The sequence below is a fragment of the Planctomycetota bacterium genome, from assembly GCA_021414025.1.
Taxonomy (GTDB): domain Bacteria; phylum Planctomycetota; class Phycisphaerae; order Phycisphaerales; family SM1A02; genus SYAC01.
In genome coordinates this window covers 457069-687754 of the sequence record JAIOPG010000002.1, presented here as the reverse complement: position 1 = coordinate 687754, position 230686 = coordinate 457069, and the positions used below count along the sequence as shown (strand labels likewise).

At 63.8% G+C, this 230686-nt stretch carries 192 protein-coding genes, 3 tRNA genes, 1 other RNA gene and 1 pseudogene (2 of these 197 running past the window's edge); 97 read left to right on the top strand and 100 right to left on the bottom strand.

Translation table 11 applies throughout. The annotated features are described in order from the left end of the window. The 5 genes from K8R92_03665 to K8R92_03645 all read right to left on the bottom strand — a co-directional run. Positions 1–283, bottom strand: partial view of an HD domain-containing protein gene (locus K8R92_03665; protein MCE9618988.1) — the 5' end (the start) only. It extends 1082 nt beyond the left edge of the window; the window shows 283 of its 1365 coding nt (coding positions 1–283); it begins with the start codon at positions 281–283; the stop codon falls past the left edge of the window. Positions 284–766: 483 nt separating this feature from the next. Further along, a tRNA-Leu gene (locus K8R92_03660) sits at positions 767–851 on the bottom strand. A 47-nt stretch (positions 852–898) separates the two neighbouring features. Continuing rightward, a complete protein-coding gene (zwf, locus tag K8R92_03655; protein MCE9618987.1) occupies positions 899–2299 on the bottom strand; it encodes a glucose-6-phosphate dehydrogenase in 1401 nt (466 codons plus the stop codon). Continuing rightward, positions 2296–3327, bottom strand: a complete 1032-nt coding sequence (gnd, locus tag K8R92_03650) for a decarboxylating 6-phosphogluconate dehydrogenase (protein MCE9618986.1) — start codon at positions 3325–3327, stop codon at positions 2296–2298. Before gnd ends, zwf begins: the two co-directional genes overlap by 4 nt. 41 nt (positions 3328–3368) lie before the next feature. Further along, positions 3369–4061 carry a phosphopantothenoylcysteine decarboxylase gene (locus K8R92_03645; protein ID MCE9618985.1) on the bottom strand — a complete coding sequence of 231 codons (693 nt, stop codon included), beginning with the start codon at positions 4059–4061 and terminating at the stop codon, positions 3369–3371. Between the two features lie 82 nt (positions 4062–4143). Between K8R92_03645 and tadA (K8R92_03640) the strand changes: the two genes are divergently transcribed. The 19 genes and pseudogenes from tadA (K8R92_03640) (at position 4144) to K8R92_03550 (ending at position 31164) form a co-directional block, all read left to right on the top strand. Then, positions 4144–5877, top strand: coding sequence for a Flp pilus assembly complex ATPase component TadA (gene tadA / locus K8R92_03640; GenBank protein MCE9618984.1), 1734 nt, complete (start codon positions 4144–4146; stop codon positions 5875–5877). Positions 5878–5919: 42 nt separating this feature from the next. Then, positions 5920–7038, top strand: a complete 1119-nt coding sequence (locus K8R92_03635) for a type IV pilus twitching motility protein PilT (protein ID MCE9618983.1) — start codon at positions 5920–5922, stop codon at positions 7036–7038. A 246-nt stretch (positions 7039–7284) separates the two neighbouring features. Next, complete coding sequence (tadA, locus tag K8R92_03630; GenBank protein MCE9618982.1) at positions 7285–9006, top strand: Flp pilus assembly complex ATPase component TadA; 1722 nt, start codon at positions 7285–7287, stop codon at positions 9004–9006. A 9-nt stretch (positions 9007–9015) separates the two neighbouring features. Further along, complete coding sequence (locus K8R92_03625; GenBank protein MCE9618981.1) at positions 9016–10314, top strand: type II secretion system F family protein; 1299 nt, start codon at positions 9016–9018, stop codon at positions 10312–10314. Positions 10315–10321: 7 nt separating this feature from the next. Next, on the top strand, positions 10322–11662 hold the full coding sequence (locus K8R92_03620; protein MCE9618980.1) for a type II secretion system GspH family protein: 1341 nt from the start codon (positions 10322–10324) through the stop codon (positions 11660–11662). After that, positions 11659–11739: pseudogene (locus K8R92_03615) on the top strand (prepilin-type N-terminal cleavage/methylation domain-containing protein). The gene K8R92_03620 and the pseudogene K8R92_03615 overlap by 4 nt, the downstream one beginning before the upstream one ends. 686 nt (positions 11740–12425) lie before the next feature. After that, positions 12426–13418, top strand: a complete 993-nt coding sequence (locus K8R92_03610; protein MCE9618979.1) for a prepilin-type N-terminal cleavage/methylation domain-containing protein — start codon at positions 12426–12428, stop codon at positions 13416–13418. Then, positions 13415–14953: a type II secretion system GspH family protein gene (locus K8R92_03605; protein MCE9618978.1), complete on the top strand. Its 1539-nt coding sequence runs from the start codon at positions 13415–13417 to the stop codon at positions 14951–14953. Before K8R92_03610 ends, K8R92_03605 begins: the two co-directional genes overlap by 4 nt. Continuing rightward, the gene (locus tag K8R92_03600; protein ID MCE9618977.1) at positions 14953–16998 is read left to right on the top strand and encodes a prepilin-type N-terminal cleavage/methylation domain-containing protein; all 2046 of its coding nucleotides are present in this window, start codon (positions 14953–14955) and stop codon (positions 16996–16998) included. The genes K8R92_03605 and K8R92_03600 overlap by 1 nt, the downstream gene beginning before the upstream one ends. Continuing rightward, complete coding sequence (locus tag K8R92_03595; protein ID MCE9618976.1) at positions 16995–24596, top strand: hypothetical protein; 7602 nt, start codon at positions 16995–16997, stop codon at positions 24594–24596. The genes K8R92_03600 and K8R92_03595 overlap by 4 nt, the downstream gene beginning before the upstream one ends. A gap of 57 nt (positions 24597–24653) precedes the next feature. Beyond that, positions 24654–26021: a hypothetical protein gene (locus K8R92_03590; GenBank protein MCE9618975.1), complete on the top strand. Its 1368-nt coding sequence runs from the start codon at positions 24654–24656 to the stop codon at positions 26019–26021. Continuing rightward, positions 26011–26988, top strand: a complete 978-nt coding sequence (thiL, locus tag K8R92_03585) for a thiamine-phosphate kinase (protein MCE9618974.1) — start codon at positions 26011–26013, stop codon at positions 26986–26988. The genes K8R92_03590 and thiL overlap by 11 nt, the downstream gene beginning before the upstream one ends. 58 nt (positions 26989–27046) lie before the next feature. After that, positions 27047–27664, top strand: a complete 618-nt coding sequence (gene tsaE / locus K8R92_03580; GenBank protein ID MCE9618973.1) for a tRNA (adenosine(37)-N6)-threonylcarbamoyltransferase complex ATPase subunit type 1 TsaE — start codon at positions 27047–27049, stop codon at positions 27662–27664. A 238-nt stretch (positions 27665–27902) separates the two neighbouring features. Further along, positions 27903–28685, top strand: a complete 783-nt coding sequence (locus K8R92_03575; GenBank protein MCE9618972.1) for a DUF3494 domain-containing protein — start codon at positions 27903–27905, stop codon at positions 28683–28685. 256 nt (positions 28686–28941) lie between these two features. Beyond that, a complete protein-coding gene (locus tag K8R92_03570; GenBank protein ID MCE9618971.1) occupies positions 28942–29238 on the top strand; it encodes a hypothetical protein in 297 nt (98 codons plus the stop codon). Continuing rightward, a complete protein-coding gene (locus tag K8R92_03565; protein MCE9618970.1) occupies positions 29235–29666 on the top strand; it encodes a hypothetical protein in 432 nt (143 codons plus the stop codon). Before K8R92_03570 ends, K8R92_03565 begins: the two co-directional genes overlap by 4 nt. Before the next feature lie 77 nt (positions 29667–29743). Beyond that, positions 29744–30193 (top strand): VOC family protein, encoded by a 450-nt coding sequence (locus K8R92_03560; protein ID MCE9618969.1) that lies wholly within the window; start codon positions 29744–29746, stop codon positions 30191–30193. A 42-nt stretch (positions 30194–30235) separates the two neighbouring features. After that, complete coding sequence (locus tag K8R92_03555; protein ID MCE9618968.1) at positions 30236–30598, top strand: DUF1428 domain-containing protein; 363 nt, start codon at positions 30236–30238, stop codon at positions 30596–30598. A 68-nt stretch (positions 30599–30666) separates the two neighbouring features. Continuing rightward, entirely contained in the window at positions 30667–31164 is a 498-nt protein-coding gene (locus K8R92_03550) for a host attachment protein (GenBank protein MCE9618967.1), read from the top strand. An 18-nt stretch (positions 31165–31182) separates the two neighbouring features. Here the strand turns inward: K8R92_03550 and K8R92_03545 are convergent, their stop codons facing one another. Together K8R92_03545 and K8R92_03540 are read right to left on the bottom strand one after the other, a co-directional pair. Next, positions 31183–31731, bottom strand: coding sequence for a flavin reductase family protein (locus tag K8R92_03545; GenBank protein ID MCE9618966.1), 549 nt, complete (start codon positions 31729–31731; stop codon positions 31183–31185). Between the two features lie 34 nt (positions 31732–31765). Further along, entirely contained in the window at positions 31766–32608 is an 843-nt protein-coding gene (locus K8R92_03540; GenBank protein MCE9618965.1) for a GNAT family N-acetyltransferase, read from the bottom strand. A gap of 128 nt (positions 32609–32736) precedes the next feature. Between K8R92_03540 and K8R92_03535 the strand changes: the two genes are divergently transcribed. The 6 genes from K8R92_03535 to K8R92_03510 all read left to right on the top strand — a co-directional run bounded on the left by K8R92_03535 (position 32737) and on the right by K8R92_03510 (position 36616). Further along, positions 32737–33153: a DoxX family membrane protein gene (locus K8R92_03535; protein ID MCE9618964.1), complete on the top strand. Its 417-nt coding sequence runs from the start codon at positions 32737–32739 to the stop codon at positions 33151–33153. Positions 33154–33174: 21 nt separating this feature from the next. Continuing rightward, a complete protein-coding gene (locus K8R92_03530; GenBank protein ID MCE9618963.1) occupies positions 33175–33933 on the top strand; it encodes a hypothetical protein in 759 nt (252 codons plus the stop codon). 73 nt (positions 33934–34006) lie between these two features. Further along, entirely contained in the window at positions 34007–34504 is a 498-nt protein-coding gene (locus tag K8R92_03525) for a sigma-70 family RNA polymerase sigma factor (GenBank protein ID MCE9618962.1), read from the top strand. Continuing rightward, positions 34501–34650, top strand: a complete 150-nt coding sequence (locus tag K8R92_03520; GenBank protein ID MCE9618961.1) for a hypothetical protein — start codon at positions 34501–34503, stop codon at positions 34648–34650. Before K8R92_03525 ends, K8R92_03520 begins: the two co-directional genes overlap by 4 nt. Next, on the top strand, positions 34647–35093 hold the full coding sequence (locus K8R92_03515; protein ID MCE9618960.1) for a hypothetical protein: 447 nt from the start codon (positions 34647–34649) through the stop codon (positions 35091–35093). Before K8R92_03520 ends, K8R92_03515 begins: the two co-directional genes overlap by 4 nt. Before the next feature lie 38 nt (positions 35094–35131). After that, the gene (locus K8R92_03510; GenBank protein ID MCE9618959.1) at positions 35132–36616 is read left to right on the top strand and encodes a PDZ domain-containing protein; all 1485 of its coding nucleotides are present in this window, start codon (positions 35132–35134) and stop codon (positions 36614–36616) included. Between the two features lie 63 nt (positions 36617–36679). Here K8R92_03510 and K8R92_03505 read toward each other — a convergent pair whose 3' ends face one another. Together K8R92_03505 and K8R92_03500 are read right to left on the bottom strand one after the other, a co-directional pair. Next, positions 36680–37390 (bottom strand): YciI family protein, encoded by a 711-nt coding sequence (locus tag K8R92_03505; protein MCE9618958.1) that lies wholly within the window; start codon positions 37388–37390, stop codon positions 36680–36682. Continuing rightward, positions 37387–39036, bottom strand: a complete 1650-nt coding sequence (locus tag K8R92_03500; GenBank protein ID MCE9618957.1) for a mucoidy inhibitor MuiA family protein — start codon at positions 39034–39036, stop codon at positions 37387–37389. The genes K8R92_03505 and K8R92_03500 overlap by 4 nt, the downstream gene beginning before the upstream one ends. A gap of 150 nt (positions 39037–39186) precedes the next feature. On the opposite strand from K8R92_03500, the gene K8R92_03495 reads away from it, so the two are divergent. From K8R92_03495 to K8R92_03475, 5 genes are all read left to right on the top strand, one after another. Continuing rightward, positions 39187–39894, top strand: a complete 708-nt coding sequence (locus K8R92_03495) for a DUF1579 domain-containing protein (protein ID MCE9618956.1) — start codon at positions 39187–39189, stop codon at positions 39892–39894. Positions 39895–40052: 158 nt separating this feature from the next. Next, a complete protein-coding gene (locus K8R92_03490) occupies positions 40053–40430 on the top strand; it encodes a PadR family transcriptional regulator (protein MCE9618955.1) in 378 nt (125 codons plus the stop codon). Positions 40431–40435: 5 nt separating this feature from the next. Continuing rightward, positions 40436–42256: a hypothetical protein gene (locus K8R92_03485; protein ID MCE9618954.1), complete on the top strand. Its 1821-nt coding sequence runs from the start codon at positions 40436–40438 to the stop codon at positions 42254–42256. Further along, positions 42253–44097: a DUF1700 domain-containing protein gene (locus K8R92_03480; GenBank protein ID MCE9618953.1), complete on the top strand. Its 1845-nt coding sequence runs from the start codon at positions 42253–42255 to the stop codon at positions 44095–44097. Before K8R92_03485 ends, K8R92_03480 begins: the two co-directional genes overlap by 4 nt. Positions 44098–44165: 68 nt before the next feature. Next, the gene (locus K8R92_03475; protein MCE9618952.1) at positions 44166–44996 is read left to right on the top strand and encodes a mechanosensitive ion channel; all 831 of its coding nucleotides are present in this window, start codon (positions 44166–44168) and stop codon (positions 44994–44996) included. Here the strand turns inward: K8R92_03475 and K8R92_03470 are convergent. From K8R92_03470 to K8R92_03455, 4 genes are all read right to left on the bottom strand, one after another. Next, the gene (locus tag K8R92_03470) at positions 44993–45667 is read right to left on the bottom strand and encodes a PEP-CTERM sorting domain-containing protein (protein ID MCE9618951.1); all 675 of its coding nucleotides are present in this window, start codon (positions 45665–45667) and stop codon (positions 44993–44995) included. The genes K8R92_03475 and K8R92_03470 overlap by 4 nt on opposite strands. Positions 45668–45811: 144 nt before the next feature. Then, positions 45812–46456: a hypothetical protein gene (locus K8R92_03465; protein ID MCE9618950.1), complete on the bottom strand. Its 645-nt coding sequence runs from the start codon at positions 46454–46456 to the stop codon at positions 45812–45814. Between the two features lie 304 nt (positions 46457–46760). Next, entirely contained in the window at positions 46761–47399 is a 639-nt protein-coding gene (locus tag K8R92_03460; GenBank protein ID MCE9618949.1) for a hypothetical protein, read from the bottom strand. A 173-nt stretch (positions 47400–47572) separates the two neighbouring features. Next, positions 47573–49405, bottom strand: coding sequence for a glycosyltransferase family 39 protein (locus tag K8R92_03455; protein ID MCE9618948.1), 1833 nt, complete (start codon positions 49403–49405; stop codon positions 47573–47575). A gap of 83 nt (positions 49406–49488) precedes the next feature. On the opposite strand from K8R92_03455, the gene K8R92_03450 reads away from it, so the two are divergent. The 14 genes from K8R92_03450 (at position 49489) to K8R92_03385 (ending at position 66254) form a co-directional block, all read left to right on the top strand. Beyond that, the gene (locus K8R92_03450) at positions 49489–50565 is read left to right on the top strand and encodes a hypothetical protein (GenBank protein MCE9618947.1); all 1077 of its coding nucleotides are present in this window, start codon (positions 49489–49491) and stop codon (positions 50563–50565) included. Next, positions 50562–51257 (top strand): class I SAM-dependent methyltransferase, encoded by a 696-nt coding sequence (locus tag K8R92_03445; protein MCE9618946.1) that lies wholly within the window; start codon positions 50562–50564, stop codon positions 51255–51257. The genes K8R92_03450 and K8R92_03445 overlap by 4 nt, the downstream gene beginning before the upstream one ends. Next, complete coding sequence (locus K8R92_03440) at positions 51254–52153, top strand: hypothetical protein (protein MCE9618945.1); 900 nt, start codon at positions 51254–51256, stop codon at positions 52151–52153. The genes K8R92_03445 and K8R92_03440 overlap by 4 nt, the downstream gene beginning before the upstream one ends. After that, the gene (locus K8R92_03435; protein MCE9618944.1) at positions 52150–52815 is read left to right on the top strand and encodes an O-methyltransferase; all 666 of its coding nucleotides are present in this window, start codon (positions 52150–52152) and stop codon (positions 52813–52815) included. The genes K8R92_03440 and K8R92_03435 overlap by 4 nt, the downstream gene beginning before the upstream one ends. A 12-nt stretch (positions 52816–52827) precedes the next feature. After that, on the top strand, positions 52828–53445 hold the full coding sequence (locus K8R92_03430) for a YdeI/OmpD-associated family protein (GenBank protein MCE9618943.1): 618 nt from the start codon (positions 52828–52830) through the stop codon (positions 53443–53445). 60 nt (positions 53446–53505) lie between these two features. Then, positions 53506–54321 (top strand): hypothetical protein, encoded by an 816-nt coding sequence (locus K8R92_03425; GenBank protein MCE9618942.1) that lies wholly within the window; start codon positions 53506–53508, stop codon positions 54319–54321. 46 nt (positions 54322–54367) lie between these two features. Beyond that, positions 54368–56917 carry a hypothetical protein gene (locus K8R92_03420; GenBank protein ID MCE9618941.1) on the top strand — a complete coding sequence of 850 codons (2550 nt, stop codon included), beginning with the start codon at positions 54368–54370 and terminating at the stop codon, positions 56915–56917. A gap of 73 nt (positions 56918–56990) precedes the next feature. Next, entirely contained in the window at positions 56991–57533 is a 543-nt protein-coding gene (locus tag K8R92_03415; GenBank protein ID MCE9618940.1) for a hypothetical protein, read from the top strand. A 3-nt stretch (positions 57534–57536) separates the two neighbouring features. After that, positions 57537–58829 carry a DUF3095 domain-containing protein gene (locus tag K8R92_03410; protein ID MCE9618939.1) on the top strand — a complete coding sequence of 431 codons (1293 nt, stop codon included), beginning with the start codon at positions 57537–57539 and terminating at the stop codon, positions 58827–58829. A gap of 33 nt (positions 58830–58862) precedes the next feature. After that, positions 58863–59633, top strand: coding sequence for a class I SAM-dependent methyltransferase (locus K8R92_03405; protein ID MCE9618938.1), 771 nt, complete (start codon positions 58863–58865; stop codon positions 59631–59633). Positions 59634–59806: 173 nt separating this feature from the next. Next, complete coding sequence (locus tag K8R92_03400) at positions 59807–60481, top strand: hypothetical protein (GenBank protein MCE9618937.1); 675 nt, start codon at positions 59807–59809, stop codon at positions 60479–60481. 88 nt (positions 60482–60569) lie between these two features. Continuing rightward, positions 60570–61073 carry a DinB family protein gene (locus K8R92_03395; protein MCE9618936.1) on the top strand — a complete coding sequence of 168 codons (504 nt, stop codon included), beginning with the start codon at positions 60570–60572 and terminating at the stop codon, positions 61071–61073. A 50-nt stretch (positions 61074–61123) separates the two neighbouring features. After that, positions 61124–63640 (top strand): hypothetical protein, encoded by a 2517-nt coding sequence (locus K8R92_03390; protein MCE9618935.1) that lies wholly within the window; start codon positions 61124–61126, stop codon positions 63638–63640. A 55-nt stretch (positions 63641–63695) separates the two neighbouring features. Next, positions 63696–66254, top strand: a complete 2559-nt coding sequence (locus tag K8R92_03385) for a hypothetical protein (GenBank protein MCE9618934.1) — start codon at positions 63696–63698, stop codon at positions 66252–66254. 172 nt (positions 66255–66426) lie between these two features. Here the strand turns inward: K8R92_03385 and K8R92_03380 are convergent, their stop codons facing one another. From K8R92_03380 to K8R92_03365, 4 genes are all read right to left on the bottom strand, one after another. After that, positions 66427–67689, bottom strand: coding sequence for an aspartate kinase (locus K8R92_03380; protein MCE9618933.1), 1263 nt, complete (start codon positions 67687–67689; stop codon positions 66427–66429). Between the two features lie 3 nt (positions 67690–67692). Further along, positions 67693–69558: a translational GTPase TypA gene (gene typA, locus K8R92_03375; GenBank protein ID MCE9618932.1), complete on the bottom strand. Its 1866-nt coding sequence runs from the start codon at positions 69556–69558 to the stop codon at positions 67693–67695. A 55-nt stretch (positions 69559–69613) separates the two neighbouring features. After that, entirely contained in the window at positions 69614–71143 is a 1530-nt protein-coding gene (locus K8R92_03370) for a carboxypeptidase M32 (GenBank protein ID MCE9618931.1), read from the bottom strand. An 89-nt stretch (positions 71144–71232) separates the two neighbouring features. After that, a complete protein-coding gene (locus tag K8R92_03365) occupies positions 71233–73047 on the bottom strand; it encodes an ankyrin repeat domain-containing protein (protein ID MCE9618930.1) in 1815 nt (604 codons plus the stop codon). Positions 73048–73181: 134 nt separating this feature from the next. On the opposite strand from K8R92_03365, the gene amrB reads away from it, so the two are divergent. Beyond that, complete coding sequence (gene amrB / locus K8R92_03360) at positions 73182–74411, top strand: AmmeMemoRadiSam system protein B (protein ID MCE9618929.1); 1230 nt, start codon at positions 73182–73184, stop codon at positions 74409–74411. A 174-nt stretch (positions 74412–74585) separates the two neighbouring features. On the opposite strand, the gene K8R92_03355 is transcribed toward amrB, so the two are convergent. From K8R92_03355 to K8R92_03330, 6 genes are all read right to left on the bottom strand, one after another. Beyond that, entirely contained in the window at positions 74586–75488 is a 903-nt protein-coding gene (locus K8R92_03355) for a uracil-DNA glycosylase (GenBank protein ID MCE9618928.1), read from the bottom strand. Between the two features lie 24 nt (positions 75489–75512). After that, a complete protein-coding gene (locus K8R92_03350) occupies positions 75513–76472 on the bottom strand; it encodes a DMT family transporter (GenBank protein MCE9618927.1) in 960 nt (319 codons plus the stop codon). A 39-nt stretch (positions 76473–76511) separates the two neighbouring features. After that, positions 76512–77147: a hypothetical protein gene (locus K8R92_03345; GenBank protein ID MCE9618926.1), complete on the bottom strand. Its 636-nt coding sequence runs from the start codon at positions 77145–77147 to the stop codon at positions 76512–76514. Positions 77148–77284: 137 nt separating this feature from the next. Further along, an RNA gene (gene rnpB, locus K8R92_03340) (RNase P RNA component class A) lies at positions 77285–77674 on the bottom strand. 61 nt (positions 77675–77735) lie between these two features. Continuing rightward, a complete protein-coding gene (gene rplU, locus K8R92_03335) occupies positions 77736–78056 on the bottom strand; it encodes a 50S ribosomal protein L21 (GenBank protein MCE9618925.1) in 321 nt (106 codons plus the stop codon). Positions 78057–78104: 48 nt separating this feature from the next. After that, positions 78105–79301: an aminotransferase class I/II-fold pyridoxal phosphate-dependent enzyme gene (locus tag K8R92_03330; GenBank protein MCE9618924.1), complete on the bottom strand. Its 1197-nt coding sequence runs from the start codon at positions 79299–79301 to the stop codon at positions 78105–78107. Between the two features lie 53 nt (positions 79302–79354). On the opposite strand from K8R92_03330, the gene K8R92_03325 reads away from it, so the two are divergent. The 3 genes from K8R92_03325 to smc all read left to right on the top strand — a co-directional run bounded on the left by K8R92_03325 (position 79355) and on the right by smc (position 85802). Beyond that, positions 79355–80152: an RluA family pseudouridine synthase gene (locus K8R92_03325; protein MCE9618923.1), complete on the top strand. Its 798-nt coding sequence runs from the start codon at positions 79355–79357 to the stop codon at positions 80150–80152. A 35-nt stretch (positions 80153–80187) separates the two neighbouring features. Next, on the top strand, positions 80188–81999 hold the full coding sequence (locus K8R92_03320; GenBank protein ID MCE9618922.1) for a flagellar basal body P-ring protein FlgI: 1812 nt from the start codon (positions 80188–80190) through the stop codon (positions 81997–81999). A gap of 68 nt (positions 82000–82067) precedes the next feature. Next, positions 82068–85802, top strand: a complete 3735-nt coding sequence (gene smc / locus K8R92_03315; GenBank protein ID MCE9618921.1) for a chromosome segregation protein SMC — start codon at positions 82068–82070, stop codon at positions 85800–85802. A 340-nt stretch (positions 85803–86142) separates the two neighbouring features. Here smc and K8R92_03310 read toward each other — a convergent pair whose 3' ends face one another. Further along, on the bottom strand, positions 86143–87168 hold the full coding sequence (locus tag K8R92_03310; protein ID MCE9618920.1) for an isocitrate/isopropylmalate dehydrogenase family protein: 1026 nt from the start codon (positions 87166–87168) through the stop codon (positions 86143–86145). A gap of 87 nt (positions 87169–87255) precedes the next feature. Between K8R92_03310 and K8R92_03305 the strand changes: the two genes are divergently transcribed. Together K8R92_03305 and K8R92_03300 are read left to right on the top strand one after the other, a co-directional pair. Then, the gene (locus K8R92_03305) at positions 87256–88443 is read left to right on the top strand and encodes an FAD-binding oxidoreductase (GenBank protein ID MCE9618919.1); all 1188 of its coding nucleotides are present in this window, start codon (positions 87256–87258) and stop codon (positions 88441–88443) included. Beyond that, entirely contained in the window at positions 88440–89237 is a 798-nt protein-coding gene (locus tag K8R92_03300; protein ID MCE9618918.1) for an aldo/keto reductase, read from the top strand. Before K8R92_03305 ends, K8R92_03300 begins: the two co-directional genes overlap by 4 nt. On the opposite strand, the gene K8R92_03295 is transcribed toward K8R92_03300, so the two are convergent. From K8R92_03295 to K8R92_03275, 5 genes are read right to left on the bottom strand one after another with little or no spacing between them, the layout of a single operon-like run. Then, entirely contained in the window at positions 89209–90276 is a 1068-nt protein-coding gene (locus K8R92_03295) for a LysM peptidoglycan-binding domain-containing protein (GenBank protein ID MCE9618917.1), read from the bottom strand. The two genes, K8R92_03300 and K8R92_03295, sit on opposite strands and share 29 nt — an antisense overlap. A gap of 18 nt (positions 90277–90294) precedes the next feature. After that, on the bottom strand, positions 90295–93822 hold the full coding sequence (gene secD / locus K8R92_03290) for a protein translocase subunit SecD (GenBank protein ID MCE9618916.1): 3528 nt from the start codon (positions 93820–93822) through the stop codon (positions 90295–90297). Positions 93823–93857: 35 nt separating this feature from the next. After that, complete coding sequence (yajC, locus tag K8R92_03285) at positions 93858–94280, bottom strand: preprotein translocase subunit YajC (protein ID MCE9618915.1); 423 nt, start codon at positions 94278–94280, stop codon at positions 93858–93860. Next, entirely contained in the window at positions 94277–95431 is a 1155-nt protein-coding gene (gene tgt, locus K8R92_03280) for a tRNA guanosine(34) transglycosylase Tgt (protein ID MCE9618914.1), read from the bottom strand. Before tgt ends, yajC begins: the two co-directional genes overlap by 4 nt. A gap of 6 nt (positions 95432–95437) precedes the next feature. After that, on the bottom strand, positions 95438–96589 hold the full coding sequence (locus tag K8R92_03275; GenBank protein ID MCE9618913.1) for a rhomboid family intramembrane serine protease: 1152 nt from the start codon (positions 96587–96589) through the stop codon (positions 95438–95440). Positions 96590–96613: 24 nt separating this feature from the next. On the opposite strand from K8R92_03275, the gene K8R92_03270 reads away from it, so the two are divergent. Further along, positions 96614–97474 carry an ATP-binding cassette domain-containing protein gene (locus K8R92_03270; GenBank protein MCE9618912.1) on the top strand — a complete coding sequence of 287 codons (861 nt, stop codon included), beginning with the start codon at positions 96614–96616 and terminating at the stop codon, positions 97472–97474. 22 nt (positions 97475–97496) lie between these two features. Beyond that, complete coding sequence (locus K8R92_03265; protein ID MCE9618911.1) at positions 97497–98348, top strand: MlaD family protein; 852 nt, start codon at positions 97497–97499, stop codon at positions 98346–98348. A 24-nt stretch (positions 98349–98372) separates the two neighbouring features. Here the strand turns inward: K8R92_03265 and K8R92_03260 are convergent, their stop codons facing one another. From K8R92_03260 to xseA, 4 genes are all read right to left on the bottom strand, one after another. After that, entirely contained in the window at positions 98373–99011 is a 639-nt protein-coding gene (locus K8R92_03260; GenBank protein ID MCE9618910.1) for an OmpA family protein, read from the bottom strand. A 167-nt stretch (positions 99012–99178) separates the two neighbouring features. Continuing rightward, positions 99179–100378: a prepilin peptidase gene (locus K8R92_03255; protein ID MCE9618909.1), complete on the bottom strand. Its 1200-nt coding sequence runs from the start codon at positions 100376–100378 to the stop codon at positions 99179–99181. An 11-nt stretch (positions 100379–100389) separates the two neighbouring features. Beyond that, positions 100390–100653, bottom strand: coding sequence for an exodeoxyribonuclease VII small subunit (xseB, locus tag K8R92_03250; protein MCE9618908.1), 264 nt, complete (start codon positions 100651–100653; stop codon positions 100390–100392). 9 nt (positions 100654–100662) lie between these two features. Then, positions 100663–102201 carry an exodeoxyribonuclease VII large subunit gene (xseA, locus tag K8R92_03245; protein MCE9618907.1) on the bottom strand — a complete coding sequence of 513 codons (1539 nt, stop codon included), beginning with the start codon at positions 102199–102201 and terminating at the stop codon, positions 100663–100665. A gap of 30 nt (positions 102202–102231) precedes the next feature. On the opposite strand from xseA, the gene recG reads away from it, so the two are divergent. The 4 genes from recG to K8R92_03225 all read left to right on the top strand — a co-directional run bounded on the left by recG (position 102232) and on the right by K8R92_03225 (position 107223). Further along, on the top strand, positions 102232–104367 hold the full coding sequence (recG, locus tag K8R92_03240) for an ATP-dependent DNA helicase RecG (protein ID MCE9618906.1): 2136 nt from the start codon (positions 102232–102234) through the stop codon (positions 104365–104367). 68 nt (positions 104368–104435) lie between these two features. Next, positions 104436–105122 (top strand): ATP-binding cassette domain-containing protein, encoded by a 687-nt coding sequence (locus tag K8R92_03235; GenBank protein ID MCE9618905.1) that lies wholly within the window; start codon positions 104436–104438, stop codon positions 105120–105122. Continuing rightward, positions 105122–106396 carry an ABC transporter permease gene (locus K8R92_03230; protein MCE9618904.1) on the top strand — a complete coding sequence of 425 codons (1275 nt, stop codon included), beginning with the start codon at positions 105122–105124 and terminating at the stop codon, positions 106394–106396. Before K8R92_03235 ends, K8R92_03230 begins: the two co-directional genes overlap by 1 nt. 2 nt (positions 106397–106398) lie before the next feature. Continuing rightward, positions 106399–107223: a DUF3299 domain-containing protein gene (locus K8R92_03225; protein MCE9618903.1), complete on the top strand. Its 825-nt coding sequence runs from the start codon at positions 106399–106401 to the stop codon at positions 107221–107223. A gap of 54 nt (positions 107224–107277) precedes the next feature. Here the strand turns inward: K8R92_03225 and K8R92_03220 are convergent, their stop codons facing one another. Then, on the bottom strand, positions 107278–108072 hold the full coding sequence (locus K8R92_03220; GenBank protein MCE9618902.1) for a 2-C-methyl-D-erythritol 4-phosphate cytidylyltransferase: 795 nt from the start codon (positions 108070–108072) through the stop codon (positions 107278–107280). A gap of 30 nt (positions 108073–108102) precedes the next feature. Next, positions 108103–108705 carry a 16S rRNA (guanine(966)-N(2))-methyltransferase RsmD gene (rsmD, locus tag K8R92_03215; protein ID MCE9618901.1) on the bottom strand — a complete coding sequence of 201 codons (603 nt, stop codon included), beginning with the start codon at positions 108703–108705 and terminating at the stop codon, positions 108103–108105. A 45-nt stretch (positions 108706–108750) separates the two neighbouring features. On the opposite strand from rsmD, the gene K8R92_03210 reads away from it, so the two are divergent. Beyond that, positions 108751–109548: an alpha/beta fold hydrolase gene (locus K8R92_03210; GenBank protein ID MCE9618900.1), complete on the top strand. Its 798-nt coding sequence runs from the start codon at positions 108751–108753 to the stop codon at positions 109546–109548. A 47-nt stretch (positions 109549–109595) separates the two neighbouring features. Here the strand turns inward: K8R92_03210 and K8R92_03205 are convergent, their stop codons facing one another. The 3 genes from K8R92_03205 to K8R92_03195 are packed head-to-tail and all read right to left on the bottom strand — an operon-like array spanning position 109596 to position 113118. After that, on the bottom strand, positions 109596–111461 hold the full coding sequence (locus K8R92_03205) for an ABC transporter ATP-binding protein/permease (GenBank protein MCE9618899.1): 1866 nt from the start codon (positions 111459–111461) through the stop codon (positions 109596–109598). Beyond that, positions 111461–112786: a 3-phosphoshikimate 1-carboxyvinyltransferase gene (gene aroA, locus K8R92_03200; protein ID MCE9618898.1), complete on the bottom strand. Its 1326-nt coding sequence runs from the start codon at positions 112784–112786 to the stop codon at positions 111461–111463. The genes K8R92_03205 and aroA overlap by 1 nt, the downstream gene beginning before the upstream one ends. Beyond that, the gene (locus tag K8R92_03195; protein MCE9618897.1) at positions 112783–113118 is read right to left on the bottom strand and encodes a co-chaperone GroES; all 336 of its coding nucleotides are present in this window, start codon (positions 113116–113118) and stop codon (positions 112783–112785) included. The genes aroA and K8R92_03195 overlap by 4 nt, the downstream gene beginning before the upstream one ends. 54 nt (positions 113119–113172) lie before the next feature. Between K8R92_03195 and K8R92_03190 the strand changes: the two genes are divergently transcribed. Then, positions 113173–113694, top strand: a complete 522-nt coding sequence (locus K8R92_03190) for an adenine phosphoribosyltransferase (GenBank protein ID MCE9618896.1) — start codon at positions 113173–113175, stop codon at positions 113692–113694. 43 nt (positions 113695–113737) lie between these two features. Here the strand turns inward: K8R92_03190 and K8R92_03185 are convergent, their stop codons facing one another. Beyond that, positions 113738–113875, bottom strand: coding sequence for a hypothetical protein (locus K8R92_03185; protein ID MCE9618895.1), 138 nt, complete (start codon positions 113873–113875; stop codon positions 113738–113740). A gap of 108 nt (positions 113876–113983) precedes the next feature. On the opposite strand from K8R92_03185, the gene hppD reads away from it, so the two are divergent. Beyond that, the gene (gene hppD / locus K8R92_03180) at positions 113984–115186 is read left to right on the top strand and encodes a 4-hydroxyphenylpyruvate dioxygenase (protein MCE9618894.1); all 1203 of its coding nucleotides are present in this window, start codon (positions 113984–113986) and stop codon (positions 115184–115186) included. Positions 115187–115220: 34 nt separating this feature from the next. Here the strand turns inward: hppD and K8R92_03175 are convergent, their stop codons facing one another. Together K8R92_03175 and K8R92_03170 are read right to left on the bottom strand one after the other, a co-directional pair. Further along, on the bottom strand, positions 115221–115808 hold the full coding sequence (locus K8R92_03175; GenBank protein ID MCE9618893.1) for a DUF3313 domain-containing protein: 588 nt from the start codon (positions 115806–115808) through the stop codon (positions 115221–115223). After that, on the bottom strand, positions 115805–116470 hold the full coding sequence (locus K8R92_03170; GenBank protein ID MCE9618892.1) for an RNA pseudouridine synthase: 666 nt from the start codon (positions 116468–116470) through the stop codon (positions 115805–115807). The genes K8R92_03175 and K8R92_03170 overlap by 4 nt, the downstream gene beginning before the upstream one ends. A gap of 51 nt (positions 116471–116521) precedes the next feature. On the opposite strand from K8R92_03170, the gene K8R92_03165 reads away from it, so the two are divergent. After that, a complete protein-coding gene (locus K8R92_03165) occupies positions 116522–117766 on the top strand; it encodes a homogentisate 1,2-dioxygenase (GenBank protein MCE9618891.1) in 1245 nt (414 codons plus the stop codon). Positions 117767–117770: 4 nt separating this feature from the next. Further along, positions 117771–118334 carry a DUF192 domain-containing protein gene (locus tag K8R92_03160; GenBank protein ID MCE9618890.1) on the top strand — a complete coding sequence of 188 codons (564 nt, stop codon included), beginning with the start codon at positions 117771–117773 and terminating at the stop codon, positions 118332–118334. Here K8R92_03160 and fahA read toward each other — a convergent pair whose 3' ends face one another. Together fahA and K8R92_03150 are read right to left on the bottom strand one after the other, a co-directional pair. Then, the gene (gene fahA / locus K8R92_03155; protein MCE9618889.1) at positions 118335–119624 is read right to left on the bottom strand and encodes a fumarylacetoacetase; all 1290 of its coding nucleotides are present in this window, start codon (positions 119622–119624) and stop codon (positions 118335–118337) included. Positions 119625–119661: 37 nt separating this feature from the next. Next, the gene (locus K8R92_03150; GenBank protein MCE9618888.1) at positions 119662–120588 is read right to left on the bottom strand and encodes a hypothetical protein; all 927 of its coding nucleotides are present in this window, start codon (positions 120586–120588) and stop codon (positions 119662–119664) included. Between the two features lie 65 nt (positions 120589–120653). Here K8R92_03150 and K8R92_03145 point away from each other — a divergent pair, with 65 nt between their 5' ends. Next, positions 120654–121061, top strand: coding sequence for a hypothetical protein (locus K8R92_03145; protein ID MCE9618887.1), 408 nt, complete (start codon positions 120654–120656; stop codon positions 121059–121061). Here K8R92_03145 and hemW read toward each other — a convergent pair. Then, on the bottom strand, positions 121058–122278 hold the full coding sequence (gene hemW / locus K8R92_03140) for a radical SAM family heme chaperone HemW (GenBank protein ID MCE9618886.1): 1221 nt from the start codon (positions 122276–122278) through the stop codon (positions 121058–121060). The two genes, K8R92_03145 and hemW, sit on opposite strands and share 4 nt — an antisense overlap. Positions 122279–122356: 78 nt before the next feature. Between hemW and K8R92_03135 the strand changes: the two genes are divergently transcribed. The 3 genes from K8R92_03135 to K8R92_03125 all read left to right on the top strand — a co-directional run bounded on the left by K8R92_03135 (position 122357) and on the right by K8R92_03125 (position 125377). Next, the gene (locus tag K8R92_03135; protein ID MCE9618885.1) at positions 122357–123682 is read left to right on the top strand and encodes an adenylosuccinate synthase; all 1326 of its coding nucleotides are present in this window, start codon (positions 122357–122359) and stop codon (positions 123680–123682) included. A gap of 18 nt (positions 123683–123700) precedes the next feature. Then, a complete protein-coding gene (gene uppS / locus K8R92_03130; GenBank protein MCE9618884.1) occupies positions 123701–124486 on the top strand; it encodes a di-trans,poly-cis-decaprenylcistransferase in 786 nt (261 codons plus the stop codon). Between the two features lie 117 nt (positions 124487–124603). Continuing rightward, entirely contained in the window at positions 124604–125377 is a 774-nt protein-coding gene (locus K8R92_03125; protein MCE9618883.1) for an SIMPL domain-containing protein, read from the top strand. Between the two features lie 6 nt (positions 125378–125383). On the opposite strand, the gene K8R92_03120 is transcribed toward K8R92_03125, so the two are convergent. The 14 genes from K8R92_03120 to guaB form a co-directional block, all read right to left on the bottom strand. Beyond that, positions 125384–130336, bottom strand: coding sequence for a hypothetical protein (locus K8R92_03120; protein ID MCE9618882.1), 4953 nt, complete (start codon positions 130334–130336; stop codon positions 125384–125386). 175 nt (positions 130337–130511) lie between these two features. Beyond that, positions 130512–131585 (bottom strand): alpha-hydroxy-acid oxidizing protein, encoded by a 1074-nt coding sequence (locus tag K8R92_03115; GenBank protein ID MCE9618881.1) that lies wholly within the window; start codon positions 131583–131585, stop codon positions 130512–130514. Further along, positions 131582–134668, bottom strand: a complete 3087-nt coding sequence (locus K8R92_03110; GenBank protein ID MCE9618880.1) for a PAS domain S-box protein — start codon at positions 134666–134668, stop codon at positions 131582–131584. The genes K8R92_03115 and K8R92_03110 overlap by 4 nt, the downstream gene beginning before the upstream one ends. After that, a complete protein-coding gene (locus K8R92_03105) occupies positions 134665–135222 on the bottom strand; it encodes a hypothetical protein (GenBank protein ID MCE9618879.1) in 558 nt (185 codons plus the stop codon). Before K8R92_03105 ends, K8R92_03110 begins: the two co-directional genes overlap by 4 nt. Further along, on the bottom strand, positions 135219–137507 hold the full coding sequence (locus tag K8R92_03100) for a cytochrome c oxidase assembly protein (protein MCE9618878.1): 2289 nt from the start codon (positions 137505–137507) through the stop codon (positions 135219–135221). Before K8R92_03100 ends, K8R92_03105 begins: the two co-directional genes overlap by 4 nt. A gap of 5 nt (positions 137508–137512) precedes the next feature. Further along, positions 137513–139012 carry a cytochrome b N-terminal domain-containing protein gene (locus K8R92_03095; GenBank protein ID MCE9618877.1) on the bottom strand — a complete coding sequence of 500 codons (1500 nt, stop codon included), beginning with the start codon at positions 139010–139012 and terminating at the stop codon, positions 137513–137515. Next, on the bottom strand, positions 139013–139543 hold the full coding sequence (locus tag K8R92_03090) for a Rieske 2Fe-2S domain-containing protein (protein MCE9618876.1): 531 nt from the start codon (positions 139541–139543) through the stop codon (positions 139013–139015). Beyond that, the gene (locus K8R92_03085; GenBank protein ID MCE9618875.1) at positions 139540–140268 is read right to left on the bottom strand and encodes a cytochrome c; all 729 of its coding nucleotides are present in this window, start codon (positions 140266–140268) and stop codon (positions 139540–139542) included. The genes K8R92_03090 and K8R92_03085 overlap by 4 nt, the downstream gene beginning before the upstream one ends. After that, complete coding sequence (locus tag K8R92_03080) at positions 140265–141089, bottom strand: hypothetical protein (GenBank protein ID MCE9618874.1); 825 nt, start codon at positions 141087–141089, stop codon at positions 140265–140267. The genes K8R92_03085 and K8R92_03080 overlap by 4 nt, the downstream gene beginning before the upstream one ends. Then, entirely contained in the window at positions 141086–141688 is a 603-nt protein-coding gene (locus tag K8R92_03075) for a heme-copper oxidase subunit III (protein MCE9618873.1), read from the bottom strand. Before K8R92_03075 ends, K8R92_03080 begins: the two co-directional genes overlap by 4 nt. A 54-nt stretch (positions 141689–141742) precedes the next feature. After that, positions 141743–143416 (bottom strand): cytochrome c oxidase subunit I, encoded by a 1674-nt coding sequence (gene ctaD, locus K8R92_03070; protein ID MCE9618872.1) that lies wholly within the window; start codon positions 143414–143416, stop codon positions 141743–141745. Between the two features lie 4 nt (positions 143417–143420). Further along, positions 143421–144464, bottom strand: coding sequence for a cytochrome c oxidase subunit II (coxB, locus tag K8R92_03065; protein ID MCE9618871.1), 1044 nt, complete (start codon positions 144462–144464; stop codon positions 143421–143423). Positions 144465–144549: 85 nt separating this feature from the next. After that, positions 144550–144635, bottom strand: a tRNA-Leu gene (locus K8R92_03060). 74 nt (positions 144636–144709) lie between these two features. Then, the gene (gene guaB, locus K8R92_03055) at positions 144710–146191 is read right to left on the bottom strand and encodes an IMP dehydrogenase (GenBank protein ID MCE9618870.1); all 1482 of its coding nucleotides are present in this window, start codon (positions 146189–146191) and stop codon (positions 144710–144712) included. 114 nt (positions 146192–146305) lie between these two features. Here guaB and K8R92_03050 point away from each other — a divergent pair, with 114 nt between their 5' ends. From K8R92_03050 to K8R92_03040, 3 genes are read left to right on the top strand one after another with little or no spacing between them, the layout of a single operon-like run. After that, the gene (locus K8R92_03050) at positions 146306–147445 is read left to right on the top strand and encodes a PilT/PilU family type 4a pilus ATPase (protein ID MCE9618869.1); all 1140 of its coding nucleotides are present in this window, start codon (positions 146306–146308) and stop codon (positions 147443–147445) included. Positions 147446–147457: 12 nt separating this feature from the next. Next, complete coding sequence (gene tadA, locus K8R92_03045) at positions 147458–149236, top strand: Flp pilus assembly complex ATPase component TadA (protein ID MCE9618868.1); 1779 nt, start codon at positions 147458–147460, stop codon at positions 149234–149236. A gap of 2 nt (positions 149237–149238) precedes the next feature. Next, the gene (locus K8R92_03040) at positions 149239–150915 is read left to right on the top strand and encodes a hypothetical protein (GenBank protein ID MCE9618867.1); all 1677 of its coding nucleotides are present in this window, start codon (positions 149239–149241) and stop codon (positions 150913–150915) included. Positions 150916–150928: 13 nt separating this feature from the next. Here the strand turns inward: K8R92_03040 and accC are convergent, their stop codons facing one another. From accC to K8R92_03010, 6 genes are all read right to left on the bottom strand, one after another. After that, positions 150929–152296, bottom strand: a complete 1368-nt coding sequence (accC, locus tag K8R92_03035; GenBank protein ID MCE9618866.1) for an acetyl-CoA carboxylase biotin carboxylase subunit — start codon at positions 152294–152296, stop codon at positions 150929–150931. A gap of 25 nt (positions 152297–152321) precedes the next feature. Next, positions 152322–152804: an acetyl-CoA carboxylase biotin carboxyl carrier protein gene (gene accB / locus K8R92_03030; protein MCE9618865.1), complete on the bottom strand. Its 483-nt coding sequence runs from the start codon at positions 152802–152804 to the stop codon at positions 152322–152324. A 111-nt stretch (positions 152805–152915) separates the two neighbouring features. Next, the gene (locus K8R92_03025; protein ID MCE9618864.1) at positions 152916–153578 is read right to left on the bottom strand and encodes a hypothetical protein; all 663 of its coding nucleotides are present in this window, start codon (positions 153576–153578) and stop codon (positions 152916–152918) included. A gap of 16 nt (positions 153579–153594) precedes the next feature. Further along, the gene (locus K8R92_03020) at positions 153595–154365 is read right to left on the bottom strand and encodes an ABC transporter ATP-binding protein (protein MCE9618863.1); all 771 of its coding nucleotides are present in this window, start codon (positions 154363–154365) and stop codon (positions 153595–153597) included. Continuing rightward, positions 154362–155360, bottom strand: coding sequence for an iron ABC transporter permease (locus K8R92_03015; protein ID MCE9618862.1), 999 nt, complete (start codon positions 155358–155360; stop codon positions 154362–154364). The genes K8R92_03020 and K8R92_03015 overlap by 4 nt, the downstream gene beginning before the upstream one ends. Continuing rightward, positions 155357–156235, bottom strand: coding sequence for an ABC transporter substrate-binding protein (locus K8R92_03010; GenBank protein ID MCE9618861.1), 879 nt, complete (start codon positions 156233–156235; stop codon positions 155357–155359). Before K8R92_03010 ends, K8R92_03015 begins: the two co-directional genes overlap by 4 nt. A gap of 55 nt (positions 156236–156290) precedes the next feature. Here K8R92_03010 and K8R92_03005 point away from each other — a divergent pair, with 55 nt between their 5' ends. Together K8R92_03005 and K8R92_03000 are read left to right on the top strand one after the other, a co-directional pair. After that, the gene (locus K8R92_03005) at positions 156291–156917 is read left to right on the top strand and encodes a hypothetical protein (protein MCE9618860.1); all 627 of its coding nucleotides are present in this window, start codon (positions 156291–156293) and stop codon (positions 156915–156917) included. 33 nt (positions 156918–156950) lie between these two features. Further along, a tRNA-Ser gene (locus K8R92_03000) sits at positions 156951–157037 on the top strand. A 10-nt stretch (positions 157038–157047) separates the two neighbouring features. On the opposite strand, the gene K8R92_02995 is transcribed toward K8R92_03000, so the two are convergent. Next, entirely contained in the window at positions 157048–158175 is a 1128-nt protein-coding gene (locus tag K8R92_02995) for a DUF1570 domain-containing protein (protein ID MCE9618859.1), read from the bottom strand. Beyond that, the gene (locus tag K8R92_02990) at positions 158172–161312 is read right to left on the bottom strand and encodes a valine--tRNA ligase (GenBank protein ID MCE9618858.1); all 3141 of its coding nucleotides are present in this window, start codon (positions 161310–161312) and stop codon (positions 158172–158174) included. The genes K8R92_02995 and K8R92_02990 overlap by 4 nt, the downstream gene beginning before the upstream one ends. Here K8R92_02990 and K8R92_02985 point away from each other — a divergent pair. Then, complete coding sequence (locus K8R92_02985) at positions 161311–162315, top strand: hypothetical protein (GenBank protein ID MCE9618857.1); 1005 nt, start codon at positions 161311–161313, stop codon at positions 162313–162315. The two genes, K8R92_02990 and K8R92_02985, sit on opposite strands and share 2 nt — an antisense overlap. Before the next feature lie 12 nt (positions 162316–162327). Here K8R92_02985 and K8R92_02980 read toward each other — a convergent pair whose 3' ends face one another. Both K8R92_02980 and K8R92_02975 read right to left on the bottom strand, forming a co-directional pair. Further along, positions 162328–163059, bottom strand: coding sequence for an SDR family oxidoreductase (locus K8R92_02980; protein ID MCE9618856.1), 732 nt, complete (start codon positions 163057–163059; stop codon positions 162328–162330). Next, positions 163056–163274 carry a hypothetical protein gene (locus tag K8R92_02975; protein MCE9618855.1) on the bottom strand — a complete coding sequence of 73 codons (219 nt, stop codon included), beginning with the start codon at positions 163272–163274 and terminating at the stop codon, positions 163056–163058. The genes K8R92_02980 and K8R92_02975 overlap by 4 nt, the downstream gene beginning before the upstream one ends. Positions 163275–163330: 56 nt before the next feature. Between K8R92_02975 and K8R92_02970 the strand changes: the two genes are divergently transcribed. From K8R92_02970 to K8R92_02940, 7 genes are all read left to right on the top strand, one after another. Continuing rightward, positions 163331–167296 carry an AsmA-like C-terminal region-containing protein gene (locus K8R92_02970; protein MCE9618854.1) on the top strand — a complete coding sequence of 1322 codons (3966 nt, stop codon included), beginning with the start codon at positions 163331–163333 and terminating at the stop codon, positions 167294–167296. Continuing rightward, positions 167293–168384 carry an LOG family protein gene (locus tag K8R92_02965; GenBank protein MCE9618853.1) on the top strand — a complete coding sequence of 364 codons (1092 nt, stop codon included), beginning with the start codon at positions 167293–167295 and terminating at the stop codon, positions 168382–168384. The genes K8R92_02970 and K8R92_02965 overlap by 4 nt, the downstream gene beginning before the upstream one ends. Further along, on the top strand, positions 168381–169220 hold the full coding sequence (locus K8R92_02960; GenBank protein MCE9618852.1) for a hypothetical protein: 840 nt from the start codon (positions 168381–168383) through the stop codon (positions 169218–169220). Before K8R92_02965 ends, K8R92_02960 begins: the two co-directional genes overlap by 4 nt. Before the next feature lie 591 nt (positions 169221–169811). Beyond that, positions 169812–171404: a tryptophan synthase subunit beta gene (trpB, locus tag K8R92_02955; protein MCE9618851.1), complete on the top strand. Its 1593-nt coding sequence runs from the start codon at positions 169812–169814 to the stop codon at positions 171402–171404. Between the two features lie 314 nt (positions 171405–171718). Continuing rightward, positions 171719–172711, top strand: a complete 993-nt coding sequence (locus K8R92_02950; GenBank protein ID MCE9618850.1) for a hypothetical protein — start codon at positions 171719–171721, stop codon at positions 172709–172711. Continuing rightward, positions 172708–173493, top strand: coding sequence for a hypothetical protein (locus K8R92_02945; protein MCE9618849.1), 786 nt, complete (start codon positions 172708–172710; stop codon positions 173491–173493). Before K8R92_02950 ends, K8R92_02945 begins: the two co-directional genes overlap by 4 nt. Positions 173494–173597: 104 nt before the next feature. After that, positions 173598–173774 (top strand): hypothetical protein, encoded by a 177-nt coding sequence (locus K8R92_02940; protein ID MCE9618848.1) that lies wholly within the window; start codon positions 173598–173600, stop codon positions 173772–173774. A 107-nt stretch (positions 173775–173881) separates the two neighbouring features. Here K8R92_02940 and K8R92_02935 read toward each other — a convergent pair whose 3' ends face one another. Continuing rightward, complete coding sequence (locus K8R92_02935; protein MCE9618847.1) at positions 173882–175138, bottom strand: endonuclease/exonuclease/phosphatase family protein; 1257 nt, start codon at positions 175136–175138, stop codon at positions 173882–173884. Positions 175139–175223: 85 nt separating this feature from the next. On the opposite strand from K8R92_02935, the gene K8R92_02930 reads away from it, so the two are divergent. Further along, positions 175224–177200, top strand: coding sequence for an ABC transporter ATP-binding protein/permease (locus K8R92_02930; protein ID MCE9618846.1), 1977 nt, complete (start codon positions 175224–175226; stop codon positions 177198–177200). On the opposite strand, the gene K8R92_02925 is transcribed toward K8R92_02930, so the two are convergent. The 4 genes from K8R92_02925 to K8R92_02910 are packed head-to-tail and all read right to left on the bottom strand — an operon-like array spanning position 177189 to position 182223. Then, complete coding sequence (locus K8R92_02925; protein MCE9618845.1) at positions 177189–178328, bottom strand: glycosyltransferase; 1140 nt, start codon at positions 178326–178328, stop codon at positions 177189–177191. The two genes, K8R92_02930 and K8R92_02925, sit on opposite strands and share 12 nt — an antisense overlap. Before the next feature lie 36 nt (positions 178329–178364). Next, positions 178365–179168 carry a lysophospholipid acyltransferase family protein gene (locus K8R92_02920; protein ID MCE9618844.1) on the bottom strand — a complete coding sequence of 268 codons (804 nt, stop codon included), beginning with the start codon at positions 179166–179168 and terminating at the stop codon, positions 178365–178367. Beyond that, positions 179165–180757 (bottom strand): phytoene desaturase, encoded by a 1593-nt coding sequence (crtI, locus tag K8R92_02915; GenBank protein MCE9618843.1) that lies wholly within the window; start codon positions 180755–180757, stop codon positions 179165–179167. Before crtI (K8R92_02915) ends, K8R92_02920 begins: the two co-directional genes overlap by 4 nt. Further along, positions 180754–182223 carry an aldehyde dehydrogenase family protein gene (locus K8R92_02910; protein MCE9618842.1) on the bottom strand — a complete coding sequence of 490 codons (1470 nt, stop codon included), beginning with the start codon at positions 182221–182223 and terminating at the stop codon, positions 180754–180756. The genes crtI (K8R92_02915) and K8R92_02910 overlap by 4 nt, the downstream gene beginning before the upstream one ends. 120 nt (positions 182224–182343) lie before the next feature. Here K8R92_02910 and crtI (K8R92_02905) point away from each other — a divergent pair, with 120 nt between their 5' ends. Next, positions 182344–183918: a phytoene desaturase gene (crtI, locus tag K8R92_02905; GenBank protein MCE9618841.1), complete on the top strand. Its 1575-nt coding sequence runs from the start codon at positions 182344–182346 to the stop codon at positions 183916–183918. Next, positions 183891–184673 carry a tryptophan 2,3-dioxygenase gene (locus tag K8R92_02900; protein ID MCE9618840.1) on the top strand — a complete coding sequence of 261 codons (783 nt, stop codon included), beginning with the start codon at positions 183891–183893 and terminating at the stop codon, positions 184671–184673. Before crtI (K8R92_02905) ends, K8R92_02900 begins: the two co-directional genes overlap by 28 nt. 56 nt (positions 184674–184729) lie before the next feature. On the opposite strand, the gene K8R92_02895 is transcribed toward K8R92_02900, so the two are convergent. From K8R92_02895 to rpsT, 4 genes are all read right to left on the bottom strand, one after another. Further along, complete coding sequence (locus K8R92_02895; GenBank protein ID MCE9618839.1) at positions 184730–187996, bottom strand: hypothetical protein; 3267 nt, start codon at positions 187994–187996, stop codon at positions 184730–184732. Beyond that, a complete protein-coding gene (locus K8R92_02890; GenBank protein MCE9618838.1) occupies positions 187966–188484 on the bottom strand; it encodes an HAD hydrolase family protein in 519 nt (172 codons plus the stop codon). The genes K8R92_02895 and K8R92_02890 overlap by 31 nt, the downstream gene beginning before the upstream one ends. Before the next feature lie 61 nt (positions 188485–188545). Beyond that, entirely contained in the window at positions 188546–189334 is a 789-nt protein-coding gene (locus tag K8R92_02885) for a CPBP family intramembrane metalloprotease (GenBank protein ID MCE9618837.1), read from the bottom strand. Beyond that, on the bottom strand, positions 189331–189654 hold the full coding sequence (gene rpsT / locus K8R92_02880; GenBank protein ID MCE9618836.1) for a 30S ribosomal protein S20: 324 nt from the start codon (positions 189652–189654) through the stop codon (positions 189331–189333). Before rpsT ends, K8R92_02885 begins: the two co-directional genes overlap by 4 nt. A 136-nt stretch (positions 189655–189790) precedes the next feature. On the opposite strand from rpsT, the gene K8R92_02875 reads away from it, so the two are divergent. The 3 genes from K8R92_02875 (at position 189791) to K8R92_02865 (ending at position 192440) form a co-directional block, all read left to right on the top strand. Then, positions 189791–191026, top strand: a complete 1236-nt coding sequence (locus tag K8R92_02875) for a hypothetical protein (GenBank protein ID MCE9618835.1) — start codon at positions 189791–189793, stop codon at positions 191024–191026. A 3-nt stretch (positions 191027–191029) separates the two neighbouring features. Continuing rightward, positions 191030–192061, top strand: a complete 1032-nt coding sequence (locus K8R92_02870; GenBank protein ID MCE9618834.1) for a lysophospholipid acyltransferase family protein — start codon at positions 191030–191032, stop codon at positions 192059–192061. 70 nt (positions 192062–192131) lie between these two features. Further along, positions 192132–192440 carry a hypothetical protein gene (locus K8R92_02865; GenBank protein ID MCE9618833.1) on the top strand — a complete coding sequence of 103 codons (309 nt, stop codon included), beginning with the start codon at positions 192132–192134 and terminating at the stop codon, positions 192438–192440. A gap of 27 nt (positions 192441–192467) precedes the next feature. On the opposite strand, the gene K8R92_02860 is transcribed toward K8R92_02865, so the two are convergent. Together K8R92_02860 and K8R92_02855 are read right to left on the bottom strand one after the other, a co-directional pair. After that, a complete protein-coding gene (locus tag K8R92_02860; protein MCE9618832.1) occupies positions 192468–192842 on the bottom strand; it encodes a hypothetical protein in 375 nt (124 codons plus the stop codon). Continuing rightward, on the bottom strand, positions 192839–193201 hold the full coding sequence (locus tag K8R92_02855) for a hypothetical protein (GenBank protein MCE9618831.1): 363 nt from the start codon (positions 193199–193201) through the stop codon (positions 192839–192841). The genes K8R92_02860 and K8R92_02855 overlap by 4 nt, the downstream gene beginning before the upstream one ends. Positions 193202–193300: 99 nt before the next feature. On the opposite strand from K8R92_02855, the gene galE reads away from it, so the two are divergent. Then, a complete protein-coding gene (gene galE, locus K8R92_02850; protein ID MCE9618830.1) occupies positions 193301–194305 on the top strand; it encodes a UDP-glucose 4-epimerase GalE in 1005 nt (334 codons plus the stop codon). A 15-nt stretch (positions 194306–194320) separates the two neighbouring features. Here the strand turns inward: galE and K8R92_02845 are convergent, their stop codons facing one another. Further along, the gene (locus K8R92_02845; GenBank protein ID MCE9618829.1) at positions 194321–194971 is read right to left on the bottom strand and encodes an acyloxyacyl hydrolase; all 651 of its coding nucleotides are present in this window, start codon (positions 194969–194971) and stop codon (positions 194321–194323) included. Between the two features lie 381 nt (positions 194972–195352). Next, positions 195353–195859 (bottom strand): PEGA domain-containing protein, encoded by a 507-nt coding sequence (locus K8R92_02840; GenBank protein ID MCE9618828.1) that lies wholly within the window; start codon positions 195857–195859, stop codon positions 195353–195355. Between the two features lie 34 nt (positions 195860–195893). On the opposite strand from K8R92_02840, the gene lptB reads away from it, so the two are divergent. Next, a complete protein-coding gene (gene lptB, locus K8R92_02835; GenBank protein ID MCE9618827.1) occupies positions 195894–196631 on the top strand; it encodes an LPS export ABC transporter ATP-binding protein in 738 nt (245 codons plus the stop codon). A gap of 14 nt (positions 196632–196645) precedes the next feature. On the opposite strand, the gene K8R92_02830 is transcribed toward lptB, so the two are convergent. The 8 genes from K8R92_02830 to K8R92_02795 form a co-directional block, all read right to left on the bottom strand. Then, complete coding sequence (locus K8R92_02830; protein ID MCE9618826.1) at positions 196646–197917, bottom strand: hemolysin family protein; 1272 nt, start codon at positions 197915–197917, stop codon at positions 196646–196648. Continuing rightward, on the bottom strand, positions 197914–198381 hold the full coding sequence (ybeY, locus tag K8R92_02825; GenBank protein ID MCE9618825.1) for an rRNA maturation RNase YbeY: 468 nt from the start codon (positions 198379–198381) through the stop codon (positions 197914–197916). The genes K8R92_02830 and ybeY overlap by 4 nt, the downstream gene beginning before the upstream one ends. A 31-nt stretch (positions 198382–198412) precedes the next feature. Continuing rightward, positions 198413–199768, bottom strand: coding sequence for an NADH-quinone oxidoreductase subunit NuoF (nuoF, locus tag K8R92_02820; protein MCE9618824.1), 1356 nt, complete (start codon positions 199766–199768; stop codon positions 198413–198415). Positions 199769–199785: 17 nt separating this feature from the next. Next, positions 199786–200019, bottom strand: a complete 234-nt coding sequence (locus tag K8R92_02815) for a hypothetical protein (protein ID MCE9618823.1) — start codon at positions 200017–200019, stop codon at positions 199786–199788. Then, positions 200016–200567, bottom strand: a complete 552-nt coding sequence (locus K8R92_02810; protein ID MCE9618822.1) for an NAD(P)H-dependent oxidoreductase subunit E — start codon at positions 200565–200567, stop codon at positions 200016–200018. Before K8R92_02810 ends, K8R92_02815 begins: the two co-directional genes overlap by 4 nt. A gap of 9 nt (positions 200568–200576) precedes the next feature. Further along, a complete protein-coding gene (locus K8R92_02805; protein MCE9618821.1) occupies positions 200577–201866 on the bottom strand; it encodes an NADH-quinone oxidoreductase subunit D in 1290 nt (429 codons plus the stop codon). 122 nt (positions 201867–201988) lie between these two features. Further along, the gene (locus K8R92_02800; protein MCE9618820.1) at positions 201989–203719 is read right to left on the bottom strand and encodes an iron ABC transporter permease; all 1731 of its coding nucleotides are present in this window, start codon (positions 203717–203719) and stop codon (positions 201989–201991) included. Positions 203720–203807: 88 nt separating this feature from the next. Then, positions 203808–205400: a hypothetical protein gene (locus K8R92_02795; GenBank protein MCE9618819.1), complete on the bottom strand. Its 1593-nt coding sequence runs from the start codon at positions 205398–205400 to the stop codon at positions 203808–203810. Between the two features lie 165 nt (positions 205401–205565). On the opposite strand from K8R92_02795, the gene K8R92_02790 reads away from it, so the two are divergent. The 3 genes from K8R92_02790 (at position 205566) to K8R92_02780 (ending at position 209275) form a co-directional block, all read left to right on the top strand. Continuing rightward, positions 205566–206504, top strand: a complete 939-nt coding sequence (locus K8R92_02790) for a phosphoglycerate dehydrogenase (GenBank protein MCE9618818.1) — start codon at positions 205566–205568, stop codon at positions 206502–206504. A gap of 60 nt (positions 206505–206564) precedes the next feature. Continuing rightward, positions 206565–207863 (top strand): phosphopyruvate hydratase, encoded by a 1299-nt coding sequence (gene eno, locus K8R92_02785; protein MCE9618817.1) that lies wholly within the window; start codon positions 206565–206567, stop codon positions 207861–207863. 80 nt (positions 207864–207943) lie between these two features. Continuing rightward, positions 207944–209275, top strand: a complete 1332-nt coding sequence (locus K8R92_02780; GenBank protein MCE9618816.1) for a SpoIIE family protein phosphatase — start codon at positions 207944–207946, stop codon at positions 209273–209275. Between the two features lie 38 nt (positions 209276–209313). Here the strand turns inward: K8R92_02780 and K8R92_02775 are convergent, their stop codons facing one another. From K8R92_02775 to K8R92_02760, 4 genes are all read right to left on the bottom strand, one after another. Continuing rightward, positions 209314–211929: an adenylate/guanylate cyclase domain-containing protein gene (locus tag K8R92_02775; protein MCE9618815.1), complete on the bottom strand. Its 2616-nt coding sequence runs from the start codon at positions 211927–211929 to the stop codon at positions 209314–209316. A gap of 143 nt (positions 211930–212072) precedes the next feature. Beyond that, positions 212073–214928: a FecR family protein gene (locus tag K8R92_02770; protein MCE9618814.1), complete on the bottom strand. Its 2856-nt coding sequence runs from the start codon at positions 214926–214928 to the stop codon at positions 212073–212075. 161 nt (positions 214929–215089) lie between these two features. After that, on the bottom strand, positions 215090–215773 hold the full coding sequence (locus K8R92_02765) for a hypothetical protein (GenBank protein ID MCE9618813.1): 684 nt from the start codon (positions 215771–215773) through the stop codon (positions 215090–215092). 22 nt (positions 215774–215795) lie between these two features. Further along, positions 215796–217289: an alginate export family protein gene (locus K8R92_02760; GenBank protein ID MCE9618812.1), complete on the bottom strand. Its 1494-nt coding sequence runs from the start codon at positions 217287–217289 to the stop codon at positions 215796–215798. Between the two features lie 55 nt (positions 217290–217344). On the opposite strand from K8R92_02760, the gene K8R92_02755 reads away from it, so the two are divergent. Continuing rightward, positions 217345–218076, top strand: a complete 732-nt coding sequence (locus tag K8R92_02755; GenBank protein ID MCE9618811.1) for an MBL fold metallo-hydrolase — start codon at positions 217345–217347, stop codon at positions 218074–218076. A 36-nt stretch (positions 218077–218112) separates the two neighbouring features. Here the strand turns inward: K8R92_02755 and K8R92_02750 are convergent, their stop codons facing one another. Next, on the bottom strand, positions 218113–219264 hold the full coding sequence (locus K8R92_02750) for a citrate synthase (GenBank protein ID MCE9618810.1): 1152 nt from the start codon (positions 219262–219264) through the stop codon (positions 218113–218115). 37 nt (positions 219265–219301) lie between these two features. On the opposite strand from K8R92_02750, the gene K8R92_02745 reads away from it, so the two are divergent. Next, a complete protein-coding gene (locus tag K8R92_02745) occupies positions 219302–219964 on the top strand; it encodes a phosphoribosylanthranilate isomerase (protein MCE9618809.1) in 663 nt (220 codons plus the stop codon). A 28-nt stretch (positions 219965–219992) separates the two neighbouring features. On the opposite strand, the gene hpnH is transcribed toward K8R92_02745, so the two are convergent. Further along, the gene (gene hpnH, locus K8R92_02740; protein MCE9618808.1) at positions 219993–221126 is read right to left on the bottom strand and encodes an adenosyl-hopene transferase HpnH; all 1134 of its coding nucleotides are present in this window, start codon (positions 221124–221126) and stop codon (positions 219993–219995) included. A 132-nt stretch (positions 221127–221258) separates the two neighbouring features. Here hpnH and K8R92_02735 point away from each other — a divergent pair, with 132 nt between their 5' ends. From K8R92_02735 to rplT, 4 genes are all read left to right on the top strand, one after another. Then, on the top strand, positions 221259–221900 hold the full coding sequence (locus tag K8R92_02735) for an RNA polymerase sigma factor (protein MCE9618807.1): 642 nt from the start codon (positions 221259–221261) through the stop codon (positions 221898–221900). Next, complete coding sequence (locus K8R92_02730) at positions 221897–222853, top strand: hypothetical protein (GenBank protein MCE9618806.1); 957 nt, start codon at positions 221897–221899, stop codon at positions 222851–222853. The genes K8R92_02735 and K8R92_02730 overlap by 4 nt, the downstream gene beginning before the upstream one ends. A gap of 232 nt (positions 222854–223085) precedes the next feature. Beyond that, complete coding sequence (locus K8R92_02725) at positions 223086–223325, top strand: 50S ribosomal protein L35 (GenBank protein MCE9618805.1); 240 nt, start codon at positions 223086–223088, stop codon at positions 223323–223325. A gap of 3 nt (positions 223326–223328) precedes the next feature. After that, positions 223329–223703: a 50S ribosomal protein L20 gene (rplT, locus tag K8R92_02720; GenBank protein ID MCE9618804.1), complete on the top strand. Its 375-nt coding sequence runs from the start codon at positions 223329–223331 to the stop codon at positions 223701–223703. An 81-nt stretch (positions 223704–223784) separates the two neighbouring features. Here the strand turns inward: rplT and csrA are convergent, their stop codons facing one another. Continuing rightward, positions 223785–224078 (bottom strand): carbon storage regulator CsrA, encoded by a 294-nt coding sequence (csrA, locus tag K8R92_02715; GenBank protein ID MCE9618803.1) that lies wholly within the window; start codon positions 224076–224078, stop codon positions 223785–223787. A 47-nt stretch (positions 224079–224125) separates the two neighbouring features. Further along, positions 224126–224572 (bottom strand): flagellar assembly protein FliW, encoded by a 447-nt coding sequence (locus K8R92_02710; protein MCE9618802.1) that lies wholly within the window; start codon positions 224570–224572, stop codon positions 224126–224128. Between the two features lie 135 nt (positions 224573–224707). Here K8R92_02710 and K8R92_02705 point away from each other — a divergent pair, with 135 nt between their 5' ends. Then, positions 224708–226774: a hypothetical protein gene (locus tag K8R92_02705; protein MCE9618801.1), complete on the top strand. Its 2067-nt coding sequence runs from the start codon at positions 224708–224710 to the stop codon at positions 226772–226774. On the opposite strand, the gene K8R92_02700 is transcribed toward K8R92_02705, so the two are convergent. Then, the gene (locus tag K8R92_02700; GenBank protein ID MCE9618800.1) at positions 226733–227266 is read right to left on the bottom strand and encodes a hypothetical protein; all 534 of its coding nucleotides are present in this window, start codon (positions 227264–227266) and stop codon (positions 226733–226735) included. The genes K8R92_02705 and K8R92_02700 overlap by 42 nt on opposite strands. A 20-nt stretch (positions 227267–227286) precedes the next feature. Between K8R92_02700 and K8R92_02695 the strand changes: the two genes are divergently transcribed. After that, positions 227287–228366, top strand: coding sequence for a peptidylprolyl isomerase (locus tag K8R92_02695; GenBank protein ID MCE9618799.1), 1080 nt, complete (start codon positions 227287–227289; stop codon positions 228364–228366). Here K8R92_02695 and K8R92_02690 read toward each other — a convergent pair. Then, positions 228347–229468 carry an LptF/LptG family permease gene (locus K8R92_02690; protein MCE9618798.1) on the bottom strand — a complete coding sequence of 374 codons (1122 nt, stop codon included), beginning with the start codon at positions 229466–229468 and terminating at the stop codon, positions 228347–228349. The two genes, K8R92_02695 and K8R92_02690, sit on opposite strands and share 20 nt — an antisense overlap. A gap of 3 nt (positions 229469–229471) precedes the next feature. Further along, positions 229472–230686, bottom strand: the 3' portion of a protein-coding gene (locus tag K8R92_02685; GenBank protein MCE9618797.1) for an LptF/LptG family permease. The gene runs 426 nt beyond the window's last position; only the last 1215 of its 1641 coding nucleotides appear in the window; the start codon falls outside the window, past its right edge; it ends in the stop codon at positions 229472–229474.

Sequence of the window (230686 nt, the reverse complement as noted above, 5' to 3'; positions counted from 1 at the left end):
GTTCGGTGATGAAGATGGTCCCCGCGTCGGCGCCGATGAGCTGACGGGCCTCGCTCAGGATCCGGTCCATCAGCAGATGGATGTCCTGCACCTTGTTGAGCTCGATGCCGACCGCGACCAGTCCGTCGACGCGGTTGCGATGCAGCTGCCCGTCGACCACCAGCGACTTCTGCAGATGTGTCACCAGGCGCTCGCTGTCGGTAAGCGAATGGGCACGCTCGTTCAGGCGCTTCTGCAGCTCGTTGATCTCCGCCTCGGCCTGGCGCTCCCGCGACTGGGCCATGCCCAGCTTGGCCAGCGTCCCCACCCGCGAGCGGACTTCGGCGGGATCGCTCATGCGAGAGATGAACTCCTCGGCCTTGGCCGCGAAGGCCGCGGTGCGGATCAGTGGATCGGGCAGCGCCGCCATGGCGACGCAGGGAGTGTCCTTCGTGTCGGCGTTGGCCGCCAAGGCGCGGAGCAAGTCGAATCCCTGGGCTCCCGGCTCCGAGAGCTCCACGGCGATCACCGTCGGCGCGAAGCGCACGATCCGCTCGATGGAATGCTCGTCGCGGGGAATGATCTCGAGTTGCGCGGCGGCGTCGCTCAGCGCCAGCCGCAGCAGATCGGCGGCCCAGGGCTGGTTTGTCGCCAGCACCACCAGCGGGCGGTCCAGCGGATGGGGGGCGGCCGGATTTTTCTGGGATTTGGCGTCGCCCATGGAAGGCTCATCCTATCAATGCCCCTACGTGGACTCGTCGAAGCGCCGCGTCAACGGGCCGGCAAGAGGGACCGGTGGGAGTTGCACCCACACGTCGATTTCTCAACTGCGGATTTTAAGTCCGCTGCGTCTGCTGTTCCGCCACGGTCCCGAAGCGGAGCGGGTCGAACCCGCGTTCGACCCTGCCGCGCTCGAAGTCTAACCGCCCTTCGGCGCCGTCGAGAGTTGCGGTGAGTGCCATCCGCCCTCGGGCATCAGGATCTCGTTGGCGGGCTCCGGCCCCCAGGTGCCCGGCTGGTACTTCATGATGGGCACCGCGTTGTCCAGAATGTTCTCCACGATGCGCCATCCTTCTTCAACGGCATCCTGTCGTGCGAAGAGCGCCTGGTCGCCGCGGATCGCGTCGCCGATCAGCCGCTCGTAGGGAGTCATCTCGTCGGGCTGCGCGTCGACGGCCATCAGCTCGATGGGCATGCCGCCCATGACCTCGCCGTCGATCTTGGCCTGCATGTTGATGCCGATCTCGATGCGCGGGCTGAAGAGGAAGCGCACGAAATTGTGGGGCCCCGGCGGCGCATCGGGAAAAACCACATTGGGCGGGCGGTGGAACTCCACGCGCACCTCCGTCGCCGACATGGGCATGCACTTGCCGGCGCGGATGTAGACCGGCACGCCGTTCCAGCGCCAATTGTCGATGGCCAGGCGGACGGCGCCCCAGGTTTCGGTCATGCTGTTGGGGGCCACGCCCGGCTCCTTCAGGTAGCCATCGAATTGTCCGCGCACCACGTCGCGGGTGGTGAGGGTGCGGATGGCCCGGAACAGTTTCACCTGCTCGTCGCGCACCCGCTCCATGTCGGTCCAGACCGGCGGCTCCATGCAGAGGAAGCCCACCACCTGCATGAGGTGGTTCTCGATCACGTCGCGGATGCAGCCGGTCGAGTCGTAGAAGGCCCCGCGCCCCTGCACGCCGAAGCTCTCCGCCATGGTGATCTGGATCTGCTTGATCCAGTGGCTGTTCCAGAGCGGCTCCAGGAAGGAGTTGGCGAAGCGGGTGAAGAGAATGTTCTGCGTCGCCTCCTTGCCCAGGTAGTGGTCGATGCGGAAGATGTGCGCCTCGTCGAAGACTTCGTGCAGCGTGGCGTTGAGCTGCTTGGCGCTGGCAGTGTTGCGGCCGAATGGTTTCTCCACCACCACCCGCGCATGCTCGGCGCACCCCGAGGCCTCGAGCTGCTTGGTGACGGCGCCGAAGAGCACGGGGGGAATCGCAAGATAGTGCAGCGGGCGCTGGGCGCTGCCCAGGGCCTTCTTGAGCGCCTGGAACGTGGAGAGGTCCGCGTAGTCCCCATCGACATACTGGAACTGCTCGGAGAATTTCTTGAAGGCGGCCTCGTCCACGCCGCGGCCATAGGTGGTGATCCCTTCGCGTGCCCGCGTCAGCATCTGCTCCTTGGTCATGCTGCTCTTGGCGACGCCGATGACCGGGCCGTTGAGCACATTGCGGCGGATCAGGGCCTGGATGGTGTCGAAGAGCTTCTTGTGGGCCAGGTCGCCGCTGGCGCCGAAGAGCACCATCGCGTCGCATTGCGGTTTGCCGTTCATGCCTTGGCGCCCGGCTTCGAGGGAAGCTCGTCGTGACCGCCGAACTGCTTGCGCATCGCCGAGCAGAGCTTGTCGGCGAAGAGAGCCTGGCCCTGGCTGGCGAAGCGTGTGTAGAGCGCCGCGGTCAGCACGTGCGCCGGAATGCCCTCAGCCACGGCGGCGTCGATCGTCCATCGGCCTTCGCCCGAGTCGCTGACCCGGCCGGCGTACTTGCTCATCTGCGGGTCTTCCGCCAGCGCGTTGGCGGTGAGATCCAGCAGCCAGCTGCTGATCACGCTGCCCCGGCGCCACACTTCCGCGATGTCCGGAAGTTCGAACTGATATTGATAGTTTTCCGGATCGCGAAGGGGGGTGGTCTCGGCGCTCTTCTCTCGCTCGTGCAGCCCCGCGTCGGCATGCTTGATGATGTTCAGGCCCTCGGCGTAGGCCGCCATGATTCCATACTCGATGCCATTGTGGACCATCTTCACGAAGTGTCCGCCGCCGCTGTTGCCGCAGTGCAGATAGCCCTGCTCCGCGGTGCCGGCGCGGTTCTTGCGGTTCTCCGTCGCGGGAATGGTTCCCTTGCCCGGAGCCAGCGCCTTGAAGATCGGGTCGAGACGCTTCACCGTCTCGGCGGGTCCGCCGATCATCTGGCAGTAGCCGCGCTCCAGTCCCCAGACACCGCCGGAGGTTCCCACATCGACATAGTCGATGCCCTTGCCGGCGAGCTCCTTAGCGCGGCGGATGTCATCCTTGTAGTAGCTGTTGCCTCCGTCGATCAGCGTGTCGCCCTTGGCCAGCAGCGGCGCGATCTTGGCGATCGTTTCGTCGACGTAGGCGGTCGGAATCATCATCCAGATGGCGCGCGGGGCGGGCAGCTTGGCGATCATGTCCTGGATCGAGGAGGCGCCGATGGCACCCTTTGCAGCCAGGTCCTTCACCGAATTGGCATTCATGTCCCAGGCCACGATCTCATGCCCGGCCTTCATCAGGCGCTGGCACATGTTCGCCCCCATTCGACCCAGACCGATCATTCCAATTCGCATGGCTGACTCCTTGTTGTGGTGGGAAGAAGTGAATTCAAAGATTACTGTTTGCGGCACTTCCGTGCGATCGCCGGGGCGATGCTCTCAACGATCCAGCGGGCGATCCGCTCCTTGGGCTCGAAGGTCTGCGATCCGCCGCGGGTGGTTACGCGCCCATCCGGCCAGACCAGCTGTGCGTCGGAGGCGCCGGAGTCAAGCGTCTCCAGCGAGTTGGCCACGATGCAGTCGGCCTTCTTGGCGGCAAGCTTTTTGAGGGCGTTGTCGACGACCTCCGCCAGCGGCTCCAGGGCGAATCCCACGATGAACTGATCCGCCCGGCTGCTGAGGTTGCCCAGGATCTCCGGCACCTGCTCCAGCTGCAGCGCGGGTGGCGCGGCGCTGCGGCGCAGCTTGCCGGTTCGCGCCGCCCCGGCCACGCGCCAATCCGCGACCGCCGCGGCCATCACCAGCACGTCGAAGTCCTTCCACTGCTCGGTCAATAACCCGCGCAGCTCCTCGGCGGTCTGGAACCGCGCGAGATTCGGCCACGAATCCAACCCGGCCGCCGAGCAGGGGCCCGCAAGAATTTTCACCTCTGCGCCCGCGTCCCGGGCCGCCTTGGCGATTTCAAAACCCATGCGTCCGCTGGAGCGATTGCCGATGAACCGGACCTGATCGATGGGCTCGTGCGTGGGACCCAGGGTCAGCAGCCAGCGAAGTGGCGTTGGAAGTTGGCCGGGATTCGTGTGCGTCATGAGTTGCGGCTTGCCTGCGGGGTCTGCATACTACGATTGGTTCCCTGGACTGTCCCGTTCCGACTGAATTGAGGAGATGCGCGTGGCCCGAAAGGTTCGACTCAAACTTGCCGAGATCCTCCAGCAATGGAAGCTGGTCACGCCCGAGCAGGTCGCCAAGGCGATGGAGCTGACCAGCGGCACCGAGAAGCGCATCGGCGAGGCCTTCATCGAGATCGGCGCCTGCAACGAGGAGGACGTGGCCCGGGCCCTGGCCCACCAGTTCGGCATGGAGTTCCTCAACCTCGACCGCGCCGAGGACAGCGCCAAGATCAACCGCGAGCTGATCCCCGAGGAGATCATGCGCAAGCACCTGGTGCTGCCGATCTCCAAGACCAACGGCCGCCTGAAGCTGCTGGTGCACGACCCGATGGACCTGGAGCTCTTCGATGTGCTCCGCTTCCGCCTCAGCGCCGAACTGGACACCGCCATTGCCAGCAAGCGCCAGCTGCAGGCCTTCCTGGACATCGGCAACAAGTCGGTCAGCGCCGTCAAGCAGGAGAGCCTGCTCACCGACTCCATCGACGTCTCGGTGGACAAGAGCGTCGACAAGAGCGTGGACAAGTCGATCGACGTCGATGCCGCCGACGACGCCCCGATCGTCCGCCTGGTGAACCGCATCATCATCGAAGCCGTCCGCGGCCGGGCCAGCGACATCCACGTCGAACCCATGACGGAGTACGTCCGCGTGCGCTACCGCATCGACGGCGAGTGCATTCTCCGCGACAAGCTGCCCAAGCGCAACCAGGCGGGTCTGCTCGCCCGCTTCAAGCTGATGGCCGGCGTGAACATGGCGGAGCGGCGCGTTCCGCAGGACGGCCGCATCAAGATGCTCATCGACGGCACCAGCATCGACTTCCGCGCCAGCACCTGCCCGGCCTACCACGGCGAGAGCGTGGTGCTGCGTATTTTGCGGCCGGACAGCGTGCGCATCGGCTTGCTCAACCTCGGCCTCGAGCAGGACATGCTCGACACCTTCAACAAGGTCATCCGCCGGCCCAACGGCATCTTCCTGGTCACCGGTCCCACCGGCAGCGGCAAGACCACCACGCTCTACTCGGCGCTGGACGTCCTCAACCGGCCCGACAAGAAGATCATCACCGCCGAGGACCCCGTGGAGTACAACTTCAAGGGCATCAACCAGGTGCAGGTCCGCGACCAGATCGGCCTGACCTTCCCGGCGATTCTGAAGTCCATGCTCCGCCAGGCGCCCAACATCATCCTGGTCGGTGAAATTCGAGATCGCGAAGTCGCCGACATCGCCATCCAGGCCGCGCTCACCGGCCACTTGGTCTTCAGCACGCTCCACACCAACGACGCCCCCAGCGCCATCACGCGACTGGTGGACATGGGTGTGAAGCCCTTCCTGGTGGCCAGCAGCATCCAGGCCGTCATGGGCCAGCGCCTGGCCCGCATCCTCTGCGACAAGTGCAAGAAGATCGACCCCGAGCCCGATCCCAAGATCCTGCAACTGGTGAACATCGCCGATTCCGAGAAGGACAAGGTCATGATGCCGGTGGGCTGTGCGGAGTGCGGCAATGTGGGCTACCGCGGCCGCCGCGGCATCTACGAAATGATGATCATGAACGCCGAGATCCGGAACCTGGCCTTCGAGCGGGCCGGCATCGCCCGGATCCGCGCCGCCGCCATCCGCTCCGGCATGCGCACGCTGCTGGGAGACGGCAAGCTGAAGATCCTCAAGGGCCGCACCACCCCCTCGGAGGTGGCCAAGTTCGCCCAGATGGAGACCTTCGATCCTTCCACGGTCGGCGGTTGATTTGCCTCGGAACTCCCCAACGACCCACCCCAGGAACGACCCATGAGCACAGTTCAAATCGACCGACTCCTCGACGTGATGGTGAAGCTGGACGCCTCCGATCTTCACATCACTGTCGGCCGCCCGCCGACCATCCGCCACAACGGCCGCCTGCGGAACCTGCAGACCAAAATCCTCGATCCCGATGACACGATGGCCCTGATGAAGTCCATCACGCCGGAAAAGAACCAGGCGGAGTTCCAGGAAGCGGGGGGCTCCGACTTCGGATTCAGCTTCAGCGAGGCGGCGCGCTTCCGCGTCAGCGTCTTCCGCCAGAAGACCTATGTGGCGATGGTGCTCCGCCTCATCCCCAACCGGCTGCTGCCCTTCGAGGTGATCGGACTGCCGGAGATCTGCCGCGACCTGATCCGCCGCCCCCGAGGACTCTTCCTGGTCACCGGTCCCACCGGCAGCGGCAAGACCACCACCTGTGCCACCCTGCTGGACTACATCAACACCAACTTCGAGAAGCACATCGTGACGGTCGAGGACCCGATCGAGTACTACCACAACCATAAGAAATCCATCGTCAATCAGCGCGAGGTGGGCGCCCTGTCGGACGTTCCCAGCTTCAGCGAGGCGCTGCGCCGTGCGCTGCGTCAGAATCCCGACGTCATCCTGGTCGGTGAAATGCGCGACCTGGACACCATCGAGGCCGCCATCAAGGCCGCCGAGACCGGCCACTTGGTCTTCGGCACCCTGCACACCACCGGCGCCGCCGGAACCATCAACCGAATCATCGACGCCTTCCCGGTGAACCAGCAGGAGCAGGTCCGGGTCCAGCTCTCCACCAGCCTTCTGGCGGTGCTCAGCCAGGTGCTCCTGGCCCGCAGCGACAAGCCCGGCCGCTTGGCCGGCTACGAGTTCATGGTGGTCACGCCCGCCATCAGCAACCTGATCCGCGAAAGCAAGACCTTCCGCATCGATTCGGCCATCCAGACCGGCAAGAAGTTCGGCATGCAGCTGCTCGACGAGCACCTCTGGTCGATCTTCACCAAGGGCATGATCACGGCCGAGGAGATGGTGGATAACGCTCGCAATCCGGATGACTTGAATGAGCGTCTGCGAAAGGCCGGAGCCGGGCCTGTGCGACCGGAACTGATCCAAGCTCCCGAGGCGTAACCCTTGATAATGGTGGCGCATAACGGAGTTATTCGGGTTTCTTTGGGACCTCTTTCACCCCCGTTTCCAAGTTTTGATCCAAGTCCGATTGGTTGATGACGCAATTATCAATTGAATAATCGGGAACTAGATCTATCTGTATTCGAATGTTTCCAAGAATTCGGACGATGAATTCAATTAGGATTTCCCTTTATGCAGCAAGAGAAGCAACTCAAAGTTGATCCTTCCGACGAGCGCTTTGTCCAAATGGAGCTCAAGGGCCGCCGACTCGGCCGGGCGCTCACCAAGCTTGGGAAGGTCACGCGAGAGCAAGTGCATCAGGCGCTGGAATTGCAAAAGACGACGCACAAGGGGAAGCAGCTCGGCGACATCCTGGTCGAGATCGGGCTGATCCAACCCATCGACATTCAGATCGTGCTCTCAGGCATGGGCGGACTTCCGTTCGTCTCCCTGAAGGACCGCACCTTCGACGAGACCACGCTCAAGGCGATCACGGCGGAGACGGCGCGCAGCTACCAGGTCGTCCCGATCGAGTTCGACTCCGTGACCAAGAAGCTGGTGATCGCGCTGAAGGGTCCGGAGAGCTTCCGCGCCGTCGACGACCTGCGGATGCTCATGGGTCTGAAGGTCTCCGCGGTGGTGGCGCCGCCGGATGAGATCGACGCGATCCTCAAGGAGCACTTCCAGTCCAAGGACTCGCTCGCCGAGGTCTACGCCGACCTCTCGCAGAGCAACGCCGCCCAGGCGCTCGAGGGCCGCGGCGCCAGCGTCGACCTGGCCACGCTGCAGGAAGCCGCCAACGACAACAACGTGATCAACCTGCTCAACCTGGTGCTGCTGCAGGCCATCCGCGACAAGGCCAGCGACATCCACCTGGAGCCCTTCGAAGATGAGTTCAAGATGCGCTACCGCATCGACGGCGTGCTCTACGAGATGTCGCCGCCGCCGCCATCGCTGGCGATGGCCATCGTCAGCCGCGTGAAGGTCATGGCCAACCTGGACATCGCCGAGCGCCGCCTGCCGCAGGACGGCCGCATTGAGCTGAACCTGAACAACGCCCCGGTCGACCTCCGCGTCGCCGTGCTGCCGACCATGTTCGGCGAGAGCGTCGTGCTCCGAGTCCTGGACCGCAGCAACGTGCAGCTGAGCCTGGACCGCGTCGGCCTGCGCGAAGACGACCTGGAGAAGGTGCGCGGGCTCATTGCCAAGCCCAACGGCATCGTGATCGTCACCGGCCCGACCGGCAGCGGCAAGACCACCACGCTCTACGCCGCGCTCAACGAGCTCAACACCATCGACACCAAGATCCTGACCGCGGAGGATCCCGTCGAATATGACATCGAGGGGCTGATCCAATGCCAGGTGAACACCGACCAGGAACTGACCTTCGCCAAGCTCCTCCGCAGCTTCCTCCGTCAGGATCCCGACATCATCCTCGTCGGTGAAATCCGCGATCTTGAAACCGCGCAGATCTCCATCCAGGCCAGCCTCACCGGCCACTTGGTCTTCAGCACGCTCCACACCAACGACGCCCCCAGCAGCATCCTGCGCTTGATCGATCTCGGCATCGAGAGCTTCCTGCTCACCGCCACGCTCGAGGCGGTTGTCGCCCAGCGGCTGGTGCGCCGCGTCTGCGCCACCTGCAAGGAGACCTACATCCCCAGCGAGGAGCAGCTCATGGAGCTCTCGCTCCGCTCCTCGGATGTCTCCAGCCGCACCTTCACCCGCGGCAAGGGCTGCGACAAGTGCAACAAGACCGGCTACAAGGGCCGACTCGCGCTCTATGAAATCATGGTCGTCGACGACGCCATGCGCGAGCTCATCATGACCCAGGCCAGCACCAACGTGCTCAAGCAGGCCGCCCGCAAGCGTGGCATGCGCACGCTGCGCGAGAGCGGATTGCTGGCGATCTACGACGGACAGACCACCATCGAGGAAGTGGTCCGGGAAACCCTCTCCGAGGAATAAGCGAGCGCCATGGCCAACACCACCTACGCCTACGAAGCAATGACCGCGGCCGGCAAGGCCCAGAAGGGCACCATGGACGCCGCCTCCAGCGAGGAGGTCATCAAGTCGCTGCGCGGGCAGGGCATGTTCCCCACCAGCGTCCGCGAGCAGAAGGCCACCAAGACGGAGAAGACCAAGAAGGTGAAGGTCGCCAAGAAGAAGGGCAAGGGGATGGGCTTCTCCCTGCCCGGCCGCGTGAACACCAAGACCATGACCAACTTCACGCGCCAGCTCAGCACCCTGCAGGACGCCGGACTGCCGCTGCTGCGCAGCATGCAGATCCTTGAGCAGCAGCAGAAGCCGGGCAAGCTGAAGAAGATCCTCGGCGTGGTCTGCGAGGATGTCGAGGGCGGATCGACCTTGAGCGAATCCTTCGCCAAGCACCCCAAAGCCTTCGACCGCCTCTACTGCAAGATGGTCGCCGCGGGCGAGGTCGGCGGTGTGCTCGACGTCATCCTGCAGCGCCTGGCGGACTTCATGGAAAAGGGCCAGCGCCTGAAGCGGCGCATCAAGGGCGCCATGATCTATCCGGCCTGCGTCATCTCCATCGCCGTGGCCATTGTCACCGGCATCATGTACTTCGTCATCCCGAAGTTCGTCACCATTTTCGCCGACTTCGACGTGAAGTTGCCGGCGCTGACGCTCTTCCTGATCGAGACCAGCAACTGGATCGCGGGCACCAGCAGCAAGAACCAGGCCGTGCCCGGGGTGGTGTGGATTCTGGTCTCGCCCTTCCTCATCATCATTGTCTTCAAGCTCTTCCGCAAGACGGAGTTCGGGCGTGCCGCCTTCGACGTCTTCTTCGTGAAGGCGCCGGGCATCGGCAATCTGGTCCGCAAAACCACCATTGCGCGATTCACGCGTACCCTGGGCACCCTGATCAGCGCCGGCGTACCCATTCTGGAGGCGGTGCTGATCACCCGCGACACCTGCGGCAACTGGATCTATGAGCGGGCCCTGAACAAGGTGCACGACTCCATCCGCGACGGCGAGAGCTTCGCGGCGCCGCTTCGCGCCAGCAAGGTGGTGGACAGCCTGGTGGTGAACATGATCGACGTGGGCGAGGAGACCGGCGACATGGACGTGATGCTCACCAAGATCGCCGACAACTACGACGAAGAAGTCGACGTCGCCGTCGGCAGTCTGCTGAGCCTGCTGGAGCCCTTCATGGTCATCGTGCTTGGAGGCATCATCGGCACCATCGTGCTGGCCCTCTTCCTGCCGTTGGTGAGCATGATCGAAAGCGTCTCCGGAGGCGGAAAGAAATAGGCGCCCCATGACGAACCATCCCCACAGCACCCGGGCACTTCGGGCGGCTCCCAGCCGCCGCGGCGGATTCACCCTGGTGGAGCTGCTGGTGGTGATCGGCGTCATCGCCATGCTCGTCGGCCTGCTGATTGTGGGAATCAACGCGGCGCAGAAGCGCGCCCAGCGGGTCAACACGCAGTTCCTGATGAGCTCGATCTCGCAGGCGCTCTCGCGCTTCAAGTCCGACCACGGCTACTACCCGCCGTTGCTGGGCGACCCATCGACGCTGACCACCAGCACGCTCTGGGGCACTGCGGCCCTCTCAGCGACCCCCTCGACGCAGGTGGGCTACATGCGCGACCTGCTGCCCTCGCCGTCCAACACGGCCAGCGCCGGCCAGACCACCAAGGTCGGCCAGTGGTCCAGCGCCAAGGCCAAGGCGCTGCAGGATTGGAACAGCGTGACCACGCTGCCGGAATATCTGCTGGGCGCCGGCGACCGCTCCGCCGACGGCTATGGCATCTGCGGCGAGCTCTCCTCGCCGCCGCCCACCGACCTCAAGGCAGGCGAGCGCGAGCAACCGCGTGCGGGCATTCGCTCGCCCGGCATGGATGGCGTCTGGGGCGCGGCGCTGCAGCCGATCACCAACGCCGACGTGGCGGCGACTCCAGGCGCGGCGGCTTCCTACTCCGGCGTCACGCTGGGCGCGCCGACCCGCAAGGGACTTTTCTTCACCCGCAATCTGGCCCTGCCCAGCCGCGTGCTGATCGCCACCACCACCGCCACCGGCAACGGCAACGACACCACCAAGTGCATCCTGCGCAGTCGCGCCAATCTTGAGGGCAAGGTGTACGGGCCCTACCTCGAGCTGAAGGATCCTTCGATCCTCGGCGGCATCAAGGGGATCAAGGCCAACGGCGACTATGACATCGTCCGCGCCACCGATGGCGACGACAATTTCGACCGCTATCCAAAGGTGATCCTTGACTACTGGGGGCAGCCCATCCGCTTCTACCGCCGCGGCTACGTCAACTACACGCCCAACACGCCGGATGCGGCGACCGACGGAACCCGCTTTGACCTGGGCGACTTCTTCGCGCTGCGCCCCACCAGCGCCAACGAAAGCGAATTCGTCCCCAACGCGCAGGCCAAGGACGATGTGCTGGACGACGAAAATCCCGACCTGCCGACCTCGATCGCCATCAACGGCAAGGACCGCTCCTCCACGCAGCGGCTGCGCAGCGCCGAGTTCGCGCTGCTCTCCTCGGGTCCCGATCGCAAGCTGGATCGCACGCGGCGCATCGCATTGACCGGCCCCGCCAAGGATGTCGACATCAACGCCGACAACATCGTGGAGACCGGGCCATGAACGTCATCCGCTCAGCCTTCACCCTTGTGGAATTGCTGGTGGTGATCGGCATCATCGCGCTGCTGGCCAGCCTGGTGCTGGCGGTCAGCGGCGGCATTCTGGCCACCAGCGAGCGCAAGCAGGTCGAGGACACCTTCACGCTGCTCAACCAGGCGATCCACGAGCTCGAACTGACCCGCGGCCAGGAGCTGGTCTTCTCGCGCAAGCCCACCGCGGCCTCCCCGCGCGAGCTGGCCTTCTTCGACATCGAGGAGGAGCCGACCGCGCAGGGGGCCTACATCATGCCCAAGATCCTGGCCCTGCTGAAGTCCAACGACCGCAGTCGAGAGTTCATCAACAAGATCAATCCGGAGTTCCTCAAGCGGATCAACAATCCCACGGCGCCGCTCACGGCCAGCGAAAACGTCGACCTGGTGGATCCCTGGGGCAAGCGCATCTCGGTGATTCCCTGCGGGCGGCCCGCCACCGAGCGCGAGATGCGCGATGCCTATCGCACCGTCGGCGCTGTCAAGGGCAACCCGGTCACCGCCGATCCGCTGGGCATCGGCATCGACCGCGACGACCGCACCGTGCGCACCAACGACGAGAAGTTCATCGGCGTCTGCAACGGCCGGCGCTGGTGTTTCCTCTCCAACGGGCCCGACGGCCTCTTCGGCGCTCCGCCCTGGAGTTCGACCAAGGTGGACGCCAACAAGGACGGCATCGAGGATTGGGCCGACAACATCTTCTCGCAGGAGCTCACGCAGCCCGTGGTGGCATTGCCATGAAAAGCGAAGTCCGCGATCTCCGGTTCCACGCTCCAGCGCCGGGCTTCCCGCGCCGCGGCTTCACGCTGATCGAGCTGATGGTCGTCATCGGCATCCTGATCTCGCTGGCCACCCTCACCGCGATCAGCGTCTCCAAGGTGAACAAGGACGCGCGCTTCTCCAAGGCCACCAGCATGGTGATGAACGCGCTGGAGACTGCCCGCACCCTGGCGCTCAAGGACCACCGCCCGGTGATGCTGGTCTTCACCGTGAAGACCCAGCGCACCGGCACGGGGACCTCCGGCGGCCTGCTCAGCGACCCCATCCAGAAGCAGTGGACCCGCATCGTCGGTGCCCGCCTTCGCGACGAGCTGGTGCTGGAGACGGCGCGGCTGCCGATCAACTATTACAACGACCTCTTCGAGGCTCATCCCAGCTTCACGCCGGTGGACCTGCCCGAGGGCATCAAGGTGGCGGGCCCGCTGATGGACTTCGACCGCCGCGACGAGATGTGGGCGACCCAGCCGACCTTCCGCGACAGCAACACCAACTTCACCGACATGGAATATGGCTACATGGTCGGCGTGCTCTTCGGCTCCGACGGCTCGCTGCTCACCCGCATCACCGGCGGCGGCGGCATCGTCAACGCCAGCTCCGGCCGCAATGTGGTGCTGGACATGGACCAGGACGGCGACAAGCTCACCCTGAACTCGCAGGAAAGCATCGGCGCTGGCGGCGACTACACCTACAACTTCGAGGGGGAGGAGCCTTACATTCAGCTCGCTCCTTTCATCGCGGTCTTCAATGACGCCGCCATGCGAGAGCTCTACGACGTGAACAACTGGAAGGGGCCCAACCATCCTGACTGGAGCCCGGGCAACAATCCCTGCTCCAGCTATGGAACCGGACGCACGCGCATGAACTGCGACGAGTCGGAGTACATCAACCAATTCGGCGAGAAGATCTATTTCAACCGCTACACGGGGCGGGCGGAGGTCTTCAAGCGATGACCCGCCGCGCCTTCAGCCTTGTGGAATTGATCCTGGCCATCTTCATCCTTGGCATCGGGATGATCTCCATCGCCGCGCTCTTTCCCGCGGGCATCAAGCAGCAGGAGATCGCCGAGGACGATGTCTACGGGCCGATGGTGGCGCGGCACGCGATGGAGCTGCTGCGCACGCGACTGAAGCAGGAGGATTTCGGCTGCTTCGAGGATTTTTCAGATGCTCCTGCAAATACTTCAAAGGTTGATCCCGTTCCCCTTCAGAACACCACAGCAGCCTCTGGTGCGAACCCATTAGCGCCGACCATTCCCAAGGACTGGATCTGGAAGCGACCCGGCTTCGTGGCGGTGGACGACACCACTACTGCTAACCGCGACGAGCAGGGGATGTACGACATCTTCAGTTACTACCGCACCCGCCGCAGTGTCGCCGCGGGTCGGCTTGCGGCACCCTCCGCACTTCCAGGCAACTTCACCGCGGCCAATCTGTTGACCGACATCAACATGCCCGGGATCGGTTTCGCGAGCGTTCGCAACAAACTCTTCGGAATTCCATACAACCGTGCGAAGTATGACGAATTGCAAGATACGTCGAAACCGAACTATGCCTGGACGTTCACCCAAAGTGGCATTCCCGTCTCCGGCGCGGTGCCGAGTGGAGTGGTCAACACTGGCAATGCTCTGAAGGAGCCCGCCATCTTCATCACCCAGCGAGAGCGCTACTGGCCGATGCCCGCCAACGCGGTGGGACTCACGCCCACGCCGAAGTATGTCTGGGACTGCATGTTCCGCCGGCAGGATGGTCGCATCCTGGTTGGCGTCTTCGTCTACCGGGTGATTCCCGCCAATGGACTCTTGGGCGGCAATTACGCGGCGATGGCGAATGGTCAGCCCATGGGTACCCCTTATGTCACCACGCCGGTGAACTCAACGATTGACCCGGCCTTCGGCAATGCGCTCAAGGACTATCCGCCCATTCCGCAGTGGGTCTCCAGTCGCCCAGGCTCACAGGTAAACCTGTTGCGCAACAAAGGCGACGGACAGGGCAATCCCTGGGGAGCGGGGGGCATCGATGCCAAAGTCGGCAGCACCTTCGCATCGGCGAAGTACAGCCCCAACCGAGACGATTGCGGCGTGCCGGGAACGGGTCCGAGCACCGCGACCACTCCGCCCACCGATCCGACTGCGCTGACCTATTCCGAAACCTGGCAGCAGCCCGGGCAGTGGTTCATCGATGTCTACAACAATGTGCACCATGTTGTCGAGGGCCGCCGCACTCACGATGACGGCCCGGTGATTTTGGCCAAGCCCGTGCCTCGCCAGCCTTACGCCAACTCGCTGGTCGAGGCACCGACCGCCGCGGAGCGCACCAACGACATCGCCGTGAACAAGACTCCGGCGGCAGGGGTCGACTCGCTCATCTGCACTCCCGGCTCCGGCGGCGACGCCGTGCTGGGCATTCAGGACATCTGGTTCGTGCCGCCCTACGACGCCAACGGCAATCAGCTCATTCCCGTCTTCGCCTGCGTGGAGGAGCTCTGATGAAACGAAAGGCCTTCACCCTGGTGGAACTGCTCGTGGCCCTGACGGTGCTGCTGGTGGTGATCATCGCCACGGCGCGCATCTTCGGCACCACCAGCAAGGTGGCGGCCATCGGCGAGGCCAGCGCTGACTTGCAGGCCACTGCAACTGCGATGGAGAAGGTCATCCGCGGCGACATCGAGCGCATCGCCCGCGACGGTGTGCTGGGCCTTCAGTGCGTGGCGGTGCGCAACGACGTGAACCGCTCCGGCCCTCTTGGTGCGGCCACGGCTCCCTTGCTCGATCCGACCCGGCCCGCCGACGAGTTCATCCGCTGCGACCAGCTGGTCTTCTTTGGCCGCGGCCACGAGGAGAGCGGCGTCTATCTGGGTGGCCGCAGCCAGGAGCAGAAGTACGCGCTCTCACTCTACAAGGGTGGCACCCTTAAGGTCGCCCCCGAGTTCACCTCCTATGAGTTCATGGTGCGCTTGGGTCACGCCACGCAGTTTCCCAGCCTACTGGTGGACACCAACAACCCCACGCTGCAGCCGGACGCGGATTTCCTGGGCACCGCGGGCACAGGCATGCCGCCGGTTCCCTGGATGTGGAGCGCCACGCCCACGCTCAGCGCGGCGTACTTCGACGGCGCCGCCAATCTCAATAAGTACATGACCAGTCAGCCCGAAGCCCGCGAATGGACGCTTGCCCGCCAGGTGGTGATGTTGGCCGACGACGGCAACCCGATGCCCGGCACGACACCGACGGCCAAGAACGCAACCTGGTTCCACAGCCTGCAGGCGAGCAACATGAAGGCCAACAGCGCCACCGGCATCGTGCAGTACAACAATCAGGCCGCTGGCTCCGATCCACCCTCACCACAGATCGAGGCAGACTTGACCATCGCCCAGGACATGCTCTGGCCCAACCGCGCCTTGACCGCCTCACGCGTCGACACGGCGGCGACCACCATCGCCGAGTTCCGCGCGCTCGCCGTGTATGGGGCGACCTCGTCGAACCTCTCCAAGGATTTCTACTTCGACCAGACGGGCCGCCTGCCCTGGACCAAGGATGAGGGCACCGATCCGACGGCTGCGACCTTGAAGCTGGGCTATGCCCGCGACCGGATCGCCAACGCGCTCTTTGGGGCGCCTCTAGGACCAATCAATCCCGCGAATCCCATGGGGAGGACATTTGGCCTGTGGGGTTACCCGCGCGCCGAGAAGGTGGCGCCCAGCATGGACCGCACCGACTCGATGGTGGCGCTTCCCTTGCTGGCAGGCAATTGCAGCTCGATCCAGATCGACTGGACTTGGAGCGACGGCACGGCGCACTTCGAGACCCCGGATGGAACGCCGCAGGTGGCGATGCTTCCGGCCACGCCCACGGCCACTCCGGTTCGCAACGCCAACGTCATCGATGTCCCGCTCTCCGGTCTGACCACGCAGTCCTGGCCGCAGCAGCCCTTCATGCCTCCCTCGCCGCCCAATGCAACCGGGGCCATCTCTGTAACCGGAGGTGCCACTGTCGGAAATGTCCCACGAAGCATTCCCTGGTTCGGCCTGCCCGATTCCATGTTTCCGATTCAACAGCGCCGCGGTGTCACGATGCTGGCCGGCCCATCCGTTTCGGATATCGACACGCCGCTCTCGGCGCCTTCCTATGCCACGGCAATCCGGGCGCTGAAGCCTTCCGTCGCCTCCGATCCAACCAAGAGCGCGCCCTTCACTCCGGCCGCGGGCGACATTGAGACCGTCGCCATCGCCTCGCCGCCGATCGATTGCGCGCGCATCGAACGCTTGTGTCCTACGAGTCCGGTAGGCGTTCTTCGCCCCCTCGGATCGGCGACACAGGTCTACTCCTACCAGGCGATCTTCGGACCCAACGGCGACAAGCCCTTCCGCGAGGCTCGCTATCCCGGCGGCGTGGAGCGCGTGATGCGCACCGACTACACGCCATGGCCCACGGCGCTTCGCTTCACCATCACCTTGCACGACCCCAAGCTCGCGTTCTCGCAGGGCCGCGTCTTCCAGTTCGTGGTCGAACTTCCAAAGGCGGACAAACCATGAACAATCCTCGATCCCCCTTTACATCAAGCCTTTCATCGAGTCTTTCATCAAACGGCGCCTGGCGCCGCGGCAACGCCCTGGTGCTGGTCTCGGCCATGCTGGTGCTGCTGGTGCTCATCGCCACGGCCTACCTCTCCCGCACGCAGTCGCAGCGCGACACCGCCGCCGCGATGCAGAACACCAGCGGCGACGACCGCCGCATCGAGTCGATCCGCAAGCAGCTTGCCTCCGAGATCGCCCTGCACCTTTTCGTGAAGCCCGTCGACCCCAAGGGCTCGGGCAACTGGACCGGCGGCGACAGCGCCGGCAACCGGATTCCGCCCAGTCCCTACTCGGTGCGCTACGGCGTGGAGCCCGCGGCCAAGGCCGGCACGGGATGGGGCGACCAGCTCAACAGTTCGCTGGATCCCTCCAACCCAACGGCACTGGTCGCCGGCGCCGACGGCTTCCCCGACGGCTACAACTTCGCACCCTACAGCGTCATCCCCTGGACCAATTGGCCCGACTTCACGGTGCCCACCGGCAATGCCTCCGGCACGCGTTTCACGGTCACCGGCGAGCCCAATGGCAATCCGCTGGGTAATCCCGGCTTCGGCGACACGCGCTGGCTGCGCAGCACCGAGCCGGTGCGCATGAACCGCAACAGCATCGCCTCGCCCGGCGAGGTTGGCATCTTCAACGAGCCCAATGGCGACCGCTTCAGCCACTGGGCGCATCTCTCCTGGCTGCCCACGCCCGCCAACGGCTGGCGCGTGGTGAAGGACATCGCGGACATCGAGGGCACCGTGCTGCAGGGGGCCATGGACCAGGCCACCAATGACGCGTTCGGCACGCCCTATGAACAGTGGCTGCCCAATGTGGTGCCGACGCCGATCCCCAATCCCGGCAGCGATCCGCTGGCGGACAATGCCGCCTGGAGCAATGCTTTCATCACCCGGCGCGACGCATGGTTCACCCGCGCCGGCTACCAGGACGCCATCACCAACGCCAAGGCCAGCACCACGCTGCCCAACCTCTTCAAGCTCGACGATCCGCTGGGCATCGGCCGCTCGCTCGATCCCACGGCCAAAGGCGTCAGCAAGAGCGACGAGTGGATCGACAAGACGCCGCGCAACATTGTCTCGCGCACCTTCTGCGACGCCGACGGCGACGGCTTCACCGACAGCTTCTGGTTCCTGGCCCCGGTGGGCAAGGAGCGCAATGTGCGCACCATCGTGGGCGTGAGCGTGATCGACAACGCCGGCATGGTCGATCTGAATGTGGCCACCCGCGCCGACCGGCGCACCACCGTCGGCTTCACGCCTTCCGACCTGGCCCTGGTCACCTCCGAGCCGGAGCGCTCCCCGGACGACAAGGCGCCCGCCGCGGGCACGCCCACCGACACGCTGGTCGGCCTCTTCGACAATCCCTACAACCAGACCTTCAATACCTTCGACATCGCCAACGACATTGACGGCTTCGCCAGCCCCAGCCAGTTCCGCGTGCAGTTCGATCCCTATCGATGGGCGGGCAACCCGACCTACTACAAGATCGGCGGCACCATCGGCGCGCATGACGTGGGCCAGCCTTCCTTCCTGCAGGCGCTGGGATTGCGCGCCGTGCAAACCCCGATCACCAACCCGCCTGTCTACTACTGGAACGACTATTTCTATGGCCGCCCCTTTGTGCCTTCTGCGACAGCGACGGTGACCAACGAGCCCTTCGGCGGCGACATGCGCGACAACTACGGCCCCGGCGGCCCGGCGCGGCCCGGCCAAGAGAATCCGCTCTACCGCACCAACCTGGCACTCAACACGCAGTTCCGCTCGGCGCTGCCCAATCAGCCCTTCACGCGTCCCACCGAGCGCAATCGCTGGTTCCGCTCCGCGGCCACCGGCATCGGCAGCCTCTACGCCGAGTCGCTCAACGCATCGCTCGGCGCCGGTGCCACCTTCGAGCAGGCCAGCGACCTCTTCGGCATTCCCGTGCCCACGCGGCGCTTCGATGCCAGCGATGAGCTGGAGCTGCGCGCCCACGCCGGCAACAACGATCCCAGTTCCATGTCGCGCCTGGAGCGCAGCCTGAACGCCGATGACATTCAGCGCGACCCCACCTACCTCATCGCCGACTCGGTGCTGCGCTCGACCGTTTTGCGCGGTGAAGCGGGGGGCGGCGAGGAGCAGCTCACCAGCCCGCAATTGGTCAAGGACCTGCGCCGCAAGGTGACCGTGGTCAGCGGCCAGCGCAACGAGATGATGCCACCCTGGCTCTGGATCGGGCGGCCTTACTTGGTCGCGGGTCCGAACTCACGCGAGACCTTCCAGAACTCCATGCTCTGGCTGGGACTGCATCCGGAAACGCCCGGACCGCGCGACGAGGATGGCAACGGCCGCATTGATGGCTCGTCAACTGGCATTAGCGAGCTGGGCTTCGGCAAGATGGATCTCTGGCGGGTCTCCACTTCGGCCGATCCCTTCCTGGATGGAGTTGCCACGGCAGATATGGCTATTAACCAACCCATGGACGGCCGCGACTGGAACCGCGCCATCCGCTACTTCGAGGAGCTCAACAAGAAATTGGACTTGCGGCAGCCGTTGCTGGTCAACCGGGATGTCAAGGACGAGAACTCCGGCGCCGCTACTCCCGACGGTGTGCCTGACCGCAACGCCGACGGAACGCTCGATCAGTATCTGGCCATGACCGTCACCGACCAGCGCCTGGCCATGCAGGACTTTGTCCGCCTGGCCCGCGCCCGTCTGCGAGCGGCGCTGCGCATCCATTCGCCAATGACGCCATTGTCGGCGAACGCCTATGGATTGATCACGACCGAAGTTCTCGGCATCAACGACTCCTTCGCCGACTACACCGACCGCTTCTACGAGCAGTTCATGTTCACCACGAACACCAAGACCCGAATCGCGACCTCCAATGGCAGCGCCACGCTGGGCTCGCTGGCCAGCCCGAGCAAGACCGCCAAGGAGATGATCGCCTACCGCAGCGCCTGGAGCACCGAGGCCCTGACCGCGAGCATGGCCGCCAACATCGCCACCTGGCGCAGCCGTGCCGACCAGATGTTCGACACCAACCCAACCACGGGCTTTGCGGATTCGACGCAACCGCTGCGGGCCGTCAATCAGCCGATCCTGCCTGACAATTTCAGCGCGGCTACGCCCTACAGCCAGTCCGCGCTTGCTCCGCTGGCCACGCGAGCGGTCGATCCCTCCAAGCCAACGGGCAGTTTTCAAAATTACGATTTCGTGACCGGCTCCAATCCGGGCTCCGCGACTTCGCCGGACGCGACCACCGCCGATGTGGTCTTCCCCGGCGTCGAGAAGCATCCCTTCTTCACCGAAGTGTTCTTCGGCTGGGTCTATCCCGCCACCACCACCGATGACATCGGCGGTTCCGGCAAGATCGTCACCGCGCGATTTGGCGTGTGCGATTGCCTCAGTGGTGGACCTCCGTCGCCTGAACGATACAAATTCGTCGCAGTCGTCAACGGCAGGGTGGGCGACATCACGACCGATCCGAAATACGTCGACAAGGTGAAGCTTTTCTACGGAACCAACGGAAATCAATCCACTCCGGACGACGGGGTCGGCCAATATGCCGTCAGCGACATCAAGCGCGACACGCTGGATGAAATCCGCACTCCGGTGCTGGTGGTTCAGGTCGCGAATCCATGGAACGAGCCGATCCGCCTGGGCGACTACCGCATCAACATTTTCGGCTTCGGGGAATATGACTTCCCGGATTACGAGCTGGACAGCGCCGGCAATGTGGTGCTGGACAGCAACAACCGGCCCGTGCCGCTGATGCTGGCACCCTCCACCGAGACCGAACCCGCCACGGCGACGGTCTATCTCATCGCCAATGTCCTGGGCAATCCCACCAACACGCCTTCGGCCATCACCAACACGCCCGTCAAGGAAAACGACCTGGAGAATGTCGCGACCTGGGATCCCATCTTCCGTCGGCGCTGGCTCGATTATTTCGATCTTCTGGAGTATTCCGATCCGGTCCGGAATGCTCCGGTCATTTCGGCGGCCGCATACGCCACCTTGCCGCAGATCGCGACCTCGCCCATCTCGAGCCCTCTCTATCCCTACTCGACGAAGGATGTGCCGACGACGGCTGCCGCCGCCAATGTCCTGCCGCGCAGCAAGCTGCTCAACGCGATGCAGAATCCCCTTTCAGGTGCGGCCCCCGGCATCACCACCAAGAAATACATTGACAACATCTTCGCCTTCAAGCAGCAGCTGACCCGCGACAACATGGCCCGCGGCATCACCCTGCACCGCGTGCTGAAGAATCCCGCCGTCGGCAACGCCATCAACCCGAATCTGCAGGCCGCCGCCAAGGACATCACCCTCGAAGTGGATCGCTTCGACGGCCACACCGATTTCGACCATTGGTCGACCACCAATCCCGACGCGACGACGGTCTTGGGAGCACCCGCGTTTGCGGACGAGCGCAATTTCGACACCAACCTGATCACCGGCGGCCGGTTCGCCTCGGCGGCGGCGCGCATCACCCTGCCACCCACCACGGCGAAGGCCACGGGCGGCAAACTTTGGCCCAACGTTGCTGAAATGCTGGGCGCCGCAATGCCCGGCCAGACCGACCGCTCCTACGACGGACCGGGCGCCGACATCAATCTCTTTCCGCCTCCCACGGCACGGGCCTTTGTCCGGGCTTCGGACAATGAGTTTCGAACCAAGAAAATGACGGTCCTTGATCTCTCATGCACGACATGCGAAAGAACGGGCGAAGCGGACAGCGTGGTGCCGCCGGACTTTTTCCCCGGCATTGTGCTGGGCGAGATCCAGTCGACGGCGTCTCCCAATGCGCGGCCCGTTGGCGACTATTTCACCACCTGGACCCATGCCTCGCGGAACTGGTCGCGACTGTTCGACGCCAAATTCGTCGCGGAACGATCCTGGCCCAGCGGCATCGGAGCCAACATGATCCCGAATGACCGCACCTATCCTGCGGCTGTTTCGGCCCAGGTGCTGAACCAGTTGCCGGTCTGGGGTTACACGCGCCAGCTGGTCACGGGATCCTTCGCGTCCAACCCGCTTCCGAGCGATTCGACCAAGTCGCGAAGCCCGATGATTCCGGTCGAGCGTTTCGCTCCCCGCTTCATGTTCGCCAATCGAACCGAGCCGGAGGTCACGAATCGGCCGTTTGACATGCAGCCGTCGCGCATTGAAACATGGAATGTGGTCTTGAACCGTTCCAGCACTCCCAAGCCCCCCGGCAAGGCCGCCAACAAGGGTGTTTCCTCGGTCACGGCTCGTTCGCAGGGCGATGTCTTCGCCCTGGGTTTCAAGGACGGCACGCTGAATCCGATTCCAAAGGACATCAACGACAACGATCCGGATCTCTGGACGGTCCCCTATCCCTGGACCACCGATGCGACCTACCAATTCATGCGCGCCACCAAGAGCTTCAAGATGTTGCTCACGCCGGTGTGGGCGCCGCTTCCGGATTTCTGCGGAATGGTTGAGCCCAACGGCAACGCGCAGGACACCATCATTCCCGGGCCTCCGGTGGCGGCTCCCAATCCATGCTGGCCAACACTTGTGTTGCGCAAGCCCACATCCTTCAACAACCAGACGGTGGTGTTCAATCCATCGGGTTCCAACTACTACCCGCAGACCGCGGGCAATCTGCTGCCGAAGCAGGTCACGGCCTATTACGGAAATCCCCGAACCGGCGCAGGGGGCACTCCGCTCCGGGATACCAAGTTCGTCACGCCGTGGTGGTCGGTGCCGGCCGGATGCAAGGAGATGGCGGGAGTGACCGCGGGTGAGACCCTTATTCCGGATGATCAATATCGCGTGTACATGGCCGACAAGGGCGCTCGCTTGCTCGATCATGATGGATTGCTCCTGCCCGTGGATTTGGGCAGCGGTGGGCAGGCTGCCGGCCGACCGTGGCGCGCCCGCGGCATGTGGAACACGCTCGATCGCATTCCGCAGGAGAAGAGCCTGCAGATGCTCCAGAAGGACGATGACTTCGAGCAAGTCGGCGAGCTGCTTGATGTCTTCGCGTGGGGACCCGCCTATCGCTGCGACAATCCGCTGCAGGCCAACAACGCGCTGGCGGCGAGTGGCGAAAAGCGGCCCGATGTGACGGCGCTGGCCGGTCCGACCTTGCTGACCGTTTCTCTTCCCAATCCGCAGGCCAAGGCGACCTTCGCCGAGATCATGAGCAACCGGGTCCCCGGCTATCCGGTGGGCGAGGGGCCCAATGTGAATCGCATCCAGGTCGATCCGCTCAATGTCGCCTACGCCAGGGGCACCGGTCTGCCTTATCAGTACGGCGGCACCTCCGCGCTGCGCACGCCTTATGCGCCCAATGTCCCGTGGGGCATGCGCATCTTCGACTGCTTTACCGTGGATGGCGCCGGCGCCCAGCTCCGCTTCGACTGGACCGATCCCGCCAACAGTGCGTCGATCGCGCTGGGCGGCGCCAATGTGCTGTCGGCGGGCGTTGAGGTTCCCGACATCTCCAACACCACGGGTCGCAACACGCCGGTCGCGGCCGCGGGCGGGCGCCCGGCGGGTGCGCTGGTCCCGATGGATGTCAATCGCAACACCTTTGTCACGCCGAGCGTGGTCACCGCGCAGACGCTTGCGCAATGGGAGTACGACCGCAGCCCCAGCCTCGCCGGCAACTACTCCGGCACGCCGACCAAGGGGTTGATCAACATCAACACCGCGCCGGTGGAGGTGCTCAAGACGCTGCCCTTCATGACCGAGCTGGTCTACGACGACACCGGGCGATTCGACGGCGCGGCGCCCAATACGCCGATCGCCGCACAGATTCCCGAGCCGGGATCGTCGGGGGACAACCGGTTCGTGCGCGTGCCGCTGACGATGGAGATCTACCGCGACCAGCTCAATCCCAACCCGGCCGCCTCGAATTGGACCTATCTGCCGACCGATCCCATGACGATGAACCCCGGCAACACTGCGCTCTATCCAACCTATGTCGATCGCGGCGGCTCCTCCTTCGCGAACTTGATTCCCGATCCGCTGCCCACCTCGGGCCTGAGCGTCAATTACAACACCGGCATGCAGAGCCAGCGCGGCTTTTCCACCGTGGGCGAAGTGATCGGCCTCGCCCGGCAGGCGGCTGACATGTCCTGGACCATTCGCGCGGCGGGACTCGACCCCTACAACAAGAACTTCGAGATGAGCTGGCAGGCCCGCGACGACACACCGAAGAACTCGAACTCGCCAACCGATCTCGATCCGCTGGACGGGCGGCTCTCGACCGACCGCCAGGGCGTGCGCCAGTTCGACTACGTCAAGGGCACCTCGATGTCGGACCGCCGCGTGATCCGCTACGACAGCAGTTACGGCGACAGCGAGGAGCAGAACCTGCTCTTCAAGGGCATCTCCAACCTGATCACCACACGCAGCGATGTCTTCACGGTCTACTTCAGGGTGCGCACCGTGAAGCAGAACCCCATCGACGGCAAGTGGAATGGCAGCGATCGGGACTCGGTGATCGACGACGCTCGCTATGTGATGTGCGTCGATCGCACCAACGTGAACCGGCCGACCGACGAGCCGAAGATCGTCTACTTCAGCCGCGTTCCGGAGTGACCGGCGCGGCGGCCGCGCTCTTCGCCCCAACCGCGGATTTCGTAGTATCGCCCCTCGATGCGAGCCCTGACCGATGCGGCCTATCTGATTGCGGCGGCGCTGACCAGCCCCGCGTGGTTGTGGTGGCTCTATCGCACCAAGCAGCATCGCACCGACTGGCACGCGCGGCTTGGCCATGGGGCGTCGCTGCCTGCGCCGCCTGCTCGCGGCCGCATCCTGGTGCATGCCGTCAGCCTGGGCGAAGTCAACGCGGCGAAGCTCCTGGTCGAGCGGCTGGCACAGCGGCATGAGGTGGTCCTGAGCGCCACCACGGACACGGGCTTCGCACGGGCCGTGTCGGTGGCCCCGGCCGGGGTGACGGTGGTGCGCTATCCGCTGGACCTGGGCATGGCGGTCGACCGATTTCTCAACCGTGTCAAGCCAGACCTGGTGGCTCTGGTCGAGCTCGAGGCGTGGCCCAACTTCATCCGGGCCTGCGCGGCGCGGCGTGTGCCCATCGCGGTGGTGAATGGCCGCATCAGCGACCGCGGGTTCCGCCGCTACCGGCTGGCCCGCGCCTTCCTGCGTCCGCTCTTTCGCAGCTTTCGCTTTGTTTCCGCCCAGACCGAGCTCTACGCAGAGCGCTTCATGGCCATGGGCGTGTCCGCCGACCGTGTGACCGTGGGCGGCACCATGAAGTGGGACGCGGCGCAGGTGGCGCCGGGTACCGCGGCGTCAGCCGATGTCACCGAGGCCGCGGCGCAGCGCCGCGTGAGCGAGGACGCGATGAGGCTTGCTGAGGATTTGGCCCGTGAGATGGGCATCGACCGGTCGCGCCCACTGGTGGTGGCGGGAAGCACCGCCGAGGGCGAGGAGAAACTTTTGCATGAATGCATTCCGGAAGGCGTGCAGCTGCTCTGCGCTCCGCGCAAGCCGGCTCGCTTCGACGCGGCGGCGCTCGACCTGCCGGGCTGTGTGCGTCGAAGCCATCGGCCCATCGGCAGCGGCCCCGCGCCCACCGGGGGACTGCGGACCAGCGACCGCTATCTGCTGGACACCATGGGTGAATTGAAAAAGGCGTATGCCCTGGCCACCGTCGCCGTGGTGGGCCGCAGCTTTGGCGACCTGCATGGCAGCGACATGATGGAGCCGGTGGCGCTGGGCAAGGCCACCGTCATGGGTCCACGCTACGGCGACTTTGCGGACACGGCGGAAAAACTGATTGAGGCGGGCGGATTGCTGAGCGTTTCCCGCGAGGCCTTGTCGCGCACGCTTCGTCAGTTGATCGTGAATGGCGCTCAGCGCCAGAGCATGATCGACGCCGCGATGGGCGTGATCAAGCGTGAGCAGGGGGCCACCCTGCGCAACGAGCAACTTTTGCACGAACTCTTGCAGGAAACACTCGCCGCTCGGAGCGCGCCGTCCAAGGTGGCCCATGACGGCTGACCCGTCCAAACCGGGCGATCGATTCGTCGAGGAGGATCTCCTGGCGCACATCCGCAGCACGGTCGCGGGTGGCAGCCATGTGACCATCGGCCCTGGCGACGACATGGCTCTGATCCAGGTGCCCGGCGGCGAGGTGCTCGCTGCGACGGATCTGCTTGTGGAGGGACGGCACTTTCTCAATTCGGCCACGCCGGCGCAGATCGGCCGCAAGGCGGTGGCGCGAAACATCAGCGATGTCGCCGCGATGGCGGCCCGGCCCGTGGCGCTGCTCGCCGCCTGCGTCCTGCCGCGAGGGGTCACCCCGCAGTGGGCCCGGCAACTGGTCGATGCGATCGAAGCCGCAGCGCGGCACTTCAAGTCGCCCCTGATCGGCGGTGATACCAGCGTCCATGCCGGCGACGGTCCGCTGACGATCGCGGTCACGGTGCTCGCGGAGCCGCTGCCGGGCGTGAAGCCCATCCTTCGCTGCGGCGCCAAGGCGGGCGACGATCTCTATGTCACGGGCTCGCTCGGCGGATCGCTTGATGCGGATGGCGGGGGTCATCACTTCACCTTTGAGCCACGGGTTGCCGAAGCCCACGCTTTGGCCCGGCTGCTGGGCGCCAATCTGCACGCCATGATGGATCTCTCCGATGGGCTGGCCTGCGACGGCGAGCGCTTCGCCCGTGCCGGCGGGCTTCAAGCGGTCATCGAGGTGGAGCGCCTTCCATGTTCGCAGGCGTGCGTGAAGAAGCACACTCAGGAGAACGCCTGGCGAGGCGCCCTGGGCGATGGCGAGGATTACGAGCTGCTCTTTGCGGTGGCGGGGGGAACGCCGGTTCCGGCAACGATCGGCCCCGGCAACACCACGGTCACTCGCGTCGGCTCGATGAAGGCTATGCCGAGCAAGGGTGCGCCCGCGTTGGTTTGCACTCGCCGCAATCAAGCCGTGGATGTCTCGACACTGGGGCGCTGGCATGACGCATGACCTCCCAAAGTCCGTGCAGCGCTTCGAGTGAATTAGACTTGGCGAAGGAACGCACCTCATGAAGTCTTTTGAAATCGAAACCCACTCCCATGCACAGACCGAGGAGGTCGCCGCCAAGCTGGCCACGCTGCTGGTCGGCGGGGAGACCATCGCGCTGCGCGGCGATCTGGGGGCGGGCAAGACCTGTTTCGTCCGCGGGCTTGCCGTCGGACTTGGATGCGACGAGCGTCAGGTCAGCAGCCCGACCTTCATCCTGCTGCAGCGCTACCGCGGCTCGCGGATCGATTTGGTCCATGTCGACGCCTACCGACTCTCCAATCCCCAGCAGTTGCGCGACAGTGGGCTGGAGATCGGCGCCCCGGACAGCGTGGCGGCCATCGAGTGGGCGGAGAAGGTCGAGGGCGAGCTGCCCGGCGAGTCGATTCAGGTTCGATTGACCGCCACCAGCCCGACGGATCGGCAGATCGTCGTCGAGGCCATGCCGGATTTCGTCGAAGGGCTCCGGGTGTCGATGCGCGCCCGGCCCTGCGCGATCTGCGGCGCGGCCGTGCCTTTTCTGGGCGAATTCAAGCCCTTCTGCTCCAAGCGCTGCCGCGAAGTGGATCTGGGCCGCTGGATCGATGGCCGCTACACCATCTCGCGCCCGATCGAGCAGACCGATCTCGACGAGGATTAAATGGAATCAAGGCACCTTTGTGCCATTTCAGCGAATCCCCGGGCAGGTCGGAATAAACTCAATAATAGAATAAATTGAGTATTTTGAATAATTATGGGCGAAGGCCACATTACAGAAATAATGTGGATAAGGTGTCTTGCGGCAGATCGAATAATCGGTCGCCCACTTTTCTGAAGTTCCCGTTTCGGATCAAGTAGTTTTCTTACTCCCTTTCAATACAGAGAGATTTGGTGCGAACATGAATGTCAAATTCAAGGTTATTTACTCTATTTTTGGCGCGATGTCACTTCTGGCGGCGTTCACCCCCTCGGCGGCCCATGCGGACTATTTGAACTCCGCGGCGTCGTTCGGAGTCCTGGGCGGCTCCACCGTGACCAACACGGGACTCACAACCGTCATTGGCAATCTCGGCGTCTGGCCGGGGACAGCGGTGACGGGCTTTGGGCCCGGAATTGTCACCGGAGGCGCGATTCACGCGGGCGATGCCGTCGCTCAGGCGGCCCACAACGATACGGTGTCGGCGTTCGCCGCATTCAGCGGCATGGCGTTCAATACCAATCTGACCGGGCAGAACCTGGGTGGATTGACCTTGACGCCCGGCGTGTACTTCTTCTCGACCTCGGCGGCCCTGAATAATGTCGTCCTGACGCTGGATGGCCAGGGCAATGCCAATGCGGAATTCATTTTCCGCATCGGCAGCACGCTCATCACCGCCAGCTCCGCCTCGGTCGTGGGAATCAATGGTGCGGACGGCTGCAACGTCTATTGGCAGGTCGGCAGTTCCGCAACCCTGGGAACCGGCACGGCGTTCATGGGAAGCATTCTGGCCCAAGCCAGCATCACCATGAACACCAATGCAAGCATCCTGATGGGCAGGGCATTGGCGATCGACGGCGCGGTCACCCTGGATTCGAATGCCATTGACACCACCTGCAGCGTTATCCCGGCGCCAGGCGCTGCGATGGTGATCGGCTTGTGTGGCGTGCTCGCACGCAGGCGTCGGCACAGCGCGGTGCGGTGACGAAGCCCGCCTGGCTTCATCGAGTGGATGCCGGATTCATGCCAAGGCATGAGTCCGGCATTGTCACATGGGAAGGAAAGTGGCGATTCAACCGGAATACTCCGATTGCGTGATCGGCGGCATAAATCAAATAGGTCCGACGAAGTCACACAGGTCGCCCAAGTCAACTTAGGATGGGTTCACGGATCTCCCGTCTCGATTTGGAAATGCCGGGCTTCGGCCCGCGTACAGCGATTTCCAATGCCATGGTCACAACATGAATCAGGTTCTGCAGACGAATGTCTTTTTCATCATCACCGCGGTCGCGGTGGTCGGCCTGAGTGTCATCATGGCGGTCGCGCTCTACTTCCTGGTGCGGATCCTGAAGAACGTCCGGGACATCTCCGATCTCATGCTGGTCGGCACCACGGCATTGTCCAAGGACATCATCCACCTCAGGCAGAAAATCAAAGAAGAAGCGAAGGAAGCCGGTCAGTACTTCCGCTTGCTCAAGATCTGGAAAACTTGGTTCCCGTCAAAACGAATCCGAAAGAAGAAGGAAGCACTGCCATGAAAAAAACCGCAAAGAAATCGTCCACGAAGCGCGCCATGACCACCACCACCAAGCTGGAGATCGCCGGAGCGGCGGCCGGCGCCGCGGCGGCCCTTGGCGCCGCCTATTACTACTGGGGCAGCAAGAAGGCCCGCCAGCACCGCCAGAGCACGGCGGACTGGATGAAGAAGGCGGAGAAGGAGATAGTGCAGAAGACCGGCAAGCTCAAGAAGGCCGCTTTCAACAAGCGGAACTACATGGCGATCGTCTCCCTGATCTCGGAGCGCTACAAGGCGATGCCCAAGGTCGAGGTGAAGGACCTGCTCTCCTTTACAAAGACGCTCAACGGCGCCTGGGATGATTTCAAGATGGCCCGCGCCAAGGCCGACATGGCCGCGAAGCGTCCCGCCGCGAAGAACGGCAAGAGCCGCCGCAAGATCGCGAAATAGGCCGCGGACCGCACGGGCGGCAGAAGGTCTGCGCCGGGCGCGCTTGTCGATTTGATCGAGCAGGGTAAATTGAAGTCATGACCACGACGATCAAGCCCGGCGCCATCGCGACCGGAACGCATGTCCAGCCCTATCTCTTTTTCGGCGGCCGCTGCGAGGAGGCGCTTGAGTTCTACCGCACCGCGATCGGCGCCCAGGTGGACCTCGTCAAGCTGTTCAAGGACAGCCCCGAACCGATGCCGCCCGGCATCCTGGCTCCGGGATTCGAGCACAAGGTCATGCACGCCACCTTCCGCGTCGGACCATCGGTCGTGCATGCCTCGGATGGCTGCTCGAATGGACAGAAATACGACGGATTCTCGCTCACGCTCTCGGTGCCCACGGTCGCCGAGGCGGACCGCACCTTCGCCGCGCTTTCCGCCGGCGGAAAGGTGACGATGCCGCTGGGCAAGACCTTCTGGTCGCCGCGATTCGGCATGCTCACCGACCGTTTCGGCATCGGCTGGATGGTCATCGTCACACCCTGAATCGATACTTCCAACTCCCTCAACACGAAAGGACAGAGCACTATGGCTCACTACGTCGATGGATACGTGCTGCCGGTTCCGAAGAAGAAGCTTCCCGCCTACCGCCGAATGGCGCAGAAGGCCAGCAAGATCTTCACCGAACACGGAGCGATCGAATACCGCGAATGCATCGGCGACGACCTGAACGTGAAGTTCGGCGTTCCTTTTCCGAAGCAGATCAAGGCGAAGCCCGGCGACACCGTGGTTTTTGCGTACATCGTCTACAAGTCGAGGGCGCAGCGTGACCGCGTGAACGCCAAGGTCATGAAGGACCCGCGTTGCCATGCGATGTGCGATCCCAACAACCTGCCCTTCGACATGAAGCGAATGCTCGTTGGCGGATTCAAGACCCTCGTCTACGCCTGAGCACGGAATAATTCGAATAAGTCCTTGATCACTGGGAATGGCGAGATCTGAACCGCTACGATGGCGGCATGGAAACAACATCGCATATCGGAAACGCCAGGCAGCATCTTCACTGGATCGCCACGGTCGACGAGCGGCATGCGACCCTGTTCTCGTGCACGATGGTTCCCGGAAAGCGCTGGCACATCGAGAAGAAGAATTCCACCCAGAACACCTGGGAAAACTCCCACGAGATGCACCGGCCGAACACGCTTGGGGGTGGTTCAAAAACGAATTCGGTCCAGCACTCCGGCTCCTTCGGTCACGAGAAGGATGAGGAGAACCTTCGGTTTGCCCGCGAGGTCGGCACCTGGCTCAAGGACGCGGCAAAGAAGCATGCATCCGAGCACATCTGCATTTTCGCAGCGTCGCGGTTTCTTGGATTGCTGCGCAAGGAAATGGGCAGCCATGACGGGCGCATCGACCTGCATGAATGCGAATTGACCCACCTTCAACCCCAGGAACTCTCCGTCCATCCCACCGTCCTTGCCGCATTGGATCGACTCAACATCGCCGCAAGCAAGTGACCCGCCCGGCGGGAAATGCTATTTCATCCGCGATGGCAGTTTGAAAGTCCGGCCGTCAACGATGAACACTCCGCGCCCCTGGTGATGGATGGTGCGGGGATGCGTTTGCGAGCGGTCGATCCAGGCCTTGACCACTTCGACGATGAAGATGTTGTATTTCGCCGCCATGGTCGCGTCGATCACCTTGCATTCCAGATTGGCGAAGCATTCGGCAATCAGCGGCGCCCGCACCTTCGCTGCAGGGGACGGGGTCAGACCGATCACGCGGAATTTGTCCACGAAACGTCCCGAAGCATTGCCGCACGCCACCACCTTTCGGGCCAGTTTCACGGTGGGAATGTTGATCACCAGTTCCCGGGTCTTCCGCACCATGGCGAAGGTGCGCCCGCGGTTGCTGATGACGCAGGCCAGGATCGGCGGCTCGAAGTCCACCATCATGTGCCACGACATGGCCATGATGTTGTCTTTCCCTCCCTCCCGGGTCGAGACCAGCACCACCGGACCGGGCTCGATCAGACGATAGACCTGGGAGAGAGCAAGGGCTTTCTTTTTGGTGGGTTTGGCCATCGGACCATCATCGCATGATCGCGTCCGGTCGATGTCAGGACTTGACGAAGTCGATGTCGCGATAGTCCGCCACCGGCCGGTAGCCGACCTTCGGATAGATCGAGTTCGAGACGGGATTCGCCAGGTCGGTGAAGAGAAAGCAGAATCTGCTGCCCCGGTCGAGCATGTGTTGCGAGAGTGCCGCCACCAGGGCCGTCGCGTAGCCGCGGGTCCGATGGGCGTGGGGGGTGTAGACCGCACCAACGCGTGAACCGTTGGGGGTGGAGCCCATCACGCCCGCCTGCGCGACGGGCTCCTTGTCGATCCACAGAAACACCCGGCCTTCCGTCACTGCGCGGCGGGCGATGTCCTCAACGGGCAGGCTGGTGGGGTCGCTGTGGGTTTCCTGCCCGAACGCTTTGTAGCACCCGTGAACAAAGTGCAGGTCCTCCAATTCAGCGCGTTTCATCGCTCCCGGCGGCTGAGGCGGAGGCACCACCCGGGTCAGTTCAAAGTTGCGCAGATTCAACTTCACCTGGGCCTTCAAACCATGTCGCGAGCACCACGCCTTCGCGAAGGCCTCCGTCGAATCGCTCGGTCCATGCGATCCCGGCGGGTGGATTGGGCCGGAGGAGAGATCCTCGACCAAAGCGTCCACCGCCGGACCCGGCGGGGCGAAGACCTGCAGTCGGTGCGGCGGCGTCATCAATGCCACGCCCGACAACTTGGCGCCATCCTGAACGACCGCGAAATAGTTGGGGCCGGGATAGCGCGACGGATCCATCCGGCATTGCCGCGCGATGGCCAGCGGAAGATTGTGCCGCGCTTCGCGCTCCGTGAGGAAAGCCTCCGCGCAATCTAGAAACGACCGGGCATCGGAATGACGAATGACGCGCATCGGCGGAGCATATCGGCGCCTTGGCATGGCTCCATGCCATCCTTCGGCGCCACGATCGCCGCACCCTGATAATCTTCCCGCACGCGCCCGACCGCGATCGACCGCATGCATCCCTCAACGGAGCTTCCATGAGCCAATCCCAATCGTTCGCCCGGCACCTTCCGACCATCGCGCGCTTCCTGATGGGACTCATGTTTCTGGTGTTCGGGCTCAACGGTTTCCTGCACTTCATCCCGCAACCCAAGGACGCGATGCCCGAAGGGGCGACCGCTTTCATCAACGCGCTGATGAACACCGGCTTCATGTTCCCGTTGGTCGCGGGCACCCAAGTGCTCGTTGGCATCCTGCTTCTGGCGAACCGCTTCGTGCCACTGGCCCTGGTGCTCATCGCGCCGATCATTGTCGTCATCGTGACCTTCCATCTCTTCCTGGCTCCCACCGGAATGGTCATGGCCCTCGTCGTCCTGGCCCTCGAGCTCTTCCTGGTCTGGTCCTACCGGCGGGCCTATCACGCACTTTTCACGGCGCGAACGTCGCCCGCCTGAGTCCATGTTCACGGAGCATCCATGAACCTACGCCATCGTCCCTTCGCGGCCCTTGTTCTCGCCTCGATCGCCGCGCTCCTGTCCGCCTGCACGACCGGTCAGAAGAACGTCTACGACACCACCTGGGATGGCTGGCAGAGCCATTTCATCGTCGACGCCAACAGCTGGACCTCGCGGGGATCCAACGACTACTTCATTCTTGAGCCCGGGTACACCCTGGAGTACGCGGACAAGAGCGGGAACGCGCGACTGACCATCACCGTGACGCAGGAGACGCGCGTTATCGACGGCGTCGAGACCCGTGTGGTGGTGGAGAGCGAGACGGTCGACGGCAAGCCCAAGGAGATCTCGCGCAATTTCTTCGCCATGTGCAAGAGCACCAAGGACATCTTCTACTTCGGTGAGGAGGTCGACATCTACAAGGATGGCGCCATCTCGTCGCACGAGGGCGGCTGGAAATCGGGCGAACAGGGGGCGACTTTCGGTCTCTTCATGCCGGGCAAGATCGACGTGGGCGCCCGCTTCTACCAGGAGCACGCGCCGGGGGTGGCGATGGACCGCTATGTGATCCGCTCCAAGGACAAGACCCTGGACACGCCCGCAGGCCATTTCGATCGTTGCGTGCAAATGGAGGAAACGACGCCGCTTGAGCCCAACACCAAGGAGTTCAAGCTCCATGCCCCCGGGGTCGGGCTGCTCCAGGATGGCGACCTTTTGCTGGTAAAACAGGGCAAAACGGCGCAGAATTCCGCGATCGCAGTGCCCGGCACCAAGGGTTGAGCCCGGCCGCATCGCGGAAATTTTGAAAAGAGGGCAAAACCGGGTGGGGGGAGTGCGTGATACTGGCAGTCCGATGCACCACGCCGAGTCCACCAGCATCCTCTACGCCGATCACCGACAGGGCCTGCTTTCAATGGCTTTGACCGTGCTCCGCGACCCGGGCTTGGCCGAAGACGCCGTGCACGATGGCGTGCACCGGGTGCTCGCCCGCGGCAGGCCCCCCGAAGGCGACCCTGTGGCCTATCTCTACACCGCCGTTCGCAACGCGGCCATCGACCTTTGCCGTCGACGCCGCGTGCGCAGCGCTTCAACCGCCGACGGATCACTCTTCGACAAACGTCTGCCCGACCCCGCGCTGCGTGCCTCGGATCAAAGCGCAGCGCGGCGGCTTCGGGAGGCGGTCGACGCTCTGCCTCCCGAACAGCAGGAAGTGATCCTGCTGCGGGCGGTGTCGCGGCTGGGATTCGAGCAGATCGCAACGGTGGTCGGGGCGCCACTGGGCACCATCGCCGCCCGCTACCACCGCGCCGTGACCCAACTTCGCAGCCAATATGAACAGGTGAACGCATGAACCACTCCAATGCCAATGTCCGCATCGCGCTGGTCACCGACCTCGAGATCGAACTTCTTCTGGCGACGCTTCCTTTTCGCCGCCCGAGCGATTTTCTTGATGCCCGGGTCGCCCTTCGCACGCAGTATGAACAGGTGAACGCATGAACGACAACGAATCCAACACCGGCATTGTTTTGGCCGCCGACCTCGAGCTTGAGCGACTGGTCGCCGAGCTTCCGCACCGCCGTCCCTCCGACCACCTCGACCGGCGCGTCGCCGCCACCGCCCACTTCGAGTCCCGCCCCATGATCAGCCGCATGCGCTGGCCGGCCGCCGCGGCCGCGATCTTCTTCGTCGCTGCGGGCCTGGCCATCGGCTGGTCGCTGCGCTCCGCCGCGGGGCGCGACTGGGTGCCGGTGGGCACCGAATGGAAGACCGCCGGTTTCACCGACTTCGGCGCCCGCGAGCTGCCCAGCGGCGATGTCGTCCGCTCCGCGGGCACCCTCTACATCCGCACCGAGAAGTTCCGCGACCCCGTCCGCGGAGCCACCATCGAAATCAACTCGCTCGAGCCACGCCTCATGGTCGGACGCCCCTGCGCCGACTGAATTTGTTCAACCAAGCCATGCCTTTCAAAGGAGCACTCATGAATCCGTTCATCGCACCGCTGTTCGTTCTCGCCGTCGCCTGCACTCCCAACAATCAAGACAGGTCCGGCCAGGGCCAGGCTGCCGCGCCGCAGGAGGCGAAGTCCGACAAGGTGAGTTCGACCTACAAGACAACCAATGGCACGCCGAAGTCAAAGAGTACGACCGGACATTTAACCGGAGCGACTGTTGGCACGGGCTCCAACGACTCCAAGACGCACACCATCGTGCTCAGCGCCGACGGCAAGAACGCCGTCACCACCGACGCCGACGGCAAGAAGCGCATTCGCGTCCACAAGAGCGGCGCCGCGGGCGGCGATGACCAGGTGATCGAGGTCGATGGGGAGGATCTGCACGAGGAGCTGTTCGAAATGGCCGACAACGGCGAGTTCGGCGACGAGATCAAGGTCATGGTCGCCCAGGGCATGGCCAACGGCGGACTGAACAACCTCGGGGCGCTGCGCGCCGGGCAGTTCTGGACCGGCAACGCGTTGGGACCCGTGGAGTACGACGAGAACGCCGCTTTCTTTGGCGTCGGCGCCGAGCCGGTCTCGGCGGAAACCGCGGCACAGCTTCCACTCAAGCCCGGCACCGGCCTGGTCGTGACCATGGTCGTGAAGGACAGCCCGGCTGAAAAGGCGGGTCTGCAGAAAATGGATGTGCTCTCGCGCATCGGCGATCAGATGCTCATCAACACGGCGCAGCTTTCGGTGCTCATCCGCGCCAACAAGCCCGGCGATTCGATCGGGGTCACCTATCTGCGCGGAGGCAAGGAGCAGACCGTCATGGTGCCGCTCGTTTCCAAGAAGCTTCCCAAGCTGGGGCCGGGCGGCCAGCGTGCCGACGCCGGATTCAACGGCGACGTGATGATGATCGCCCCTGACGCGGAGGGCGAGGGCGCGCGAGCCCGAATGGTCAACTCGCTGTATGACGCCAAGGTCGCCCAGGGGCACGCTGCCCTCGCCGAAGCGCAGGCGGAACAGGCGCACATGGCGTCGGAGCAGGCGCACATGGCCGCTGAGCGTGCCATGGTCGCCCGGCAGCGGGACTTCGAACGCGGCGCCGCGGCCCGCGCCGCCAAGGCGCCCAAGGCTCGCAACAACAGCATGTCGACCACCAGCAGCTCCAACAACTCCAACCGGGTCTCGGAGATGCGGTACAACGACGACGCCGCCGAGATCGTCTGGTCCGAGCGCGACGGCAAGACCCATGTGAAGGTGGTCGACCACGCCTCGGGCTCGACCGTCTACGACGCCGACGGCGCTCCCGACGCCAAGGCCCGCGAGGGCTTCAGCGAGGAGGTCCGCGCCTCGGTCGAATCCTTCATGGAGGATCAGGCCAAGATGCGCAGCACCAACTCCACCAATCCCTTCTCGGCACCTCCGATGCCGCCCGCACCGCCCAACCAGGCGGCGCCTCCGGCACCGCCCTCGACGGCGACGGACAGCGATGAAATCTTCGAGATGGCCGAGCCGACGAATTGATTTCGCACGGTCCCGGCGCTCCGTCATGGCATGGCGGAGCGGTTCGGTGCTGATCCGGTTGGCTCAAAGTTCCTGCAAGTGCGCGAGCTGGTTGGTCGCGAACCAGTCGTCGAGCGTGTGCTCGCCGACGCGTCCCAGCGCGGCGCTGTAGCGGGCCTGGGCATCGGCGATGTCCTTGGCGTCGAGAATGGCGAAGACGCGAGAGCCATCCAGCCGGGCCAGCAGCAGGACGCTTCCATCCTTCTCCATCGGAGCCAACTCGCGGCGGGCGAGGTCCTGGTTCTCGGCGATCAAGATCACATAGCCGCGTGCATCTTCACCGGGTTTGCGCGTGCGGCCTTCGGCAGCGTCCTTCCTCTTCAACTCCAAATTGCGCTCCAGCAGGGCGGGCAGCGGGGCGTCGGTGGAAAAATCGTGGAAGTCCAGCACGAAGACGCCGGCCTTCACGGTCGGATCGGTCGAGGCCCACGCGACCGCCTCGCTGCGCTGGCCGGAATTGATCACGAAGAGGCCGCGCAGGTCCGGTTCGTGCCGGGCCTTGCCGTAGGGGCCGGCGAGGACCAGCTTGTGCTCTTCAGCCAGCCGCGCCATGTTGGCGAAGTGCCCCTCGAAGGCCTTGTCGTTCTCCTCCTTGGAAAGCTTGCCGCTCATGGGGCCGGTCTTGATCAGCACCAGGGTGTAGGGGCGCGACTGTGGCATGGTCTTCTCCGGGGTCGCGCAGGCGGTCAACAGCAGGAACGCGGCGGCGAGCGGGGTGAGGAGGGTTCGATTCATTCCAGCCCCGTCACAATCACATCGTTGGCGTATTCCACGGCGAACTTCACGGTCAGCTCGCGCTTCTCGCCGGGCTTCAGGTCGAGCGTCCACTTGAGCGTGCCCTCGTCGGTCGGCTTCACTTCCTTGGCGTCCGAAGAAAGCAGGCGCACCACGACCTTCTCGTTGCGCGAGATCGGCACCTGATCGGCCACGATCACGCGCTCGGGAGTCTGCTTATTGTTCTGGATGGTGATCAGGTACTCGTAGATGATGCGCTTGCCGGAGTTGGTCAGGCCGGTCTCCTCGGTGAACTTGTTGACCCGCTTGTACTTCACGCCGATGCCCTCGTCGGCGCCCAGGGCCAGGTCGAACTTCTCGCCGGACATCACGGTGCGCAGAGCGCTGGTGGCGACAAAGGTGCCGTCCAGGAAGACATTCATATTGCCGGCGAGCAGGGGGAACTCGGAGGAATTCTCGACCTTGGCGGTGAGGAAGGCGGTCGCCTGGCGCTTGGGCACAGTCAGGTACTCGGGGTTGGCCGTCAACTTCTCCGAGGTGATCGGCACCTTCTGCGGCGCGTTGTCGCTGGGCACGCTGACCGGAGTGGCGATCTTGAAGGAGGCGCTGGTGGCGCCAGCTTCGATCGTGGCCTCGGCCATTTCGGCGTCGCGGTCCTTGTAGTCATCCGCGCCGCCGGAGGGACTCGGGGCGTTGTTGGTCAAGCCCTGCATGTTCACTGACGCGTTCACCTCCCTCTTGCTGGCGACCTTGTCCATTACGGCGCCCGAGGCGGCTTCCGCGGGGGCGGAGGCCGGGCGCGGGATGAACACGTCGAGATTCCAGACGCTCAGCACGGGCGCAGCGCCGCCGAGTCCCGGCCGCGCGGTCGAGAGCGTGAGGGCGACATCCTTCCACTCCTCCCCAGTGCTCTGGCGGACGATTCCGAAGTAGTCGAGAGCCACATTGTGATCGCTGCTCAAGATCCTTGCGTCGTAGCTGGGGAACCAACTCGCTCCGGGCACGGTGTAGGAAAGCGAAAGATCCAGCGTGCCGGCCTGGGCGGCGTTGACGCGCACGGTGATGCTCTTGTAGCCGCGGCCGGTGGCGCCGCGCAGCTCGTTGAGCTGGTTTCGTGCGGTGTTGATCTTGTTGGTCAGGTCCACGCGCTGCTCGTCCAGTTGGGCGCGGTCGGCGAGGATTTTGGTCTTCTGCTCGGTCAGGAAGGCGAGCGCGTTGGTGAACTGGGCCAGGTCTGGCCGCGGCACGTCCTTGGCCGGGGGAGCAAAGAGTGCGTTCTCCATCTGATCCAGAATCTTGCTCTGCGACTGCAGCACGCTGTTGCGGTCGTCGAGTCCGCGCATTTCCTTCTGCAGGGCGCGCAGCAGGTCGTCGAGCTCCTTGACGCGCGGGTTCGGAGTGAAGTCGACATAGGTCTGCTTGGAACTGACATCGAGAATGGTGGCCTGCGCGGTGCCCTTGCCGCTGACCTGCAGGGAGCTCTCGTTGAGGGCCTGGGGAAGGTTGGCGAAGAGCAGTTCGGTGATGCCGGCGGACAGTTTGACGCTGGCGGTGCGAGTGACCACGGCACGGTCGGTGTAGACCGTGACGGCGCTGATGGTGGAAGTGACCGGCGTTGGAGCGGCGGAAACGAGGGTGGCGGCCAAAAACGCCCCCCAAATGGATAGGAAGGATTTCATGGGGGGCAGAATAGATGGGATCAGAGGTGCTTGCCCCGCTTGGAGTTTGGGTACAATTTCCAACCGTTGCCGTCCTCGGGGGATGGCTCATACAAAAACTTTCCAAAGGAAACCATCATGAATCGTCGCATCAGTCTTGTTCTCGTCACCGTCGCCGCCATGGCCGCTTCAATCGCCTACGCACAGAATTCCAAGGACGGCACGCCGACCAAGGGAACCACCGCCACCGCCAAGGGCACCACCAAGGGCGCCACTCCCGTGCAGGGCGTTCCGCTTCCTCCCGGCATGACCGAGGAAGACATGAAGGACATGCAGAAGTGCATGGAAGCTGCAGCTCCCGGCCCGATGCAGGCAAAGCTGATGGAAGGCGTCGGCACCTGGACCGGCACCAACACCATGTGGATGAAGCCCGGCGCAGAGCCGATGAAGTCTCCGTGCACCACGGTCATCACATCCATCATGGATGGCCGCTTCACCAAGTGTGAAGCCACCGGCGACATGGGCGGAATGCCGTTCCATGGCCTCGGCATCTACGGCTACGACAATGTCACCAAGCAGTTCCAGTCGACCTGGCTCGACAATTGCGGTTCCGGCATGATGAACGGCAAGGGCGAGCTGGCCTCCGACGGCACGATGACCTGGACCTACAACTACACCTGCCCGATCACCAACAAGCCGGTGACCATGCGCGAAGTGGTGAAGCACCCCACCAAGGACACCGTCATCAATGAGATGTACGGCATTGATCCCAAGAGCGGCAAGGAGTTCAAGATGATGGAGCTTTCCATGACCCGCAAGCCCGGGGCCATGACCAAGTCGAACTGAGACCGTTCGGTTCATTTCATTGAGTGAAATCGCCGGCGGCAGGCCAGGGCTCAGACCCGAACCTGCCGCCGGTTTTTATTTTTCAGGATCTGCATGTCCGGATTGCACGTATGCCTTGCCATACATAGTATGCACCGCATCCTGAAAGGAACTCGCCAATGATCGACCGCGAACTCATGCGTGGCACCGGAACTCTCGCCATCCTCAAACTCCTCGAGCGCCGCGAGATGTACGGCTACGAGCTGGTCGAAGCGATTGAAAAACAGACGGAAGGCGTCTTCGAGATGGGGCAGAGCACGCTCTATCCGCTGCTCTACAACCTGGAGGGCAAGAAGCTGGTCGCCAGCCGCTGGGACGAAGAGGGGGCGCGGCCGCGCAAGTACTACCGGCTGACTGCGTCGGGCAAGAAACGCCTGGCCGAGGATTCGAAGCAGTGGAAGGCGATGACGCACGCCATGGAGGCGCTGGGCGTCGTGCGGGCGTTCGAGCGGCTGGTGATGAGCAATGCGCCGGCGGCCGCACCTTGCTTCGTTTGAGAGTCATGAACGCCGAAGTCAAACAACTTCCTTTCGAGATTCAAAGGCTGATCGCCAAGGTCGTGAGGCGGACGCGTCTTCGCAAAGGCGAGCGCGCGGACATCGAGCGGGAATTGGCGGCGCACTTCCGCGACGGGCTGGATTCCGGGAAGTCCGTCGCACAATTGATTGCAGCGTTCGGAGTGGCGAAGGCCTCGGCCAAGAGCGTCCGCGCCGGCGCAATCGCCAAGCGGCCACCTTTCGACCGCGCACTGCGGCAACTGCGCATCGCGGGGGGATGGTCGTTCGTTGCGTGCATTTTGTTGTACGCCGGTAGCATCTGGTATCTCTGGCTGCAATCGCCAGTCATCACTTTCGATGCGCTTGAACGATATCTCGCCACGTTCCCAATGGTTGCAGAGCAGGATCGCGGCTGGCCCATCTACAAGCAGGGGTTGATCGCGCTGGCAGATCCGATCATGGATACCCCGGATCCAACGCGTACCGATTGGCGATTGCCCGGCAGTTCATTGACTTTCGAGAGCCTCGGCATAGAACAGGGGAATGCGATTCCGAATCAGGCATCATGGACTCTCCAGTGCAAGGTGATGCGTGAGCGCCGCGCCGGCATCGACGCGATCGTGCGGGCAGCTTCCATGCCCGCGCTTGGCTATGTGCCGAGCACACAACCCAAATTGGAAGATGCAGACATCTATGGCAACTATCACTCCAGCTTCATGCGCGCTTCGCATTATTTCGGATTCGACATAGAACTTCCCAATGCATGGACGCTTTGTGGCGCGGCAAGGTTCCTTGGAACCGACTCACTCATGTCGATCGAAGAAGGCGACGGCGCTCGCTTCATTCGAGACATCAATTCGATGATCAGGATCTCCCATCATGCCGAAGAGGGAATGCTGGTCGGATCTCAGCACTGGGGTACCTCCATCCGCGACTTTGCATTCACCCGAATCATCATGGCGATGGAGTGGCGCCCCGACGCGCTGAGCGATGATCAACTGAGGCAACTCGCGGACCTGCTGGGAAGCATTCCTGCGAGCGACTTCGAGCTTGATCTCACAACAGAGCCAATTGCCGTACAAGACTTCCTTCAGCGCGCCTATTCGGACAATGGTTCGGGCGATGGCGTTTTCAATCCGGTCTACGGTTCCTCGTTGGTGAGATTGTTGGTGATGAGGTCGACGCCCGGTTCGGTGGTCAACTACGATGACTCCGGCATATCGATGGATCGCTCGGTGCTTGCGCCGACGGGCGCCTTTGCAAACGCGTCGCGCAAGGAAGTCAACGAACTCTACGACGCGATGATCCGAAAGGCCGCGGAGCAGGCGAAACGGCCTCTCTGGCAGCAAGACTTTTCGTTTGAGCAAGGCTTGATCGGTCGGTCCATGCGAACCGTTTTGGGCGACAATGAGTTGGCCCAGTCAAAATGGGCCATCCCGCGCATGTTGATACCTGCTTTTAGCTGGTCTGCAACGGCTCGACGCTTGGGCGAGTCGCAATGCGCGGCCGCCCAGACTGCCATTGCGCTAACGCAGTATCGCCGTGCTCATGGCGGCGCATGGCCCGTGAGACTGGATGAGTTGGTACCGACCTATCTCAGCGCCGTGCCATTCGATCCTTGGACCGGAAAATCAATCAACTACGAAGTGCGGGAAGGCCACCCCTATGTCTGGAGCGTGGGCGAGTTTCAGAAGGCCGTGAACGGCGAAAGTGAGGAGCACTTTCCAGGTTGGAGGAATGTCGCTTACAAGGGTCCGCTTTACGAGTTGTATTGGCTCTGGTTCCGCGGCGACGACAAGTTGGAGCGGTGGAAGCCCAAAGAATGAACTCCACAACCACCATGCTTCCCGCCGAGATCCAGAAGCTGATCACCCAGGTCGTGAGGCGGACGCGTCTTCGCAAAGGCGAGCGCGCGGACATCGAGCGGGAACTGGCGGCGCACTTCCGTGACGGGCTGGCTTCCGGGAAGTCCGTCGCGCAGCTCGTCGAGGCGTTCGGCGAAGCGAAAGTGTCAGCCAAGGGCATCCGCGCCGGTGCAATCGCCAAAAGGTCGCCGCTTGACCGCTCGCTGCGGCAGGTTCGCATCGTCATCGGCTGGGGGTTTGTCGCCTTCCTGGCGTTCTACGCCGCGAGCGTGGGCTACCTCTGGATGCACGCTCCCGTCATCTCCTTCGATCCGATCGAACGGTATCACGCAGCATTTCCAAAGGTCGCGAAGCAGGATCGAGCCTGGCCCATCTACAAGCAGGGCCTGATCGCGCTGGCCGATCCAACGGAGTCACCCATCGACCAAGAGGCACTTCCCAACTCAGGTTCCGAAATCAAGCTGACTTTTAGAGGACTTGGTGAGTCGACGGGCATCGCGATTCCATCGGATCAGAGTTGGGCTGATCTCCGCCAAGCCTTGCGGGAGCGTCGAATCGGCATCGACACGCTTGTGAAGGCCGCGTCCATGCCTGCACTGGGCTATGTGCCGAGCGCCGAACTCAAGCCGGAAGACGCCGACATCTTCCGGAGCCATGTTTCGCAGAGCAGCGGGGCGTTGGCGGCGAACCTGTATCTCTATTCCATCCGGCTTCCACACATGCTTGTGCTTCGGCAGGCGGCGAGGCTGCTTGCCGCAGACGCGCTCGTCGCCGCCGAGGATGGCGAAGGCGGACGGTTCGTCCGCGACATCGAGGCGATGATCCGCCTCTCGCAACATGTGGAGGAGGGAAAATTTCTGATTTCGCAATTGGTCGGCACCGCCATTCGCAACATGGCCTTCACCCGGATCATCATGGCACTTGAGTGGCGCCCCGAGGCGCTGACCGACGATCAATTGAAGCAGCTCGCCGCAACGCTTCGCCGCATTCCTGGAAGCTGCTATGAAATCGACCTCAAAGGCGAGCAGATGGGCATGCAGGACCTTGTGCAGCGGATCTACTCGGACAATGGCGCGGGCGACGGCTGGTTCAATCCGGTCTACGGATTCCCAGTCATGAAGGATATGGTCGCGATGTCCTGGCCCGGCACCGGAGTGTCGAACGATCGTGAATCTTTCGATTCACTTTTGGGCACGATTGGCGCCCCGCTGGGCGCCGGGGTTATCGCCTCTCGCAAGGAGTTGATGGAGCTCTACGACTCGCTGATCCGGCAAGCCGAGGAGCAATCAAAACTGCCTGCGTGGAAGCAGGACTTCACTTTTGAGCATGAATTTCTGCAGCGGATCGACGGCAACGAGCTGGCCAAGATCAAGTGGTTCATTCCGCGCCTCATGCTCCCGGCGGTCTCTCATGCCGTGCGCCTTCGGCGTTTGAGCGAGTCCGAATGCGTCGCTGCCCAAACCGCCATCGCCCTCATCCAGTTTCGCCGCGCTCATGACGGTGAATGGCCCGTGAGCATCGGGCAGTTGCTGCCGGAATATCTCGGCGACTTGCCGCTCGATCCATGGTCAGGCAAGTTGGTCGATTTCGAGGTGATTGACGGCCACGCCCATGTCTATGTCCTTGGCTGGCGAGCACAATCCGCCCGTCAGGACGGTCAACCATTCATCCCGCAATGGAAGAATTCATCAAATGGAGGCATGGAATTGGACTGGCTCTGGTTCCGCGGCGACGACAAGCTCGAACGATGGAAGCCCGTCTCCGATGATGCGCGTCCTGATCTGCGTCGTTCTCTCCCCTGATCATCGCTCGAATCGTGGTTGTGTGTGAATGAACGCAACGCCGCGGGAATCAATTATGATCCCGCCCTATGAGCGCCCCACTGGAAACCCTCGACAAAGTTCAGACTGAAGTCATCGACATCGCCTTCAAGTTCGGCCCGAAAGTGCTGGTGGCGATCTTCATCCTCATTGTCGGCTTCCTGGTGGGTCGCTGGGTCGGGGGCTGGACCGGGCGCATGTTCGAGAAGCTCAAGCTCGACATCGCCGTGCGCCGGCTGCTGGAGCGCATCGTGCGGCTCATGGTGCTCGGCCTGTTCGTCATCATCGCACTGCAAAATCTTGGCGTCGAACTTCTACCGCTGCTGGCCGGCCTGGGCGTCGCCGGCGCCGGCATCGCGTTCGCCATGCAGGGCGTGCTGGGCAACATTGTCGCGGGCCTGACCATCGTCTTCACGCGGCCCTTCAGCATCGGCGAATACATCTCGATTGTCGGCGAGGAGGGCCAGGTGGAGGACATCAACACCTTCAGCACCACGCTGAGCCATCCCGACAAGTCGCGCGTGGTCATTCCCAACCGCAAGATCGTCGGCGACATCCTGCACAACTACGGCACCATCCGGCAGCTTCAATGCGTGGTCGGGGTGGCCTACGACACCAATCTCAACGAGGCGCTGGCGGCCATCAACGAAGTGCTGCGCGCCAATGCCCGCGTGCTTGCCGAACCCGCACCAGTCGTCCGGGTCAGCGCGATGGCGGATTCCGCGATCAGCATCGTCGCGATGCCCTGGGTGAATGTCTCCGATTACGGCTCCGCGTTCGGCGAGATCAACAAGGCGATCGTGGAGAAGTTGCGCGAGCGCCGCATCGCCATTCCGTGTCCGCAGCGCGAAGTGCGAATGCTGGGCGCCGCGTCCAATTAACTGCGACGACGGCGCGTCACCATCAGCCCGCCCAAGCCCAGCAGCGCCAGTGCGCCGGGTGCCGGGACCGGAACCGGCACAAGCTCCAGATGCGCCGAGCCTTCGCCCGCGGTCCAGGTCTTGCCGCCGTCCACGCTGATGTCCATGAAGATGTCGAAATACGACTGCACGCTGGGTTGCTCCTTGCCCTTGTACGAAATCGTGTAGCGGCCCAGGGACTCGTACTTTTCGCTTTCGCGCAGCATCACTTCGCCGATGGAGTGCTTGAACTCGAGGTTCAGCGCCGTCAGCTCGGTGTCGAAGGTCTGCACCTTCCGGCCGGAGAGCTTCTCATTAAACGAGTCGAAGTAGGCGCAGTTCATGCTTCCCTCGAAGGGGTCGCCACCCGACTTGTAGTCGATCGATGCGAGTGCCAGCAGCGACTTGCCCTTGTCCTCGCCGTAGGAGGGGCCGTCGAAATCGATGGGAGGCAAATGGGCCTCGCCGGACATGGTGAAGTCGAAACTGACGAAGATCTCCCCGATGCCGTCGACCTTGTACCGAACGCCTTCATTGGTCTGGTGGTACGTGCTGTTTCCGCCCAGGGCGAAGGGATCGGTGTAGTCAGCGTGTGCGCTGACGGCCGCCAACGCGAGAGTCATGCCGGCCAACGTGAGGTTCAAATGCTTCATGGTGAGTCCTTTCCTTCCAAATTGAGTCCAACCGCAAAAAGTCCGCCGAGGCCCTGCGATTGAAAGTCGCATGTGCTTCGCGGATCTGCTCCCCCAAGTGGGGGGAATGTGTGAATTGCCAGCCTTTCCGAACCGTTTCGATGCTTATCGGCGGCGACGCGGAGGCATCAGGCCGAAGAGTGCAAAGAGGGCCGCTGCCGTGGGGGCTGGGATTAGCTCCATGTGCGCCGCGCCATCGCCTGAAAACCAGGTCTCTCCGCCGTCGATGCTCAGCTCGGTGAAGATGTCGAAGAAGGAGTCGATCTGGAACTGCCCGGCGCCGATGCTATGGATGGTGTAATGACCCAGCGACGCCAGCGTGGGGCTCTCGCGGATCATGAAGTCTCCGGCCGGATGGAAGACCATCATGTCCAGGGACAGCATCTCGGTGTCGTAGTTGCGGGTCGTTCCTTCATCGGTCCACTCGGTGAAGACGTCGAAGAACGTGCAGTCCATGCTGCCCATGTAGGGGTCGCCGGCGACCAGGTCGTTGAGCCCGATGTGCATCGTGCTCTCGCCGCCGCTGGCGCCGAAGGAGGGGCCCGCGCCTTCCACTGGAGGAGCGTGCTTGAAGCCGGTCATGACGAAGCTGAAGTCGATGCTGACGGTGCCGAAGCCTTCGACGGTGTATTGAACCGCCGTGTTGGTCTGGTGGTATTCGCTGCCGCCACCGAGGGCGTAGGGGCCGGGCGAAAGATCAGCCAGGGCGAGTCCAGCCGTGCAGGCGAGCGTCATTCCAGCGACAGTCATTTGCGAATGCTTCAAGGCGAGTTCCTTTCCTTCCATGTGTTCGACGAATCGAATCACATCCGTCCTGCGCTGTTCTGGGGCGATGTCAGCAACACGATGCCAAGTTGGAATTGAATGCCGCATCCGGCAAGCGTCCCCGGGGCAAATCCCCAAGTTCAGTTGGGTTTATTCCGTCTGGCGGGGATGGGGGACGCGGTGATGCCCCTGGGCGAGCACACATCGGATGGAATGCCGCTTCTGCAATGAAAAAGGGCGAAGGCTTGAAGCCTTCGCCCTTGGGGCGAATCAATTGAATGAAGTGCCGTCAGCCGTGCCGGCGGCTGCGGGTGGCCACCAGACCGCTGAGTCCCAGAAGGGCGAACGCGCCCGGGGCGGGAACCACATCGAGGTAGATGTCATCGATGCCGTAGTCATTGCCGTCGCTGATGCCGGAGACATCCCAGATCTGGATCGTGACCGAGGTCGAGGAACCGCTGTTGAAAGCAAAGGAGCTCTGCTCCCAGATGGCCACGGTGGTCGGGGCCGCGATATTGGGACCGGTCATGACCGAGTCGCCGATGACCACGAACTTCAGCGTCGAGGTCGCTCCGCCATACACGCTGGAGAACCAAGCGGAAAGGCTGTAGTCGGTGTTGGCCGTCACGGCGACGGTCGCACCCCAAGACATGCCGCCTCCGTTGGCGCCGCTGCCGTTGACGATCATGTAGTCGCCGCGCTCATCGCCGTAGGTGTGGTCGTAGTAGTCGACCCACAGAGGATGAATCGTGTCGTAGGTGACGACGTTGTAGGTGGCTTCCGGCCACATCGTGCCTTCAAGGATGTAGGCGCTGACTCCCGGAGCGATCGAGCCGCCGGAGAAATCAGTGATCAAGCCGCCCATCGCCGAACCGGCGAGTGCGAGCGATGAAGAAACAACCGCCAAACGGAATGCATTCAGAATCATGGGGAACTTCTTTTCGTGAAAGGGGAACGAAACTCAGGGGCATGCAGTGAAAGGGAGCATGCCGCTTGAGGCGTAACTTGCCCTCAAATCTGGACTTGGCAAGTGTTTTTTTGGATAAAAAGCCAATATGTTTGAGAATTTGGCTGTTTTCGAGGCTTTGTGAATTTACAGAGCTATTTTGGGGGCGAATTCCCGGGTTCATACCGGATGGGCTCCAGAATCAGCTCATCGAAGGACTCGAAGGACCCCGGGCCCCATTGCGGGGCGTTGAAGAATCGCCCATTGGGTTGGGCAACTCGCGGAGTGAAGCGCGGGGGAAACCATGCCTGATAGGCGGCGACCGTGAAAAGCACGGCACAAGCTATGCCGGCTGCCCAACGCCGAAGCGTATGGTGCTTGCATGCTCCAACGCAGCATGCGGCATCAAGGCCAAGCGCGGACAAGGCGAAGAGCGCCGGAGCGATGGAGACAGCCTGGCGGACATAGCCGTAGAAGGCGATGGTGATGCCGATCTTGTACGCAACGATCAGGAGCCAGATGACGCCGCCGCGCCTTCGGCATGCCACGACGGCCCCGACAAGCAACGACACGATCACCGCGACACTCCACACCGGCGCGCCGCCGCGCTGCGGCGCTGCCAGGTCGATCGCGTGCCGCACATGAGTGCCGGGGTAGGGCCAGTCGTTGGCAAACAGGCCAAGCGTGGCTCCTTCCTGGAAGCGCGCCAGTTTCTCGCGCACCTGACCCAGCCAGTGTCCAAAGTCGCCGCGGATGTAATCCCAGCCGACCGCGTATCCATGATTCACCAAGCGTGAATGACTTGGGCGGCCAAGGGAAAAGGTGGCGTCAGCGTCGTGGCTGTCCTTCAATCCAACGCGAGAGAAGCCGCCATCCGCGTCGGGATGGTTGGCCAGCGCAAAATCCAGCGGTCCCTTCAGCGAGATCAGCGTCCATTCGTTTAGTGGCTCGGGTGTGTAGCCCCACTCGCGGTCGAAGAAGGCCCGCACGTCCGCTTCGTCGACCACCTGCATGCCGTTGCGCTGCGCGATGGAACTCAGGTAGGCAAAGTTGCCCATCCGCGCGAAGGCGGGCAGGCTCTCGAGATAGGCGATGGCCGCCGGAGTCCAGGGTGGCTTCGCAACCACATAAGGATCGGGCGATCCATAGTGGTGTGAAGTTCTGCGGTGGTTCATTGCGTGGGTCGCGGTGTGCGATCGAATGACCCACGGAGCGCAGACTGCGAGAATCGTGACAAGCACCAGCACCGTTCCACCGGCGACGCGCTGTGGTGTGGCGCCGCCATGTCGAATGTTGCTGACGGAGTTCTCTGAGGCGGGCTTGGAGGTCCATGCGGTTCGTCCTTCCCGCCATGCCCGCACAACTGCGTAAAGCAGGAACATCGCCAGAAGCAACTCATGTTCGGCGCGCAGCAGCAGGGCCATCCCATGCAATGCGCCCAGAGTCAGCGCAAGGAGCCAAGTCGGGCGGCCGATCCACGCAAGGGTGACGCCAGTCAGCGCCACGACCAGCAGGGCGTAAGGCGCTTCGTTGTTGAGCGACACCGAGAGCGCGAACGATCCGAAGGAGACCGAGCAGAGTGCTGCCGCGATCAACCCCGTCCGTCGGGAGAACCACCGCGCCAGGATCAGGTACAAGGCCGCCGGAGTCGCCGCGGAGAATATGCACCACACTATTTTTACGGACGTGAACGGGGCGGCCAGGGTGGTGTACGGCGCGTCGCTCGAGTACATCCAGTGCAGGAGCCAGGCCACGCCGGGCGTGCGGAAGGGCAGATTGTCTTCGAACGGGGTGCCCCCGCCAAGCAAGTGGGACCATCGCACCCAGATGGGCGCGTCGCCTTCATAGAGGATGGAGTGGGGCCAGGCGAGGTCCGGCGAGTGGAAAAGATAGATGAGTCTCAGCGCGAGCGTCAGCAGAAAGATCGCGGCAGCAACAAGGAGATCCCGGCGCGAGAGTCCCGTTGGTTGACGCTCGCAAGGATCCATCCGGGAATCCTACCCACGCGTGTAGCGACGAATGAACATCGATCGAATGGATCATCCGCGCAATCCATACAATCCATTCCATCATGAAGGCTTCGATTCTTTTTATCGCGACCATCGCCGCCCTGGCGAACTTCGCGATGGCTCAGCAACCTGCGGGCGCCCTGCAAGCCGCCGGCGCCGCCGCGAACGAGGCCTATCAAGCCAAGGATTGGACCCGCGCGGAGGCGGACTTCCGCGAAGCGGCGCGCCTTGAGGCTGAGCACTTGAAGCAAAGTCCGCGTGACTTCGACTCCGCCGATCGACGAAACAATTTCGAATACAACGCCGCCTGTTGCGCCGCACTCGCCGGCCACATTGACGCTGCGTTCGGACTGCTCTCCGGTCTGCTGGATCGCAAGTGGTACGACAACAATGGCTCGCTCGAGAATGATCCCGACTTGGTAGCCCTGCGCAAGGATGACGCCCGATTCAAGAAGCTGCAAAAGCGCTCCCAGGAGATCATCGACGCGGCGACCAAGGGTCATGCGGAGGGGAAGATCATCCTGCCGAAATCCAAGTCCAAATCGACCTCATGTCCTGGAATCGTGGCCCTTCATGGCGGCGGTGGAAACATCGAGCAATGGGAGCGTTTGTGGCAGCCCGTCGCTGACCGAACCGGCGCTGTCGTGATCCTGGTCCGGGGCAGCGTGATCCAGGATCCGGGCGTCTTCAGTTACAACCAAGGTGTGACCCTGCGCGACGCGGCGCACATCGAGGAGTGGATTGCGAAGGCAAAACTGCAATGCCCGGGCCTGGATGAGAATGATCTGTTCCTGGCCGGCTTCTCGCAGGGGGGCGGCATGGCGTGGGTGCTTGGAGTCGAGGGAACCCGCTCGTGGCGCGGCATCATCCCGATGGGCGGGTATGTGCAGGTGGCACTGCGCCAGCGCGTCATGGCGGCGCCGAAGCATCCCCTTGCCGCGTATGCCATCGTCGGCGAGAAGGATGAGGACGCCATTCGCGAGGTGAACCAGAAGCTTGCGGCCCGAAACAACGAACCCGGCCTGCGCGTCCATCTCGAAACGCTTCAGGGCGCCGGCCACGGCCTGCCGCCCGACATGGCCGAGACCATGGAACGAGCCATGAAATGGTTTCGCATTTCAGTTGAGGGAGCGAAATGACTTCAGATTCCAGCATTGTTCCAACGCGAGAGGGCTACGACCGCTGGGCGGAAATCTACGACGACGAGTCCAACCCGCTGGTGATGATCGAAGGCCCCGAAGTGAGCCGCATGCTTGGCGAGGTGCGCGGGCTGAAGATTCTCGACGTGGGTTGCGGAACGGGCCGCCACGCGATCGCGCTGGCCAGGGCCGGGGCCATGGTGACCGGAGTTGATTTCTCAAATGGCATGCTCGACAAGGCGAGGGCGAAGCCCGGCGCCGAGGCGGTTCGCTTCATCCACCAGGATGCAGCAGGGACGTTGCCTTTCGAATCGAAGTCCTTCGACCGCGTCATCTCCTGCCTGGTCGCCGATCATGTGAGCGATCTCCTGAAGTTCTACGAAGAGCTGCACCGGGTCTGCCGCGACGATGGATTCGTGCTGGTGTCGGTCATGCATCCGGCGATGATGCTCAAGGGGGTCCAGGCCCGCTTCCACGATCCAAAGACAGGTCAAGAAGTGCGCCCGCAGAGCGTCCCCAATCAAATCTCCGACTATGTCATGGCCGCCTCCCGCGCGGGGCTGCGACTGTGCGAGCTGAGCGAGCATTCCGTGGGCGAGGACCTGGCGGCGCGAGCCCCGCGCGCCGAAAAATATCTCGGGTGGCCCATGCTCTTTCTGATGAAGCTGGCGCCGCAAAGGCCGGGACGATGACCGCCGCCTCCGACTATCTCCTGTCACTTGGCCGTCAAGTGCTCGAGCCTTACGCCCGACTGCCGGGCGTCGCCTGCGCCGCGCTGACCGGGTCCAGCGCCGAAGGCCTCTCCGATCTGAATTCCGATCTCGATTCGACGGTCTATTACGACACCATGCCGCCGGAGGCAGAGATCCTGGCGCTGCGCGAGCGGGTCGGCGGCGGGCCCGCTCTCTGGAAGCTGGGTTCCCACGCGGATGGGGAGTTCGTCGAATCCTTCCGCATTCGCGGTGTCGAGTGCCAGATCGGGCACACCACCGTCGAGCGCTGGGAGAAGGACATGGAACGCACGCTGGCCGGAGAGGATCCCGCCTCGCCTCTGCACAAGGCGATGTCGGGAACGCTGGTCTCAATCGCGGTCTTCGGCGATGACCGGCTGGAGCAATGGAAGAAGCGGCTGCGCGACTATCCCGAAGTGCTCCGCGTGGCGATGGTGAAGCACCACCTGAAGTTCTTCGCCCTGTGGGGAGTTCTGGACCGGCTGGAGATCCGCGACGCGAACCTGTGGATCCGCCAGTCGCTGGTGGAATCCTCCTTCAATCTGATTGGCATCGCGGCGGGGCTGAGCTGCAAGTACTTCACCTCCTTCCAGTACAAGCGCAGCGCGGCGTTCATCCGATCCATGGAGATTGCACCCGAGCGCCTCTACGAAAGACTCGAAAGGCTCTGGACCCTGCCCACGAAGCAGGCCGTTCAGGAGTTGCGAACGCTTGTGCATGAATGCGTGCAGTTGGTCGAGCGCGAGTTTCCCCAGGTGGACACCAGCGCCTGCCGGCGCTCACTTGATCGCAACGACTTGCCTTGGACGATGTCCGCCGATGTCCCTTCTGCACATTCGCAGAGGAAGACTTCATGAGCCTGGAGCAATGGAGCGCGGTGGACCGCTATTTCACCGAGGCGCTTCGCGACAGCGATGCGGTGCTTGAGGAGGTTCTCCGCGCGAACGCGCAGACCGGCCTGCCTCCGATCGATGTTTCGCCAAGCCAGGGCAAGCTGCTGCAATTGATCGCGCAGATGCTCGGGGCGAAGCGCATTCTGGAGATCGGAACACTGGGCGGGTACAGCACGATCTGTCTCGCGCGGGGCCTGCCTACGGACGGGCTTTTGGTGACCCTGGAATTCGAGCCCAAACATGCAGAGGTCGCCCGCAAGAACGTCGATCGTGCCGGTGTCGGGCATCTGGTACAGATCATCACCGGCAGCGCTCTGGAGACCCTGCCAAAACTCAAGGCCCGCTTCCCCGAGCCCTTTGACCTCTTCTTTATCGACGCGGACAAGCAGAGCGCCCTGGAGTATTTCAATTGGGCGATCAAACTCTCCCACCCCGGTTCGGTGATCATCGCCGACAATGTGGTGCGCAACGGCGAGATTCTGAATCCCAAGAGCCTGGATCTAGGTGTGCCGGGCATGCGGCGTCTGATTGAGGCGCTGTCGAAAGAGTCCCAGGTCTCGGCCACGGCCATTCAAACCGTCGGGGCCAAGGGGTACGATGGTTTCGTCCTGGCCCGAGTCCTCTAGAGGAATTCCCCCATGCCCAACACTGACAAGCGCATCGACGCCTACATTGACAAGGCTCAGCCCTTCGCCAAACCGATTCTCAAGCACCTGCGCAAACTTGTTCACAAGGCCTGCCCGGAAGTGCAGGAGACCATCAAGTGGAGTTTCGCTTCCTTCGACTACAAGGGACCCTTCTGCTCGATGGCGGCCTTCAAGGAGCACGCGGTCTTCGGCTTCTGGAAGGACAAGCTGATCAAGGACCCCAAGGGATATCTCGGTGCGCGCTCCAATCAAGGCGGCGAAGCCATGGGAAATTTGGGACGGCTGACGAGTTTGAAATCACTTCCGCCCGACAAGGCGATCCTCGACTTCATCAAGCAGGCGAAGAAGCTCAACGATGAGGGCGTGAAGCTGCCGGCCAAGCCCAAGAAGGCGCCGACGAAATTGGTGGTGCCGGCCTATTTCTCCAAAGCCGTGAAGTCCAACAAGAAGGCGCAGAAAACCTTCGAGGAATTCAGCCCCTCCGCCAAGCGTGAGTACGTGGACTGGATCGTTGAGGCCAAGAGCGAGGCGACGCGCCATCGGCGCCTGGAAACAGCGGTGGATTGGATGGCGCAGGGCAAGATCCGCAACTGGAAATACGTTCGGTGAATTGAATTTCCGGATCTCAAGTGCTTTGGTGGGATAGAGAGCTCTGTTACGCTTCGCAACATGAGTGCACTTCAAAGATCCTTCACGTCCGCGTTGTTCATCGCCTCGGCAACCTGCAGCGCGATGGCCGAGGATCTGCTTCCGGCTCCCTGGCGCGGCGCACCGCAAACGACCTATCAACAGTGGGACTTTTCCGGCGGACCCCTGGGCGGCGCTCCCGAAGTCCTGCCGTATTTCAATCCCTATGGCACTCCAATCCTCGGCACCACCGGATCGCCGGTCTGGCTCCCGTTCTCCTTCGGATCGTCGGGCGAGACACCACGCCTGGACCAATGGCAAGTCACCTACGGAAGCGCGCTGAGCGTTGACAACAAGAATGTCCCCGATGATCTCAAGTTGAATTCCAGCGCCGGCTTCATGCCCGGCTGCAAATTCGCGGATGTCGCGGTCACATACTTCGGCGACGACCCGGTGGTCACCATTCTTCCCCAGTCCGGGCACGGGGATTTCTCAGTCGTCCTGGATGGAGTGACGAAGATTGCGCTCCCCGATGGTTGGACCTTCGCACGGTATGACTTCACATTTTTCGCGCCGATCCATCCCAGCGCGGAGACCTTTCTCATCACAGCGTCTCCGGGCGGCATGGTCACGATCGATGGCATCGTCGTCGAAACCCATGTTCCCGGCAGTTCCGTGTGTGAAGGCGACTTGGATGGCAGCGGTGCCGTCGACGGCGGCGACGTCGGCCTGATGCTGCTCGATTTCGGCCCTTGCCCCGGATGCATTTCGGATCTGGATGGCTCGGGCGAGGTCGACGGCGCGGATGTCGGTCTGATGCTTCTGAATTTCGGTGATTGTCCCTCCGCCGCATCCTGAATCAACTTCCATAGGCGATTCGATTCGTTCCGGTACGATTGCCGTCATGGAACGATTTCTCATCAATCGTAATCGTCTGGCCTCGATTTTCTTTGTCGTTGTGATGGCCTTGTGCATCGCCGCGCCCGCCCGCGCGCAGGGCACCTCCGGTCAGGTGCCCGACCCGATGTCCTCAGCCGAGCTCTCGCGGCTCCTGAACCTCTACGTCCACCCGACCAAGGAGCAGGGGGCCTCCATCGAGGGCCTGCACGACAGCTACCGCGAGCGCTTCCGCATGCTGCGCGAGAATGAGATCGAGCGCTTCCTCACCAAGATGAAGGAGATGCAGGGGGGCATGCCCAAGAAGGAGCAGATCGAGGAGTTCACCAAGGGCTATGACCGGGTGAACAAGCAGATCGCCGAGGTCGACGACTCCTTCTTCGACGGGGTGGCCACGCTGCTGGGCGAGGAGCGCCGCGCCGCCGTGCAGCGGGCCCGCGACGCCCGCAGCCGCACGCGCTCCAGCGCCGGGATCATGAGCGGGATGATGATGGCCTACCCCTCGGTGGACCTCTCCTCCATTGTGCTGGAGATGGGGCTGACCGCGGAGGAGATGGCCACGATCGATCCGATGCTGGTCACCTACGAGCAGAGCCTCACCGCCAGTCTCAAGGACCTGGGCAACACCAGCATGCGCATGATCCGCGACATGTTCGACGAGCTGGAGAAGGCGGGCTTTGCCGACCTCTCGCAGGAGGAGATGCTCAAGGACCCGGAGAAGATGAAGGAAATCATGGAGACCATGCAGAACGCCATGGCCAAGGCCGGCGAGAAGCTGATGGCCAAGAGCAAGAAACTCTCCGAGTTCAACAAGAAGACCTTCCAGTCGCTGCAGGGGCAGCTCGCCGGCGACTCCAAGCGCAAGCTGCGCACGCAGTACATCGACAAGGCCTACCCCGAACTGATGAGCGACCCCTCCGGCGCCAACGCGCTCTTCAAGAAGGCGCTGCAGAACAAGAAGATCGACGACACCACCCGCGAGAACATCCGCACCGCCTACCAGCAGTGGCAGTCGGCCGACGACGCTTTCGTCGACCAGAGCATCAAGGAGATCGACGAGGCGCGGGCCGACCGCAAGTTGATGGACTTCAGCGGCAACATCGATCAGGCCAAGCGGATGGGCGAGCGCATGAAGGAGCGGCAGGAGATCGGCTCCAAGGCCCTGCAGGCGGTGGCCTCGCAGCTGAGCAATCCGCAGATGAAGAAGCTCTTCGAGCAGAAGCACGCCGCCAAGGACTCCGACGAGGCCGAGGCCGAGGAGAGCGAGGGCATGGACACCGATGGCGAGGGCGGCGATTCGGCGATCAGCGCCCGCGCCTCCGCCGCTGAGATGATGCGCTCCGGCGAGGAGACCGTCATCGTCAACCGCGGCCCGATGAGCGAGGAGGCGATCCTGGCCATCGAGATCCAGCTGGGCCTGGACGATTCGCGCAAGGCCCTGCTCAAGACCATGCACCAGGACTACATGAAGAACTGGGACGAGACGGTCCGCGCCGCCCAGGCGCACTTGGACACGCTCAGCGGCGGCCGGTGGACGCCGGGAGCGGCTCAGGGCGAGATGAACATCGACGAGAAAAAGCAGGAGGCCTACTTCAGCGGACGCAAGGATCTGCTGGCCAAGGAGACCGAGGCCGACGCGGCGTTCCTGAGCGACCTCGCCTCGGTGCTGGGCGAGAAGGCGGAGCCGGTTCTGCAGATGGCCAAGCTGGAGCGCGTGCTCGATCGCACCGCCGGCCGCAATGGGATGTTTGGCGGCTTTCCGTTCGGAGGCAGCCAGGAGTCGGCGGTCAACATCGTCACCGTCCTGCGCAGCGCCAAGCTGACGCCTGAGGATCAGGCCAAGGTAAACGAGGCGCTGGCGGTCCAGGTGGATCCGCTGGTGAAGACGCAGATGGAGTCTTTCATTGCGGGCATCGACCAGGACCGCGAGCTGGAGGAGATGAGCCGGCGCAGTGCCGCGATCTACGGCGGCCAGAATGGCGAGAAGCCGGACATGGCCGCGATGCAGAAGCTCGGCATGGAGATGATGGCGATCCAGTCCCGCATGAGCGAGCTGAAGCAGCAGCGCATCGACGCGGTTCGCTCTGCTTGGACGACAGCGGTTGCGCCGCTGGGCGAATCCCAGCGGGAGTCCCTGCAACTGGTCTTCGACGAGCGCGCCTATCCGACCATCTTTAAGGATTCGCGCTCGGCGCTGCCCTTCATTGAGATGGCAGTAGTCCTGCGCGACCTGACCGACGACCAGCGGAAGCAGCTGCAGGAGCTTCAGGAGACCAGCCGCAAGGAGCACATCGATTTCTGCCGCAAGATGCTTCCCAAGAAGGCCGCGGGCGCACCGCCGACCCGAACTGAGGACATGGGTCCCTACTGGCAGGAGCAAATGGCGATCGCCAACGCCCGCGAGAAGGTCCGATTCGAGCGCGACGAGCACAGTCAGCGCGCGATCAGCGCCCTGCGCCGCATCCTCAACGAGAACCAGCTCGCCCAGATCAACGGCATGGCCGACTACGAGAAGAGCGCGGCCAAGAAGAAGCCCAACCCCTTCGGCATGGAGTGAGCGTGCAAGGGCGTGAATCCGCCGCAAGCCGGCGCCGCCGTTATCCTTCGCAAGACCTTCCGAAGGAGATCGCATGACGCACACCCTGTGGACCAATCTGATCGCTCCCGCCTTGCTGGCGGCGCATGGCTCGAACTCCGACGACGCGGTCGCGGGAGGAATCGTTGCCGCGGCGCTGGCACTGGGCGGCTTCGTCTGCTGCGGCATCGTCGCCATGTGGTTCGTGGTGCAGGGCATCATCTGCTGGTTCGCCTACAGCGCCATGCGGAAGGTTCCCGTCGAGCATCAGCAGATGGCGCCGGGTCTCATCTGGCTGAATTTGATTCCGCTCTTCGAGCTGATCTGGAACTTCTTCGTCTTCAGCAAGGTGCCGCTCTCGCTGCAGGCGGCCCTCAAGGCACGCGGCCAGGAATCCGGCGACTGCGGACAGCAACTGGGTCTCTTCTACAGCATCGCAGCGCTGGTCAGCGCCCTGGTCAGCACGCTGCCGATCCTGAATCTGGCCTGCTGGGTCGGCACGATCGTCCTCTGCATCATGACGCTTATGGCCATCAGCGAAGCGGCCCGCAAACTGCCCGAGCCCCCGGGGCAGCAGCCCGGTGCGGACGCGCTCTAGCGCATGAGCGAGGATTTCTACAAGAACCTCAAGGGCTTCAACGGCCTGATCGACATCGCCAATCCGCAGCGCTTCGAATCGATTCCGGCGGACTGGACCCTGGTGCTGACCGATGTGAAGGGCTCGACCAAGGCGATCGCGCAGGGCAAGTACAAGGATGTCAACACCATCGGCGCCTGCTGCATCATCGCCGCCAGCAATGCCTGCGGCGACCTTTCCTTTCCCTCCATCTTCGGCGGCGACGGCGCGTCGATGGCGGTGCCGGAAACCCATCGGGAGCGCGTAGCCCGGGCTCTGATCAAGACCCGCGAGATGTCCGTGAAGGAGTTCGGGCTTGACCTTCGCATCGCCGCGGTGCCGATGCGGGTGATTCGACAGGCGGGGCTGGATGTGCAGGTGGGGAAATTCCTGGTCTCGCCGCAGAGCTCCGTCGCCATGTTCAGCGGAGGCGGGCTGGCCTACGCGGAGAAGCTGATGAAGGAGCGGGGGAGCGAGTTCGATGTCTCCGCCGGCCTGAAGGCGGAGGGTGATTTCCAGGGGCTCGAGTGCCGGTGGAGCCCGCTGCAATCCCGCAACGGCAGGATGATGGCCTGCATCGTCCAGGTGCGCGCGGGCAACTCCGATGTCCACGCGCTCTACCGCGGCATTCTGAAGGAGGTGGGGGAACTCGTCGATCACCGCCGGCCCCTGTCGGTGAAGAATCTGACCTTGGATTGGCCGCCGCCCTTCCTGATGACGGAGCTGCGAGTCCGGATCGCGAATCCCTTCAAGCGCTGGCTCGAGTACGGGCGTCTGCTCTTGCTCTCGCTGGGTCATTCGGCCTTCATGCGGGCGAAGAAACATGACGCCTCGAAGGGCATCGGCAAATATGTCAATGAAGTGGCCCTCAATACCGACCGGATCAAGTTCGACGACGCCCTTCGGTTCGTGCTCGATGTGGACGGCAAGGATGAGCAGACCATCCGCGACCTCTTTGCGCGGCACTTTCAGGCCGGCGAGATCTTCTACGGCATTCACACTTCGCCCACGGCGCTGCTGACCTGCTTTGTGCGCAGCTACACCGATGACCACTTCCACTTCGTCGACGGCGGCGACGGCGGCTATGCCATGGCCGCCAAGCAGATGAAGCTGCAGATGTCCCTGGTCGCCCAGATCCTGGAGCAGGAGAAGCTCGCCAAGGTTCTGCTTGAGCGCCTTGCCGATCGGGATTCGCCGATGAGCGACACCCACACCTGGCAGGATGATCTCGATTTGTGCAACGCCCGCCTGAAGGAGTTGCGGAGCCAATTGAAGTGATGAAAGTCGATCGTTTGTAGCATCGCCAATCTTGTGACCAGCAATCCGCTCCCTTCGCCATTCGACGACGCCGTTCTCTACGACCTGATGATGGGGGACCTGGATTTCGACCTTGAGTTCTGGCGCGGGGTGGCGAAAGAGAGCGGGGGACCGGTGCTCGACGTGGGCTGCGGGACGGGTCGCATCACGTTGGCGCTGCTGGGCGATGGACACGACGTTGATGGCGTCGATCTTTCTGAACCAATGCTCGAGCGGCTTCGGGTCAAGGCCAGGAATCTTGGCCACTCGCCCTCGCTGCTTGTTGGCGACATGCGGAACTTCACGATGCCTCGCCGCTACGCGAGGGTGATCTGCGGATTCAATTCCTTCGCCCACAACCTGACCACGGCCGACCAGCTCGCGGCGCTGCGCAACATGCGGGGGCATCTGACTCCGGGCGGCGCGGCGGTGATTCACATGTCCTATCCCGATGCCGAACTTTGGACCTGCGAGGAGGGCATTCCCATCCTCGAGCACACCGCCCCCAACCCGAGGACCAATGGCACAATTCGCATCTATGACACGCGGCGTCTGAACCGCATCGAGCAAACCCAGCATTCGGTGATGGAGATTCAGGAACTCGACGCCGCGGGGGTCGTTGTTGCTCGTCACCCATCTGAAACCCATGTGCGATGGATCTTTAAGCCGGAACTCGAGCTGTTAATGGTTGCTGCGGGTTTCTCACGTTGGGACATCGTGAGTGGCCATGATCGCCTTCCCGTGACCCAGACAAGGGATCCCATGTACGCAATTGGATGGGGCTAAGTCTCGTATTAGCAATGTTTTATGTCGCCGGCCAAAGTCACCGAAAAATATTCCAAGTTTATTGAATTGAACCAAGTGCCGGTTGTGGTAGGTTAATCCCCAGTTCCCGGTGGAGAATTCGGTTAAGGGCGTCAAGCCGCGCGTCTATTGCGGCAATTGTGGAGCCCTTTCCAATGAACATCACTCACATTCTCACCAATCGCAAGTCCCTTGCTTGCGGCCTCATTGCCTCGGCGTTCGCCGCCCAGGCCAGCGCGTCGTTGATCACCTTCACCGGTGGCACCGTCACTCGCCTTGACGCGACGACCGAAACGACCAACAACTCCGTCCTCTGGGACAACGTCGACTATTACGAGGAAGGCGGCTTCCGCCTTGATTTCACCCCGAACAGCGGTTCGGCTGGTTTCGCGACCAACGTGGGCAACTACTACGGCGCCGGCAACGACGTCATCCATGCCCACTGGGCCACGGGCTCCTTCGGTGGAGTGGAAGCCATCACAATTTCCAAGGTTGGCGGCGGCACCTTCGACCTGAATTTCTTCAGCCTGACCTCCAACACTGCCACCGGTGGCAGCGCTGCCAGCGGCACCGAGCTGGCATGGGTCGAAGGGTTCAACGGAGCCACTTCGATGGGCTTTCAATTGCTTCCCTCGGAGGATTGGGGTTTCCCCTCGACCTACGTGTTCCTTGGCAGCAATTTCGACAATGTCGATAAGGTGGTCTTCTACGTGACCAACCACGTCGACTGCTTCGGCATGGATGACTTCTACATCGACGAAGTGCCGGGTCCGGGCGGTCTCGCCATGGGCCTGATCTTCGGCGGCATGATGAGCCGTCGTCGTCGCTGATTGAAGCCAAGATTCTTGATTTGACCTCAAAGGAGCGTCTCGAAAGAGGCGCTCCTTTTCATTTGACCGTAGGATTTTGTCACCCGCCATGAATGACCATTTCAAGAATGTCCTGTCCGCCCAGTACGAGGCCACGCTGTGCATGCTCAACGACTGCATCGTGAAGTGCCCGGCGGAGCACTGGGAGGGAGTGATCGCCAAGTATCCCTTCTGGCAGGTCGTCTACCACACGCTGTGCTGCACGGACATCTACCTGACGCCCGGCGGAGAGGCTGCGTTCAAGCCCCACCCGGTGTTCCATCCCAAGGGCATGGAGGACATCCGCGGCGAGTATCCGAGCCGGCGGTTCAGCCGCGAGGAGCTGCTGGCGTACCTGGCGTTCTGCCGCGAGAAAATGGCGAGCACGATGGCGCAGGAAACGCAGGCGTCGATGGAGGCGCCGACAAAATTCCCCTGGCTCACCATGTCGCAGTCGGAGATGCACATCTACAACATCCGTCACGTGCAGCACCACGCGGGGCAGCTCGGCGCGTTCCTGCGGCGGCAGGGCGGCGAACTCCGCTGGGTGAAGCGTGGGTGGGTGCCACTTTGAATCTTTGAGTCAGATACGCTTGCGTGGGCACTCGCCTAAGGAGAAAGCACATGCTGCAGATCCCTCGCTTCTTTCGGCTTGCCACGCTTGCGTTGTGCGTCACGTTTCACTTCTCAACCGAGGTCCGCGCACAGGGAACCTTCAATCAACTTCCCGATCCGATGTCCATGGGGGAGCTCCTGATCTCCTTGGAAACATATGTCCAACTGTCAAAGGAGCAGAGGACTGAAATCGAAACTCTGCACGACGCCTACAAAGATCGCTTCCATGCCCTGCGTGAAAGCGACATCGAGCAGTTCCTGAAGAACCTGAAGGAGAAGTGGAACGACGGCCTTAAGTATGAGTATTTCGATGAATACGTCAAAACCCTTGACCGCCTGAACCGGCAGGTCGCCGAGATCGACGACGCGCTCTTTGACGCCATCGGAGGCGTGCTGGGGGAGGGACAGGAAGCCGCCGTGCAACGAACCCGCGACACTCGCTCGCGGGCCCGCTCACGCGTCAGGTTCAGAAGTTTTTCCCAGGAGTATCTGGAGGTCGACCTCTCCGCGATCGTCGCTGACTTGCGTTTGCCGAAGGATGAACAACAGAAAGTCGATCCAATTCTGGCCGACTATGAACCTCGCCTCACCGCGGCCATGAAGGATGTCGCCAAGGCCCAATTGCAGTGGTTCCGCGACCGTTCCTCCGTGTGGGCCAACTCCGCGAGCAACAAGATGACACCGGAGGAACGCGAGAACAATCCCGAGAAGGTCCAGGCCATGCGTGACAATTCCCGCAATGCCATGGCCAAGGGGTATGAGCCCCTCAGGCTGAAAAGCGAGAAACTGGCCCAGCTCAACACAACAACATGCAAGGCGTTGGCCCGGCAACTCCCCGACAACTACAGGAAGAACTTTCGCGGCAAGTACATGTTGAAGGGGTATTTTCACATGCAAGGTGTCTATGGAGGTGTTGGCGGCTTCGACCGATTGCTGCGAACTGATGTGCTCTTCCGCAAAGCGCTTCGCAGCAAGACGCTCGATGAAGGGGCTCGGGAGCAAATCGCGGCCGTGTATCACAAATGGCGAGACGACGATGACGCGCTGATCGATCAGGGCATGCATGTCATCGACCAAAGCCGCGCCGCCATCGATCCCGTGAATCCGCATATCAATTCCATCTCCGAGCACAATGTCGGCATCGAAATCTCCAAGAAGCGCACTGATCTGGGGTTCGAGTCCCTCAAATCGGTCGCATCACTGCTGGACAATCCGAAGCTGAAAGGACTCTTCGAACGGGATGCCAATGAACGAGAACCCGGTGGGGTCATCATCATGGACGGCATGATCGATGATTACGTGGACACCACTGAACCAACGGACCAGCCGCCGCCAATGAGCCGTTTGGCCATTGAAGAGGGGAGTCCGATGAGCGATGAATCCGCTGAGGCGATTACGGTCCTGCTTTCCATGGACGAATCCCAGAAGGCCTTGTTGAAATCGGCGCATGCCGACTATCTCAATCGCTGGGATGAGGCCCTCGGGCCGGCGATCAAGAAGCTCGATGCCGTCAATCTGGAGGCGTGGGCGCCTGACAAGGCGACCGGCGAGATCAAACGAAATTCGGATCGCATCATTGAAACCCTCGCTTTGCGCAAGGCGATGTTCACACAAGGGACGGATCTCGATGCCGCATTCTTTGACGACCTGGCGACGGTGCTTGGCGAAAAGTCCTGCGCTGCACTGAGTTTGGCGAAACTCGAGCGAGCCCTCGAACGGACGTTTCATACCGATTACGGATACGCGGGGTCATCGAACGCCCTGCGTGAGAATCGAGTCAATATCGTGAGGATCCTGCGATTGTCGAATCTTGCGGCCGATGACCGGGCGAAGGCAATCGATGCCCTGACCGCGCAGTCCGATCAACTCGCAAAGGATCTGCTTATTTTCTACCTGACGGGCCTCGACTTGAAGACAGAGTATGAACTTCAGGAAGTTGCGGACAAGGCAAGTCACCAGGCGGGCGAAGCGTGGACTCCAGCGGACACAAAGAGCTTCAAAGATGCCCACAAGGCCTTGAGTGATCGTTCCCGCACTTTGATTCTTCGGCACAAGGAAGCCATCAAATCGGCGTGGGTGGGAACGCTGGAGAAGCTGGACGACAAACAACGCGTGTCACTGCAAATGGCCTACGACGAGGAGGCGAATCCCAATCCATTTTCGGATCGATGCCCCGCGCTGCCGTACATCAAGAAGGCGCGCAAACTGAAGGATCTGACCCAGGAGCAGCAAGCCCAGCTGAGTGAACTCGAGGAACGAACACGGATTCGGCAGAATGAGCTGAGTCGATCACTCACGAAGGGGTCTGCGGAAATTCCCCACGCCAATACGCCCGAGGAGCGGAAGGAGCAAGAAGCTGTTGAGAATGCCAAATCGAAAGTCGCCTACGAGCGATGTGAAACCAACGATGCGGCGATCCGGCAGCTTCGCAAGATCCTGACGGAAGATCAGGCCGGGCGAATCAAAGGCATTTCGGATTTCGAGAAGACCGCTGCAAGGATCGCCAAAGCCTACAAGGAACGCTGATGTCAATTTGCATTCACGCTCTGACTGAACTTGATTTCGAACAAGGAGACTGCACATGCTGAAAATCACCCGCCCTGGTCGGCTCGCCATTCTCGCATTAGCCGTCACTCTTCAGCTTGCAACTCGCGCCACCGCACAGGACCAATTCGGACAGGTGCCCGATCCACTCACGCTTGGCGAGTTCAAGCAGTTGGTGGAGCGTTACATCCACCCGGACAAGGACCATGCAACCGCCATCGAGAAGTTGCACGACGCCTACCGCGAGCGGTGCCATGCCCTGCGCGACAATGAGATCGCCCAGTTCTTGAACAAGAAGAGCGAACAGTGGAACAACGGAATGCCCCGTTCAAAGCAGACTGAGGAGTACACCCGCGCTTATGAACGCGTGCTGAAGATGATGTCTGATGCCGACGACGCACTGTTTGTCGGCGTGGCCGACCTGGTGGGGGAGGGCCACCGTGAGGGCGTGCAGCGAGCCCGCAACGCACGTATCCGCGAGTGTTCGACCGGCAAGTACATGCTCGAGTATCAACCGATCACCATCTTGGACATCACGGCGATCATGGATGTCATGAACATCCCGTTGGAGGCCAAGCAGAAGTTCGACCCCGCTCTGGCCGCGTATGAGCAGCGGCTGACCGAACTCATGAAGGATCTCGCCGCCTCCAGCATCCGCAACCGTCGCGAGGCAGCCGCGGCCGCAATGAAGGCAGGGGCCGGCACTCTGTCGCAGGAGGAGCGAAAGAATGACCCGGAGCGGGCCCGGGAGCTGGACGCGGCCGTCCAAGACGCCATGGCGAAGGCGCGTGAACCCTTTCGAGTTAAGTGCGACAAGATTTCAGCGTTTAATGACGCCGCCTGCAAGACCTTGGCGGCTCAACTGCCCGACGCATACAAGCAATGGCTGCGCAATCAATACTTCGCCGAGGCGTACCGTCGCTTGGCTCTAGGCAACGGCGGGCGTCGGATCGAGGAATTTCTGCTCACCGATCAGTTGTTCCGCAAAGCTTTGCGTTCGAAGACGCTGACGAAGCCTGCTCTGGATCAGATTCAAGCCGCCTACCAACAATGGCAGGTGGCGGACGAAGGACTGGTTGAGCAAGGGATCAAGGATTTTAATGCACAATGCGCAGCCATTGATCCAAACCAGTTCAACATGCAATCTGAGAAGGGCATGAGTGTCCTCAGCATCGAGCTTCGCCAGAAGCGCCTTGAACTTGGCAGCAATTCCCTGAAGTCCGTGTCGGCTCTGCTGGACAATCCAAAGTTGAAGGCTCTCTTTGAAAGGGATCCCGCCCAGGAACTCTCCTCATTCGGCAATGACAGATACATCGATCAACTAGTGGATGAACCCAAGGCCAACGAACCCTCGGGGTGGAGCAAGCAAAACCAGCTTTCGGAACAAGCCATGAGCGTTCCGCTTGACAAGGCCGCAGTGGACGTGCTGGTCAAGCAGCTGGCCCTGGACGAATCGCAATCAACCCTGGTGCAGACGATGCACGCGGACTATCTGAACCACTGCGAGGAAACACTCAAGCCGACATTGGAGAAACTTGTCGCCGCAACGGAAGGGCTCTACCCGCGGAACAAAGAAACTGGCAATGTCATGCCGAACTTTGATCGGCTCAATGAATTTGGCGCTCTGAAGACAATCCTTTGGCAACAGATGACCGACGCCGACACCGCGTTCTTTGACGACCTGGCGTCGACCCTCGGGGATCAATATGGCGTTCCGCTCAAGTTAGCCAAGCTCGAACGTGTCCTCAATCGAACGACGCGCCGGAATTTCGGCTACACCGGCGGACACAACACGTTCTCCGTGACGCCAGTCAACATTTCCAAACTGTTGCGTTCGCCAGAATTGTCCGCCCAAGAGCAGGCCCAGGCGTGCGCAGCGATTAATGAGCAGATTGACCCACTGGTCGCCACGCTGTTGGAGTCCTATCGGACGAGCATCAATCTGGAGCACGAAAGGAATGCAAGTGACGCCGAGTTCAGAGCGCATGCCAAGCCGGACGAAATCGCGACCGGGCGCTTTAAACCCGATCCTGAAGTATCCCGGAAACACCAGGAAACATGGGCCAGCATTCGACTTCGTCAGAGGAAAGCTGACCGGCAGCACATGGAGGCGATTCAGCGGGCGTGGACGACTGCCCTGGAATCGTTGAGCGAATCACAGCGGGTCAGCCTGCAGTTGGCGTTTGACCAGAAGTCATACCCGACGCTTTTCGAGAGCGATGTTTCAGCGTTGCCATTCATCAAGGGCGCGCTGAAATTGACCGACTTGACCGAAGAACAGAAGTCCACTCTGCAGACCCTTAAGACCAGCACCGAAACGGAACATGTGCAATTGCTCCGAAAGCTGATTCCATTTGCCAACGATCGCGACAACGGCGCCGACATTCCTGCACCCGAACAGGACCGACAACGGGAAGACGAATTCAAGAGAGTTCGGGCCAAGGTCGTCGTCGACAATGACGAATTGAACCAGCAGGCTGTCCGTGACCTGCGCAAGGTCTTGAACGATGAGCAGGCCAAGCAGGTCAAGGGTTTGGCCGACTACGAAAATCGAGCTGCCGAATCTTCACGGATCCGCAAGAAGTACGGCGACTGAAACGCATCGGGGCGAGCTGCTTCCAGCGACAATGCTTGGGTTCGCGATTCGGCTTTGCCGCTGCCTTTGAAACCCCTACTCGCCCATAATAGGTATTCTGTTAAATCGCATGCCCCGGGCAAAGCCCATTTGAAACCAGCGGATTCCCGCAGCGTTCGTTCCGCCCACCCCGTCACACCCTGCCGAGTTGCCGTTCGATCGTGACCCGCTCGCCTTGCTCCAGGCCGAAGGCCTTGTGGACCAGGTTGATCGCCTGTTTGCCATGCTCCAGCGGGATCAGACAGGAGATCTTGATCTCGCTGGTAACGATCCCCCGGATGGCGATGTCCGCCTTCCCCAGCGTCTCAAACAGCCGGCTGGCCACCCCCGAATGGTTCCGCATGCCCGAGCCGACCACGCTGAGCTTGGCCAGGCCGATCTCGATCTCGAGCGTCCCCGAGCCCAGAGCCTTCAGGACCTGCGTGACCGCCACCTTGACCTCGGGCAGCTCGTCGTGATGCACCGTGAAGCTGAGGTCGATGTTCTTGGCAGAGTCATTCTGGATGATGTCGTCGACCAGGATGCCCTTCTCGGCGATGGCCCCAAAGAGGCGTCCCTGCGTGCCCGGATCCGACGGCAACCCCTTAAGCACCACGCGTCCAAGATCGCTCTTGAGGGCGCATCCGATGACGGCGATTGATTCCATGAAGGGAGTCTCCTTTTGAATCATGGTGCCAGGCTCGAAGCGCTGGCTGTGTCGGACATGTATCGGCACACCATACCGCTGCGCGAAGACCACCGCTCGTTCGTGCATCACGCCCGCCCCGACCACGGCCAGTTCGAGCATCTCGTCGTAGGTGATCTGCGTGAGCCGCGGGGCCTCGGGCACCAGCCGCGGATCGGCGGTGTGGACCCCGTCGACGTCGGTGTAGATCTCGCAGCAGCCCGCGTCTCGCATCACATCCAGGGCCGCCGCGATGGCCACCGCGGTGGTGTCGCTGCCGCCTCGCCCCAGCGTTGTGAGGTCCCCTTCCGGCGAGACCGCCTGGAATCCGGCGATCACCGGGATGAAACCCGCGTCGATGCGCCGCTCGATGGCGGCCCGGTCGATGGTGTCGATCCGCGCATGACCAAAGGCGCCGTCGCTGCGGATGCCGCACTGATAGGCGTTCATGCTGCAGGCGTGATGACCCAGGTCCTCCAGCGCGATCGCGGAGAGGGCGCTGCTGGCGAGCTCGCCCGTGGCCATCAGCGCGTCCAGCTCGCGCTTGGCGGGCTTGGGGGCGATTTTCCTGGCGAGATCGATGAGTTCGTCGGTGGAGTCCCCCATGGCGCTGACCACCATCACCACGCGTTCACCATCGGCCCGGGCGGCGCCGACTCGGCTGGCGGCGTGGCGGATGCGCTGCGGATCGGCGACCGAAGTTCCTCCGAACTTCATCACTCGCATGGGCATGACTCACTCCTCGCGTGAGAGAGCCTCGGCGCGGCTTCGCTCCGAACGCTCCACGCGCTTGCGCTCCGTCTCATTGAGCAGACGCTTGCGCATGCGAATCGCGGTGGGAGTGATCTCGACCAGTTCATCCTCTTCAATATATTCCAAAGCGGCCTCCAGGCTCATGATGCGGGGCTGCTTCAGGACCACCGTCGCATCCTTGCTGATGGCTCGGACGTTGGAGAAGGGCTTCATGCGGACGGCGTTGACCACCAGGTTGTTCTCGCGGGTGTTCTCCCCGACCAGCATTCCCTGGTAGCAGATGTCGCCGGGCTTGACGAACATGACTGCCCGGTCGGAGAGCGGCTCGATGGCATAGGAGGTGGCGGGACCCCCTTCATTGGCGATCAGCACCCCCTGCACGCGCGGCTTGATGGCGCCGGGGTTGACTGGCCTCCATGAGGCGAAGGCATGGTGGATGACCGCCTCGCCGCCGGTGGCGTTGAGCAGCCTCGATCGCAGGCCGATGAGGCCGCGAGCGGGAATGTCCGCCTCGATGTGCATGCGGCCGTTGCGGGGATCGACCTTGGTGATCTCGGCGGCGCGGCTGCCCAGCAGCTCCAGGGCGGCGCCCATGCCGGACTCAGCAACGTCCAGGGTCAGCCGCTCCCAGGGTTCGCACTGTTCGCCATTGACTTCCTTCTCGATGACCTGCGGCTTGCCCACGGTCAACTCAAAGCCCTCGCGGCGCATGGTCTCCAGCAGCACGCCCAGGTGCAGCAGGCCGCGGCCGCTGACATGAAATTCTTCGGAACTTTCGCCCGGCGAAACCCGCAGCGCCACATTGGAGCGGAGCTCGCGGTCCAGGCGCTCGGAGAGCTGGCGGCTGGTCACAAACTTGCCCTCGCGGCCGCCCAGTGGACCGTCGTTGATGCGGAAGACCATGTGCAGCGTCGGCTCGTCCACGCTCACCCGCGGCAGCGCCTCGGGACACTCCGGCAGGACGATCGTGTCGCCGATGGCGATGTCCGGCAGACCCTCGACGGCGGCGAGATCCCCCGCCAGCACTTCCTCGGCTTCGCGCCGGCCCAGACCCTGGAACTGATTCACCTTGGTGACGCGGCCCTTGTCCACGCGCCCATCGGCGCGGCAGAGTCCGACGGCCATGCCCGGCTTGATCGATCCGCGCATCACGCGCCCGATGGCGATGCGGCCGACATACTCGCTGTAGTCCAGGTTGGTCACCAGGAACTGCAGCGGACCGGTCGCGTCCATCTTCGGCGCCGGCACGTGGGTGAGGATCGCGTCGAACAAGTCGTCCACGCCGCGCTCCTTCTGATTCTTGTCGCGGCTGGCCCAGCCGTCGCGGCCGCTGGCCCAGAGCACCGGGAAATCCAGGGCGATGTCGTCGGCCCCGAGCTCGATGAGCAGGTCGAAGACCTCATTCACCACCTCGTCCAGGCGGGCGTCGGGCCGGTCGCACTTGTTCACCACCAGGATGGGCTTCAGGCCCAACTGGATGGCTTTTTGCAGCACGAAGCGCGTCTGCGGCATCGGGCCTTCGAGGGCGTCCACCAGCAGTGCGCAACCGTCAGCCATGCGCAGCACACGCTCCACCTCGCCGCCGAAGTCGGCATGGCCCGGCGTGTCAATGATGTTGACCCGCAGGATCGTGCCCTTGTGCGGGCCGAAGCGGATTTCGTAGGTCACGGCGCAGTTCTTGGAGAGGATGGTGATCCCCCGCTCGCGCTCCAGCGGATTGGAATCCATGACGCATTCGGTGAGGGCTTCGTTGACGCGGAAGGCGCCCGCCTGGCGCAGCATGGCGTCCACAAGGGTGGTCTTTCCGTGGTCGACATGCGCAATGATGGCTACGTTTCTGAATTCCATGATGAGCCCCGCAGTGTAGCCGTGATTCGCTTGGATTCGATGATGAAATTCAGATTTACGAGAGGCCGTAGAGCGGCAATAACTTGGATTCCAGATGCCGCATCATCGGATCGGCCGAGAGCGGTGCCCCAGTCACCTTGCGGCAGAGCTCGTCCAGACGGTAGCGGCGGGCCTCGCAGTGGACATTCTTGCGCAGCCAGGCGAGCAGCGGCGCGAATTCGCCGCGCGAGAAGCCTTCGTCGAGGCCGGGGATGTCCTTGCGGGCCTTCTCGAAGAGCTGCGCCGCCAGCAGCGTGCCCAGCGTGTAGGTGGGGAAATAGCCGATCGCGCCCATGCTCCAGTGCACATCCTGCAGGCAGCCGCGCCGATCATCCGGCACCGTGACGCCCAGGTATTCCTTGTAGAGTTTGTTCCAGAAGCCGGGCAGGTCGCCGATGGCCATGTCGCCTTTGAGCATGGCCCGCTCCAGCTTGAAGCGGATCATCACGTGCATGTTGTAGGTGGCCTCGTCCGACTCCACGCGAATGAAGCCGGGCTCCACGACGTTGGCGGCCTGGTAGAGGTGATCGAGCGTGAAGTGGTCGCAGGCGTCGCCGAAGAAGGCCGAAAGCTGCGGCCGCGCCCAGGTCCAGAAGTTGCGGCCGCGGCCGACCTGGTTCTCCCACATTCGGCTCTGGCTCTCGTGCACGGAGAGCCCCGCCGCCTCTCCCATGGGCAGGCCGACTTGGTTGAAATCATGCCCCTGCTCGTACATGCCATGCCCGGACTCGTGCATGGTGGAGCCCAGCGCGTCGAGCACGCAGGTGAGGTTGTAGCGCGTCGTCATGCGCACGTCGCGCCCGTGGCTGCCGCCGCAGAAGGGATGCGTGCTGCGGTCGAGGCGCCCGTTGTCGAAATTGAATCCGATGCGCTTGGCCACGTAGCGCACGAACTTCTCCTGCGACTCGATGGGAAGGGCGATCTCATTGAAGGCGTTGGAAGGCTGCTGCTTGGCGCCGCGGATGCGGTCGAGCAATTGCTGCAGGCGCGTGCGCAGCGGCTCGAAGACCGCGGTCACGGCCGCGGCGGTGAGCGCGGGCTCGTAGTGGTCGGCCAGCGCGTCCCACGCCTCGCCGCCCTTGGACCAGCCCAGGCATTCCGCTTTGTCGATGTTCAGCTTGACGGTCTTCTCCAGCCAGGGCTGGAACTTCTTGAAGTTGCTCTCCTTGCGGGCCTCGATCCAGACATGCTGCGCCTGGCTGGCGGTCTGGGCCAGCTCCGCGACCAGCGCCGAGGGAAGCTTGGTGGCCTTGTCGTAGTCGCGGCGGATTTCGCGCACGTTCACCGCGTCGGCGGAATCCTTGGGGAGTGAGGCGGCGGATTCCTCGGCCGCGGCGAGCAGCTCGCCGATCCTTGGCGTGGTGAAGGTCTCGTGGGCGATGCGGGCCAGTTGCGAAAGCTGGCGGCTGCGAAGCTCGGCACCCCCCTTGGGCATCATGGTCTCCTGGTCCCATCCCAGCAGATTCGCGGTGCTCTCCAGCAGGCGGGCCTCCTTGACGGCGGCGAACAGGGTGGTCAACGCGTTGGTGGCGGTCGCAGTGCTCATGCGGGACTCCTAAGAGGGTTGAGCGGGGATTGTAGTAAAAGAGCCCCGAAAATTCGGGGCTCTTGGAGTTTCAGATTGGGTTGGATCCGTCAGCGGCCCGGAGCGGCCGGCGGCGTGGTCGGCAACGGAGCAACGGGGCTCGGCTGTTCCGCCGCGGGCTTCATGCCCAGCTCCGTCTCGAGATACTTGATCACGTCGGACCGATTCTGGTCCGCGCGGTTTTTGGCATAGTCCAAAGCATTCCAGCCACGGGAATCCTTGGCCTGCGTGTCCGCCTTGGCTTCCTTGAGAGCCTTCAATTTCTCGACGGTTCCGCTGGCCGACGCCACCAGCCAGGTGGTCATGCCCTGGCGGTTCTTGACTTCGAGGTTGGAGCCGGCCTTGATCAGGATGAGCATGCTGTCGAACTTGCCATTGCGAGCCGCGCGCATGACCGCGGTGTCACCGGTCAGATTGTCGGCGACGGTCAAGTCGGCCTTGTGGTCGATGAGCAGCTGCACGGAGCGCGGATCGCCGGTGCCCGCTGCCCACAGCAAGGGCGTGAGTCCGTTCTTGTCGGGAATGTTGATCTCGGCGCCGGAATCGATCAGCAAGGCCACGGCTTCGGGAGTTCCGAGTCCGGAGGCCCACAGCAGCGGAGTGCCGCCCAGGCGATCCTTGCTGTTGACATCCGACTTGGCGGCGATCAGCAGCTTCATGGACTCAACGCCCTTGGGATCGCGGTTTTCAGCGGCGACGCAGAGCGGCGTCTTGCCGGCGCGATCGCGGTTGTTCACGTCGGCCTTGGCCGCCAGGAGCACCGGAATGACCTCAACGCGGTTTTCCTTCGCGGCCCAGTGCAGAGCGCTGCGACCGCCCGCGCTTTCGGGGGCGTTCACATCGATCTTGCCTTCGAGCTCCTTCTTCACCTTCTCGACATCGCCGGCGCGGGCGGCGGTCACCAGAGCGCTGGCCGCACGGTCGGCGGGATTCGCTCCCGGCGCGCGGGGCTCGACGCTGGTGCCGGCCGTCGGAGGCCGTCGGATCAACAGGGAAAGCGAGGGGACCTTCGGGTGATCGGTGGAGAAGGTCAGCTTGATCGTGCGGCCGGTCTCATCCCAGGCCTTCCAGTCGACGTGGACCACCTGCTCCGCCTTGGCTTCAGGGCTCAGGTCCGGCACGATGGGCGGAACGGCGCTGGTGATCTTGAAGGGAGTTCCATCGAGGCACTTGAAGGTGATCGCGCCCTCGGAAGTCTGTCCCTCGCCCGGCGCCTCGAGCTGGTCGGGCGACATGGTGATGAACGCGGGGACGGTGCCCTGCACGGTGAGCATCATCGGCGTGTGGCCATCGATCTGGAAGGTGACGCGCTTGCTCAGCGGCACGCCGGCCTTGGGTCCCGGCTTCAACGTGATCTCGACCTCGGCAGAGCCACCCACGGGAATCGGATCCTTGGGGCTGCCTGCGGTGGTGCAGCCGCAGCTGGTCACCGCTTTGGTGATGGTGACGGGTTTGTCGGAAATATTGATCAGTTTCACCTTGCCGCTCTTGGCGGTGTCGACCATCATCTCGCCCAGATCCAGGATCTCCGGCTCGATCTTGATCACCGGTGTGCTGTCCAAAGGTGCGGTCGTGGTCGCGCCAGGCGGTGTGGCACCAGGGTTGAGCGGCGTCGGCGGCTGATCCTCGTTGACGATGTCCGTTCGAGGCTTGGAGGCCGACAGCTCCTTGGCGGAGTTCTTGTTCTTGTTGGCCTCCTTGAAATTCACTTCCTTGGAGGTCGGCGCACCGGCAGGTTTACCAGCGGGCGCGGTGTTGGCCGGTTGCGTCGGCGGCGTGGCCTGCATCGCCAGAGACGGAGCCGCCAGCAGGGCGACGAGCGATAGGAAAAGAACCGGGAATTTGGATGCGGTGCTACGAACCATGTGAGAGATCTCCGGGACTTTTGTCCCATCAGAGGCGAAGGAGCGATTCTACCCGAGTATCGGACAAACGGGAACGGTTCTGAAGCCGCCGGAGTTCACAAGAATGTGAATTTGCGGGTTACACTCCCCTGCCTATGAGCACCACGCCAAGCGAAACGCCCCCGAGCGCCCCCCTTGCGGAGCATCTGAACAAGCCGCAAATCCGCAATTTCCAGCCCCTGGGAATGCAAAAGGAGGGCAAGTCCTATGTGATGCTCCGGGATCCCTCGATGCTGACCGAGCAGCAAATCGTGGTGATGCCCCAGATTCTCCAGGTGATCCTGCTCTTTCAAGGTCGGGAGACACTCGACGAGATCGCCGCGAAAACCCAGGCGCCGATGCACATTTTGCGGGATCTGGTGACTCGGCTGGACGAGGTGGGATTGATCTGGGGCCCCCGCTTCGAGGAACTCGAGCGTGTTGCCAAGGCCAAGATCACGGCGCATGGACACTTTCCGATGAGCGTTTCGGCCGGGCTGGGCAAGGACGCGCAGACCTGCGGCGAGGCCTTGGACAAGTGGCTGGGAGAGATGGAAGACCCGGAGATTGAAGGCACGATTCTCGGACTGGTGGCTCCCCATCTGGACTATCAGCGCGGCTGGCCCGGCTACGCGGCCGCCTACAAGGCGTTGAACAAGGATCAAAAGCCCGACCGGGTCATCATTCTCGGGACCAATCACTTTGGCATCGGCGATGGCGTGGTGGTGAGCGAGTTTGGTTTCCTCACACCCTTCGGCAAGATGAATCCCGACAAAGCGGTGCTGGCTTTCCTGGAAAAATCGCTCGGTTCCAAGCGGATCTACGCGGACCAGATCGACCACCTCGGCGAGCATTCGATCCAGCTGCACATTCCTTGGATCCAGCATCTCTACGGCGAAGTGCCCTTGGTGGCAGCCTTGATCCCCAATCCGATGGTTCCGCCGGTTGCCGACGACGATGAGCGCGCGACCACCGATCAATTCGTGACCGCGGTCCGCACGGCGCTGGCCGAGTTGGGTGGTCGCAATCTGGTGATCGCCAGCAGTGATCTGAGCCATGTGGGTCCGCAGTTCGGCGACCAGGGTTCCATCGATGACGCCGCCGCCGCAGAAATCGAACACCTCGATCGCGATCGACTGGCCGCCTATTGCAAGAGGGATGTCGCCGAGTTCCAGGCCGCCTTCAAGAAGGACCAGAACCGGACCCGTTGGTGCAGCATCGGCAACATGTCGGCGGCGCAGCGCATTCTGCAGCCGGCCAACGTCGACTTGATCGACTACCAACAGGTGCGCGAGCCCAATGGAATCTCACTGGTCAGCTCCGCGGCCATCGCCTTCTCAAGTTGATCCGGATGTGGTCGTGGGCCCGCTGAAATAAAAGAGCCCGCCGCAGCTTGCGCCGTAACGGGCTCCTCGTGGGGGCTCATGTGGGCAGCGGGGTGAAGACCTGCTGCGGTTGTGTCAATCCTTCACCCTCGGAGTGCCATTACGCAGAGGGTTCCCAAAGCGATCCATCATTTTTCAGTTTTTTGAGGCCGGCGGGCGGGGAGCCAGCTTGGTCATCGCCTTTTGCAGGTCGGACCAGACTTGCGTGCGGGTTTCCAAGGTGTAATTCCGCAGCAAATAGGCGGGATGGAAGGTCGGCATCACCGGAATCGGCTGCAGATCGACGCCCTTGGGGGGCGTCCAAGCGGCCCAGATCCCACGGAGCCTGGTGATCCCCTCTTCGAGCCCAAGGATCAACTTGGTGGCAGGACCGCCGAGGGTGACAATGACTTTGGGGCGGATCACCATCAACTGCTCGAGGAGGAAGGGGCCGCACTGATCCACTTCGATGGGCGTCGGGGTGCGATTGTTGGGAGGCCTGCTCTTGAGCACGTTGGCGATGAAGACCTGCTCGCGGCTCAGGCCCATGGCCTTCATCATCTCCTCCAGTTTGGCGCCGGCCCGTCCCACGAAGGGCCGGCCGGTCAGATCCTCCTGCTCGCCCGGCGCTTCGCCGACGAAAAACAATTCGGCCACAGCGCTGCCTTCGCCCGGAACCGTCTGGGTGTAGGTGTCGATGGTCGTGCAGAGCGGGCAGGTCGAGTCGTGGCGGGCGCGGATTTCCTCCAAGGCTGCGTTGCGCTCCTGGAGTGAATTTGGCAGCGGACGAGCGAGACCCCACTGCATGCTCGCGGAGCCGGCGATTCCGCCGGCCGCTTTGGGAGCGGGTGAAGTTGCGCGCGGAATCGGCGTTTGCAGCGGCTTCTCCGACATGGTGTCCGACGGCGCGCGAACGGCTTGAGTCTGGACATTCTCTCGAACGGGTTCGCCGCCAAGATTGGGAGCGGGTTGCGCCCGGTGTGCCGGCACCGACTTCAATCCCATCGCCTGGTCGGCAAGGTTGAGCGATTGAAGCCTGGTGTTGATTGAGGGACTCATGCGTGAAGCTCGGCGGCGAAAGTATCAGACGACAGCGGCGCTGGGCGCGGTCGCCAGAATGGCCACACCCGCCACGGCAATCACCGCGCCAAGCATGGCCCGCGGCGTCGGCCAGCGCCCCTCCGTGAGGCGGGTGAAGGGCAGAATCATCACCGGGACCAGGGACATCAGGGTCGTGGCCACCCCCACTTCGAGTTTTTGCAGGGCGTAGAGCGAGCACCACACGCCCAGAATCGGGCCGGTCACGGTTCCCAGGAGCAGCGCCAGGATGCCGCCTTGAGGAGGGAGCGCAAGCGGTGGTGGCGCGGTCATCGCATCGGCGGCGAAAGCGTTTCTCTTCGCCCGGTTCATTCGGCCGACGATCATCGCAATGAGCACAATGCCCACGGCGCCGGCGCTCATGCGGACGGTCTGGGCGGAGATCGGATCGATGGCACCCTTGAGCCCGTTGCTGGCCAGGACCATGCCCAAGCCCTGGCAGACCGCAGCACCGACTCCATACCAGACCCCCTTGCGCTGTTGGGCGGGCGTGATCGAGCTGGAGGCATGCGGCCGCTCCGCCGCGACCCACATCACCCCGGCCAGAGTGACCGTCATGCCGACGATGGCCTGCATCACCATCCACTCTCCGAAGAGGACCCAGGAGAGCATCGCCGCGACGGCCGGCGCCAGAGTCAAAAGCAGCGTGGTGGTGCGCGGCCCGACCAGGACGTAGCCCGCGAAAAGGAATTGATCGCCGATGGCCAGGCCGAGCACGCCGCTCAGCGCGAGGATCCAGGTGCGATGCGAGCCGATCTGCGGCCAGGGTGTGCCCGAGAGAATCCAGTGCAATCCCAAAAGGAACACACCCGCCAGCAGGCTTCGCAGCAAATTGACCTGGGTGGCGCCCATCCGGCGTCCCGCCGCGGCGAAGGAGAGGCTTGAGATCACCCACAGCGCGCTGGTCGCGAGCCCGGCCAGTTCGCCGGCGCGTTCAATCGTCATGCATCACAACTCGATGGCGTGCGAGGCGGCGCACCGGGCTCAGGAAGTTTTCCCGGTGCCCTTGGCCGTCTTGCCCGGCTTGGGAGAGGGCGCGTTCTCGCCGCCCATCTTGAACATGGACTGCGTGCGCAGCACCATGCCGGAATCGCTGCGCAGATGGAAGCCCTGGATGTGGACCTCGTTGCGGTAGCGCTGCATGTCGATCAGGGAAAGGTTTTGCCGCCCCTTGGAGTCGGTCCAGATGCTGTGAAGCGAGTTCGAGTCACGGATGTGCGCCAGCATCTCGCGGTGGGTGCCGCTGAAGAGGTGCTCGGAAAGCGTCTCGGTCTGGATGGTGGTCATGTAGGTCAGGCTGTCGCTCATGACCTCGGTGTGGTCGCGTTCGCCGGCACAGGGCAGGTTGGCCAGCAGGCCCCGGTCGGGCAGGTTGGTGCCGCCCTCGACCACGACCTCGCACACGCAAAGATTGGCAAACTGGAATCTTCCGGCGTGTCCGCCCTTGAAGATCCAGCCCTCGAACTCGTAGTCCGGGTGCACGATGCGGCGGCGGCCCTCGATGCCGAAGAACTCCGGATGAACCGCCTTGCGGTAGACCAGCATCACGTAGGACTGCAGGTTGCCCGCCTTGGAACCCGAGGGATCCGGCAGGTCTCTTTTGAGTGAGTTCTTTTCCATGAGGGTGACCATTATCGCAGAATCGACCCCGCAGTTCAAGACAATTCTTTTATTTTTGCCCTTGATCCTCGGGAAAGAAGCGCGTTTCAAAATTAATTTTCTCCAAAAATGACGCGGCGGGTCCGAAGACCCGCCGCCGCTGAAATTGGACGTAAGCCGGATTTTGTTCCAGCCGAAGCTGGTGGCGATCATTTCTCTCTGGATCAACGTTGCCGTTGACCTCGAAGCACGCGACCCGTCCGACCCGCGAACAACGGGCGTTGGTTTCCCAACAAGGACTGCTTGCGCTTGCACGCGGTGGGGTTTTCCATGCCTTGTCTGTCGCCAGACAAGCGGTGCGCTCTTACCGCACCATTTCACCCTTGCCACGCACTCCGTGAGGAGCCGTTCGGCGGTTTCTTCTCTGTGGCACTATCCCTGACCATCAGCTTGGTCGGTGGCCGTTCGCCATCACCGTGTTCTTCCGTGTCCGGACTTTCCTCGCCTGAAGGCTTAAACACTTCAAGGGCGACCGCCTGCCCAAATCTGTGAGGCGCCGAAACTGCCCGGACGAGCCCTCAAGAAGCTCGCGTGCAGGTGCGGTGCGAGTTACGCCGAGATGCCCGTCACTCGGACGCGCAGCAGCCCTTGGCGATGACCAAGTGTGCGGCGGTAGCCCTTGCGGCGGGAATATTTGCCGATGACCAGCTTTTCGCCCAGGAAGGACTCCATCACCTCGGCCTCCACCTTCGCCGTGGCGAGGTAGGGAACACCGATCTTCGCGGGGGTGCCGTCAGTGCCGCCAAGGGCGAGCACCTTGTCGAAGGTGAGGGTCTTCTGGCCGTCCTCGAGGGGACGAAGATCGATCTCGATCTCATCACCCTGGCGAACAAGAATCTGGGTTCCGCTGTCTTCAAAAATTGCGTACACGTGTCTCTCCTGTGAAAAGGGGCAAGCCGAGCAGCCTAGCAGAAATCCCTATTTCGCGACAGGCCTCAAACCCTGCTTCAGCCGCCGCCCCGCCTCCTCGATGGTGTCGATGTTTTTGCAGAAAGCGAAGCGAATCAGCCGGGTCGGATCGTCTCCGCCGGTCTCACCGGCCGCGGCTGCATAGAAGGGACTGCATGGAATCGCTGCCACGCCCACGCTCTTGATCAGGTGTTCGCAGAAGGCCTCGTCGGTGGGAAACCCAAAAGGCTCATGTCGGGCGAGCACGAAATAGGAGCCCTCGGGGACGAAGGGATCGAATCCGGAAGCGCGAAGAATGCCCAGCAAGGATTCCCGCCGCTTGGCGTAATCACTTCGCAACTGGGTGAAATAGCTCTCGGGCGCCGCCAGCGCGTCGACCGCGGCCCGCTGCAGGGGCGTTGCCGAGCAGAAGGTGAGGAACTGGTGGGCGCTGCGGATGGCTTGCGTGAATCGTGGCGGCGCGATGGCCCACCCGATCTTCCATCCCGTGAGCGAGAAGGTCTTGCCCAGGCTGGAGAGCACGATGGTGCGCTCGCGCATGCCGGGAAGCGTGGCGATGGAGCGGTGCCGGCGCTCGAACCAGATGTGCTCGTAGACCTCGTCGCTCACCACCAGGCAGTCGTGCTGGATGGCCAGCGCCGCAATGCCCGCAAGCTCCGCGTCGGTGAAGACGCGACCGGTGGGATTGTGGGGCGAGTTGACAAGGATCAAGCGTGTGCGCGGCGTGAGCACGGCCTTCAACGCCTCGAGCGGAAATGAGAAATCGGGCGGGCTCAGGCGGACGCTGCGCAGCACTCCCCCCGCCATCGCAATGGTCGCTCCGTAGCTGTCGTAGAAGGGCTCGACCACCACGACTTCCTCGCCGGGTTCGACCAGTCCGAGCATGACCGCCGCGATCGCCTCGGTGCAGCCGCTGGTGACGGTGACTTCCTTCTCGGGATCGACCTCGATGCCGGAGTCGATCCGGAATCTCGCCGCGATGGCGCGGTTCAATTCGGGCAGGCCGAAGGCACGGGCGTACTGGCCGAATCCCCCGTCGATCGCCGACTTTCCGGCGAGTTTGACGAACTCCGGTCCATCGAAATTGGGAAACCCCTGACCCAGATTCACGGCCTTGTGCTCCGCGGCCAGACGGCTCATGCGCGTGAAGACGCTCTCGCCGAATGGGGCAAGGCGAGCCGCCGTGGGTGAGCTCTCGCGAAGCATGAGGGGATAGTATCGACGCCCGGTCGGCGAAGATCCACGACCGCGACCGATCCATGGCCCACCAGCACGACAAGCAACCGAAGGCGCAGACTGCGCGGCCGGAGCGCCAGCTTCCCAAGGCCAATCCGAAAATCCGCGTCACCATTCTGTTCGACGACGGGCATGTGCTCGCGCTGGACAAGCCCGCGGGGTTGCCCACGCAGCCCGGCCGCGGCCACCTGGACGACACGCTGGTCAACGCCGCCTTTGCCACGCATGGCGAGGCGCTCTCCAAGCTTGGCGCCGACCGCGACTGGGGCTTGCTGCACCGTCTGGACCGCGATGTCGGCGGAGTGGTGCTTCTGGGGTTGACCGAATTGGGCTACGACCGGGTGCGGGCGCAATTCGAGAATCGCACGGTCGCCAAGCGCTACCTTGCGATCGTCCACCACGCGCCACCCGCTCCGACGGGCCGCTGCACGCGGGCGCTGGAGGAAGTCATCCGCGGCGAGATGAAGGTCAGCGTCCATCCGCCGCGCGGCGGCGAGGCCGCGGAGACCCGCTGGAAGCAGCTCGACAAGTCCAAGACGCATGCCTTTCTTGAGGTCGAGCCGTTGACCGGCCGCTTGCACCAGATCCGGGCCCATCTGGCGATGATCGGCTGCCCGATCGTGGGCGACCGCGTCTACCGCGCCGACCTGCCTCCCAACACTTCACGGGCTCCCGCCGGGCGCGATCCGGAACCCCTGCTGCTTCACGCCTGGGAGATCGAATTCCAAAGCGTGGCTGGAAAGCGGGAGCGGGTTCGCAGCACGCCGGGAATCGACCTGCTTCAATTCGCCCGAAAGCAGCAATGGCAACCACCGGTTTGAGAAAGAACCCGCTGGCACGCTACCCTTCGCAATCCATGCGGTTCGTCCTGTGTTTGATCCTGATCTGCGTCGCCTCAAGTTGCTCCAACATTGAGAAGGCGACACCGCAGCCCAAGTCCTCCTTCGTGCAGCGCCCGCCGGTGGAGATGGACGTCGATCCGATCATGCGCGGGACCATCGCGGGAGAGGCCGTGCTGCTCGGCTTCAACGACACCGTGGTGCGCGGCTACGGACTGGTGGTCGGCCTCAAGGGCACCGGAAGCCGGGCCATGCCGGTGGAGGTCCGCGCCCTGCTGCTGCGCGAAATGGGCCGGCGCAACATGTCCGATCCCCTGCTGAACCTGGGCGGATCTCCTTCGCGACTGCTGGACACCGACGACGTGGCCGCGGTGATCGTGGAAGGCATCATTCCGCCGGGCGCGATCGCGGGGACGAAGTTCGACGTGCGCCTCTTCGCGGCGCCCGGCACCTCGACCACGAGCCTGGAGGGCGGACGCCTGTGGACCACGGATCTGCGCCCCGGCATTCTGACCAGCGGCGCCCAGCAGGCCTTCCCCATCGCCGAGGCGGGCGGACCCATCTTCATCAATCCCTTCTCGACCGCGGTGGCGGTGGGCTCCGACGCGGTCGACCGCCTGAGCGGCCGAATCCTCGAGGGCGGCACCGTGCTGAAGGATCGCTCGCTGAAGCTGCGCCTGGCGACCCCCAGCCACAATCGCACGCGCACCATTCAATCCGCGATCAATGGACTCTTTCCGCGCGAGGTGGGTCAGAAGAACGACACTGCCATGGGCAAGAGCGACGAATTGATCGACCTCACCGTGCCGCCGAGCTTCAAGGACCGGACCGGTGATTTCGCCCAGCTCATCCGCCACTCGCCGGTGGACATCGGCGCGACCGAGCAGACCGCCACCAACATCCGGCGCAGCCTGGTGGCCAATCCCGGCGCCGCCGAAGCGGCCGCCTGGCGCTGGCAGTCGCTGGGCAAGAAAAGCATTCCGATCATTCAGGAGCTCTACACCAACCCCGAGGAGCAGCCCCGAATGGCGGCGCTCGAAGCCGGCGCCAAGCTGAATGACCCGCTGGCCGTTCCCGCCCTGCTGGAGATGGCCAAGTCCGGACCCAAGGACAACCGCCAAGCGGCGATCCGACTGCTCTCCCGGATGGATCCCAACCCCATGATCGACATCGGCGTGCGGCAGTTCCTGGACGACCGGGACATGGACGTGCGCTTCGCGGCCTACGAATGCCTGCGCCGGCGACGTGACTCCTCGATCCGCGTCTACTCCCTCAACGGACGCTTCAAGATGGAGCTGGTGGACGCCAAGAAGCCCCTGATCTACCTCACCCAGACCGGAGATCCGCGGATCGTGATTTTCGGCGAAAACGCCGAGTTGATGCGGCCTTTGACCGCCAATCTCTGGAACGGCAAGCTGCTGATGCGGGGCGAGATGGACGACCCGAACGTGCAGATCTTCTACCGCTCGAGCCCCGACATCAATCCCACCATCGACAACGTCCCGGCCAAGCTCGCCTCGATCGTGAGCTTCATGGCCAAGCCCGTCGGACCCCGCGGCGCCGACGCGGGCATCGCGCTGAGCTACAGCGAGACCATCAATGCGCTGCACTCCCTGTGGAGCGCGGGCTACATCGCCGGCGAGTTCCAGGGGGAGCAGGACCGCCTGCTGGCGGCGATCCTGAAGGAGGACAAACGGGCGACTCCGGTCGACCGGCCCGAGTTCCCGTCGGAGGCGGACGTCACCGATTCCCTGCTGACCCGGACGCCGGATTCCACCCCGAAGCAACTTGATGCCAAGCCGAAAATCGTTGATACTGTCCCGCGCTGAGTGGACTCGGTCCCCAGCGGTTTTCGAAGGCGTCCAGGAGGGACGCGGCGCAACTGACAGGAGGTCCAATGCGACTGGCTCGACTGGTACTCAGCGGCTTCAAGAGTTTCGCTGACACAACTGAATTCAGATTCGATTCCCCTCTGACCGGCGTGGTCGGGCCCAACGGCTGCGGCAAGAGCAATGTGGTGGACGCGGTGAAGTGGGTGCTGGGCGAGCGCAGCGCCAAGAGCCTGCGCGGCGGCGCCATGATGGACGTGATCTTCGCCGGCAGCGCGTCGCGCAAGCCCGCGGGCATGGCCAGCGTCATCCTGGTCTTCGAGAACCCGAAAATGCAGGAGTTCCTGCAGCGATCCGAGTCCTCCCCCGAGCTCGTGGAGGCCGAGGAATTCGGCGACGAGCCCGCCGACGGCGAGGTCATCCGGCGCGAGGCGGTTCGCGACCGCGTGCTGCCGGTCGACAGCGACGAGGTGCAGGTGGAGCGCCGCCTCTGGGCGGATGGCCGCAGCGAATATCTGGTGAACTCGCGCAAGGTGCGCCTGCGCGACATCCGCGAACTATTTCTGGACACCGGCATCGGCAACGACGCCTACTGCATCATCGAGCAGGGCAAGGTGGATGCGATGCTGCGCGCCCAGCCCGTGGAGCGGCGCTCCATCCTCGAAGAGGCCGCCGGCGTGGCGCGCTTCCGATCGCGCAAGCACGAAGCCGCGCGCAAGCTTGATCTGGCGGAGCGCCACCTGGTCGCGGTGCGCGAGCAACTGCTGGGCGTCGAGCGCCGACTGCGCATCGTGCGCGGTCAGGCCGAGAAGGCCAAGAAGTTCCGACTGCTCGAGGATCGCCGCAGCAGCCTGCGACGCTCGGTGGCATTCGAGCAATACCACGAATTGCGCGAGCAGCTGGTTGGCCTGACCAACCAGGTGACCACGCTCGAGGAGAAGCGAAGGCAGGTCACGGCCCAGTTGGAGAGCACCGAGCAGCGGCGCCTGGACGCCGACGCCGACCGCGCCCAAAAACTGGATCGACGCCATTCCCTCGAGCAATCGCAGCTGGAAGCCGCCGGAATCGAGCGGCAAGCCCAGCAGAGGCTTGAGTTCCTGGAGCGGGCCCGCGCGGAGAATCTGCAGGCGGCGGAGTCGGAGGGACAGCGTCTGGCGGCGATGAAGGTCAAGCTGGGTGAGTTTTCCGCAAGCCTTGAGGATGCACAATCCCTGACGGCGGCGGCCGAGTCTCAGGTGACCGAGGCGGAGCAGGCCGCGGCCAGCGCGTCGCGCGAGCGGGCGGTTGCCTCCGAGCGCCTGAGCGAGTCCGAGCAGGAAATGCGCCGGCGCGGCGAGAGCGCCACCGGCATCGAGCGTGAGCGCGCCCGGGCCGCCGGACGACTGGCGGCCATGGATGAGCGCGTCCCCCTTCTCAACGAGGAAGTCAAGCGACTCACGGCGCGCGTTGAGAGTCTGCAGAGCGAGCTCGCCACGCTTGAATCGCAGCGCGCCCAGGAACTGGAATCGCGAAAGCTCGCCGAGCAGGAAATCGAGCGGCTGCACACGCAGCTGCAGGCCGAAGCGTCCGCGGTCGAAGCCGTCGGCGACCGTCAGGCAGAGGCGATCGCGCGGCTCTCATCGCGGCGCGAGGAGCGCTCAAGCCTGGAGAGCCGGCTGCGCCTGCTCGACGAAATGGCCTCGATGGGCGAGGGCCTGGACGAGGCGGTCAAGCGCATTCTCTCGGAGCGGCAGAACTACGCGTGGTTCGCCGGCATGCTCGGCGACCTGATCGAGACCGACGGCCAGCACGCCACCTTCATCGAATCCGCATTGGGCGAGGACCTGCAGATGCTGCTGGTGAGCAGCCACGCCGACCTCGAGACCGCGGTGGATTCCATCCGCAGCCAGGAGGGCCGGGTGCGCATCGGTGCCATCGACCGAGTCCCCGCCCCCGCCGCCGAGCGACCTCGGCAGCCCGGCGTGGAGCCGCTGGTCGACGCGGTTCGCTGCAGCAATGAATTGAAGCCGCTGGTTCACTCCCTGCTGGGCGACGCCTTCGTGGTGGATTCGCTGGCGGCGGCACTTCGCCTGGCCAATGGCGAATACCGCGGCGCGACGCTGGTGAGCCGCTGCGGGGCGATGGTCGATCATCGCGGCCAGATTCACATGACCGGCGCCCGGGCCCTGCGCTCCGGTGTGCTGGCACGGCGTGTGGAGCGCGGCGAGCTCGAGGCCGCGATCGCCGCCATCTCCGTGGAGATCACCATGGCCGAGGGCGACCTCTCCGGCCTCACTGAGGAATCCAAGATCGCCGCCGCCCGCCACCGCGAGGCGGATGAAAGCATGAAGCTGGCCATGCGCAAGCGACTCGACGCGCAGTACCAGGCCGACCGGCTGGAGCAGCTCGCTTCGCGCGTCCGGCACGACCGCGACCGCACCGACCTGGAACGCCATGAGGCGGACCGCCGCTTGCGCGAAATCGATCAGGAGCGCAGCGAGGGCGCCGCCAAGGTCGCCAGCCTCGACCGACTTCTTGGCGAGGAACGCACCGGCATCGCCGTGGCCACGGAAGCCGCCAATGGAATCCGGCAATCGCTTGAGGCGGCCAACGAATCGCTGGCCGCGGCGCGCACCCGCCTTGGCGAGTCGACGGCACTTTTGCAGGGACGGCAGCGCGAGCGCCGCCTGGTTGAGACCCAGTTCGACGAGGCGAAACTTCAGGACGCCGAGCTTCAGAGCGACGCCGAGCGCCGCGCCGAGCGCTCGCAGGATCTGGCCCGGCAGCAGGCCGAGGCTGAGGCCCAGAAGGCTTTGGCCGCCGATCAACAGCAGGCCGCGGCGGCGCAGGTCGCCGTGATGGCGGAGCAACTCGAGCAGGCCGTGATGCTTGCCGAGCAGCTTTCCGAGGCGATGCGGATCGTCCGCGACGAAGCCGCCCGCGTGGAACGCGACCACTCGGCGGTCGAGATGAGCCGACGCGAGGCGGAGGTCCGCCGTGAATCCATCGAGGAGAGTTCGCTCTCTGAGCTGGCGATCGACCTTTCCTCGGGCTATCCCGATTATGTGGCCGAGCGCTCCGTGCCCGGCTTCATGACCCCCGATCGCGAGGCCGCCAGCCGAGAAGCCGACCAGCTGCGCGACGAGATCAAGGCCCTGGGCAACGTCAACATGGAGGCCATCGACGAACTCTCCCAGCTCGAGGGCAAGAACGAGGAGCTCTCCCGACAGGTGGGCGACATTGACGCTGCCCGAGCCGGGCTCAGCGAGCTGGTGCTCAAGCTGGACGACGTGAGCCGCCGCAAGTTCAAGGAGACCTTCGAGGCGGTGCGCGAACGCTTCGCCGGCAACGACGGCATGTTCCGGCGACTCTTCGGCGGCGGCAGCGCCGACCTCTACCTGATCCCGATGGAGAACGGCGAAGTCGACTGGCTGGAGAGCGGCGTGGAGATCCGCGCCAAACCCCCCGGCAAGGAACCCCGCGTGATCAGCCAGCTCTCCGGCGGCGAGAAGACCATGACCGCCGTGGCCCTGCTGATGGCGATCTTCCGCAGCCGCCCCAGCCCCTTCTGCATCCTGGACGAGGTGGACGCCGCCTTGGACGAGGCCAACGTGGAGCGATTCACCAAGGCCCTGCCCCCCTTCCTGGACCGCAGCCACTTCATCATCATCACCCACCACAAGCGCACCATGCAGGCCTGCCGCGAGCTGCACGGCGTGACCATGGCCGAGCGCGGCGTGAGCCGGCGGGTTTCGGTGCGGGTGGACCAGGTGGGCGAGGATGGCCGAATCGCCGCCGCGGCGACCGAAACCGCGGGCGTTTGAGTGCGTCGCCGCCCCTCGCGACGTTACGACCTCAATTCCTGCGATCCGCAAGGCACTCTTGGTGCACAAAGACGGCCAGCAGATGCCTTCCACCGCGCCGCGAACTATTTATGGCAAGTGAAGAATTTTTCCGGTTTCCATTTGTCCCCGCCCAAGGAACAAGTATGTTTGCGCTGCCGCCTGATGGCGGAGCGCCCGGCGGGTCTCCGGGTCACGCACTCTGCCCTTGTGGGGGTTGAGTGCGCAACGCTCCCGAGTCAGGCGGCGTTGTTTTTGAAAACTCACATGCGCCGGAGGTGATTGATATTGCCTTCGTCTTCGGCGAAAGCCGACCGGGCCATTAGGCCAGCCGCGCTATGACCGCGTCCACGAACTGCTCCGTGGAAAGCTTGCCGCCGATGTCCGCGGTCTTGCAGCCTTCCTGCAGCGCCTTGTCGTAGGCGTTGCGGATCCGGTCGGCGGCGGCCTTGAGCTCGGGAAGATGTCGCTTCACGGCCAGGTGGTTGAGCATCATCACGCCGCTCATGAGCAGGCTCATGGGATTGGCGATGCCCTTGCCGGCGATGTCGGGGGCGGATCCGTGGACCGCCTCGAAGACCGCATCCTCGCCGCCGAAGTTGGCGCCGGGCGCCACGCCCAGGCCGCCGATCAGGCCCGCGGCGAGGTCGCTGACGATGTCCCCGTAGAGGTTCTCCATCAGGATCACGTCGAAGCGAGACGGATCCTGCACCAGGCGCATGCAGGCGGCGTCGATGATGAGCTCCTCGTACTGGATCTTTCCGGCCCACTTCTGGGAGACTTCCTTGGCGCAGCGGATGAAGAGCCCGTCGCTCATCTTCATGATGTTGGCCTTGTGGAAGACGGAGACTTTCTTGCGGCCGCGGTCGGCGGCGTAGGTGAAGGCGAACTCGGCAATGCGCCGGCTGGCCAGCTCAGTGGCCACCTTCAGGCTGGTGACGACGCCGGGGGTGATTTCATTCTCGATGCCCGCGTAGAGGCCCTCAGTGTTCTCGCGGATCACGACCAGATCGACATCCTGGAATCGGGTCGGCACTCCGGCGAGGCTGCGGATCGGGCGGACGGCGCCGTAGAGGCCCAGCGTCTTGCGCAACGCCACATTCACGCTGGAGAATCCGGTGCCGATGGGCGTGGTGCACGGTCCCTTGAGGGCCACATGGTGCTGGCGGATCGCATTGAGCGTGGACTCCGGCAGCGTGGTCTTGGAGCCCGCCTCGACCGCGGCGAGCCCCGCGTCGTGGCGCAGCCACTGGATGTCGAGCTTGGCGGCCGCGAAGATCCGGCACACCGCCGCGGAGACTTCCGGTCCGATGCCGTCGCCAGGAATGAGGACTGCTTGTAGGGTCATTTGCGGGTGAGCGGTCGAGTGCAGGTGCAAACTAGGTCGAGTGAATGTGCGAGCGAAGCAGGATAGCATCCGCCGGCGACTTGCCGCATGCGTGAGCCCATTCTTATCGATGCCCTGGTGGTCGGCGGCGGTGCCGCCGGACTTTTTGCGCTGCGCGAGCTGCGCCGTGCGGGCGCGTCGGTGCTGCTGGTGGAAAAACATGCGCTGGGCTTGGGCCAAACCACCGCGAGTCAGGGCATCCTGCACGCCGGAGTGAAGTATGCGCTGGGCGGGCTGGCCGGCGATGACGCGGTCGAGGCCTCCGCGGCGGCCCAGCTTTGGGAAGGCATGCTTGCCGACAAGGAAGATCTGGGCGCGGTCCGCGTGCTCACCCGGCAGTGCATGCTCTGGCGAACTTCAGGTTTCAGCGGCGCCGCCGGCTTGCTGGGTGCGAAGTTGGCCCTGCGGACCCGGCCGATTCCGGTCGAGAGTTCCGTTCGACCCGCCTGGGTGGGCGGCGTGCAGGGCGAGGTGCTTTCGCTGGGCGAATTGGTGATCGATCCCATCTCGCTGTTGGAGGAGCTCGCCCGGCCCCATGCGGAAACGCTTCTCCATGGGGCGGTCGCCGGCATCACGCAGAACCCTGACCATGTGGAGGTCGAGATTCAAGGCTCGCCAGGCATCCGGGTTCGGGCGCGGCACCTCATCTTGACGGCCGGGCTTGGCAATCAGGAGATGCTCGGCTTGGCGCATCTGAGCGGTCCTCCCATGCAGCAGCGTCCACTTCGTCAGGCGCTGATTCGCGGTGATCTGCCGATGGTGTTCGGCCATTGCATCGACGGCGCGAAGACCAGGATCACCGTGACCAGCGCCACGACGGAACGAACATCCGGCGGCGAGATCGGCGCCCGCGTGGTGTGGAATGTCGGCGGTCAGATCGCCGAGGATGGTCCCGGAATGAGCCCGGATCAGTTTCGCCACCATGCGATGGAGGAAATTTCCCGCTGCCTTCCCGCGGTCTCCTTCGCCGGCTGCGCCTTCGCCAGCCACGATGTGGCCCGCGCCGAGCCCCACACCCGCGATGGGCGGCGTCCGCCCAAAGCGTTCACGAGCACGACGGGCCGGATCACCACGATCTGGCCGGTGAAGCTGGTGCTGGCCCCTCTTGCCGCACAGTCGATCGTGGCCAACCTGCTTCCGTCGGTTCATGCGCAAACTCGCTGGCCCGAGCCCTTGCCAAGGCCCCCGCTTGCTGCCCGTCCCTGGGATCATGCGCAATGGAGCGAACTTCCATGAATGCCCTCTCCATTCCAACGCGAACCGCACCGCGACTGCACCGTCCGGTGCCCGTGATCGGATGGGGCGCCTTCAAGATCGGGCGCAACCAGGGGGCCAAGTACCCCGCTGCCTTCAGGCTTCCGAGCGAGGCCGAAGCCATCGCTTTCGTGCACCAAGTGATCCGCGAGGGAGTCCGGCTGATCGACACCGCCCCCGCCTATGGCAGCAGCGAGGAGCGCCTGGGCAAGGCCTTTGCGACCCTGGACCCGACCCTTCGCGCCGAACTCTTCGTCACCACCAAGGTCGGCGAGCGCTTCGTCGAGGGCGCCTCGCGCTTCGACTTCAGCCCCGCCGCGGTCATGGAGAGCGTGGAGGAGAGCTTCGCCCGACTGAACTGCGACGCCCTGGACGCGGTGTTCGTGCATTCGGATGGAAGCGACGCACAGATCCTGCAGGAGAGCGGCTGCGTGGAGGCGCTGCACGAATTGAAGAAGGAGTCGCGCGTCCGCAACGTGGGCTTCTCCTCCAAGACCTTCCTGGGCGGCGAGCTCGCCATCAAGCATCCCATGGTCGACGCGGTGATGCTGGAGGTCCATCCCGACGCGCTGCAACTGCTACCGCTGCTTCCGTTGGCGCATTCCCTGGGCAAGGCCATCTTCGTGAAGAAGCCGCTGGCCAGCGGAACGCTCGATCCCAAGATCGCTCTGCCCTGGATCCTGGCCCACCCGCAGGTCACCAGCGTCGTGGTGGGCGGACTGGACTTGAATCGCCTGCGGGAAAACCTCAGGACGGCTTCGTTGGCGGCGTCGTAGGGGTCGAAGGCTTCGTCGCGCCATCCGGCTTGGGCGGTATGGTCAGCTTCATGCCCTCGGTCAACGCCGCGGGATCATTGCCGATGGTCTTGCGGTTCGCCTCGTAGATCAACTTCCAGAACTTCGAATCGCCGTAGACCTTGTTGGAAATCTTCGAGAGCGTGTCGCCGGAGATGACTTCGTAGTCGGTGACTTTGCCGGTGTGCGTCGCGGCCGGCGCGGAGGGAGCGTTCTTGGTCGCGGGGCCGGCGGCGCCATCCTTTGCCGGAATGACCAGCTTGGTGCCCAGCTTCAAGGCGTTGGGATTCACGCCGGGGTTGGCCTTGACGATGTTCTCCCAGCCCTGCGCCGTGTCCCAGTACTTGCGGGCGATGGAGCTGAGCGTGTCGCCTTCAACGACGACATGGATCGTTTCACCCGTGGAAGGTGATTTGGTTGCGGGCGTCTTCGAAGCGGGAACCGGCGTGACACCCGCAGGCGGTGCTCCCGGAGTGGTCGCGGGAATCCCCTGCGACTTGGCGCCGGGGTTGCTTGGGGATGGAACGACCGGATTGCTGTTGGGAACCGGAGCGATGGTTGAGGGATTTGGCGCGGTCCCGGAGTTCTTCGCGGATCCGGCGCCCGTTGGCGGCGTCGAAGCGCCGCTGGCAGGCGCGGTCGTTCCATTGGGCGCCGCGCCGGTGGTCTGCGCCGGAACAAAACCGGGCAGCGTGCTGGGCAAGGGCTGCATGGGTCGATCATCGACCTTGAACCCCGGCGGAATGTTCGAGGGAGGCGTGGCGGTGAAGGCGGCCTCGGGAGGGGTCGCCGTCGCAGGCACCGTCGATGGCACCGAGACCGGAGCCGGGGCGGCAGTCGAAGGCCTGCCCACATCCTCCAGCGGCTTGCCCTGGTCGATGGCGACCTTGGGCCCTGCCTGCTTCTGCAGATCGATCTTCTCCAGCGCGGGCTTGGCCGGGGCGAACCACGCGTAGTAGAGGCCCGCGGCGGCGAAGGCGAGGACGACGACGGCGATCAAAACTCGGAGGGATTTATTCATGGTGTTCCGGAATCACACTCACGCGGGAAGGGCCTTCGAGCCCGTGCGCAAATCCGATTCCGCCTTTGCCTGTGCGGTGGGATCCTCATTCTTGACGTAGACCAGCGTCGCCGCGATGGCCACGCTGGAGAAGGTGCTGACCAGCACTCCGACGAAGTAGACGTAACCGAAGGGCTTGAGTCCGGCGCCGCCGAGTTCATAGAGGATGAGCGCGGTGGCCAGCGAGTTGCCCCCGGTGAGCACGGTTCGGCCGAAGCTCTGGTTGATGCTGGAGTTCACCACGGTGCGGGTGGCGTAGTGCGCCTTGCCGCGATTTTCGCGGATTCGGTCGAGGATGACCACCGCGTCGTTGAGGCCGTAGCCCAGCACGGTCAGCAGTCCGGCCACCACGTTCAGGTCGATGCGGAAATCGCTGATCCCCAGCGCCGCTCCCCAGCTGGTGCGCGAGATCATGCCGCTGAAGGCCAGCGCGCCCAGGCAGACGACCATGTTCAGCACCAGCGAGAGCACCGTGCAGAAGGAGAAGCGGAAGGAGCCGAAGCGCACCCAGATGTAGCCCAGCATGAGCAGCAGGCTGATGGCGACGGCGACGGTGGCATTGGCGACGAGATTGCGGGCGACGCTGGGGCTGAAGCTGCTCACCTGGTCGAGCGTGGTGCCCTGCCCGACCGCGGTCGAGATGAGCTTCCATTCGGTGGCGGCCAGTGTGGCGTCCCAGGTCTCGAAGGGCGACTTGAGCGAATTGATGGAGGGATCGGAGACCAGCACGACCAGCGAGCGGAAGCCGCTCTTGCCGTCGGGCAGCGTCACGGGATCGAGCCCGATGACCTCGCTGTCGCGTCCCGCCTGCTCGGAGAAGTCCGGCTGGTTGCGCAGACGCGTCATGCGCTGCTTCAGATCCTCGACGGTGACCGGCGGCTCGATGCCGTCGATGACCACCGCGACGCCGCCGCGGAAGTTGCCGACCGGACGCTCCAGGCCCGGGCGTCCGACGCTGGCGCCGATCGTGTCACGCTCCAGCGGGAAGGTGTTCTTGGCATGCGAGGCGTCGTCGGAACCGACGAACTTGGAGGGCAGCCGCGCGTCCATCTCGCTGGCGAACTCCTTCACCACCGCATTGGTCACCGTGGATGTGATCTTGCTCTCATCCTCGATGGAGGAGGGATTGGGAATCTTGAGCTGGAAGGTGGCGGCGCGGAAGTCCGCGGTCTGCTCGCCAACGGTCAGGGCGGTGGCCGCGGCAAACTCGCTCAGGATGGCGTTGTCGGCATTCTTCTTGCCGACCTCCTGGATGCGGTGCTCCACCTCGGCCCGCGACAGCAGCAGATGGCCGCTCTTGTCCGCCGCCTCGCCCGGCTTGGCCAGGCGGGTGGTCATGGTGATCGAGACGCCGCCGCGGAACTCCGTCTCGAAGATGTCGGAACCGCGGTGCACGATGCCGAAGAGACAGACCACGGCCACCACGAAGGCGCCGCCCACCAGCACGCCGCGGATCTTGATCCAGTCGATCGAGGGCAGAAGCGCCCGCGCCACGCCCGGGAAGACGATCGCCAGCATCGGCAGTTTCTTCTGTCCCATCCAGTTGGTCCAGACCGCCAGCAGCACGCGGGTCACCCAGAGACCGGTGATGAAGGTGGCGAAGACGCCGATGGCCATGGTCACGCCGAAGCCCTTGACTTCGGTGCCGGCGAACATGATCAGCATGGTGCAGATGATCAGATTGGCGATGTTGCCGTCGAAGATGGCGGCGAAGGCGCGCTGGAAACCCAGGCGCACCGCGTTGCGCAGCGGTTCCTTGTTGATCACCAATTCCTCGCGGATGCGCTCATAGATGAGCACGTTGGCGTCCACCGCGATCGCCATGCTCAGCGCCACGCCGGCCAGGCCGGGCAGCGTGAAGGTGGCGTCCATGAAGGACATCACGCCGAAGATCACCAGTGCGTTGACGATGAGCGAGATGTCGGCGATGCCTCCGGCGACGAGGTAGTAGAGGATCTTGACCACGGCCAGCACCAGGGTGGACAAGGCCACCGCCAGCAAGCCGCGCTGCAGATTGTCGGATCCCAGCGAGGGTCCGAGCACGCTGACCGAGACCGGCTCGGCGCTGAGCTGGCCTTCGAGGGCGCCCGCAGAGAGCACGCGGATCAGGTACTTCACTTCCTCTTCATCGAAGCTTCCGGTGATCTGCCCGTGGCTGGTGATGCGGCTCTGCAGATTCGGCGCGGTGTAGACCTGGCCGTCCAGGATGACCGCCATGGCGCGGCCGACGTGCGGCCCGGTGAGGCGGCCCATCTCCTCGCCGCCGGTCTTGTCCAGCTGGAAGGCCACGCTGGTGCGTCCGAGTTCGTCCACGCTGCGCGAGGCGCGCTCCATGCTCCAGGAATGCCCGCCGCTGGAGTGGGTCAGGATGTTCTCGGGAAGCGTCGAAAGCAGGATGTAGGGCTTGCCGTCGTAGCTGGCGGCGATCAGGTCGCGCTGGGCGAAATACGTGGCGGGGTCGCGCAGCAGCGCGTCGATCTGGGCCGGTGTCTCTCCCCACTGCTTGGGATCGTTGATGGGATACCACGCGGCGACGGCGCTCTGGGCGCCGCTGGGGCCGCGCTCGGCGAGCTCCTTGCGCATCTGCTCGGGGTTGACGCCCTCGGGAATGCTGTTCTTCAGCGCGATGCGGAAGTCCAGCACGCCGGCGCCGCGGAAGAGTCGCTTCAAGTCCTCGGGATCGTCCAGGCTGGTGTGCACCTTCTCGTATTCGGCGTAGGCCGCCAGCATGGCGTCCAGGTCCTTCGCCGAACCGGCGAACTCGGCGCGGATGGCCTGCAGGCCGCGGTCGCGCTCGCTGGGACCCATCCGGGTCTTGCCGTTCTCGTCCAGCATGATGGCGCCCTGCGCGTCGCGCATCGGGCGCGGGGTGTGGTCCAGGGCCAGCACGCGCAGCAGGCGCGACTCGCCCATTCCCTTGGTGGCCACGCCGCTCAGCTGGGCCTCAAGCTCGTTCTCTGCCTTGGCCAGCGCCGTCTCCGCGGCCGAAATGTCGCCGCCGCCCTTGGTGGCCGCCTCCAGCGCGCTCCGCGCGGACTTGGCCTGGTCGTAGGCCGCCTGCAGCTTGGCGATCTTCTCCTTGAATGCGGGATCGGTGCCGCCGAAGCGCTGCACGGCGCCGCCGGCGGCGAGGGTCTGGTTCAATTCCGTGGCGTCGATCACGCTGCGGCTGGCCAGTTCGGTGAGCGCCTGCTTGAAGGCGACCTGCTTGGCGCGGACCTCGGCGCCGGGCAGCGGCATGACCACCTCGATGCGGTCGCGGCCCTGGGGCACGAAGGAGATGTCGAGCACGCCGGTCGGGTTCACGCGCTGCTTGAGCACGTCAATGACCTGCTTGAGCACCTGCTCGGGCTTGGCCGTGGGCGGCATCTTGACCGCATAGACCAGGCTCACGCCGCCGCGCAGGTCCTTGCCCAGGCGCAGCGTCTTGTCCAGGGGCCAGATGCTCCAGAAGAGCGTCACGGAGAGGGCGACAACACACGTTACTTGTAGCGCAAGCCGATTCATTCAAACCCTTTCACGGAATGGTTCCGAGTCGTTCGTCAGTTCAATTTCGCCGTCGTCGCGTCGTCCGATTCGCTGGAGTCGCGCTTGAGAATGTTGGTGATGGCGTCGCGGGTGAAGGTCAGCTTGGTCTCGCGACCCTCGTCGACGCGCAGCACCACCACGTCAGGCTTGACCTCGACGACGCTGCCGATGATGCCGCCCGCGGTCACCACCCGGTCGTTCTTCCTGAGTTCAGAGAGCATCTTGGCCCGCGCCTTCTTCTGCTTGCGGCCGCTGAGGGTGCTGAAGAGCACCATCATCACCAGCACCGGGATGAGGATCCAGAACATGTCTCCGGCGGGCGCCGCGGGGGCGGCGGCGGGCGGAGCGCCCGGCACGGCGCCGACGCTTGGCGCGGCGACAGGGGCTTGTCCGGCGAGTGCGGGTCCATCGTTCTGCAGTGCGGTTGCGAAAGTCATTCCGAGTCGTCTCCGTCAGGGCTTGGGGGGCTGACCGTAAGACACGGCCAGGCCTCTTTCAGCGAGGACCACGCATTACAACCGATCGCCCGCCGAATGTCTAACAGGAACCTCTGGTAGAAACGGATATTGTGCAGGCTGGCGAGCGTGGGACCGAGCATTTCCCCCGCCATAAACAGGTGTCGGAGGTAGGCCCGGGAGAATCCGCCCGAGCAGCATTCGCAGTCGCAATCGCTCTCAATGGGCCTGGAATCATCCGTGTGGACGGCGTTTCGCAGCCGCATCGGCGCCTGCCGGGTGAAGACCAGGCCGTTGCGGCCGTTGCGCGTGGGCAGAACGCAGTCGAAGAGATCCACGCCCGCGGCGACCGCCATCAGGATGTCGTGGGCGTACCCCACGCCCATCAGATAGCGCGGCTTCGACTCGGGCAGGCGCGAGGCGGTGAATTGCACCACGCTGGCAATGGCCTGCGTGCTCTCACCCACCGCCACGCCGCCGATGGCGTAGCCGGGGAGCTCCGTCCGCAGCGTCAGCTCCAGGCTGCTAGCGCGGAGCTCGAGCGAGGTCCCCCCCTGCACGATGCCGAAGAGGGCTTGTTCGCCCGGCCGCATGTGCGCCTTGCGGCAACGCTCCAGCCAGAGCGCGCTGCGCTGGATCGCCTGCTCCACGCGCTGCAGCGACGCGCCGGGTCCGGCGCTGGGCGGGCAGTCGTCGAAGGCCATGATGATGTCGGCGCCGATGCGGTTCTGCGCCTCGATGCTGCGCTCAGGGGTCACGCGCACGCGCGAGCCGTCGATGAAGGACTTGAAGGTGACGCCGTCGTCGTCGATGTCCCGAATGGCCGCCATCGAGAAAGCCTGGAAGCCGCCCGAGTCGGTGAGGATGGGTCCCTCCCAGCGCATGAACTGGTGCGCGCCTCCAAGTTGGGCGATGCGCTCGTCGCCGGGACGGAGCATGAGGTGCAGCGTGTTGTTGAGGATGCACTGGGTGCCGGTGCCGCGCACCTGCGCCGGGGTCAGCCCCTTCATCGCGGCGGCGGTGGCCACCGGCATGAAGGCCGGCGTGTCGATCGATCCGTGGGGCGTCTTCAGAAGCCCCAGCCGGGCCTGATTTTCAGCGGATTTCTGCTTGACGGTGAATTGAACGGGCATGCGGGATCAACGCGACCGGCGGCTTGCCTCGCGCAGGATCTCGCGCTCGTGATCGGTCAAGGCCTGCAGGCCGCCCTTGCGAATCTTGTCCAGAATGCGGTCGACCGTCGCCGCGTCCGGGCCGGATTCCCGTCCGCTGCTGGCCTTGAGTTTGCGCGTGCGGCTGGTGGGATCGGCCCTTCCCAGCCAATTGAACATGCCGTGCAGTGAGTCGGGGTGGCGGATGAACCAGTAGCCGGCGATCGCCCCGCCCAGATGGGCCGCCTCGCCGCCGGCGTTGCCGCTGCGCAGATAGATGGTGAGCAGCGCGATGGCCACCAGCGTGTAGGCCAGAGTGCGCAGCGGCATCGGCAGAATGAAAAAGACCAGCACCTGCGCCGTCGGCGCCAGATAAGCCGCCGCCATGATCACGCCGAAGATGCCGGCGCTGGCCCCGACCAGCGGCGTGTTCGGATCGTCCACCAGCACGAAGGGAATCTTGTAGGCGGGAAAGAGCGCCGTCGCCTGGATCCCCAGGAAATTCAGCAGCAGGTACATGCCCGCCCCGGCAATGCCGCAGATCAGGTAGAAGGCAAGGTAGCGCTTGCCGCCCAGGTAGCGCTCCACCAGCGGGCCGAAGAAGTAGAGGCCGATCATGTTGAAGAGCAGATGGCTGAGGTTGGCGTGCAGGAACTGGAATCCGATGAAGCGCCAGAGCTCGAATCCGCGGCCCGGCGGGCTGCTGGAACTCCACAGGGCGGTGCTGGTCGAGAAATAGAGCCACGACTTGAGCGGCGTCGTGACCTGATACCAGGCGAAGCCCACGATCTCGCCATTGATCTCAAGGGGCTGGATGCCGATCTCGCTCTTGTCCACCTTCAGGATGTTCTTGACCATGTAGATGATCGGCACCAGAGCGCGGTCGGTGTTCGCGGCCTCCTGGAACGAGAGGACCTTGCCCCCCGAAGCGACCTGCTTCGCCATCGACGGAGGAATCGGCTGTCCGTCGGTGGTGGTCGAGCCCAGGAACATCCAGCCGGGCACCGACTTGGCCAGGAATCCATCAATGACGAAGATGGCGACGCACGCCGCGATGATCCAGGCGGTCACCGACCACCGGGGAAACGAGACGCGGTTGCGCCGTGAGGGTCTCATCCAGTCGCGGTTCTCGGAGGCCATGAATCCCAAAGCCTATCGTCTTCGATGCGACGCGGTGGACGCGGGAAATCCCACCGCCCCGGCGCCGGCCGCTTGCACAGAAGGCCTGCGTGCGACGATGATGCAGTGGTGTCCCCTTCCCAGGCTCAAGCCTTTCGCGTCGAGGATTTGCACAAGTCGTACGGCCCGCTGCATGTGCTCAAGGGGATCTCCATCGACTTCACCCGGGGCAAGACCACCGTGGTGCTGGGGCCCAGCGGATGCGGCAAGAGCGTGCTGCTGCGCCATCTGGTCGGACTGGAGAAGCCCAACCGCGGCAAGGTCTGGTTCGGCGATGTGCGCATCGACCTGCTCACCGAGCGCGAGCTGACCCTGCCGCGGCGGCAGATCGGCTTCCTCTTCCAGCAAGGCGCCCTCTTCGACTCACTCACGGTGGAGGAGAACATCGCCTTCCCGCTGATCGAGCATGGCGTGGCGACCGGACCCAAGGCCCACGCCATGGTGGAGCATGTTTTGCACATGGTCGGGCTGGGCGAGAAGATCGCCCAGATGCCTGCATCGCTTTCCGGCGGGCAGCGCAAGCGGCTGGCCCTGGCGCGGGCCATTGTGATGGAGCCCGCGGCCGTGCTCTACGACGAGCCCACCACCGGTCTCGACCCCATCACCAGCGACATCATCAACGAGCTCATCATGAAGCTGGCGCGGGAGCTGAAGATCACCAGCATCGTGGTCACGCATGACCTGGCCAGTGCCTTCAAGGTGGCCGACCGCATCGTCATGCTGCACGAGGGCGAAGTGGTGATGGAGGGCACGCCCGACAAGGTGCGGCAATCCAAGCTGCCGGTGGTGTCGCGCTTCCTCAGGGGAGAGGCGAGCCCCGAGGAACTCGCCGAGATCCAGTCTTGAACTTAGGATAGAACCCTCCCTCATGCTCACCCCCCGTCACCGAGATTTCGTCGTCGGCGTCTGCTCGATCATTGCGCTGCTGGGGCTGGCCACGCTGCTGCTGCTCTTCGGCGAACTGACCTGGCTCTTCCAGAAAACCTATCCGGTGCAACTGCAGGCCAACAGCGCGGCGGGTCTGCGCGAGGGCAGCCAGGTCATGCTCGAAGGCGTGGTCGTGGGACAGGTCGGCGAGATCCTGATCATTCCGGAGGAGCCCAACCCGGTCCGCATGACGCTGACCATCCACGAGAAGGCGCGGCTGCCGGTCGGAGTCGTGCCGACGATCCAGACCATGCTGATCGGCGGCGGCAGCAAGATCGACCTGAAGATTCCCGCCGCCTACACCAAGAGCGACGGCCTGATCGACCCGACCAAGACCACCGTGCTGGTGGCCCGCTTCACGACCATCACCGACCGGCTGGAAGCGATCGGCACCGGCGTGGAGCAGGTGGTGGCCAGCGCCAAGGCCTGGCTGGGCGACGAGCAATTGCGGCAGGATTTCAAGAGCGCCGTGTGGAAGGCCAATCAGCTCATCGAGCAGGCGACCGCGACGGTCGACAGCATCACCAAGCTCTCCACGCAGCTTCGCACCGATTCCCACGAGCTGATGGACAAGGTCGCCCCGGCCTTCGCGGGACTGACGGCGACGCTGGATGAGATCCGCGAACTGGCAAAGAAGGCCTCCACCGGCGAGGGCACCGTGGGTCGCCTGATGAATGATCCCGAACTCTTCGAGAATCTCACCGATGCCTCGCGGCGACTCGAACTGACGATGCGCGACCTCCAGCTCCTGATCCGAAAGATCAAGGAGGAAGGTCTGGGCGTCAGCTTCTAGAGAAGAGGACGGTCGACGAATCGATCAGCCGTCGACCACGATCACTTCAACGCGGCGGCTCAGGGCCTTGGTCTTCAGCGGCGCGTCGGGCCCGAAACTGGAGAGCGAGATGTCCTTGCCGTCGAGCCCCTTGCCGATGATGTACTCGCGCACCGCGTAGGCCCGGTCGAAGCCGAGGTAGTAGTTGTTCTTGAAGGCGGACTTCTTGATCGGATCGGTGTCGGTGAAGCCGGCGACGCGGATGAGCTTGCCGGAGTACTTCTCCTTGAGCTTCGCGGCCACCTTGTCCAGGCTCTTCTTCGAACTGTCCTTCAGGGTCGCCTTGCCGGAGTCGAAGAGCACGTCGCCCTCGATGCTGACGTGCAGCTCATTGCCGACGCGGCTGGTGGTCACGCCTTCGATGCCGGCGAAATTCTTGTCGTTGCCCGAAGAGCTCAGCGATCCGCCGCCGGCCTTCAGCTTGGCCTCGGCATCATCGGCGCGGGTCACGGCGGCCAGGCGTTCGCGCTCGGCAGCCTCCAGCGCGGCATTGCGATCATCGAGCTGCTTGCGCAGGGTCTCATTCTCCGAAGTGAGCTGGTCGGTGGTCGGCTTGTTGTTGCAGCCGACGAGGGCGCTGACGCAGACGAGGGCGAGAATGGAGCAAATGCGGGTGGTGTTCATGATCGGATTCCTTCAGGTTGACGAGCCCCCAACATGTCCCGGCGAGACATGATTCGAGCTCCAATTTTGCGTGTGGCGGCAGTGCAAACGCCGCGAGGAGTTTTGTCAAGCCTTGGGAAGGAAATTTGCGGGATTCCCGCTGAATTTTCACCGCCGCGTCGAGCCGGTCACTCGCCCGAAGCCATCGGCATGAGCAACGATCGAAGGAAAGGATCGATCCAGGGCGAGCCGAGGAAGGAGACGACGCATGCCACCGCCAGATAAGGCCCGTAGGGAACCTCCCGCGAGCGGGTGCCAAGGATTCGATGGAGTCCGCCGGAGAGTGCCAGCCACGCAAGGGCGATGAAGGGCGCCAGGAAATAGGCGGTCACCACAAACCGCCAGCCCAGGGCCGCCCCTGCGGCGCCGAGAATGTGCACGTCGCCCAGCCCCATCGCCTCGCGGCCAAAGGCAAGCGACCCCGCGATGCGCGTCGCCCAGATGATCCCGCCACCGGCGAGGAATCCCATCGACGAGATTCCCAGCGCCGCGAACGTGGCGCTATGACACCAGGCCTGCACCGCCTCGAGCGAGCCAATCCAGTAGCCGGCGGCCATGGCGATGGCGATCGGCAGCAGAAAGAGCACTTCCTTGAGCACTTCGATGCGCACCGTGCGCGGGCGGATCGTCTCCATGTCGCATCCGGCGAAGCTGCGCGGAAGAAGGCGCCGCCAGAGCAGGGCCGCCGAGATGGCGAGTCCGACCAGGCCGAAGACCGCCGCGACCTCCAGTGGAATCGGCAGCAGATCGAGTCCCCAGCGCGAGTGGTTGAAGCCCAGCTCGATGGAGGGCACCAGCGCCTGCATCCGCCAGAGCAGGAAAGCCGCGACCGTGGAAGCCGCCGTGATCCGGATGGGCACGTAGAAGGTCCGCGCGTCGATAAGCGAGACCGCCGCCAGCGTCGACCAGCAAGTCAGCACCGCCAGCAGCGCCGGCATCGTCGTCAGCGGTCCATTGCGGATCCACCACCAGGCATGATCGCTTGCACGCGCCTGCCATGGACCTGCGTAGAGCATGAAGTAGGTGCCGAAGAAGAGCATCCCCATGCAGAACTCGATCACCAGGTGCTCCACGCCGAAGCGCGTGCGGCAGGTGCGGCAGCGACCGTTGAGAAAAATGTAGGAGAGGATCGGGACATTCTCGAACCAGGAGAGCGCCCGTCCGCAGGCCGTGCAGCGGCTGGCGGGATGGATGATGCCCTGGCCGCGCGGCAGGCGCCAGGCAATCAGGTTGATGAAACTGCCGACGCAGGCCCCCGCCGCGAAGACAAAAAATCCCTGCACCAAATGCGGAAGCCACAGGTACATGCGATCCAGGACTCCATCCATGAAGGCTTGGATTACTCCCGCTCCTGCTTGCCCAGGGCCTCGGCGGTCAGCGTCTGGATGCGCTTGGCGGCGTTGTCCAGGATGGCGCGGCAGTGATTGGAGAGGGCGCGGCCGCGCTCGAAGGCTTTCAGGCTTTCCTCAAGGGAAATGGAGCCCGATTCAAGCTGGTCGACGATGGACTCGAGTTCCTTCATGGCCTCCTCGTAGCCCGTCGAGGGATCCACCGTTGTGGCCGTCGGATCCGAAGTCGCTTTGCCGGTCGATGACTTTGCCATGGCTGAAATCTACCCGCCCTTCTCGATCCGTGATCGGATCTCACCGTCGATCAGGACGGTGTGGATGATCTCGCCGGCCCGAGCCTGCGCGACGCTGCGCAGCAGCTTGCCGTCGGGCGAGCGCGTGATGGAGTAGCCGCGCGAGAGCGTGCCCTGCGGACCCACCGCCCGCAATTGCGATTCCAGCGCCACGAGCCGCTTGTCCGTGGTCGAATGGAAGTTCTTCATCGCGATGAGAAGGCGCTGACGGGCTGACTGCGAGCGCGCCTGCGAGCGAGCGAGCGTGGAGGCCGGCGAGACGGCGTCGAGGCGGCCCGAGAGTTCCAACGTGGTGCGCCGCGTCCGCTCGATGCGCGACAGCATTCGGTTCGAAATCTCCCGCGCGAGTAGATCCAGTCTTGCGGCGGGCAACTGCAACAAGCGCGCCGGATCACGCAGACAGGGACGGCTGGACATCTGCGAAAGGGCGAGCGACTTCGCGCTGCAGAATTGCAGCACCGCCTGGCGAAGCGAGGAGTCGACGTACTCCAATTGCTGGCGCAGCTCGCCGCGGTCGGGCAGCAGCCGGTTCATCGCCGCGGTGGGCGTGCTGGCGCGGAGGTCTGCCACCAGCTCGATGATCGAGGTGTCGGATTCATGGCCGATCGCGGCGACGACTGGCGTGGCGCAATGGAAAACCGCATCGGCGATCAGGCGGTCGTTGAAGGCTTCGAGATCCTCGCGGCTGCCGCCACCGCGGGTGACCAGGATCGCGTCGATGCGCAACCGCCTGGCGGCGAGATCGACGGCGCGAATCGCACCCGAGACTGCTGCCGCGGCGCCGAGCCCCTGGACGACGACATCGATCACGAAGATCGGCACTGAGGGGAAGCGCCGCGCGGCGACGGCGAGGCAATCCTGCAGCGCGGCGCCGGAGGCGCTGGTGATGATGGCGATTCCGCGCGGCAGCATGGGCAGCGGCCGCTTGCGGGCCTCCTCGAAATAGCCCAGTTGCTTCAACTCGGCGCAAAGCTGGCGGAACTTGGCATCCAGGTCGCCCTGGCCGGTGGCGCGGATCGACTCGACGATGAAGGAGAGGCGGCCGCCCTCGGCGTAATAGTTGAAGCGACCCTCGATGACGATCTTGAGGCCCTCGGCCAGCGGAACCTTGATCGAGGCGGCGCGGGACTTCCATACCACGCAGGAGATCACGGCGCCGGAATCCTTGATGGAGAAATAGAGGTGGCCGCTGTTGTTGGCGCCGCGGTAGCCGCCGACTTCGCCTTCGATGGCCAACTTTCCCAGCGACGCCAGCCGATCGTCGAGCAGTTGCGCCGCCTCGCTCACCTGCAGCGGGCGTTGCGCCACTGCCGATTGCGTCTCAGTTTGTGCTTCGGTCTCCACTGCAATTGGCTTGGACGCTTTGGACTTGGTCGCGCCAGCTTTTGCGGTGTCTTCGCCGGCGCTCCCCATCTGGGCCTCGGCCTTGGGCTTGGGCGCGTCGGCGTCCTCGGAGAAGTCGAAGAGCCCGCCCTTGGCAAAGGTTGGATCGAATGGAGGCCGCTTCATCGCTACGGGGTATCGTACGAAAGAGAGATCATGCCCGACGCCATCACCGCCAAGACTCGCATCGCGGACCTGCCGGGGTTGAACCCGCGGCTGGTGGAGCGGTTGAGCGCCTTCGAACTGCGCACCGCGGGCGACCTGGTGCGACACTTTCCCATGCGCCATGAGCGGCGGCTTGCGGAGCGCACCATCGCCCAGACGGAGAAGGAAGTCGCCGACGAGCAGGCCGTGGTCCGCGTCCGCGGAACGGTGGCCGCGGTCAAGGTTCGCAGAGGTCGCGGCGCCGTGGTGGAGGCAACGTTGGAGGATGAGAGCGGCAGCGCCCGCCTGATGTGGTTCAACGCAGGCTGGATGCGGGACAAGATTCACCCCGGCGACACCGGCGTCGCCGAGGGCAAGGCCAAGATTCGAAATGGCTTTCTGGAGCTGGGCAACCCACGCTGGATTCCCGACCGCGCTTCGGATGAGGCAGAGCCCAAGGCGCCCAAGCCCCCCAGCGCGCCAGCCGAATCGATGGATCGCCTTCGCGCGGTCTATCCCGCGTCGGAGCAGCTGCTCTCCAGCGAGATCGAGCTGGCGGTGGGAAAAGTCCTTCAGCCGGTCTGCGCCACGATCGAAGATCCCCTGCCGAGCGAGTTCCGCCAGGCCCGCGGTCTGATCGCGCTGGCCGAGGCCTATAGGCTCTATCACGACGCCCGCGACGATGAGGATGTCGCCGCGGCGCGCAAGCGCCTGGCCTACGACGAATTGTTTCTGCTGCAGTTGGGCGTCATGATGCGGCGGGCGCAGCTTCGCTCGCGCACCCGGGCGATTCCCCTGAAGCTCGAGCCCACCATCGACCAGCACATCCGCGCCCGGATTCCCTTCACGCTCACCGCCGAGCAGGATCGCGTCATCGGGGAAATCGCCAAGGACATGGGCGAGCCTTTTGCGATGAACCGACTGCTTCAAGGTGACGTGGGCAGCGGCAAGACTGCGGTCGCGGTCTACGCCATGCTGCTTGCGGTCGCTCACGGCCACCAGGCGGCGCTGGTCGCCCCCACTGAAATCCTCGCGGAGCAGCACTACGCAGTGCTGCGGAACATGCTCAAGGGCAGCCAGGTCCGCATCGCCTTCGTCACCGGCTCCAACACCGGCGCCGAGCGCATGGAGCGCGTCGCGGGCCTGGCCACCGGCAAATTCGACATCGCCATCGGCACGCACGCCCTGCTTGAGAGCGGCATCGCCTTTCGCAGCCTCGCCGTCGCCGTCATCGACGAGCAGCATCGCTTCGGCGTGAAGCAGCGCGCCGCCATCCGGCAAAAGGGCCAGGGCGAGTTGCCGCTGGTCCCCCACACGCTGGTCATGACCGCGACGCCGATTCCACGCACTTTGGCAATCACGCTCTACGGCGACCTGGATACCAGCGTGCTGCGCGGCATGCCGCCGGGGCGAACTCGCGTCATTACGCGCGTGGTCACGCCGGAGAAGGCGCCGGAGGTCTATGCCTATCTGCGCACGCGCCTCGATCGCGGCGAGCAGGCCTATGTGGTGGTGCCCGCTATCGAGGAATCCGACCTTGGATTGAAGGATGTCGCCAACCATGTGCGCTATCTGCAGGAAGGGCCGTGGAAGGGCATCGCCATCTCCTGCCTGCATGGCGCGATGACGCGCGAGGACCGCGAGGCCAACATGAAGGTCTTCCGCAGCGGCGCGGTGCAGGCGCTGGTGGCCACGATCATCATCGAGGTCGGCGTGGACATACCCAACGCCAGCATCATGGTGGTGGAGCACGCCGATCGCTTCGGCCTGGCGCAGCTGCACCAGCTGCGCGGGCGCGTCGGCCGCGGCGCCACGCCGAGCCTCTGCGTCTTCCTGGGCGATGCCGTCACGACCGAGGGCAAAGATCGGCTCGCGGCCATCGGTGCCACCGACGACGGATTCGAGATTGCCGAGACCGACCTGCGCATCCGTGGACCGGGCGAAGTGTTCGGCAGCCGCCAGTCGGGGCTGCCGCCCTTTCAAGTGGCGGACCTCACCCGCGACGCGGAGCTTCTGGGCCAGGCCCGCCAGGACGCCAAGGAATGGATCGACCGGGATCCGGAACTCGCCGCCGCGGGCGTGGCGGCGCTCAAGCACAAACTCATGCTCGCCTATGGCAAGGCGCTGGGACTGGGCGATGTCGGCTGATCGTCGGCTCCGAAGCAATTGAAATCCGAACTGGGCGTTGGGGCGGCTCGAAGTCTAAGATCCCCCCAATGTCCAACGCGATCCAACTTGACCATGTGGAATTTGACTATGGCGGAGGCTTCGCGCTGTCGATTCCTTCGCTCGCGCTGGCCAAGGGCGAGATGGCTTTGATCTCCGGCGGCTCGGGCTCGGGCAAGAGCACGCTGCTCTGGATCGTGGCCGGCTTGCTGCGGGCGCGCCGCGGCAGCATCATGGTCGCGGGCGAGCGGATCGATGGAGTTTCAGAGAGCGCCGCCGATCGGATCCGCGCGAGGCGCATCGGCCTGGTCTTCCAGACGCACCATTTGCTGCCCAGCTTCACCGCGCAGGAGAATGTCTCGTTGGCGCTGATGGCCGCGGGCGAGCCCGAGCGCGACCACGCGCGGCGATCGCGCGAACTTTTGGCAAAGCTTGGCATCGAGCGCCCGGACGCCGCGGTGTCGACCATGAGCGTCGGGCAGCAGCAGCGCGTCGCCGTGGCCCGCGCCATCGTCTGCGCTCCCGCGGTGGTGCTGGCCGACGAGCCGACCGCCAGCCTGGACGAGGCCAACGCCATGCAAGCCATGGACCTGATCCAGCAGGCGTGCCGCGACGCGGGAGCGGCGCTCCTCTGTGCCAGCCATGACCGGGCGATGCAGTCGCGCTTCCAGCGCGTGATCGAGGTCGATTCGTTCGCCGCAAGTGCACGGGCCAACGCAAAATCGGGGACGCGCTGATGAACGACCTCTCGATCGTCGTCAACAGCCTGCGCTCGCGCCGACTGAGCACCGTGGTCACCGCCGGCAGCGTCGCGGTGGCGACCGCCCTGCTGCTCACCATGCTTTCGCTGCGCACCGCCAGCTTCGAGGCCTTCCAACGCGGCACCGGCACCACCCATCTGCTGGTCAGCGCCGACTCAAGCCCGCTGACCGCAGTGCTCAATGGCGTCTTCTACGCCAACGCGCCGTCGAATCCGATTTCGTGGAGCAAGTACCAGGAGATCAAGGGCGCCTTCCCCTACGACTGGGCGATCCCCACGCAGCAAGGCGATTCCTTCAAGGGCTTTCCCACTGCCGCCGTGGGTCCGGAGTTCTTCACGCGCTTCGAACCGGTGCGCGGCGAGCCGTGGAAACTGGCCGCCGGGCATTTCCCGTCGAAGACTTTCGAAGTCTGCCTGGGCTCGGCCGCCGCGGCGGGCACCGGCATTCAGGTCGGGCAGAAAATTGTCCTGACGCATGGCACAGGCTCGAGCCGCGAAACCGAGCACGCCCACGAACACGACGAGTTTCCCTTTGAAGTCGTCGGCATCTTGGAGCCCAGCGGATCGGCGCACGACCGCGCGGTCTTCATCAATCTTGAAAGCACCTGGATTCTTCACGCGCAGGAACGCCGCGAGCACGAGGGCATCGAAGGCGTGGCCACCGCCGCTGACCTCAAGGATGAAGATCGGAAGATCACCGGAATCCTGCTGCGCCTGCCCACGCGGCCCGGCCACGACGCCAGCGCCGCGGTGCAGCAGCAATTCGACGCGCTGCGCCGCGACACCAGCATCGTGGTGGCGCAGCCGGCGCAGCAGATCGACCGGCTCCGCTCGATCGTTGGCAACGTCGATGAATTGTTCATCGCCCTGGGCGCCGCGGTCCTGGTCTCCAGCGGCATCTCGATCCTGCTGGCCATGCACAATTCCATGGCGGAGCGGCGGCGACAGATCGCACTGCTCCGCGCCCTTGGCGTGGCGAGGTCGCGCATCACCGGGATGATCCTCACGGAGGCGACGCTGATCGGCTTTGCCGGCGCGTTGGCCGGCGCCCTGCTGAGCCTGGCCGGCAACGCGATCGCCTCCGGCGCCTTGAAGGCGCGCATCGGGCTCGTCGTCGACCCGTCACTGGACCCGCGCAGCACCTTGATCATTCTCGCCGGTGCTATTCTGCTTTCGGCGCTGGCCGGCGTGTTGCCGGCGATGAACGCCTATCGAACTTCCGTGGCGGAGAACCTGAGACCCGAGGCCTAGCCATGCGGATTGTCTGGAGCATTCTGGCGCTGATCTGCTTCGCCGCATTATTGGCGGTCATTTTCCCTACTCCGGCAGTGCGGCGCGACGAATCCGGCGAGCTTGCCGCGGTTTCTCCATCATCGAACCAGGCTGCTCCGTCGCCGACGATAGTCGCTGCGAAACCCGCGGCGGTCATTCCATCATCATCGGCGGCACCCACAACCGCGCAGCCGCCTGTGCAACCAATCGCCAAAGGTTCCGTCGCCAATCTCCCTGTCACTGCGGTCGAAAAGCCAAAGGCCGCTTCCACCGCGATCTCACCGGACTCGCTGAAGCTTGGGCTCGACCGCAAGATCGCCAACGCGACCATCGTTCCAGGCAACCTCATCAAGCAGAGCGACGGGTCGATTCTCGCCGACAACAAGTACCTCATCAGCGGCGCGGGCACGGAGGCGGATCCCTACAAGATCACCTGGGAGTGCCTCACCAGCGCCTCGCAGACCTACATTCCGCGCCTGCAACAAAATGCAATTCCGCAGCGCGTCGCCATGCTCGACGGCGCGTGGGTCCGCATCGAGGGGTACATGGCCTTTCCGCTGATGCTGCAGGAGAGCAGCGAGATCCTGGTGATGCTCAACCAATGGGACGGCTGCTGCATCGGCGTGCCGCCGACTCCCTACGACGCGATCGAAGTCAAACTCGCAACTCCGGTGAAGCCGGGGCGCCGCCACACCTTCAACTTCGGCACCATCACCGGCAAGTTCAAGGTCGATCCCTACCTCGTGGAGAACTGGCTGGTGGGCCTCTACCAGCTTGAGTCGGCGTCGCTGCAGTCGGACATGTGACGCGGACAGAAAATCAAAATTGATTTGATGGGGGAGCGAGATGCCACGTCTGCGCTAGAAGCGCTTGTGTACGGCGCGGCCCTCGGGGGCGGCGATGCCAAGCAGCAGGCGAATCGTGCGAAGATCGTCCGGAATCGTCACCTTCAAGTTGCGGAACTCACCATCCACCACCAGCACCTTTTCGCCCATGCGCTCCACCAGCGCCGCGTCGTCGGTGACGGCGCTGAGATCCGTCTGCTGATAGGCGCGGCGAAGCAAGTCCGCCTTGAACACCTGCGGGGTCTGCACCGCGACGAGATTCTTTCGATCCACCGTGGACTGCACGAACTTTCCCTTGGCCTTGGAGGCGTCGGCATCCTCGCCCAAAATCAGATCGGCGATCGCGTCCTCCTTCTCGGCTTCGACGACTTCCTCGTTGACGCGCTTGAGCGTGTCGGCCACCGGCAGCGCGGGGATCACCGCGTCGTGGCGTTTGGCGGCCTCGAAGACCCGCGAGATCAGGTCGTCGCTGGTGGCGGGCCGCGCCGCATCATGCACTGCAATGTGCGTGGCTTCGGCGGGGACCGCCTTGAGGGCGTTGCGGATGGTTTCCCACCGGTCGATGGTCCCGCCCGCAACGATCGTCACGCCGTGGAAGCTCAGCTGGGCACCGAAGCGATCGCGAAATTCCTGCATGTTGTTCGGCGGCGCTGCCACGATGATCGAGCGCACCTCATCGCGCTTGGTGAAAAGCTCCACGCTGCGCAGCAGCAGCGGCCGGCCGCCCAGATCCTGGCCGAGCTTGTCGCTGCCGAAGCGGGTGCTGCTTCCGGCGGCGGCGAGAATGATGGAGACGGAAAACGGATCCATGGTGCGCCGGAGTCTAAGCCAAGAACCGGATCATTCCGGGTTCGCGACTTGGGAAGCCTCGAAGTGCGGCATGTAGAGCAGCAGATTCTGCTGGGCGCCGTACTGACGCACCTCGGGGCCGTCGAAGCCCGCGATGGCCGGGGGCGGATTCGAAACGCCCGGCAGGCGCAGGATCAGGAAGCCCTTGGCGAGGAACAATTTCCGCGTGCGCGCCGCCTGTTCAAGCACTTGGCGCAATCCCTCCTCGGTTTCCACCAGGGCGAAGGGCGGATCCATCAGCACGATGTTGACCTCGGGGGCAGCGGCGCTGATCGCCGCCTCGCCAAGCGCATCCGCCTGGACCGCGACGGCGCGCTCGCCGCAACCCAGCGCCTCGATGTTCTCACGCAGCAGCGAATGGATCTTGCGATCCTTCTCGACCATGAAGACTTTGCTGGCTCCGCGGCTGACCGCCTCGATTCCCAGCGTGCCCACGCCGGCGAAGAGGTCGAGCACGCGGGCTCCTTCGAACCAACCGCGCAGAATGTTGAAGAGGCCTTCCTTGGTGCGGCTGCCCATCGGCCGGGTGAGGGCGTCATCCTTGGGCGTCTTGAGGATGCGTGAGCGGAATTCGCCGGCGATCACCTGGAGCATTCCGTGATGCTAGTGTGTCCGCGCCCGCAACCCGGGCGGCATTCCATGGCCGATCTCGCCACCACCCTTCCCCGATCCTTGCTGGCCCAGAGTCGCGTGCTTCGCCTAGGTCCATCGCGGACGCCGGCACTGCTGATCCATCCGCGCTTCGACAGGGCGAGCGGAAGCAGCGCGGGCAGCGCGCCCTACCTCTTCTGGATGCATGGCCGCACCGCGCAGAAGGAGCTCGACAGCGGGCGCTATCTGAGGTTGTTGCGGGCCGGCATCGCGACGGTGGCGATCGACCTGCCCGGCCATGGCGAGCGAGCCCAGAGCGAGCTGCAGACTTCAGAGCGCTCGCTGGAAGTCGTCGAATCGATGCTGGGCGAGCTGCCCGGCGTGCTCGAGGTGCTGAAGCAATTCCCCGAATTCGATTCCTCGCGCTGCGCCATCGGCGGCTTCAGCCTTGGCGCGATGACGGCGCTGGCGGCGATGTGCCGGCCACATCCCTTCAAGGCCGCGCTGATCGAGGCCTCGAGCGGCGATTGGAGCCAGCTCGTTTCGGCGCGTCACGATCCCGGCCGCGCCGCGAAGTTCGAGCCCCTTCGACACCTGGATTCCTGGAAGCCCACACCGCTTCTCGCCTTGCACGCCGCCGGAGATCAGATGGTTGCCGTGGGGCCGCAGCGCGACTTCATCGCCGAGATCCGCCGGCGCACCCCGGCGAGCCTTCCTGTTATCTGGCATGAATTCGGGCCGACCGGCGCCCCGGCAGAGCACATTGGATTCGGCACCTGCGCCGCGGAAGCCAAGACCCTCGGCACGAAATTTTTGGTCGAGCAACTTCTGCCCATCGCGCCCTGATCTCTTGCTTCGCCGACACGTGGCGTTGGCGACGAGACGCTGGGCGGCTAGCGCACCGCGACTTCGGGGGTGAGCATCTGCGTCGCCGCGATTCGCCGGTAGACATCGCAGCGCTTCAAAAGTTCCGCGTGCGTTCCCATGTCGACCACGCGGCCGAAATCCATCACCACGATCCGGTCCGCCGCCAGCACCGTGCTCAGGCGGTGAGCCACCACCAGAACCGTGCGCCCCACGCCGAACTCGGCGATCGCCTTGTTGATCTGCTCCTCGCTCTCGGCGTCCACCTGGCTGGTCGCTTCGTCCATCAGCAGGATTGCCGGGTCGCGCAGAATGGCGCGGGCGATGGCAATGCGCTGGCGCTGCCCGCCGGAAAGACTCGCCCCCTGCTCGCTGACATGGCCGTCGAGGCCTCCGGGAATGGCGGAGATGAAATCCCAGGCGCGGGCCCGTTTCGCCGCGGTCTCGACCTCGGCACGATTAGCGCGGCGGAAACCGAGCCGGATGTTCTCGTAGATGGTTCCCTGGATCAGCACCGATTCCTGCGTCACCAATCCGATTTGACGGCGCAGACTTTTCAGGTCAATGCCCTGGATGTCGACGTCGTCGACGAGGATGCGACCACCCGTAGGCGTGAGCAGACGCGGCACCATCGAAAGCAGCGTGGTCTTGCCGCAGCCGTTGGAGCCGACGATGGCGACGCGCTCGCCGTGGAGCACCGAGAAGTTGACCCCCGCCAGCGCAGGCTGCGGCGCGTTGGGATAGGCGAACACAACTCCTTCGAACTTGATCGACTGCGCGTGCCGCTTGAGTCCGGGCTTCCCTGTCTCGTTCTTGTCTTCGCGTGGGATCTTCAGAATGCTGCGAAGCCGCGCCGCCGGCGCCGCCGTGGCCTGGAACTCGTTGATGAAGCCGGTCAATGGCTTGAGGCTGTTGGCGCAAACCGCCAGCGCGCCCAGCGAAAGCAGGAAATTCTCGAACGAAAGTTCGCCGCCCAAGATGCTCTTGGCGGCGATCAGCGCCAGCCCGGCAACCACGAAGATCGCCAGCATCTCGATCAGCGGTCCCGAGAGCGCACGCGACTTGCGGACGCGCAGGTTCTGCCGCAGCACTTTGTGGTTGAACAGTGCGAAGCGGCGGATGGACTCCAACTCGGCGGTCGAGCCCTTCATGGTGCGCAATCCCTGCATCGACTCCTGCGTGGTCCGCAACAGCGACTCCTGCGCCTCCAGCGCGCCGCGCGTGCCTTTGCGGATCGACTTGCCGGTCTTGCGCAGAACGACGGCAAGGATCGGTCCCACCGTGCAGGAAACCAGGACCAGCCGCCAGTCGAAGTAGAGGGCCGCGGCCAGCGCCGCCACGCCCTTGGTGAGCTGCGCGATCGTCTTGCTGGTCAGCGCCTCGAACCCGCTGTTGAGCATCGTGACGTCGTTGTTGATGCGGCTGGTGAACTCGGCGGGTCCCTGCTTGGTGACGACCGAAAGCGGCAGATGGATCACATGGCGGAAGATCTCCAGGCGGATCTTCGCAGTGGTCCGCGCGCAGAGTCCCATGGCCACGAGCTGATGGATGAAATTGGCGGCGGCGCCGAAGACGGTCAGCACGCACAAACCCACCAGCAGGCAGACGACGCCGCCGTAGGGAGTCGTGGGCATCAACCCGATGATCCATTCCGGGGCCTGGATCCATTCTCCCCTCGCGTTGAAGTTGCGCAGAATCTGCTGCAGCGAGGTGCCATCCCTCAGAATGAGCTGCATCAAGGGCCCCAGGCTGAGCAGGCCCGCGCCCAAACCGCCGGCGCTGATGAAGGCGCCGATGAGCGCAATGATCGCCTCGTGCCTGGGGCGAAGAAGTCCACGTGCGAACCACCAAAAATCGCGCATCCCGCCAGTATCGTCGCTCTTGGGGTGATCCATCAAGTGCTCCCTCCAAAACCGGCCACCAGACGCTGCCAGGCGGGCCAGAATCCGGGCCAGCTCTTGCCGACGCACGCAGGGTCGGAAATCCGCACTCCGCCGCGGGCCGCGCCGGCAACTGCGGCGCTCATGGCGATGCGGTGATCGTTGCGCGGATCGACGACGATCTGGCGGTCATGCAAGGAGCGCCCGTCGACGCGAATCCAGTCGCCGCCGCACTCGACGGTCGCGCCCGCCGCCTGCAGCCAGGCGCCCATCGCCTCGATGCGATCACTTTCCTTGCCGGCGAGCGTGGACAGTCCGCGGATCTCGACGGGTGCCGAGGCAAAGGCCGCCGCAGCCATGACCGCCAGGCTTCCATCGGGCCAACGCGAGGCGTCGAGCACGCCGCCATTCAGCCGCGAGCCATATCGAATCGCCGATCCGCCGGCAGTCGAGCAGTCGACCGCGCCCAATTCGACGAGCGCGTCGAAGACCGCCATGTCCGGCTGGTGCGAACTTCGGGGAAGGCCCGCCACCGTCACTTCGCTGCCCGGCATGATCGCTGCCAGCGCCAGCCCATAGGCCGCGCTGGAGGCATCCGGTTCGATCGCGACATGAAATGCCTTCAAACGCGTCGGCTCCACGCGCAGCACGCCTTCGCTGGCTCGCCACGCTGCGGCGGCCCCCACCTTGCGCAGGCAATGCACCGTGAGATCAATGTAGGAAAGACTGGGCTGCTCGCCCTCGAGGCGCACTTCGACGCCGCGAGTGAGCCATGGGCCGATCAAGGCCAGCGCCGAAATAAATTGGCTGCTTGCGGCGGCGGGAATCCGGCATGAGCCACCCTTGCGGAACTCCTGCGTCGGCGTGATCGTGATCGGCAGTTGCGCGGAGGTCGATTGCTTGAGAGTCGCGCCGAGTGAATTCAATATGGAAACGCCATCTTGCATCGGCCGCTGGCGCAGTCGCGCCGATCCATCGAGCACGGAGCTGCCGCTCGCAAGACACGCGGCCGCCATCAGGAATCGCGCCGGCGTGCCGCCATCGACTGCGTCCAGATTTCCAAAGCCGGGGAAAGTTCCATCCACGCCGCGAATGACCAGCGGCCCGCGCTCCGGCCAGCGCACCGAGGCGCCCAAAGTCGCCAACCCGGCGCCAAGGGCCCGCGTGTCCGCGGAATCCAATGGATGGTCGATCGTGCTGGAGCCCTCGGCCAGCGCCGCCAGCATCATGAAACGCTGCGTCAGGCTCTTCGAGCCCGGCGGCAAGAACGCGCCGCGCACCGGCCCCGTCGCGCGGGGGGCGGAATGGACCTCGAGCCCTCCCTTGGCGCTTGCGGTCACTTCGCGGCATCCCCGTCGGTGGCGCGGAAGACCGCGACGATGTCCTCGATCGGCACCACGAAGAGGCGGTTGTCCCCCTCGAAATCCACGGGAATCCCATGGCGCGGGTTGAAGAGGATTCGGTCGTACTGGCGGATGGGGTAGTCCTCGTCGCGGGCGATCTGGGCGCTCAGCGCCACCACGCGGCCGGTCAGCGTGGGAATCTCCATCTTGTCAGGCAGATGGATACCCACCTTGGTGATCTTGCGGTCCTCGTCCTTGCGAATCAGCACCCGCTTGCCGATGGGCTCGACGGTCTCCAGCCGCAGGATCTTCGCCTTGGGTTCTGCCATGCCGCCATGGTAGCGGCGCTGGACAAGGAACCGATTTCGCCGTGCAATGCCCGCATGCCCACCACCCACCTTCGAAAATTGATCCGCGACGTTCCCGATTTTCCCAAGGCGGGGATTCTCTTCAAGGACATCACGCCGCTGCTCAACGATCCCGCGGCTCTTTCGATGGCGGTCGAATTGATGGCGAATCCTTTCCGAGGCAAGGGCATCCACGCCGTCGCCGGCGCCGAGAGCCGCGGCTTCATCTTCGGCATCGCGGTGGCGCAGGCGCTTTCGTGCGGCTTCATCCCGATTCGCAAGAAAGGCAAGTTGCCGCCGCCGGTTCGGGCTGTGACCTACGACCTGGAATATGGGCAGGACACGCTCGAGGTGCGCGAGGACGCGGTCGCCAACGGCAAGAAGATCCTGATGGTCGATGATCTGCTGGCCACCGGCGGAACCATGAAGGCGTGCGTGGATCTGATGAAGAGCCTGGGAGCGAATGTGTTTGGCGCGACGGTGTTGATCGAGCTCAAGGCGCTCCAGGGGCGGGCGGTCCTGCCCGGGCTGGAAATCCACGCTCCGATCGTCTACTGAAGAGCGTCTGCGAAACCCGGATTGCGCCGCGGCATTCCGCAGATTAATTCTTGCTCGGGGCCATGTTCACAGGGGGCTGCAGCTCCTTGGCCGTGCCCGCGGTGAAAAGAACGAAGAGAAAGATGATCGCGAAGCCGATCAGGGCCGCGATAAAGAGTGCGATGGCTTTGCGATTGTTCATGGGTGGAACCTTGCGGGCAAGCATACCGACCAAAAGTCGCGGCGAAAATCTCCGCCTCGACCGCGCTTCCCTGCTTTGCTCCCAGTCCCGGCGGACTAGAATGCCCTCATGCACAAGACCGCTCCAACCACTTCAGCCAACGCCGCGGCCGTCACCGATCCGCTCGCCCTGATCGATGTGGACTATGTCCACTTCATCGTCGGCAACGCCAAGCAGAGCGCGTTCTTCTACGCCCAGGCCTTTGGCTTCCAGATCGACCAGATCTCCGACCTCACCACCGACAACCGCGAGAGCGCCAAGTACCTGCTCACCCAGGGCAACATCCGGCTGCTGCTGGAGACGCCGCTGACCAAGGCCCATCCGTGGAACCAAGAGCTGGTCCGATTCGGCGACGGCATCAAGGACATCGCCCTGACGGTTTTCGACGCGACCAAGGCCTATGAACAGGCCTTGAAAAACGGCGGCGAGAGCGCCTACCAGCCCTACACGCTGTCGGACTCGACGGGCTCAGTGACGTTCGCCGGCATTAAGACCTACGGCCGCGTGCAGCACACCTTCGTCAGCCGCAGCGGCGACTACGCCCTGACCAAGCTCAAGACCGGCGGCCTCTTCCTGCCGAAATTCGCCAAGGTCACGGACAACAAGCTCAACGACTACAACCGCGAGCACAGCTGCGGATTGAAGTTCTTCGACCACTGCGTGGGCAACGTCGAGCTGGGCAAGATGAACCACTGGGTGGAGTGGTATGAGCATGTCATGGGCTTCAAGATGTTCAAGCACTTCGACGACGCGGACATCTCCACCGACTATTCGGCGCTGATGAGCAAGGTGATGGCCAGCGGCAACCACCTGATCAAGATGCCGATCAACGAGCCCGCCCCCGGCAAGCGCAAGAGCCAGATCCAGGAGTTCCTGGATTGGCACGACCAGACTCCGGGCGTGCAGCACCTGGCCTTCCGCACCGACGATGAGCTCGCCAGCGTCGCCGAGTTGCGCCGCCGCGGCGTGGACTTCCTGACGATTCCCGAGGCCTACTACAAGAATGTCTGGGAGCGGGTCAACGCCATGCTCACCAAGAGCGGGCACCAGGCCGTCAAGGAGGATCATCAGCGGGTCCGCGACCTGGGCATTCTGGTCGACGCCGACGACGAGGGCTACCTGCTGCAGCTCTTCACCAAGCCGCTGCAGGATCGCCCCACCATGTTCTTTGAAATCATTTGTCGCCGCGGAAGCCAGAGCTTCGGCAAGGGCAATTTCAAGGCGCTCTTCGAGTCGCTGGAAATTGAGCAGGAACGCCGCGGCAACCTTTGAGGCACGGGGCTTTTGCCGCAGTTGAGCCGGAAATTTATTTTGACTTCAGCAGCGTGCCGAACGCATCCGCGATGGATTTCAATCCCGCCTGGGCGCTGCCCCAGGTGCTGAGTTTTTCAGCGGAGAATCGCTGCGTGTCCTGCGTGTCGGCGTAGGCGGCGACCGGAGCCGCGTTCCCTCCATCGATGGCGTACATCTCGACCGCCACGAAGCCATAGCCCCGGCGGCGCACCTGGGTCTGCGGCGCGATGTTGAACAAGGGCTCGTTGGCCTCGAGTCCCGTGATGACGGCGCGGATCTCCAGCACGCCCGGACCCAGCCCGGAGGCGGCCGGAAGACCCACCACGGAAATGATCTCATTGCGAAACTGAATCGCCAATGCACTTGCCCCGTCCGGATCTCCGCCATCCGAGACGAGTTGGACATCGTGGACCAGGACGGACTTGAAGTCGCCCAGCGACATGGAGTGATTCTTGTAGCTGTAGCTTTCGCTGTTCGGATTGAAGGTGAGCGGGATGGTGCCGGGAATAAATCCGACCAGCGGCTCGATGAATTCCCGGTTGCGGCAGGAGGCGCCCGCAGCGACCACGGTGGCCAGGAAAAGATGCTTGGCAAGTTTCATGGAACAAACCTCGGGGGTGGCGGTGCGATCACAGTGACTCCCGCCACGATCAACTTCCATGCATGAAGCGACGAATTTGCGGGGCCGGGACCGCCGTAGAGCGTGTCCCCTTCCAGTGGATGCTCCAGATAGGCGAAGCCCGCGCGGATCTGGTGGCGCCGACCGGGGCCGATGAGCTCGACTTCGACCACATCCACGCCACGGGCCACAATCGTGCGCAGCACCTTCCACTTGCAGCGGCCGCCCGTTTCCCACGAGCCCGCGCGCGACACCGTGGTCTTGGCGGAGCGCTTGTAGCGGCCTTCGAAATGAAGGCGAAAGTTGCCCTCCTTTTCGATGCCGGCCTTCATCAGGGCCAGATAGGTTTTCTGAATGGTGCCGTCGGCGCCGCCCATCGCGGTGCGAAGCCGCTCATGCGCCGCAAGCGTCTTGGCGATCAGCAGACAACCCGAGGTGGTCTGATCTAGCCGGTGGCACAAACCGGATTCCGGAAGTTCAATCGCGGATGGCTCGCAGCGGGCTCGCCAGGATTGCACGCTCTCGCCGGTGTCGCCCTCGCGCGACACCGAGTGCCACCCCGCGGGCTTGTTCACCACCAGCCATTCCTTGGTCTCGTGCAACACCACGGGCTGCATGCTCGGGGTCGTCACGGGGTTGCTCATCACCGCAGAATAACGCCTGAACACCTCGCCGCGGTTTCGTACACTCTCGCCATGGCGTACTACACCTCGATGGGACAAGTGCCGGCCAAGCGGCACATCCAGTTCCGCAGACCCGACGGAGCGCTCTACTCGGAGGAAGTCTTCGGCACCGAGGGGTTCTCCGGCCCCACCAGCACGCTCTACCACATCCATCCGCCGACGCAGGTGATCGGCTGGGAGACGCTCTACGAAACCAAGCCCGTCTATGTCGAGCAGAGCGTGATGCGCATGCGCCACGTGAAGACCGCGGCGATGCCTCCCAAGGGCGACCCGGTGACCGGTCGCGTGATTCTCTTCGGCAACTGCGACGTGGAGATGTTCGTCTGCGTCCCCGCCGAGACGATGCCCTACCACTTCAAGAACGCCCAGGGCGACGAGTGCCTCTTCATTCATTTCGGCAGCGGCACGCTGGAGACCACCTTCGGCACGCTGAAATTCGGCCCGAAGGATTACCTGATCATTCCCAAGGGCGTGATCTACAAGATGACTTTCGACAAGCCCAAGGCGGGCGAGCCCCATCCGCGCTTTGTGGGCTTCGAAACCGCAAACGGAAGCCACATCCTGCCGCCGCCGCGCTACATCTCCAAGGCCACGGCGCAGTTCCTGGAGCATGCCCCCTACTGCGAGCGCGACCTGCGCCTGCCGCAGGAGCCGCTGCACTTCGACAAGGATGGCAAGTTCGAGGTGCGCATCAAGAGCCGCGACCAGGTGCACCGCTACTTCTACAAGCACCATCCCTGCGATGTGATCGGATGGGACGGCTGCTACTACCCCTACGCGTTCAACATCGACGACTTCAGCCCGATCGTGGGCAAGCACCACATGCCGCCCCCGACGCACCAGACCTTCGAGGGGCACAACTTCGTGATCTGCTCGTTCTGTCCGCGGCTGCTGGATTTCCATCCGCAGGCAATTCCGGTTCCCTACAACCACTCCAACCTGGACTCCGACGAGGTGCTCTACTACGTGCACGGCAACTACAAGGCCCGCAAGGGCATCGAGGTTTCTTCGGTCACGCTGCATCCGCAGGGCATTCCGCATGGGCCGCATCCCGGCACGATCGAGAAGAGCCTGGGCGCGACGGTGACCGACGAGCTCGCCGTGATGTGCGACACCTTCCGGCCGCTCTTTCCGACCAAGGCGGCGCTGGATCTGGACGATCTGGCCTATCCGCGCAGCTGGGAAGAGGAGCATTTCACCAAGGCGGCGCCCGAGGCCAAACCCAAAGGACCCACCAGTGCGAACACTTGGGATTAACGCCATGAAATTGTCGATCAAAATCGGAATCATCGCCCTGCTGACCGCGTCCATCGCGGGGTTCGTGGCACTGGACAACTCGAAGCAGTCGACCGCGACGGGAGCGGCGAAGCCGCAGACCAGCGTGCGCAAGGCTCCGTCAGGGCTGCCGCTGGAGATGGTCACCATCGGCGGAAAGAAATACGAGCTGGAGGTCGCCGCCAACGACGCCAGCCGCATGCGCGGGCTGAGCCACCGCGCCAGCATTCCTGCGGGCACGGGGATGATCTTCGTCCACAGGGTCTCCGACATGCTGAGCTACTGGATGGTTGATTGCCTGATTGACATGGACATCGCCTACCTCGACCGCAACGGCAAGGTGGTGTCGATCTACACGATGAAGGTCGAGCCGCCGAGGGCCGCCACCGAGAGCGAAGAGGCTTATCACCTGCGGTTGAAACACTATCCCTCTGCGGACGACGCCATCTACGCGCTCGAGTTGCCTGCGGGCGAGTACGCGAAGCTCGGCGTGAAACCCGGCGACACGATCGCGCTGGACCACGCCAAGTTCAAGAGCTATTTGCACTGATTACTTCGCAGCCAGGATTTGCCCGCGGCATTCGCCCAGGCCAATGCGCGGCAGATTGTTCTTTGCGTCGAGCCAGCCCCGAATGACCACTTCATCACCATCGTCGAGGAACTTGCGCGTGCTGCCATCGGGAAGCGCAAGCGGTTCCGACCCTCGCCAAGTGCGCTCAAGCATGCAGCCGCGACTCTCAGGAGTTGTGCCGCTCACCGTACCGCTGCCCAGCAGATCACCGGCATTCATCGGGCAACCTGTCGAAGTGTGGTGCGCCAGCATCTGCGCCAGCGTCCAGTACATGTCGCGATAGGAACCGCGGCTGATCTCGAAAGGCGCTGACTTTTTCTCGCGCATCGATGCCGTGAGGATCGACACCGACAGCTTCAAGTCGAAAGTGAAGTCGTCCTTCCAGGTCAGGTAGGGAAGATTCGCCGGTGCATCCTTCTCGCGGACCGGGCCGCGCTCGAACCAGGGCTCGACCGCGTCAAGCGTGACGATCCAGGGCGAGACGGTGGTCGCGAAGTTCTTCGCATTGAAGGGACCCAGCGGCTGGTACTCCCACTTCTGGACATCGCGGGCGCTCCAGTCGTTGATCAGGCAGATGCCGAACAGGTGCTCGCGCGTGCGTTGAATGTCGATGCGCTCGCCGATCGCGTTGCCCTTCCCGACATAGACGCCCACCTCAAGCTCATAGTCCAGCAGCTTCGACGGACCGAAACTTGGCGGGCCATCGTCGGTCGCGGAGGTCTGCCCCATCGGCCGGCGAAACTCCGTGCCACTGACGACAATAGAGCTGGCCCGGCCGTGGTAGCCCACCGGCAGATGCCGCCAGTTGGGCAGCAGAGGATTGTCCGGGCGGAACATCTTGCCGACATTCGTGGCGTGGTGAATGCTGGCGTAGAAGTCGGTGTAGTCGCCAATCTGCGCAGGCAGCTTCATGGCGACCGCGCTCGCAGGAAGCACGATCTCCCCCGCCTTGGGATGGTCTTGCAACGATCGCTCTTCGCTCGACAAGAGCTTGGCGATGTGCGTTCTCGCCAGCTTCCATTGCGGCACTCCCAGGCTCATGAATGCGTTCAGCGAACACTCGCGAAGTGCGCCCTGCACACTGGCGGGCAACTCGGCAAGCAATCCATGCCCCAACGCCTCATGCACATCGAACACTTGGTCGCCGATCGCCACCCCGATGCGCGTGCCGTTGCTTCGATCGGCACGCGTGAAGCAACCCCATGGAAGATTCGCCAATGGGAAGTCGCAATCTTTCGCTTGCGCCGATTCGACCCAACTAGTTTTCATGAAGGCTGCTCCACGGACGATTCCAACCCGCGTGCGTTCATGAAGCGGTCTCTTCTTGTCGAATCAAGCCGAGACGATTCAGTTCCTCGACCGGTTCCTCGAAGGAGCAACTGCCGATGGCACGGAAGAACTTCTTGCGCGCCTCTTGGATCTGCTTCAGCGACAACTTGTAGTCCTTGTACTTCAGTCCTTCAGGACCAAACTTGAACTGCTTTTCGTCAGCCTCGACCAGCACTTGAACCAGCTTTTCGCCCTTGGCCATCTCGTGATAGCGCAGACACGCGCCGACAACCACGTTGAAGAATCCGAACTGCTCGCAGCCGACGCTCTTGGCCATGTGGCGCACCGGATGGTGCAGCCCCGCCGTTGCCTTCATCGGCGCCTTGGTCGCGGCCGCCGCTTCGATGAATACCGCAAGAGCTTCCGGCGTTGGATGTGCATTCGGCTTCATTCCGCCAGTGCGGATCTTGGCCCCCGCGTCGAAACCACCCAGTGCCGCGATCATGCCGCGCGGGTCCTTCTCCCAGGGAATCTCCACCCAGGCCTCGAACTCGTCGGGTATGAGCTCCATCATCTCGGTGATCATCTCACTGTTGGTGGCCTTGGTCTCGATCGCCTCGATGTGGACCGGCGTGCCGCCTTTCTTCTTGTAGAAGGCGTTGAACTCGTCGATCTGCTCCAGGTCGCGTTCCAATTCGGGGTCGTCCAGCGCGGAAACGATTGCCGAGATCCGCCAGGTGTTCGAGTTGCCCTCGCCGGCGGACTTGGGCCAGAGCGGCGACGCGCACTTCTCGAACTCGGAGAGCCGCTTGGCCGGCACCGCGATGCGCGAGAGCAGCCATCGCTCCGGCGTCTGGCGGTGAGCCGCGAACATCTCCACCGTCTTCTGCATCGGCAGCGCGGCGGGCGGGAACAATCCCGCATAGTCGATCACACCTTCGAGCAGTCGTCTGAGGCCAATCATGAGAATGAGAGTAAACGAATTTCGGATCCCTGCGAAGGTTCAAAATCGCCCGCTATCATCCGGTCATGCTTCAGTGGGCGCGGGTCACGGACTTCCTTCTTCGACTGTCGCACAGGCCCGGAGAATTGGCGCGGCTGGCCACGCAGTTGCGCGAGGCAGACGTGGAGATCCTTGGCATGTGGGGGCCGGTCATTGGGCGGGCTTCCGTGGGATTCCATTGCATTCCCGAGCGGGCCGACCAGTTCCGCTCCTTCGCCCGCGACGCCGACATGCTGGTCACCGAGGCCAACGCCTTTCTCATCAAGGACAAGGCCAACGGCGGCAGTTTCGTGGCCCGGCTGGATTCGATCGCTGGGGCCGGCATCAACATCGAGATCATCCAGAGCCTCACCATCGACGGGTCGCTGGCGGCAGTCATCTGGGTGGATGAAACCGATGAATCCCGCTTGATGGAAGTGCTTTCGCGGACCTAAAGTAAAGCCATCGCGACTTCGCTTGCCAGCATGCGGCCGCGGGCCGTAAGGCGAAGCTTGTCGCCTGCCCATTCGAGCAAACCTTCAGCGAGATGTTGCGCGATCGCGATTCGGCGCACGGTGGAGCGCTCACCGAGGGCGAGCAGTTGCTCGACGCGCTCGCTGGGCATTCCCTCCAGCAGGCGCAATCCCATCATGAAGGCCTCACCGACCTGGCCGTCGATCTCGAGGCTCTCCACATCCTGCACAGGGGCGAAGTCATTGGTCTCGAGCCAGTCGGAAAGCCGCGGCACATTGCGCCAGCGCAGTCCGTCCGCGTGACCACTGGCCGCGGGACCGGCGGCAAACCAATTTGAATTCTTCCAGTAGAGCAAGTTGTGCTTGCAGGCATGGCCGGGCTTGGCCCAGTTGGAAATCTCGTAGTGCTCGTAGCCGGCGGCACCGAGCATGCTCGCCGCGAGTTCGTGCATTTCCACTTCAAGCTCTTCGCTGACCGCCGCAACTTCGCCGCGATGATGGCGCACACCCAGCGGCGTATTGGACTCATACATCAGCCCGTAGCAGGACATGTGCTCGGGATGCAATTCAAGCGTGGCTTCCAGGTCGCGTCGCCACATTTCGATTGAAGCACCCGGAACGGCGTAGATCAGGTCGAGATTGATGCTGTTGATCCCCGCTTTTCGCAGCCGCCCCACGGCTCGGCCGACTGAAGCGGGGTCATGCGTTCGCTCCAGCGCCTTGAGCAACTCCGGTTGAAAGCTCTGGGCGCCCAGCGAGACCCGCGTGACTTTGTGCTTGGCCAGCGTTGCGGCGATCTCCTCGCTCACGGTTTCCGGGTTCGCCTCCACGGTCCACTCGGCGCCGGCCTGCCACTTCAATTTGCCGCGAATGGCCGAGAGCATCCGGTCGAGCAGGTCCGCCCGCAGCATGGTCGGCGTGCCGCCGCCGACAAATAGCGTCTGCAATTCTCCGCGCTGCACCCGCGCCCATGCATCGAGCTCATTTTCCATTCGGGCCACGAAGGGCTCCTGCCGATCCTCGGAGTCGACGAAGGAATAGAAGTCGCAGTAGTGACACTTGTGCCGACAGAACGGGACATGCACATAGAGGCCATCGCCGCGCACACCATCCCCAGGCAGGACTTGCTTCAAGTCCGCGGGCTGGGCTGCGTTGGTCGGGGCGACGGTGAGCTTCACGCGTCCACGATAGACGCTCACGCTCAAAACAAGAACTAACGATTTTGCCCCGTGTGACAGTCGCCCAAGTCGAAGGCGTTCCCGTAGTAGCATGACCCCGTGAACGAATCGAAAAACACCGCGGTCGTCGGCCTTCAATGGGGGGACGAAGGCAAAGGCAAGATCGTCGACCTTCTGACCAGCCAGCACGATGTCATCGTGCGCTACAACGGCGGCGCCAACGCCGGCCACAGCGTGGTGGTGGGCAAGGATCGCTACGCACTGCACCTGGTGCCCAGCGGCATCCTGCACCCGGACAAGTCCTGCGTGATCGGCAATGGCGTGGTCGTGGATCCGGAGAAGCTGCTCGAGGAAATCGACGGTCTTCGCAAGCGCGGCGTGCGCGTAGCCGACAATCTGCAGGTCAGCGACCGGGCCCACGCGGTGCTGCCCTACCACAAGGAGCAGGATGCGGCGCTGGAGGAATATCTGGCGGGCGTCACCGAGAATGACGCTGGAAGCCTGGCGATCGGCACCACGCGGCGCGGCATCGGCCCGGCCTACGGCGACAAGATCAATCGCTCCACCGCGATTCGCATGGGCGATCTGCTGGACCCAACCTATTTGCAGGAGCGGCTCCGGGTGATTTGCCGTCTGCGGACCAAGGAACTTCAAGCTCTCGGCGTGAAGGCGCCGCCGCTTGATGCCGACGCGCTAGCCACGCGCTTTGCGAAAGCCGGCGAGTCGCTTCGCCCGCACATCAAGGACACGGTCTACGGCCTGCACGACTCCATCAAGGCGGGCAAGCGCATCCTCTTCGAGGGAGCCAACGCCTGTCTGCTCGACATCGACCATGGCACTTATCCCTTCGTGACCAGCAGCAATTGCTCCACGCTGGGCATTCCGCCAGGCACGGGTCTGCCCGGCAGTTCGATCCACCGAGTACTGGGAATCATGAAGGCTTACTCGACGCGGGTCGGCGCCGGACCATTCACGACTGAGCTGCTGGACGAGATCGGCCAGGGCATCCGCGATCGAGGCCGCGAATATGGAACGACTACGGGTAGGCCGCGGCGCATCGGCTGGCTCGACCTGGTCGCCGTCCGCTACGCGGCAATGATCTGCGGAGCCACCGGCGTGGCCTGCACCTTGCTGGATGTGCTCAGCGGCGTCAAGGAGCTGAAGATTTGCACCAAATATCGCCTGCCCGACGGCCGCGAAACCGACCGCTTCATTCCCGACGCCCGACGTCTTCAGGGGGTCACGGCCATCTATGAAACATTGCCGGGCTGGAGCGAACCCATCAATGAAGCCGCCGAACGATCCCAGTTGCCGGCCAATGCCCGCAAATACCTGGAGCGCATCGAGGCCTACCTGAAGATTCCGATCGAGATGGTCGGCGTCGGCCCCGAGCGAACCCAGACGCTTGTCGCCGCCGGCACCTAGTCGGCATACCATCGAACCATGAGTCCGACCACGGCCAAACCCGCGACTGCAATTTCCGGCACGCGGCCCAACCCGCTGGTGCCCAGGCACATCGCCATCATCATGGATGGCAATGGCCGATGGGCGGAGGCCCGCGGACTGGTGCGCGAGCTCGGCCACAAGGCGGGCAGCAAGACCGTGCGCGAGATCACCGAAAGCTGCGCCAAGCGCGGCATCCAGGCCCTCACCCTCTACTCCTTCTCCAGCGAAAACTGGAAACGGCCGCAAGCGGAGATCGCCGCCCTGATGCAGCTGCTGCGCGAGCACCTCAAGGGGGAGCTGCCGACGATGCTCACCAACAACATCCGCTTCCGGCGGATCGGCCGGCGCGAGGGGCTGCATGCGGATGTGCTGGCACTTCTGGATGACACTGAGAAGGCCACCGCTCATTGCGGCGGCTTAACCCTTTGCCTTGCCTTGAATTACGGAGCCAGGGCGGAGTTGGCCGATGCCTGCAGAGTTCTGGCACAGAAGGCCAAGGATGGAGCGATCACGGTCGATTCCATTTCAGAGTCGGTCATTTCCCAGCACCTCTTCACCGCGGGGCTTCCCGATCCGGACCTCCTGATTCGCACGGCCGGCGAGATGCGCGTGAGCAACTTCCTGCTCTGGCAGATTTCCTACGCCGAATTCCATGTGACGCAGACCCTCTGGCCGGACTTCGGCGAGAAGGACCTGGAGATCGCCCTGCAGGATTTCGCCAACCGCCGCCGGACCTACGGCGGGCTCACCAGCGATGTGGCCGAGAGCGCCCCCGCCGGTTGAGACTTTTTTTGAAATCAGATTGATTTTCATTTACCTGCTGAGGGTAAATCTCTACGATCATCGCCCCGTTCGACAAGGTCGTTGAACGCTTCAAAATCTTTCGCAAAGGACTGCGTCATGAAATCAACTTTCCTGTCTCGTTTTCCGCCGCTGGTCAAGAACTTCGGGCTCGGCATGTTTCTGCTCGGCGCCACGCTCGCACTGGGCGTGGTGCTCTCTTCGCAGGCCGTCGGGCAGGCGATCGCCTCGCACAGCAAATCGGGTCGCACGATCCACGTGAAGGGAGTGGCCGAGGTCATGATGCTCTCCGACAAGGGCAATTGGCGCGGCAGTGTCTGCGCCAAGGGCGCGGCACCCGCCGAGTGCTTCGCCAAGCTCGACGCCTCGATGAACAAGGTCCAGTCACTGATTCGCACCAATCAGTTTCCAACCGAGGAGATTTCGCTCGACGAACTGACCCTGACCACGGTCTATGTCAAGAACGACAAAGGCGTCGCCCTGAGCGCGGTCGACCACTACGTTGCCTCGCAGGAAATTTCCGTCGCCTCGACGCGCGTCGAGGCATTGCGTGATTTGCAGCGCAAGGCCGCCGACCTGCAGAAGGATGGCGTGACGATCACTTCCTACGACCCCTCCTACACCTGCAGCACGATCGACAGCGTCAAAATGGATCTGCTGGAGAAGGCGACGCAGAATGGATATGACCGCGCGATGGTCTTGGCCAAGGGCTCGGGCAGCAAGGTCGGCACGCTCGCCAACGCGTCGCAGGGCGTTTTCCAGATTGTGCCCTATGGCTCCAATGAAGTGTCCGACTACGGCCTGAACGACACTTCGTCCATCAAGAAGTCGGCCAAGGCCGTGGTGAGCATGGAGTATTTCATCGAGCGGTGAATTCGTTCACGGGCACGGTCCGAAATCGAGCAACACGAGTCCGATGTCACCACCATCAACTTCACCTGATCCATCCAGGTCGGTGGAGCAGCCGTTGCATGGTCCAAAATCAAGAAGGATCAGACCAATGTCTCCACCATCAACTTCGCCCGAGCCGTCAAGGTCGGACGGGCACGGTACAGAGGGAGATTGGATTCCAAGAGTGTGACCAAATCCGGCTGCAACTGCTTTGCAGGCTCCAAGATTAGGCGGCACTATTGATTGGCCGTAATTTTGGAAACTCGTTCCCCAAGCCACGACCGTTCCATCATCCCTAATTACCACGGTGTGATCTGAACCTGCGGCAATTGCTTTGCAAGTCCCCAGATTTGCTGGCACGTTACATTGACCCCACATGTTGCTACCCCATGCGACGACCGTTCCGTCTTCTTTTAGAGCCACTGAGTGTCCCCCTCCCGCAGCTACTGCCTTACAGGGCCCAAGATTCACGGGCACATTGCATTGACCCAAGTAGTTGTTACCCCAGGCAACGACTGTTCCGATTTCCTTTAGTGCCAAAGTATGATTACCGCCTGCTGAAATTGCTTTACAGACACCCGGCGATACTGGCACCGTGGATTGTTGGTAGCCGTTGTCACCCCAAATAACAATGGCTCCATCTTCCCGAATTGCAACTGTATGGTAATTACCTGCTGCAATAGCTTTACAGACCCCAAGAGGCGCAGGTATATCGCATTGTCCCGAGTAGTTGTCACCCCAAGCAACTACGGTTCCATTTTCAGTTAGAGCCACAGTGTGGTACTCACCTGCAGCAATTGCCTTACAAGCACCAAGATTTACTGGCACATTACATTGCCCGTAGCTATTTGCACCCCAACACACAACACTTCCATTTTCTTGCAGCGCTACGGTGTGCCCACCGTAATAATTATTCCCGCCAGCAGCAACTGCCTTACAAGCACCCAGATTCACGGGTACGTTAGTTTCTCCGTAGCCGTTGTACCCCCATGCCACTACATTTCCATCTTCAAGGATTGCAACCGTGTGGTCAAATCCTGCAGCGATAGCTTTACAAGGTCCGAGATTTGGCGGCACTATTGAGTGGCCGTCATTTTGGTAACCCGTTCCCCAAGCCACGACCGTGCCATCCTCCTTAATTGCAACCGAATGGAAACTCCCTGCAGCAATTGCCTTACACACACCAAGGGTTGCTGGCACATCGCATTGACCGGAGTAGTTGTCACCCCAAGCCACTACTGTTCCATTTTCCCGCAAAGCGACGTTATGCCCTCCTATAGAGTTATATTGGAGACCCGCAACAATTGCCTTGCAAGCTCCAAGAGTTTCTGGCACATCGCATTGACCGGAGTAGTTGTTTCCCCAAGCCAGAACTATTCCATTTTCCTGCAACGCAACGGTGTGGTTTCCCGCCGCAACTGCTTTGCAAGCCGCAGGTGATACCGGCACTTTGGCTTGACCCTCACTGTTGTTTCCCCATCCCACAACTATTCCACTTTCTTGTAATGCGACAGTATGGTCAGAACCAGTTGCAATTGCTTTGCAAGGACCAAGAGTTGCAGGAACATCGCATTTACCGGCATAATCATCACCCCAAGCCACAACGGTTCCATTGTCCTGAATAGCTGCAGAATGGATGTTGCCTGCAGCAATTGCTTTACAAGGACCAAGATTTGCAGAAACAATGGATTGGCCGTAGTTGTAACCAGAAATTGCGCCCCAACCCACGACTTTCCCATCTTCCTGAATTGCAAGAGAGTGATAGGAGCCCGCAGCAACCGCTTTACATGGACCAAGAGTTGCAGGAACGAGTGATTGGCCGTAGTTAGGATAATCCGAATTTGTCATTCCTGCACCCCAAGCTACGACAGTCCCATTTTCCAATGGCGCGAATCCTGCCCATCCAGAATGCATGTTTTGTAATACGACAGATATAGACCCAGGGGGTATCTCATCCAGTCGAAACGAAAGCGTGTGTGTTGTTCCCGGGTTTAAATCAGTATCGCATTGTAAGTTCTGTATAGTAACACCGGGCTTCATCAAACTCGGCTCAAATTTTAGCAACTCTTCTCCGTCAACGTATGCAGTGAATACTCCAGCATCACCCAAGAATCCAAGTTCGAACTGAACAATGTTCGTCTTAAATGAGGGAGTAAATTGAATGCTAATCCATGCTGATTCCGGCACAGGCCTTCCCGGAATTGTCAAAGAACAACCGTTTGCCGTGACTGCCACTGCATTTCCAGGACTAGTAGTGAATGGGACACCCGCCACAGCAATAGATTCGTTAATGCGAAATTGAAATGATGCAGTCGCATCCGGTGGCGCAACCAAATCTGCCCCCCCCAAAGCAACGTTCGCACCACGTATATATCTGTCGTCCGCTACAGTCGATCCCCATGCCGAACCCAATTTCTCTTTGCTTAAGCCAAAGCCGTACGGGGCATAGGTCTGGAATGGCGGATCGTAGCACCAATACCGTATGCCGCAGGAAGAGCACCCTAATTCGGAGGTTTCACCCGTGATTGAGTATCGGTAGAACTTGTGTGGCCAAGAGTGCGTCGAGAGACATACAGGCGAATACGACTGATCCAATTCGGTAATATCGACATTATGGCATAATGGAAGTACCGCTTCTGTATATAGATATGTCGAGCATTGATCATGATATATGTCTCCATAAGGGCCATAGCACTCTGAATCCCTTGGTTCTTTTGAGTAATATTGATCCGACCAATTTGCATTCGCTCCGTATATTTGTCCGGTCCAAAGCCCTTCCCATATTCCTGTATATGCATCTAGATAAGTTGTATGAATCACCGTATTTGTTGGAGTGGAATATGGATCCCCATCTGGATGTTTGATCCAGAATGCTGCCGTGGCAATGACCATAGCACCAGCGCTGTGGCCGATTAAATGAACATGGTCGTAATGCCCCGCTGCTATTGCTTTTCCAACATAAGTACCTTGCGTAGCTGCATACGAAAGCACGGATCCAACTCCATGATTTGACTCTTGAGTCCAGTTGTGAGCAACCACTTGCCAATCTGATCCGAGCTGAGAACGAATCCTATCTGCCATTGCTTTCCAAACACCGCGATAAGCATCGTCACTTGTATTGCGTCCATGGACAATTTCAACAAGGTTTTTTTGGGTTGGAGTTGGAGGATCCTGCGGGATACATATGGTCGGCAGAGGCTTGCTGTGGGCTGCCGGCTCGGACAATCCAGGGACATTTATACAAGCTCCACCGTCACTATTATATTTGGAACAGTCAAAGTTAATTGAGACCCCGTTGTACCAGTAGTAGCCATTGTCGCAATATGCATCACTTGCCCAGGCTGCCGGCGCACAATTACCATTGCAGTCACGAATCTCTCCTGCTGGGCAGTCAGAAGTAATGCAAATATTTTCAGGTATTACAACGCTAATTGTATTTGAATCTGTTGATCCGATAGTATTTGTTGCGCGCACCATATAGGAGTATGTTTGTCCGGCAATCAAATTAGCATTGTTGAGAAACGTCAATCCCGTGGTAGACGCATAGGGGCTGCCATTGCGAAACATGGTATAAGTCGCCGCACCACTTGAGGCCGTCCAACCGAGAGGAATTGCGGGTTTTGCGGGAGGGGTGGGGTCGCAAATTGGCGTCGGAGTTGATAGTGTAAAATTTCCGGGCAGATTCGTAGCTGAACATATATTGGCCGGAATAGTGACGACAATCGCATTTGAGTCAGTAGACCCGAATGAGTTAGTCGCGCGCACCGTGTAGGTGTATGTTTGCCCCGGTGACAGATTGATCTGGTTGTAGAAATATTGTTGTGTTTGGTTTTGGCTATACGGAACGCCATCACGCCACACCTGATAAGTCGCTACGCCGCTCGAGGCTGTCCAGTTTAAATCGATCTCTGGTGTCGCAGGCGGATCAAAATTGCAAAATGGCGTTTGATTCGATAGCGTGAAGTTTCCAGGCAAATTTGCGGATGCACAAATATTTACTGGGATATCGACGCTGATGGTGTTAGAGTCAGTGGACCCAGAGGCGTTCGTCGCGCGCACTTTGTAGGTGTATGTTTGCCCCGCCGTCATGTTTGCATTGTTGTAAAATGTAAGCCCAGTAATGGATGAAGCGTAAAGGCTGCTGTTGCGATAAACGGCGTAAGTTGTCGCTCCATTCGATTGGGTCCAATTGAGTGTAATTGCCGGGTTTGCAGGCGGAGTGGTGTCGCAGATCGGAGTCTGATTCGATAGCGTGAAGTTTCCAGGCAAATTTGCGGATGCACAAATATTTACCGGGACATCGATGCTGATGGTGTTGGAGTCGGTGGACCCAGAGGCGTTCGTCGCGCGCACTTTGTAGGTGTACGTTTGCCCCGCCGTCAAGTTGGCATTGTTGTAAAACGTGAGCCCAGTAATGGATGAAGCGTAAAGGCTTCCGTTGCGATAGACGGCGTAAGTTGTCGCTCCATTCGATTGGGTCCAATTGAGTGTAATTGCTGGGTTTGCAGGCGGAGTGGTGTCGCAGATCGGAGTCTGATTCGATAGCGTGAAGTTTCCAGGCAAATTTGCGGATGCACAAATATTTACCGGGACATCGACGCTGATGGTGTTGGAGTCGGTGGACCCAGAGGCGTTCGTCGCGCGCACTTTGTAGGTGTACGTTTGCCCCGCCGTCAGGTTGGCATTGTTGTAAAATGTAAGCCCAGTAATGGATGAAGCGTAAAGGCTGCCGTTGCGATAGACGGCGTAAGTTGTCGCTCCATTCGATTGAGTCCAATTGAGTCTGATTGCCGGATTTGCGGGTGGTGTGGTGTCGCAAATCGGCGCTTCGTTTGAAAGCGTAAATGAGCCAGGCGGTGCGGCGAATGCGCTGGTCAAAATAAATAGACACACTACGACCGCGACAATCCAACTGGATACTTTGGCTATTGAAAGCTGCATTAGTTACTTCCTCCGGATGAAATCCCCACATCAAACATGGGACAAGCTTCGCTACGGCACATCATGTCCTCAGAACCATACTCAAGCAAGGCAAATGTGGCGTTTTCCAGAAGTAAATTGTGATATCCATGACAAACTGTGGTCGCCCTGGGTTGCAAATTGCCAACGGCGCCAGTTAAAACTTATTGAGGATCAAATCCCTGGTGACTGCCGCGAGATCGGCGCAACCTGACAAGGCCATCGCCAGGTCGAATTCCTGTTTGAGAATCTGCAGCACGCGGGCCACCCCCGCTTCGCCGCCCGCCGCCAGACCCCAAAGCACGGGCCGCCCGACCATGACGGCATGAGCGCCAAGAGCCAAAGCCCGCAGCATGTCAGGACCGCGGCGGATGCCGCCGTCGACAATGATTTTTCCGCGGTTCCCCGCGCGCTCCGCGATCTCAGGCAGCGCTTCGGCGGTCGGCGCTGCGCCATCGAGCTGGCGGCCGCCATGGTTGCTCACCACCACGGCGCTGGCGCCGGAGTCGAAGGCACGCACCGCGTCATCGCCGCGCATGATGCCCTTCACCATGACCGGAATCTTCACCGACTGCCGGATCAGATCGAGATCCATCCAGGTCAGCGAGGCGTCGATGGTCCAGCCCAGCGATTCGCCGATGCCGCGGCCGGCGTGCCCACTCGGCTGGCCGGGCCGTTGCAGATGGACGATCGACATGCCCTCGGGAACATGGAAACCATTGTGGATGTCGCGCTCGCGCACTCCCCACACCGGCGTGTCCGCCGTCACCATCAGCGCCTTGCAGCCCGCGGCCTCCGCTCGCTGCGCCAGGGACTTGGTGAAACCGCGATCGCTTGAGATGTAGATCTGCATCACCACGTCCCCACGTGAGGCCTTCACCACATCCTCGACACAGCGGGTCGAAAGGCTCGAGAGCACCATGGGAACGCCCGCCTTTGCGGCAGCTCGCGCGGTGGCGACCTCTCCTTCCGGATCGGCCATGCACTGCATCGCGGTCGGCGCGATCAGCAGTGGAAAGGACATTTGCATGCCAAGCAACTCGCTGGCGGCAGATCGCCGCGACACGTCGACGAAGACCCGGGGAAGCAGGCGGATCTCGCTCCAGGCGGTTACGTTTGCCTTCACCGTCCACTCGCCCCACGCGCCGGAGCGGTAGTAGTCAAAGGCCTTTCGCTTCAGGCGATCCTTGGCGACGGCCTCGAAACTTTCGATGTTGAGATGGGAGTTCATGTTGGCTGGCCCGCGGTTTTCATGATCTCGTTGAGCAACGAGTCGAACATGAAGGGCTTCTGCAGGCGACTCGCGGGCACGCCCAGATCCACCTCCTCCGCGGCGGCGCTGACCAGCAGGATCACCGGTGGCATGGTCTTCAGGCTCGCCTTGATCTTCTTCAGGATGGCGCCCGACTGCCCGGTCACGCTCTCCTCGTCCAGCACGACCACGCACCCCGAGCCCATGCGCCGCACCGCGGCTTCCAAATCGCGGTCGCTTTCCACGGTGACCACGCGATGGCCGCTGGCCTGCAAGGCTTCGACCAACATTGGTCGCAGCAGCGGATGGCTCTCCGCCAGCACGATGGGGAGGCGCTCCTGGCTGTAGGACTCCCGCGCTGCGGGAATGGAGAGGCAGAAGACCGTGCCCTCGGCGGTTGATGAGACTTGCGCATGACCGCCGGCGGATTCGGCGAATCGCTTCACCGCGGCCAGTCCCATCGCGGTTCGTCCGCGCAACGAACCGTCGGGGGCGAGGGCATCGAACGCGTGCTGCTGCTGATCGGCGCTCAATGGCGCTCCGCGATCAACGCACTCCACCCGCACCAGCGGCTCCGAGCCTTCGATCGTCTGGGCAATCCGCATGGTGATCATGCCGTTGTTGGCCAGTGCTTCTGAGGCGCGCATCAAAAGGTTCAAGATCGCCTGCTGCAGTCGGCTTGAATCAACGGCGACGCGCTCGCGACCGTCGGTGAGGTCCTCAACAGCGACGGTGATGGTGCGCGGCAGGTTCGGCGCGAGCAGGCGCACGGCCTCGCGCACCGCGTCGCTCACCACGATCGGCCGCGGCGGCTCGCCGACTTCGCCGCCCTCGCCAAGCAGAATCAAGTTGCGGCTCATGGCTTTCGCACGAGCGACCGCGAGTTGGATCACCTCAAGACTCTCCACCGCCTTCGCAGGCACTCCTGTGGTGATGTTGGCCAGCGACGCATGCGCGCGGATGACCGAAAGCACGCTATCGAGCTCCTGGGCAAAGCCGCTGGCGAGAAGACCCAGCGATTCCATGCGCTCGGCGGCGCCCAGGCTCGCCTCAAGCCCGCGCCGCTCGGTGATGTCGGTCTGCGTTCCGGTGACGCGCACCGCCTTCATTCCCTCCACGCGCTCGACCACCTTGCCGCGGTCCAACACCCATCGCCACGAACCATCGCTGGCGCGGCGCCGATGCTCCGACTCGTAGCGCGGCGTCTTGCCCGCCAGATGCTCCTGCCAGGACTGTTTCACGCGCGGCGCGTCGTCGGGATGGATCAGCGGATTCACATCGGGCGTGGAGACCGGCGCCTCGCCCGACTTGTAGCCGAGCATTGTGGAGCAGCGGTCGCTCACCACGCTCATGCCGCCGTCGAGCCGGTAATCCCAGAAGCCGTCGGTGCTCGCCTCGATGACCAGCTTCAATCGCTCCTCGCTGGCCTTCACCGCAGTCTCGCTGCGGCGGCGGTCGGAGATGTCGCGGATGAACGCGCTGAATCCGCCCACATATTTTCCGGCGTGGGGGCTCACCGCCAGTTCGACTGGGAACTTTGTGCCGGCGCGGTTCATTGCCATGATCTCGATGCGCTTGCCCAGGATCGGACCCACCCCCTCAGCGTGGTAGCGGCGCATGCCCTCCTGATGGGCCTTCACCAAATCGGGCGGGATGATGGTCTCCTCCAGGCGCATGCCCTTGGCCTCGGCGCTGCTCCAGCCGAAGAGCAGTTCCGCCTGCTTGTTCCAGAGGACGATCTTGCCCTCCACGTCGATCGTGACAAGCGCGTCCAGCGCCGTGTCGACGACGGTCTTGAGCAGGTCGCCGGTCGCCTCCGCCGCCGCCTCGGCCTGGCGCTGCGCGGTGACGTCCAGGGCGATGCCGCGGGCGCCGACGATGGCTCCGGCCTCGTCGCGCAGCGGTCCCGCCGACTGGATGAATCGGGTGGTTCCCGCGATCAATTCACCGGCGACGCTTTCGCCGGCCAGCGCCTTCTGCACGTGGATCTTCGCGTTGGGGTCGGAGCGAAGAATCTCTTCCACCTTCTGCCCGACCACATCGCCGGACTTCAATCCCAGCGACGCCAGCCCCTTGCCTTCGCAGACCGTGAAGCGCCCCTCGCGGTCGGTCTGCCAGAGAATCAGCGGAATCGCCTGGATCGTGGAGCGCAGACTGGACTCGCTCAAGTCCAGATCGGCTTGCAACTGGTGCAGGTCGATCGCCAGGCGGACCAGCGCCGACAATTCCTCGATCACCTTCAGCTCGGCGCGGTTGGGTCCGCGGCGCACAGGAAGATGAAACTCCAGGATGGCGCGCACCGCGGACTTGCGCGAGTCGCAGATGGGAACGCTCCAGACGGTGACCAGGCCGTGGCTGCGCAGGCGCTTGGAATAGTTCTTCCAGCGCGGATCCTGATCGAGCTCATTGGCGACGACCATCTTCCCGGTGCTGCGGGCCACCAGTCCCGGCGCCGCGTCGGGAGAATCCTGAAAGGAGGCGAGCAGGCCGCGAATGTCGCCGGGCAGCGTGGCGCGAAGGCCGCTGCCGATGTCCCCCTGCTCCGAGACCGGCGTCAGGAGGCAGAAGACCTCGCTGGGCAGCACCTTCTCCGAAAATGTTGCGACCGCATCGAGCGTGTCGGGCAGCGTGGCGCGCTGCGCCGCCAGTTGCAGGATCTGGCGCTGAGCCGTGAGCAGCTCGTTCTCGACGGCGAAGCTGGTGCTGGGACGGATGGCCAGGCCCGCCACGGTTTCGCCGTCGCTGCGCAGCCCAACTTCAATGGCGTAGAGCACGCCCTCCACATGGACCGAGGCCTCATCGGCCTGGGTGTGCTCGAGATCCAGCAACAGCGGCGGCAGTGGCGAGCCGGACTTCGAGAGCTGGTCGAGCCATGGGAATGCCGGATGAACCCCCATGGGAAAGACTTCGCTCAGCGATCGCCCCTGCAATTCGCGTTGCGGTCGGCCCAGATATTTGGCGGCGCCCATGCTCAGCGCGATGATGAAGCCGGACCCGTCGATCAGGAGCACTTCGAGCGCGTCGCTCTCGGATGGCGTGGAGATGTCGGCGGGTGGTGTCACGGTCGAAGTTCGATCTCAGGCGGGGTTCGCCGCACGGAGAATACTCCGTCGGCGGCTTCATAATGCTTGGCATGGCGGCGGGCCGATTGCCGGACGAGCAGGAGCAAGGCGAAGGGAACCCACGAGAGCAGCCACGGCCAGTGGCTTTCCCATCGCGGCGGAGTCGGCGCCACCATCACCTCGCCGGAAATCTCGAAGGAGCCATAAGCCGTGATCGACTGCACCGAGATCTTCCAGAGTGCGGGGTCGTCGCATTGAATGATGGCGCGAAGACCGAGTCCGTCGGGGTCCGGCGCCATTGCGCACTGGATCGGTGCGCCGCCCAGAGCGCTGGTCGCGCTCAGGGTGCATTCGACCAGCTCAAGCCTGGGGCTGGCGCGCACGATGATTTTGACGGGGCCCACGCATGGCTGCGATGGATTCACCATCAGGACGACGCGATCCTCACCGATCGCCTTGATAGCGATGACCTGCCCGCCGTCGGCGGCGGCGCGGGGCGCGAGCATGCCCAGAAACAGGGCTGATGCGATGGCGATGGTGGCGCGACGTCTCATGATGGGATCAGCCCCCTCATTTGCATCGGTTGCAGGACGATCCAGGCGCCCAGCATCCACCAGGCCAATGCCGCGCCCAGCTCGCACCAGGCGAGTGCCGCCACCGAGCGCACCCTCGGCAGCGATCCGTTGGACAAACCGAGTGATCGCTCGGAGCGGATCCACACCAGCGTCATCGAGACCAGCAGCCCCGCTCCCAGCAGGCAGAGCTGCGCGGGAAGAAGCCAGGAAGGCATGACCGCGCAGCAATTGGCGCTCCACTGGGGCTCGCCGAATCCGGAAACATTCATGTCAAGCATGGCCCGTTGAAGCGGCGGCCAGGCGGAACGGAACCCCGTTGCGAGATGAAAGCCGAGATGCGCCACCCACATGGCGATGGCCAGCGGCAGCAGCTCCAGCGTCAGATGGGCGAAGCGAATGCGAAACTGTTCCTTGCGCATCAGCGAGCCGATCCCCGCCGCGATCAGCAATGGAAGCGCGATCAATGCCATGGAAGCTATGACCACGGCGATGACCGCAATGACATTGGAACCCAATCGTTCACTGCACTCCGCGACGAATTCCAGCATCGGCTCGGTCATGGTGAGGGCGTTGGCGAAAGCGCCCACCGCGAGCATCGCCAGAAGCGCGGCGAAGTCGGCGCGCTTGGCCATGAGGCCGATGCTCGATCGCCAGCGATCCTGAACCAGCTCCGCGAAGGGAACCCGCGTAAGCAGGCCGATGTTGTCGTGCGGGCAGGCCGAGACGCAGTCCAGGCAGAAGGTGCAATCCAGGTTGCCGACTTTTTTTGGCAGAAACAATCCGGTGCCGCAGCCGGGCGAGGACGCATTGCCGCGCAGGCAATCATGCGTCTGACATGTCTGGCACACATCCTCGGCGCGGATCCGCACCTCCATCGGACTCGCCGTGCTCATGGCCATCTGGTATTGGCCGATCGGACAGATCCACTTGCAGAAGGACGCTCCTTCGAAAAGCAGATCGATGGCGGTTGCGGCCATGAAGTAGCCGGCGATGATCCACGCCGTCGCGAAACTCGAATCCCAGAGCGACCAGATTTCGTAGCACAGCAGCCATGCTCCAATCAACGCAAGCGCAATCCACTTGGTGGAGATCGCCCGCGGCCAGCGGAAGCGCGGCGTGATCCAGCGGCGCAGGAAATTCCGCGGCGCGATCAGCGGGCAGGCCATGCAGGCCAGGTTGCCGACCGCGATCATCGACACCGCGGTCAGACCCCGCCAATGCGTCCAAGTCCAGGTGCCCGCCAGGTTGGTCGAGGCCTCGCGCGGGCCAAGCCATCCATCGATGCAGATGGCGGCTGCTCCCGCGAACATCACCCAGCGCAATCCGCCGCGCGCGTTGGCGGACTTCAGGATGGCGCCCAGCAGCGGGATCTCAATCGCGTCAAAGGGCGATCGCTTTCTGCGGCGGCCCGCGACCTGGAGAATCGGCAAGGCAAACGACCGCGCTTGCACCGTGCGCGGTCGCGAGAGCGTGTTGAACATGATCACTGCAGCGGGAACCAGATACACCAATTGCCCCGGGATCCACATGATGGCCGCGGCGGCCTGCTGATCGGCCAGCGCCGTGACACCGAATGTCGGCGCCGTCGCTTCGTACCACGGGTAGATGGCCCCCGACGCGAAGGCGAGGACCGCGGCGACGATGGTGTTGGCCATATCGGCGCTCAACAGATAGACCGGAATCGCCCAGCGCGGCCAGGGATTGCGCCACGGATAGGGCTCAACGACGCACCACCAGAACAGCAGGCCGCCCCAGAGGAAGCACGCATGCTCCACGATGTGCAACGCCGGAACTTCCAGCGCCAACTGATACATCACCGGCAGATGCCAGCCCCAGGTGAGCAGCACCATCGCCAGCCATCCGGTGACAGGATGAGTCAAGCCGCGGCCAAACTTCTGGACGCGCGGCCACGCCAGCAGCGGACCGAGTCCGTCGCGGCTCATCCAGCGCGGCAGCCCTGCGAGCAAGGGCGACATCGGCCAGCCCAGCAGCAGCAGCGGCGGCGCGATCATGGTCAGCAGGAAATGCTGCGTCATGTGCGCCGAGAGGAGCCAGGAAGCCATCGCGTCAATGGGTGACTGCAGCGCGATCCACATCGCGGCGATGCCCGCCGAGAAGAACAGGGCATGCCTGAGCGACCAGCGCTGCGGCATCGCATGGTGCAGGCGGCGCCAACCGCGCCAATAGAGCGCCAGCAGCAGAATCGCCACGAGTGTGAAAGGCGAGAGGACGCTCCACGCCGACCAGAGGGTGGCGCGCTCCATCGGCGCTACCGCCCCGCGTTCGAGAGGGTGGCGCGAGGCGCTTCGCCCGGCGAGGGCTGCACCTCCATCGCGCCGGGAATCACCGAGGCCGGCGCGCCGGAGCTGCGCAGAGTGGCCATGAAGGCAACCACCGCCGTGGTCTCGGCGCTGGAGAGATTCTTGCCGTAGGCGGGCATGTTGCCGCCGCCCTGCTGCACCTGGCGCACCAATTGATCCCAGGATTTGCGCGAGCCGATGTCGTCCAGGCTTGGTCCGCGCAGCCCCCCCGCCCCGCCCAGGCTGTGGCAGTTGCGGCACTGGCTGTGCTGCATTACCAGCGCGCCCTGCAGCTCAAGCGGCGTGCGCCCCGCGAGGTATTGCACCGGGGTGGGGAGGCTGGTCCACGCATCCATCACCGGACTCCAGGCGCTGACCACGCCCATCCAGGAGAGCGTTCCCAGCGCCGTCACCACCAGCACAAAACCCAGCACGGCGCCGGGTCGTTTGCTCGGCGCGCGTTCGCCGCGGTTGGAGATCAGCGGCAGTCCGAGCAGGAAGAGTCCCAACACCACCGGCGCGATCAGCAGCACCGCGGTCTCGATCTGCGGCGGCATCAGGGCCATGGCGGTGAAGATCCAGAGGAAGGCAAAGTCGGGGCGCGGATTCGCGTCGATCACCGTCGGATCGGGCACGCCGTTGGGTCCGACCGGGCCCAGCCACGCCGCGAGCACGCCCACCGCGATCAGCATCGCGCCGCAGAAAACCATGTCGCGCTGCGCCGCGTCGGGCATGAAGGGCACGCCGGTCTTGCGGACGCGTTCCTCGTATTCCTCCTTGTAGGTCTCGGGATCCACGACCATGCCCGGCTTGGGCATCTCGCTGATGCCGTTCTTCAGGATCAAGGCCATGTGCGCCCCGATGAGCGCGATCATCAGGCCGGGCAGCACGAAGACATGCAGCGCGAAGAAGCGGCTCAGCGTGGCGCCGCCGATGTAGGGGCCGCCGAGCATGAGATTGCGCAGCGAGTTGCCCATCAGCGGCACGCGGTCGACGATCGAGGCCCCGATGCCCAGTCCCCAGTAGGCGTCCTGGTCCCAGCGCATGATCTGCCCGGTGAAGGCCAGGGCCAGCGTGCCAAAGAGCAGCAGCACGCCCACCATCCACATCAGCTCGCGCGGAAACTTGAAGGAGGCGTGCAGGAAGACCTGGCTCATGTGGATGGCCACCATCAGCACCATGGCGTTGCTGCTCCACGCGTGAAGTGCACGCAGCATCCACCCGAAGGGCACCTGCTGATCGATGTTCTGCAGGCTCGAAAAGGCCTCGGCGGCGCTGGGCACATACAAGGTGGCGAGCAGGATGCCGGTCACCACCTGGATCATGAAGAACATCAGCGACGCGCTGCCGAAGACGTACCACCACTTGGCGTCGCGCGGCACGCGGTGGGTCACGATCGGCGCAACGAAGGCCGCCACGCCGGAGCGTGACTCGGTCCAGCCCAGGATGCGCTTGATCAAGCGGGCCATTCAGGCGCTTTCCTCCAGGCCCGGCAGGCGCCCGGCGTCGATGAACAGGCGGCCGTTTTCGATCTTCCACTTGTATTCAAAGAGCCCGCGCGGCGGCGGTCCGCTGGCGCGGCTGCCATCCTCGTAGTAGACGCCGCCGTGACATGGGCACATGAAAAGTTTGCTCTGCTGAAACCACTTCACCGGACAGCCGAGGTGGGCGCAGTTGACCGCGAAGACCTGAAACTGTTTCGGCTTGAAGGAGCGCACCCAGACCGCCTGTTCGGCGCTGGCGCCATCACTGGGCGAGGCGTTGGGATTGGTGAACTTGCCCAGGCGCGTCTCCCCCTCGGGAAAATTGCCGGTGTCGCCAAGATCGATCCAGGTGTTCTTGTACTTCTTCAGCGAAGGAGTGATGGCGTAACCGATCAGCGGAATCGCCGCGATGGCGCCGCCGATTCCCATCAAGCCGACGCCGATCTTCAGCAGGACGCCGCGGCGGGCGCTGGGCGGCGGCGTGGAGCCGGGGGAATGTGGACAATCGCAGCTCATGGTTGCTCCTGTGATTTCAGGCTCGTGGTGGAACGCAGAAACGCCGTGACATCGGAGACTTCCTGGGCGGACAGCTTTCGATCGGCAGGCTGGTTCGGAAAGGGACCGCTCCAGGCGGGCATGCCGCGCGCGGGCCGGCCAAAGATGATCGCGGAGCGCAGGCCCTGGTCGGTGATCAAGCGCAAATAATTGGGGTCGGTCACGCTGCCGGCGCTTGAGGCGGATTGGGATCCCGGCGCGCCGTGGCAGGATTGGCACATCGCGGCGTAGACGCCTCGCCCGCGCGACGCATCACCGGAGCTGGCCGACTTCACCGACCACGGAATGGAGAGTGCGACTCCGCCCTTGCCCCATGCTTCCATCAATCCATCGACGAATGCGGCGACCTGCTTGCTGTCCCAGTTGGCCAGCGAGCCCGGGCCCGAGCCAGGACAGAATCCTCCGCGCACACCGCTTGTCGTGATGGCGATGATCGACTCGCGGCCCACGCTGGCCAGATAGTTCGCGTCAGCCAGAGGCCGCGCGGCGCCATTGACGCCGTCGGCGCCATGACAGGCGGAGCAATTCTGCGCGTACTTGGCCAGCGCTGCCTGAGGCAGGGAAACCACTGCCGTTTCCGCCGGCTTGGTCGTGCCGATCCTGCCGCACGCGGCGAGGCTCGCGGACAAGGCGCAGGCCGATCCGGCGAGAGCCGCAGCCAGGGATTTTCGAAGGCGCGGCGTCATGGCTTCGTTTCCCTGTTCCCCTCGAGGTGGAACCGCTCCTGCAGCGACCACTTCTGCATGGTCGGCACCTTGGTCCAGCGACTGATCACGAATCCGCAGGTCACGCCGAAAGCCACCTGGCTGGCGATGAACCAGCGCCAGGAGACATGCTGCTCCAGCGCCGGATTGATGATGCCGATGCTGCCGTAAAGCACGCCGGTCCAGAGGATCGGGGCCACGACGCCGCCGAAGAGCACCGGTCGCCGCGGCGCAATCGGCAAGGCGATGGCATACACCAAGCCCACCAACACGCAGCCCACCAGATGAATCACCACCGCGGTGATGAACCAGTCCAGGTGGAACACTTTCAAGGCGTCGACGTTCGCCGCCTCGACCGAAGGCAGGAAAATTCCGGCGAGGAGATTGATCGGCATCCAGAAGCTGCCCGCCTTGAGCACGCCCCAGCCAATGGCGACCGCGGCCATCGCGATGCCGCCGATGAGCCCGCCGAGCACGCCCGATCGGTAGGGCTGGATCTCCTCGGGAAGCGAGACGCGCTCGCTGCGCGGATTCGCGTCGAAGCGCGGCGCCGGCTCCGGAATCTCGCTGCCGATGGGAAGCATCTCCAGGGCCTCGTTTGGAAACACAGTCCGGATCCAGCCGATGAAACCCACGATCATGCAGATCACTCCCACCAACATCACCATCGGGCTGGTGATCAACCCCGCGAAGAGCAGGGTCACGCCGAAGGCCGCGATCATCGGCGCCCCGGTGGACTCGGGAACGCCGCGCAGATAGGGCGCCTCGCGGCCGCGGATCTTTTCGTGGTCTCGCGCGCTCATGGCCGCATCCCCACGATGTAGACCGTCGTGAAGACGAAGATCCAGACCACGTCCACGAAGTGCCAGTACCAGCTGACCAGCTCGATGCGCATGTGGTCGCGCACCACGTTGATATGGCCGAGCATGGAGAGGATCAGGATCGAAGTGAGCATCAGCAGCCCGACCACCACGTGGAAGGCGTGGAAACCGACCAGGCTGTAGAAAGTGGTGCCGAAGAGGTTGGTCGAGATCGTCAGGTGCCGATCCTCAATCAGCCCCTTCCATTCCACGCCGGTGCCGTAGATGAAATATCCGCCGAGCAGGATTGTCAGCGCCATCCAGAACTTGAAGGCCCCCATTTCGTCGCGGGCCAGCTTCCGCAGCGCCGCGACCACCGTGAAGGAGCTGGCGATCAGCGCCGCCGAATTCACCAGCACGGGCTTGAGGTCCAGCACGTCGCGCGGCTGCGGGCCCGTCGAGCTCTTGCCGATGTAGAAGAGGTAGGCCACGATGAAGCCGGCGAAGAACCAGCTCTCCATGCCGATGAGGCAGATCATGCCCACCTTGCCGCGCGAGGGCATCGATGCGGGCGCGGAATGGGCCAGTGGCATGGAGCTCATGGCGTGGACTCGTGATGGATCATGGTTCGTATGTCGCTGCGCATGTCTTGGGTCCTACTCGTAGTTTGAATCGGGATCCTCCGGGTGCTTGCGGTCCCACAGCGGCCGCGCACTGGTGCAGGTTGGAATCTTGCGAAAATTCTCGCTCGGCGGCGGACTGGCCGTCTCCCACTCCAGCGTCCACGCGTCCCACGGGTCGGGACCCGCGACGCGCCCCGACTTGAGCGACTTGACGACGTTGATCACCAGCAGCAGCACGGCCGCGATCTGAAAGGGAACTCCGATGGTGGAGATCAGGTTCCAAATCTCGAAGCCGCGCCCCGGCTGGTAGGTGTAGACGCGCCGCGGCATGCCCAAGATCCCGCTCATGTGCATGGGCAGGAAGACCAGCGTCAGGCCGATCATCAGCAGCCAGAAGGTCCACTGCCCCATCGGCTCCGAGAGCATGCGCCCGAAGGCCTTGGGGAACCAGTAGAAGATCGCCGCGAAGACCGCCAGAATCGTGCCGCCGAAGAGCACGTAATGGAAGTGCCCGACTACGAAGTAGCTGTCGGACAATTGCCAGTCGAAGGGAACCACTGCGAGCATGATGCCGGTCAGCCCGCCGAAGAGGAACATCACCAGGAAGCCGGTGGCGAAGAGCATGGGCGTGTCGAAGCGGATCCGCCCCCCCCACATCGTGCCGATCCAGTTAAACATCTTCATGCCGGTGGGCACCGCGATCAGGAAGGTGCTCGCCGCGAAAAGCGAGTTGAGCCAGGGCGGCATGCCGATGACGAACATGTGGTGGGCCCAGACCCCCAGCGAGATGAAGGCGATGGACACGGTCGCCGCCACCATCAGCGGATAGCCGAAGATCACCTTGCGGCTGAAGACTGGAATGATCTCGCTGATGAAGCCGAAGGCGGGCAGCACCAGGATGTAGACCTCGGGATGGCCGAAGAACCAGAAGAGATGCTGCCAGAGGATCACGCTGCCCTCCTGCTGCGGATCGAAGAAGTGCGCCCCCAGGAAGCGGTCCAGCAGAAGCATCACCTGCGCCCCGGTCAGCACCGGCAGCGCCACCAGTACCAGAATGGCCACGGTGAGCATCAGCCAGACAAAGAGCGGCATGCGCATCATGGTCATGCCCGGACAGCGCATGCAGAGAATCGTGGCGATGAAATTGATCGCGGTCGTCATGCTGCCGAAGCCGCTCACCATGATGCCCAGAATCCAGTAGTCGGTCGCGTGTCCGACGCTGAAGGCCTTGCTGGTCAGCGGCGAGTAGGCGAACCACCCGGTGTCCGGCGCGCCGCCCAGTCCATACAAACCGTCGCCGCCGATCCATGAGTAGTAGAGAAGGATGCCGCCGAAGACGAAGAGCCAGAGGCCAAAGGCGTTGAGCCGCGGGAAGGCCATGTCGCGGGCGCCGATCATCAGCGGAATCAGGTAGTTCCCGAAGCCCAGCAGCACCGGCATGCCCACCAGGAAGACCATGGTGGTGCCATGCATGGTGAACATCTGGTTGAAGCCCTGGGGCGTCAGAACATCGTTGAGCGGTGCGATCAACTGCAGTCGCATCAGCGTGGCCTCGAGGCCGGCGATGACGAAAAAGATCAGCCCCGCGGCGATGTACATGATGCCCAGCCGCTTGTGATCCACGGAGACCGCCCAGCCGTGCAGCCGCTCGCCCAAGCCCATGCGCGGGTCGCTCGTTGAATGGATGGGGGCGGGGACGGTGGTCATGGCTTCAACGGAGCGTCAGCAGGTAGGAGGTCACGGCGTCGAGCTCCTGCGGATCCAACTGCAGGCTGGGCATGTTGCAGCCCGGCTTGAGAATCTGCGGATCGGCGATCCACGCCTTCAGCGTCGCGGCGTCCAGCGGCGCGACCCCCGAGGCGATGGTCTGTCGGCTCATCAAGTGAGTGAGATCCGGCGCGAACTGCCCGTCGGAGACTCCCTTCACGGTGTGGCAATTGGAGCAGGCGAACTCCTGGAAAATCTCGCGCCCCTCGGCGACGGTGGTGTCATGAACCGTGGGCGCCGCCTGAGCTCGAAGCCACGCGTCGAACTCCTCAGGCTGCGTCGCGACGACGCGCAGCAGCATGCCCGCGTGCTGGTTGCCGCAATACTCGGCGCACTGGCCCAGATAGATCCCCTCGTTCTCCGCGTTGAACCAGGTGTGGTTGGTGTGGTTGGGCAGCAGGTCGGTCTTGCCGGTGAGCGCGGGCACCCACCAGGAGTGGATCACATCCGCGCTTTCCAGGCGGACCCACACCGGCCGGTTCACCGGAACGTGCATCTCGTTGGCCACGATGACCTCGCCGCCGGTTCCGTCGGGATCGGGATAACGGTATTCCCACCACCATTGATGGCCGATCGCCACCACGTGCAGGGCATCCGCGGGGGGTTGGGTCAACTCGATCGAGCGGATGGTCCGCACCGTGGTGAGCGTCAGCACGAAGACGATCAGCAGCGGAATGATGGTCCAGGCAATTTCCACCGGGTTGCTGCCGTAGACCTGTCGCGGCTCGTCCTTGGTCTTGTCGTCGCGGCGACGCCGATACTTGACGACGCCGTAGAAGATCATGCCCTCCACCAGCACGAAGAGTCCGGCGCAGATGCCCAGCACCAGCCAGGAGAGCTCGCGGATCAGCCGCGCGGGCGGGCTGTGCGGATCGAGAATGCTTGGCAGCACCACATTGCCCGGCTCCCCGGTGGTGTTGGGCAAATCTCCGCCGGTGGTGGCGCAAATTTCAGGAAGCGCCCCGAAGGCAGCGCCGGCGATCGCCATCGCCATCAACATCATGACCAGTCGCATGCCCGCCGGACGAGTTGTGCAAGCGGATCGTTTGATCACGCTTGGCAGCATACAAAAATGCCGGAGACAGGAATCGAACCTGCACGCCCCGCGAGGGGCAATGGATTTTGAGTCCATCGCGTCTGCCAATTCCGCCACACCGGCAAGGTGTTTCCATCACTTTCGTTCGCGCCCAACCAAGCCCGCCCGCGCCGCTGCGCGCGGGAGAGTCGTCAAGTTTAATCAAGTCCGCCAAATGATCCAGCAGAGTAGTTGGGGCTTTCCTTGGTGATCTGAATGGAGTGCGGATGGCTCTCCAGCAGGCTGGCCGAGGAGATCTTCACGAAGCGGGCCTCCTTGCGAAGCTGATCGAGCGTCTGGCAGCCGCAATAGCCCATCGCGGCGCGGACGCCGCCGACGATCTGGTAGGTGAAGTCCGCCAGCGAGCCGCGATAGGGCACGCGGCCCTCCACGCCCTCGGGGACCAGCTTGCGGCTGTCCATGATGGAGCCCTGGCCGTAGCGGTCGGCGCTTCCGGCGATCATGGCGCCTTCGCTGCCCATGCCGCGGTAGCTCTTGAAGCGCCGCCCGCGGTGCAGCACGAGTTCGCCCGGGCTCTCATCGAGTCCGGCGAACAATCCGCCCAGCATGACCGCCGAGGCTCCGGCCGCGATCGCCTTGGCCACGTCGCCCGACTGGCGGATGCCGCCGTCGGCGATGACCGGGACCTTGCCGGCGCCATGCACGCTCTCCATGATCGCGCTGATCTGCGGCACGCCCACGCCGGTGACGATCCGAGTGGTGCAGATCGAGCCGGGGCCGATGCCCACCTTGATGGCGTCGCATCCCGCGTCGACCAGGGCCTTGGCGCCGTCGCTGGTGCCCACGTTGCCCGCCACCACCTCGATCTTGAAGCGCTTCTTCAGCTCCTTCACGGTCTCAATCACGTTCTTGCTGTGTCCATGCGCGGTGTCCACCACCAGCAGGTCCACATCGGCCGCCAGCAGCGCCTCGGCACGGTCGTACTGGGCCACGCCGATCGACGCGCCCACGCGCAGACGTCCGCGCGAATCTCGGCAGGCGGCCGCGTGCTTGGAGAAGTTCTCCAGGTCGCGCATCGTGATCAGGCCGGCCAGGCATCCCTTGGCGTCCACCAGCAGCAGCTTCTCCACGCGTCGCTCCACCATCAGGCGCTCGGCGTTGGCGGGCGTGATGTCGGCCGGGGCCGTCACCAGGTTGCCGCGGGTCATGACTTCTCCCACCTTGTGGCCGTCGGGGGAGTCGAGGAACTTCATGTCGCGGCGGGTGAGGATGCCGACCACCTTGCCGCGGCTCTTGCCATCTTCGGTCACCGGGAATCCGCTGACCCCCTGCTCGCTCATGAGCCGCTTGGCCTTGGCCATCATGTCGTCGGGGGAGAGCACCACCGGGTCGGCGATCACGCCGTTCTCGCTGCGCTTCACGCGGGCGACCTCGCGGGCCTGCCGCTCCGGCGTCATGTTGCGGTGGATGACGCCGAGCCCGCCCTCCTGGGCCAGGGCGATCGCCAGCAGCGCCTCGGTGACGGTGTCCATGGGCGCGGAAACGATCGGAACGCGGAGCTCGATTTTCGGCGTCAGCCGCGTGCGCGTGTCCACCCGGTCGGGGGTCACCTCGCTGTAGCGGGGAACAAGAAGCACATCGTCGAAAGTGAGCCCTTCGAGGGAAATGCGGTCTGCCATTGGTGGACGATCCCTTCCCCATGGCCGGAAGTCAAGAGGCCCCGCCCGACATTTGCCGGAGGCTCCACCACCCCGGCTTCCCCTGTTACTCTTAGACCCTCTTTGGAGAAACGCATGTCAGGCCCCGCCACCGAAACCAACGCGAATCCTGTCCACCATGACGCGGGAACCTCCCCCGGCGAGGGCAAGAAGATCTGGGACAGCTGGCTCAAGGCCATCATCGCGATCAACGGAAGCGATCTCATCATCAAGAGCGGCTCGGCGCCGCGCATCCGCCACAAGGGCCAGCTGCAGGCGCTGAAGTCGCCGGTGGTGAACCCCGCCGACCTCTTCCAGATGGCCAAGGACGTCCTCGACGAGGCGCAGTACGCGATCTTCTGCAAGAAGGGCCAGATCGACTTCGCCTACGACTACGACCCGAAGAGCCGATTCCGCGTGAATCTCTTCATGGCCCGCGGCAACCCCAGCGTGGCCGCGCGACTGATCTCCAGCAAGATCCGCCGCTTCGAGGAGCTCTACCTGCCGCCGATCCTGGGCGAAATTTCGCTGGTGGCCCAGGGGCTGATCCTGCTTTCGGGCGTGACCGGCTCCGGCAAGAGCACCACCATCGCTGCCATGCTGCAGTATGTGAACGAGCGCAAGAAGGTGCACATCGTCACGCTCGAGGATCCCATCGAGTATGTCTTCACCGACGACAAGGCGATGATCAACCAGCGTGAGGTGGGCATTGATTGCGCCTCCTTCAACGAGGCCCTTCGCGCCCTGGTGCGCGAAAATCCCGACGTCGTGCTGGTCGGCGAAATGCGCGACCACGAGACCTTCGAGGCGGCGATTCGCGCCGCCGAAACCGGCCACCTGGTCTTTGGAACCATCCATGCCTCCAGCGCCTGGCAGACCTTCGGCCGCATCTACGACCTCTTCCCCGAGCAGGAGCGCGACCAGATCCGCAAGCTGCTGGCCTTCAATCTTCGGGCGATCATCTACCAGAAGCTGCTGCCCACGCTGCACGAGAACATCGCGCGCCTGCCGGCGCTGGAAATCCTGATCAACACCCCGGTCGTGCAGAAGTACATCCTCGAGGCCCGCGAAGGCGAGCTGCTGGAGATCATGAAGCAGAGCGTCTCCGAGGGCATGTGCGACTTCACCACCAGCCTGGTGAAACTGGTCGAAACCGAAATGGTGCACACCAAGGTCGCGCTCGAAGCCACGCCCAAGCCGGAAGAGTTGAAGATGCGGTTGAAGGGGATTTCGTAGCGCGGCGAGACCATGACGTTCCTCCTTGCCCAAAATGTCTCCAGCGAGTTCCTGCTCGACCCCGTCAAGCCGGTGGTGGTCTTCGTGACGGCGCTGCTGGCCTCGGCACTGGTCTCCCGGCTGGTGACCGACATCCGCCTCTGCGGACTGCCGGCCCCCAAGTGGCACGGCATCCTGATCGGCGGCTTGGTCGCGGGATTCCTCGCGGGCATCCTGGTGCCGACCATCTGGATCAGCTGGCCGGTGCAGGTGCTGCTGACCGCGGGCCCGCTCTGCCTCTACTGGAAAACCCGCAACGCGATGGTGCCGGAGAAGCTGAAGTTCATCATCGGCGGCGACAAGGTCCGCGCCTTCTTCCAGAAGCGCGGCACCGTCAAGTCGCTGGCCGGGGCGCAACTCTCCTTTAAGGACGCCAACAAGAAGGACCGGCCCAATCCCGGCAAGAACGACCCGGTCTTGCCCGCCTTCCAGGCGGCGGACAAGCTGCTGGGCATCGCGGTCCAGCGCCGCGCAACCCGCGTGGACCTGGTGGTGAAGCCCGACGGCGCCGTCGCCGCGGTCACCGTGGACGGCATCCGTGGCAAAGTCGACGCGCCGACGCCGGAAGTCTCGATGGCGATGATCGACTTCCTCAAGGATCTCTGCGGGCTCGATGTCAAGGAGCGCCGCAAGCGGCAGACCGGCGCCTGCTGGGCCGTCGAAGGGGAACGGCTGATCCCGCTCTCGCTCTCGATCGCCGGCTCCTCCGCGGGGCAGCAGCTGCGCATCGACCTGGATCGCGTGAAGAACATGACCCGGACCATTCCGCAGGTCGGCTTCCTGCCGGCTCAGGAGAAGGCGATCCAGGCGATCATGGATCCGATCGATCGCGGCGGCGTCGTGCTGGTCAGCGCACCGCCCGGGTTCGGCCTCACCTCCACCTGCCTCGCCCTGCTCTCCGGCCACGACGCCTTCACCGCGGCGGTCAAGACCCTCGAGAAAAACCTGGTGCTGCGCCTGGACGGCGTGGATCACCAGACCTGGGCCTCCACGCAGGGCGGCGTCGACTACCCCACCCATCTGCAGTCGATCATCCGGCGCAGCCCCGACGTGGTCTACGTCGAGGACCTCTCCGAAGTCGGCGTGGGCAAGCTCATCGCGGCGCCGAGCAACAACGACATGCGCTTCTACGTGGCGATCCCGGTGGATGGCGTGGCCGCTGCGATCACCGAATGGTTCAAGGCGGTGGGCGACGTCAAGATGGCCGCCGCCCCTCTGCGGATGGTGGTCGCACAGAAACTCTGCCGCAAGCTCTGCTCCGCCTGCCGCGTGCCCTACCAGCCCTCGCCCGAGCAGGCCAAAAAGCTGGGCATCGCCGCGGGCAAGCAGGTGGAATTGTTCAAGGCCAGCGGCAAGGTGCAGGCCAAGAGCAAGGTCATCGACTGCCCGATGTGCAACGGCACCGGGTACTCGGGCCAGATCGTGATCAGTGAAGTCCTGATCATCGATCCGGAGGCGCGCGAGTTCCTCTCCAAGGGCGACCTGAAGAGCGCCTACAACTCCTCGCGCATGAAGCACAAGCTGCCCGGCATGCAGGAGGCCGCGCTGCTGCGGGTGCGCGACGGCACCACCAGCCTTGAAGAAGCCGTCCGCCTGCTCGCGCCCGCCGCGGCCAAGCCCGCGGCGCCTGCTTCGACCGCTGCCAAGCCATCATCGCCGCCAAGCGCAGGCAAACCCGCATCACCCACCAGCGGCGCCAAACCGGCGACCCCGCCCAGCGGTGCGAAGCCGCCCACGAAGCCCAAGGCATAGACATGATCCTCTCCGTCCTCGTCGCACTGCTTGTTCTGCTGATCGCCTACTGGTGGTCCAACCAGGGGGTCTTCGACGCCTTCATCCATTTCGTCTGCGTGGTGATCGCCGGAGCGCTGGCTTTTGCGCTCTGGGAGCCAGTCACCGTCGGCTTCCTGCTCAAGGGCGGCGGCTTCGACGCCTATGCCTGGGGCGTCAGCCTGGGCGGCATCTTCCTGGTCGCGCTCTTCGGTCTCCGCTTTGTCTTTGACTCGCTCACCCCCAAGCGGCCGAAGCTGCCGCGCTGGGCGAACCTCTCCTTCGGCGGCGTGCTCGGTCTGCTCAGCGGAACGCTGACCATGGGCATCACGCTGATCGCCGTCGGTCATCTCTCCACCACGACCGAACTGCTGGGCTACTACGGCTGGGTGCGCTCGCCGGAATCGCAGGGACGGCCCATGCAATCCGATCCCAACTCGCCGCCCTCGCTGGCCATGGCCTTCACCCAGGGGTTCTACGACTTCCTCTCGCTCGGCAGCTTCTCGCCGCTCATGGGCGATGCCACGCTCGCCTCCCACCGGCCGGGCATCGCCGCCGATGGCGGCAGCCTCTTCCGCGATTCGCTGCGCGGCGGCAAGGGCAACTCCACGCTCTCGCCGACGGGGTTCGCCTTCACCGGCGCCTATTTCGACCCGAAGTACGTCCTGCGCGACGGCACGGTGGGCGCCTACGCGGTGCTGCTCTCCTTCAAGCCCGAGTCCTTCGATCACGAGGGCTCCTTCAGCCTCTCCGCCTCGCAGGCCAGGCTCATCGCGCCGACCGCGGAGGGCGCCATCGCCGAGTTTCCGATTGAATTCAGCCAGGAGAAGAAGACCGATGCGGGCCGCTCCATGATCCGCTACGAGTTCAAGACGGACTCCAGCTACGCCACGCTCGAGGACGGCAAGGCCGAGGGCTCGATCTGCCTGGTCTTCCCCGCCAAGCCCTTCCTCAGCGCCAACCCGCCGGTCAAGCCGACGATGCTCTCCATCAAGGGGCTGCGCATCGCCCTGCCCAAGTTGGATCCCGACGCGCTGGCTTTGGGCCGCGCCGTCGAGAACGCCGGCGCCAGCGTCCAGATTCCCCCCGACGAAACCGCCCCCGCCATTCCCGCCGACGAGCTCGAGATGAACTCCTCGATCAGCGGCATGCTGCTGAGCAAGAACGGCCTGCCCGGCACGCTGCAGGAGGCCAACGGCTCCATCTTCACCGGCGCCGCGACCCACGTCACCAAGAACGCGCTGGCCAAGGGCGACGTGCGCAGCATCGCCCAGGACCAGGGCCAGAAGATCGTCAAGCTCAAGATCTCCAAGGACAGCGTGGCCGATCTCTACAACGTCGACAAGACCCGCAAGGTCGCCCAGAAGGTCGGCATGGGCGGCGTGCCGATGCTGGTGGACACCAAGGGAAATCTCTACGAGCCCTTCGGCTACATCTGGGTCAACACGCTCAACGACGAATGGGAGATCTACCTGGAGCCGCCCAACGACGGCTTCACGGTCAAGCAGTTCCTGCGCGGCGAGAATTCCGGCTACATCGACGTGCTCTATCGGCTGCCGCTGGGCGTGGAGATCTCGATGGCGATCCTGCGCGACCCCAAGCAGCCGCTGACCAGCGCCAAGGTGCTGGGCACGGCGAGCCTGAAAATCGAAGGCAAGTAAGCGCGCTCGCGGCTCAGGGCGCCGCGGTCTCGGCGGCGCTGGACTTCAGCCAGCGCTCGACCCAGTGGATGTCGAAGTTCGCCCTCTGAAAATCCGTGTTGTCCATGATGCGCTGGTGCAGCGCAATCGTGGTCCGCAGCGGCCCGATCTTGAACTCCTTCAGCGCCTGCCGCATGCGGGCGATCGCCGCGTCGCGCGACGGCCCGTGCACGATCAGCTTGCCGATCATCGAGTCGTAGTTGGAGGGAATGCGGTAGCCGGCGCGGGCGTGGGAGTCCAGGCGCACGCCGGGTCCGCCGGGGGCTTCAAAGGTCTCGATCAATCCCGCCTGCGGCATGAAGTTGCGGTCGGGGTCCTCGGCGTTGATGCGGACCTCGATGGCGTGCCCGTTCACCTTGATGTCCTTCTGCTTGAAGGGCAGCGGCTCGCCGGCGGCCACGCGGATCTGCGTCTGCACGATGTCGACGCCGGTGATCATCTCGGTCACGGGATGCTCGACCTGCACGCGGGTGTTGACTTCGAGCATGTAGAAGTCCTGCTTGCGGTCCATCAGGAACTCGACCGTGGCGGCGCCGCTGTATTCCGCCTTGCGGATCAGGGCCGCGGCGCTCTCGCACACCTGCATGCGCTTGACCGGATCCACGCCGGGGCTCGGCGCCTCCTCGACCAGCTTCTGGTGGCGGCGCTGGCTTGAGCAGTCGCGCTCGAAGAGATGCACCGCGTTGCCGTGGGAGTCGCCGATGGTCTGCACCTCGAAGTGACGGGCGTTCTCCAGGTACTTCTCCACGTAGACCGTGCCGTTGCCGAAGGAGGCCAGGGCCTCCTGCCGCGCCTTCTCCACGTTCTCGCGCAGCTCGGTCTCGCTCCGGGCCACGCGCATGCCGCGCCCGCCGCCGCCGGCGCTGGCCTTGATGATGACCGGGTAGCCGATGTCGTTGGCGACCTTCACGGCCTCCTCAAGATCCTCGATGCCACCCTCGGTGCCGGGGAAGACCGGCGTGCCCGCCAATCGGGCCAGCCGCTTGCAGTTCACCTTGTCGCCCAGGCGGCTCATCGCCTCGGGGCTGGGGCCGATGAAGGTGATGTTGCAGTCGCGGCAGACCTCGGCGAAGTGCGCGTTCTCGGAGAGGAAACCGTAGCCGGGATGGATGGCGTCGGCGCCGGTGACCTCGGCCGCGGCAATCAGCCGCTCGATGCGCAGGTAGCTCTCCTTGCTGGCCGCGGGACCGATGCAGACCGCCGCGTCGGCCTGGGCGATCCAGGCCCCCTCGCGGTCAGCCACGCTGTAGACGCACACCGGGCTCACGCCCAGCTCGCGGCAGGCGCGGATCACGCGGAGCGCGATCTCACCTCGATTGGCGATCAGGATTCTTTTGAACATGGGGACTCGAACTCCGCGGCTCGACTCAGGATGGCCGGACCAGGAAAAGGGTCTGGCCGAACTCGACGGGATCGCCGCTCTTCACGAGAATCTTCTCGATGGTGCCGCTCACGCCGGCGTTGATCTCGTTGAAGATCTTCATGGCCTCCACCAGGCAGACCACGGAGTTGGGGCCGACGCTGCCGCCGATGGAGATGAAGGCGGGCTTGTCCGGCGAGGCGGAGGCGTAGAAGGTGCCCACCATCGGGCTTTCGATCTTGACCAGACCCACGGTGTCGTCCGCCACGTGAGCCTTGGCCGGAGCCGGAGCGGAAGCCGCGACCGATTGCACCGCGGAAGCCGCCATCGCCGGGGGGATATGAGCAGGAGCGTGGAGAATCTGCGGTGCGGCATGGGTGTTGGGGCGCCGGATCGTGACCTGCTCATCCTTGTCCCGAAGGTCGAGCTCCAGAAGCTCGTTGGCGGTCATCAAACGAATGAGTTCTTTGAGTTTGCGTATATCGATCATCGAGTCGCCCCTGTGAAAGTCGAACTGGGTTGAATTGGAGAATTGTAACGAAAAGAAAGCGAACTTGCAGGGATCATGCCCCCATCGTGCAAAGTTCTGCAAACTCAATGTTTAGCGAGGGCTTCGAAGGGCGAGTGGCGGCGAGAGAATCTCGGCCATGATGATGCCCTGCCGCATGCTTCGCGCCGTCCACTTTCGGTTGCGGCCGGCGGGACGGTTAGATGCCGTGATCGACCCGATCTTCTGGCTCATGCGGCTGGCGATCAACGAATCGATGGCGCTGATCGGCTTCGTGTCCGGTTCGTGGACTGCGGAGTGCGGAGTCGCCTGAGGCGCTTCCCTTTGGGAATAGGTCACGCCGATCGGCGCCTGGCTGGCGCGCTTGACCTTGCCCGGCACCTTGACCGGCTTGGGTTGCGATGCGGCCCGCGCGGCAGCGGTCGCTGCTGCGAGGGTTGCGTTGATCTGCGCCTGGGCCTTGCTTGCAATCTGCGATGTGTTCGCCGACTTCAAGATCGTCTGGATGAGTTCACCGGAATCGGCCTGCTCGCTGGCCTCTTGCAGCGCCTTGGCGGTTCGGGCCCACCAAGTGGGCTGAGGTTCGCCGGACGCCGTGGTCGCGGCGGACACTGCCTTTGAAGCGGACACTTCCGGCTTGCGGGCAGGTCCATCCTCCGAAGCGCTCAAGGTGGCCTTGGTCTTGGTGGCGGCAAACTTGCGGATCAGAAAATTGACCACGCCAAGCACCGCAAGAATGATCAGCGTGTTGGACATGGTGGCATCCTACCCATCACGTGGCCTGGATCGCGTCGCTCCAGACGGGAATGCAGAGCGGCCGGTCGGCGATGGCATCGACCATGCGGAACGGGACGCCGAAGATGGGCTGCAGAATGGATGGGGCGAGCACCGAGCGGGCTTCCCCTGAAGCGACAACCTGTCCCCGAGAGAGAGCGATGGCGTGGTCGGCGATGGATCCGGCGAAGGCGAAGTCGTGGGTCGCGACGATCACCGCCAATCCCTCGGCGGCGCAGTGCTTCAATTCCGCGGCCAGCGTGCGGGACCATCCCGGATCCAGCGCCGAAGTCGGCTCGTCCACGATCAGCAACTGCGTCTCGGGGGTCCGCTGGGCCAGCGCCCGCGCGAAGGCCACGCGGTGCCGCTGCCCTTCCGAAAGCCTTCCCACCAATTGATCCGCCAGCGCGGCGATGCCCGTGCGCTCCATGGCCAGGCGAATCCGCGCCGGATCGCGTCTCATCGCCACGCGACCGAGCACCACGGACGTTTGAACTGAGAAGCCGCCCACGGATTCCGGTCGCTGCGGCACATAGGCCAGCAGATGGGCGCGGCGCGAAGCGGAGTGGTTCGAAAGTTCGGCGCCATCGATCCGCACGCCGCCGCTGCGCGCGGGCAACAATCCCGACGCGGCGCGAAGCAGCGTGCTCTTGCCCCCGCCGTTGGGACCGATCACCACCGTCACGGCGCCGCCATGGAAGGACCACTCGATCGGGCCGAGCGCGAAGTCGCCGTTGCGGATGACCGCCTGTTCGAATCGAAGCGTCATCGCATCCACGCCCTTGCCGCGCCGCGGCGAAGCAGAAGCAGGAAGAAGGGACCACCCGCCAGCGCGCAGATCACGCCCACCGGCAGGCGGCCGGTGCTGGCGGGCGAGAAGTGACGCACCGCGTCCGCGGCGACCAGCAGCGCACTGCCTGCGATTGCGGAGGCGAGCACCGCGACGCGATGCCGGGGTCCGACGCAGCTCCGCGCCATGTGCGGACCGATGAGTCCGACGAAGGCCAGCGGGCCGCAGAGCGCCGTCGCCGCGGCGGCCAGCAGGCTCGAGCCAAGCACCAGGGCAAGCCGCACTCGCGCCACCGGAACACCGATCGACGCGCTCTCGTCGTCGCTGAGTCCCATGGCATCCAGCATGGAGCCCTGGCGATATCCCAGGAAGACGCCTGCGCCCACCGCGACGCCCGTCACCAGCGAGACCGAGAGCGGCGGGACTTCCGGAACGCGGCCCAGGGCCCATCCCGTCAGGGCCGGGCGCATTTCCGGCGGCAGCATCCATTCAATGAGCGAGGCGATCGCTGCGGCGACCGTGCCCACGATCACGCCGGAAAGCACCAGCGAAATCGGGTCGATGCCGCCGCCCTTGCCGCGGCCGAAGTAGAGGGTCACGCCCAGGGCGAGCAGCGCCCCCGCGGTCGCCGGAATCACTCCGCCGCCCATCAGCAGCCACGGTCCGCCGATCGCCGCGATCCAGTAGAAGCCGGCCACGCATGCTTGGCTTCCCGCGGAGAGACCAAGGATGAAGGGCGACGCCAGCGGATTTCGCAGCAGCGTCTGCAAAAGCAATCCGCTGATGGAGAGCGCGGCCCCGCCGAGCAGCCCGCTGATCAGCGCGCCAAGGCGCCACTCGGTCGCGTCGGAGGCGGGCCAGCCGAACGTCCACTGACCCGACTGGTCGCGTCCCACCAGGAATCGGCAGGCGATGGCCGCCGCGCACAGCAGCGCGAGCATGATCCATCCGAATCGCTCGCGTTGCGATGTCATGGCGCGGTTTCGACGGGGTGCGTAAAGGTCTTTGCCGAATGCTCCTGGATCGCGGCGCGAAGCCGCTTCAATCCTGCGGTCAGCTCGGGACCCGGTCGAAGCAATTGCGGAGCGCGGACCTCAACAAGTTCGACGCCGCGCCGGGCGCAGGCGTCGACCAAGGTGCCCTGGGCTCGATCCATGGAGGCGTCCTCGCCGCGCACCACCACGATCGACCGGGGACGCATGGCGAACAACTCCTCGGAGGAAAGATTGGGATTGCCTCCGCTCTTGAAGGCCAGCGTGCCCCCCATCGCGACCCAGGCCTGGGCCAGATAGGTGTCCGGTCCGAAGGCGGCGACGGGATCGCTTGAATAGAGCAGGATCGCCGGGGAAAGCTGCTCCGCCGCGCGGCAGGCGGCCAGCTCCTGATCCAGCGCCGACTCCAGAGTCTTCGGATCAACCGGCGCGGCCATCCCCATGGCCTGGGCCACCGCACGGGGCAACCGGCGCAGATCCTCCAGGCTCGTCGCGGGAATGAATTCCAGTTTCCATCCCTTGTCATGGGCGACCTGCTCCAGCTGGGCCGGCGCTCCGGTACGCGTCTGCTGAACCAGGATCAGGTTGGGTTTCACCTTCGAGAGCGACTCCAGATCGACGTCGTTGAGCGAGCCGACGATGGGCGCCGTCGACGTGCACCATGGCGTGCGCCCGACCAGCGCCGATTCCCAACCCAGCGCGACCACCGTGGCGGTGATGGCCGGTGAAAAACTGGCGATCCGCGGCGCGGCGGAGCGCGGATCGGTAGGTGTTTTCGTGGCGTCGTCGCGCTGGCAGGCCGCCGCAGCGCAGGCGCCGCCCAGGACCACGCACAGCGCCAGCATCGCTCGTCGCATCGGAACAGGGTATCACCCAACGCCCGACCCTCTCCCGCTACACTCTCGCGTTGAGATGAAGCTTTTCCGTTCCATGGGTCAGCTGCTGCTTGGTCCCCCCGAGGAACCCGAGCCGGTCCACGCCCGGCGCGTTCCCGACGCGGCGGCGGTGGCGACGGCGATCACCGAACTCGCCGAGCGGCTGCACGAAGATGAGCAGGATCGCCAGAACATCATGCCCCTGCTGCGCCAGTTGCCTGAGTCGCTGCAGGCCCTTCCCGAGATCGCCCGGCAGCAGGCCCGCCTGGGTGAAGCCATCGCCACGGCGCTGGTCCAGTCGCGCCAGCGCGACGAATCGATCGAATCCATCCTGCAGCGCATCGCCACCGGCGTCTCGCAGCAGACCGACACCTTCGGCCTGGTCCAGCAGCAATTGGACCTGAACCACCAGGCGGCGCAGCGCATCGCGGAGGCCGTCGCCACCCTCTCGCAGGGCGTGGGCGATCTCTCCAGCGGACAGCGCCGCAATTCCGACGCCCTGGTCGGCTTGCTCGACCGGCTCCGCGAGCGCGACGAGACCGTCGGCAAGATCCAGAACCGCCTGCACCTGTGGCTGCTCTTCTCCACCGCGGTCGCGTGCGGCTCGATGATCGCCGTGCTGCTGCTGGCGTGGGCGGTGATTCGTTCATTGGTCGCGACGTGACACACGCGGCGGGTAGGATCCCCCCGCTCCACCGGTGGGGTGGCAGAGTGGTTGAACGCAGCCGACTTGAAATCGGCTAGGCCTGAAAGGGTCTCAGGGGTTCGAATCCCCTCCCCACCTTTGATCGGAATCAGCGACTTTTATTTTCGACGTCGACCTTGCCGCTGACGGCGCCGGCCGCCGCAGGCTCGGCGGGCTTCAGCGGAAATTCGCCGCGGGCGATCTTGTCGCCGGCGCTGCGCTCGGTGATCGCCTTGACGAAGGTGTCGAACTCATCGCGGAAGGTTGCGAAGTCGGGGTTGAAATACTCCAGGACCACCGCATTGCCGGAGCGCAGCTGGATGGCCCGCTCGCGGCCGCTCTTGCCGACGATCGCCGGGCTTGAAGCGAGCCGCCCCGCGAGCTTGCCCGAGGCGGCGTCCTGGACAACCTGCGAGAGTTTCTCGCGGTACTTGCCACCCTCGCCATCCTGCAGGAACTGCACGAGCGCCCAGACCTCCGCGTAATAGGTCAGCAGCGAGTTCTTTCCGTCGCGCAGAAAATCCTGCGGCGATCCGTCGAGCAGATCGCCCAGCGGGATCAGCTGCCCGGCGCGCAGGCTTCGGCGCAGCTCCGACCAGCGCTCGAAGTTGCGCCAGGGCTTGAAGGTCGAGGGGCCGCCGTCGCGCGAAAGCCGCGTGCCCTCCATGTAGCAGGCGATGCCCTCCTCGAGCCAGTTGGGAAGCGGATGCTGCAAGGCGCGCTGGCTAAACTGGTGCCACCCCTCGTGGGCGGCGATGGTCTGCGTGTCGAAGCGGCCGATGTCGTAGAGCACGCTGACGGCGTCGGTGGTGTAGCCGCCCTTGCCCAGACCGATGTACATCTCCGCGTCGCGGCCCAGCCGCTTGCGGGTCCAATTTTCCCAGGCGCTCTTCTCACTGAAGATGTACATCTCCAGCGGAGTCTCGGGAAAGTTGATGGGACAGAGGGCGCTGCCGTAGGTCTGGAAGCAGCACTCCATGAACTGGGGCATGCGCTCGCCGAAGGCCTGGTCGCGCAGCGAAAGCCGCAGCTGGTAGTGCGGGGTCCGGACCAGCATGCCGTTGCTACCGCCCTCGCTCCAATTCTCCTTGGTGATCGGCGCTGCCGCGCCGGCGTCGGTGACCGAACCCGGATGCACCTCGGGCGGCGCCTTGTCCGCCGCGCGGGTCGGGCTTGGCGCGCTGGCGCAACCCGCGCCGAGCAGGGCCGAGAGCAGGATGGAAAGTTGGTGCTTCATCCGAGATCCTTCAATGAGCGCTCCACGGCGGCCAATTCCGCTTCGGCCGCAACCAGCATGTTCCGGGTGTCCTCCACGACTTCCGGCGGGGCCTTTGCCACGTAGCCCGCGTTGGAGAGTTTACCCCGGTAGCCATCGACGGAGCGCCGCTTTTCGGAGAGCAGCTTGGTCAGGCGGGTGCGCTCCGCGCCGGCGTCGAGCTGGTCGACCAGGCCGTCAAGCCAGCACTCCTCGCCCTCAAAGGTCATGGCCGCCGCCACCGGCGAGCGTGATGGCCCGGCCGGCACAACCCCGTCCACACCGGCGAGCGTCTCCACGACGCCGCCCGCGAGTGCAATCACTTCCATGGCCTTGGCACCGGCCAGCAGCTTGATGCGCTTCTTCGGGGGCACCTGCCGCTCGCCGCGCACGTTTCGAATGGCTTCGACCAGGCTCTGCGCCCGCGCGAAAGCCGCCTCGGCCTTGGGATCCGAGAGCGAGCCCTGCGCCACCGGCCATCCCGCGGTCGCCAGGAGCTCGCTCGGCCTCAACTGCAAGCCCCGCACCGAGCAGGCCGCGTGCCGACTCACCGCGGGCCACAAGGCTTCGGTCACATAGGGCATCGCCGGATGCAGCAGGCGCACAATGGCGCTCAGCGCGCAGGCCATGACGCACTGCTGGGCCGGATCGTTCTTCGCGGTCGGCTTGGCAGCCTCCAGGTACCAGTCGCAATAATCGCGCCACAAGAGGTCATAGCACGAGGCCGCATATTCGCTGAACTTGTACTCGGCCAGGGCGCGGTCCGCCCGCGCGACGGCGCCGGCCACCCTCGAAAGGATCCATCGATCGAGCAAGGGTCGCGCCGCCGGATCGATTTCGGTCGCGGGAGCAGTCGCGTTCATCAGCGCGAAGCGCGCCGCGTTCCAGAGTTTGGTCACCACGTTGCGACCCAGATCGAACCGGCTCGAGGTGTTGCGGGCCAGAGGCTGGGTTTCGCTGGGCTCTGCCACTCCGCTGGCGGCGCCGTAGGAGGAGACCATGGTCTTGAGGGGATTCTTCGGGCTCTTCTGGATCGGGGCCGCCACCTTGTGTCCGCTGGGCGCAAGGATGAACGCAGGCTCGAAGGCTTCGCCCGACTCCGGATCGACCATGTCGATCTGCATCCGGACATCCTGGGTGTCGGTGGTGAGGTCGAGCATCGTGAAGCGCATCGCGTCGGCGCCATGGCTGTGAATGACATCGCGTGGATCGAGTCCGTTGCCCAGGGTCTTGCTCATCTTCTGTCCGAAGCCATCCTGGATCACCGGATGGATGTAGACCTGGCGGAAGGGAACCTTGCCGCCCAGGAAATAGCGGTTGAACATGGTCATGCGGCTCACCCACAGGGTGATGATCTCGCGGGCCGTGCAGAGGACGGTGCTGGGGTTGTAGCGCTCCAGCATTCCCTTCATTCCGGGTTGCTTTTCGGGATGAGGCCAGCCGAGCGTGCCCATCGGCCAGAGCGCCGAGCTGAACCAGGTGTCGAGCACATCGGGATCCTGCGTGAAGCCGGCGGCATTCAGATCCGCGGCGAGTCGGTCGAGCTCGAGCGGCAGACAGACCGACTCCTCGACGCTGCCATCGTCGCGCTTTCGCATGCGATGCGCCGCGCCGAGCTTGGTCCACTTGGAATCGACCGGCTGCATCTCGGCGCCGCGCAGCGCGGCGGATTGCGCCAGCGCCTCGTCCTTGGCATCACGGGTCCACACCGGAATCCGGTGCCCCCACCAGAGCTGCCGGCTGATGCACCAGTCGCGCAGCGATTCATGCCAGCTCTGGAAGGTCCGGGCGTAGCGCGAGGGGAAGAAGCGCAATTCGCCGTCGCCCACGGCTTTGCCCGCCGGCGATTTTCCCTCGAATTGATCGGGCACCATCGCCTTGAGCGCGGCGCCGCGCAGCCGCTCGTCGGTCACGCGCACGAACCACTGGTCGCTGAGCCAGGGCTCGATCACCGCTCCGCTGCGTTCGCTGTGGCCGACCGCATGATTCCATGGTCGCTCGTTCTCCAGCAATCCGTTGGCGCGGAACCAGGCCACGACCGCCTTGCGCGCATCCTCGCGCGACATGCCGACGAATTTTTTCGCCTCCGCCGAGACATCCTTCCAGCCGTGACGGTCTGAGATGGAGGCGTCAGGTCCGAGCACGTTGATCACCGCAAGGTTGTGCCGCCGTCCAATCTCGAAATCGTTGGGATCATGCGCCGGCGTGACCTTCAGGAAGCCGGTGGCGACCTCGGCCTTGGCGTCGCCCGCGTCACCGCCCATCGCCAGCGGCATGACCACATAGCTGTCCTCGACGATCGGAATTTCGCGCCCGACAATGGGCAGGCGCACTTTCTTGCCGCGCAGCGCCGCGGCGCGCGGATCCTTGGGATTGATGGCGACCGCCGTGTCCCCCAGCATCGTCTCGGGGCGCGTGGTGGCCACGGTGACGGTGCCGCTGCCATCGCTCAGCGGATATTTCAAGTACCACATCCGCCCCTCGACCTCGCGCATCTCCGTCTCGTCGTCGGCGATGGCGGTGCGGGAGACCGGGTCCCAGTTGGCCAGGCGATACCCCCGCTCGATCAGCCCTTCCTTGAAGAGGCGGAAAAAAGCCTCCCGAACAGCCGCGGTGCAGACGGAATCCATGGTGAAACGGGTCCGGTCGTAGTCGCAGGAGCAGCCCATGACCACAAGCTGCTCCAGGATCACCCGCTCATACTCATCCTTCCAGGCCTGGGCCAGCGCCACGAAGGCTTCGCGCGTGTAATCCGTCCGCTTCTTCCCCTGCAGCGCCAGCCGGCGCTCGATGACCCCCTGGGTCGAGATGCTGGCATGGTCCGTGCCCGGCAGCCAGAGCACGTCGCGCCCGCGCATCCGCGCCTGCCGGGCCAGCGCATCCTGCAGCGTGTTGTTCAGGGCGTGGCCCAGGTGCAGCGCGGCCGTGACGTTGGGCGGCGGAATGAAGATGGTGAAGGGTTCCGCCTTCGAATCGGGATTCGCCCGAAAGCAGCCGCTCTCCTTCCATCGCGCCGCGATCCTGCCCTCGTGGTCGCCGGGGCGGTAGGATTTCGGCAGCCCGCTGGCGTCGAGTTCGGCGGCGGAATTTGGAATCGCTTCCTTTTGAGCTTGCGACATGGCAAAGCCATACTACCGCTTACGCGCACCTGGAATTCTGCTGCTGTCAGCGCTGCTGTGGGCGGCGGGCTGCGACGACCGGAAGCCCGCGGCCGCGCCCACTGCGGCGCAGACGCAGATGGCCATCGCGTCGATGGACCGGCTCATCGACGCGGGCAAATTCGAGAATGCGCTGAAGGTCGCGCGGGAACTGGCGGTCAAGGCCCCCAATGATCCACTGGCCGGCGAGGCCCTGGCCCGCGCGCTGCTGAGCCTGTGCAACGCGAATCCGACACCGCGCTTGCGCAACGAGACCGCCGACGCCTACGCCCGGGTCGCGGCGCAGCGCCCCACCAGCCCCGGCCTTCAATCCGCGGCGGGCGTCGCCGCCTACTCCGCGGGGCGGATTGAGGAGGCCATCCGCTTCCACCAGCGGGCGCGGCAGCTCGAGCCGGGAAATCCGCAGCATCTCTACCTCGAGGCCATGATGTGGAACGTCTCCAACCAGCCTTGGACGGCGGTCGGGCTGCTGGAGATGGCCCTGAAATTGCAGCCGGATTCCCCCGACCTCGAGATGGGCATGGCGGAGGCGCTGGCTCAGAGCGGCGAGTCCGACCCGGCCATCGAGCACATGCGGCATGCACGCTCGCTCGCCCCCAACGACGCCGCGATCCGCCTTCGCGCCGCGGCCCTGCTGCGCGGCGCCGGCCATCCCGGCGAGGCTGCGGAAATGCTGCTGGGGGGAGTCTCCATCGGAAGCGCCGACCGGGCGACGAGCGAGCTCTGCGCCCGGTCGCTGGCCAACGCCGGCAAGCACGCCGAGAGTGCCGAAGTCTGGGAGCGGATCGCGACCGCGTCGCTGATGGAACCGGAGCCCCTGCTTGAGGCCGCCCGCGAATGGTCACGGGCCGGTCATCAGGAGAACGCGCTGGTCTTTCTTGAGAAAGCCCGCCAGGCCAACGCCCCTGCGGCCTACTACGAGCTGATCCGGGACGAAATCAAGGCGCCGCACGCGAAGCCCTGAAGTTTGCGCGGATCAGCGCAGCGACCGACCGCCATCAAGCGTGATCGCGGCCCCGGTCATGAAGGGCGCCTCAAGCGTCACGAAGCGGACCAGCGCGGCGGCGTCCTTGGGCGTGCCCGCGCGTCCCAGCGGCACGCGCTCGAGGTAGAGGGCGCGCTGGGAGTCGTCCATGGAGTCCGGCCAGGCGATCACGCCCGCCACGATCACATTGACCCGGATCTTCGGCGCCAGTTCGAGCGCCAATCCGCGAAACTCATTTTCCAGCGCCGCCTTGCTCGCCAGGTAGCGGCCATATCCCTTGATGGGATGGACGTGAGTGTGGATGTCGCCGAAGGCCATGACCGAGGCCCCGCCGGTCAGCGACGAGCGCTCCAGCGCCGGAGCCAGCGCGCGGGCCAGCTGCGTCGGTGTCCGGGCGTTGACACGCATGAGGCGCGCCGCTTGTTCCAGCCCGTCGGCATCCTCGGAGTCCCTTTCCCACATCGCCGCGGACAGGATCAGCGCGTCCAGCGCGCCGGCCGCCACCGAGTGCGCCGCCGCCAGCGCGCCCTCGGCGTCGTCCAGATCCATGCGCAGCAGCGCACTCTCGGCACCGAGCTCAAGCGCCAGCGTCCGGGTTTGGGCGGCCCCCTGAAAATCGCGCCGATAGGTGACGACCAGGTCGAATCCCGCCCGTGCCAGCTCCAGCGCCACGGCGCGGCCCACGCGCTGCGATCCCCCCACCACCATCGCCCGCGGCTTCATCGATCCTTCCCCATGCGCCGCGCCGATTCGCTCCAGGCATCGACCACCTTGGTGCCGCTCTTCCGTTCCTCGCGGAGCTCACCGCGACGGCGCCGCCGCGAGGTTCGCAGCACCATGACCAGGGGGATGCTCAGCAGGCCGACGCAGATCGCGACCACCACGCTCACGATCAGGATCATCGTGATGCCAAAGATTTCCGGGGTGGGCTCCGCCATCGCCGCAGGAGCATACGAGCCAAGGGCGAAAACCGCGGATCTCGTAAGATGCGATCGTGCTGGAACGCAACCATTTCATCAACCGGCTTCGGGATCACGGCCACTACTTTTGGATCCGACGCCGGGGCATTTCCAGCGCCATCGTGCTCCTGGCCATCCTGATGTGGTTGTCGCTGCGCTTCACTCCGGCGCTCAACTGGATCATCGGGATCGTGGTGACCAGCGAGAGCGGCGTCGACACCGAAGTGACCAACGCGCAGTGGAACGGCTGGGGCAACCTGACGGTCGAGAAGGTGGTCCTGCGCGTTCCCAAGTGGCCGGGCCGCGCCGCCGAGATGGTTTCCATCGAGGGGATCGACGTCACCGTGAATCCCACCCGGCTCCTGCTGGGCCAGATCTTTGTGAGCGAGCTGCACATCGCATCGGCGGCGATCAACATCGCGGAGCGCCAAAACGCCCATGGCATCTTCAATCTCATGGCCCTGCAGCCCAAGTCCGGCCCCGGCGGCTCGCCGATCCGGCTGCAGCAGGCGAAGCTGGACCGACTGGACATCGTGTCGCTGACAGTGGCCCCCTCCGGCGCGGTGGTCCTTGAGGGGCAGCACGCCTTCACCGGCCTGGTGAAGCCCAAGGGAGTGTCGCGCAGGGACTTCGAGTTCGAGCTCACGGAACTTCCCGCGCCCGATCCCAAGCCTGATCAGACCACGAGCAACCTGGTGCTCAAGGGCAGCTGGAACGAGGAGACCTTCGCCTATCGGATGGCGGTCACCGGCCTCTCCTTCAACGAGTCGCTGCTGCCGATGCTGCCCTATCAGTTTCATGAAATCTGGAAGTTGATCGACTTGAAGGGCTCCATCGACCGGATTGAAATCGTCGGCCAGCCGAATCGCCTGATCGACGAGGCGACGCTCACGGTGCGCAATGTCGAGGCCAACATCCTCTTCCCGGGATACAAGCGCGAATGGGTCCGCTACGAGCCCGCCCAGATCTCCATCGCCTCTCCCGGCGCGGCGCCTGCGCCGGAGGCGGCCCCCAAGCCGGGCTTGCGAACCGGTCTGCCGCGCATGAAGGTGGATCAAGGCACCGTCAAGTTTGCGCAGAACAAGCTCTCCTTCGAGGACTTCAAGGGCACGCTCCACAGCACCCGCGAGCGCAGCCTTCCCCTGCCCATGGAGCTGGACCTGGAGATCGCCCTGCCATCGGAGGATCAGCCCACCGATCTGGCGGCCGCGGCGGCATGGCTGGAGGACGCCATCGCGCGCAGCGGCATCCAGGCGCGACTGCAGATTCCCCATTTCGCCATGACCGGTGATTCGCTGCAGCAATACGACGGCGTCGAGCTGCCCAGCCCCGCCGTCCAGGTGCTCACCAACCTGCAGGCGCGGACCTGGGACATTGACCTGGATGTCACCGCTTCCCGGCCGATCGCCCCCCGCGACCCCTCCGGCACGGTCGAGGCCAAGGGGCTCTCGACCAAGGGAACGCTGAAGTTGACCCACGGCTCCGGCGGATACTTCCTCTTCCCCTACATGATGACGGATGTCTCCGCCACGATCGAGCTCAACAACGAGGTCGTCACGATCGTGACGCTCGACGGCAAGGGCAGCGGCAACTCGCTCATCCACATTGACGGAACCGTCACCGAGCCCGGCGACGACGCGGGCGTGGATCTGAACATCAAGGCGGACGATGTGCCCATCGACGATGCGCTCAAGAATTCATTCCTGTACGGCATCAAGAAGGTGTTCGCGCTGCTCTACGACCAGGCGGCTCACGAGAGCCTCTGCGCCGCCGGGCTGCTCAAGCCCGGCGAATATGAATTCGGGGGCCGCTGCGGCGTCGACCTCAAGGTGCAGCGCGCGGTGAAGGGTGGTTCCATCGTGCGCACCACGGGAACCATCAAGGTGCGCGATGCCAATGTGGTCTGCTCACGATTTCCCTATCCGGTGCACGTGGCCAGCGGCGAAATCCAGGTGGAGGACGAGCTCATCACGCTTCCGGTCGGCAAATGGAAGCTGACCACGCCGACCATGGCGAAGGTCTCGTTCGACGGCGTCGTCCGCATTCCGCGCAGCGGCGACGAGCGTCGGGTGTTTCCCGATCTGCATGTGGCCTTTGACAAGGATCATGTGACACCGCTTCTGCTGGCGGCGATCCCCTTCGAGACGCCCAACACGACGGCGTCGCCACCCGCGGGATGGCCCGGCACCAACCTCTCGTCGCCGGCGCGCATGCTCCGGCAGATCGGCCTGCAAGGGAATCTGAGCGGCCATGGCGTCATCGGCGCCGACCCGGACGAGCGGACCACCTGGGACTTCGACATCATGCTGGAGAACGGAACGATCACGCCGCGACCGGCCGAGGCCGGCGCCGCTCCCGACGCCGACCAGATCCTTCCCAATGGCTTCAACCTGGACCGCGTCAAGGCGCAGGCCCGGCTCACCGATCAGAACGCCACGCTGGTCTCGCTCAACGGGAGCATCGGCGAGGGCAAGGTGGACGCGCGGGGCTTCGCCTCGCTCAAGCCGAAGCAGCGCTGGTTCCAGGCGACGGCGCACCAAGTTCCCATCGATCGCTGGCTCTTCGGATTCCTGCCGGCGGAGAAGGCCGACCAGGCGCTGCTGACCTGGGGCGGCTGCCATCCCACCGGCACCATTGACGCCGATGTGCACCTGGTCATCCAGGAGGGCAAGCCCGACCGGCGGCATGTGGTGATCGATCCGACCAATGTGCGCTTCGCGATGGATGGCAACGACGCGATGATCAAGATTCCCTGCGGCTACCTCGAACTGATCGACGAGGCCCTGCACGTGCACGACGTCCGGATGGATTTCATCGACCGGCTCTCGCCCATGGCCATGATCGACGAGGCCATGAACGCCCGCGACCTCACCATGGAGGATGCCGAGCAGGACGCACCGGTGGGCCACCTCGAGGCCAGCGGCTGCGCCAGCTTCGGCAAGAGCCCGCGTCTGGAAGCCAACCGCGTCCTCATCGAGGCCCACATGGACTCCGTCGAGCCGGTCTTCTTTCGAATCCTTCCCATCGACGTTCGCGAGCGCCTGGAGCGCATCCAGTTCCGCAGCGACGGCCCCTTCGACCTCACCAACGGCGTCTTCCAGGGGCCGGCCCCCGACTCGGGCATCGTCTTCTCGGCCGACATGCGGATCAACGAGGGGCAGCTCAACAGCGGCGTGTGGCTCAAGAACATCCACGGGCAGCTGCGGCTGCGCAACGACGACAGCGGCCCGATCAACGGTGCGGAGATTGACGTGGTCAACGCGAGCCTGACCATCCGCGACCGTCCGATCACCGGCATCCACGGCTCGCTGGTCAATCACTTCTCCAACGACGACTTCCTGATCCCAAGCCTGGAGGGCGATTTCTACGGCGGCCGCATCTGGCTCGACGCCGTCGCCCGCGGCAAGGGCACGCGACCCTGGCAGGTCAACCTCGGAGTGGCGGGCAGCGACCTGCCCGAGCTCATCGCGGGACACGCGCCGAGCAAGCCCATTCACAGCTCCGACGGCCGCGTCAACGCCAACATCTCCCTGGGCGGCGAGCTCAACGGCGACCGGCCGCGCGAAGGGCGCGGCAAGATCCGCGGCTACGACGCGCGGCTGGGCGACCTGCCTCTGGCGATCCGCCTGCTGCAGGTCACGCAGCTCATGCCGCCGCTCTCGGAGTCCCTGAAGGAGGCGAAGATCGACTTCTACCTGCGCGGCCACAAGGTGCGCTTCGAGAAATTCGACCTCACTTGCCCTACACTGCAACTCCTCGGGTCGGGGTCGCTGGACCTCGACGCATGGACCATCAGCATGAGATTCAAGAATCGTGGAATCATTCCGGTCGCCAGTGACGTTCTGGGCGCCGCCACCGACCTCTTCCTGGCGATCGACGTGGAGGGGCCCGTCTCCGATCCGCGGATCACCGCCAAGGCCCTGCCGGGTATCGGCAACGACCCATCGGCGGAACAGCCCGACCTCGCGCCGACCTCCTCAAACCGGACCGCCTCACCATGAGCGAGGCCCCCGAACTGGACAACTCCATCCGCGCCCGGATCACGGCACTGGTCGCCGACGCCGCGGCCACCGCCAGCCATCGCGGCGGCGACTCCGCCTCGCGCCGGCGTCGCCATGTCGAGGAGCTGGTCTCGACCGGTCTCAAGCTGCTTTCCGACGGCTGTGACATTTCGCAGATCAAATTGATCGAGAACGCGGTGAAGGAGATCCGCCGCTCCTACCGCGTCTTCAACCGCTTCCGCGGCGTGCCCAAGGTCAGCATCTTCGGCAGCGCCCGCACGCCGATGGACCACCCCGACTACATCGCGGCGCGCTCCTTCGGCCAGGCGATGGCCGCCGAGCACTGGATGGCGATCACCGGCGCCGGCGACGGCATCATGAAGGCGGGCCACGAGGGACCGAGCCGCGAGTCGAGCTTCGGACTCTCCATCCGCCTGCCCTTCGAAACCAATGCCAACGAGATCATCGCCGGCGACGACAAGCTGGTCTCCTTCAAATACTTTTTCACGCGCAAGCTCATGTTCGTAAGCCACTCCGACGCGGTCGCGGTCTTCCCCGGCGGCTTCGGCACGATGGACGAGATCTTTGAGGTGCTGACGCTCATCCAGACCGGCAAGAGCCCGATCGTGCCCATCGTCCTGGTCGAGGGCGCGGACAAGGAAGGCAAGCCGCTGGGTTACTGGCGCAAGTGGGAGTATGGCGTCGTGGAGAATCTGCTGGCCCAGGGATGGATCAGCGCCGAGGATCCCGGCCTCTACGAGTTTGCCTCCAGCCCGGCCGACGCGGTGGCCCGCATCCTGCGCTTCTACCACCGCTATCACAGCAGCCGCTACGTGGGCGACCAGCTGGTGATCCGCCTGAAGCGCCCGCTGCTGCCGGCGCAGGTGGAGCTGCTGGATGGCGAGTTCCGTCCGCTGATCAAGAGCGGGCACATCACCCAGACCGGGGCGCTGGACGCGGAGAACGAGCACCCGGACCTGCCGCGACTGCAGTTCCACTACTCGAAGCGCGCCTTCGGCCTGTTGCGCCGGCTGATCGACCGCATCAATCACTTCCCGGAAGATCCCGCCACGCTCCCATCGTCATGAAGTTCCCGCGGCGCGGCGCTCTGAGAGTTTCGCTGGCGGCCCTCTTCCCCCTGCTTCTGCTGCACTGCACCGGGGCGCAGGTGGCGCCCGGCTTCTTCGGCACGCCGGTGAAGCCGGAGCAGGACGGACTTGAAGTCATCCGCTGGACCACCACCGACGAATCCTCCCGGCTGGAGGGGGTCGTGATCGGATTCCAGAAGCGGCCCGTGATGAATCCGCTGGCCTCCGAACAATTGCAGCGCGAGGGATTCCTCGCGGCCATCGTCTCCCTGCAGGACGTGCCGGCGCTGCAGGCGAGGATCGGCAGCGGCTCGATGGACATCCGGACTTCCTACGGCACCATGCCCAACTGGCGCGACGTGTTCCAGCGCGAGCTTCCCGACGGCCTGGCCTTCTCCGTCAACGGACGGGCGCAGACCTCCCGCGCGCAGGTGATGCAGATCGCGGCGCGCGGCTGGACCACGCCCACCGAGAGCGGCGGCTGCTTTCAGCTCGAGCTCGTCACCACGATCGTGCCATCCGCGCTGGTCCAGGAAGGACGGATGGCGCGGGCGGACCGCCCACTGGGCACGCCGATCGCCAATACCGGCATCGAAACCTGCCTGGAGCCGGACGAGGCCTTGATCCTGCTGTCGGCCAACCAGGGCCCTTTCAAGAGCGGACGCGGCCCCGGCGCCGAAGCTCCGCTGCCTCCGACCGCGGGTCGCTTCCTGCTTGGGGAATCCGCCGATCTCGAAGGCAAGGAAACGCCGATGAAGGGCTTTACACTCCTGGCGTTCCTACCCCATGTTCCGGGCTCGATCCAGCCCGTCAAGAAATCCGACGACTCCAACTGATGTGAAGAACCATCCCAGACCAGAGTGACTCATGATTGATTCCCCGCCCCCACGATTGAAGAGACGACGATTCCGGCCGCGCATCCGCGGCACGCGCGTCGCCCCCGCCATCGCGGTGCTGCCCACGCTGCTGACGCTGGGCAACCTGCTGTGCGGTTTCGCGGCGATCCACTACGCGGCCAAGCCCGTGGCGGCCAGCGAATTCTTCGGCTGGAGCACGCTCACCGTCGCCGGCACCCTGATCTTCTTCGGCATGTTCTTCGACGCGCTGGATGGCGGCGTGGCGCGGCTGACGCGCAGCACCAGCGACCTGGGGGCTCAGCTTGATTCGCTCTGCGACATGGTCACCTTCGGCGTGGCCCCCGCCTTCATGATGCTGCGACTTGTGAGCTACTACTACGGGGCCGAGCACGGCACCAACATCCTCGGCCCGGACACGGACAACTATTACGCCAAGGCCACCTGGACCATCGCCGCGGTCTACATCTGCTGCACCGCGCTGCGGCTGGCGCGATTCAACTCGGAGACCGTCTCCACCGACGTGACGGCGCACATGTGGTTTCGCGGACTGCCCTCGCCCGGCGCCGCGGGATGCGTGGCCAGCCTGATCCTGCTGCACCAGCATCTGCTGGTGAAGCGCTACGGCGGCGAGTTTCCGCCGCGCATCGAGGCATCCTCCAGCCTGATCATTCCGGCGATCACCCTGCTCTGCGCGCTGGCCATGGTCAGCACCATCCGCTATCCGCACATCATCAATCGCGGGCTGCGCGGGCGCAAGCCCTTCAAGGTGCTCGTGCAGATCGTGATCCCGATCGTCATGGCCATCTGGTGGCTGCAGGTCGCGCTGGCCATCTGCTTCACCACCTACACGGTCTACGGGCCGGTCTCCGCCATGACGCGCAGGTTTCGGCGCCGCAACATGCCGCACGAGCCCGCCAAGGAAAACGCGGGCGGCGAGAGACGCGAGTGACTTCCGCGCCCTCAACCGTGCCCGACTCGCTCGGACGCTTCGGCCCCTACGGCGGCCGCTATGTGCCCGAGACGCTGGTACCGGCGCTGGAGCAGCTCGGGCGCGCCTACGCGGAGGCCCGCTCGGATCCCAAGTTCAAGGCGGAGCTCGAGGATCTGCTGCGGAACTTCGTCGGGCGTGAGACGCCTTTCGCCCTGGCGCCGCGGCTCACCAAGCGCGCCGGTGGCGCGCAGCTCTGGCTGAAGCGCGAGGACCTCGCCCACACCGGCGCCCACAAGATCAACAACACCATGGGTCAGGCGCTGCTGGCCAAACGGATGGGCCGCAAGCGCATCATCGCGGAGACCGGCGCCGGACAGCATGGCGTGGCCACCGCGACGGCCTGCGCCCGGCTGGGTCTGAAGTGCGAGGTCTACATGGGCGCCGAGGACATCCGCCGCCAGGCCCTGAATGTCTTTCGCATGCGGCTGCTCGGCGCCAAGGTCAATCCCGTCGAGACCGGTAGCCGCACGCTCAAGGACGCCACCAACGAGGCGATGCGCGACTGGATGGGCAGCGTGGGCGACACCCACTACATCATCGGCAGCGTGGTCGGGCCCCATCCCTTTCCGATGATGGTGCGCGACTTCCAGAGCGTGATCGGCCGCGAATGCCGCGAGCAATGCCTCGCCGCGACGGGAAAATTGCCCGACGCGATCGTGGCCTGCGTCGGCGGCGGCAGCAACGCGGCGGGCATTTTCTATCCCTTCGTGAATGACGCCTCGGTCAAGCTGATCGGCGTCGAGGCGGGTGGTCGCGGCGGCAAGCCCGGCGATCACGCGGCGCCGCTCTCACTCGGCAGCCCCGGCGTATTGCATGGCTCGCTCTCCTATGTGCTGCAGGACGCGTCAGGGCAGACTGCGGATGTGCATTCCTGCAGTGCCGGCCTGGACTATCCCGGCGTAGGCCCCGAGCACAGTTGGTGGAAGGACACGGGACGGGTGCGCTATGTCTCCGCCACTGACGACCAGGCGCTCAACGCCTTCCGGATCCTCTCGCAGGAGGAGGGAATCATTCCCGCGCTGGAAACCGCCCACGCAGTCCACGCGGCGCTTGAGCATGCACGGACACGACCTTCCAACGAGATCGTGGTGATCAATGTCTCCGGGCGCGGCGACAAGGATGTGAATGAAGCGATCCGCCTGCTTGAGTTGCGCGGGGCTTCGAGTCCTTAACGAATTCCATGGCATATCTGAATACATCCATTAATGCGACGCATTTTGTGCGATTTCAATTCTCCTGAAGTTTCGAGCCCTCTGACCCCCCCCCCCCCCCCGCTGATCCAGGCTTGGTAGCGATTGCTTTAACTGGCCAAACTTATCCGCTGCGTTGTGAGTTGGCCATTACACGACAGCCAATAAATTTATTTATTTCAGAAATACATCTTTACAACCTAATGAAAGTAGTTGTACCTTGAATTCAAATACCCAAGGTGTTGCCCTGCTGGTGGACCCCCAAGATTTGCAACATTTTAGAAGGAGTTTTGATTATGACAAACCTTAGCGATAAAACGATGGGGATGTTTGTGGTGCTTGCATGGGGACTCTGTGCCAGTGCGGCATTAGCAACCGACCCAGATCCCATCCAATCACCAATCGATTCCATTGCTATTGGGGATTTGGATGGCGACGGCCAACCGGAAATGTTGGTATCTAACTTAACGCATGCTCATCCTGAGCTTGATCTAGTCATGTCGCAAAGCGGTGTGAGTACAAGGATCGTCACGCTCGGATACGACGAATCAGTGCTTTGGGAGAATTGCTTGATAGTTGATGAATTGGGATGGAACGGATCACGTGGAATTTTCATCAGTACTGAAGAGGGAACTTCTGAGGGAGGCGTGATCGTAAAATGTCGCGTGATTGACTCAGCGAACTTGCTGCTACTCGGCCAGGCAATCGGGATAGTGAATCCGGAAGAGGATGAGGTCGGAGCGATCTGGCTGGCGCAATGGCGGGGAGATTCAAACCCTGACGGAACGATCGATGTGGTCGATCTCACCGATGCACTATCGTCCGCGCCCTTTTTATTCGATGAGGACAATATTCAGCATCGAGCATTGGTGGGCGCTGCAGACATTAATATTGACGGCGTTTTAGATGCAGATGAATTCATGGCACTTACGCTCAGCATGGAACTTTCTGATCTGCCAGCGCATTCCGGCACTTTGGAGTGGCGGCGGGGGTTATTAGGAAGAGCGATTTCTTTTTTTGCGTGTCTTCCATGTAGGTTCAGTTGCGATAGTGCCATTAGAGATGCGGCTCGTTTTATCGAGCAATACAACTTGGAATGGAATGATTATTGCGCGGAAATCTATCAGGATGGGACTGATTTAGAGGAAATGACTGCGTGCTACCAAAAGTACCTGGATGCCCAAGCACATTTATTAGAGATGGTGCAAGGGATGACAGGGAAATGCTATTGTGCCATTTTGTGCACTGGACTACAATTACTTATGCCACCCGGCATTCCCATATTATGAATTGGTTTGCAAATGCCAAGCGAGTGTTGGTTATCTCCTCTGTAGTGGTGCTCTTGTCGCAGAGTTGCGGACGCCCTGATGGAAGCGTCGAGACCGAAACGCCTTCGCAAAATCCGAAGCAACCTCCTCCCCAAACAGTAAAGATTATTGATGAGACACAGAATGCGCGACTAATGGCGCTGTGGATTGGTCTTTTTTCTGAGAGCGATGATCAACGAAAAGTAGCAATTGAAATGCTTCGTGACAATCTTGATTTGTCAAATTATTCCATTCGGGCAGAAAATCTGGCATGGATATCCAATACTCACTTGGCACCAGTGATTCATGGAGGAGTTCTTGATTTTCGCGAATGGCGAAATACCCTTTTAAGGAAACAAGACATTCCAGCCTTGGCCTTAAGAAGTCCCCCGTTTGTCGATTGGAAGCCAGAAGTATGCTCTCGCACAATGTTGGCCTTGCAAAAATGCTCGATCAATATGCGACTGTTTGCACGGTCATTAATTTCGGCACAAGTCCCGAAAGAGATGGCCGCGGAACCGCCGGAAGTTGCTCTGCTTACCATGCAGTTTGACATTTGCTTAAAGACTAGAACTATTCGGGACGCGATCCTTCGCTCGGCGGAAAATGCGCATTTACCTGGCTTCGATGCAGAGACTCTGAGAAATCTCCGTCGAGAGTTGAGCGAAGATGGCAATGCGGACAATGAGTTATTAAACAAGTTGGTGCAGGAGCGTAATAATTGGATGGAGAATTTGCGTCATATGATTCCACCCGCTCAATAGCGATCTTGCCATGGCCAAAATGCACGATTTGGGGCCATTCACGTGGAAGTGTTCGACTAGTAAGCCGATTGATAGAATGTTTGATTTTCTAAAGGATATTGCGAGTGTTCTACGCAATTTTTGACGTACTACGGCTCATCATCATGCAGGGATTGGAAGAATCTGCGCCGACCTGGACGAGGGTCATTTTTGCGTTTGTAGTTGCCTTCGTGCTGCTGGGTGCGGCGCTGCTATGGACAATCGTGCTCTACGAACTGTGTGTTTTTGCCTTTGGTCAATGACCGGGATTGGCTGGAATTGCGGGTCCACGTCACAGAGGGATGAAACACTCCATGTATTTGACACGAGACACCCGGGGAGATTTGCTACAAAGCAAAATCCTGCGGATTCACTTCCCTTTGGGCTTCGCCGTATTTGCCGCCGCCACCTTCAAATCAATCGCGACCGGGCAGTGATCGCTGGCGTAGCCCTCCGGCGGCGTGTCCTTCTTGTAGTCGTAGTCCGAGCCCGGCATCAGGGTGCCCATCACGAAGAAGGACTTGGGCACCGCGAGCTTCATCAGCGCCGGCGACATCAGGATGTAGTCGATCGCGCGGTTGGTGATGTGGGTCAAATAGAGATTGCGGGCCGCGGTCTTGGCTGATTTCTCCGCCGCCATGTCCGCATCATCGTCCGCGTCATCGTCCTTGGCGCTTTCCTTGTCCTTGCCCGCCTCGGGACGGAACTCGTAGGCGCTCACCAGGCCGGCGAAAGCCTTGTCGCGATAGATGCGCGCGGGCTTCTCGCTCGGAGTGGCGTTGAAATCGCCGACCACCGCAACCAGCGCATCGGATTTCTTGGCGAGATCCTCTTTGATCATCTCGTTGATGCGAAGCGCCTCAAGGTCGCGGTGATGCGCCGTGGCCTTGCCGCCCGCTTTGTGGTGCACCACATAGAGGGTCAGCAACTGTCCATCCGGAAGCTTCACCACCGCCTTCAGCGGGCTGCGCTGGAACTTCAGCGGCTCCTTGTCTTTCGGATCGTCGCCCCAGCCCTCCTTCTTGCGCTGGTCCGCGTCCTTGGGAATGTATTTCTCCATCGGCGAGAGATCCTCGTTGGTCCAGATCTGCACATCCTCGATCGGAAAGCGACTCAGCAGCGCCTGCTCGACGCCGCGGTAGTAGCCCACTTCCTTGCTCGCGAGGTATTCGTAGCCCATGTCTTTGAGATAGGTGTCGCGGAACCATCGCAGCGCATCCTCACCCTCGACCTCTTCCAGGCCCAGCACGTCGGCGTCCAGGTCGTGGATGGCTTTGGCCAGCGCCTTGCAGCGGCTCTCGCTGGTCTGCATCTTGATGTCGTCGTATTCGCCCGAGAGATTCGGATCGTCGACGCCATCGAAGAAATTCTCCATGTTGTAGGCGGCCAGGCGGATCGTGCCCGGGGCTTTCTTCGGCGCGGGTCGGCCGTAGAGAAGTCCCGCCTCGCGCTTCGCCTTGGCGGGCGTCTCGCTCTTGGCCTTGGGTGCCGCCGGCTTCTTGGCGGCTGGAGCGGACTTCGGCGCGGTTTGCGGCGCGCTCTCAGCGGGCGCCGCGGGGGGAGCCGCGGCAAGCAGCAACCATGCGAGAGCGGCGACGACACTCAAGGAGCGGCGAGGAAGATTCATGCGGACATGATACGAAGCCGCTCCTGAAATCCGGCGCTCACCTCGCGAACCCTGCCCCGCGACGCTCATGGGCTACCATCGGGTCATGTCCTCTGGCCGCGGCAGCCGCCGCCTTTACCGCGAATATCTTGAGACCCTGCGCGAGCGGAAGAGGAAGGCCAAGATCGATCCGGTTTCCATCTCGTGGCATGGCTCGGAGCGCAGCCTGCGCCGCAACCGCTCCTTCGGTCAGCTCTTCCGCTCTTTCCTGGGCGAGTTGCGCCCCCACCGCGCCTCGCTTCTCTTCACCATGGGCACGATCGCGCTGGGCGCCGGCCTCACACTCATTCCGCCGGCCGCGACCAAGCTGGCCATCGACAATGTCTTCATCGGCGCGCCGCTGCCCGCATGGATCGACCGGATCATTCCGCACACCGTCACGGGGGACCGCACCGCGCTGCTGGGATGGATTGCCGTGGGCATTCTGGTGGTGAGCGTCTTCGGCACGGCCATCAGCATCTCCGGGCGCTGGCAGGCCACGCGCATCACCAAGCGGCTGCAGGTGCACATCCGCCGCAAGACCTTCGAGCATGCTGTGCATCTGCCGCTGCACCGCGTCTGGCAGATGAAATCCGGCGGCATCGCCAGCCTGCTGCGCGAGGACGCGGGCGGCGTGGCTGAACTGGTCTTCAACATGCTCTACAACCCCTTCCGCGCCATCGTGCAGCTGGTCGGGATCCTGACCATTCTCACGATCACGGATTTCAGGTTGCTGCTGGGGGCCGGGCTTCTGCTGCCGATTGTCTGGCTCAGTCATCGAACCTGGATCGGCCGTATCCGTCCGCTCTACCGTGACATCCGCCAGCAGCGCACCGACGTCGACTCGCACGCCACCGAGGCCTTCGGCGGCATGCGCGTGGTGCGGGCCTTCGCGCGCGAGCAGAGCGAGACATCGCGATTTCTGCGCGGCAGTCACCTGATGGCGCGGCAGGAGATCCTGACCTGGTGGTGGAGCCGCGGCATCGAGCTGGCATGGGCGCTGCTGATTCCCACGGCCAGCGCGCTGCTGCTCTGGTATGGCGGGCGGCAGGTGATCGCCGGTTCGCTGACCCCCGGCGATCTGGTTTTGTTCCTCACCTATCTCGCGATGCTGCTGGGACCTCTGGAAGCGCTGGCCAGCAGCGCCACGAATTTCCAGACGAACCTCGCCGGCTACGACCGCACGCTCGACGTGCTCAACGAAACGCCGGAGCTGCCCGATCGGCCCGGCGCGCAGCGACTGGACCGCCGCGCCATGGCCGGGGCGATGCGCGTCGAGAACCTTGAGTTCACCTATCCCAACTCCAAGGTTCCCGTGATCTGCGGCGTCTCCTTCGATGTGAGCCCCGGCGAGACCGTGGCCTTCGTCGGCGCCAGCGGCGCCGGCAAGACCACCCTGTGCAATCTCATCGCGCGATTCTTCGACCCGACCGGCGGGCGCATCCTGGTGGACGGCGTCGACCTGCGCGACATCCGGCTGCATGACTGGCGCAGCCTGCTGGGCATCGTGGAGCAGGATGTCTTCCTCTTCGATGGCACGATCGCCGACAACATCGCCTATGGGCGCAAGCACGCCTCGACGGAGGACATCGAACGGGCGGCCATGCTTGCCTGCTGCCACGGCTTCATCCACGAGATGCCCAAGAAATACCTGACCCGCATCGGCGAGCGCGGCGTGCGCCTCTCCGGCGGCCAGCGGCAGCGCATCGCCATCGCCCGCGCGGTGCTGGCGGATCCGCGCATCCTGATCCTGGACGAGGCCACCAGCAACCTCGACGTGGAGAGCGAGCTCTTCATCCAGGAGGGTCTGGTGAACCTGATGCGACACCGGACATCCTTCGTGATCGCGCACCGCCTCTCGACCATCCGCAACGCTCATAAGATCGTCGTGCTCAAGGGTGGCGCCGTGGCGGAAATCGGCTCGCACGAGGAGCTCATGGCCCGCGGCGGCTCCTACTCCGAGATGGTGCTGATCCAAACGGCGCGAACCGAGGTCAAGAAGATCGAGCCCGCTGCACCGGCCGCGGTCGTTTCAAGTTCCTGAGATGCGCCCGCGCCAGGCGCGGCGTCCGCTGCGCGACAGCCACCAGCTGCGCCACTGGATCAAGGTCATCAACAGGATCGAGAGTGGATGCAGCGCCACGCCGAGCCAGGGCTGGCGGAAGCGGATGGCCAGCAGGATCCGGGTCAGAAATCCCGCGCAGAGCGCGGTGGCCAGGCAACCCTGCGCCAAGGGCGGAAGCCACATCCCGAGGCACCACGCGATCAGCAGGATCGGCGGCAGGATGTGCCCCATCACATGCAGCAGCGTGAAGACGATCAACGCTGTCATGGAGCCCAGCCCCTCGAAGGCGTTTTTGGCGAAGCCCCTCCAGGTGGCGGCGAATCCGCGGTACATGCGCACGCTCAGGTGGTCGGTGGCGTCAAAGAGATCGCTGCGCCCACCCGCCCTGCGAATCGCCTTGGGCAATTGAATGCCATCGTGCATGCTGTTGCGAAAGGCGCCATGTCCCCCCGCGCGGATCCACGCCTCGCGCTTGACCAGCAGATATTGACCGCACCCCGCGCCAAAGCTTGGACTCGCGAAGAGTCGCATGAATCCGAATGGCAGATAGCCCAGCAGCAGAAAGTGGATCAGCGGCACGATTATCGCCTCGCCCGCGGTGCCGCAGAGCTGCCGGGGAAAGGTGCTCACGATGTCGGCTTTGGAATCCTCGGCGAACTGCAATCCCAGGGCCACGGCCTCCGGAGCGAATCGAACGTCGGCGTCGGTGAAAAGGAGCCAGGTCGCGGTCGAGGCTCGTCCCATCTGCTCGCAGCCCCACTGCTTGCCGTTCCATCCGGCCTCCAGCGGTTTCGTCGGAACGACGCGGCAGCGCGGATCGCTCCGAGCGATCGACTCGACGATGGCGGGCGTCGCATCCTGGCTTTGGTCGTCGTAGACCAGCACCTCGACCGTGGCGTTCGCGCTGGACAGAATGCCCACCACGCATGCCTTGATGTTGGCGGCTTCGTCGCGGGCGGGAATGCAGATCGAAACCTCGGTCTGCGCCGGGCGCTTGCGGGCGCGGAGCCTGGGCGCCCGGTACAAATTCAGATTGATGGCGCTCATGGCCAGCGGCAAAGCGGCAGCGGCCAGTGAAGCGAAGCCGATGCCTTCAAGAAGCAGCATGGGCCATCGCTCGCTTCGGGTCGTGCGGCACGTTTGTCATCGCGGGGAATTCGACGGAAGGGAGCGGTGACCGGTCTCGATCCCGGGAGTCTTTCCGCGAAGTCGCAGCCAGAAGTCGTACACCGGATGATTCCCGCTCACCCGTCCGCCGAGGAGAGTTTCAAATCGGAGCGGGTCGCGCGTCTTGACCGCCTCCTGCAATCGGCGCTGATTCGCTTCCATGGATTCCGCAAGTTGCCGCTGCCAGCCGGCGGTCGAGCCATTCTCCGGCCTCTCCACTTCCACGACGCTGAAGAAAATCTCCGGCTTCTGCTCCTGCCAGAATCCATACTCGCTCGCCACGCTCCAGAGGCGCATGGAGGGACTCCGCGCCAGGATCGCCGCGGCGCCGGGACGCGGCCGAACAGGTTCGCGCACATCCACGAAGCGCCCCTGCGGCGTGAGGCCGATGGTGCAGCGCGGCAGTTCGTGCATGCGGCGTCGCACATAGTCACCCATCGCCGCAAGCGAGCCCGGATCGTCCGGATCCAGGCCGAACAGGCCGCACTTGCGCAGGAAACGGAACCGCTCCAGGGAGACCCGGTCCATCGGAATCAGGAAGGATCGCTCCGGAAAGAACATGCGGCGCAGCGCCAGGACGAGCATCGGGTCCCACCAGCTGGAATGATTCATGACGATCATGATCGGACCCGGCTCGGCGGTGAGGGCGGAAACCGCGTCCCGCTGTCCCGCAAGCACTCGCATCGCGTGGAAATTTTTTCCGATCAATCGCTTCGCGTACCAGCCCACCACGTTGGCGAACCGGAAGCTCCAGGCATCCTCAAGAATCTCGCCACTCACGAGGAAAGAGCCTCCACGGGCGCGGGCGGCGCCGCGGTCGGTGGCGCCTCGAGCTTCGGCATCGCAATCCCGAAGTCCTCGCCGATGGCCCGCGCCGCGGTCACGCCACTCATAAGAACCATCGGCACGCCGGGCCCGGGATTGGTGCTGCCTCCGGCCAGGTAGAGATGCCGCAGCACGCGGCTGCGATTGCGCGGCTTGAAACCTCCGCGCAGTCGCCCATGACTGGCCAGCCCGTAGATCGCGCCGCCCTCCGCGTTGTAGAGGCGCTCGATCGAGGCCGGCGTGAGATGGCGCTCGACGACGATGTGCTTCTCGAGGTCGGGCATGCCGAAACGCTTGAGCTTCTCCATGATCACCGGGCGGTACTGTTCGAACAATCCACCCGGACCCTCCCAGTGGTGCCGCTCACGTAAATGCGCCGTATGCACCAGCACATAGAGCGCCTCGCAACCGTCGGGCGCCTGGCGATCGTCGGTCCGGCTGGGTACGCACACGTACAGGGAGGGATCCCGCGCTGGATTGCCCGCGGCGTAAATGTCCTGGAATTCCTGCGATGAATCACGGCTGAACATGAAATTGTGATGCAGCAGATGGTCGTACTGCCGATCCAGTCCCAGATAGAGAACGACTCCGCTGCAGGCGGGCGCGTAGTTTCTGGCGATCCGCTCTTGCTCGCGTGCGCCTCGCGGTGACTGAACCAGGTCCCGATAGGTGCGCTGCACGTCGCAATTGCTCACGACGACATCGGCGGTGATACGGCGGCCATCCTCGAGCTCGACTCCGATGGCGCGGCCGCCTTCCTCCAGGATCACTTTCACCCCGACGCCATGCAACAGGGTCGCGTTCTCCTCGCGCAGGATGCGCTCCAGGCTGCGGGCGACGCTGCGCGTTCCGCCCATGCTGTACCAGCAGCCGTGATCCACCTGGGCCGCCGCGATCAATCCCAGGATCGCCGGGGCCAGAAAGGGACTCGATCCCACGTACTGCAGGAAGTGTTCGGCAAGCTGCCGCAGGTGCGACTCGGGGATGAATCGGTGCGCCGTCGCGGCAAGGGTGCTGTGCATGCGCATGGCCAGCACGTCACCCATCATTCCCGGCTCGCGCGGTGGCGGCTTGCGGATCAGGTCGCCGATCCCCTGCAGGTCCTTGTAGAAGAAGACCCGTTCGCTCAGGCGGTACATGCGGCGGCTCCACGCCACGAACTTCTCCCATCCGGCACCGGCATCAGAGCCGGGAAATTGCCGGTCCATGACAGACTTCATCTCCGCCACTTCCGAAAGCAAGTCGATGGTTGTTCCATCCTCGTAGAAGCAGCGCCACTGCGGATCGAGCCGCACCAGCTCCAGATAGTCCTCGACGCGGCGGCCACTGCGCCGAATGACGCCGCGCAGAACATCCGGAAGGGTCAGGATCGTCGGCCCCATGTCGAAGCGGAAGCCTCGCTCCTCCAGCACGTTCATCTTGCCGCCCAGATGCGAATTTTTCTCGACGATGGTCACGGCGAATCCCGCGGTGGTCAGCTCCACGGCACAGGCGAGCCCCGCGAGTCCGCCGCCCACGATCACCGCGGTCGGCCGGGATTTCACGGCGACTCCGATGAGCGATCATCGCTCTCTTGCAATTGCAGCTCGCGCTTCTTCGCCGGTCGCTCCGGCGCAGGCGCCTCAGCCATCCCCGCGAACGATACCGGAGCCGCGCCGCTGATCCATCCCACGATCTTCGCGAGGCTCTTCAATGTCTTCGCATTGGGGGTCTTCGCCGAGGGTGCCCAGCCTGCTGTCGATGTAGCTGCGACGGCGCGGGTGAGCTGCATCAGCCCTTCCCTTCCGCGGCTCGCGCCCCAGCCGCTCGATCCCCTGCCGCCGATGGCAAGCGCCGGATGGCCGGTCGGCATCACGCTCTCGTTGAAGGTGACCACGCCGACACCCAGAATCGACATCAGCGATTCGTCGCGGCACATTGCATGTGCTTCGGCCGTGTAGATGCTCGCGGTCAGATGGTGCCGGCCCCCGCGATGCAATTTGACCGCCTCTGGGAAATTCTCGACCGGGAGGATCGCCAGCACCGGGCCGAAGTGATCCCCCTCCGCGAGTGGTGAATCCACGGGACAATCCACGACCACCAGCGGGCGTAGTTGGCAACCTTTCGCGGCATCGATCACCGCCGAGAGGCTTCGCCCGCCCATGGCCACGGCTTGCCGCACAAGTTTTTCGCAACGGTCCGCCGCGTGTGCATCGATGAGCCGAAGCGGACGCGCCCCCGCCGCCAGCGGCGCCAGCGCATCGAGGAATGCCCGGTAGCACTTCCGCTCCACGAAGACCCGTCGCGGCGCCATGCAGGTCTGCCCCGCGTTCATCGTCAGCGCGTTCCAGATCGACCTGGCCGCCCTGCCCACATCGGCGCCGTCGAGGACGAACGCCGAGTCTCGACCGCTCAGTTCGAGGGTCGAGGAGGTCAGCGTTTCGGCGCAATGCGCGGCGACGGCGCGGCCGGTTTCGGTGCCGCCGGTGAACATCACATGGTCGAATCCGCCCGATTCCAGTGCCTCGCGACCGGCCTGCGGCGAACAACCCACGACCTGCAGCGCGCCTTCGGGCAATCCGCACGCTTGCGCGATCCGCAGAAGCATCGACTGGCTTCGCGGGCTCCGCTCAGAGGGCTTCACCACCACGGTGTTTCCGGCGGCGATGGCCTGCAGCAGCTGAATGCCCAGCAAGCCCGCGGGGTAGTTCCAGGTCGCGATGATCAGGACCCGCCCCAGCGGCGCGCGAAACTCGCGCAGCGAGCGCCCGATCATCCACCAGGGCCGGCCTCCGACCCGCCTGCCGCGCAGCAGTTTTTGCGCATGTCGACGGTGCCAGCGGATCGCCGCGATCAACGGCAGCAGCTCGGTGACATAGGCCTCGCCCTGGGGCTTGCCAATCTCGTCGGAAATTTCCTGCGACAGTTCCAGCGCATGATGCGCTACCGCCGATTCGAAGCGGGCCATCCAGCGCAGCCGATCCCTCCAGGGAAATCTCGGCAGCGCGTGGATAGACTCAACCGAGGCCATGGGAGTCCGAGTTTAGCCCATCTCACGATTCCATCGTTTGAAACTGCGGCAGCCTGAATCCCTTATGACCTCAGCACAGGAATGATCTCCTCTCCATCGCACCTTCGCAGGACCTCCGATGTGGCCGTCGTCGGCGCCGGCCCGGGCGGTCTCGCCGCCGCGCTGCTGCTCGCCGCCAGCGGCGCCTCGGTCGACGTGTACGAGGCGCTGCCGCAGGTCGGCGGCCGCTCGCGCCGTCTCGAGCTGAATTCCGATCGCGGAGCCTTCCGCTTCGACGTGGGCCCGACCTTCTTCATGATGCCCTACGTGCTCGACGAGATCCTCGCGGCCTCGGGCGCCAAGCTCTCGGATCACGTCGAGCTTCAGCGCCTGGACCCGATGTACCGCCTTCTCCTCGGACGGCCCGAACGCGAGCCGATCACGCTGGACACAACCCAGGACCTGCATGCCATGGAGCGGCGCCTTTCTGCCATCGAGCCCGGCGACGGCCCCGCCTTCCTCCGATTCATCGACGACAACCGACGCAAGCTCGCGGCAATGACACCGCTGCTGCGCCGGCCCATGCGCAGCGTGCTCGACCTGCTCTCAGCCGACACCCTGCGCGCCGGCCCGCGCCTCCGCCCCTGGCAAAGCCTGCACGAGCACCTCGGCGGCTACTTCAAGCACCCGCAGATCAGGCTCGCCCTCTCCTTTCAGAGCAAGTACCTGGGCATGAGCCCCTTCGAGTGCCCCGAACTCTTCAGCATCCTTCCCTTCATCGAGTACGAGTACGGCATCTGGCATCCGCGCGGCGGGTGCAACGCGCTGATGGAGGCGCTGCGCGGCATCGCCGAGGAGCTCGGCGTGCGATTCCATTTCAATGCACCGGTCGAGGCGATCGCCTTTGAGGGCCGGCGAGCCGTCGGCGTCCAGGTGGACGGTGCATTGCGGCACCACCCGCATGTGGTGGTCAACGCCGACGCCGCTGCGGCGATGAAGCGATTGATCCCCGAGTCGCTGCGCGGCCAATGGAGCGATCGCAGCATCGATCGCAAGCGCTACTCCTGCTCGACCTACATGATGTACCTGGGCCTCGAAGGCGAGATCGAACTGCCCCACCACACCATCTACGCCAGCCGCAGCTATGAGCGGAATCTGAGGGAGATCACCACCGAGGGCGTCCTCAGCGAAGACCCTTCGATGTACGTCTGCAATCCCACGCCGCTGGACGACTCCATGGCTCCGCGCGGGCACTCCTCGCTCTACGTCCTCGTGCCCACGCCCAACACGCAACCGGGAAGCAACCGCGTGGAGTGGCGCGAGTCCAACCGTGGGCTCCGCGAGCGCGCTCTCGACCAGCTGGACCACGTCTTCGGCCTCGGCGATCTCCGGCCGCGCATCCGCGCCGAGCAACGCACCACGCCCGCGGACTGGGCCACCGAGGGAATCCACTTCGGGGCGACCTTCAACCTGGCGCACACGCTCGGGCAGATGCTGCACAAGCGGCCGCAGCACAGGATGAAGGGCGTCGACGGCGTCTGGTTCGTCGGCGGCGGAACGCATCCGGGTTCGGGTCTGCCGGTGATCTTCCTCTCCTCGCAGATCACGTCGCGATTGCTCTGCGCGGAGCTGGGCCTGCGCTGCGCCCTGGACGCTCCGCCGCCCCGCGCCAACGGTATGCTCCGTGCGTGGAAATCACCTACGGCAAGTATCTGAAAGTCCAGGAATTGCTCTCGCTTCAGCAGCCGGTGGGAACCCCGGTCGAGCACGACGAGACGCTCTTCATCATCATCCACCAGGTCTACGAACTCTGGTTCAAGCAGCAGATCCACGAGGGCGAGCGCCTGGGTCGACTCTTCGCCGAGGGCCGCCTGGAAGAGGCCGCCTCCACGCTTTCGCGGATGCTCAAGATTCTCAAGACCATGGTGGCGCAGATCGACGTGCTGGAGACGATGACGCCGACCTCCTTCCTCGCCTTCCGCAGCTTTCTGACCAACGCCAGCGGATTCCAGAGCTGGCAGTTCCGCGCCTTCGAGTTCCTGCTGGGCAAGCGCAATCCCAAGGTCTTCGATCGCTACGCCCCGGGCAGCCCCGAGCGCGTCGCTCTGGAGCGGCACTTCAAGCAGCCGACGCTCTGGGCCTGCTTCGTCAAGTGCCTGGCCACGCTGAAGCAGCCGGTTCCCGAGTCGGCGCTGCAGCGCGATCCGACCGCGGCCACTGTGGCCGATCCCCAGCTCCAAGAATTGCTGCTGCGGGTCTACAAGGCGCCGGGCCCCCTGCGCGGCATGTGCGAGATGATGGTCGACCTGGACGAGGGCATCCAGGAATGGCGCTACCGGCACGTGAAAATGGTGGAGCGCACCATCGGCACCAAAACCGGCACCGGGGGCTCCTCGGGAGTGGAGTATCTGCGCAGCACACTTTTTCAGCCGCTCTTTCCCGACCTCTGGGAAATCCGCTCGCTGCTGTGAGCGCGACGCCGCGATGCACATTTGGTGCCCGGTGATTCCGGATTCGCGATCCGCTCTCAGCGGAAGGTGCTGCCCGCGGCGTTGGTCACGCGCACGCGCCCGTTGTCCAGATCCCAGACCGCCGCGTCGGCCTTGATCGGAGAGCCCTTGCCCTTCTGCATCACGGTGATCGTCCGGCCCGGCCGCGCCGCGATGGTGGCGATCTTGGTCCGCAGGTCGTAGTCGAAGGCGTCGCACTCCACGTCCACGTCGGGCGTCCGCACGAAGACCCGCCCCAGCGCCCGCACGCGCATCAACTTCACCGGCGCACCGAAGTCGGCGGGCGTCGCCTCGGAGGCGTCCGCCTTCACCGGCGCCGCCTCGAGCCGCTCCACGGTGTTTTCCAGCTGGTCGGAGGTCAGCGTCAGGGTGTCCTGCGGGCGAAGCCCCGCGTGGATCAGCTCCACGCCGCCGTCGAGCAGGATGCGGTAGCGTGACTCGCTCTCGCGAAGCATCTTCAGGGAATTGTCCCACTTGAAGCGCGTCGATCCCCGCGCGTCGAAGAGCGAGGAGGGCGCCGCCTTGGCGCCCTCGTCGTCGCGGTCAAAGATCAGCAGCGATCCCGCGGTCGGCACGTTGGACTCGCCGGTCAGAACGTTGTGGATCACCTCGCCGGCCATCAAGCGGAAAAGGCGCGGCTCGTCGGCGCGGTCGTCGCGGCCCCAGGCGCGGCTCTCGATGCGCACCTCGCCGCGCCCGTGGATCTGCTGCAGCGAGGAGGTCTCCGAGGCGAGGCCGGTTCGCTTGGCGGCGTCGCCCGCCTGCTCCATCGCGCTGGCGTCGCGACCGATGGTCAGCGTCGCCTGGCTGGCCTGGAACTGGTCGAGCTCGCGCACCGTTCGATCCGCGGTGGCGCGGACGTTGCCGCGCAGATCCAGCGTCGCGCGCCCGGACTTGTCCTTCTCATACTTCAATCCGTCGCTCCACTGCGCCTCCATCTGCGGCTTCTCGGGGATCACCGGCCGGGGCACCGGATGGGGTGAGGAGTCGACGATCGCCCGCGTCCATGAGCGGCAGCGCCCGGCGCCCGGAGCCAGCGCGGTGCCGGACTCCTCGTCGACGGTGAGCTCCTGCATCGAGTCCGCCACCACGTTGCCGCGCACCAGCAGCAGGTCGGGGCCGCGCAGCGCCACCCGCTTGGCGGGAATGTCGGCGTCCATCGACGTGGCCCAGAGCCGGGCGTCCTCGGCCAGCAGCGCCTGCACCGCGCCTTGGGACTGCACCACCGAAAGCTCCATGTTCTCCGTGGAGGATTCCTTGCCCGTCGCCGGGCGGAAGGAGCAATCCAGCGAGTCGGTCCAGAGCTTCTGTCCCTTGTCCTGCGCCTCCACGCCGCCGGTCACCAGCAGCCGCTTCGCCTTGGAGCCGCCGTCGAGACCCTGCTCCATGGAAAGATCGATTGTCTTCGCCGTCAGGCTCGACCCATCCGGCTGGCGGATCGCCGTCGCCCCGCCGTCGGCCAGCACGTGCTCCACCGCGGAACCCGGACCCGTCTTGAAGCACTCCACCAGCAGGCGCTGGGCGATGAGCCGCACCTCCTCCGCGTCGGCGTTCACGTCGCCATGAAAATCGGCGCGATAGAGCTTGCTGGAATTGGCGCCGGGCTCGAACTCCAGGTCGACCGACTTGGCCCATTGGAGCCGCACGGTTCGGGCACTCGCCGCCATGTCGGGCGGGCCGACGCTCGCATGCGTCGGATCGCCGCTCTGCACAGCCTCCTGCGCCGCGGTCGGCGCCGAAGCCATGGCCGCGACCGCCGCATCGGCGCTGCCGATGCGCATCCGCCCCGCGCCTTCCAGATGACCCTTGCCGGTGGTGCGCTCCAGATCCAGCGCCTGACCTTCGAGATCCAGTCGCGGGCTCACCAGCAGGAATGGATGATCCGCGTATCCGCGCAGCGAGACCCGATCGACGCCGGTTTCGTAGCGCATGCGCCCGCAGTCCACCCGCGCCTCGCTCTTCTCATCGTAGAGCTTGGCCGGCGCGCCCTCGATGTCGAGTCGGACATTCTCGGCGCTGCCCAGCTGGTCCTCGCTCTCGGTCGTCACCGACATGACCAGCCGGCCACGGTATTCGATGCGGATGCGATCGGGCTCCGGGGCGGCTCCGGCCAGCGCGAACGCCAGCGGCGAGACCCGCCAATCCACCGCGAAGGCGGAAACCGCCCGCGGCGCTTGCGTCGGCGGAGCGAAGAGATCGCGGGCGAGATTCTGTCCCACCACGTCACTCTCCATGCTGAACACGGCCACCAGTTTGTCGCCGTTGATCACGGTGTTTCCCTCGGCGGAAGTCCGGAAGACGCGCACGTCGTTCTCCAGGACCAGCCGGTAGAAGCGCAGCGCAGAGGCCGCGGATTTCGCTGCCTTCGCTCCCGCCTTGGACGGCGTCTCCGGCGTCGCCTTCGGCCCGGCGGGCTGAGCCGATGTCGCGGCCGGGGCGTTCGCACTTCCCGATGGCGCAGCGGAAGCCGTCACCGCGGACGTTCCGGCCGGCGACGACGGGGCCGCCTGCGCCTTGTCGTCGGGCGAGGACTTCGCCTCGACCGCGGGCGCCCGCTCGATCTCGATCGCCGAGAGGGGCCGCTCCACCGTGAGGCGCTCGATGCCCTTGCCATCCTCGGTGAGCAGCAGGGTCAGGCCCTCTCCCTCGAAGCGCAGGGAATCGGTGACCACCTTCACTTGCTTGTCGCAGCGGATCTCGCCAAGCACGCTGTCGAAGGTCGCCTCGGGCGCCTGGATGACGATGGAGGCCGTGTCGTTGGCGAGGTCGATCTCTCGGCCGCCGATCGGCTTGTAGACCTTGATGACGACGTCCCCTTCGAGCTGCCCGCTTTCCAGCGCCCGCTTGGGCACGCGCATCCGCCCGTGGTCGGCGCGCATGGTGACGATGCGTCCGCCCGAGGGGAACATCACCGACCGCGGCGCGAGCATGCGCAGCCATTTGTCCGGCTCGGGGTCGATGCGCGTCGCGCTGTACTGCTGTTCGAGGCGCCCCTTGTCGTCGGCCACCTGCACCCAGGCGCCGGATTGCAGCGAGACCTGGTCCGCCTGCACCAGCTGCGTCGTGCTTTGGGTCTCCTCGATGGTCAGCGGATCCGGCTTGGGAATGTCCTTGGCGTCGACGATCCGCGGTGTGCGCTTGGCCGAGTTCGGCGCGTCGCCGACCTGGAAAGCGATCGCCAGCGCGACCAGCCCGATCACCACGCCGCCCGCGGCCGCCACCCAGGGAAGCATGCGGTTGCGCCGCCGCGACATCACTCCCAGCCTCCGACGGATGCATCCCATTCGCCCGATGCCTTGAGCAGGAATTCCACCGCTTCGCGCACGGCACCGTGACCGCCGTTGCGTGTGGAACTCCATGCGGCCAACGCCTTGACCTCGTCCGCCGCGTCGGCGACCGCCATCGGATAACCGGCGAGCTTGAGCATCGGCAGGTCGGGCAGATCGTCCCCCATCACCGCAGCGTGCGCCGCGTCGATGCCCAGTTGCTTGAGCAACGTCTCCATCGCCTCCTTCTTGGGGCCGCTCGCCGAGATCAGGTGACGCACGCCAAGTCCGTCGAGCCGGTGGCGCAGGGCCAGTCCGCCCCGCCCGGTGATGACGGCCATCTCCTTGCCGGCGCGAAGCCACGCCCGCATGGCGAAGCCGTCGCGCACGTTGAAGCGCTTCGTCTCGTGGCCGCGGTCGTCGATCCAGATGCTGCCGTCGGTGAGCACGCCGTCGGCGTCCAGGATCAGGAGCTTGATGTTGGCAGGCGAACCGCGCGCGGGCATGCGTCCAGAGTAACGCAATCGGCTCCGCGGATGGATTCGCGGATCGGCAAGCGGCCGGTCGTCACCCGACGAAGAGCAGCGCGGTGGCGTCGTAGGCGGCGTGGGTGCCCGCGGCCACGCCGAAGCCGCGCAGTTGGAAGACCACCCCGAACCAGGCGCCGGCGGACATCAGGAAAATCACCCGGCCCCACTGCATCGCGCCGGTCGCGTCGCGGATCGGGTGGTAGACGGTGAAGAGAATCGTGCTCGCCAGCAGCGCCACCACCCAGGCGTGGCGGTCCTTCAACCGGGCCACGTCGAAGAGCAGCATGTGCAGACCGCCCATCAGCGCCATCCGAAAGAGCAGTTCCTCATAGATGCCCGCGCCCGCGGCCATCGAGGCCCGGCCCACGAAATCGAGCGAACGGATGGAGTCCTCGCTCACCGCGCCTCCGCCCATCGCCAGATGCGCGCGGCCGATCGCGATCGCCAGCACCAGCAGCGGCGCCGCCAGGGCAAAACTCTCAAGCCACATGAAGGGAATGGCCCGCCAGCGGATGCTCCAGGGCAATCGGGCCACGGCTTGCCAGATCAGTAAGGTCAGCACCAGGGCCAGCGAGGGCAGCGACATGGCGGAGACGTGCAGATCCTCGGCGCGGACCCCGAAGAGCCGGAAGAAATTCACGATGCCCCCATGGGCGCGGTTGGTCAGCACCAGCTGATCGCTGCGGAGCCAGAACACCAGTCCAAGTTCATAGAAGGCGACCAGCGGCGCCAGGAAGGCGAGGATTTCCAGCGGCCGGTTCGAGGCTTCGGCGTAGTGAAAGCGCGTGCGTGCCGCGCCGCGGCGGCGGCCGGCGGTTCCGCTCAAGCGGTTTTGCTGGCCTTGCTCTTGGCGGGCTTGGCGGTCGTGGTGCCGGTCTTGGGCGCCCGCAGCGCATTCAATCGGCGAGCCAGCAGGCTCTTGCGCCGCGCGGCCGTGTTGGGATGAATCGTCCGCTTGCCGGCGACCCGGTCCAGGATCGCCGTCGCGGAGCGAAGCTCCTTCTCCGCCAGCGTCACGTCGCCGGCCTGGACGGCGGCGAGGAATTGGCGCTTGCTTTCCTTGATCAGCCGCTTCCGGTGATTGTTGATGGCGTTCTGTTTCCGGTTCTGGCGGACTCGTTTTTCAGCTGACTTGCTATTGGGCACGTGGTTCTCCGAGGGGTCGGAAAGTATCGCCTTTTTCGCCGGGAAAGGCAAGTGCCATTTTCACTTTCCTCTTGACGAGAGGCGGTCAAAGCCTCACACTGCCATTTCGGGCATTTCGCCCGGGAGACCTCCTCGAATGGCCACTCGACCCGCCGGATCTGGCGTCCTCGTCACCCTCGTCGTCTTTGTGCTGACCACCGTCGCCTTCCTGGTGTTGTCGGTCGTGTTCTACTCGCAGATGTCCTCGGCCACCGAGGATTCGAACAAGCTGAAGCTGGACAAGAAGAACCTCAGCGCCGAGCTCGACACCGCCCGCAAGGAGGGCGAGAAACTCAAGACCGATCAGGCCACTGTGGCCGCCGAGCTCGAGCCGCTCAAGGCCAAGCTGGCCCAGCAGGAGACCGCGCTGCAGGGCTCCGGCAAGCAGATGGACGAGCTCAAGTCGCAGATCGCCGCCATGGCCAAGTCCCTGGCCGACGCCAACGACCAGCGCGACGCCGCGATCGAGTCCGCCAAGAAGGACATCGCCCCCTTCTCCAACGCCACCAGCGAGTACGCCAAAAGCATCGAGGAAAACAAGAAGATCGCCCAGGAGTCCAAGGACGAGCTCGAGCGCAGCTACAAGGCGCGCCTCGACGAGATGCAGAAGAACAGCGACAGCCTGAGCACCGAGCGCGACACGCTGCGCAGCCGGCTCGAGCAGGCGGAGAAGAAGCTCGCCCAGTTCGAGGTGAAGCCCGAGGATCCCTCCAGCCTCGTCGACGGCCACGTCATCGAGATCGGCGGGCCGGATTCAACCGTCTACCTCGACATCGGCCGCAAGCATCGCGTCGTGCCGGGCATGACCTTCGAAGTCTTCTCCACGCCCGACCAGGTCCAGAACAACAAGGACGGCAAACTGCGCGGCAAGGCCAGCCTGCAGGTCCTGCGCGTCACCGAGGACACCTCGACCGCCCGCGTGACCCGCAGCACCCCGAATCAGCCGGTGAACCGCAACGACGTCCTGATCAACGCGGTCTACAGCCCCACCTACACCTACCGCATGATGGTCTACGGCAAGTTCGATGTGAACAACGACAGCAAGGCTTCCGCCGGCGAGGCCTCGGTCATCCGCAACCAGATCCAGGATTGGGGCGGTCAGGTCGTCAACAGCGAGAAAGTCACCGGCGACCTTGACTTCGTCGTGATCGGCAATCCCCCGCCCGAGCCGCTTCCGCTGGCGGCCAACGCCGGCGACATCGAGGTCCAGGCCTACACCCAGGCCAAGAGCGACTACGACACCTACAACCGCATCATGAAGGAAGCGATGGACGCGCGGATCCCCGTCCTGAACTGGAACCGCTTCCGGGCGCTGACGGGCCAGGGCAACTGATCCATGGCCGCCGCCAGCAAGCGGCTCGCGCATCTTTCCCAGTACGCGCTCGCCCGGACGGTCGCCTCGCTTTTCCACCTCTTCGACGCGGAGCAGAACATGCGCACCGCCGCGTGTTTCGCGGCGCTCTTCTCGCGGCTGGGGGCGCGCCGGCTGGTGCGTGCGAACGTCAACATCCAACGCGCCTTTCCCGGCATGCCCGAAGAGGAGGTCCAGAGTCTCAGCGAGCGCAGCGTGGCCAGCATGTTCCAGCTCTTCATGGTGGAGTGCATGCTCACGCCGCAGCGGCTCAACGCCCGCAACTGGTCCGACAGCGTCACGCTGGGCACGGTCGGCCCGCACATGGATTTCCTGCTCTCCAACAAGCCCGCCATCTTCGTGACGGGACACTGCGGCAACTGGGAGCTGCTGGGATTTGCGCTGGCGGTCCTCGACTTCCATCTCACCGCACTGGCGCGGCCGCTGGACAATCCCTACCTCGATGAGTGGCTGCTGGGCATGCGCCAGCGGCGCGGCCTGGGCGTGCTCTCCAAGTGGAATGCCACGGAGGAACTCCAGAGCATCATCCTCCAGGGGGGGCGGATCGGCTTCATCGCCGACCAGAACGCGGGCGACGACGGCCTCTTCGTCCCCTTCTTCGGCCAGATGGCCAGCAGCTACAAGAGCATCGGCCTGCTGGCGATGCGCTACCGCATCCCGATCTTCGTCGGCACCGCCGTCCGCGAGACCAACCGGCTCAAGTACCGGCTTGAGATCATCGACCGGATCAATCCGGAAGAGTGGGATGCCGTCGAGGATCCGCTCTTCTACATCACGGCACGGTTCAATCGCGGCATCGAGAATGCCATTCGACTGGCTCCCGAGCAGTACCTGTGGGTGCATCGACGTTGGAAAAGCCGGCCACCGTGGGAGCGCGACGGCAAGCCGATGCCCGAGCGGGTCAAGCACAAGCTCCGCTCGCTTCCCTGGCTCTCGCCGCAGGAATTGGAGCGGCTGCTGCAGGCGACGCCGCCGGTCGAGGCCCGCGTCTCCTGAGTTGCGCGGCTTCGGCGGGCTTCACGCGATCGCACGTTCACCATCCGGCGGCTATTCTTCCCGGCTCGACATGTCCAAACGACAGCTCGTCATTCTCTCGCGGACCAACAACAAGGATGGCTCCCTTGGCCCCCTTGGAAGCCGCAGCGATGTCGTGAAATCACTCTCGGTACGCAACACGGCTGCCGAATCCGAAGGCGGCGACACCTTGTACGGGCCCGGCATCGAGATCGAGCTCCCCCCGTATCAGGATCCCGTGCTGCAGATGCTCCTGACCATCAGCGACGACGACATCGCATGGGTGGTCATCATGAAGCTGGCCAAGGACCTGCAATGGAAAGTCCTCGACCCCGCCTCGGGGCGCGAGCTCACTCCGTGATGTCGATGTGATCCGCGGATGCGGGCGCTACTCGAGTGGCTCGCTCTCGATGCCGGCGGCCTCGCCCTTGAGCTTCTTGTCCGCGTAGCGCTTGATCCAGTTCTCCCAGGATTTGCCCGCGGCGGCGTCCTTGCCGGTGAAGCAAAGAGCGCGGATGCTCGCCTGGGGAATGGTCATGCGCGAGCGGCCATCCTTGGGAAGGATGCGGACCGCATTCCCGGCGGGGCCGCCCCGCTTGAGATCGAAAACATAGCCCTCGATCGAGGTGCCATCCTTCAATTCCAGGGTGACGTCGCCGCGAAAACCCGTCGCTTCGACCAGGGCCGCATCGAACTGAACGCCATCTTCACAATCCACCCGGAGCGGCTGTGCCGCAGGCGAAGCCGTCTGGGACTCAATCATGAATTGGCCTGCAGTTCATTGACCTGGGCCGCCTCCGCTGCGAGCGCCTCGTCGAGCTGGCGGATCAGATCCTCCACCTCAGCCACGGCTTTCTCCAGCGAATTGCAACCCTGAACCACGGTCATGGGATCCTTGCCGCCCTTCTGGCGGCTGCGGTCGGTCAGGGCCTCGGCGCCATTCTTGAGGGCGGCTGCCAATTGACAAGCCTCGCGCAGGGCCTGAAGCCTTGGGTCGTCTTTCGCAACCCCTTTCAGAGCCACGGTTCCAGATAGGTGAAGGGAAGTTTTCGGCTCCGCCGAGGTCTTCACTTCGGTCACGCGGGTCGTCACCAGGGACTTCCCAAATAAGAATCCATCCATGGAGGCTATTCTCTCAGGTCGTGTCGGATTCGGCAAGGTGCCCTATTTCTCTCAAATGGCGGTTCCTGCGTAATCGGACGCTTCCTGGAGTCCAATGAAGTGAAGATAACCGTCACCGGAGCCGCTGGTTACATCGGCTCCCATGCGTGCCTGAGCCTGCTCGATGCGGGCCACGATGTCCATGGTCTGGACAATTTCTCGCGAAGTTTCCCGCGCACGGTCGCCGCGCTGGAGCGTGTCGGCCGCGATCATTTCCATTTCACGCAGGTTGAACTTTGCGATCCTCGCGCCGCGGAGGCGGCCTTGCAATCGCGGCCCCCCGAAATCGTGCTGCACTTCGCGGCTTTGGCGGTGGTGCCTGAAAGCGTGGCCTCCCCCCAGTTGTACTGGCGGAACAACGTCGAGGGCACCGCTTCCCTGCTCACCGCCATGGAGGGGGTCCATGCGGACAAACTCATCTTTTCCAGCAGTTGCGCCACCTACGGCGAGCCGGCGGCGGCGCTGATGCCGATCGCCGAAACCTGTCCGCAACATCCGACTCATCCCTATGGCCGGAGCAAGCTCGCCTGCGAGCAGTTGGTGGACCATTGGGTTCGATGCGGCTCGCCCGATCGCGGCGCCGTGATCCTTCGCTACTTCAATGTCGCCGGCGGTGACCGGCTCGGGCGGCTCGGCGAGGATCACGAGCCCGAGACGCACCTCTTCCCCAACTGTCTGCGCGCCGCGGCGGGGCGCCTCGCGGAGCTGGTGGTTCACGGAGGCGACTTCCCCACGCCCGACGGCACCTGCGTGCGCGACTATGTGCACGTGGAAGATCTGGTCGACGCGCACCTCGAGGCGATCAAGGTCATGCCCAGTCGATCCGCGACGACGCTGAACGTCGGCACGGGACATGGGGCGAGCGTGCTCGAGGTCCTCAAGGCGTGCGAAGCCGCGGCGGGACGACCGATTCCATTTCGACTGGACGCGCGCCGCGCCGGCGATCCCCCGACGCTGGTCTGCGATCCGCGGAAAATCCTGAGCACGACTTCGTGGCGACCAACCCGATCGTCGCTCGATTCGATCGCGCGAAGCGCCTGGATGTGGATTCAATCCCGCGGCTGACCGATCGACCCGACCTCAGAAAGGCAGCGTCAATCCTGCATACAACTGAATGCTGTTGCGCCCGTCGTTGTTGGAACTGAAATTCGCGTTGGAGATGTGCGCCCAGCGAATTCCGGTCAGAATCCGGGCGTTCGCCGCCACCTCAAAGGAGGCGCCCACGCCGAGCCGCGGCGTGAAATTCACCGTCGAGCCGTTGGAGGGCACGTCGGCACCGGAAAACATCAGGCCGCATCCGCCGTCGGCATAGATGCTCCATGTGTCGCGAGCCAGGAAGTGCCAGCGGAACATGACGGCGGGTCCCGCTCCCCAGGTGTTGCCGCCGGGCTGCGAGAACCACGCCGCCTCGGCGCCGAAATCAAAGCTGAAATTTTCCACCAGGAACCAGCTCGCGTACCACGCCCCCTGCACCTGGTTGGCGCTGCTGAAGTCGTTCATCCAGCTCCCCTCCACTTCCCAGCGCCAGGAATTCTTGGCGCCGAACTTCGCGACGGCCGTCTCCTGCGGCTTGGCGGGCGGCATGGCGGTCTGCACTTCCGCCGAGACCATGGGAATCAGCAGCGTGGAATCGCTCAGGGATGAGTTCACGAAGGACGTGGAGCCATCCATCGCCACCGGAGTCGACGAGGTCAGGGCGGAGAGAGCGGCCGCGGCGTATGGAATGGGCACGCTGAAATGCTACCGCTCTTCGTCAAAGCGGTGCGCCGCAAATGCATCCTCGTCGCTGCCGTGAAATGCCCATGGACAAGGGGCGCCGTCGCGCGATCTTGTTTGCATGCCTTCGAAAAAGAACACCGCCGTCTGGTCGCTCCGACACGCACAGACGGCGGCTCAAGCAACCCTTTCGGGTCGCGATGATGATGAATTCCTGGATGCACAGTATCTTCCCAAATTGCCCAGAATCAATGGTCAAAACCAAACTTCCCAAGTTTCTTTTCAAAAGATCGGGCGATTGCAAAGGTCTTGAATTTCGACACTTATGCGGTCATTCGCGGCATTCGCCGGGAATCCCACCGGAACAGGGAGTCCCAAGCACGGACCCCCCTGTTTTCAAGGCTTCTGGCCGGCGGGCAGCACCGAACTTGGGACCGGAAGGGCCGATTTCGAGGGTTCGGGCGCCGGCTTGTTCTGCATCTGCACTACCTCGGCCTCGGCCTTCTCATTCTCGGCGGACGGAACGATTCTCGCCCGCAACTGCTTCGCCCGGTCCATCACCGCGCCCTCGTCGCTGTCGGTGGGAATCATGGTGAAATTCCACTTCACGCGGCTGGTGAACTGGCCCGGAATAATCTCGGCGATGAGATCGGCGCCGACGAAATCCCACACCGGCGCGTCGGCGTCGCCGAAGCCTGAAATCGGCTCATATCCATCATGGCGAAGGCGCACGTCGTACCGCCCGTAGTGGGTGAATTCGATGGAGCAGGGTGTGCGCCCCACCTCGCGGTCGTTCACCCAGACCAGCGCGCCCTCCGGCTCGCTGGTGATGTCGATGGTGCGACGGACGCAACCGCCGATCAATCCCATCGCCAGGAGGCAGGCCAGCACTCGCATGGACACCACTGTAGCGAATTCTGCCGCTACGATCTGCGTCATGCCGCTTCTTGAAGTTCGCGACCTGGAGAAAACCTATGGACACCGTCGCGTGGTGGATCAGGTCTCCTTCGATGTCTCGGAGGGCGAAATCGTCGGTCTGCTGGGCCGAAACGGGGCGGGCAAGACCACCAGCTTCCGCATGACCATGGGGATGATCACCCCCGAGAAGGGAACCGTCCGATTCCGCGGGGAAGAGGTGACCTTTCTGCCCATGTGGCGGCACGCGAAGCTGGGGATGGGCTACCTCAGCCAGGAGCCCAGCGTGTTTCAGCGGCTGAGCGTCGAGGACAACCTCTACGCAATCCTGGAGACGATCACCGGACTTTCACGGGGCGAGCGTTCCGAGCGCTGCGACGCGCTGCTCTCCCAGTTCGGATTGCAGATCAAACGGAAGGAGCAGGCCCGGACCTGCTCCGGGGGCGAGCGCCGCCGGCTCGAGATCGCCCGGGCCCTGGTGACCCAGCCGGCGCTCATCCTTCTGGACGAACCCTTCGCCGCGGTCGATCCCCACACCGTCGAGGAGCTCCAGACCGAGGTCCGCAAGCTCGCCACGACGGGCATCGCGATCCTGGTCACCGACCACAACGTCCAACAGACACTGCGCATCTGCGACCGGGCCTACATCATCCACGAAGGCAAGAACCTCCGCGAGGGCGATCCCAAGAGCATCATCAACGACCCGATGGTGCGTGACGCCTACCTCGCCGGCACGTTTCGCGGCAACGAATTCGACTGATCGCCGGGGCGCGCTCAGCGGCGCTGGGACTTGGCCAGCGGCTCGATGGCCACCTTGGAGACCAGCGTCGGCGTCGATTCCAGCACGCGGAAGCGCGCGCCGTGGCTCTCGAACGAGACGCCGCTCTCGGGGACCCGGCCGAGCACGCTCAGCACGAAGCCGGCGATGGTGTCGTAGCCCTCGTCCTCCGGAATGCTCAGCTCGACCTTGGCGTTCACGTCCGCGATCGAGCAGCGCCCATCGGCCTCGATCCGCCCCACGGCCAGCTCGCGGATCGCCGGATCCTCCTCGTCGTGCGCCTCATGCTCGTCGCGGATCTCCCCGACGATCTCTTCGAGCACGTCCTCGATCGTCACCAGCCCCGCGGTGCCGCCGTACTCATCCACCACCAGCGCCATGTGCACCTTGCCGCGCTGGAACTCCTTGAGCAGGTCGCGCACCCGCTTGGTCTCCGGCACTCGGATGGGCTGGCGCAACAGCGGCCGCAGACTGAAATCAGGAGCCGCGGCGCCGAGCCAGCGCACCAGGTCCTTCACGTACAGCACGCCGACCACATGGTCCAGGCTGCCCTCGTAGATGGGGATGCGGCTGTGCCCCTCCTCGTGGATCACCTCGCGGATGCTCTTGAGGTCGTCGGTGTATTCCATGCCCTCGATCGCGGTGCGTGGCGTCATGATGCTCGCGACCAGTGTCTCGCTGAGCTCCACCACGTTCTCCATGATCGCGGCGCTGGCGGAGTCGATGCCCCCCTGCCGCTTGGTGTCCTCGATGCTTTCCAGCAGCTCCGCCCCAGACTCATTGTGCGGCGTGGTGGCCCCGACGAGCCGGCGGACGCCCTCGTCGACGATTTCCGCGACGGTCACCAGCGGGCGCAGCAACAGGTCGATCAGCCGCAGCAGCGGCATGGAGGCCACGATCAGCGTGACCGGCGCGTAGCGCGCGAAGGCCGCGCTGATGACGCTGGTGAAGAGCCAGATGCAGGTGGCCGAAGCCAGGAACGCGACGCCCAGCCCCTGCCAGGCCAGGTGCCCGTTCTCGCCCACGTCGACGATCTGGATCAGCAACAACGCAAAGATGCCGACACGCCCCATGGCCCGCAGAAAGGCCACCGCATGGTCGATCTGCGTCTTGCGCTTGAAGATCCAGTGGTCCGTGGCGCTGCGGCCACCGCGTTCCAGGCGGCGCAGCAAAGCGGTGTCACTCACCTGCACAATCGCCAGGTTGATCGCCGACAGGAACATGGTGACCGCGATGTCCGCGATCCAGGCCAGGAAGAGCAGGGTCATGGATGGACCTCGCCGAAGAGCGCGCCGAGGCCGACGGCGCGAAGCAGCCGGTTTTCCTCACCGTGCATCGCCGCGAATTCGGCGGGCGTCCGGTCATCCATCCCCCCCGCGTGCAGCAGGCCGTGCAGGGCGTAGAGCAGCAGCTCGTGGCGCAGCTCGTGGCCCAGCTCCGGCGCGCGGCGCCGCGCCTCATCCACGCAGACCGCGGCGTCCGCCTGATCCCCGTCGACGAAGGTCAGCACGTCCGTGGTGGAGGGATCGTTCATGTGGCGCCGATGCAACTCCGACATGGCCCGGTCATCGACGCATTGCACCGTGTAGCGGCGCGGTCGCGGTGCGCCGGCCTTCTGCAGGGCGAGCAGCTGCGCCGCGATCCAGTCGGCGTCCGCCGGGGGCACCAGGCCGCCGTGCAGCACGAGGACGCCCGGGCCATCGTGGAGTGAACCGGCGGAATCGCTGCTCATCGCGCACCATCGTACGCCGGAGCCCAAACGCTCAACGCCCGCCCGCGGTGACGTAGACGGGCACGTAGCGCGGCTTGACGCGGGCCTCGAACTCCGGGCGGAACTTGTTCACGATCGTGCGCACCGCCCAGTTGTTGCCGTCGGCCAGCCCGCAGATGGTGGTGCCCGGCGTGAGCCCCATGCTTCCGGCGACCTCGAGCAGCAGGTCCAGGTCGCCGCTGGTGGCGTCGCCACGCTCGATGCGCTCCAGGCTCTTGAGCATCCAGCCGCTGCCCTCGCGGCAGGGCGTGCACTGGCCGCACGACTCGTTCTTGAAGAAGCGGGCGATGTTGCGGGCCACCGCGACCATGTCGGTGTCCTCGTCGAAGACGGTCGGACAGGCCGTGCCCAGCCCGAGCACGTCGAAATCGCGGCCAATGTCGAAGTCCAGTGGCGCGTCGAACTGGTCCGTTCCCAGCACGCCCATGCTGACGCCGCCGGGAATCGCCCCCTTGAATTTCTTGCCGCCGCGCATGCCGCCGCAATTTTTTTCCACAAGTTCGCGCAGGGTGACGCCCAGCGGCATTTCATAGCAGCCCGGTCGATTCACATGTCCGCTGACGCCCATCAACTTGGATCCATAGCTGGGCATGGAGCCCGCATGCTTGCTTTCGACGCCGATCCCCTTCCACCACGCGACGCCATGCTCAAGCACTGGAACCGCGGCGGCGAGCGTTTCGACATTGTTCACGATGGTGGGCCGGCCGAAGAGTCCCTTGACGGCGGGGAACGGCGGCTTGATGCGCGGCCAGCCGCGCTTGCCCTCGATCGCCTCCAGCAGCCCGGTCTCCTCGCCGCAGATGTAGGCGCCGGCGCCGCGATGCACGTAGCAGTCCACGGCGAATTTCTGCTTGCCGCGCATCAGTCCCTGCTTGCCGAAGATTCCCCCGGCGTAGGCCTCCTGGATCGCGCGCTCCATCACCCGCGCCTGGTGGTGGTACTCGCCGCGAATGAAGAAATAGGCCGTGTCCAGCTGGCAGGCCCAGCAGGCGATGGCAATTCCTTCAAGGACCAGGTGCGGATCAAAGTCCACCAGCAATCGATCCTTGAAGGTGCCGGGCTCCGCTTCGTCGCAGTTCACCGCCAGGTAGCGCCGCCCGCCGTCGATCGGCGCCAGGAAACTCCACTTCAGGCCCGCCGGAAAACCGGCGCCGCCGCGCCCGCGGATGACCGCGTCCTTGACCACGCCAACGACCGCCTGCGGCTCCATGTCCAGCGACTTCTCCAGCGCCTTGTAGCCGCCGGTGGCGATGGATTGCTCCCAGGAGATCGTCTTGCGGGTCTTGGGGTCCGCCCAGGGTGCCGTGGGAATGCGCTTGGTCAGGATGGGTTCTTTGAGTGGCGTCATGGTTGGTTCGGTTCGGGTCATGCGGTCCGGCTTCGCGGAGAGTCCGCGGGCGCGCCCGCGCCCGTCTCCGGGTCCTTCCAGACGATCTCGTCGATCACGGTCCGGCGCAGCGTGACATCGCCCTGCTGCTGGGATTGAAAGCGACGATCCACCTCGACGGTGCGGTCGCCCTTCACCGGCGCGCGGATGGCGTTCACGACGATGCCGACCGCCTGCCCGAGGCTGCGCATGACGCCGATGCGGCGGCTCATGCGTGTCCGCTCCGCGGCGCAGACTTTTTGGCTTCGTCGATCAGGCGGTCGACGCCATCGATGGTGAGATTCTCATGGAGCTTGTCGTTGAAGAGCGCGGCCGGCGCCGTGTCGCAGCTGCCGAGGCACTCCAGGGCGAGCAGCGTGAATTTGCCGTCGTCGCTGGTCTCGTGCGGCTCCAGGCTGAGGCGCTTGCGCACATGGTCCAGGATCGCCTTGTGTCCGCACATCTCGCAGGCGATGCTCTGGCAGATCCCGATCACGCATTCGCCGACGGGCTCGGTGTGGAACTCCTCGTAGAAACTCACCGTGTCCAGCACGTCGGCCGGCTTGAGTCCGAGGAACTGCGCGATCTCGATCATGGCCTGGTAGGGCACGTGGCGGTGGGCGTGCTGCACCTCGTGCAGGATGGGCATCAAGGCGCCGTGCTTGGTGGCGTAGCGCGGCAGCAGGTTCTTCTCCCACTCCGCCTTCATCTCGGCGGTGAGATAGGGCGCGGCGCGTCGCTCGATTTTCGCGGTGGAGGAAGGTTTGGCGATCCAGGCCATGGTCGGCTCCTAGCGGTCCAGTTCCGCGGCGATGATGTTGAGGCTTCCGATCACCGCGACGACGTCGGCAAGCTGGTGACCTTCCAGCAGTTTCGGAAAGCTCTGGTAATTGATGAAGCAGGGCGGCCGGCATCGGGCTCGCCAGGGGTACTTGCCGCCGCCGCCCACGACGAAGAAGCCCAGCTCGCCGTTGGGGCTCTCGACGCAGGAATAGCTCTCGCCCAGCGGCACGTCCCAGCCGCGGTTGTGCATGACCAGCTCGAAAAGTTGGATGGTGCCCTCGATGCTTCCGTACACATCCCCCTTCTCGGGGATCATGGTCTTGGAGTCGGCTCCCACATTGATCGAGCCCGGCGGAATGCGGTCGATCAACTGCTCGATGATGGCGATGCTCTGCTTCATCTCCTCCATGCGAATCAGGTAGCGGGCGAAGCAATCGCCGGCCGTCGCGATAGCGGTGCTGAACTTGACCGCCTCGGCGCCCTCGCCGTCCCAATTGTTCTCAAAGCAGAGATAGGGTTCGTTCTTGCGCACGTCGCGGCGCACACCGCTGGCCCGCGCCACCGGTCCGGTCAGGCTCCAGGCGATCGCGTCCTCCGCCGAGATCGTCCCCACGCCCTCGAGGCGGTCGCGGAAAATCCGGTTGCGATTCAGCAGCGACTCCAGATCGGCCAGGGCCTTGGACATGCGCTCGCGGATGAACTGCTTCACCATGCGCTTGAAGACCTCGTCGTCGGGCAGGTCGCGCCACGCCCCGCCCACCCGCGTCCAGTCCGGGTGGTAGCGCTGGCCGCTCACGTATTCCACGATGTCATAGATGAATTCGCGCTCGTTGAAGCCATACAGGAAGCCCGTGAACGCCCCAAGATCCAGGGCCGCGGCTCCGGCGCACAGCAGGTGGCTCTGGATCCGGCCCAGCTCCCCCATGATCGTCCGGATCACCTTGCAGCGCGGATTGACGTCGATGCCGAGCAACTTCTCGACCGCATTGTGCCAGGCGATGTCGTTCACGATCGGACTGGAGTAATCCATGCGGCTCACCGTGCAGACGTACTGGTTCCAGTCGTGGTGCTCCCCCAGCTTCTCGAAGCCGGAGTGCAGGTAGCCGATGTGCGGGGTCACCCTGGCCACGCGCTCGCCGTCCAACTCAAGGACCACCCGGAGCGTGGTGTGCGTCGCGGGATGGGCCGGCCCGAAATTCAGGATCCACCGGTCGGGGGACTGCACATGGTCCTTGAGGTAGTCGGTGTTCTCGACGTCGAGGCCGAAGGTCTCATCGGGCGAAAGCGTGTACGGCATGGAGCGGCGAGTATAGACAGGAAATGGACCGGGGTCCCCGTGCGTTTGCCCTGAAAATCACCGCGGGTTTCGGCGCCGATGCAAAGCCTTGAACGCGCCGGGCGGAAGCGCCGCTCGAGCGGTCAGGCCCGGAACAAGGCGCCCATTTTCTTGCCCACCATGGCGCTGGCCCATAGCAGTGTCACCGCCAGCAGCGCCATCGCCCAGACGCCCATCGCGCTGGCGATCGTCTCTCCGTCGCCCAGCCGGTCGTACAGCATGTAGATGGCCTTCGTGATCGGGAAGTCACGCTCGCGCTGGGCCAGCACCAGGCTGTCGCTCACTTCGAGCATGGAGAAGCTGAAGGCGAGCAAGGCGCCCGCGACCAGGTTGGCCGCCACCAGCGGCACCACGATCTTGCGCATGGTGCGGAAGCGCCCTGCGCCCATGCCCTGGGCCGCCTCCTCGAGCGAAACGCTGGTCTGCTGCAATCCGGCAACGGCGCTTCGTGCGGTGTAGGGCATGCGCCGAACGGCATAGGCCACGGCCAGCAGCGGGAAAGGATTGGGATCGGCCCCAAGCAAATCGGCCAGCGGCCGCAGCGGAGCGCTGCGAATCCACGTCCCCCATGTCTCAGGAAGCCATCCCACGACGGCTTCGAGCGACCCCGGCATGACTCCGCCGAAGGGCCACTCCAGGCTCATGGCGATGAATCCGAAGGCCATCACCAGACCGGGCACTGCAAGCGGAAGCATGACCAGCGCGTCGATCCAGCCCCGCCCCCGGATGGTGCCGCGCACGATCAGCCGTGCCGCAATCAATCCAACCGCCAGCGCCGCCGCGGTGGCGCCGATCGAAAGGATCAGGCTGTTGCGAATGCTTGAGACCGCCAGCGGATGCGACATGGCGCTCGACCAGCCCTCCAGCGTGTACGCCGACGGAAGGATGGTTCCATACCACTGTCCCGGAGGCGCGAGGCTGGCGAGGATGGTTCCGACGTGGGGAAGCCCCGCGATCGCGATCACTCCACCCATGAGCAGCCAGCACGCGACCGTTCCGCGCCCGTCCGTCCTTCGCTCCACGCGGCGCACGCCCGCCTTGACCTCCATTGCCAGCGTTTTGCCGCCCATTGCCATTTTCCCCGCGAGGTAGAGCCCCAGCGCCACCGTCAGCATCACCGCCACCAGCGCGAATGGCCGCCGGCTCGCCTCCATGTCCTTGAGTCCGTCGAAGATCTGCACGCTGGTGACGTTGCGATATTCGAACATCAGCGGCGTGCCCAGCTCGGTGAAGCTCCAGATGAGGACGATCACCGCACCGGCGAAGACGCCGGGCCGCACCAGCGGCAGGGTGACGCGCCGAAACCGGGTCCAGGCGCCGGCGCCAAGGTTGCTCGCGGCCTCATCGAGGGCCGGGTCGAGATTGGCCAGGGCCGCAGTCAGGTTCAGATAGACGATCGGATAGAGCGCCAGGGTCTCCAGCAGCACAATGGCCCAGAAGCCGCCGCGCCCGGTGAAGTCAATGCCTTCGGTGACGAGCCCGAGCGAGCCCAGCAATGCGTTCAACGCCCCCTCACGACCCAGAAGATGGCGCAGTCCGATCGCGCCGACGAACGGAGGCAGCACCAGCGGAATCAGCAGCAATCCATTGAGAAGTCCCTTTCCCGGAAAGGAGAGTCGCGCGGAGACCAGGGCCAGCGGCGTCGCCAGCAGCAGCGTTCCCAGCGTGACGCAGCACGCGATTGACAGCGCGTTGAGCAATCCGCCGCGGGTTGCGGGATCCCGGAAGACTTCCAGCACATGCCAGAGGGTCCAGGACGATCCATCCACCGTCCGGAACGCTCCGCGCAGCACCAACCACAGCGGCCAAAGCAGGCACGCGGCGAACACCACGGTCAGGAATAGAAATTGCGCCCTTTGCCAGGCCGTTCGGCTCACCCGGCCAGTGTACGGCCGCGAAACCTCAATCGAAATTCAACAGGACCCAGCCCACGTCGCCGAAGTCGACCCAGCCGCTCAGGTCGGCGTCACCGGCGGGATCGTCGCTATCCATGTTCAGCAGGACCTGCCCAATATCGCCGCCGTCGACAAGCCCGCTGCCGTCCAGATCGCCGTCGAGGCCAAAACCGATCGGATCCACGCGCCACGCCGCGGAGACCTGGACCGAGGTCGAGCCGTTGTCGATCCGCGAGAGATCCACGACATACTCGCCCTGCTGCAGGTCCTTCATGTGGATGACTTCGATGTTGTTGACGGTGGACGAGCTGGTGACGTTGCCGCTTCCAAAGCTCTTGACGCCGGCGTTCCCCTCAAGCGGAAGCAGCACGGCTGCGTCGTAGATGCCGCGATACACCCGAAGGTCGAGGTTCGCGTAGGTGTAGGAATTGAAATTGCCCGCCACGACCCGGGGCCAGGTCACGACGAAATCAAGCGTCGGGGTGAAGCGAGTCACGCGGATGCGCCAGTATCGATGCTGCAAGGCGCTCATCGTGAAGCTGCCGAATCCGTTGGGGCTGCTGCGTTCGGCGTTGACCGCCACCGTTGCGCCGTCGTTGCGGTATTCGCCCAGAATCCGGTTTGAAAAATCGACATTGAGGCCGCCGGCGCCGCGAATCGGATCTAGCGGAAGCGTCGTGATGCCCCGCTGAGTGCCGCTTTGTGGAGCATGGTTGTCCCAGCTCGAGTCACGCGTTGCTCCCGCCAGGAGAGCCGCCTTCACCAATTGCGCTTTGGGCATCACCGCCAGACCCGTGGCCAGCGAACCGGCAGCTTGAACCTGCTGGAACAGCAGGGCCGCCGCGGCTCCGACCACCGGCGTGCAGAAGCTCGTGTAGGCGCCGGGCGCGATGATCTCCGGTTTCATTCGTCCCGGAGTGTCGCTCAGGGAACCCGTGAGGCCCGCGGAGTGCTGTAGATCCAGCCGACCAACCGAGAGACCATTGAACGTGTCCCCCATCATGGGATAGCGCGCGCTGCCGGTGCCGTTGTTTTCGCCGCTGACCGCCAGGATGCCGTCGCGATACATCAGATAGTCAAAGCGTCGGATCGCCTCGCGATCGTAGGCGTCATTGCCCCCACCGTAAGAGCCGATCCATGAATTGTTGTAGACACGCGACGTGGACGGCGCCACGGCCGGCGGATTCATCAACGCATCGCCGACCTTCAACTTCTCGGGAAGCCAGTTGTTCAAATTGTGGACCCAGGCCTTTCCGACACCCTTGGCCATGCTGGTGTTGAGGCCGTAGAGCCAGCTGGCGACGGTCGTGCTGTGCCAGCTGACGGTGCTGGTGTTGACGATGGAGACGCTCTTGCCGGCGAATTCGCTTGAGGTCAGATCGGGTGCGCTGGCGATGCCGGTTCCATCAGCCGAGGCCTCAACCTGACACATGCCGACGCCGGTTCCCGTCGGGGTCGCCGCGCCGAGCCGCAGGAGCAGCGCGTCGTAGCCGCCGCTGTTGTCGCTTGCAGGAGTGTCCTTGGAGCCCGCGCCGGTTCCGGACACGACGGAGCCATAGCCCGTATCGTCGGCGGCCAGACTGCCCGTCGCGAGAATCAAAGAGACCAACGTAACGATGCGCTGGGTAACCTTCAAAACACACGTTCCTTTACCACGAGTCGAAACCAAGACTTTCAAGCCCGTACTATCGCCTCTGCAATTGCATTGTCAAATAATTCCCTTAGTTATCGTCAAGAAATTTGTTTATCGAATTGAGCCGACTTTATGAAGCCCACAGTTATTATCACCGAGTCCTTGGCAAGCGAGCCCGCGCATTGGCTGGCCCAGCACTGCCAGGTTGTCGAGGGCTCTCCAGAAAGCCATGAATTCAAGGGGAATTGCGCGCGTGCACAGGGGCTTGCCATTCGGACCGCGACCCGGATCGACCAGCACATCCTCAGCCGGTTGCCCGAGTTGAAGGTGATTGCCCGGGCCGGGGTCGGCCTGGATCACATCGACCTGGCAGCCTGCAAGGCACGCGGCGTCCGCGTGGTTCACACGCCTGACGCCAACACGCAGGCCGTGGTTGAATATGTCCTCGCCTTGATGCTGGACTCGGTTCGGCCCAGGATTTTTCTGGACGCACCGGTCGACTCGAAGCACTGGGAAGCGCTGCGTGATGAATGCACCGGCGCTCGCCAGCTCGACGAAATGACCGTGGGCATTCTGGGCCTCGGGCGAATTGGAAGCCGCTTGGCGCGCGTGCTCCATGCCATGGGCTGCACCGTGATCTACCACGACTTGATCGAGATCGATGCCGCGCGTCGATTCGGCGCCCGGTCGGTTTCTGTGGAGGAGTTGTTCGCCGACAGCGACGTGCTCTCCATCCACGTCGACGGACGGGAGAGCAACCGGGGCTTCATCAACCAGGGCCGGATCCGACGGATGAAGCCGGACGCGACGTTCATCAACACGAGTCGGGGCCGGGTCGTCGATCACGCGGCCCTGGCCGAGTTCCTCAAGGCGCATCCCCGGGCGAAGTGCATGCTGGATGTTCACGATCCCGAGCCCTTTCTTCCAACCTCGCCGCTTCTTGGGCTGGCAAACGCGCGACTGGCGCCCCATCTGGCCAGCCGAACTCGCACCGCTGTGCGGAACATGAGCTGGGTGGTTCGCGACCTGGTCGCCGTGCTGCGGGGCGAGGAGCCCAAGCACGAGGCCTGAGTTTGCGCGGGACTTGCGTCCCTCACTATAGTGTGCGCATCCATCCATCTTGGAGTCCCCATGAAGTCAGCCATCCAGCACATCCATGCACGCCAGATTCTCGATTCCAGGGGATTTCCCACTCTGGAATGCCAGGTCTCTCTCGCGGATGGAACCTGCGGCTCGGCCGCCGTGCCTTCGGGCGCCAGCACCGGCGAGAACGAGGCCGTGGAGCTGCGCGACGGAGACAAGAAGCGCTACCGCGGCAAGGGCGTCCTCAAGGCGGTCGAGCACGTCAACGGCAAGATCGCCGCCGCGCTCAAGGGTTTGAACGCGCTGGACCAGGCGACCATCGACCGACGGATGATCGAACTCGACGGCACTCCGAACAAGTCGGCGCTCGGCGCCAACGCCTTGCTGGCGGTGAGCCTGGCCAACGCCCATGCGGCGGCGGCGGAGTCGCACCAGCCCCTCTACCGGCACCTGGGAGGCGAGCACGCGAACACACTTCCGGCGCCGATGCTCAACATCCTCAATGGCGGCAAGCATGCCGACAACACCGTGGACTTCCAGGAGTTCATGATCCAGCCGGTGGGGTTTGATTCATTCTCGGAGGCTCTTCGCGCCGGAGTGGAGATCTACCACGCGCTCAAGGACGTCCTGCATGAGAAGCACCTCTCCACCGCCGTGGGCGACGAGGGCGGCTTCGCGCCGAACCTGAAGCGCAACGAGGATGCCTGCGACCTGATCGCGACCGCGGTCCAGAAGGCCGGCTACGAACTCGGCCGCCACATCCGGATCTGCCTCGATCCCGCGACCAGCGAGCTCGTCAACGAGGCGAAGAAGCTCGGCAAGACGGGCTACCGATTCTTCAAGAGCGAGCCCGAGCGCTGCGCCACCAGCGCCGAGATGATCGACCTCTGGAGCGACTGGTGCGGGCGATGGCCGATCCGCTCGATCGAGGACGGACTCGGCGAGGACGACTGGAGCGGTTGGAGGATGTTGACCCAGCGGCTGGGCGGCAAGACCCAACTGGTGGGCGACGACCTTTTCGTCACGAACCCCGCGTTTCTCTCCCGGGGCATCAAGGAGCACTGCGGCAACGCGATCCTGGTCAAGGTCAACCAGATTGGAACCCTGACCGAGACGCTGGAGGCCGTCGCCATGGCGCAGAAAGCCTCCTACCGGGTCATCCTGAGCCATCGCTCCGGCGAAACCGAGGACCACACCATCGCCGACCTTGCAGTGGCCACCAATTGCGGACAGATCAAAACGGGTGCTCCCTGCCGCAGCGACCGAACCGCCAAATACAACCGCCTGCTCCGCATCGCCGAGGAACTGGGGAGTAGCGCCCAGTACGGCGGAAAGTCCCTTTCATGACGCTCCTGTTTAGAATGAGCCCCGACCCGATCACCGCCCTCGCTTCTGGTATGGCTGACCCGACCTTTCTGTGATTCCTCATGCAGACCCCCATCGACCCCATCGAGCAACATGAACTTCGCAATGTCTCCCTGGAGGTCATCGCCAAGTTGCTGCTGGTTTCGCGGCGTCTGGCGGGAACCAGCGAGCTGGCCGATGTGCTCTCGACGGTGATCGACGCCCTGCGGGACCTTCTCAACGCCGAGCGCGCCACCGTCTTTGAGTACGACCCCAAAAACAACCAACTCTTCACCCAGGTCGCTCACGGCATCGACCAGGCGGGCCCCGGCATCATCCGGATTCCGGCCAACCGCGGCATCGCCGGGGCCGCCGCGCAGGAACTGAAACTCGTTCACATTCCCGATGCCTACAAGGACCCCCGCTTCAACCAGGAGATCGACAAGGTCACCGGGTTCCGTACGCGCAACATTCTCGCCATTCCACTGATCGATCACGAAGGCGGACTCGTCGGGGTGGCCCAGGTCCTCAACAGCCGGCATGGCTCGTTCACGGAGCAGGACCAGGAAATCGCGCTGGGACTTTCCGCCCAGGCGGCGGTGGCCATCCGCCGCGGCCGCCTCATGGAAGACCGTGTCGCCCGCGAGCGCATGGAGCGGGATTTGCAGGCCGCCCGCTCCATTCAACAAAGTTCATTCCCCAGCGCGCTGCCGCCCATGAAGGATTGGCAGGTCGCCGCTTCGGGCATTCCCGCCGAGCAATGCGGAGGCGATGCGTTCGACGTCATTCCCCTCGTCCAAAAGACGATCGTGGAGCCCAGTGAATCACCCGACGAGGTTGTGCTGCTCGTCGCGGACGCCACCGGCCACGGCATCGGATCCGCTCTGTCGGCCATGCAGGTGCGAGGCATGCTCCGCATCGGGCTCCGCCTGAAGCAGGGCGTCCGGCGCATCGCCGAGGAGGCCAACCGCCAATTGTGCCAGGACCTGCCCATGGGTCGGTTCGTCACGGCCTGGTACGCCCGCATCTCGCTTCACAACGGCGTGGTGGAAAGCTACGCCGCGGGCCAGGGCCCCATCATTCACTACCGGAGGCGCGAGGATGACTTCATCACCCTGCCCACCGACAACGCACCGCTGGGCGTGATGATCGACGACACGAGCTCAGAAACCACGGTCATCACCATGCATGTGGGCGACATCCTGATCGCCCTGACCGACGGCTACTACGAGTCCGAAGGCCCCAACGGCGAGCAATACCAGCAGAAGCCCGTGGAGGACCTTGTCCGCAAGCACCGCGACCGCACGCCCGAGGAAATCCTGCAGTTGATCAACGAATCGCTCATGGACTGGACCTCTGCGGCGCCCGCTGCGGATGACCGCACGGCGATCGTACTGAAACGCATCGCGAAGTAGCGTTGGTCCATCACGGAGTCCGCGCGTCCAGACGCGGCTTACTTGGCCCGCAAGCGCAGCACGCCGTCCCGGAGATCCTCGGGATTGTCGATCGCATCGAGGAAGGCGTGCACCAGCTTCTTGGATCCGGGAATGCTCTTCTCAATGTCGGCCAGGCTCTTGCGGCATTCCTCGAATTTCCCCTCGCCGAACAATTTGACCATGGCCTCGGTTTGCGCCATGCGCTCCTCCGGATGTTCCTCGAGGCACACTTCGTAGAGCTGGATGGGAACGCTCTGCCCCACCACGACGACCTTGCCTAGGGACAGCAGGGCCAGACCGGATTCCTTGGCCAGCTCTGCGGTCCTTCCGTCGATCAGGATGGCGCTGCCGAATTGCTTGTTGGCGCTTTCGAGGCGGGCGGCCAGATTCGCCGAGTCCCCGATCATGGTGTAGTCGTTCAGATCGGGAGGCGCCCCGCAATCGCCGATGACCACCTTGCCGGTGGCCATCCCAAGTCGAAGCGAAATCGTCGGCAGCCCTTGGCGATCCGGCTGCTGGCCGATCTCCTTGACGACCTTCTGGCACGCCAGCGCCGCCTCCACCGCGAGCCTTCCCTGCTCCGGCTCCTCCGCAAACGCGCTCCAGAACGCCAGAATGCCGTCTCCGAGAAACTTGTTCACATAGGCGCGACGAGCCGTCAGTTCCTTGGTCATCGCTCCCATGTACAGATTGAGCGTGTGCACCACCGCAGGCCCGCCCAGAGTCTCGCTGATGGTCGTGAACCCGGCCAGGTCACCGAAAAGGATGGTGGACTCGCGCTCGACGCCGCTCATGGAGAGTGCGTCCGGATTTTTCGCCAGCATGTCCACCAGCTGCGGCGAGACGCGGGCGCGGAACTGCCGTGTGACGCGCTGCTTTTCCCGCTGGGTGATGACCGCCACCGCGACCGTGGTGGCGATCCATCCGCCAAATCCGCTGGCCACCGGGGCGGCGAGCGGGCAAATCCATTCCCACCGGTCGAATCCGACCACGCCCGGCAGCACGATGTACGTCGACAGAACCAGGAACACGACCACCGCTCCGACGCCGGCGCCGAAACGGGCCGCGGTCAGCGTGGAGACCAGGCCAAGCAGCAGGATGGCGATGGGCGCGACCCAAGCCGGGGCGAATTCGAGCGAGCGCCCGTTGAGCACCATGTCCGCCATGACGATGTGGCCGAAGATGCCCGGCGTGCGCGCCCCGAATATGGTGTTGATCATGTCCGCCATCACGCCGGTCGCCGTGAACCCGATGAATACAAGCTTCCCGCCCAGCGCGTCGCGGAGTTGAAGATCCCCGGCCACAAGCATCGCGCGACCGTCGCCCACGGCCTTGTCCAGGGCCATCCATTCCTGCAGCGAGGCGACGGCCTGCTTTTGATCGGGCGGCAAATCGGCATCCGCAGCGTGCTCGGCGTAGTCGTTCTTCCAGAGATCCTGGATCTCGTTCCTCAACCGGCCGTCCTTGGATGCGGCCGCGAACCACTCCGCGGTCTGACCCAGCAATCCCGTCGCAATGTCCCCCCCCAATCCCTGCAGGCGGGCGTCCTGCTCTGCGATTTTTTGCCGGGCGCGGAACTGCTCGATCAGTCGGCCGATGCTGACGGTGGCGTTCCGCCCGTCGGTGTTGCCGTAGCCGGAAAGCAGTTGGGTCGGCCAATCCAGGAGCACTTTTCCGCTTCGAAGGGGAATGGTCGATGAGCCGATGCGGAGCACCTGCTCCTCCACTTTGGCGTCCTGAACCGTCCTGCCCTGAAAGACCAGTCCCGCGATCAATCCAAACTGCGGGGCTCGACCGTAATCGGTCGGAAAGAACGGGGCGACCCTGCGCAATTTCCCGTCGAAGGGATCGGGCTCGGCGTTGACCACGCCCGCGGCACTGCCGACCTTGGAAATCATTGGAATGGGCGGCAAGTCGAGGGGAGTTCCCTTGGAGGCGGCATCACTCAGAATTTTCCCCTGGATTGCCCGCCAGCTCTCGCCGCGCAGCCAGACGCGCTCCAGGAGCTTGCGCTCGCCGAAATCCCCCATCCGCGCGGCGCGTTCGCCCCCGCCCAGCATCTTGGCCACGAACTCTTCGAACGAACCGGGCAGCTTGCCCTCTTTGCGCAATTGCTCAAGCGTGAGCCAGGCCGCCAGGCCCTTGAAGGCCGCGGGCCGCTCGAGCACCTTGGACCTGTAGGGTTCCTTCAGACCTGCCTCCTCGATGACGACCTTCATGTCGTGGTCGATCCCCAGGGAGACGGCTTTGGCGAGCGCCGCGAGCTGGACCTCTCCCGCGGGGGTTTCCCACATGGGATCGAGCACTTTGTCCTCGCGCACGCTCATCGCGAAAACGGTCGGGGTTCTGGCCATGGCTGCCGCCAAAGCCTCATCACCCGTGGTGCCCTCCTCCGGTTCGATGAACAGAATGTCGAACGCCATGGTCTTGGCACCCGCCCGCGAAATTTCTTCCGCCGCCTGGGCAAGCCAGGCTCGCTGCCAGGGCCAACGACCGATGGTGTCCAGGCTGGCATCGTCGATGGCCACCAGGGCCAACTGGTCACCCAGTTTCTCCGGCTGCCAACGTCCATAGCGAAAACGAAGATCGATTGTCCCGTCTTCGAGCCAGCGAAAGAGACCGGACGCGTTCAAGAGGAACACCAACGCGGTCGCGGCAGCCCCCACGAGAATGGCAAAGGCGCGAAATCGCTTCACATCAAAGTTATAGCCGCTTTTCAACCGCGACACATGCGAACCGCGAGCCCCTGTTTCCAGAGGTGCAATTCAAGGAGCCGTCAGTTCGCGCCGTTGGATGAGCCGCTGGTCGATCCGCTGCCGCCGGCACCCGATCCACCCGAGGCTCCGCCGCCCGGCATCGCGTCCGTGGACTTGCCGCTGTCGAGCGAGTGATAGTCGCTGTTCGCCTGGTTGTAGTTCTCGCGAATCACGCTTCCATTGGTCAGGATGGACAACCGCGAGGCGTCCGCCGCCATCTGGATGGAAGCGGCCTTCTCCATCCGCTGAGCCACGGCGTTGTAGTACACCATGTCACCGCGTGATCGGGCGTGCTGGGAGGCGTTGATCGCTCCGGCCACGGCTGCTGCGGCGTTGTCGACGTAGGTGTTGTGCTCGTCAACAAGCTGCGTGACGGCCGCCAAGGCGTTCTTCGCGATCTCCGTGTTGTTGGCGCCAACGATGGTCTTGAAATCGTTCAGATAGCGGGTGGCGCCGGCTTTCGAATCCGCGAAATTCTGCAGGTACGACTGCTGGGATTGCGCGGACTTGGACTCTGCGTCCTGAAGCTTGCTGTTGTAGTTGGCGGTCAACCCGTTGATGCTGGCGTTTGCGGTCAGCACGTTGTCGTAGTGCCCCGCGATCTGGCTGTACACGTCTTCCGCCTGGTTTGGAATCGAGTTGGATCCCTGGTAGAGGTCGTTCAGAATCTGGAGCTGGCTCAGGTCGTGGTTGAGCCCGCTCTGCGAGGCCCCGTCGGCGAACAACTGATCAAACGACGCCTTGAAGGCGTTCGAGCTGTTCATGTCCGTGACGCTCTGGGCCTGGAAGTTTCCAAGCGTTCCAACCGCGAAGTTGCCCTGGGCATCGGCGACGCCGTTCTTGCTTTCCATCAAATTCACCTGCGTCAGCATGGTGGCGAGCTGAGCGTTGATGGCCATGTAATTGGCGCTCCCGGTGGCCAGTTCGTTCTCGGCGTCGTTCGCGGATTGCTGCGCCAAGCCGGCAAGGTTCTGGATCTGGCCGGACTGGAGTCCCACATGGTCAACATGGGTCTGGGCGTAGTCCTGGAAACTCTTGTAGGAGAACTGCCCGTTGGCATCGTTGAAATTGTTCTGCATCTTGGCGGCCAGCACGGCGATGCCTTCCGCGCCGCCCGACTCGCTGGCCTGCGTGAGATAAGCGATCGACTGGATGCTGATCGCCACCGCGTCGCGGTAGCGCGCGGCCTCGGCCAGGAACATGGCCTGCGTTCCACGGGAACTGGCGTTCTTGTAGTTGTCCAGCGCATTCTTGGTCGCCATCAAACCGTTGGCGACGTTTCCAGCGGCCACCGAAGCCAGCGACGAAACACCGGCGATGGCGTCCTGGGACTGGGTGCTCGTCGACTTGCCGACGAGGGCCTTCAGGTCCGCAAGGAATTTGTTCATGCGGTTGAGATCGGAGTTCAGCGAAGCCGCGTACCCCTGGGCCACGGCGCCGCTGGCGCCGAGTCCGTTCAAGGCCTGCTCGGCATTGAGCAACTTCGCGTAGGAAGCGCTGACCTGTCCGAACGCCGTCTGGACGCCCGCATTCAAGCCACCGGCCTGTTGAAGCAGAGCGCCGTCTTCGCGCCACCGCTGCTGCAAGGTGAGGAGACTTTCTCCCGATCCGTTCAACAGCGCGCCGTCCTGGAAGGCGACATTGGTGAGATTCGACTGATTCGAAGAATCGCCGATTTCATTGACGAAGTAGTGGCTCGAGTCGAAGCTCATTGCTTCCAAGTTGGTGCTTGACTGGAGCAAGTCGCTTGCGGCCATGCTCTGCATGTTCATCAATTGCAGATTGACGCCGCCGGATCCGCCTGGAGTGAATCCGCCGCTGGCCTGTCCATCCCACAGGGTGTGCAGGTTGGTCAACGAACTTTCCCACTGGCCATTCTCGTACGTCGCGAAGTTCTGGTTGAAGGACGCGAGTTGCGCGTTGCTGAGAGCCTCATTTTGCAGGTTCTTCTGCAGCGTCTCGCCGGTATGGTCCTTGGTGTCGCGGGCATCGTTCTGGAAACGCAGATAGACGTTGCTGGATTCGCCGCCGCCGCCATTGACGGAAGACAGGACGATCGCCGTGTCAATGGCATCCTCGCTCGCCTCGCCCGCCTGCGTCTGCTGGATCTGCTGGGTGTTCGAGCTCGGATTGACTCCGGCCGATCCCTGGGCCACCTGCTGCTGAACATCGGATTGGCTCACCATGGTTCCCGCGATGGCGGGCGGACCGACCGTGCTCACCCAGGCGTTCTGGACCGGATCACGCTTGCCATTCTCCGAAGAAGTCTTGCCTTGGCCGGAGACAAAGTAGGGAAGATTCGCGGCGACGTACTTCACCTCGACGGCATTCATGGTGTTGGTGCGCGCGCCTGAAATGTCCACGCCCTTGAGCGGGCCGCTGGAAACGCTGAATCCCGTTCCACGAACCGACAGGGTGGTCTGCGGGGTCACCACCTTGAAATCGTTCGCAAAACCAACATGGTCGACCTTGAAGTCCGCGCGGCCGCTCTTCACCGATGCCAGCGTGCGCAGCGTCTGTCCGTCCTGCACCATGACCGGCAATTTGCAAGTGGTCCCCGAATCGACAAGAATGGTCGCGTTTTTTCCAACCCGCATGGTGGCCTGACTCTTCAAACCGGTTCGAATCTCGGCGCCGGCATCCAGAATGTCATTCACCTTGGCATCAGTCCAAGGAGCAGTTTCCGAAGCGCGCCAACGAACCTTGCCCGTTACATCCATGAAAATCGCCTGCAACGCAACCGCGTCGGTCTTCACGTCATCTTGGACGAGCGCAACCGGCTTGGTCATGTCATCGGCCCAGGCAAACGGAACCGCCACCGCAATCCAGAGCGCCATCGCCACAGAAAGAGTTCCGCCAGCAGGATTGATTTTCATTTTTTGTCGCATTTTTGCACCAGTTTCCAATTTTTGAATCCGAACGAACTTCTTAGAAACTACAGTTCGCCGCATCATACTCAATTCCGACGCTGAATTATCGAATCAAAAAAACCAAATGCAAGTCAGATAATGAAAATGGTAAAAATCTATTTTTGTCCTTAAGTCTTGCTTTGAGGCGGCTTTGGAGCCGTGGAATTGACTGGTTCTGGGAAGGGATCGGGTACCGTTCCTGTATCGGACCCTGTGGTTGGTTTGTTTGGGGCTTCGAGAGGCCCGGAAGCCGGAAGCGATCCCTCCTGGATCGCCGCCTCATTGCCGGGGGTGACCGACGTCTGGCCGGCCTTCTGGTCAAGTTCGAGTTCCCCCTTCTTCGGAACGGCTCTCCCGGCGATGCGCTCAAGCCGGTTGACGTAGTCGATGAATTCAAGCCCGCTCAGCGACTGGTTGTCCGTCCGCAATGGAAGGATCTCCATATAGATGAGCTCCTTCACCGCGTAGCGGTCGATCGGGCCAAAGATCATCATGGTGAGACCCCCGCGAACCTTCATGATTCGACATCCCGCGCCCGCCAACCATCCCACATTGGCTGCTTGATTCGCCTGGCCCTTGAAGGATTCGGAAAGCCACTTCCTGCGTATGCCTTCCGCCACGCGATCCTGATAGTCCTTCGAGGCGTCGGTGCCATCCTGAAGAATGAGGAAACTATGCAGCGCGTCGTTGTTGGTGACCGCAGGCATGTCCTCCAGGACATCGAGAAATTCGATCTCCTGCTGAGAGCCGGGGAACTGGTCGACGGCAGACGACTTCAGGAGGTAGGGTTGACATGCGCAGAGCAGCAACACGGTAGCGATCCAGGCCAGCGCTTTAAAATGCAAAGGTCACCCCCACATAGAAAAACTGGCGAATGGCGCTTTGGTTGTCAAAGAACACGGTGGTGTTGGGCATGAAGATGCCATAGCGAATGTTGAAATTGATGTCGCTGGTCAAGCGCCAATCAAGCGTGGTGTCGATCTCGCCGCCAATCAGATTGGAACCCCCCGGCCGGGTGAGGATGTTGATGGGCGCCTGATTGTCGATTTTCATGAAGAGATACCCCGTCAATCCCAATCGCAAATCCCGTGCCCAGGAAACCGAAGGAAGCAAGTTGGTGCTCAGTCCCGCGGAAGGACAAAGCAAATTGGCGGGATCGGGCGCCAGGGTGAATCCGGTGTTGACATAGCCGAGTGAATTGAAGGAATGATCCGTGTTTCCGGGGGCGATGCCGCCAAAGGTTGTGGCACTGTCCAATCGGTTCGGATCTCCGCTTCCGGCAAGCACCGATAGATCGAAGCGTGTGTCGCCTTGGTCACGCATGAGGTAGGTGAGGCCCGCCAGCCCTGCGAAGGCGCTGATCGGCGTCTCGAACTGCGGCCGAGCCAGCGTCGGACTGGTCGGATCCAGCGAGTCGGTCAGGGTCGATCCGAACTCCCACGCCACTTCCGTGCGGTAGACCAGATCGGGCCCAATGCTCCCGGTGCTTCCGCCACCGACATAGCCGCTGTTGTAGTCGAAGGTCGTGGGAATTGGGAAGGCCGGTGTGCCAAGGACATTGGTCTGTCCTCCATTGTTGTCCGTCTGCCAAATGCCGAAGAGATAGGGCTTGTGTCCCGGGATGCCGTTCCAGTCAATTTTCAAGCCGGAGTACAGACGCGCCGTGTCGGAGTCGTAGCCCGGCCGTGAAGTATCCCAATCAACCGTGTCTTGGCCGTTGGCCGTCAAGGCCGCCATCCCCTCCAAGCCAAGATCGCCGATCGTCATCTCCGCCTTCAAGGCGTACATGTAGTTTGAAAGAACGAGGCCCTGACCCCAGATGATGTAGTTGCGGCCGCCCTTGACGATGAGATTGAAATCCTCATTCACGTTCCCGCTTTGGGAGCGAGCCAGTCCGGCCATGTCGAACTCGGCCCAATAGATTTCACCAATGGGATCCTGCCATCCCTGTTCCACCGAATCGGGCCGAAGATCGCGGGCTCCGTTGGCGTCCCACATGTTGTACAGGAACCGCAATCGTCCGAAAAAACGGAACGTTCCATCGAGCTCTGCGCGGAGAAACAGCCGAAGATCCGGCGTGGTCAGATATTGGCTCTGACTTTGCGAATTCTGGATCATGTTGTAGGCGTAGCGAAACGTCCCGCCGGCGTCCAAAAGCAATCGCTCCGAAATCGGGGTTTCACGAAAATAGCCCTGCCGGTACTGGGCATCCTCCGAGTCCAGTTGGCGCTGAATGTTGTTGGCGATGGCATTGACGTTTTGAGCCCATGCGCGGGTTGTCGCGAGCAAGCAGATGCCCGCTATCAAACATGCATAGCCCTTCGCCATGGGGGCAAAGAATAGCGTGGAAAGCATGGCCATCGTGATTTGTTAGGATTTCAAAATGCAATTGCTCATGATCGGCACCGGCAACGCATTTTCGGCGGAACGCTTCGGTTGTTCCGCGATCATCAAGGGCCCGACGGGTCAGGTCATGGTCGACTGCCCCGATTCGCTGCCGATGGCGCTGCGGCACGCCGAGAAACTCTCGGGCTGGAAGATTGATCAGCTGGCCATCACCGACCTCATCGTGACGCACCTGCACGGCGACCATTGCAACGGTCTCGAGAGCCTGGGATTCCTCCGCTGGCTCCATCACCGGGAAACCGGCTCCCCGCTTCCCAGACTTCACCTGTGGCGCCCGGTGGCCGATCGGCTGTGGGAGCGGCTCGCTCCCGCGATGGACCAGTCCGGCGCCGCCAAACTCTCTGACTACTTTAAAATTCATTACCTGAATCCCGACCGCGAGAGCATCATCGGTGGAATGGAAGTCACCTGCCGCGGCACACAGCATCCCATTCCGACGAGTTCCCTCAAGTTCCGGGCGGAGGGGAAAGTCATTGCCTGGAGCTCGGACACGCCGTTCGACCCCTCCCTGATCGAATGGCTGGTGAAGGACGCCAATCTGATCATCCACGAAACCAGCCCCCCGCCGACTCACACACCGATCGAGTTGCTCAATTCGCTGCCCGAGAAAATTCGCAGCAAGATGCGCCTGATGCACATGACCGACGACTTCGACCCACGGTCGACGACGATCTCGCCCCTCAGGGAGGGTGAGGTCATCTCGGTGTGATGGTCGATTCGAAACGCCGGTGCCTTGGGGCAGATTTCAGCGGTCGTTCATGGCGATGTAAGGCTGCTGATGCGGCCCCACATAGGCGGCGTTGGGACGGATCAATCGGTTGCCGTCGAGTTGTTCGATGCAATGCCCCGCCCACCCGGCGATGCGGCTCATGGCGAACATGCAGGTGAAGAGATCGAGATCGATGCCGATGGAGTGATAGGTCGTCGCCGAATAGAAATCCACATTGGGATAGATGCCCTTCGCGGCCACTTCCCGGGCCATGATCTCCTCGATGCGATGGCTCATCTCGTACAGATTGAGATTGCCGGTGTCGGCCGCAACCTGCCTGGCGAACGTCTTCAGATAGGTTGCCCGCGGATCGATCGCCTTGTAGACGCGGTGCCCGAACCCCATGATCCGGTCGCGGTTGCGAAGTTTGTCCGCGATGTAGGCGTCGACCCGGTCAATCGTGCCGATTTCATTGAGCATGATCATGACTTCCTCGTTGGCGCCGCCATGGAGGGGTCCCTTGAGGGTGCCGATGGCGGTCACGATCGCGGAATAGAGGTCGCTGAGAGTTGAGATCGTGACCCTCGCCGCAAAAGTACTGGCATTCAGTCCGTGGTCCGCGTGCAGAATCAAGCAGACATCCAGTGCCTTGGCCATGGCCGCGGTGGACTTCGTGCCATTGAGCATGTAGAGGAAGTTCTCCGCCATCGTGAGCGACGAATCGGCCGCGACGATGGGCTTGCCTTTGCGGTGACGATCGAAGCCCGCGATGATGGCCGGCGTCCTGGCCAGCAGGCGAACGGCCTTGCGGGTGTTGGCCTCCGCGCTGTCGTCGTCCACCTCCGAGTCGAACAGGGAGAGCGCGCTGACCATGGTGCGAAGTACATGCATCGGCGCGGCTTCCCGCGGCATCGCTTCGATCAGCTGAATGAGCGTCCCGGGCAGGGCGTACTCCGCACGCAGTTGCTCGCCGAATGCGGTCAATTCGGCCCGGGTGGGAAGGCGACGGTTCCAGAGCAGAAACACGGTCTCCTCGAAGGTGCTGTTGCGTGCGAGGGCATCGATGTCGATGCCCACGTATTCAAGGATGCCGCGGCCGCCGTCGATGAAGGACATCTGCGTTTCGGCAGCGACGGTGTTTCCCAGTCCTTTGTCGAAGATCGGTGTGGATGGTGTGGCAATGCTCATGGGTCTTTCTCAGGATGGAACATCGTAGTCTATTTGGATGCCAAACCGAAACGGCAAAGTCAAAACCTTGGTGAAAATTTGCGGTCTGCGAACCGTGGAGGACGCCCTGCGCGCCGCCGAATTGGGGGCGGACGCCGTTGGATTTGTGGTGACCGCGAACTCGCCGAGGCACATCGATTTCGAGCAAGCCTGCACCATCGCCGACCAACTGCCCAAGGACCTTGCGGCTGTGCTCGTCCTGCGCAGCTGGAGCGATCTCTCCGACGCCGACCTGGCGACGTGGACGGGATCGATTCAGGTCTACGAGTCCGGGGGCGGCATGGACCGGAAACGAATCCTGGGTTGCGCGCTCGAAGCGGTCAACCGCATGACCACGTGCCCAAGCCCGCGAATCTCCGCCCTGCTGGTCGATGCTCCAGACGCCGGCGCCGGACGGGATTGGAATTGGACCCGCCCGAGTCCGGCCTGGACCCGCGACTTGCCGCTCATCCTTGCCGGCGGACTTGCTCCTGAAAATATCCAGGAAGCCATTCACCGGGTCCGCCCGTGGGCCGTCGATGTCAGCAGCGGTGTGGAAGGAACCCGCGGCGTGAAGGACTTCACCAAAGTGAAGCAATTCATCGACCACGTGAAGAACGCCGATGCCGAGCGACACACCTCGCGTCAAGAAGTTGAACCGCGATCCTTCAAGGACATTTGACCGCGGGGGGTCCGCCCACCACCTCGCGTCAGGCCGCGCCGCGATGGATGTCCTGCGCAAATCCAAGCTGCACCAGATGCTTCATCGGACCGTGCGGCTTCGACTTCTCGATTTCAAGGCGGTTGGCGGCACCCGGATTGGCGTAGCGATTGAAAAGAATCGCCTTGACATTTCCCCAGATGCCCCGGAATCCCGAGAAGGTGTGATCCACAGCGCTTGCCTCATATCCGCTGTGCACCATGCAATTGGCGCACTTGGCGTTGCCGCTCTGATGTCCGTAGTTCGCCCAGTCGGTCTCGTCGATCAACTCCTCAAAGGTGTCGGCGTAGCCCTCCTGCAGCAGATAGCAGGGTTTCTGCCATCCGAACACGTTGTAGGCGGGCATGCCCCAGGGCGTGCACTCATAGGTGCGCTTGCCCATGAGGAACTCCAGGAACAATGGACTCTGATTGAACTTCCATCCCTTTTTGCGATTTGAGAGAATCATCTGGAAGAGTTCATTGGTCTCCTGGCGCTTCAGGAAGCTGGACTGGTCGGGCGCCTTGTCGTAGGCGTACCCGGGGCTGATCATCATGCCTTCGACGCCCAGGTCCATCATCTCATCAAAGAAGGCGCGCACCGAATTCGGATCCGAGCCTTCGAAGAGCGTCGTGTTGGTGGTGACGCGGAAACCCATGCGCACCGCGAGGCGAATCCCATCGACGGCTTTCTTGTATGTGCCTTCGCGGCACACGGCGAAATCGTGGTTCTCCTCCTGCCCGTCCATGTGGACGCTGAAGGTCAGGTACTTGCTGGGACGGAAGGTCCCCGCCTCGAGTTTTTCCTTCAACAGAAGGGCGTTGGTGCAAAGGTAGATGTACTTTTTTCGCGCGACGAGGGCCTCGACAATCTCCTTGATGTCGGGATGGAGGAGCGGCTCCCCCCCGGGAATGCTGACCATCGGTGTGCCGCATTCGTCGACCGCGTCGACGCATTCCTTGACCGTGAGCTGCCGTTTTAGGACGTGAGCCGGGTACTGGATCTTGCCGCATCCGGCGCAGGCGAGGTTGCACCGGAACAACGGCTCGAGCATCAAAACCAGCGGATACCGCGTCTTTCCCTGGAGCCTTTGCTTGACCACGTAACTTGCCACTGTCCACATCTGGCTGATCGGCACACCCATAATTCTTCAAGACTCCTCTTTTTTTGACCAATCCTTGCAAACTGCGCAACACGGGTCATCGTAGCAAGAGACGTGACCGCCATTCCGCACGATTCCCTGCATCCCTTTGCTGCCTTTCACGGAAGTCTTCCCGTGGCCAACGATTGTACGATCTCGCGTGTGGAGCTTGAGGGCGAAGAACCTACGGATGAATCTCTGATGATCGCCCACCAAGCCGGCGATCAAGCGGCTTTTCCAACCCTGGTGTCGCGCTACCGTTCGGAATTGCACCGCTATCTCCAGCGATTCCTTGGATCGTCGGCTGCGGCGGACGATGTGTTCCAGGAAACCTTCCTTCAGATTCATCTCTCAGCCGCGAGTTTTGACGTGACACGCAGGCTGCGGCCGTGGCTCTACACCATCGCCTCGAACAAGGCGCGCGACTGGTACCGGCACCATCGGCGCCGCGCCACCATCAGCCTGGACAAGCCGATGGGCCATGGCGAGAACGAATTCACGTTGCTCGATGTCGTCTCCTCCGCAGATCCCCTGCCCGGAGCGTCGATCACTCGCCAGGAGGAATCCCGGCAGGTGAAGCAGGTCGTGGATTCCCTCCCCGAGTTGCACCGCGAGATCCTGCTGATGGCGTACTTTCAGCGCTTCAGCTACCAGCACATTTCCGAGACGCTGGGCATTCCCCTCGGCACGGTCAAGAGCCGGCTGCATTCCGCCGTCGCCCACTTCGCCGATCGTTGGGCGCGCGCCACCCATGAAACCCGAGAGAGCCACTCATGAACCGAAAGCGTTACGAAGACAACCATCTCTCGCCCGAAGATCAGCGGGCCGTCGACGCTCTGCTTGAGGCTGGACTGGTGGACGCCCCTGAGTCCCATCGCTCGGACGACGATTCTCCGGAGGCCCGGCGGCAAGCCGCGGCGTTGTTCCTGCTTCGAAAACTCGAGGTCTATCCCGTCTCGGAGCCCGATCCGCTTCTCGTCGATGCCACCATGGCGCGCATCGCCCGCGAGGAACGGGCAATGCAGGACCACATGCAGATCCACACTCCAGGCTGGGGCAAGCGGACACAATGGGCTGATTTCGGCGCCGTGGCCGCCGTGGTGCTGATCGCCACCGGCGTCACCTGGCCGATCGCACAGCGGATTCGCTCGTCCGCCCTCGAGCAGAACTGCGCCAACAACCTGCGCACCGTCGGCGCCAGCCTCGCCGCCTACGCCGTGGATCACCGGGGCAATCTTCCGGCGACCGCGAGCCTGGGCGGATTGTTCGAGTCCCCTGCCGCCTCGCGCATGGACTGGAGCAATTACGAGCACAGCGGCCACTTGCTGGTGCTCGAGCGCAACGGCTACGCGAAGCACGATTCCTGCCACTGCCCGGCCTGCGCATCCGGATCGGTGTGCGGCTCATTCGCTTTCCGCGTGCCGAGCGCGGACCGGCCCTTCCGCCTGCAGACGATGGGGCGAACCCCCATCGTGGCGGATGCCAATCCCGTGATCCAGATGCGCCGCGCCGGGCGGACTGCGGACGCCGCGCCGAACGCCTCGCTCTCCTCGATGAACCATCAGCAGCGCGGCCAGAATGTCCTGTTCGCGGATGTCTCGATCCTGTGGTTGGTGACGCCCGAGGTCAATGGCGACAACATCTTCCTGCCCGACGGCGTGAAGGATGCCGATTCGCTTCCTTTCGCTCCGCATGCAACCAGCGGCGACGACATCTTCCTAGCCCAATAGAGAGCGAGATTCGATTCGATGGGCACGGGCCTGCGGATCCCCGCGAGCCGGCCACGTCGCGGCCAATGGACGAGGACCGATGCACACTGCTTCTCACGCCACAGCCCGGGCGTGCCAAATAGGGGCGAATCCCCTACATTTTGAATCGTTTCCAATTTCAGGTTCCTTGCGCTTGACCCAATTGGCGATTTCGTTACACTCTTCGACCCCTCAAGGAAAGCGGCGAACTCCCATGCAAAAGCAAAAAGGCCACAAAGGACTATTGAAGCGGATCAAGGTGACCGGCACGGGCAAGGTCCGGTTTCATTCGCCGAATTCCCGCCACTTGAAGAGCAATAAAAGAGGCACCACCGTGCAGAGTTATCGCAAGTCGCGCTACCTCGGCGCGACGGATCTGATCGCCATGTCCAAAATTTTGGGACGGAAACTGCGTACCGCCAAACGCCCGGCCGCGACCGGCGGGAAGGATTGATTCATGCCACGCGCACGTAAAGGAGCAGCTCGAACCCAGGCCCGCCGACGCGTTCTTCGCGAGGCACGAGGCTACTACGGAACCAAGAGCCGCCACAAGCAGCAGGCCAAAGTCGCCCTCATGCGGGCGGGGCGCAACGCCTGGACCCACCGCCGCCTGCGCCGACGCGACATGCGGTCGCTCTGGATCGCTCGTCTGACCGCCGCCTGCCGCATGCGCGACTACCGCTACAGCTTGTTCGTCGGCGGCCTCCAGCGCGCCGGCTGCCTTCTGAACCGCAAGATGCTCAGCGAGCTGGCCATTCAGGATCCCGCCACCTTTGATGTGCTGGTGGAGATGGCGAAGAAACACTTGAGCGCCAAGGCCCGGGCCGCCTGACCAGCAACCAAATTGTTGAGGCTTCAAAAAGCCCGGCGACGCCGGGCTTCTTTTCTTTTTGCGCCGCGGCCCAGGACCAACTCAGGCGCTTTCGCGCCTGAACTTCTTGATGTCCGGTGTGGGGCCGTGGGCCAGCCGCTTGATGCCCTCGCGCGAGTGGCTGGGAGCATGAATCATGGGCACATCCCCGCGCAGGGTGGAAGCCTGCTCATTCTCCTTGCGGATGGCCTCGTACACCTCCTTGCGATGGACCGAGATCGAGGTCGGGGCCACGATGCCCAGCCGGACCTTGTCGCCGCGAATGTCGACGACGACGACCTCGATGTCATCGCCGATGACAATGCGTTCATCGATTTGACGGGAGAGGACGAGCATTCAGGAAGTGGACGTCATGAAGGGAGGATCAAAGCTTGTCGGCGCGTTCAGGCGGACACGGCGCGAGCCGCGGGCGCCACGGACACAAGTTCATGCCGCGTGGTCCAGCGGCGGTCGGTGAGCACGATTTGGATTCCGGTTCGGTTGGCGGGATTGATGACCAGCGGCCCCTGCATGTTGGCGGTGATCCCGCTTTCGCGGCGGTTCACGATCACGAGAAGCTCCGGCGTCGCCTCCCCGCGCAGCCCGATCTCCTCGCTCTGCTCACGGCGCATGGTCACCGCATACTCCGAGGACCAGAGCCGCGGATCGGTGACGACAAACGCCACATCGGGGCTTTCCACGCTTTGCAACCAGAAGAAGACGCCGCGATCGTCGGGTTGCAGCAGCGCGAATTGATGGACCCGGCCAAAGCCAAGGAGTCCGGCCGGAAAATGAAGAAGCCGCGAGTCATCGACTTCGACGGTGCCAAAGCGTGTTGTTTCAACTTGCATACGACCTCCTGTCGCCGCCACCCAGTGCCCGAAACCAAATCGGGCATGCCCGGTCATCCATGACCGCCGCATGGAATCGGCTCAAGAGGCTTCAGAGCATGAGAGAACTCGGCAATTGACCGATAGGAGGGGACAATGCCCGCCATGGGACAGTCGCAATGGACCAAAATGGCGATCGGCGGGGCCGCCGTCGCGGTGGCGGCCACCGCGCTGACGCAGTGGCTCTGCGGCGGAATTGGGGGAATGGATTTGTGGAGCGTGTGGCTGCTCAGCGGCTGGAAGACGGCGCTCTGGCTGCTTTCGGCGTATGGACTTGGAGCACTGGCCGTTGGTCTGAGGGAAGGTGAAAGACCTTCGGCGCCGGTCATCGGCTTGGCTTTCGGCCTTGCCCTGCAAGTCGCCCTTGATCAATGGCTTGGATCGCTCGGGTTGCTTCATGGAGCGGCGTCGATCGGAGCACTAGTTCCGGGATGGATCCTGGCGATTCACTTCCACCTTCGCGGCGCGTCGGCCCGCAATCACGCGCCGAACACCTCACTGGGATGGTGGTGGCCGGCGCTGCCGGCCGCTGTCGCGCTCCTGATCGCAGCCAGCATTTCGCCGGGCGTGATGTGGAGCTCGGAGTTTGGCGGATACGACGCCTTGGAGTACCACCTGCAGGCGCCAAAGGAATGGCTTGCGATCGGCGCGATCCGTCCGCTGGACCATCTCGCGTATTCGGGCATGCCCAACTTCATCGAAGGTGCCTTTCTTCATGTGATGTGCCTGGGTGGCGATCCTCGCGACGCCGCCGTGGCTTGCCAACTGCTCCACGCAAGCCTGCTGGTCGTGGCGGCTCTGGTGCTCGCGGATCTGGCCGCGATGGCCGCCCGACAATGGAGGCTGAGCGAGGATGCGGCGAGGGTCGCAACCGCGTGCGCCTTGGTGGGAACGCCCTGGATGATCGTCACCGGATCGCTCGCCTACACGGAGTCGGGAATCCTGCTGTCCTTTGCCACGCTCTTGCATCTTCTCGCGGGGCGATCGATTTCATCGACCCGAAGCGGGCTCATGATCGGCGTGCTCGTGGCCATGCTTGTGGGAAGCAAGGCGAGCTCGGTGATTCTTGTGCTGCCCGCGGTCCTTGCCTGGGCCATTCTCCTGCGAAGCCGGAAGAGCGTCGATTGGAAAGCCCTGGCCTGCGCCATCAGCGCGCTGCTGGCGTGCCTCGCTCCGTGGATGCTGCGCAACGGACTCGTCGCCGGGACGCCCTTCTTTCCGTTCCTCACCGAACTGCTGGGGTCCGGTTGGTGGAACAGCGAACAGGCACAACGATGGAACCAGGCGCATGCGAGCGGCGCTCACCTGCTCGCTCGACTGCACGCCCTCTGGAATCAACTCTTCACTTTCGGACTGGGCGATCCCCCCATCGACGGTGAACCCTGGAAGTGGTTCTGGGGGCCGCTGCCCTGGATTGGTGCGGCGTCGATGGCCGGGCTTGCCTATCGATCCTCAACGCGGGGGATCGCCACGACCATTTCGGGAGTCTGCCTGCTCATTGTTCTGGGTTGGTTGTTTGGAACCCACCTGCAAAGCCGGTTCCTGATTCCGCTGGCGGTTCCCCTCGCGCTCGCCTTCGGCCTGACCGCCGCGGGAATGACGGGAGCGCCTCGGGCGCGGATTCCACTGAAACTCTTTTTGTTCGCCTGGGCCTGCCTTCCACTGTGGTGGCTGACGACCGACACCCCGGGAGCCGCTTATTTCATAGGGCAAAATGCCTACTTCACCGGCGACGAGGATTGGCGGGATCTTCACTCGTCGGATCGGGCCATCCGTGAAGACGCACAAAACCATCTCACGACCGAAGTGGTGATCAACCATCTGCATCCGGAGTGGCGGGTGCTCAGCGTGGGATGGAGCACACCATTCTGGATCCGGCCAGGCGCAAACCTGACGTGGTCGACGGTCTGGGACCGGAATCCCATCGAAGCGTGCCGCGGCCTTACGGCTTCCGATACCGCCGCAATGCTTTCGAAGGATTTTGACGCGATCGTCATCGACCTTCCGATGCTCGAGCGTTGGAAGCGCAGCGGTTGGCTTTCGCCGAACATCGACCTGGATCAGATGACTGAGTTGTCGAATGCCTTGCCGCGGCTGGCGAAGTTGAAGGGCGGCCGAGTTCTACTTGGACTGCGCGGGCACAGCACCCTGGGCCTGCCCTGAGTTCGACAGAAAGGACTCGACCACGAGGCGCTGCCGAGCGGCGCCCGCAAGTTCGGCGTAGCGAGCCTGATCCGCGGCGGGCAGCTTGGAGATTTCATTCATGGCATCCGTCAATGCTGCCTGCCGATCGGCGAGGGAGATGGATGCATTCCGCGCTCGCATCAAGCTGGACAGGAGCGGTGAAACCGGCGGCAGCGGCACCATGGCATCGGCAGGCGCAGGTGGATTGGACGGAGTGGGATTCGGCGAAATGTGCGCTGGCGTCTGCCCCGCGGGCTGGGATTGAAAGGGCGAGGCATTGCCCTGAGTTGGCGCCGGGTTCGCGGCGCCGGTCGCCGGCGAGCCCGCGGGCTTGCTGGAGAAATCCTTCGAGGCGGGAGCGTCGCTTTGCATGGATTGCACCGGAGTTTTCCCGGCGCCTTGCGCAAAGCGATCCTCCATCGATGCACCCGATGGGGTTCCAATGCAGATGATCAGGAGGACGCTGTACATTGAACTCCAGCGTAACACCCATGCAACGGCACATCGCCATGACCCGATTGGAAAATTTCCGGATCCACATCCGGATCGGATGGCGTCAAGGATTCCGGCACGATCCATCGACCTTCCTGGCGATGGTCATGACGACGATCCTGACGGGATGTGGAAGCGTGACTGAGCACCCGGCGGCCGCAACTCCGACGACCGCGCCTGCGCCGACCCGTGCGCCCGCCGAGGGGCTGCCATCGCCAGGCGCTTCGGCATCCACGGCCGTGTCGCGCCCGCCCGCGATGTGGGATGGCACCGCGGTGAACTGGGATGAACTCAGACCGCTGCTTGCCGAGCGGGCCGGCGCCTCGATCCTTGAGGAGCTCTTCCTGGAGCGCCAACTCGATCGAATGCTGGCGTCGCGCAAAATGGCCCTCACCCAGGCGCTGCTGGACGATGAAGAGCGCGATCTGGTCGCCTCGCTCTCGGAGGATCCCGCCCGCGCCCAGGTGTTGCTGTCCGAATTGCGCGCCGCCCAGGGCCTCGGGGAAAAGCGCTGGAAATCTCTGCTGAAGCGCAACGCCGCGATGCGGCTGCTGGTGCAGGAGGATGTCAAGGTCACCCCGGAGGCCATGGAAGCACTGCTTGACTCGGCGCATGGCCCCAAGCGCCAATGCCGCGTGATGGCCCTGCCGGATCTGGAATCCTGCGCGAAAGCTCGAACGCGCCTCGACGCGGGTGAGCCCTTCGGGGAGGTGGCCGCCGCCCTCAGCACCGACCGATCGGCCGCGCGGGGCGGACTGGTGGCGCCGGTGAGCCGGCTCGATCCAACCTGGCCGAGCTCTTTCCGGCAAACGCTCTGGTCGCTGCCCAAGGGCGGCGTGAGCTCGCCGGTGATGATCGACAACAGCTACGTGCTCGTCCGCTGTGAGGAGGAGATTCCCGGCGACTCGAGCCATTCAGCCCAGGATCGACCGGCGGCCGAGCGGGCGGTCCGCCGGGGCCAGGAGCGCATCCTGATGGAGAACCTCGCCAAGCAGCTTCGGCAGGCGCAGCGCAACGCCGTGATTTTCGACGACTCCCTGCAGGAGGGTTGGAACCGCGTCAGGAACGCAGCTCGGTAAGCCGGTAGGCCGCGAAGGGCAGCAGCAGCGCGAATGGAATCGCGGCCGCCACCGGAATGCTCAGACCCTCGGTCGGCACCAGGAGCATGGCGGCGGCGGTGATCATCGCGGGGATCGAGAAGGCCGCGGCGCGCACGCTCTGGATGAGCAGGTTGCAGGGCTCGCGGCGCAGGAAGAAGGGAATGGTCGCGGCGAGCACGAGCAGGTTGGCGATCGGGCCCATGAATCGCGCCGCCAGGAGGCGCACCCCCTGATTGCGGTTGTCGCCGCCACGGCTCATGAGCTCGAACACCTGGCGCGTGGAGAGCATGGGACCGTAGAGGCGGAAGCGCCGGCTGAGGATCAGCTCAGGGCTGAGGTCGGAGTCCAACTCGTCCACGGGGGTCGAAAAGGCCGCCTGCTGCTGGGCGGAATCCCCGGGCTTCAGGGGGCGGACGGCGGATCCGTTCTTCAGGATCCATTTCTTGCTTTCGACGTTCCAGGTCGCGCTGACGGCGCTGACGCGGCGGATTGCGTTGCCCTTGTCGTCGCGCTCCAGGGCCACCAGCCCGGTCGCGACGTTGAGCGCCGGATCGAAGCTGCCCGCCTGGATCAGCGTGCCGCGCCCGTCGCGCGTCAGCGGAATTGGAAAGTGGCTGACGGTGTCGTACTTCAATCCGCTGTGGTCGCGCACCAGCCGCGCCGCGAGATTGGGAAGGATCAGCTCCTGGTTGATGAACTGCAAGCCCTGAAGCGCCGCCGCTGCGATCAGCAGCACGTAGGCCAGCCGCCGCAGCTTGACGCCCGAGGCCATCAGCGCCGTGAGCTCCCGGTTGCGTTGCATCTGGGAGACGGCGAATCCCATGGCGCCGATCGAAACGAAGCCGAGCATGAACTGGAAGAATTGGAAGATGCGCGGCCCGTGGAAATCCAGCACCATCATCACAAAGGCGACCACGCGCGAGCTCCACCGCCCCGCCGCGACTGCGGCATCCGCGGCGTCCAGGAACCGCGATGCCTGGATCACCACGTCCACGCTGACGCCGAAGACGTAGAGGGCCGCACCGAGCAGGGCGAAGTTCACGAGGAAGCGGACGGCGACGTAGCGGTCGATGATCTTCATGGGTCAGTTCCGCGCCAACTTTCGCAGCGCGTAGATGGAGCAGAGCAGCAGGATCGCGTTGCCGGTCCACGACACCATGACGCCCCAGAGGACGTTGTCCGCCCGGATGACCTGCTGGCCGCCGGCGATCATGACGATGTTGAGGATGCCGGGGACGAAGGCGATCAGGTACATGGTCAGCGGGAGGCTCTCTCGCTTCCACACCGCGAGCGAAGCCCCCAGCAGGACGATCAGCGGCGCGGACCAGGCCAGCGCCGCGCGCTGACAGAGGTGGGAGAAGGCGTCGATGTCGACGGTGTTCATTGTGCGCAGCAGGCGGGTCATCGCGGTGGCCGCCGAGGCCTGGACCTCCTTGGGAAGGATCGACTCGGGCCGGGAGAGCTCTTCGACCCGCGGGGCCAGCTCGTTGAACTCAAGCTTGCTGATGTTCGCGGTGGAGCAGGGCGCGGCGCTGAGGCCCCGGATCCGCGCCGGCCAGCGCGAGGTCAGCCCGTCGGAGCGAAGCAGGTCCTTCGCCTTGGGCGCGGTGGCAATCAGGTCCACACGCCCTGCCGTGAGATCCTCGGGGTCGAAGGGCATGACCACTTGCGAGCACACGGCCTCGCGAATCGGCCGGGCCCGGTCCAGCTCGACGACGCGCACGGTTCCACCGGCGTTTTTCGGCTTGATCACATCGCCTTCGATGGACCCGCCCTCGACCTTGTAGGAGCGGCGGCCCCCCTCCTCGACCAGCTCGACGGACCCGGAAGTCTTGAGGACCTGGGCCACGCATTTCCACACCTCGGCGCGAAGGATCGACAACTGAACCGCCTGGCGATCAGCCTGCACTTCGATGTGGTCGGGCAGGTGGCTTCGCACATCCTGCAATTCGAAGTAGGTCATGCTCTTCGCGTCGGCCTCGAGGGCGCGGCCCAGCTGGACTGCCTGCGGCTGCGCCGTGGGAACGAAAACCACGGTGCCCTCGGCGGCGTTGAACCCCGAGCCGTTGGACATGGCGAGTTTCATGATGACTCCCTCGCGCCCATGGTGCACGTCGACGGTGGCGAACTCGCTGGTGAACTCGCTCTCGGGATCGCCATTGCCGTTCTTCTGGACGACCGCCACGCCCTGCAGCAGCAGCCGCTGCTCCGCCCCGCTGTCGGGAGGATTCGGATCCACGGTGGCGGTGTCCGCATAAATGGACACGTTGCCCACCTCCAGCGCCTCACCGCGCCCGAC

What these genes read in the sequence shown, in the direction of transcription:
- K8R92_03415 (MCE9618940.1), top strand. Translation starts at nt 56,991, where the DNA reads ATGACGCACACCCTGTGGACCAATCTGATCGCTCCCGCCTTGCTGGCG.
- K8R92_03455 (MCE9618948.1), bottom strand. Translation starts at nt 49,405, where the DNA reads ATGGATCCTTGCGAGCGTCAACCAACGGGACTCTCGCGCCGGGATCTC.
- xseB (MCE9618908.1), bottom strand. Translation starts at nt 100,653, where the DNA reads ATGGCAAAGTCATCGACCGGCAAAGCGACTTCGGATCCGACGGCCACA.
- rsmD (MCE9618901.1), bottom strand. Translation starts at nt 108,705, where the DNA reads ATGCTCCAGGTGATCGCCGGCGAATTCCGCTCACGCATCCTCAAGACG.
- K8R92_03295 (MCE9618917.1), bottom strand. Translation starts at nt 90,276, where the DNA reads ATGAATAAATCCCTCCGAGTTTTGATCGCCGTCGTCGTCCTCGCCTTC.
- K8R92_03510 (MCE9618959.1), top strand. Translation starts at nt 35,132, where the DNA reads ATGAATCCGTTCATCGCACCGCTGTTCGTTCTCGCCGTCGCCTGCACT.
- tadA (MCE9618982.1), top strand. Translation starts at nt 7,285, where the DNA reads ATGGAGCTCAAGGGCCGCCGACTCGGCCGGGCGCTCACCAAGCTTGGG.
- K8R92_02810 (MCE9618822.1), bottom strand. Translation starts at nt 200,567, where the DNA reads ATGGCCTGGATCGCCAAACCTTCCTCCACCGCGAAAATCGAGCGACGC.
- K8R92_03550 (MCE9618967.1), top strand. Translation starts at nt 30,667, where the DNA reads ATGGAAACAACATCGCATATCGGAAACGCCAGGCAGCATCTTCACTGG.
- K8R92_03195 (MCE9618897.1), bottom strand. Translation starts at nt 113,118, where the DNA reads ATGGCAGAACCCAAGGCGAAGATCCTGCGGCTGGAGACCGTCGAGCCC.
- K8R92_03380 (MCE9618933.1), bottom strand. Translation starts at nt 67,689, where the DNA reads ATGCCCATGCGAGTGATGAAGTTCGGAGGAACTTCGGTCGCCGATCCG.
- accB (MCE9618865.1), bottom strand. Translation starts at nt 152,804, where the DNA reads ATGATCGATATACGCAAACTCAAAGAACTCATTCGTTTGATGACCGCC.
- K8R92_03590 (MCE9618975.1), top strand. Translation starts at nt 24,654, where the DNA reads ATGCGAGCCCTGACCGATGCGGCCTATCTGATTGCGGCGGCGCTGACC.
- K8R92_03515 (MCE9618960.1), top strand. Translation starts at nt 34,647, where the DNA reads ATGAACGACAACGAATCCAACACCGGCATTGTTTTGGCCGCCGACCTC.
- coxB (MCE9618871.1), bottom strand. Translation starts at nt 144,464, where the DNA reads ATGGCGATCGCCGGCGCTGCCTTCGGGGCGCTTCCTGAAATTTGCGCC.
- K8R92_03545 (MCE9618966.1), bottom strand. Translation starts at nt 31,731, where the DNA reads ATGGCCAAACCCACCAAAAAGAAAGCCCTTGCTCTCTCCCAGGTCTAT.
- hppD (MCE9618894.1), top strand. Translation starts at nt 113,984, where the DNA reads ATGCACAAGACCGCTCCAACCACTTCAGCCAACGCCGCGGCCGTCACC.
- fahA (MCE9618889.1), bottom strand. Translation starts at nt 119,624, where the DNA reads ATGAAAACTAGTTGGGTCGAATCGGCGCAAGCGAAAGATTGCGACTTC.
- K8R92_03190 (MCE9618896.1), top strand. Translation starts at nt 113,173, where the DNA reads ATGCCCACCACCCACCTTCGAAAATTGATCCGCGACGTTCCCGATTTT.
- K8R92_03175 (MCE9618893.1), bottom strand. Translation starts at nt 115,808, where the DNA reads ATGAAACTTGCCAAGCATCTTTTCCTGGCCACCGTGGTCGCTGCGGGC.
- K8R92_02870 (MCE9618834.1), top strand. Translation starts at nt 191,030, where the DNA reads ATGGCCGCCGCCAGCAAGCGGCTCGCGCATCTTTCCCAGTACGCGCTC.
- K8R92_02730 (MCE9618806.1), top strand. Translation starts at nt 221,897, where the DNA reads ATGAACCGAAAGCGTTACGAAGACAACCATCTCTCGCCCGAAGATCAG.
- K8R92_02745 (MCE9618809.1), top strand. Translation starts at nt 219,302, where the DNA reads ATGCCAAACCGAAACGGCAAAGTCAAAACCTTGGTGAAAATTTGCGGT.
- K8R92_02770 (MCE9618814.1), bottom strand. Translation starts at nt 214,928, where the DNA reads ATGAAAATCAATCCTGCTGGCGGAACTCTTTCTGTGGCGATGGCGCTC.
- K8R92_02895 (MCE9618839.1), bottom strand. Translation starts at nt 187,996, where the DNA reads ATGGGATGCATCCGTCGGAGGCTGGGAGTGATGTCGCGGCGGCGCAAC.
- K8R92_03330 (MCE9618924.1), bottom strand. Translation starts at nt 79,301, where the DNA reads ATGCTTCGCGAGAGCTCACCCACGGCGGCTCGCCTTGCCCCATTCGGC.
- K8R92_03565 (MCE9618970.1), top strand. Translation starts at nt 29,235, where the DNA reads ATGAAAAAAACCGCAAAGAAATCGTCCACGAAGCGCGCCATGACCACC.
- K8R92_03265 (MCE9618911.1), top strand. Translation starts at nt 97,497, where the DNA reads ATGCTCACCCCCCGTCACCGAGATTTCGTCGTCGGCGTCTGCTCGATC.
- K8R92_03040 (MCE9618867.1), top strand. Translation starts at nt 149,239, where the DNA reads ATGATCCTCTCCGTCCTCGTCGCACTGCTTGTTCTGCTGATCGCCTAC.
- K8R92_02890 (MCE9618838.1), bottom strand. Translation starts at nt 188,484, where the DNA reads ATGCCCGCGCGCGGTTCGCCTGCCAACATCAAGCTCCTGATCCTGGAC.
- K8R92_03555 (MCE9618968.1), top strand. Translation starts at nt 30,236, where the DNA reads ATGGCTCACTACGTCGATGGATACGTGCTGCCGGTTCCGAAGAAGAAG.
- tadA (MCE9618868.1), top strand. Translation starts at nt 147,458, where the DNA reads ATGACGTTCCTCCTTGCCCAAAATGTCTCCAGCGAGTTCCTGCTCGAC.
- K8R92_03325 (MCE9618923.1), top strand. Translation starts at nt 79,355, where the DNA reads ATGGCCCACCAGCACGACAAGCAACCGAAGGCGCAGACTGCGCGGCCG.
- K8R92_03625 (MCE9618981.1), top strand. Translation starts at nt 9,016, where the DNA reads ATGGCCAACACCACCTACGCCTACGAAGCAATGACCGCGGCCGGCAAG.
- K8R92_03485 (MCE9618954.1), top strand. Translation starts at nt 40,436, where the DNA reads ATGAACGCCGAAGTCAAACAACTTCCTTTCGAGATTCAAAGGCTGATC.
- yajC (MCE9618915.1), bottom strand. Translation starts at nt 94,280, where the DNA reads ATGACTTTCGCAACCGCACTGCAGAACGATGGACCCGCACTCGCCGGA.
- K8R92_02960 (MCE9618852.1), top strand. Translation starts at nt 168,381, where the DNA reads ATGAAGTTCCCGCGGCGCGGCGCTCTGAGAGTTTCGCTGGCGGCCCTC.
- K8R92_02995 (MCE9618859.1), bottom strand. Translation starts at nt 158,175, where the DNA reads ATGAAGCACCAACTTTCCATCCTGCTCTCGGCCCTGCTCGGCGCGGGT.
- K8R92_03450 (MCE9618947.1), top strand. Translation starts at nt 49,489, where the DNA reads ATGAAGGCTTCGATTCTTTTTATCGCGACCATCGCCGCCCTGGCGAAC.
- K8R92_03015 (MCE9618862.1), bottom strand. Translation starts at nt 155,360, where the DNA reads ATGACATCGCAACGCGAGCGATTCGGATGGATCATGCTCGCGCTGCTG.
- K8R92_02780 (MCE9618816.1), top strand. Translation starts at nt 207,944, where the DNA reads ATGCAGACCCCCATCGACCCCATCGAGCAACATGAACTTCGCAATGTC.
- typA (MCE9618932.1), bottom strand. Translation starts at nt 69,558, where the DNA reads ATGGAATTCAGAAACGTAGCCATCATTGCGCATGTCGACCACGGAAAG.
- K8R92_03505 (MCE9618958.1), bottom strand. Translation starts at nt 37,390, where the DNA reads ATGAATCGAACCCTCCTCACCCCGCTCGCCGCCGCGTTCCTGCTGTTG.
- K8R92_03635 (MCE9618983.1), top strand. Translation starts at nt 5,920, where the DNA reads ATGAGCACAGTTCAAATCGACCGACTCCTCGACGTGATGGTGAAGCTG.
- K8R92_02950 (MCE9618850.1), top strand. Translation starts at nt 171,719, where the DNA reads ATGACAAACCTTAGCGATAAAACGATGGGGATGTTTGTGGTGCTTGCA.
- K8R92_03010 (MCE9618861.1), bottom strand. Translation starts at nt 156,235, where the DNA reads ATGCGACGAGCGATGCTGGCGCTGTGCGTGGTCCTGGGCGGCGCCTGC.
- K8R92_03230 (MCE9618904.1), top strand. Translation starts at nt 105,122, where the DNA reads ATGAACGACCTCTCGATCGTCGTCAACAGCCTGCGCTCGCGCCGACTG.
- K8R92_03530 (MCE9618963.1), top strand. Translation starts at nt 33,175, where the DNA reads ATGAACCTACGCCATCGTCCCTTCGCGGCCCTTGTTCTCGCCTCGATC.
- tgt (MCE9618914.1), bottom strand. Translation starts at nt 95,431, where the DNA reads ATGCCCGTTCAATTCACCGTCAAGCAGAAATCCGCTGAAAATCAGGCC.
- csrA (MCE9618803.1), bottom strand. Translation starts at nt 224,078, where the DNA reads ATGCTCGTCCTCTCCCGTCAAATCGATGAACGCATTGTCATCGGCGAT.
- K8R92_02760 (MCE9618812.1), bottom strand. Translation starts at nt 217,289, where the DNA reads ATGGCGAAGGGCTATGCATGTTTGATAGCGGGCATCTGCTTGCTCGCG.
- K8R92_02990 (MCE9618858.1), bottom strand. Translation starts at nt 161,312, where the DNA reads ATGTCGCAAGCTCAAAAGGAAGCGATTCCAAATTCCGCCGCCGAACTC.
- nuoF (MCE9618824.1), bottom strand. Translation starts at nt 199,768, where the DNA reads ATGACGCCACTCAAAGAACCCATCCTGACCAAGCGCATTCCCACGGCA.
- K8R92_03525 (MCE9618962.1), top strand. Translation starts at nt 34,007, where the DNA reads ATGCACCACGCCGAGTCCACCAGCATCCTCTACGCCGATCACCGACAG.
- uppS (MCE9618884.1), top strand. Translation starts at nt 123,701, where the DNA reads ATGAGTCCGACCACGGCCAAACCCGCGACTGCAATTTCCGGCACGCGG.
- K8R92_03540 (MCE9618965.1), bottom strand. Translation starts at nt 32,608, where the DNA reads ATGCGCGTCATTCGTCATTCCGATGCCCGGTCGTTTCTAGATTGCGCG.
- K8R92_03595 (MCE9618976.1), top strand. Translation starts at nt 16,995, where the DNA reads ATGAACAATCCTCGATCCCCCTTTACATCAAGCCTTTCATCGAGTCTT.
- K8R92_03475 (MCE9618952.1), top strand. Translation starts at nt 44,166, where the DNA reads ATGAGCGCCCCACTGGAAACCCTCGACAAAGTTCAGACTGAAGTCATC.
- K8R92_03185 (MCE9618895.1), bottom strand. Translation starts at nt 113,875, where the DNA reads ATGAACAATCGCAAAGCCATCGCACTCTTTATCGCGGCCCTGATCGGC.
- K8R92_02790 (MCE9618818.1), top strand. Translation starts at nt 205,566, where the DNA reads ATGAAGCCCACAGTTATTATCACCGAGTCCTTGGCAAGCGAGCCCGCG.
- K8R92_03310 (MCE9618920.1), bottom strand. Translation starts at nt 87,168, where the DNA reads ATGACCCTACAAGCAGTCCTCATTCCTGGCGACGGCATCGGACCGGAA.
- K8R92_03440 (MCE9618945.1), top strand. Translation starts at nt 51,254, where the DNA reads ATGACCGCCGCCTCCGACTATCTCCTGTCACTTGGCCGTCAAGTGCTC.
- K8R92_02690 (MCE9618798.1), bottom strand. Translation starts at nt 229,468, where the DNA reads ATGAAGATCATCGACCGCTACGTCGCCGTCCGCTTCCTCGTGAACTTC.
- K8R92_02710 (MCE9618802.1), bottom strand. Translation starts at nt 224,572, where the DNA reads ATGCAAGTTGAAACAACACGCTTTGGCACCGTCGAAGTCGATGACTCG.
- K8R92_03620 (MCE9618980.1), top strand. Translation starts at nt 10,322, where the DNA reads ATGACGAACCATCCCCACAGCACCCGGGCACTTCGGGCGGCTCCCAGC.
- K8R92_02945 (MCE9618849.1), top strand. Translation starts at nt 172,708, where the DNA reads ATGAATTGGTTTGCAAATGCCAAGCGAGTGTTGGTTATCTCCTCTGTA.
- K8R92_03480 (MCE9618953.1), top strand. Translation starts at nt 42,253, where the DNA reads ATGAACTCCACAACCACCATGCTTCCCGCCGAGATCCAGAAGCTGATC.
- K8R92_02860 (MCE9618832.1), bottom strand. Translation starts at nt 192,842, where the DNA reads ATGATTGAGTCCCAGACGGCTTCGCCTGCGGCACAGCCGCTCCGGGTG.
- K8R92_03120 (MCE9618882.1), bottom strand. Translation starts at nt 130,336, where the DNA reads ATGCAGCTTTCAATAGCCAAAGTATCCAGTTGGATTGTCGCGGTCGTA.
- K8R92_03470 (MCE9618951.1), bottom strand. Translation starts at nt 45,667, where the DNA reads ATGAAGCATTTGAACCTCACGTTGGCCGGCATGACTCTCGCGTTGGCG.
- K8R92_03445 (MCE9618946.1), top strand. Translation starts at nt 50,562, where the DNA reads ATGACTTCAGATTCCAGCATTGTTCCAACGCGAGAGGGCTACGACCGC.
- K8R92_02875 (MCE9618835.1), top strand. Translation starts at nt 189,791, where the DNA reads ATGGCCACTCGACCCGCCGGATCTGGCGTCCTCGTCACCCTCGTCGTC.
- recG (MCE9618906.1), top strand. Translation starts at nt 102,232, where the DNA reads ATGCCCGACGCCATCACCGCCAAGACTCGCATCGCGGACCTGCCGGGG.
- K8R92_02830 (MCE9618826.1), bottom strand. Translation starts at nt 197,917, where the DNA reads ATGACCCTGCTCTTCCTGGCCTGGATCGCGGACATCGCGGTCACCATG.
- K8R92_03370 (MCE9618931.1), bottom strand. Translation starts at nt 71,143, where the DNA reads ATGAGCACTGCGACCGCCACCAACGCGTTGACCACCCTGTTCGCCGCC.
- eno (MCE9618817.1), top strand. Translation starts at nt 206,565, where the DNA reads ATGAAGTCAGCCATCCAGCACATCCATGCACGCCAGATTCTCGATTCC.
- K8R92_03490 (MCE9618955.1), top strand. Translation starts at nt 40,053, where the DNA reads ATGATCGACCGCGAACTCATGCGTGGCACCGGAACTCTCGCCATCCTC.
- K8R92_03495 (MCE9618956.1), top strand. Translation starts at nt 39,187, where the DNA reads ATGAATCGTCGCATCAGTCTTGTTCTCGTCACCGTCGCCGCCATGGCC.
- K8R92_03305 (MCE9618919.1), top strand. Translation starts at nt 87,256, where the DNA reads ATGCGTGAGCCCATTCTTATCGATGCCCTGGTGGTCGGCGGCGGTGCC.
- K8R92_03350 (MCE9618927.1), bottom strand. Translation starts at nt 76,472, where the DNA reads ATGACGATTGAACGCGCCGGCGAACTGGCCGGGCTCGCGACCAGCGCG.
- thiL (MCE9618974.1), top strand. Translation starts at nt 26,011, where the DNA reads ATGACGGCTGACCCGTCCAAACCGGGCGATCGATTCGTCGAGGAGGAT.
- K8R92_03610 (MCE9618979.1), top strand. Translation starts at nt 12,426, where the DNA reads ATGAAAAGCGAAGTCCGCGATCTCCGGTTCCACGCTCCAGCGCCGGGC.
- amrB (MCE9618929.1), top strand. Translation starts at nt 73,182, where the DNA reads ATGAGCACCACGCCAAGCGAAACGCCCCCGAGCGCCCCCCTTGCGGAG.
- K8R92_03400 (MCE9618937.1), top strand. Translation starts at nt 59,807, where the DNA reads ATGAACATCACTCACATTCTCACCAATCGCAAGTCCCTTGCTTGCGGC.
- K8R92_02980 (MCE9618856.1), bottom strand. Translation starts at nt 163,059, where the DNA reads ATGAAGCCGCGGGCGATGGTGGTGGGGGGATCGCAGCGCGTGGGCCGC.
- K8R92_03050 (MCE9618869.1), top strand. Translation starts at nt 146,306, where the DNA reads ATGTCAGGCCCCGCCACCGAAACCAACGCGAATCCTGTCCACCATGAC.
- xseA (MCE9618907.1), bottom strand. Translation starts at nt 102,201, where the DNA reads ATGAAGCGGCCTCCATTCGATCCAACCTTTGCCAAGGGCGGGCTCTTC.
- K8R92_03355 (MCE9618928.1), bottom strand. Translation starts at nt 75,488, where the DNA reads ATGAGTCCCTCAATCAACACCAGGCTTCAATCGCTCAACCTTGCCGAC.
- K8R92_02925 (MCE9618845.1), bottom strand. Translation starts at nt 178,328, where the DNA reads ATGCTGCTTCTTGAAGGCATCGGCTTCGCTTCACTGGCCGCTGCCGCT.
- K8R92_03095 (MCE9618877.1), bottom strand. Translation starts at nt 139,012, where the DNA reads ATGGCCCGCTTGATCAAGCGCATCCTGGGCTGGACCGAGTCACGCTCC.
- K8R92_03300 (MCE9618918.1), top strand. Translation starts at nt 88,440, where the DNA reads ATGAATGCCCTCTCCATTCCAACGCGAACCGCACCGCGACTGCACCGT.
- rplT (MCE9618804.1), top strand. Translation starts at nt 223,329, where the DNA reads ATGCCACGCGCACGTAAAGGAGCAGCTCGAACCCAGGCCCGCCGACGC.
- K8R92_03235 (MCE9618905.1), top strand. Translation starts at nt 104,436, where the DNA reads ATGTCCAACGCGATCCAACTTGACCATGTGGAATTTGACTATGGCGGA.
- K8R92_03385 (MCE9618934.1), top strand. Translation starts at nt 63,696, where the DNA reads ATGCTGAAAATCACCCGCCCTGGTCGGCTCGCCATTCTCGCATTAGCC.
- trpB (MCE9618851.1), top strand. Translation starts at nt 169,812, where the DNA reads ATGCGTGGCCAGCCTGATCCTGCTGCACCAGCATCTGCTGGTGAAGCG.
- K8R92_02865 (MCE9618833.1), top strand. Translation starts at nt 192,132, where the DNA reads ATGTCCAAACGACAGCTCGTCATTCTCTCGCGGACCAACAACAAGGAT.
- K8R92_03425 (MCE9618942.1), top strand. Translation starts at nt 53,506, where the DNA reads ATGAGTGCACTTCAAAGATCCTTCACGTCCGCGTTGTTCATCGCCTCG.
- K8R92_03645 (MCE9618985.1), bottom strand. Translation starts at nt 4,061, where the DNA reads ATGACGCACACGAATCCCGGCCAACTTCCAACGCCACTTCGCTGGCTG.
- K8R92_03520 (MCE9618961.1), top strand. Translation starts at nt 34,501, where the DNA reads ATGAACCACTCCAATGCCAATGTCCGCATCGCGCTGGTCACCGACCTC.
- K8R92_03100 (MCE9618878.1), bottom strand. Translation starts at nt 137,507, where the DNA reads ATGGAGCGCGCCACCCTCTGGTCGGCGTGGAGCGTCCTCTCGCCTTTC.
- K8R92_02695 (MCE9618799.1), top strand. Translation starts at nt 227,287, where the DNA reads ATGCAACGGCACATCGCCATGACCCGATTGGAAAATTTCCGGATCCAC.
- K8R92_03460 (MCE9618949.1), bottom strand. Translation starts at nt 47,399, where the DNA reads ATGATTCTGAATGCATTCCGTTTGGCGGTTGTTTCTTCATCGCTCGCA.
- K8R92_03465 (MCE9618950.1), bottom strand. Translation starts at nt 46,456, where the DNA reads ATGACTGTCGCTGGAATGACGCTCGCCTGCACGGCTGGACTCGCCCTG.
- K8R92_02985 (MCE9618857.1), top strand. Translation starts at nt 161,311, where the DNA reads ATGGCAAAGCCATACTACCGCTTACGCGCACCTGGAATTCTGCTGCTG.
- K8R92_03170 (MCE9618892.1), bottom strand. Translation starts at nt 116,470, where the DNA reads ATGAGCAACCCCGTGACGACCCCGAGCATGCAGCCCGTGGTGTTGCAC.
- K8R92_03420 (MCE9618941.1), top strand. Translation starts at nt 54,368, where the DNA reads ATGGAACGATTTCTCATCAATCGTAATCGTCTGGCCTCGATTTTCTTT.
- K8R92_03605 (MCE9618978.1), top strand. Translation starts at nt 13,415, where the DNA reads ATGACCCGCCGCGCCTTCAGCCTTGTGGAATTGATCCTGGCCATCTTC.
- K8R92_03150 (MCE9618888.1), bottom strand. Translation starts at nt 120,588, where the DNA reads ATGATTGGCCTCAGACGACTGCTCGAAGGTGTGATCGACTATGCGGGA.
- K8R92_02705 (MCE9618801.1), top strand. Translation starts at nt 224,708, where the DNA reads ATGCCCGCCATGGGACAGTCGCAATGGACCAAAATGGCGATCGGCGGG.
- K8R92_03390 (MCE9618935.1), top strand. Translation starts at nt 61,124, where the DNA reads ATGCTGCAGATCCCTCGCTTCTTTCGGCTTGCCACGCTTGCGTTGTGC.
- K8R92_03085 (MCE9618875.1), bottom strand. Translation starts at nt 140,268, where the DNA reads ATGACGCCGCGCCTTCGAAAATCCCTGGCTGCGGCTCTCGCCGGATCG.
- K8R92_03535 (MCE9618964.1), top strand. Translation starts at nt 32,737, where the DNA reads ATGAGCCAATCCCAATCGTTCGCCCGGCACCTTCCGACCATCGCGCGC.
- K8R92_03255 (MCE9618909.1), bottom strand. Translation starts at nt 100,378, where the DNA reads ATGGATGGAGTCCTGGATCGCATGTACCTGTGGCTTCCGCATTTGGTG.
- K8R92_03115 (MCE9618881.1), bottom strand. Translation starts at nt 131,585, where the DNA reads ATGAACTCCCATCTCAACATCGAAAGTTTCGAGGCCGTCGCCAAGGAT.
- K8R92_02750 (MCE9618810.1), bottom strand. Translation starts at nt 219,264, where the DNA reads ATGAGCATTGCCACACCATCCACACCGATCTTCGACAAAGGACTGGGA.
- accC (MCE9618866.1), bottom strand. Translation starts at nt 152,296, where the DNA reads ATGTTCAAAAGAATCCTGATCGCCAATCGAGGTGAGATCGCGCTCCGC.
- guaB (MCE9618870.1), bottom strand. Translation starts at nt 146,191, where the DNA reads ATGGCAGACCGCATTTCCCTCGAAGGGCTCACTTTCGACGATGTGCTT.
- K8R92_02815 (MCE9618823.1), bottom strand. Translation starts at nt 200,019, where the DNA reads ATGAGCCGCCGCATCGGCGTCATGCGCAGCCTCGGGCAGGCGGTCGGC.
- K8R92_03220 (MCE9618902.1), bottom strand. Translation starts at nt 108,072, where the DNA reads ATGGATCCGTTTTCCGTCTCCATCATTCTCGCCGCCGCCGGAAGCAGC.
- K8R92_03365 (MCE9618930.1), bottom strand. Translation starts at nt 73,047, where the DNA reads ATGGTTCGTAGCACCGCATCCAAATTCCCGGTTCTTTTCCTATCGCTC.
- K8R92_03410 (MCE9618939.1), top strand. Translation starts at nt 57,537, where the DNA reads ATGAGCGAGGATTTCTACAAGAACCTCAAGGGCTTCAACGGCCTGATC.
- K8R92_02965 (MCE9618853.1), top strand. Translation starts at nt 167,293, where the DNA reads ATGAGCGAGGCCCCCGAACTGGACAACTCCATCCGCGCCCGGATCACG.
- K8R92_03395 (MCE9618936.1), top strand. Translation starts at nt 60,570, where the DNA reads ATGAATGACCATTTCAAGAATGTCCTGTCCGCCCAGTACGAGGCCACG.
- K8R92_03270 (MCE9618912.1), top strand. Translation starts at nt 96,614, where the DNA reads ATGCGACGCGGTGGACGCGGGAAATCCCACCGCCCCGGCGCCGGCCGC.
- K8R92_03345 (MCE9618926.1), bottom strand. Translation starts at nt 77,147, where the DNA reads ATGGAAAAGAACTCACTCAAAAGAGACCTGCCGGATCCCTCGGGTTCC.
- K8R92_03575 (MCE9618972.1), top strand. Translation starts at nt 27,903, where the DNA reads ATGAATGTCAAATTCAAGGTTATTTACTCTATTTTTGGCGCGATGTCA.
- zwf (MCE9618987.1), bottom strand. Translation starts at nt 2,299, where the DNA reads ATGAACGGCAAACCGCAATGCGACGCGATGGTGCTCTTCGGCGCCAGC.
- ctaD (MCE9618872.1), bottom strand. Translation starts at nt 143,416, where the DNA reads ATGACCACCGTCCCCGCCCCCATCCATTCAACGAGCGACCCGCGCATG.
- K8R92_03020 (MCE9618863.1), bottom strand. Translation starts at nt 154,365, where the DNA reads ATGACGCTTCGATTCGAACAGGCGGTCATCCGCAACGGCGACTTCGCG.
- K8R92_03005 (MCE9618860.1), top strand. Translation starts at nt 156,291, where the DNA reads ATGAAGCTTTTCCGTTCCATGGGTCAGCTGCTGCTTGGTCCCCCCGAG.
- K8R92_03145 (MCE9618887.1), top strand. Translation starts at nt 120,654, where the DNA reads ATGCTTCAGTGGGCGCGGGTCACGGACTTCCTTCTTCGACTGTCGCAC.
- K8R92_02975 (MCE9618855.1), bottom strand. Translation starts at nt 163,274, where the DNA reads ATGGCGGAGCCCACCCCGGAAATCTTTGGCATCACGATGATCCTGATC.
- K8R92_02910 (MCE9618842.1), bottom strand. Translation starts at nt 182,223, where the DNA reads ATGGCCTCGGTTGAGTCTATCCACGCGCTGCCGAGATTTCCCTGGAGG.
- hpnH (MCE9618808.1), bottom strand. Translation starts at nt 221,126, where the DNA reads ATGGGTGTGCCGATCAGCCAGATGTGGACAGTGGCAAGTTACGTGGTC.
- K8R92_03025 (MCE9618864.1), bottom strand. Translation starts at nt 153,578, where the DNA reads ATGTCCAACACGCTGATCATTCTTGCGGTGCTTGGCGTGGTCAATTTT.
- tsaE (MCE9618973.1), top strand. Translation starts at nt 27,047, where the DNA reads ATGAAGTCTTTTGAAATCGAAACCCACTCCCATGCACAGACCGAGGAG.
- K8R92_02930 (MCE9618846.1), top strand. Translation starts at nt 175,224, where the DNA reads ATGTCCTCTGGCCGCGGCAGCCGCCGCCTTTACCGCGAATATCTTGAG.
- K8R92_03090 (MCE9618876.1), bottom strand. Translation starts at nt 139,543, where the DNA reads ATGAGCTGCGATTGTCCACATTCCCCCGGCTCCACGCCGCCGCCCAGC.
- K8R92_03125 (MCE9618883.1), top strand. Translation starts at nt 124,604, where the DNA reads ATGAAATCAACTTTCCTGTCTCGTTTTCCGCCGCTGGTCAAGAACTTC.
- K8R92_03260 (MCE9618910.1), bottom strand. Translation starts at nt 99,011, where the DNA reads ATGAACACCACCCGCATTTGCTCCATTCTCGCCCTCGTCTGCGTCAGC.
- lptB (MCE9618827.1), top strand. Translation starts at nt 195,894, where the DNA reads ATGCCGCTTCTTGAAGTTCGCGACCTGGAGAAAACCTATGGACACCGT.
- K8R92_03075 (MCE9618873.1), bottom strand. Translation starts at nt 141,688, where the DNA reads ATGAGCTCCATGCCACTGGCCCATTCCGCGCCCGCATCGATGCCCTCG.
- K8R92_03600 (MCE9618977.1), top strand. Translation starts at nt 14,953, where the DNA reads ATGAAACGAAAGGCCTTCACCCTGGTGGAACTGCTCGTGGCCCTGACG.
- K8R92_03205 (MCE9618899.1), bottom strand. Translation starts at nt 111,461, where the DNA reads ATGGATCACCCCAAGAGCGACGATACTGGCGGGATGCGCGATTTTTGG.
- K8R92_03275 (MCE9618913.1), bottom strand. Translation starts at nt 96,589, where the DNA reads ATGGCCTCCGAGAACCGCGACTGGATGAGACCCTCACGGCGCAACCGC.
- K8R92_02935 (MCE9618847.1), bottom strand. Translation starts at nt 175,138, where the DNA reads ATGAATCTTCCTCGCCGCTCCTTGAGTGTCGTCGCCGCTCTCGCATGG.
- K8R92_02855 (MCE9618831.1), bottom strand. Translation starts at nt 193,201, where the DNA reads ATGGATGGATTCTTATTTGGGAAGTCCCTGGTGACGACCCGCGTGACC.
- K8R92_03570 (MCE9618971.1), top strand. Translation starts at nt 28,942, where the DNA reads ATGAATCAGGTTCTGCAGACGAATGTCTTTTTCATCATCACCGCGGTC.
- smc (MCE9618921.1), top strand. Translation starts at nt 82,068, where the DNA reads ATGCGACTGGCTCGACTGGTACTCAGCGGCTTCAAGAGTTTCGCTGAC.
- K8R92_03160 (MCE9618890.1), top strand. Translation starts at nt 117,771, where the DNA reads ATGAAATTGTCGATCAAAATCGGAATCATCGCCCTGCTGACCGCGTCC.
- ybeY (MCE9618825.1), bottom strand. Translation starts at nt 198,381, where the DNA reads ATGAGCAGCGATTCCGCCGGTTCACTCCACGATGGCCCGGGCGTCCTC.
- K8R92_03560 (MCE9618969.1), top strand. Translation starts at nt 29,744, where the DNA reads ATGACCACGACGATCAAGCCCGGCGCCATCGCGACCGGAACGCATGTC.
- K8R92_03165 (MCE9618891.1), top strand. Translation starts at nt 116,522, where the DNA reads ATGGCGTACTACACCTCGATGGGACAAGTGCCGGCCAAGCGGCACATC.
- K8R92_02725 (MCE9618805.1), top strand. Translation starts at nt 223,086, where the DNA reads ATGCAAAAGCAAAAAGGCCACAAAGGACTATTGAAGCGGATCAAGGTG.
- K8R92_03210 (MCE9618900.1), top strand. Translation starts at nt 108,751, where the DNA reads ATGGCCGATCTCGCCACCACCCTTCCCCGATCCTTGCTGGCCCAGAGT.
- secD (MCE9618916.1), bottom strand. Translation starts at nt 93,822, where the DNA reads ATGAATCGGCTTGCGCTACAAGTAACGTGTGTTGTCGCCCTCTCCGTG.
- K8R92_03080 (MCE9618874.1), bottom strand. Translation starts at nt 141,089, where the DNA reads ATGAGCGCGCGAGACCACGAAAAGATCCGCGGCCGCGAGGCGCCCTAT.
- K8R92_03320 (MCE9618922.1), top strand. Translation starts at nt 80,188, where the DNA reads ATGCGGTTCGTCCTGTGTTTGATCCTGATCTGCGTCGCCTCAAGTTGC.
- K8R92_02755 (MCE9618811.1), top strand. Translation starts at nt 217,345, where the DNA reads ATGCAATTGCTCATGATCGGCACCGGCAACGCATTTTCGGCGGAACGC.
- K8R92_03435 (MCE9618944.1), top strand. Translation starts at nt 52,150, where the DNA reads ATGAGCCTGGAGCAATGGAGCGCGGTGGACCGCTATTTCACCGAGGCG.
- K8R92_03430 (MCE9618943.1), top strand. Translation starts at nt 52,828, where the DNA reads ATGCCCAACACTGACAAGCGCATCGACGCCTACATTGACAAGGCTCAG.
- K8R92_02805 (MCE9618821.1), bottom strand. Translation starts at nt 201,866, where the DNA reads ATGCCGTACACGCTTTCGCCCGATGAGACCTTCGGCCTCGACGTCGAG.
- K8R92_03225 (MCE9618903.1), top strand. Translation starts at nt 106,399, where the DNA reads ATGCGGATTGTCTGGAGCATTCTGGCGCTGATCTGCTTCGCCGCATTA.
- K8R92_02700 (MCE9618800.1), bottom strand. Translation starts at nt 227,266, where the DNA reads ATGTACAGCGTCCTCCTGATCATCTGCATTGGAACCCCATCGGGTGCA.
- gnd (MCE9618986.1), bottom strand. Translation starts at nt 3,327, where the DNA reads ATGCGAATTGGAATGATCGGTCTGGGTCGAATGGGGGCGAACATGTGC.
- K8R92_03105 (MCE9618879.1), bottom strand. Translation starts at nt 135,222, where the DNA reads ATGAGACGTCGCGCCACCATCGCCATCGCATCAGCCCTGTTTCTGGGC.